Genomic DNA, 225,628 nt, shown 5'->3' with positions numbered 1-225,628 from the left:
TGCCTCCTGCAGGCTCTCACCTGCTTCGACCCTGCCACCTATCGCGTCCCAGTGATCGGCCCATGCCCGCTTCCAGGACGCTCGTAAACCGAGCAGGACCTTGCTCTCCGGGTTGACGAACAGGGCGCTGACCGTCTCGAGCATCCGCCCTTCCATTTCGCCTATTCCGCTCGTAGCCAGCGAAACAATCCGGCGTCGTCTCCGCTCTCCAGAGCAGTCGCGACACGCCGACCGACCGCGGCGCCAAACTTGTAGCCGTGCCCCGAACAGGCGGAGACCACGAGCGCCTTGCCGATCCGGCGGGCGAGGAACGTGCCATCCCCAGTGAAAGTATAGGCGCAGGTCGCGGTCCGCTTGACGCGATACTCGTTGAGCCGGGCCAGCGGCGGGGCGAAATAGTCCCGGATCTGCTCGCCTTCCCCGGGACGAGGCTCGCGCTCCTCGTCGGGCTCTTTCGGGCGGCGATGGATTCCCGCGCCCAACTTCAGCTCGGTTCCGTCCACCGGCGGCAGAATATAGCCGTGGTTGTCACCGCCGACACTGACCATGGCGGGTGCGCGCTGCCAGGCGTCGCGAAGATCCACGGGCGGGTCGAGATAGACAACGGCTGTGCGGTAGGTCTTCAGGGCATCGCCGAGCTCCGGGAACAGGCGCAGCACCCATGCTCCAGCCGTCACCACGATCTGGTCGGACGCAATCCGGGTCCCATCTTCAAGGATGACGAGGCCAGCATTCGCCTCGACGGAAGAAACGCGTGTGCCCGCCCGAATCGCAACGCCGCGTTCCGCCAGCAGCCTCAGCAGGTCCGCCGTAATCCGCGCCGGGAAAAGCGCGCCGCCATCGGCGCTGAAATAGGCGTAGCGCAGGGTTGCCGCATCGAGAAAGGGCCAGCGAATCGCCGCCTCGGCTGGCTTATGCAGCGTATAGGGCGCCGCTGTCCGGTCGAGCCCTTCGCGATACTGTTCGCCCTCGTCGCCCTCCAGCAGGGACACGCCGAGAACGCCGCAATTGGCGAGGTGGGACCGGCCAAGATCAACCCACATCTCATCCCATGCCGCGAAGGCTTCCGGGATGGTGCGGGCATAACCGTCGGCACTGCCATAGGCGCGACGGATGATGCGATGCTGGTCGCCCGAGGCGGCGTAGGGATTGGGAATCACCGGCGCCTGCTCGAGCAGCGTTACCTCATGGCCACGCCCGCTGAGGGACCAGGCCGTGGCGAGGCCGCCAATGCCCGCGCCGACGACCGTGACTTTCACTTGCGCTTGTTTCGATCGTAGGGGTTGTCGCCGCCGCGCGTATGCAACCGGATCGGCGTACCCGGCAGCTCGAATGCCTCGCGCAGATTGTTGACGAGATAGCGCGTATAGGACACCGGCAAATGGTCGAGCTGGTTGCCGAACAGCGCGAACGTTGGCGGACGCGCCTTGGCCTGTGTCATGTAGCGAATCTTGATGCGGCGCCCGGCGACGGCCGGAGGCGGATGAGCCGAAAGCACGCCTTCGAGCCAGCGGTTGATCCGCGCCGTAGAGACGCGGCGGTTCCAGACGTCATAGCTGGCGAAAACCGCCTGCATCAGGCGGTCGATGCCCTCGCCGGCCAGGCCTGACAGCGGAACGATCTGCACGCCGCGCACCTGTGCCAGCAAATGGTTCGCCTTCTCCTTGAGCTCGGCCAGCAGGCCCTGCTTGTCGGCAACGAGATCCCATTTGTTCAGGCCGATGACGACCGATCGGCCTTCGCGCTCGGTCAAGTCGACCAGCGTAAGGTCCTGCTTCTCGAACGGAATGGTCGAATCGAGCAGGACGACGACGACTTCGGCGAACCGAATGGCCCGAAGCGCATCGGCGACCGAGAGCTTTTCGAGCTTCTCCTCGATGCGGGCGCGCTTGCGCATGCCGGCCGTGTCGAACAGCTTGACTGGGCGGCTGCGCCACTCCCAGTCGACCGAGATGGTGTCCCGGGTGATACCGGCTTCCGGACCTGTCAGAAGACGATCCTCGCCAATCATCCGGTTGACCAGGGTCGACTTGCCGGCATTGGGGCGGCCGATGATGGTGACGCGCAGCGGCTTGTTGGGGTCGCTCTCTTCGTCGAAATCGGCGGCCGGGGCTTCGGCCCAGGCCTGATCGTCCTCGTCTTCCTCGGGCTCGTCAGCAATGAAGGGCACGAGCGCTTCGAGCAGATCCGCGGTGCCTTCGCCATGTTCGGCCGAGAACGGAACGGGGTCGCCGAGGCCGAGCGCATAAGCCTCGAAAGTGCCGTCCTTGCCCTTGTTCCCTTCCGCCTTGTTGGCGAGCAGGATCACGGGCTTTCCTGAACGACGGACCAGATCCGCGAAGGGCTGGTCCATAGGCGTCAGACCAAGTCGCGCGTCGATCATGAAAAGGATCACGTCGGCCTGGGCGATCGCGGTCTCTGTCTGAGCGCGCATGCGGCCCGCGAGCGAGTCCTTGTCGGCCTCCTCGAGGCCAGCGGTATCGATGATGCGGAAGCGCAGATGGCCAAGCGAGGCATCACCTTCGCGCCGGTCGCGGGTCACACCCGGCCGGTCATCGACCAGAGCGAGCTTCTTGCCCACGAGCCGGTTGAAGAGCGTCGATTTGCCGACATTCGGCCGGCCGATGATGGCGACGGTCGCGGTCATGGTGTTCAAATTCGTCCTGTTACGCGCCGGGTTCGGCGCGTCGGGTCAATTCTTGGTTTCGACGGCGCCGCCGCGCACCAGCGCAAGATAAAGATCGGTACGCTGACGCAGCACTTGCGGCGATTGCGGGTCGGTCACGATGGCATCGAACCAGCGGCCGGCATCCTCGAACAGATTGGCCTTGAGAGCGGCAATGCCGAGAAACTCACGGGCCGAATGGCGCCAGACGCCCTGCGGAGACGCGAGCGGCTCAAGCGCGGCGCGGGTCTCGGTATAGGGCGCAAGATCGACGCGCAGCATACCGGCACGAAGTCGGGCAAGATCGCGATAGAGCTGATCGAGAGAGCTGTCATTCGCCAGCGCGTCGAAGGCCGTCGCGCCCGCGGCAGCGTCGCGCTTGCCGGTTTCGGCAGCCAGGCGGAACCGCGCGATCTGGCGGTATCCCGCCGGCGCGCTGGCCGCAAGGTCAACGAGGATCGACTCCGCCTCGGCGCCGCGATTGTCGCGCGAAGCCCTCAGCGCCTCTTCCAGCCGCGCGCCCACAGCCTGCGAAGCCTGCTGCTCGCGATACAGCCAGACCTGCCAGGCCGCGACGGCCACGACAGCAGCCACGGCCAAGCCGATGAGCAGGTTGCCATATTTCTTCCAGAGCGCCGCCGCCTTGTCGCGCCGGACCTCCTCGTCGATCTCACGAAAAATATCGGCCATAGGGTGTCACAATCCTCTTCACCCTGCCGGGTAGCATTTTCGCTGGCCGATTGCGAGCCGGATCAAGCGTGGCGTGGCGTGGCGGGTTCAGCCCTGAACAGCAAACTGCCGTCACCATAGGAATAGAACCGGTATTTCTCCGCGATCGCATGGGCATAGGCCCGTTTCATGAGGTCGAGCCCGCAGAAGGCCGAGACCAGCATGAACAGTGTCGAGCGCGGCAGGTGAAAGTTCGTCATCAGGATATCGACGGCCCGGAAGCGATAGCCCGGCGTGATGAAGATGGCCGTATCACCGGAGAATGGCGCGACGACCCCGTTTTCGCCGGTCGCGCTCTCAAGTAGCCGCAGGGCGGTGGTCCCAATGGCAACGATGCGGCCTCCCCTTGCCTTGACCTGATTCAGCGCTGCTGCGGTCTCAGTGCTCACGCTACCCCATTCGGCATGCATGCGGTGTTCGCGCGTATCCTCGGCCTTGACCGGGAGGAACGTGCCCGCGCCGACATGAAGCGTCACGAAATGGCGGGAAACGCCGCGCACGTCGAGGGCTGCAAACAGCTCCGGCGTGAAGTGGAGACCGGCAGTCGGGGCGGCCACGGCTCCATCCGTACGGGCGTGAATCGTCTGATAGTCGTGGGCATCGGCCTGATCGGTCGGCCGCTTGCCCGCGATATAGGGCGGGAGCGGCAACTCACCCAGCCGCGCGATCGCTTCATCGAGCACCGGACCGGACCAGGCAAAGCGCAACTCGACCTCGCCGCCCTCGCCCTTTCCGACGACTTCCGCATGCAGCGCGCCGAGCTCGCACGCATTCGATGCCGCGTCCGAACCGAACACCACCGTCTCGCCGAGGGCCAGCTTCTTGGCCGGCCTGGCAAACGCGAGCCATCGGTCGGACGCTTCGCGCTTGTGCAGCATGATCTCGACGCGCGCCGAGGCCTCTCCCCTGACGCGCCGGCCGTAGAGGCGGGACGGGATCACGCGCGTATCGTTGAGGACGAGCGCGTCGCCGGGTTGAAGTAGGCTGGCCAGGTCGCGAACGCCGCGATCCTCGAATGGTTCGGCTGCATCCGGCCGCACCACGAGCATCCGCGCAGCATCCCGCGGGCTGACGGGCCTCAGCGCGATGCGTTCTTCCGGCAGGTCGAAGTCGAAAAGCTCGACATCCACGATCGAATCCGCCTCACAAAACCGCGAACCAAAACAAGTTGAGCCCCCATCCATTGGGACGCGCCTACGGCGCTACCGGGATGAGGGCTCATCTGAACTCAGACCCCGTTTGAACGGGGCCCGTGGCGATATCAGGCCGCGTCAGCCATGACCTTCATCGAGACGATGGAGTCCGGGTCACGCACCGGCTCGCCGCGCTTGATGTTGTCGACATTCTCCATGCCTTCAACAACCTGGCCCCAGACCGTGTACTGCTTGTCGAGGAAACGGGCGTCATCGAAGACGATGAAGAACTGGCTGTTGGCCGAGTTCGGGTTCTGCGAACGGGCCATCGAGCAGATCCCCCGAACATGCGGCTCGGCGTTGAACTCGGCCTTCAGGTCCGGCAGGTCGGAGCCACCGGTGCCGGTGCCATGCGGGCAGCCGACCTGCGCCATGAAGCCGTCGATGACGCGGTGGAAGACGATGCCGTCATAGAAGCCCTGGCGCGCCAACGTCTTCAGGCGCTCGACATGGGCAGGGGCGAGGTCCGGGCGCAGCTTGATGACAACGCGGCCCTTGGTGGTTTCCATGACGAGGGTGTTCTCGGGATCGAGCGACATCAGATCGGCCTTTCATTGGACGGCGCACGGCCGTGGAAGCGAATGGTGAAGGGTCGCCCCGCGATACTCGCTCCGAAGCGCGGCGACAACCTCACAGGCGCGCAGTTTCGGATGGCGTCGATCACGGAGGCGGTGAACCGTTCCCGCAGGTCGGGGTCGGTGCGGCGTGTTTCCCAGGTGACGCGCGGCTGGCCAAAGATGGTGCCGTCGCGCCGCAGGCTGAAGCGGACAGTCGCCATCGCGCTGTCGCTGGAGCCGGTCATCGCAGGCGGATTCCAGCAGCGTCGAAACGCTGGGCCGAGCTCCGAGACGCGATCGACGGCGTCGCCTTCAAAGCTCCGCGTCACTGGCGAGATCGATCCGCTCAGCCCCGAATCGACAGGAGGCGGCAGGTTTGGAATAGCGCGGCGTGGCGCGTGTTCCCCAAACGGCCCGCCGATCCCCGGCAGGTAGCGCTGCCCCGTGGGTGGGGGCAGCACGGGATTCTGCGAGCCGGACGGCGGAGGCAGAACCGGGTTCTGCGAGCCGGAGGGCGGTGGCAATCCCAGGTCGCGTGTGTCCTGTGCCGCGCCAGCGCCGACCATGACGATCGACAAGCCGGCGACGAACAGGGGCAGGACACGCGACATGCAGGTAGCCACTCCGTGCTATTTCGCGTCGGACTGAAGACGCATGCGCACGATCTTGTCGGGGCCGCTGACCTGGCCGTTATTGGTCGAGCTGCCCTTCTTGATCTTGCGCGCCACATCCATGCCCGACACCACCTCGCCGAACAGCGTGTACTGCCCGGTCAGCGAACCGCAGCCTTCATAGCAGATGAAGAACTGGGAATTGGCGGAATCGGGCGAGGCGGAACGCGCCATGCCGACCGAACCGACTTTGTAGGGCGTGGGGGTGAATTCAGCCGGGAGATTCGGCAGGTCGGACTTGCCCGTGCCGGTGCCGGTGGGGTCGCCGGTCTGAGCCATGAAGCCGTCGATGACGCGATGGAAGACGATACCATCATAGAAGCCGCGCTTGGTCAGCGCCTTGATCTGCTCGACATGCTTGGGCGCCAGATCGGGACGAAGGCGAATCGTGATGTTGCCGTCCTTGGTCTCGAGCACGACCGTATTGTTGGGATCGGAGGCCGGCGCTTGCGCCTGAGCACAGCCGAGCGACGCAGCAAGGGCGAGAATGGCGAGAGAACTGCGCAGCATGTGAAGCATCTCCGTCGTTGCCGGAGGATCCGGCCGATGATCACCGGCGTCGTAACGGCATCCTTTGACCGGAACAAGGCGTTGAGCCGCCAGATCTGGAGCATGTTGCACTGCACAAGAGCAAACTTCATTTAACTTGCAAAAAGATCAGGCTAGCGCTGCCTAAATGGGTGACAGCCATGTCACAATCGGATACTCATCTGGCGCTGGGCTCGCTCGGGGAAACCTTGAGCGCCGCGGACCAGGTCTCGGGAGGAACAAACGCCCGCCTAGTATATGAGTCGCACGCAACCAGATGTGCGCCGTTACTGCGGAAAAAACAGACTCCAGGGCAAGGCTTCGGCCTTGCCCTTTGTTTTTTGGCGTTACCGTCCACTGCCGATCAAAGATCGTAGGCCGACCAGATATACCACACGAACACGAAGATGATTCCGGCCAGGATCGTTGTGATCAGCGCCTTCTTGGCGAGGCCCGGAAGCACGGGGGCGCCCGGCTCGGTCCCCTGAACGACCTCCCCGTCCTCCGCCTGACTGCGGACCCCGAACGGCAGGGTCACGAACAGAACTGTCCACCAGATCACGAAATAAACGGCGAGACCGCCAGCAATGGTCATGGCCTGATCCTTTCTCGGGCGGAGGCGGTCATCTCATGGCAAGCCAGCGGGATTGCGGCAAGGTTCCTCGCTGCCGCAGCCCCTCGCAATCAACGCGAAAGCCTATCAGGCCAAGGCGACGCAGGAGAACGCGACGCGCGCTTCCGTGGGCACGCCGAAGCGCGCGGTATGGCGCGCCGGCAGGCCGCCGGGGAAATGCTTCACATATTCAGCATTGCAGGCAACGTAGTCGGATGGGTCGGTGATCAGCATCGTCATCTGCACGACGCGGTCGAGGCTACTGCCGGCCTCCGTCAGAATCTCGCTGATCCGCCCCAGCGCATTGCGGACCTCATCGGCCGGCGTCTCACCGCGGTGGACACCGTTCGCAGGATCATGCGGAGCCGAATGTCCGGAGACAAAGATCAGCCCCGCTGCCCGCGTCGCCGCGCTGAACGGGCGTGGCGAGCCCGCTTCGGGCTCCCCGAAGAACTCGATCATCAATCGTCTCCCGCTTGTATCGCGCCGCCGAATCTCAGGCCTGTTCCAGTTCGACGAGCGTGCCGCAGAAATCCTTCGGGTGCAGGAACAGGACAGGCTTGCCATGGGCACCGATGCGCGGTTCGCCGGAGCCGAGCACGCGCGCGCCCGTTGCCTTCAGCCGGTCCCGTGCAGCCAGGATGTCGTCGACCTCGTAGCAGATGTGATGAATGCCACCATCGGCATTCCGCTCGAGAAATTTCGCGATAGGTGAATCGGTCCCGAGAGGCTCGAGCAACTCGATCTTGGTGTTGGGCAGCTCGACGAAGACGACAGTGACGCCGTGATCAGGCTGCGGCAGCGGCTGAGAGACGCGCGCGCCGAGCGTATCGCGGTAGAGCGCGCTCGAGGCCGCAAGGTCCTTTACGGCGATGGCGACATGGTTGAGGCGACCAATCATTCAGAGCTCCCTTGCATCCGGCGAGAACACCGCCGTCCATACTGCCGATGATCTAGCCTTCCGCGTTGGCATCGGCCCGAAAACCGCAATCCAGTTTTCGGGCCGCTGTCTCAGACTTCGATCACCAGCGCATGCACCAGCGGCTTCTTGCCCCATTCCTCGTTGACGGTGCTGCGCAGGCCACGCTCAAGCGCGTTGCGCAGCGCTTCAGGATCGCGGCGACGCGCCTTGGGGATGTTGTCGAGCAGGTCGGAGACCGCATCGGCGACCAGTTCGTCGAAGGGTGTGCCGTCGCGCGCGGTCGGCGGCAGGCCGAGCACGGCAATCTCCGGCTCGCCGGCGATGCCGCCCTTGTCGTCGACCGCAACGGCAACTGAAATCATGCCGGCAAAGGAGAGCCTGCGGCGCTCCTGGATCGTCTTCTCCATGGCATTCACCAGGAGAGCGCCGTCCTGATAGAGCCGGCCGTGGGGGGCCTCATCGATCTTGCCCGCGCCATCGGCCGTGATGGCGATGATATCGCCATTGCCGGCACGAACGACGTTCTTGACGCCGAGCCCGCGCGCGAAGGCCGCGTGCTCGCTCAGATGCAGATCCTCGCCATGGGCGGGAATGGCGATCTTCGGCCGGAGCCAGCCATAGAGCCGGGCCATTTCCTCGCGGCGCGGATGGCCCGAGACATGGACCAGATGCGTGCGGTCCGTGATGATCTCGATATTGTCCCGTGCCAGCGCATTCAGGATGTTGCCGACGGCCTTTTCGTTGCCCGGGATGGTGCGGGACGAGAAGATCACGCGGTCGCCTGGCGACAGGGCGATCTCGGGATGATCGTCGGACGCAATGCGCGAGAGAGCGGCGCGCGGCTCACCCTGACTGCCGGTGAGCAGCGCCACAACCTTGTCGCGCGGCAGGTAGCCATAGTGCTCGACGGAGCGGAATGCCGGAATGCCGTCCAGATAGCCGCATTCGCGCGCGACATCGATGACACGGTCCATCGCGCGGCCGACCACGACGACATCGCGACGGCCGGCCATGGCAGCCTCGGCAACCGCCCGCAGCCGGGCCACATTCGAGGCGAATGTCGTGACGGCGACGCGGCCGGGCGCGGAAGCGACCAGTTCCTTCAGCTTGGCCGCGACGTCCGCCTCGCTCGGGCTGATGCCGTCACGCATGACGTTGGTCGAGTCACAGATCAGGGCGAGCACGCCCTCGTCACCAAGTTCGCGCAGTCGCTTCTCGTCGGTCGGCAGGCCGACCTGCGGCGTCGGGTCGATCTTCCAATCGCCGGTATGGACGACCAGGCCGACAGGGGTCCGGATCGCCAGCGCGCAGGATTCGGGGATGGAATGTGCGACCGGCACGAACTCGATCTCGAACGGGCCAAGCGTGACATGCCCGCCCTGGGCGACGACATTGATCGGCACCTTCGGAGCACCGGGCTCGCCCAGCCGCCGCGTGGCAAGCAGCCCGGCCGCGAACTGCGTGCAATAGACGGGCGCGCGCAGGGAGGGCCACAGCGCCGCGAGTGCGCCAATATGATCCTCATGCGCGTGGGTGATCACGATGCCAAGCAGATTGGCCCGCTCCTCGATGATGTAGCGCAGATCGGGGAGGACGATGTCGACGCCTGGAACCTCGGGACCGGCAAATGACAAGCCGCAATCAACCAGGATCCATTTGCGCCGCCCTTCAGGCCCGAAGCCATAGAGTGCCGCATTCATACCGATCTCGCCTAGGCCGCCGAGGGGAACGAAGACGAGTTGGTCGCTGGAACGGGTCACGGGAAATCCTAAGGCAAAAGGCAGGGCGCAGAGCGCGCCGGAATGAGTGGCAAGGCCTAGCATGAAGGCCGTGGAAGAGCGACAGGAGCCGATCTGGGACAGGCGTGGCCGTTCAGCTGGGAGGGCCGAAATAGAGATCGCCTGCGTCAACCAGATGTCGCGCGCCTGCGACATCGAGCTCAAGCCGGCCCGAGGCGTCGAGGCCAAGGAAGCGACCGCTCAGCGGCCCCTCCGCCAGGCGCAGGGTGATGGTCTCGCCGAGGAATGCTGCACGTTCGAGCCAGGCTGCCCGGGTCGGGCCAAAACCGCCGGGCAATGACCAGGCGTTGAAGCGGGCAACCCAGGCGTCGCTGAGCGCGGCTAGCAGAGCCTCGATACTCGCAGCCGGGTCTTCGGCTTTCAGGAAGCTCGCGGGATAGGGGGTATCGTCCGGTCGGCTGGCGACATTGACGCCCATGCCGATGGTGACCGCAAAGCGCTCTGCCCGGCTCTCGCCTTCGAGCAGCAGACCCGCCGTCTTGGCGCGGTCGATCAGTAGGTCATTGGGCCATTTCAAAGCAAGGCGCGGAGCAGAGAGGCCGGTGACCCTGGCTGCGGCGTCATGCAAGGCGAGGCCAGCAACAAACCCGAGCTGCGGCGCCAGCGCAGGTTCGCAGGGCTGCACCAGCAAGAGGCTGGCGTAGAGGTTTCCGGGCGGTGAGCCCCAGTTGCGGCCATGACGGCCACGCCCGGCGCTTTGGCTGCGAGCCACGATCCAGAGTGAGCCAGGGTCGCCCTGGTCGAAGGCGCGGCGCGCCTCTTCCATGGTCGAGCCGACCGCGTCCCGCACGATCAGCCGGTAGCCGGCGGCGCGTGCCGCCTCGCCGAGCACGCCGCCCGCCCCCTCAGAACAGCGACTTGGCGGCGGCAGCAGCCGAGTCGAACAGCGGGGCCGGTACGAAGGAGAGCATCAGCACGAACAGGGTCGAGACCAGCAGCACGCCGCGCACGCCGATGTCCCCCTTCTCAAAGGCCGGCTTCGCCTCGTCGAAATACATCACCTTGATGACGCGCAGGTAGTAGTAGGCGCCGACCACGCTGGTCACCACGCCGATCACAGCAAGTGCATAGAGCTTGGCATCGATCGCGGCAGCGAAAACGTAGAACTTCGCCCAGAATCCGGCCAGCGGCGGGATGCCGGCGAGCGAGAACATCATCATCGCCAGCGCGAAAGCCATCCAGGGATTGGTGCGCGAAAGCCCGGCGAGCTCGGAGATGTCTTCCACCGGCTTGCCGTCGCGACGCATCAGCAGAACGCAGGCAAAGGCGGCAAGCGTGGTGGCGAGATAGATCGCCATATAGGTCATCACGCCCTGGACGCCCGCTGCCGTTCCCGTCGCGAGGCCAACCAGTGCGTAGCCCATATTGGCGATCGAGGAATAGGCAAGCAGGCGCTTGATGTTGCGCTGGCCGATGGCAGCGAAGGCGCCGAGCGCCATCGAGGCGATCGACATGAAGATGATGATCTGCTGCCAGTCATGCAGCGCGCCCGGGAACGCGCCGACGAAGATGCGAACCATCATCGCCATTGCAGCCATTTTGGGAGCGGTAGCGAAGAAGGCGGCGACCGGTGTCGGCGCCCCCTCGTAGACGTCCGGCGTCCACATATGGAAGGGCACGGCCGAGATCTTGAAGGCAAGGCCGGCGGCAACGAAGACGATGCCGAAGATCAGCCCGAGGCTGATATGCTCGCCATGGACCGTCTGGGCGATGCCGGAATAGGTCACGGTGCCGGTGAAGCCATAGACGAGCGAACTGCCATAGAGCAGCATGCCCGATGACAGTGCGCCGAGGACGAAATATTTCAGGCCGGCTTCGGTCGACCTGGTGTTGTCGCGGTCGAAGGCGGCGACGACGTAGAGCGCAAGGCTCTGCAGCTCGAGACCGACATAAAGACCGATCAGGTCGTTGGCCGAGATCATCATCATCATGCCGATCGTGGCGAGCACGACCAGCACGGGGAACTCGAAACGCATCGAGCCGTCGCGGCGCATGAAATCGCCTGCGAGCACGATCGCCGCACCGGCGCCGATCAGGGTCAGCGCCTTCATGAAGCGCCCGAAACCGTCAGCGACGAAGCCGCCGTTGAAGGTCACCGCCTTGCCGGTGCCCGACAGCACCAGCACGAGCGCGAGCGCGAGCAAGGCAAGTCCAATGGCTTCGAGCGTACGGGTCGCGCCCTCGCCACGGATGGCGCCGTAGAGCACCATGGCGATTGCGCCGATGGCGAGGGTGATTTCCGGCAGAGCTGGGCCGAGGGCGGGCAAGGTCATTGCTGCCAAACCTTACTGTACGACCAGCATCGCCGTTTTCGCGGCGGTGAGTGCGGCCTGATAATTCTTGATGAGGGCTTCGGTCGGCGCGGCAAAGGCGTCGAGGATGGTACCGGGCGCAATGCCGTACCAGATCGTCAGCAGCATCAGCGGAGCGAGGATGACGACCTCGCGGGTGTTGAGATCGGTGATGCTCTTGAGCTCCGGCTTCACCAGTTCGCCGAACACGACGCGGCGATAGAGCCAGAGCGCATAGCCGGCCGAGAGGATGACGCCGAAAGCTGCAAAGAACGCGACCCAGGGATTGGCCTTGAAGGCCCCAATGATGGTCAGGAACTCGCCGACGAAGCCGGCCGTGCCGGGCAACCCGACATTGGCCATGGTGAAGACCATGAAGGCGACGGCGTAACGCGGCATCCGGTTGACCAGCCCGCCATAGGCGGCGATCTCGCGGGTATGCATGCGGTCATAGATCACGCCGACGCAGAGGAAGAGTGCGCCGGAGACCAGCCCGTGGCTGACCATCTGGAACATCGCACCCTGAATGCCCTGCGGCGTCAGAGTGAAGAGGCCCATGGTGACGAACCCCATATGGGCGACGGACGAGTAGGCGATCAGCTTCTTGATGTCCTCCTGCATCAGCGCCACCAGCGAGGTGTAGATGATGGCGATGACGGAGAGCGCGAAGACCAGCGGCGCAAACATCGCCGAGGCTTCCGGGAACATCGGGATCGAGAAACGGATGAAGCCGTAGCCGCCCATCTTGAGCAGGATCGCCGCCAGGATGACGGAGCCCGCGGTCGGTGCTTCCACGTGGGCGTCAGGCAGCCAGGTATGGACCGGCCACATCGGCATCTTCACGGCGAAGGATGCGAAGAAGGCGAGCCAGAGCCAGGGCTGCATCGAGACCGGGAACTTATGGGCCAGCAGCGTCGGGATGTCGGTGGTCCCGGCATTCCAGTACATCGCCATCAGCGCGAGCAGCATCAGCACCGAGCCGAGCAGCGTGTAGAGGAAGAACTTGTAGGACGCGTAGACACGACGCTTGCCGCCCCAGATGCCGATGATCAGGAACATCGGGATCAAGCCGGCTTCGAAGAAGACGTAGAACAGCACGAGATCGAGCGCGACGAAGACACCGATCATCAGCGTCTCGAGGATCAGGAACGCGACCATGTATTCGCGAACCCGCTTCTCGACCGACGTCCAGGACGCGAGGATGCAGAACGGCATCAGGAAGGCGGTCAGCACCACGAACGGGAATGAGAAACCGTCGACGCCGAGCTTGAACTTGATCGCATCCGAGACCCAGCCATGGGTCTCGACCAGCTGGAAGGCCGGATTGGCCGAGTCGAACCGGCCCCAGGCGACGCAAGCCAGGAAGAAGGTCGCAATCGTCGTCGCCAGCGCGACATAGCGAGCGTTGGAGCTGACCGAAGCCTCGTCGCCGCGCTGCGCCAGAATGAAGGCGGCGCCAACCAGCGGCAGGACGAGTAGACCGGTGAGGATACCGAAACCGAACATCATCTCACCCGCGAGTCAGCAAATACCAGGTCACCAGGCCCGCGACGCCGATCAGCATGGCGAAGGCATAGTGATAGACAAAACCGGTCTGGAGCCGGACGACGCGGTTGGTGACATCGACCACCCGAGCCGAGACGCCATCGGGGCCAAAACCGTCGATGATGAAGCCGTCGCCCTTCTTCCAGAGGAAGCGGCCGAGCCATTTCGCCGGACGAACGAACAGGAAGTCGTAGATCTCGTCGAAATACCACTTGTTGAGCAGGAAACGGTACAGGACCGGGTTCGCCTTCGCGAGCTTGCCGGGGACGTCCGGGCGCAGCATGTAGCAGTAGTACGCACCGACGAAGCCGAGCAGCATGGCGACGAAGGGCGAAGCCACGACCCAGCCGGGAACCTCGTGCATCGCGTGCAGGATATGGTTGTCCTTGCCGGTGAACAGTGCGGCCTTCCAGAAATGCTCGTAATCGTGGCCGATGAAGGCTTCCTTGAACACGAAGCCGGCAGCAATGGCACCGAGCGCAAGCACTGCAAGCGGCACGAGCATCGAGAGCGGGCTCTCGTGCGGCTGGTGCGCGTGACCGCCGTGACCGTCATGGCCATGTCCGGCATGCGCGTGGTCATCGTGACCATGAGCGTGCGCAGCATGAGCGTGGTCGTCATGACCATGCGCGTCATGGCCGTGGCCAGCCCAGCGCGGACTGCCCTCGAAGGTCATGAAGTAGAGCCGCCAGGAATAGAACGAGGTGAAGCAGGCCGCCACGACCAGCAGCACGAAGGCGTAGTCGGTGGCGAAGCCATGCTTGGCGGCAAAGGCGCTCTCGATGATCGCGTCCTTCGAGAAGAAGCCCGCGAAGCCGAGCATCGTGCCGGGAATGCCGACACCGGTCAGCGCCAGCGTGCCGATCGTCATCGCGGCCGCGGTGAAGGGAATATGCTTCCGCAGGCCGCCCATGTAGCGCATGTCCTGCTCATGGTGCATCGCGTGGATGACCGAGCCTGCACCGAGGAAAAGCAGCGCCTTGAAGAAGGCGTGGGTGAAGAGGTGGAAGATACCGGCCGAATAGGCACCGGTGCCGAGCGCGACGAACATGTAGCCGAGCTGCGAGCAGGTCGAATAGGCGATGACGCGCTTGATGTCGTTCTGCACCAGGCCGACGGTCGCCGCGAAGAAGGCGGTGGTTGCGCCGATGACGACGACGACGGTCATTGCGACCGGCGCATATTCGAAGATCGGCGACAGGCGCGCCACCATGAAGACGCCGGCGGTGACCATGGTCGCGGCGTGAATCAGCGCCGAGACGGGGGTCGGGCCCTCCATTGCGTCAGGCAGCCAGGTGTGCAGCAGGAACTGCGCCGACTTGCCCATCGCGCCCATGAACAGCAGCAGGCAGGTCAGGGTCAGCGCATTCCACTCATAGCCGAGGAACCGGAAGGTCTGGCCGGTCAGTTCGCCCGCCTTCGGGAAGATGCTGTCGAAGGTGACCGAGCCGAACAGCACGAAGACCAGGGCGAGGCCGAGGAGAAAACCGAAATCGCCGACTCTGTTGACGACGAAAGCCTTGATCGCGGCCGCGTTCGCCGAGGGCTTCTGGTACCAGAAGCCGATCAGCAAATAAGAGGCAAGACCGACGCCTTCCCAGCCGAAGAACATCTGGACGAGATTGTCCGCCGTCACCAGCATCAGCATCGCGAAGGTGAAGAGCGAGAGATAGGCGAAGAAGCGCGGCCGGTGCGGATCCTCGTGCATGTAGCCGATGGAATAGAGGTGCACGAGCGATGAGACGGTGTTGACGACGACCAGCATGACCGCGGTCAGCGTGTCGATGCGGAAGGCCCAGTCGACGCGCAGATCGGCGGATGCGAGCCAGGTCGCGATCTGAACGCGCGTGGTACCGGCGCCGAAGCCGACATTGAAGAAGGCGATCCAGGACAGGACGGCCGAGACCATCAGCAGCGAGGTGGTGACGATCTCCGAGGCGCGTGATCCGATCAGCCGGCCGAAGAGGCCGGCGATCAGGAAGCCGAGGAGCGGGAGGAAGACGATCGCGTGATACATGGCAGCTAGCAGGGCGCGCAGGCGCGCTCAGCCTTTCATCATGTTGATGTCTTCCACCGCGATCGTGCCGCGATTTCGGAAGTAGACGACAAGAATGGCGAGGCCGATCGCGGCTTCCGCCGCCGCGACAGTCAACACCAGGAGCGCAAAGACCTGGCCGACGATATCGTTCATGAACGACGAGAAGGCCACGAAGTTGATGTTGACCGCGAGCAGGATGAGCTCGATCGACATCAGGATGACGATGACGTTCTTGCGGTTGATGAAGATGCCGAGCACGCCGAGCGTGAACAGGATCGCGCCGACCGCGAGATAATGTCCCAGGCCGATCATCAGACGGTCTCCTCAGGCAGGCCGGCGCGCGAGGGCACCTTGCGCACTTCCATCGCGGTTTCCTTGGTGCGGGCATTCTGGGCGACGACATTCTGGCGCTTGACGCCGGGACGGTCGCGCAGGGTCAGGACGATCGCGCCGATCATGGCGACGAGCAGCACCAGACCGGCCGCCTGGAAGTAATAGACATACTGGGTGTAGAGCACCTGCCCGAGCGCCTCGGTGTTGCTGATATTGGCCGGGATCGCGGCGACGGGCGCGCTGACGATCTTCGGATCGATCACCCAGGCGCCAACCACGAGCAGCAGTTCGACCAGGAAGACCAGCCCGACCAGCGCGCCAACCGGCAGGTAGTTCAGGAAGCCCTGGCGGAACTCGGCGAAGTCCACGTCGAGCATCATCACCACGAAGAGGAAGAGCACCGCGACCGCGCCGACATAGACGACGACCAGCAGCATCGCGAGGAACTCGGCCCCGAGCAGCAGGAACAGGCCCGCCGCATTGACGAAGGCCAGGATCAGGAACAGCACCGAATGAACGGGGTTGCGCGACGACACCACCATGAACGCCGAAGCGACGGTGATGCCAGAGAACAGATAGAAGAATGCCGCTGCGGCGTTCATCTCGGTCAGCCCTTCCGCCCTTGCGGGCGGCCCTCGTTTCAAGCGTGCCCGAGCGAGTCAGGCACAGTTTTGAGCGTCTATAGAGAGGCCCGCCGGACGCGACAACCGCGCGACGCTCCCCATCCCTCGTCATCCCTGCCCGCTGCCCCGGATGCCCGGAGCCGCGAGGTCTTCACCGCCTCAACGATACGGCGCATCCATCGCGATGTTGCGCGCGATCTCGCGCTCCCAGCGATCGCCGTTCGCCAGCAGTTTTGCCTTGTCGTAGAACAGTTCCTCGCGGGTTTCGGTCGCGAATTCGAAGTTCGGCCCCTCGACGATGGCGTCCACCGGGCAGGCTTCCTGACAGAAGCCGCAATAGATGCACTTCGTCATGTCGATGTCGTAGCGCGTGGTGCGGCGCGTGCCGTCATTGCGGCGCGGACCGGCCTCGATGGTGATGGCCTGGGCCGGGCAGATCGCCTCGCAGAGCTTGCAGGCAATGCAGCGCTCCTCGCCATTGGGATAGCGGCGCAACGCATGCTCGCCACGAAAGCGCGGCGAAAGCACGCCCTTCTCGAAGGGATAGTTGAGCGTCGCCTTCGGCTTGAAGAAATAGCGCATCGACAGGAAGAACGCCGAAACGAACTCCTTGAGAAGCAGCCCTTTGGCGGCTTGCGCGAGTGACATCGCTCTCATCCTCTTCACAAACTCAACCGAACAGCAGGCGGCCGAGCAGGTAACCCAGAATGGGGAAGAACCCCATGGTGCCGACGAGAAAGACGATCCTGAACAGCCTGATGCGCCGTTCGTAATCATCCTTCTCCTCGCGTGTCGTCGAGGTATCCGTCCGGCGCAATGCGCGCTCGACGAGGTCTCCGACGACCTTGTAGTCCACCCACCCCAGGACCAGACCGACGGCAGCGCCGATCAGCCCCGCAGTGGATAATTCCATCAGCGCACCGGCCCCCAGCCGGTGATCTGCAGCACTGCCGCGACGACCACCACCGAGACCAGCGAGATCGGCAGGAACACCTTCCAGCCCAGCCGCATCAGTTGGTCATAGCGGTAGCGCGGCACGAAGGCCTTAACCATGGCGAACATGAAGAACACCAGGCAGATCTTGAGTGCGAACCAGAACACGCCGGGCAGCCAGGTGAAGGGCGCGATCGGGAACGGCGGCAGCCAGCCCCCGAGGAACAGGATCGTGGTCAGCGAGCACATGGTCATGATCGCCACGTATTCGCCGAGCATGAACAGCAGATACGGTGTCGAGGAGTACTCGACCATGAAGCCGGCGACGAGTTCGGATTCGGCTTCCGGCAGATCGAAGGGCGGCCGGTTCGTCTCGGCCAGAGCCGAAATGAAGAAAACGACGAACATCGGGAACAGCGGCAGGAAGAACCAGCGCAGCATGCCCCAGCTTGTATTCTGCGCCTCCACGATGGCCGACAGGTTCAGCGAACCGACGCAGAGCAGCACGGTGATGATGACGAAGCCGATCGAGACTTCGTAGGAAACCATCTGGGCCGCCGAGCGCAGGGCGCCGAGGAACGGGTATTTCGAGTTCGAGGCCCAGCCGCCCATGATCACGCCATAGACGCCGAGCGACGAGATCGCGAAGATATAGAGGATGCCGACATTGATGTCGGCGATCGCCCAGCCCTCTGCAACCGGGATGACCGCCCAGGCCGCGAGCGAGAGCACGCAGGAGACCAGCGGGGCGAGCAGGAAGACGCCCTTGTTGGAGCTCGACGGGACGATCGGCTCCTTGAAGACGAATTTCAGCAGGTCGGCAAAACTCTGGAACAGGCCGAAAGGCCCGACCACGTTGGGACCGCGCCGAAGCTGCACCGCCGCCCAGATCTTGCGGTCCGCCAGCAGGATGAAGGCGATGAAGACGAGCAGGCAAACCAGCAGCAGCAGGCTCTTGCCGAGAATGATCGCGAGATCGAGGACGATATCCCAGTTCATCTGGCCTTACTCCGCCGCCTGCCGCATCCGGCCAGAGGCCAGCGCCGAGCATTCCGCCATCACGGCCGAGGCACGCGCGATCGGGTTGGTCTGGTAGAAATCAGCGACCGGCGAGGCGAAGCCAGCCTTGTCGGTCTTGCCGCCAAGTCCCGCAAGGGCGCCCAGCGAAGAGGCGTCAGCCGCCGGAAGCGTATCGAGCCCGGCGAAATGCGGATGGGCAGCGTAGAGTGCCTGGCGCAGCGCCGCGAGCGAGTCGAAGGGCAAGGTCTTGCCGAGCACACCGGAGAGCGCCCGCAGGATCGCCCAATCCTCGCGGGCATCGCCCGGCGGGAAAGTGGCACGATCGGTCATCTGCACCCTGCCCTCGGTGTTGGCATAGGTGCCCGACTTCTCGGTATAGGCGGCGCCCGGGAGGATGACATCGGCGCGATGCGCGCCACGGTCGCCATGGGTACCCTGATAGATCACGAAAGCCCCGGCCGGGACTTCGACCTCGTCGGCGCCGAGCAGGAACAGCACATCGAGTGCGCCGGGCGAGACCATGCCGGCGACATCGAGTGCACCCGCGCCCGGCACGAAGCCGAGATCGAGCGCACCGACGCGGGCGGCTGCGGTGTGCAGCACGCCGAAGCCGTTCCAGCCGTCCTTGACCGCGCCCAGCACCTGTGCGGCCTTGGCAGCGAGCGAAAGGATCGCCTCGCCGTCCGCGCGGGCGAGGGCGCCCTGCCCGACCAGAACCATCGGCTTGTCGCCAGCGGCCGGAGCGCGCTTGACAAGATCGGCCAGGGTCTCGGGGCCAGCGCCGAGATAGTCATGGGCATAGGTCAGATCGGCCTGTTCGCCAATCAGCGAGACCTTGAAGTCACCGCGCAGCCAGCGCTTGCGGATGCGGGCGTTGAGGATCGGCGCTTCCCTGCGCGGATTGGCGCCGATGATCAGCAGCGAAGTCGCATCCTCGATCCCGGCGATGCCGGCATTGAGGAGGTAGCTGGCGCGACCATGCTTGGGATGCAGTTTCGCACCATCCTGGCGGCTGTCGATATTGCCGACGCCAAGCGCGGCCATCAGGCTCTTCAGCGCGAAAACCTCCTCGACCGCGGCAAGGTCGCCGACGATCGCGCCGACGCGCTCAGGCCTGGTCGCGTTCAGCCGGTCGGCGATCAGCGCAAAGGCTTCGTTCCAGCTTGCAGGCTTCAGGGCGCCGTTCTGCCGGATATAGGGCCGGTCGAGACGCTGCGTGCGCAGGCCGTCGACGACATGGCGGGTCTTGTCGGAGATCCACTCCTCGTTCACCGCCTCGTTGATGCGCGGCAGGATGCGCATCACTTCGCGGCCACGAGAATCGACCCGGATGGCGGAGCCGACCGCATCCATCACGTCGACGGATTCGGTCTTGGTCAGCTCCCAGGGCCGGGCCTTGTTCTGATAAGGCCGCGAGGTCAGTGCGCCGACCGGGCAAAGATCGACGATATTGCCCTGGAGCTCCGAACCCATCGCCTGTTCGAGATAGGTCGTGATCTCCATGTCCTCGCCGCGGCCAATGGCGCCGAGATCGGTACCGCCAGCGACTTCGGTGGTGAAGCGAACGCAGCGCGTGCAGTGGATGCAGCGCGTCATCGTCGTCTTCACCAACGGGCCGATATACTTGTCCTCGACGGCACGCTTGTTCTCGGCATAGCGGGAATTGTCCACGCCATAGGCCATCGCCTGGTCCTGCAGGTCGCATTCGCCGCCCTGGTCGCAGATCGGGCAGTCGAGCGGGTGGTTGATGAGCAGGAACTCCATCACCCCTTCGCGCGCCTTCTTGACCATCGGCGACTTGGTCGAGACGACCGGCGGCTCGCCATTCGGCCCGGGGCGCAGGTCGCGCACGCCGATGGCGCAGGAGGCCTGGGGCTTCGGCGGCCCGCCCTTCACCTCGACGAGGCACATGCGGCAGTTGCCGGCGATCGAGAGGCGCTCATGGAAGCAGAAGCGTGGCACCTCGGCGCCAGCGGCCTCGCAGGCCTGGAGCACGGTGTAATCGGCCGGGACGTCGACCTCGATGCCGTCGATGACGAGTTTGGTCATGGTCTTACTCCGCCGCCATCAGCCGCGCCGGCTCGGAATGCGGATTGGCGGCATAATCGTCGATGCGCTTTTCGATCTCGTGACGGAAATGCGCGATCAGGCCCTGGATCGGCCAGGCCGCGGCATCGCCGAGCGCACAGATCGTATGGCCTTCGACCTGCTTGGTGACGTCCAGCAGCATGTCGATCTCGCGCTTCTGAGCCCGGCCCTCTGCCATGCGGTTGAGGACGCGCCACATCCAGCCCGTGCCCTCGCGGCACGGCGTGCACTGGCCGCAGCTCTCATGCTTGTAGAAATAGCTGATGCGGGCAATGGCGCGGACGATGTCGGTCGACTTGTCCATGACGATCACCGCGGCGGTGCCGAGGCCCGAGCGCAGCTTCGAGAGTGAGTCGAAATCCATCGGCGTGTCGATGATCTGCTCGGCAGGCACCATGCGCACGGAGGAGCCGCCCGGGATGACCGCGAGCAGATTGTCCCAGCCGCCGCGGATGCCGCCGCAATGGCGGTCGATCAGCTCGCGGAACGGGATGCCCATCACCTCTTCGACGTTGCAGGGCTTGTTCACATGGCCCGAGACGCAGAACAGCTTGGTGCCGACATTGTTCGGGTTACCGAGCGAGGAGAACCAGCTCGAACCGCGGCGCAGGATGGTCGGCGCCACTGCAATCGACTCGACGTTGTTAACCGTGGTCGGGCAGCCATAGAGGCCGACATTGGCCGGGAATGGCGGCTTCAGCCGCGGCATGCCCTTCTTGCCTTCAAGGCTCTCCAGCAGCGCCGTCTCTTCGCCGCAGATATAAGCGCCGGCCCCGTGATGCACATAGAGATCAAACGGATAGCCGTGCTTGTTGTTCTTGCCGATGAGGTTTGCCGCATAGGCCTCGTCGACGGCGCGCTGCAGCGCCTCGCGCTCCCGGACATACTCGCCGCGAATATAGATGTAGGCCGCATGCGCGCCCATGGCGAAGGAGGCGATCAGGCAGCCCTCGACCAGCGTATGCGGGTCGTTTCGCATGATCTCGCGGTCCTTGCAGGTGCCCGGCTCCGATTCGTCGGCATTGACGACGAGATAATGCGGACGCCCGTCATTCTGCTTCGGCATGAACGACCATTTGAGTCCGGTCGGGAAGCCGGCGCCACCGCGCCCGCGCAGGCCCGAGCGCTTCATCTCGTCGATGATCCAGTCGCGCCCCTGCTCAAGCAGGAACTTGGTGCCGTCCCAGGCGCCACGCGCCATGGCGCCCTTCAGCGACAGGTCGTGCCGGCCGTAGAGGTTCGTAAAGATGCGGTCGCGATCTGCGAGCATGTCTCGCCTCACTCTTTCGGCTTGTCGCTGGGCTTGGCAGCCCGCGTACGGCGCGCCGGCGCATCAGCCGGCTTCGCAGATTCAGCAACGGCGTCCTTGTCGACCTTGCCGCCGGCTGCCGGTGTGTCCTGCGCGGAGCCGGCAGGCTGTGCCGGGGACGAAGGCTTGGGACGGGCGGGAGCCGCGGTTTCGGTCGCAGGCTTGGTCTCAATCGCAGCCGGCGTCGCCTCGGCAGCCTTGGCCGCTGCTTCCGCCGCAGCCTTTGCGACCGCAGCCTCGGCCGCTGCCTTGCGCTGTTCGGTGACGCGAGCCTGCCAGTTTCCGGCTCCGATCGCGGAGCCGTCATAGAGGCCCGGATCCTTCAGCGTTTCGCCACCACCGACCGGTTCCGAACAGGAACGGTCGATCTGCGGGCCGGGCTTCGTCGGCCGATCATGTCGCAGATCGTCGAGGAGCGCGCGGAAATTCTCGGGTGTCAGGTCTTCGTAATAGTCGAAATTGACCTGCGCCATCGGGGCATTGCAGCAGGCGCCGAGGCATTCGACCTCGAGCCAGGACAGCTTGCCATCGGCAGAAACGGTCGATTGCGGGCCGATGACGTCCTCGCAGACCTTCTTCAGCGCCTCGGCTCCGCGCAGCGCGCAAGGAGTCGTGCCGCAGAGCTGGATGAAATGAGCTCCGACCGGCTGCAGATTGAACATGGTGTAGAAGGTCGCGATCTCCAGCACGCGCATCGGTGCCATCGAGAGCTTCTTCGCCACCGCCTCGATCGCGGCGCGCGGAACCCAGCCGTGATGCTGTTCCTGCGCCTTCCACAACAGCGGAATCACGGCGGAGGCCTGCCGGCCTTCCGGATATTTGGCGATCTGCTGATCAGCCCAGTTCTCGTTCGCCGCAGTAAAGGCGAAGGACGCGGGTTGAACGTGATCGGGCGCGAGACGACGGACGGACATTAGCGGTCCACCTCACCAAAAACGATGTCGAGAGAGCCGAGGATTGCGGAGACGTCCGCCAGCATGTGCTTGCGGCACATGAAATCCATGGCCTGGAGATGGGCGAAGCCCGGAGCCTTGATCTTGCAGCGATAGGGCTTGTTGGTGCCGTCGGAGACGAGATAGACGCCGAACTCGCCCTTCGGCGCCTCGACGGCGGCATAGACCTCGCCTTCGGGGACCTTGTAGCCCTCGGTGTAGAGCTTGAAATGGTGGATGAGCGCTTCCATCGAGCGCTTCATCTCTCCGCGCTTCGGCGGCACCATCTTGCCGTCGAGCGATGAGACCGGGCCGCCGCCATCGGCAGCCAGCAGCTTCTCGCAGCACTGCTTCATGATGCGCACGGATTGGCGCATCTCTTCCATGCGGATGCAGTAGCGGTCGTAGCAGTCGCCGTTCTTGCCGATGGGGATGTCGAATTCCATCTCCTCATAGCATTCGTAAGGCTGGCTCTTGCGCAGGTCCCAGGCGGCACCGGAGCCGCGCACCATCACGCCCGAGAATCCCCATTTCCAGCAAGTGTCGAGATCGACGACGCCGATATCGACATTGCGCTGCTTGAAGATGCGGTTGTCGGTGAGCAGTCCTTCGAGGTCGTCGCAGACCTTGAGGAAGGGGTCGCACCATTCGGCGATATCGTGGATCAGCGAAGGCGGCAGGTCCTGGTGAACGCCTCCCGGCCGGACATAGGCCGCATGCATGCGCGCGCCGCAGGCCCGCTCATAGAAGATCATCAGCTTCTCGCGTTCCTCGAAGCCCCAGAGCGGCGGCGTCAGCGCGCCGACGTCCATCGCCTGCGTGGTGACGTTGAGGATATGCGAGAGGATGCGGCCGATCTCGGAATAGAGCACGCGGATGAGCTGGCCGCGCCGCGGCACGGTCACCCCCATCAGCTTCTCGACCGCGAGCGAATAGGCATGCTCCTGGTTCATCGGCGCGACATAGTCGAGCCGGTCGAAATAGGGCAGCGCCTGCAGATAGGTCTTGGCTTCGATCAGCTTCTCGGTGCCGCGATGCAGCAAGCCGATATGCGGATCGACGCGCTCGACGATCTCACCGTCGAGCTCCAGCACGAGGCGCAGCACCCCGTGTGCCGCCGGGTGCTGCGGCCCGAAATTGATCGAGAAATTGCGGATGTTGTGCTCGGTCATTCTCAGCCCGCCTGTTTCGCGGCGAATTCGGCGACGACCTGCGCGCCGGTCTTGCGCGGCCGCTCTCCTGCAAAGGCATAGAGCGCTGGCTTCTCGTCGATGAAGATTTCTTCGGTAAAGGCGAAGGGCGAAAGGTCGTCGAAGCTCTGCATCGAGACGGCGACATGCCCCTCTCCGCCGCGCAACCGCCAGAACAGGCTGGAGCCGCAGGTCCTGCAGAACACGCGCTCGCCCCAGTCGGAGGACGGATAGATGCCGAGCGCAGCGTCATCGTCGACCGTGACCCCGGTGCAGGGCACGGCCATGAAGGTGCCGCCGCTCCATTTCCGGCACATGCCGCAATGGCAGACATCCATTTCCAGCTTCTCCGGCACGGCCGCAAAACGGACCGCACCGCAGAGACAGCCTCCGGACAGCGATTTGTCGGCAGCAGCCATCGGGTTCAGGCTCCCTTCGCCTTCTCGTCACCGGGCAGCACGTAGTCCGTGCCTTCCCAGGGGCTCAAAAAGTCGAAATTCCTGAATTCCTGGTTGAGCTTCACGGGTTCGTAGACGACCCGCTTCTGCTCGTCGTCATAGCGAACCTCGACGAAGCCGGTCAGCGGGAAGTCCTTGCGCAGCGGATAGCCCTCGAACCCGTAATCGGTGAGGATTCGACGCAGGTCCGGGTGCCCAGAGAACAGGATTCCATAGAAATCATAGGCCTCGCGCTCGTACCAGTTCGCGGCCGGAAAGACATCGATGATCGACGGAACCGGAGTCGCCTCGTCGGTCTGCACCTTGACGCGGATACGCCGGTTATGGCGCGGCGACAGCAGATGATAGACGACGTCGAAACGCTTCTCGCGTGCGGGATAATCGGCGCCGGCGATATCGGTGAAGTTCACGAAGCGGAAGCGCGGATCGTCGCGAAGCGTCGCCATGACCTGGACGATGGACGCAGCCTCGGCCTCGACCGTCAGCTCATCGAAGGCGACGACAGCATTCACGACTGCGCCGGGCAGCGCAGCCCTGATCTCTTCACCGAGTGTCACGAGCTCTTCGCTCATATCAACCTCAACCTTTTCGCCGCTCGCATCGTCACGACCGGAGCAATCCCCGCCAGGGTGCGGGGGCGTTAGCGTTCGATCGTGCCGGTGCGCCGAATCTTCTTCTGCAGCAGCAGCACGCCATAGAGCAGCGCTTCCGCAGTCGGGGGGCAGCCGGGAACGTAGATATCGATCGGCACGATGCGGTCGCAGCCGCGCACCACCGAGTAGCTATAGTGGTAATAGCCGCCGCCATTGGCGCAGGAGCCCATCGAGATGACGTAGCGCGGCTCTGGCATCTGGTCATAGACCTTGCGCAGCGCCGGAGCCATCTTGTTGGTCAGCGTGCCGGCAACGATCATCACGTCCGACTGGCGCGGAGACGCGCGCGGTGCAAAGCCGAAGCGCTCGACATCATAACGCGGCATCGACAGCTGCATCATCTCGACCGCGCAACAGGCGAGGCCGAAGGTCATCCACATCAGCGAGCCGGTCCGCGACCAGTTGATCAGGTCGTCGGTCGCCGTGACGAGGAAACCCTTATCGGCGAGTTCATTGTTGATCTCGACGAAGAAGGGATCGCGCGCACCCACCGGCTTCCCGTCGGGGCCGAGCAGCCCCCGGGGCGCGGGCGCGACGAGCGGATCGCCGCGGTCGATCGCTGTGATTGCCATGAAACTACCCTTGTGAACCCGTTACCGTCAGATCAACACCGAGGCGGAGCCTCGCGAGCCGACGGTTAGTCCCACTCCAACGCGCCCTTGCGCCACTCGTAGACGAAGCCGACGGTCAGGACGCCCAGAAAGATCATCATTGACCAAAAACCATACCAGCCGAGATCGCCGAACGCGACCGCCCAGGGGAACAGGAAGGCGACCTCGAGATCGAAGATGATGAACAGGATGGAGACCAGATAGAAGCGGACATCGAACTTCATGCGCGCGTCATCGAACGCATTGAAACCGCACTCATAGGCGGAGAGCTTTTCAGCATCCGGCTTGGAGTACGCGACTGCGAACGGCGCGATCAGCAGCGCAAGGCCAATCACCATCGAAACGCCGATGAAGATGGCCAGCGGCAGGTAGTCGCTCAGCAAGGACGGTACAGGTAATGCTTGCATGGACAACCTCGCTTCGCGGGCCCAGACCCGCGGCACACGCATCGGCAGTCGATTAGCCCCTACTCTAGAATCACGCAAGGGTTCGCCGCGCCGCACAACCGCGCCACGGCAATGAACCAGACGCATTGCACGCAATTTTTACCGCGAAATCGATAGCGCACACCAACGGGCAGGCGCGCGGCGCGACAAGATGGTTACGAATCGGCTTTATTGCGGGAATCAGCCGCCCAAGGAGCGAGACGCATGGTCCGACCACTCCACCGTATCGCGGCGATCGCGACCTTGGCCGGAAGCTTGCTCGCCCCCGCCGGCGCAACGCATGCCGAGAGTATCGATCTCACCCGCGCGACCTGCGCCGATTTCAGCGCCATGACCAGCAACGACCAGAGTCAGCTCGTGCTGTGGCTCGCCGGCTATTTTGCCGGTGGCGCGCAGCGTCCGCTGCTCGACGTCGAGAAGGTCAGCACGGCGCCTGCCGAAATTCTCGCGCTCTGCGGAAAGACGCCGCAGCTTCCACTCGTCGGCGCCGAGACACGCGCCGTCTTCCTGCCAGCGCCCACCCCCTGAGATGCCTTTGCCTAAGCCCTTGCCTACAGGAAACACCAGATCGCCCCTGCTGCTCAGGCTCCCGTTGCCACTGCTCGCGATCGTCTTCGCCTTGTCGGCGTCTCACGCCGGCGCAGAGGACGGCCAGATGATGCTGGCGCCGCTCCCGCCCGGGCGTCCCTTCGATCTGGATCTTCCTGCAAAGGCGGCGATGCCTGCCATCGTGGTCCCTCCCCCGGCGGCCCCGGTTCTTGCTCCCGTGCCAGTCGCCGAGCAGGCCGACACCCCACCGGCACCGAATTCGCCCGCGGTCACGGAACCCGACGAGGATGAAGGCCCGGAATGGCCGAAGCTGACGCCCGGCCAGAAGGCCGGAGCGGAGCCGGCCTTCGATCCGGATGAAAAACCGGACCGGCCGGGCATCTCGACCGACCCCGGCACCTCGACCGCCTGCCTGCCGCAATCGCTGAAATCGATTCTCGGCAAGATTGCCGACAAGTACGGAGCCGTGAAGGTGACCTCGACCTGGCGGCCACCCTGGCGCGCCCGGCGCGGCTCTTATCATAAGCGCTGCGAAGCCATGGATTTCCGCGTGCCCGGCGTGCGGCCGCGCGTCGTGCTCGACTATGCCCGCTCGCTCCCGGAGGTCGGCGGCCACAAGGTCTATTGGAACGGACTTATCCACATCGACACGGGACCACGCCGGCCCTGGTGAGGCTGGTGGGGCCTTATCCTGGCTTCACTCGCTCTCAAGGCTTGAAGGCGCGGCGATGAAGCCTTAAACCGCAACTCGCAGGGGCGGTTAGCTCAGTTGGTAGAGCATCTCGTTTACACCGAGAGGGTCGGCGGTTCGAGCCCGTCACCGCCCACCAGTGCCCAGCGCCACGAATTCAGGCCAATTCCCGCCCTGCTCCCGGTAGAGCACGCGGCCGATGCGCTCATCCAGCCCCACCCCGTCCGCGGTTGCTGCCCCAAGGGCTTCGTTCAGGCTGTCGCGGCAACGGGTGCCGACCTGTCCAGAGCCCTGTTCTGCACTCTCCATCGGCAGCGCGGCTGGTTGCACCGTGCATGCGATGGCCCTTTGCCCCTCTTGCACGGCACCGGCCGTGAAGTGTCGTCATCCTGTTCGCGCAGACAAAGCCCCACAGGTCGCTGAGCCGTTCACAGGGACGCTGTTCTCGTGACGTGCACGATGATCCAGGGAGCGACCCACAGCAGCAGCAGCAAGACAAGGATCAACAGCCACGCTCGGTGCCATCCGCACAATCCGACCAGCTCAGGGCCGAGGAGATGAGAGCTGCTGGCGCCCCCCCTGGAGCGTGCCCCGACGTTTCGCTCATCTGCTCGAGCAGCTTTCTGATCGTGTCGCCCCGCATCGATCATCGCCGGGAGATCTGACGGATCGCGCCATCGAGACAGCCCAGGATGCGAGCGTCGCGAGCCTCTGAACGACGCAGCGCCGGATGGTCGCCAGCCGGCTCCACAGGCTCGCCCAGCGGGTCGCCCGGCGGCCAGCTGACTATCATCCCAATCGGGGCGATCATCAGCGCCGCCCGCGGATCTGCGACGCCATACGCCTCAAGCCGGAGGCGTAGTTCCGTTCGCAATTGTCGAATGCGCGTCGCGTCCGTCATCGTTCCGCCCCGCTCGGGACTGTTGGTTAACCACAGGTAAGCATGGGCAGATTTCGGCCGGCAAGCGGATTCATGTGCGAACAAAAAGCCGGCACGCGATCCGGATCACCGGCTCCTCGATGCCATGAAGCCGGTCTCTCCATTGGGGCCGGTCGTTGCGACCGCGCCCGAAAGTTCTCAGCCGAACCGGCCTGTTGATAACTCGGCTGAGATGCTTCGCTTCAGGAGCCTGCCGAATCCGCTCTTTGGGCCGGTGCCCGGCCCTTTCCAGCGGTCCGTGGGTCTGCCCAGCCCGATCTTTCAGGGCGCGTGGCGGCCAATGCGAGCAGCCGAAAGCGCCGATGAAATCGGGTTCGACGTGGCTTGTGTCTCGTTTTGCACTGCGAAAGGCGACGGCTTGCGCCCGCCGACGGCCCCGGCGGTTTGGATTTTGGGGAACATGAATTTTGCCGGCACCTCGCGCTTGACACCGCCGGCCCGGCACCCTAATCCCAACCTCGCTGAGGCCAAGACGCCTTAGCCGCCCAGCGCGGGCGTAGCTCAGTTGGTTAGAGTGCCGGCCTGTCACGCCGGAGGTCGCGGGTTCGAGCCCCGTCGCCCGCGCCATTTATCTCAAGCAGATAGATGAAAATTCACATCCCCCGTCACGAGCGGCTTCGGATGATGTTGGGCCCGGGATGGCTTCGCCTCCCACCTCCGTCTCTCATCTTTCGGCGTGGTCCGAGCACAGTTTCGAGCGCTCCGTCACGACGCGTTTGATGCGTCGAAGCGACCGCTGCGGGCGCTGCAGATTCGCCGTCTGCACGCGCCGTCGATTCATGATTCGAATCGGAAGACGCTCTTGCGCCCTATGGCACTGGTCGCAGCCACAGGGTGTGAATCACGCCGTCGTCAGTCCAGCCGATTCCGCATTCCAGCGCGCCGGGCGCGGCGAAGCGCGCCTCATAGACATCGACCCCACTCTGTCCGACCCCGTTGAAGCGCAGCGCCTCCAGAGCCCCCTTGGCCAGTAACGCAGCGCTCACCAGGGAGAACTGCTCCTGGACGGCCACAGCCAGCTCCGGGCTCATGTTTTCGACATAGCGATGTCCTGCCTGATGCTCCGCGATGACGCGGCGCAGGGTCGCCTCGCTGTCGGGATGTGGGAGGTTGGACTGGACCCTGCGGCCCAGCGCCTCTGCGATCCTCCGAGCCTCGTCCGCGCTGATGCGCTCGGCCATCGATTCGTGACCATCCTGATGGAGGATCAGGGCATCTGCCCGCCCACCTGGGCCGGGAACAAAGCTGACCTGCGCTGCTGGAAATTTCAGAAAGAACTTCGCGACGCTTTCAGCCAAGAGCTCCACGGGCGTCTGCCCCGGCGTTTCCAGAAGCAGCGTCTCGCCTCTGCGGCTGATCGACAGGATCAGCCCGGAGGTCAACCGGTAGTCCCCGACATAGCCGTCGAGCAGGTCCGGATCGATTGCGATCGCGGAGCGCGGCCGCGCTTGCTCATAGCGCCGCCAGGCGACTTCGTCAGTCTGCGTTTCACTCATCGTGGCCTCCTTCGCCAGCTTGATCAGTTCGTCGGTCGACAATGAGCCGCCGGTCGACAGCTTCGCCCGCGCCGCGCCGACCAGGGACAGCCCACGCTCAGTGCGGCTGTGCTGCTCCCGCAGGGCGGCTTGCTGCAGCGTGAGGATGCGATCGAGATCGACCGCCTTGCCCTGCAACAGCGCGGTGATACGTGCCAGGCTGAGCCCGAGCTGCTTCAGCGCAAGGACTTCATGCAGGCGGGCAATCTCGTCGGCGCCATAGAGCCGCCAGCCCTTCTCCGTGCGGCGCGGTTTGATCAGGCCGCGCTTCTCGTAGAGGCGCAGCGCACGCGCCGTCAGGCCAATGCGCTCGGCGCATTCCTGGGCAGCCAGCAGGGTGTCTTTGTCGGATCGGTTGCTCATCTCTGCTCCTCGACCTCGGCGTAAGCTATGACCCAGGGACCGGCTCAAGCGCCTTCTTCGGCGAACGACGCGCGAGCCGAGCACAGCGCAATCACGGCAGCCATCCCGAAACGAAGAAGGCCGGCAGCGATGCTGCCGGCCTTCTCGTCACTTGTGTGTCGTGCGGGATGACCGCGTCAGTGGGCGACGAGCCCGCCCGAAGCGTCATCCTCTGCCGCCTTGGGGCGAACCGCCGAGAGGTCCTCCTCCCAGACGATCGGCACGGGCTGGCGGATCAGCGCATGCTGGAGCACCTGCTCCATGCGTGCGACCGGGACGATCTCCAGGCCGCTCTTCACCGACTTCGGCAGGTCGATCAGATCCTTGGCATTGTCCTCGGGGATCAGCACCTTCTTGATGCCGCCTCTCAGTGCAGCCAGGAGCTTCTCCTTGAGGCCGCCGATCGGCAGTACCCTGCCCCGCAGCGTAACCTCGCCGGTCATGGCAAGGTCGCGACGGGTCGGAATGCCCGTCAGCACCGAGACGATCGCAGTCGCCATGGCGATACCGGCCGACGGACCGTCCTTTGGGGTCGCCCCCTCGGGAACGTGGACGTGGATATCGCGCCGCTCGAAGAGTGGCGGCTCGATGCCGAAATCGATGGCGCGCGAGCGGACATAGGATGCCGCTGCCGAGATCGATTCCTTCATCACGTCCCGCAGATTGCCGGTGACGGTCATCTTGCCCCGACCGGGCATCATGACGCCTTCGATCGTCAGCAGCTCGCCGCCGACCTCCGTCCAGGCAAGCCCCGTGACAACACCAACCTGATCCTCGGTCTCGGCTTCGCCATAGCGGTAACGCGGCGGGCCGAGATAGTCCTCGAGCACGGTCGGGGTGATCGCGACCTTCTTCTTCTTGGTCAGGATGATGTCCTTCACCGCCTTGCGCACGGTGTTGGAAAGCTCGCGCTCGAGGTTGCGGACGCCGGCCTCGCGCGTATAGCGCCGGATCAGCGTCATCAGGGCCTCGTCATCGATCGACCATTCCTTGGATTCAAGGCCGTGCTTCTTGATCGTCTCCGGGATCAGGTGACGACGAGAGATCTCGACCTTTTCTTCCTCGGTGTAGCCAGCAATGCGGATCACCTCCATGCGGTCCAGAAGGGCCGGCGGAATGTTCAGCGTGTTGGCCGTGGTCACGAACATGACGTTCGAGAGGTCGTAGTCGACCTCCAGATAGTGGTCGTTGAAAGCGGCGTTCTGCTCGGGATCAAGCACCTCGAGCAGGGCCGCCGAGGGATCGCCACGGAAGTCCTGACCCATCTTGTCGATCTCGTCGAGCAGGATAAGCGGATTGGCGGTCTTCGCCTTCTTCATCGACTGGATGATCTTGCCGGGCATCGAACCGATATAGGTGCGCCGGTGACCACGGATCTCGGCCTCGTCACGCACGCCGCCGAGCGACATGCGCACGAACTCGCGGCCCGTCGCCTTGGCGATCGATTTGCCGAGCGAGGTCTTGCCGACACCCGGAGGGCCGACGAGGCACAGGATCGGGCCTGCGAGCCGGTTGGCGCGCTGCTGCACGGCGAGATATTCGACGATGCGGTCCTTGACCTTGTCGAGACCGTAGTGATCGTCGTCGAGCACCTGCTGGGCGACAGCGAGGTCCTTCTTGATCTTCGACTTCTTGCCCCACGGAATGCCGAGCATCCAGTCGAGATAGTTGCGGACCACCGTCGCCTCGGCCGACATCGGCGACATCTGGCGAAGCTTCTTCATCTCCGCCATCGCCTTGTCGCGGGCTTCCTTGGAGAGCTTGGTGTTGACGATGCGCTCTTCCAGTTCGGCCAGCTCGTCGCGGCCTTCCTCGCCGTCGCCAAGCTCCTTCTGGATCGCCTTCATCTGCTCGTTGAGATAGTACTCGCGCTGGGTCTTCTCCATCTGGCGCTTGACGCGCGAGCGGATGCGCTTCTCGACCTGCAGAACCGACATCTCGCTTTCCATCAGCGAGAGCACCTTCTCCAGCCGGTGCGCGACATTGACGATCTCGAGCACGGCCTGACGGTCGGCGATCTTGACGGCCAGGTGCGAGGCAACCGTGTCGGCAAGCTTGGAGGGCTCGTCGATCTGCGAGACAGCGGCGACGATCTCGGGCGAGATCTTCTTGTTGAGCTTCACATAGCTCTCGAACTCGCTGACGACGGAGCGGCCGAGCGCCTCGACTTCGACCTTCTTGCCCTCTTCCTCGGAGAGCCCGATCGCATCAGCCTGATAGAAGGCTTCCTCGGCGACATAGGACGTCGCCTTGGCGCGGCCGACGCCCTCGACCAGCACCTTGACGGTGGAGTCGGGCAGCTTGAGCAGCTGAAGCACGCGGGCAAGCGTGCCGATCTCATAAATGTCCTTGGTCGCCGGATCGTCATCGCCGGCGTTCTTCTGCGTCGCAAGCAGGATCAGGCCGTCGGTCTTGACCACTTCCTCAAGGGCGCGAATGGACTTCTCGCGTCCGACGAAGAGCGGGACGATCATATGGGGGAAAACGACGATGTCGCGCAGGGGGAGAACCGGATAGGTGCCGGTCTCGCCGGGAACGAAAGGAGCGCGGGGCGCCGAACCAGTCATGACTTATCCTTTGCAGTTGCGCCCGGCGAACCCCCTTATGGGCGGAACGATCGGACGTAAGCGGCAAGACGACCATTCGCCTGACCGCCCCCGCGGGCCCCGCCCTTAGAAGGCGCGCGACTCTCGCAGGTGCACCTAAAGTGGAGGCTTCTGTGCCGGCTTTCAAGCAAGCCGAAGACGTCTTCCAACGTTGCTTTGTCGCAAGGAACGATTCCGACAAGGCAACGGCCTTCCGAACGCAAAACGCGCGCCAACCGGCGCGCGTTCCCGAAATTGCCAAATTCAGCGAAGCTCAGGCCGAGGCCGACTTCGCGTCCTCCTCGCGTTCCGCATAGATGAAGAGCGGACGCGACTTGTTTTCGACGGCCTCCGGCCCGATCACGACCTGCTCGACACCTTCCAGCCCCGGCAGCTCGTACATGGTCTCGAGCAGGATACTCTCCATGATCGAACGCAGGCCGCGTGCGCCGGTCTTGCGCTCAATCGCCTTGCGCGCGATCAGGCTGACAGCCTCGTCGGTGAAGGTGAGCTCGGTATCCTCCATCTCGAAGAGGCGCTGATACTGCTTCACCAGCGCATTCTTCGGCTCGGTCAGGATCGTCTTCAGCGCCGCCTCGTCGAGATCCTCGAGCGTCGCCAGAACCGGCAGACGGCCGACGAATTCCGGGATCAAGCCGAATTTCAGCAGATCCTCAGGCTCGACTTCACGGAAGATCGCGCCAGTGCGGCGGTCGTCCGGGGCCTTCACGATCGCGCCGAAGCCGATCGAGGTTCCCTTGCCGCGGCTGGAGATGATCTTGTCCAGCCCGGCGAAGGCGCCGCCGCAGATGAACAGGATGTTGGTGGTGTCGACCTGCAGGAATTCCTGCTGCGGATGCTTGCGCCCGCCCTGCGGCGGCACCGAGGCGACCGTGCCTTCCATGATCTTGAGCAGCGCCTGCTGGACGCCCTCGCCCGAGACGTCGCGGGTGATCGAGGGATTGTCGGACTTCCGGCTGATCTTGTCGATCTCGTCGATATAGACGATGCCGCGCTGCGCCCGCTCGACATTGTAGTCGGAGGCCTGGAGCAGCTTCAGGATGATGTTCTCGACATCCTCGCCGACATAGCCGGCCTCGGTCAGCGTCGTCGCATCCGCCATCGTGAAAGGCACGTCGAGAATGCGGGCGAGCGTCTGCGCGAGCAGCGTCTTGCCCGAACCGGTCGGTCCGATCAGCAGGATGTTCGACTTCGCAAGCTCGACATCGTTGTGCTTTGTCGCGTGCGAGAGCCGCTTGTAGTGGTTGTGCACCGCGACCGAGAGCACCTTCTTGGCGTGGTCCTGGCCGATGACATAGTCATCCAGCACCTTGCGGATCTCGCGCGGGGTCGGGACGCCGTCCTTCGACTTCACCAGCGCGGATTTCGATTCCTCGCGGATGATGTCCATGCAGAGCTCGACGCATTCGTCGCAGATGAACACGGTCGGGCCCGCAATCAGCTTGCGAACCTCGTGCTGGCTCTTGCCGCAGAAGGAGCAGTAGAGCGTGCTCTTCGAATCGCCGCTGCTGACCTTACTCATCGTTCATCTCCATTTCCGGAGTCGGGCCACACCAGCCGAAGCGGATGCAGGCGTCGTCCCTCCGTCATAATAGGCCGCTCAGTTCGCGATTATTAGGTTAACGCGTCAGGCCGAGACATCCGACCTGAAAACCTGACCCAAAACCGGACACCAGCTGCGCCTGTCCGCTCACCCGAGTCCCCATGCAAGCATGGGGCCGCTTTCCAAATCAATATGGGACGCCCGGCTGACCAAGCCAACCCACAGATAGCGGGGCGGCTCGTCGCAGCCGACACCAGACGGGAGCCGAAACGCCCAAGGCGTGTTTCGGCCCCTGCCCGGTTCTCCATTCCGGCCCGATCAGGCCGCGGCGTCTTCCGGACGCCGATCAATGACCTTGTCGATCAGGCCGAAATCACGGGCCGCCTCGGCAGTCATAAAGTTGTCGCGCTCGAGCGCAGCCTCGACCTCGTCATAGCTGCGGCCGGTATGCGTGACATAAATCTCGTTCAGCCGGCGCTTGAGATTCTCGACCTCGCGGGCGTGGATCAGGATGTCAGTGACCTGGCCCTGATAGCCGCCTGAGGGCTGGTGCACCATGATACGGGCATTCGGCAACGCGAAACGCATGTCCTTGGCACCCGCCGTCAGCAGCAGCGACCCCATCGAGGCCGCCTGCCCGACACACAATGTCGTGACCGGGCAGCGGATGAACTGCATCGTATCATAGATCGACAGGCCCGACGTGACCACGCCACCCGGCGAGTTGATGTAGAAGGAAATTTCCTTCTTCGGATTCTCGGCCTCGAGAAACAGCAGCTGCGCCACGATCAGCGAGGCGGAGTAATCCTCGACCGGGCCGGTCAGGAAGATGATGCGTTCCCGCAGCAGGCGCGAGTAGATGTCGAAGGCGCGTTCACCGCGGCTCGACTGCTCGACCACCATCGGGACGAGATTGTTGTAGGTCTCGATCGGATCGCGCAGCATGGGTCTATCCTTGGGGTCGCGGTCGCCGGGAATCAGCGGATTTCGTGAATGCCATTCACATAAGCACGCGGATCGTGGCTGAAAAGGGAAGCGCCGCCCTGGCCATTGCCGGGCGGCGCCATTCTTGAATCAAGGTTTCCGAAAGTCTCAGGCCGAAGCGTCGTCAGCCTTGGCAGCGTCGTCGGCCTTGGCTTCGGACTTCTTGGCCTTCTTGGCGGCTGCCTTCTTCGGCTTGGCCTCACCGGCCTCCTCAGTGGCGTCCTCGTCGGCGTAGAGCGCCTCGCGGCTGACCGTCTGGTCCTCGACCTTCACCTGGCTGAGCAGATGGTCGACGACCTTCTCCTCGAAGATCGGGGCGCGGATCTCGGCGAGAGCCTGCGGGTTCTTCTGATAGAACTCCCAGACCTGCTTCTCCTGCCCGGGGAACTGACGAACGCGCTCGACCAGGGCCTGGGTGACCTCGTCATCCGAGATCTGAACCTTGGCCTGCTCGCCGATTTCGGCCAGCACGAGGCCCAGGCGCACCCGGCGCTCGGCGATCCGGCGGTACTCGGCGCGAGCCTCGTCCTCGGTGGTGTTCTCGTCCGCGAAGGTCTTCTTCGCGTCCTTCATGTCGGCCTCGACCTGGCTCCAGACGGCAGCGAACTCCTGCTCGACCAGGGTCGGCGGCAGCTCGAACGTGTACTTGCCATCAAGCGCGTCGAGCAGGCTCTTCTTGATCTTGCGGCGCGACTGGGCGCCGAAATCACGGCCGATCTGCTCGCGAACGGCGCTCTTGAGCGCATCGAGCGACTCCATGCCGAAGCCCTTGGCGAGTTCGTCGTCGATCTTGAGGGCATCGGGGCCCTGCACGTCGTCGACGGTGACCTCGAACTCGGCCGGTTTACCGGCAAGGTGGGTCGCGGTGTAGTTTTCCGGGAACGTCACCTTGACGGTGCGCTTCTCGCCGGCCTTGGCGCCCTCGAGCTGATCCTCGAAGCCCGGGATGAACTGCCCCGCGCCGAGATCGAGCGGGATGCCCTCGCCGGTGCCGCCGTCGAAGGGCTCGCCCTCGAGCGTGCCGACGAAGGAGATCATCAGGCGATCGCCCTTCTCAGCCTTGGCCTTCGCACCCTTCGAGGTGAAGCTGCGGTTCTGCGACGCCATGCGCTCGAGCGCGGCATCGACTTCGCTCTCAGGCACTTCCGCGACCGGCTTGACCAGGGAAACGTCGGAGATGTCGGCGAGTTCGATCTTCGGCAGAACCTCAAGCGCGACCGTGAAGGCGAGGTCGCCCTTGGCCTCCATCGCGGCCTCGATCTCGTCCTTGTTCTCCGGGAAACGGATCTGCGGCTCGAAAGCGAGCTTCAGGCCGTTATCGGCGACGATCTTCTGGTTGGCCTCGTTGACTGCGTTCTGCAGCACATCGGCCATGACCGAACGGCCATAGAGCCGGCGCAGATGCGCGACCGGCACCTTGCCGGGGCGGAAACCGTTGATACGCGCCTTGCCCTGCAGGCCCTGCAGGCCATCATCGAGCCTGGTCTTGAGGTCGGCAGCGTTCAGCACCACCTGGAATTCGCGCTTGAGGCCCTGGGACAGGGTTTCGGTCACGTTCATTGTTTCGTTCCGCCAACTGCTCGTTAATTCAAAAATCCAAACGCGCGCCGTCGGGTTGCCCGCCGCCGCGCTTGAGAAATCCGGCCAAGTCTGGTGCGGGCGGAGGGACTCGAACCCCCACGACTTTCGCCGCTGGAACCTAAATCCAGTGCGTCTACCAATTCCGCCACGCCCGCCGACCCGATGCGCTGCGCGCGAGCAAACGCAGCGCCGCCATCGTTGGGCCGCGGTGCTATACGCATTTCAGGCGCAGCATGCAGCAAAAAAATGCGACGGTTCTGCGAAGCCGCTGAATCAGGGGCGTCATACCGGCCTCTCGCCAGATCGCGCGCCACGGATTATGCCGCTTGCCATGACCGACAGAAGCGTTCGCCGTCCTCCCTCTCACAGTTTCCAGGCGACCATGCCGACACGGCGCATGGTGCTGGCGGGACTAGGCGCCTGTGCAGTGCCGGCCGAGGCCGCCGCACAATCCTTGCCGGCCACCACCCCAGTGAAGCCCTTGACGGAGAACGCCGATTCGGCCGCTCTGCCGAACCGGAACCTCGTTGCCGGCCCGGCGAAGACACGCCTGCGGCCGCCTCCGGCCCCGGAGAGCGAAGTCTGGGCCATCGACGGAGAAACGCCGGCGCCCGTATTGCGGATCAAACTGGGACAGACGCTGCGGCTCCGGCTGGAGAACCGAACGACGAAACCGCTGAGCCTGCATTGGCATGGCTTGCGCGGAGCGTCCGAGATGGATGGCGTCGGAGGCTTCAGCCAGCAGCCGATCGCGCCGGGAGCCAGCTTCGAATACCGGCTGACGCCGCCCGATTCGGGCTTCTTCCTGTATCGCCCTCTCCTCGTCGACGCCTCGTCGGAACCGGCAGGACGCGGTCTGGCTGGCCTGCTCATCGTCGAGGAGACTAACCCGCCGCGCGTCGATCTCGACCTGCCGGTGGTGGTTACCGACTGGCTGCTGGGCGACGACCAATCGATCCAACCCTTTGACGCGAAGGGGCCCGAAGGAGCCGCCGCCGGCCGGCTCGGAAACTGGATCACCGTCAATGGCAAGGCGCCGCCCCAGCGCATCGCGCTGCTCCCCGGGGCGCGCGTTCGGCTGCGCCTCGCCAATGCCTGCAATGCCCGGATCACGCGGCTGCGCTTCGACGGCATCAAGCCTTTCGTCATGGCCGTCGACAGCCAGCCGACCGATAATTTCGAACCCGTGCGCGCGCAGCTGCCCTTCGCCCCCGGCACGCGCTACGATCTCGTCTTCGACATGCCCGACGAAGCCGGGGCCACAGCAATTGTCACTGCGCTGACCGGCTCGGGCCTGCCTCTGCTGCGCTTCGTCGCGGAGGGAGCAAAGCAGGCGGCAGCAGGCGAGATCGCTGCGCTCAAGCCAAATCCGGCCTTGCCGCTCGCCGTGCGACTGCAGGACGCCAGGCGTAGCGAAGTCGTCGTGACCGGCGGAGCCAAGGTCACCGGCGACAGCAAACTGGACCTCTCCGGTCTCGATCTCGCCCGGCCCTGGGCGATCAACGGTGCAATCGGCACGCCTGAAGCCAAGCCCCTGTTCAGCGTCAGGCGCGGCGCGCCGGTGGTGATCGCGATCGATAATCGCACTGCCTTCCTGCAGCCGTTCCATGTCCACGGCCATAGTTTTCGCCTGCTGCATCCGCTCGACGACGGCTGGGAGCCCTATTTCCTCGATACCGTCCAGATCCCTGAAGGGCGGCGGCTGCACATCGCCTTCATCGCCGACAATCCCGGCCGCTGGCTGATTTCGTCGACCGTGCTGGAGCGTTTCGATCTCGGTCTCTGGACCTGGTTCGAGGTGACGTGAGCCGCAGCCCCGGCTTGACCTCAGCCGGACGAGCGACCTAAGCCCGTTGCCGATAACCGCATTGGAGCCGCCATGTCCGCCAACGCCATCGTCACGATCGGCGCCGACCTCGCGAGGCCGGTCCGCTTCGGCAACGCCCTGCCGCTCGCCTTGATCGCTGGCCCGTGCCAGATGGAAAGCCGCGAGCACGCGCTCGAAATCGCGCTTGCGCTCAAGGAGATAGCGGAAAGACTTGAGATCGGACTGGTCTTCAAGACCTCCTTCGACAAGGCGAACCGGACCAGCGTCAAGGGGCAGCGCGGCATGGGCCTCGAGGCTGCCCTGCCCGTCTTCGCCGAGATCCGCGAACGCACCGGCCTGCCCGTCCTGACCGATGTGCACGAAGCCGCGCAATGCGCGGCCGTGGCCGAGGTCGTCGACGTTCTGCAGATTCCCGCCTTCCTGTGCCGTCAGACCGATCTGCTGGTTGCCGCCGCGCAGACCGGGCGCGTCGTCAACGTCAAGAAGGGCCAGTTCCTCGCCCCCTGGGACATGGTCAATGTCGCAGCCAAGGTCACCGAGAGCGGCAATCCGAATGTCATGGTCACCGAGCGCGGCGCGTCCTTCGGTTACAACACGCTTGTCACCGACATGCGGGCGCTGCCGATCATGGCCGAAGGCATTGGGGCACCGGTGATCTTCGACGCGACGCATTCCGTCCAGCAGCCGGGCGGCAAGGGCGCCTCCACAGGCGGCCAGCGTGAATTCGTGCCCGTGCTGTCGCGGGCGGCAGTCGCGGTCGGCGTGGCCGGCCTCTTCATCGAGACCCATCCCGACCCCGACAATGCGCCGTCGGATGGCCCCAACATGGTGCCGCTCGCGGACTTCCCTGCGCTGATCGCAGAGCTGCAAGGCTTTGATCGGCTTGCCAAGGCGAGGCGCGCGCCGGTTTAAGGCGCGTATGGACAAGCCCGTTACCGCAACCAAGCCCGCCTCGCTGCGCCCGCTGATCCTGGTCCTCGGGGCCTGCGGTTTCGCATCGACCTTCACCATGCGGATCCTCGATCCGCTGGTGCCGACACTGGCAGCCGAGTTCGGCCGGACGATCGCGCAGATCGCCGCCATGGCAACTGCGTTCTCCTTTGCCTACGCGGTCGGTCAGCCCTTCCTGGGCCCGATCGCGGATTCGGTCGGCAAGCTGCGGACGATCAGTGTCTGCCTCGGCCTGCTTGCCCTGCTCTCGATGGCCGCCGCCTTCTCCCTGTCCTTCGACGTGCTGACGGTGATCCGGGCGAGTACGGGCATCGTTGCCGGCGGTGTCATCCCCATCGCCATGGCCGCCATCGGCGACCGCGCGCCAATGGCCGAGCGGCAGGTCCTGCTTGGGCGCTTCCTTGTCCTGATGATCGTCGGGCAAATGGCGGGGGCCGCCTGCTCGGGCGTCATCGCGGAGCATTTTGGCTGGCGCAGTGTCTTCGTGATGGCCGCGGCCATGGCGGCGGCTGCAGCGCTTCTGGTCATCGTCGTGCTGAAGCCGCGGCCGGACGCGGCACGGCTGCCGCTCAGCTTTGCGGGCGCGCTGGCAAACTACAAATCCGTCTTCGCCAACCCGCGCAGCAAGCTGCTTTATGCGATCGTCATCACCGAGGGCAGCCTGATCTTCGGCATGCCGCCCTATGTCGCGGCGATCCTGCAGGAGCGCTCAGGGATTGGCCCCTCGCTGGCCGGGCTGGTGATCGCCGGAACCGGGCTTGGCGGCATCATCTACGGAATCCTGACCCGCATCCTGGTCGAGCGCCTCGGACCGGCCCGCATGACGGTCACCGGCGGGCTCCTGATGGCGACGGGCTATGTGCTGTTCTCGCTGCCCTTCTTGCCGTGGTGGAGCGCGGTTGGCCTGTTCACCCTGAACGGGTTCGGCTTCTTCCTGATGCACGGCACCTTCCAGGCTCAGGCGACCGAGCTCGCTCCGACAGCGCGCGGCTCGGCTGTCTCGCTCTTCGCCTGCGCGCTGTTCCTGGGCCATGCGATCGGCCCCGTCGCCATGGGCATCGCGCTGCATCTGCTCGGCACGACAGGCGCGATCCTGCTCTTTGCAGCAGGGATCGGCCTGCTCGGCATAGTGACGCCGCGCATCCTGCCGCTGGCAGGCTCGCGGACCTGAACTCAGCGGCCGCGGTAGGGAGCGACGCCCTGATCGGGCAGCCAGAGGCCCTTCGGCGGCTCGCCTGTCTGCCAGAACACATCGATCGGGATGCCGCCGCGCGGGTACCAGTAGCCGCCGATGCGGAACCATTCCGGCTCGAGCAGATCGACCAGGGTCTTGCCGATATTGATCGTGCAATCCTCGTGGAAGGCTCCGTGGTTGCGGAACGACCCGAGATAGAGCTTCAGCGATTTCGATTCGACCAGCCATTGGCCCGGCAGATAATCGATGACCAGGATGCCGAAATCGGGTTGGCCGGTCACCGGGCAGATCGAGGTGAATTCCGGGCAAGTGAAGCGAGCGAGATAATTCGTGCCGGCATGCGGATTGGGCACGCGGTCGAGGCGGGCCTCCTCGGGAGATTGCGGCAATGCGCTGGCATGGCCCAGCTGCAGGGTCGAGGCGTCGATCGTCATGGGTCGTGGCTCCTTGAAGGCGGCCTTCTAGAGCCTCGGGCGCGCCCGCGCCACCGGCCAATCGCCGCGACGCCTCTTTCCGTTACGCCCGTGCTTGGCTAGAAGCGCGGCATCCTTCCGTTTCGCCTCGCACCGGAGCCTCCCATGACCGCGATCATCGACATCATCGGCCGCCAGATCCTTGACAGCCGTGGTAATCCGACCGTCGAGGTCGACGTCGTGCTCGAGGACGGCTCAATGGGCCGCGCCGCGGTCCCCTCCGGCGCCTCGACGGGTGCGCATGAAGCCGTCGAGCTGCGTGACGGCGACAAGAGCCGCTATCTCGGCAAAGGCGTTCTGAAGGCCGTCGAGATCGTCAACACCACCATCGCCGAAGCCCTCGTCGCCATGGATGCCGAGGACCAGGCCGCGATCGACCAGACCATGATCGATCTCGATGGTACGCCGAACAAGAAGAAGCTCGGCGCCAACGCCATTCTCGGCGTCTCGCTCGCCGTCGCCAAGGCCGCAGCCGAATGCTCGGGCCTGCCGCTCTATCGCTATGTCGGCGGCACCTCCGCCCGCGTCCTGCCCGTGCCGATGATGAACATCGTCAATGGCGGCGCCCATGCCGACAACCCGATCGACTTCCAGGAATTCATGATCATGCCGGTCGGCGCGCCTTCCTTCGCGGAAGCCCTGCGCATGGGCGCCGAGGTCTTCCACACGCTGAAGAAGGCTCTGCACGACGCCGGCCACAACACCAATGTCGGCGACGAGGGCGGGTTCGCGCCGAACCTGAAATCGGCCGAGGCTGCGCTCGATTTCGTCATGCAGGCGGTCGAGAAGGCCGGCTACCGGCCGGGCGAAGACATCGCGCTGGCGCTCGACTGCGCCGCGACGGAGTTCTTCAAGGACGGCTCCTATGTCTATGAAGGTGAACGCAAAACCCGCGATCCGAAGGCGCAGGCCAAATACCTCGCCAAGCTCGTCGGCAACTATCCGATCGTCTCGATCGAGGACGGCATGGCGGAGGATGACTGGGAGGGCTGGAAGGCTCTGACCGATCTCGTCGGCAGCAAGTGCCAGCTCGTTGGCGACGATCTCTTCGTCACCAACGTCACCCGCTTGTCGCAGGGCATCAAGAGCAAGACCGCGAACTCGATCCTGGTGAAGGTCAACCAGATCGGCTCGCTGACCGAGACGCTTGCCGCCGTCGAGATGGCGCAGCGCGCCGGCTACACCGCGGTGATGTCGCACCGCTCGGGCGAGACCGAAGACGCGACCATCGCTGATCTCGCGGTCGCGACCAATTGCGGGCAGATCAAGACCGGCTCCCTCGCCCGCTCCGACCGTACCGCGAAGTACAACCAGCTGCTGCGCATCGAGGAAGAACTCGGCGCCCAGGCGATCTATGCCGGCCGCTCGGCGCTGAAGGCGCTGGCCTGAGGCTGAAGGCGCCTGCTCTCACCAGCTCGGCAGGAGCTGGCTTGCCGTCGAGACCGTCCAGGTCCCGGCGGCGCCGACCCGGTCGGCAAGGCCGCCCAGCGCGCGGCCGGCGCGCGTAACGCCGTCGGGCAGTTCCAATCCCAGCAGGCTTGGCCCGCGCGTTGAAGCGACGGCTGCCTTGGCGTCTCCCGCGGAGGCCGCCAGTTGCAGCGGAGGCGAAATCGGCAAGGGCTGAGCTGCCGCGACGCTTGGCTTGCTCCGCTCGCGCGGGACGGTGTGCGCCGCCGCAGTGACGGGCGCGCTGCTCCGTTGCGGTTCGGAGCGAGCCAAAACGGGTGTGGTGCCGGCTGGCAGCGCCCAGGCTGTCGCCATCGGCATCAGCAACGTCGCCGGCACAGCCAAGGCTCTGGTGGGCGAGACTGTCTCCGCATTGCCGGCGCTCATCTGATCGCGATGCCGCTCCAGGAACTTGCTAACGGGCGCTTCCGAGCCACTCGCAGGCGCGGCATCCGGCTGCGCTGCCCGGACGATCTGCTCAGCCATGGTCGCGCGATGGGTGGCTCCGGACTGGATCTGAAGAAAGGCAAGAACTCCGGCGGCAGCCACGGAGGCCGTGACAGAAACCGCCACCTGGCCGCCGAAGCTGCGCAGAACCCGGCCGATCGCCATCTTCGTCGTATCGTCGTTCATGAGTTCATCCCTTGGTCGCCCGAAGAGAAGCGGCCGGACACGGCGACAAAATGGCGCAGCCGGGGAGCAATTGCGGCCCTCGACAGATTTCCCATCCCGCGACCGGTGCGGGCGCGCCATGCAGCATCGGGCATATCGCGATTGTGCGATGCGGGATTAATCGAAGCATGGATAAGATCGCCGACGCTTCGCTGATCGATCACAAGGCAGTACGGCTGCGTTGGCGTCTCGCCGTCATCGGCATGCTGTGCAGCGTGCTGATCTTCGGCTCGAACTTCGTGATCAGCCGCCACGCCGTGCTCAACGGACTGAGCCAGCACGATCTGCTGGCCCTGCGCTTCACGACCGCCGGTCTTCTGCTGTTGCCGATCTTCCTCAGGGATGGGGGCTTGGCGACATGCGGCGGCGTGACCTGGCGGCGCGGAATCTGGCTCGCGATCACCAGCGGCTTTCCGATGACCTATCTGATGCTGACCGGGCTGACGCTTGCCCCGGCGGCTCATGGCGCCACCATCGGGCCTGGAACGGTGACGCTGATCGGCATCGCAGGAAGTGTCGTTCTGTTTGGCGCCATGCTGACGCGGAACCTGATCATCGGCGTCATCGGGGTTCTCGCAGGCCTGGCCTGCCTCGGCATTGCCGGCAGCACCGCTTCGACGGCCGGCACCTTGCGCGGTGATCTCTGCTTTCTCGGCGTCGGGCTGCTCTGGGGCTTCTACCCGCTGCTGATCCAGCTCTGGAAGGTGAACGGACTGAAGGCGGCGGCGATCGTCTCGGTCCTGTCGATGGCCTATCTGCCGTTCTACTTCCTGTTCTACTTCCGCGGCTTCGATGTCGCGCCATGGTGGGTGCTCGTCGCACATGCGCTCAATCAGGGCGTGCTCAACGTCATCATCGGCCTGTGGATCTGGGGCTGGGCGGCACATGTGCTCGGCGCTTCCGTCGTCGGGCGGTTCCCCCCCTTGATCCCGGTGACCGGCACCCTGCTCGCCATCCCGATCCTGGGCGAGATCCCGGGGCCGCTTCAGGTGGTGGGCTTCATCCTGATCATTGGCGGCCTGTTCATCGCGTCATGGCGCCGCCCGACGCGTGCGACGGGCAATAGCCATCAGGCCCAGATTCCAGCCGACGCAAAGCAGAAGCCCGAGGCCGAGCGCCGGCCATGAGCCGAGCGGCACCGCCGTCAGGTGAACAAGCCCAAGCGCAAGGCCGAATCCGAGAAGGCCGAGTGCGCAGTTGGCGATGACGGCCGCCGTCGCGGGGCCGCCGATGCGTGGCTGCAGCATCACGATGAGGCTCGACAGCACGATTGGAAACGCCGCCAGCACGCCGGACCAACCCGGGCCGACGCGCGCGCTGATGGTCGTCACCGTGCCCGCCAGCCCAGCGACGCAAGCGGCGCGCAACGGGATCGCGTACCAGGGCCGCCCGGGAGGTGCGGCCGGCCTCGCCGCCAGATATGGCCTGAAGAGCATGTGAAGGCCGGCAAAGACCGCCACGGTCAGTGCGGCCATGACCATGACCGGCGGCGCGAGCTGCCGCAGCACGATGGCAATCGTGAACCACGTCGCCAGCCCCGGCACGAGGCTCGCGACCATGCCGAGGCGCTGGGCGAGCAGGACATAGACCAGCGCCAGACCGGCATTCGAGAGATTGGCGGCCATGCTGCCGAGCGCACCGGCGGCGATGAAGGCCGGATCGTGCTCGAGCGCCAGGAAGACATAGACCGGCCCGGCCGAAATCGGGAGTGTCGCGATCAGGGCCGCGACGAGCGGGCCGGTTCGCTCGGCCAGCAGCGAGCAACCGACGACGATCGCTGCCGCGGTCGCCATCTTGAGCAGCAGCATGCCGAGCCAGGGGTCGATCATCGCCCCAGCCGGGACTTGGCCGCCGCAATCGCGATCATGCCGGCTCGCCCTTCGCCCAGCCTTCCTTGGTCTCCGCGATGAAATCGGCCAGCGTTCCGGCCGCGATCGCGGCACGCAGCCCGGCCATCAGGTCCTGATAGTAGGCGAGATTGACCCAGGTCAGCAGCATCTTGCCGAGCATCTCGTCGGCCTTGACGAGGTGGTGCAGATAGGCGCGCGCATAGCCGTTGGCAGCCTGGCAGCTCGATTGCGGGTCGATCGGCCGGGGATCGTCGGCATGCTTGGCATTGCGCAGGTTCATCCGGCCGAAGCGGGTGAAGATCTGGCCATGGCGCCCCGCACGGGTCGGCATCACGCAGTCGAACATGTCGACGCCGCGGTTCACCGACTCGACGATATCGTCGGGCGTGCCGACACCCATCAGGTAGCGCGGGCGCTCCTGCGGCAGGTGCGGCTCGACCGTCTCGATCATCGCGAGCATCACGTCCTGCGGTTCGCCGACAGCAAGGCCGCCGATCGCATAGCCCTTGAGGTCCATGTCGACGAGCGACCTGGCGCTCTCGACACGCAAGGACGGTACGGAACCGCCCTGGACGATGCCGAAGAGAGCCCTGCCCGCGGGATTGCCGAAGGCCGTCTTACAGCGCTCGGCCCAGCGTAGCGAGAGGCGCATCGCCTTCTCGGCGACCTTGTCCTCGCATGGCAACGAGACGCATTCGTCGAGCTGCATGACGATGTCAGAGCCAAGCAGGTTCTGGATCTCGACCGAGCGCTCGGGCGAGAGCATGTGGCGCGAGCCGTCGATATGCGACTGGAAGGTAACCCCCTCCTCGGTCAGCTTCCGGAGCTGGGAGAGCGACATCACCTGGAATCCGCCGGAATCGGTCAGGATCGGGTGCGGCCAGTTCATGAATTTGTGCAGACCGCCAAGACCCGCGATGCGCTCCGCACCGGGTCGCAGCATCAGGTGATAGGTATTGCCGAGCACGACATCGGCGCCGAGCGCCTTGACCTGCTCGGGATACATTCCCTTCACGGTCGCGGCTGTGCCGACCGGCATGAAGGCCGGGGTGCGAATTACGCCGCGTGGCATGCGGATCTCGCCGGTACGGGCAGCGCCGTCCCGACCGAGCAGATGGAAGCTGAAATCGGTTGTCATGCGCAGCGAGGTAGCGCAGCAGCAGCGACAACGGAAGTGCAGCGCACGCCGGCCCACCGTGACGACACGGCCGGGCGCGGCATGGTCATGGTCCTATCAGCGCGGAAAGGCCGCCTCGTAGAGTTCCGGCTTGAAGCCGACCAGTGTCCGCGAGCCAAGATCGAGTACCGGTCGCTTGACCAGAGAGGGCTGCGTCAGCATCAAGGAAATTGCCTTGCCAGTGTCGAGCCCCTGCTTGTCGGCATCGGCCAGCGCCCGAAACGTGGTTCCAGCACGGTTCAGGATCGTTTCCCAGCCATGTTCCGCGCACCATGCCTCGAGGCTGGCGCGTGCCACGCCCTCGGCCTTGTAGTCATGGAAGCGATAGCCGACCCCGTGCTCGTCCAGCCAGGTACGGGCCTTCTTCATCGTGTCGCAGTTCTTGATGCCGTAAATCGTGATCGCCATGTCGCCCCCTTGCCTGAGCGACTTGGTCTAGGCAGGGAATCGACAGGGCTCAACCGACGCGCGCCTTCTCCCCCAGAAAATCGAGCAACGCCCGGACACGTGCCGGCAGAGGTCCACCCTGCCCGAGATAGACGGCGTGCACCTCCTCGAGATCGCCCGGATTGCTCTCCTCCAGAACCGGTCGCAGCCGCCCCGCCCGGATATCCTCGCGCACGGTGAAGGTCGCCAGCCGCGCGAGCCCCACCCCGGCGACAGCCAGATGCCGCAATGCCTCGCCATCGCTGGTCTGTGTGCTACCGACGATCGGGACGGTGACGGCCTGACCGCCATCGAGCAGCGGCCAGCCTTCTATGGTGCGGGCGTAGCAGAGGCCGATGCGGTTATGACCGTGGAGTTCCGCGACACTCTTCGGCTCGCCGAACCGCTCCAGATAGCTCGGCGCCGCGACGATCGTCATGCGGGTCGCACCGAGCTTGCGGGCGATGAGATTGGAACTCTTCAGCGGCCCGGCCCTGACCGCGACATCGGTACGCTCTTCCATGAGGTCGATGATGGCATCGGTCTGCACGAGGTTGAGCATCACGCCGGGATAGCGCGCCAGGAATTCCGGCACGACCGGCGCGAGAATATGCGTGCCGTAGGACGCGTTGGTATTGAGGCGAATGCGGCCTGCCGGGCTCTCGCTGGAGGAGGCGCTGCGCTCCGCCTCATCCAGATCGGCCAGGACACGGATGCTGCGCTCATAGAAGATGCCGCCTTCCGGCGTAAGCTGGAGCTTGCGCGTCGAGCGGTTCACCAGTCTCGTGCCAAGGCGGCTCTCCAGCCGAGCGACGAGCTTGCTGACGGCCGAAGGCGTCATCCGGAAGGCACGGGCCGCCGCCGAGAAGCCGCCGAGCTCCACGACCCGAGCAAAGACCTCCATCTCGCCGGAGCGGTTGATCTCCAAACGCGCCATGATGAATTCATCTCACAAATGATGTTCCTTGCGGCAGTCTAACGCACGATGCTGCAGCGCGCCATCTTGCCGCGAGACATTCCCCGTCTCGCGGACACACACCATGCCCATTGCACTCTATGCCCTCACCGCCGGAGCCTTCGGCATCGGCGTCACCGAATTCGTCATCATGGGCCTGCTGATCGAGATTAGCGCAGATCTCGGCGTCTCCATCGCTTCGGCCGGGCTGCTGATTTCCGGCTATGCGCTCGGCGTGGTCGTTGGTGCGCCGCTGATGACAGCCTTCACCGCACGCTGGCCGCGCAAGACCGTGCTGCTCGCCCTCATGGTCATCTTCACCCTCGGCAACGCCGCTTGTGCCTTGGCTCCGGACTACGGGTTGCTGATGGCTGCGCGCATCCTCACCGCCTTCGCGCATGGTACGTTCTTCGGCGTCGGCTCGGTCGTCGCGACGGGCCTCGTCCCCCAGGAGCGCAAGGCCTCGGCCATTGCGATCATGTTCACTGGCCTGACGATCGCCAATATCCTCGGCGTACCGTTCGGCACCTGGCTCGGGCAGCAGCTCGGCTGGCGCGCCACCTTCTGGGCTGTGACCCTTGTCGGCATCGTCGCACTCGCCATCATCGCGGCCTTCGTGCCGAAGGATAAGGCGGCACCGGAGGCGAGTGACTGGCGCACCGATCTGAAGGCGATGGCGCAGCGCCCCGTGCTGCTCGGCCTGCTGACGACGGTTCTCGGCTTTGCCGGTGTCTTTGCTGTCTTCACCTATATCGCGCCGATTCTGACCAAGGTGACCGGGCTCGGCGATAGCCTGGTCTCACCCGTCATGCTCGTCTTCGGCGCCGGCTTGATCGTCGGCAACCTGATCGGCGGACGACTGGCCGACCGTTACCTCGTCCCGACGGTGATCGGCAGCATGCTGGTCCTGGCGCTCGTGCTCGGCCTGATGACCTTCGCCATTCACGACGGCATAGCAGCCACCATCTTCGTCGGGCTGCTCGGCGCCGCCGGCTTCGCGACCGTCCCTCCCCTTCAGATCTGGGTGCTGGAGAAGGCCTCCGGGGCTGGTCAGAGCCTCGCCTCCAGCCTCAACATCGCCGCCTTCAATCTCGGCAATGCACTCGGCGCCTGGGCCGGCGGCGCAGTGATCGACCATGGCCCCGGCCTGACGGCCGTTCCCCTTGTCGCAGCGCTGATGCCGATCGGCGGCCTGCTGGTCGCACTGTGGAGCCTGCGCCTCGATCGGAAATCCACAGCCCCCGCACCGGCTCTGAGTGGCTGCTGACCGATTTCGTCCATCCAGACTTATCTGCTCGCTCGAACGTCAAGGAGAACCATCATGGATTATCGCAATCTCGGGGCATCGGGTCTCAAGGTCCCTGCCCTCAGCTTCGGCGCCGGAACTTTCGGCGGCCAGGGTCCGCTCTTCGGCGCCTGGGGCACCACCGACGCCAGGGAAGCCCGGCGCCTGGTCGATATCTGCCTCGAAGCCGGTCTCACTCTGTTCGACACCGCCGACGTCTATTCCAACGGAGCGTCCGAGGAGGTGCTGGGCGAAGCGATCAAGGGGCGCCGCAACGAGGTGCTGATCTCGACCAAGACCAGCCTCCCCATGGGCGATGGCCCCAACGATGCCGGCTCGTCGCGCCCGCGCCTGATCAAGGCAGTCGAGGATGCGCTCCGTCGGCTCGGCACCGACCATATCGACCTGTTGCAGCTCCACGCCTTCGATGCCCATACGCCGATCGAGGAGGTCCTGTCGACGCTCGGAGACCTCGTGCGCGCCGGCAAGCTCCGCTATGTCGGCGTCTCCAACTTTGCCGGCTGGGAGCTGATGAAGTCGCTTGCGCTCGCTGAGAGGCATGGCTACCCGCGCTATGTCGCTCATCAGGTCTATTACTCGCTGGTCGGGCGTGACTACGAATGGGAACTGATGCCGCTCGGGCGCCACCAGGGCGTGGGCGCATTGGTCTGGAGCCCGCTCGGCTGGGGCCGCCTCACCGGCAAGCTGCGCCGCGGCCAGCCGTTGCCGGAGGGAAGCCGCCTGCACCAGACCGCCGAGTTCGGTCCGCCGGTCGACGATGAGCGGCTCTATGCGGTGGTCGATGCGCTCGACGAGGTCGCCAAGGAGACCGGCCGATCGGTGCCGCAAATCGCGATCAACTGGCTGCTTCAGCGCCCGACCGTGTCGAGCGTCATCATCGGCGCCCGCAACGAGGAGCAGCTCCGGCAGAATCTCGGAGCGGTCGGTTGGTCGCTGACCGCCGAGCAGATCGCGCGACTGGATGCAGCAAGCAGCGTGACCGCGCCCTATCCCTATTTTCCCTATCGCCGTCAGGAAGGATTTGCGCGGCTCAACCCGCCCATCGTCTGAGACTGCAGGACAAGCCAGCCTGACGCCCGAGCGGCGTCAGGCATTGACCGCCAGCGTAGCCACAACGGTCATGATGAGCAGAGCGATCTGCGTGAGCTGGAGTTCGCCCTGGCGGATCCAGTAGCCAAACCAGAGGCCGCCGCTCATCCTCGACAGCCAGACCAGCGCCATCACGCCGAGCCCCGCAGTCGAGAACCAGATGCCCCGCTCCGGAGACACGGCAGTCAGGCAGGCGCGGATCAATTCATATCCACCAAGGCCAAGCAGCGCGGTCGCAAGAGCCTGCATCGCGAGGATTGCGGCAAGCGCGAGAATAGACCAGCCATCGGAGAGCAATTCCCGCCGCAGCAGCGGTGTCGGAATGGCCGGCTCCTCCTTGAGCGGCATCATTGCCAATGTGCGCGCAATGGCAGCCGCCGCCCCGCGGAAGTCGCGAATATTATTCAGCACCGTGATTGCCGACCAGAGCGCAAGGCCGCAGACCAGCATCGCCTTGAACAGCAGGATCGCTGGGGGCAGATCAGGCACGATCCACGCCCTCGAAGCGCGTTTGAGGAAGACCTGCATCTGCCGAGCGGACTGAATGTCGCCCCGCCGCTCGGCAGCCGCAATTCCGCTCTGCCACGCTGCGCACGCCCCTTGCGTCAGACCCGCCAGCAACCGGGCACGCCCGAGCTGCGCCCATGCCGCCGAATAATCGGGATCAAGCACGACCGCGCGCTCGAGATGCACGATCGCGGCCGCGCCATCGCCGCACTTCAGGCAGGCAGCGCCGAGGGCGAAGCGGAGGATGTGGCTGTCCGCGCCTGCCGCGAGCCGCGCCGACAGCCGCTCGGCAAGACCCGTCACCGGCTCAGGCCGGCAAGCGCGACGCGACCACGTCCCAGTCGACGAGATGATCGACGAAAGCCTGGAGATAATCGGCACGCCGGTTGCGATAGTCGACATAGTAGGAGTGCTCCCAGACATCGCAGCCGAGCAGCGGCGTCTGGTCATGGACCAGCGGGTTGATCGCGTTGGCTGACTTGGTGACGGCAAGGCGCCCGTCCCGCGTCTGCACCAGCCAGACCCAGCCGGACCCGAACTGGGCAAGGCCCTGCTTCACGAACTCGGCCTTGAAGGCATCGATCGTTTCGAAATCGCCCTTCAGCCGGGCATCCAGCCTGCCAGGCATGCCGCGGGCATCGCGCCGCATCGATGGCCAGAAGAAAGTGTGATTCCAGTGCTGACCCGCATTGTTGAAGATCGCCTCTGCCCCCGGCTTTTCGAAGGAGCCGCGAACGATCTCCTCAAGGCTCAAGCCTTCGAAAGCGGAGCCCGGGACAAGCTCGTTGAGTTTGGTGACATAGGCCTGATGGTGCTTGCCGTGATGCAGCTCCAGCGTCTCCGCGGACATGACGGGCGCCAGCGCATCGGAGGAATAAGGCAGGCTCGGAAGGGTGAAGGGCATGATCGTTTCCAGCGCTGGCTTGCAGTGAGCCGCAGCAAGCTCTATTAAACAAGTATTATCTTGGAATATTGGCGCCGCTCAAATATGTCAAGCATTCACTTGGAAAATGAATCCTCGCTGCCTCGCCCGCCAGCGGACCGGCTCCTCACCCTGTTGAAGACACGCGGGGCGCAGACCGCTTCCGACCTGGGAAAGGCACTTGGCACGACGGGCGAGAACGCGCGGCAGCAACTCGCGAAGCTCGCGACCGACGCGCTTGTCGAAGCCGAGACCGTATCCCGGGGTGTCGGCCGCCCGACCCAGTTCTGGCGTTTGACCGACAAGGGCCAGGCGCGTTTCCCGGACAGCCATGCGGAGCTCACGGTCAGCCTGTTGCGGTCGGTGCGCGAACTCCTGGGCGCAGATGCACTCGACCGATTGATCGGCGCCCGCGAAACCGAGATGCGAACCGCCTATCAGGCGGCCATGGTGGACGCTCAAGGGCTGGAGACCCGCATTGCGGCGCTCACCGAGATCCGGAGCCGCGAAGGCTATATGGCTGAGTGGCAGCGATCGGAGGATGGCTGGCTTCTGATCGAGAACCACTGCCCGATCTGCGCCGCCGCATCGATCTGCCAGGGCTTTTGCCGCGCCGAACTCGCGATCTTCAGAGACACGCTAGGACCGGACTGCTCGGTCGAACGGGAGGAGCACATCCTCCACGGCGCGCGGCGCTGCGCTTACCGCATTCGACCTTCAACATAGCGGGTGCAGCGGCCAGCGCCCCAGAATCTCGTATCGGCCTTGTCCCTGGAAACTCTCGATCAGGACAAAGTCGCGCGCGATCCAGCCAATAGGCCGTTCGAGCCCCATGGAGGGGACGAGTTCACGGTCGTACAAAATGGTGACATGGGGCGTTGAGCCTGCCTGCCCGCCCGGCTTCAGCCCAACCCTCTTGAGCGCCCGATCGATGGTGCGGCGCAGTGTCGAGAGGGCGGCGAGATCCTCCCCGCAGCACAGGACGAAGGCGTGGGGCTCGCCGCCGCTGAAACTGAGGAACCGGTCAAGGCTCACTGCAAATTGATGCGCCTCGACCATTCGGCCCGCTTCCTGTGCCGCGGCGACGATCTCCTCGGGAAATTCGATGAAATTGCCGACCTTGTTCAACGAGACGTGAAGCAGCCTCGTCGGGCGCAGCCGGCCATGCAGATTGAACTCGGTGCGAAGGTCGCCGGCGAGATGGGAAATGTAGCTCGCAGTATCCGGCTCCGGCAGGAGGGCGAAGAAGAGCGCGACGCTTTCGCGGCTGCCCGGTCTTGGGGGGCCGCGAAGGTTTTGCGGAAGACCGAGATCCGGCATCGATAAATCAGACGCGTCGACAGGTGTCATCTCGCACCTCACTCTCGACCTGTCCGGCAAGCTGTCCGACCGCTACGGCAGCGCGGAATCCGATACCTGTTGTCCTGCCGCCGCTAGCAAGGCCCTCCAATCGCAGCGCGACCGACCTCAGCGCCATGATGCTCGCCGGAGGGGGACCAGGGCGCGCACTCGATCAAGAGATTTTGGAGCTTTCAAGGCAGTCGTGATCAGGGCTTCGCCTCGGCCAGCGCCTCGCTGTGGTCTGCGAGCTCGCGCGCCAGTCCAGACGGCAGGATCTGCGCGAGGCTGGCCTGTGCCCTGCGCCAGATCGGCAGGGCCTCCTGCAGCCGCCGCACGCCGCCTTCGGTCAGCCACACCGCTCGGCGCCGCAGATCCGCCTCCACCACTGCGATCTCAATGAGCCCCTGGCGCTCCAGCGTCCGCAGGTTGCGCGACAGGGTCGATTGCTCGAGCCCGGTCCGTTGAGCGAGCGCACCGAGCGTATCGTCGCCGATGGTCGCGATCTGGGCCATCAGCCCGGCTTGCGCCGCAGTGAGGCCAAGGCCCGCCATTTCCCGATCGATGAACATCGAGATGCGTCGCGCCGCCAGCCGGGCATTCCAGGCCGGGCAGGCGTCGACCAGGGCGCGAGCCTCACGTCGCAGGCTGCCTTGCGATTGCGTCCCAACTCTCATGGTTATATGCATCTACAATAAATGTAGATGCATGGAAATGGGCCGCCCGCGCAATCCGGGCGCCTCGTTCCACCACCTGGCGGGCGTCCAATGGCCTCATTCGTCCTGAAGCGCGTCTACGAGCAGCCGGCTGCCACTGACGGCAAGCGCATCCTGGTCGACCGGCTTTGGCCGCGCGGCATCTCGAAGGAGAAGGCGCATATCGACCTCTGGCTCAAGGAGATCGCGCCGAGCGATGCCCTGCGGAAGCAGTTCCACGGCAAGCCCGATGATTGGGACGCGTTCTGTGGAGCCTATGCGGACGAACTGACAAGCGAAACGGCGCAGGTCGCCGCCAGGGAGCTCGCCCAGCACCTGCGCGAAGGCCCGGTGACCCTGCTCTACGCGGCGCGCGACGAAGAGCGGAACAATGCGGTTGCGCTGAAGATCTGGTTGGAAAAACAAGGCTCCTTGAGATGAAACACCCGGACCGAACCATCCTGGACCTCATCGGCAGCACGTCCCTCCTCGCCCTGCAGCGGATCGCACCGGCAAGCGGCGCCCGGATCCTGCTGAAGCTCGAAAGCGAAAACCCGACTGGGAGCATGAAGGACCGCATGGCGCTGGCGATGGTCGAGGCCGCCGAAGCGGACGGCCGCCTGAAGCCGGGTGGTTCTGTCGTTGAATATACCGGCGGCAGCACGGGCGTCTCCCTGTCGCTGGTCTGTGCCGTGAAAGGGTATCCGCTGCACATCGTGACCTCGGACGCCTTCGCGCGTGAAAAGCTCGAACACATGAAGATGCTGGGCGCGGAACTTCAGATCATTCCCAGCGAGAGCGGCCGCATGACCGCGAAACTCACCCGCGACATGATCGAGGCCGCGCGGGTCGTTGCCGCCGAAACCGGCAGTTTCTGGACCGACCAGATGAAGAACCGCGACCAGATGGCGGCCTATCAGGGGATGGCCGACGAGATCTGGGCGCAGACGTCGGGCCGGATCGACGGCTTCGTCCAGAGCGTCGGCACAGCCGCCTCGCTCCGCGGAACCGGCCAGGCGCTGCGCCGGCACAACCCCGCGATCACGATCGCGGCTGTGGAGCCCGCCGAGTCGCCGGTATTGTCGGGGGGCGAGACCGGAGCCCACAGGATCGACGGGATCGGGGCCGGCTATGTCGTGCCGCTCTGGGACAAGAACGTTGCCGACCGGATCGAGCTGGTCTCGACGGAGGAGGCTGCCGCCATGGCCAGCCGCCTTGCCCGGGAGGAAGGCCTTTTCGGCGGAACCTCGACAGGCGCCAATGTCGTCGCGGCGCTACGCCTCGCCGAGCAGTTCGGCTCCGGAGCGACCATCGTCTCCGTGATGTGCGATACCGGCATGAAGTATCTCAGCAAACACTGAAATCGCTGGGCAACCAATGCTGCTTGAACCTGCGCGCGTCGCGCTGACAGCCGGTGTTTGTCATCAACCCTGCAAGAAGGCATGAGATGCTTTCTGGAAGCGCGAAGGCATCGGAGATCATGGGTCGGATGACGATCACTGCGCCGGAAGGCGACGAGGCCCGTGAACTCCCTCATCGTCGCTGGAAGAACTACCCGGTCGCCGGCATTGATTACCCGGACGCCTCCCCGATGTCCGCCAATGGCCGATTGGCGCAACACGCTGTCGATGCGTTGGCAGGATGTCTGCCGAGCCATGTCGAGGTGCTGGCCGGCATCGATGTTGGCGGGCTGGGATTTGCGGGTGCACTCGCCTATCGAAGCGCACTCGGTTTCTTCGATGTCCGGAAGATCGAGTCGATCAAAGCCGATGTCATTCGCGGCATCATGGCCAATTATGACCTCGGCAATGGCATCGCGATCTCGAAGAGCATGCCGATCGCCGGCCGCTCCGTCGCCGTTCTCGATGATTGCCTGATGACCGGTGGCACCGCGCTGGCCGCCGCACAGCTCATCCGTCGATTGGGCGGGAACTGCCAGACCGCCCTCTTCGTATTCGAACTCGAAGGAATGGGTGGTCGCGAACGGCTGGAGAGCGCGGGACTGGCAGTGCACAGCCTCCAGATCGTCCCGCGGACCGAAGCGACCGGTGAATCGCTTGTCCGCTGAGCCCGTTTTAGGGAGATCGAAAAGGCTGCAGCGCCTCCTGAAATGGCGTGCCCCCCGGAGCACTGGCGAGCAAACGCTGACGCAGCCCTCGCGACACGTGATCTGAGATCATCGGCCGCGAGGGTGGCGCCGTGATGACCGCGAGCCAGGCCCACGGAGTGGGGTCATCCCCCCGTCGGCGCCATCGCACGAACTTCGCAAATGCCCTCCCAGCCCGGTGCGAAATCCTTGTGCAAGGTCATGAACTCGATGGCGCTGGCTTCGGCCTCCTCGCGGCCAGCGAGTTCGAATATCGCGTAGCCACCGATGACCTCCTTGGCCTCAGCGAAGGGGCCGTCGACAACCTTGACCTTCCCGCCATGCAACCGGACCTCGAAGCCCATCGGCTTTGGCAACAGCCCGCCGGTGTCGATCAACCGGCCGGCCCTGGTTTCCCGCTCGATAAGCTTGCCCATCGCCTCCATCAATGCGGGTGGCGGCGCCCCCTGCTCGTCAGCCTTGACCATCATCATGAAACGCATTGGTTCATCTCCCTGTCGAGGGAACCGTCGCGACGATGTCGCGCCTCCTGCCCTCTGCATCTCGACGAATGAGCACCTGCCAAATCGACAGACGTGCGAGATTTTTCTCCACTCGCTCAAACCATGCAAATTGTGATCGGATCCAATAAGAAAGCCCGCGTAATCGCGGGTATGAGGCTTAATGAGTTGCGCGGTGTCCGCCGCCGGATCGGCCCGTCACTCCCACCTGGTCGTACCGGGCGGCTGACGTCGCCGAAGCGCATGTGCCGCAGATGGCGACCCGTTATCAGGCGCGTTTCTTGTGATGCCTGCCGGGCGCCCAGCCCCGGCGTGACGCCGCGCTCTATGCGTTCAGTCAAAGAGCGGGCTCCGGCTCGATGGGTGGCATTGACGGTACATGCGCTATTGCCGGCGCGGCGAGATCAATAATCGCACCGCGGGACATGCGCACTAATCATTCGCCTTATATCCGTATCTGCCACTTAATTTGTTCTCAAACTATATTTATCTTAATTTATATTTATTATATGAAAACTACGTCATGCAATTTTCTTCATTTTCATCAGATAGAGTATTATTTATAGATAGCCTCATATGACTGGCCAGCTCCAGGAATTTACCCTAGTGGATGCCTCCCGACGCGCTCGTTTGAAAGTTTTTGTTCGGATGTCGAAATCCCAGATTGGGCAGCGTTCTTGGGGCATCGAAACCAAGCTGAATGGCCCGACCTGATGATTTTTCCGATTACCTCGCTCTACGCGATCCCCCTGGCCGTGATTTTTCTGGTCCTGTGGATCGGCGTCACCAAAACCCGTTCGGCCCTGAGCGTCTCCATCGGAGATGCCGGCAATACCGATCTGCATGAACGCATCCGCCGGCATGGCAATTTCGTCGAATGGGTGCCGATGATCCTCATCCTGATGGTGCTGGCCGAGGGCCAGGGCGCCGGCCCGCTCTGGCTGCACGCGGCGGGGGCGCTGGTGGTCATCGGTCGGATCTTGCATCCCATCGGCCTGCGCGCCAATGCCCCCACCCATCCCCTGCGGATCGCGGGCAACTCGGCCTGCATCCTCGCAACCCTGACGCTGACCTTGGCCCTCGCCCTCGTCGCGCTTGGTTCTCGCCCCTGATACCTCCCCGAACCTGCTCACCACCGGAGACCTGACATGCAGTACATGGCGCTGATCTATAGTGATCCGTCCCTCGAGCCAGCCTATGGCACGCCTGAATTCGAGGTGATGATGAAGGGCTATTTTGCCTTCAACGAGACCCTGAAGGCGGCGGGCGCCTATGTGGCGGGCGAAGGCCTCAGGGATGTCGACACGGCCACGAGTCTGAGGGTTCGCGGCGGCAAGGTGGAGACGATGGATGGCCCCTTTGCCGAGACCAAGGAACGCCTTGGCGGCTACTACATCTTCGAGGTTCCGGACCTCGATGCCGCCCTGCGCTTCGCGGCGATGATCCCGTCGGCGGCCTATGGGACGATCGAAGTGCGGCCTGTGATGGACTACGACGCCTGATGTCGGACGCCGCCCCCGATCCCCGCTCCGTTTCCTGTACCATCGAGAATGTGGTGCGGACGGATCGGGGGCGGCTTCTGTCTGCGCTGATCGTTCAGCTGAAGAATTTTCAGCTTGCCGAGGATGCGCTGCAGGACGCCTTGGCCTCGGCGGTCGTGCATTGGGGAAGGACGGGACTGCCTGCCTCGCCTCAGGGCTGGCTCTTGAAGGTCGCGCTGCGCAAGGCGATCGATCGCTTGCGCAAGTCTGCCCGTGAGGACCGCGAGGCTGGCGAGATCGCCCGGCTTTCCCTCGCGGAAGCAGCCGAGACGACGACCGAGGATATTGCCGACGAACGCCTGCGACTGATCTTCACCTGCTGCCATCCGGCGCTGGAGCCCAAGACCCGGGTCGCACTGACCCTGCGCACGCTGGGCGGGTTGAGCACGGCCGAAGTTGCCGCTGCTTTCCTCGACAACGAAACCACCATGGGCCAGCGCCTTTCGCGGGCACGGACAAAGATACTCGCTGCCGGCATACCCTATGCCGTACCCGGGCCGGAAGCCTGGTCAGAACGGCTCCAATCCGTCCTGACCGTCGTCTATCTGATTTTCAACCAGGCCTATTCAGGTGCGGACGAATCTCACGCCAGTCCTTTGGGTGAAGAGGCCATCTATCTGGCGCGCATGTTGAATGGCCTGCGCCCGGACCAGGCCGAAATCGAGGGGCTGCTGGCGCTGATGCTGATCACCGAAGCCCGCCGCGCGGCGCGGCTCGATGCCGGCGGAACCAGCATCCCCCTTGCATTGCAGGACCGCAGGCTTTGGGATGGCGCCCGGATTGCCGAAGGGCTGGCGTTGCTCGATCGTGTTGTGGCGCGACGCGCGCCGGGGCCCTTTCAGATCAAGGCGGCGATTGCCGCCCTGCATGTCCAGGTGGAGCCGCCCGACTGGCCGCAGATCGTCCTGCTCTATGATAGCCTGTTGCGGATGGAACCAACGCCGGTAGTCCAGCTGAACCGTGCCGCGGCATTGGCCGAGGCTGGCGCACTCCGAGCTGGCCTGCACGCTCTTGGGTCGCTTGCCTCAGCGCTCTCGGCCTATCAGCCGTTTCATGCGGCACATGCCGAACTGCTGTCCCGCTCGGGCTCGACCGACGCTGCACTTGCCGCCTTTGATCGTGCCATCGGCCTCGCGTCCAATCCATCAGACGCGCTCTTTCTCAGGTGCCGCCGGGATCAGGTCGCCCGGCAAGCGCCAGAGACGTCTTAGGGACCGCAATCGCGGCCAACCTGATCCCGCGCCGTTTGGATCGGGCGACGGGGCACGGCGGCGCATCCGGTGCGCTGTCGCCCCCTCCTTGTCGCTACACGGCTTTCCTCACTCCCACTCGATCGTACCAGGCGGCTTCGACGTCACGTCGTAGACGACCCGGTTGATGCCCTTGACCTCGTTGATGATGCGGGTCGCGGTACGGCCGAGGAAGGCCATGTCGTAGGGGTAGAAATCGGCGGTCATGCCGTCGACCGAAGTGACAGCGCGCAAGGCGCAGACATGGTCGTAAGTGCGGTAGTCACCCATCACGCCGACGGTGCGCACCGGCAGCAGCACGGCAAAAGCCTGCCAGATCACGTCGTAGAGACCGGCCTTGCGGATCTCCTCGAGATAGATCGCATCAGCCTTGCGCAGGATGTCGAGCTTTTCCTTGGTGATTTCGCCGGGGCAGCGAATGGCGAGGCCCGGTCCCGGGAAGGGATGGCGGCCGACGAAGGCCTCGGGCAGGCCAAGCTCCCGGCCCAGGACGCGGACCTCGTCCTTGAACAGCTCGCGCAGCGGCTCGACGAGCTTCATCTTCATGCGCTCGGGCAACCCGCCGACATTGTGGTGCGACTTGATCGTCACCGAGGGCCCGCCGGAGAAGGAGACGCTCTCGATCACGTCGGGATAGAGCGTCCCCTGCGCCAGGAAATCGGCGCCACCGAGCTTGCGCGCTTCCTCGTCGAAGACCTCGATGAAGAGGCGGCCGATGGTCTTGCGCTTGGCCTCCGGATCGGAGCCGCATTTGGCGAGCTCGGCGAGGAAGAGTTCCTCAGCCTCCACATGCACGAGCGGGATGTTGTAGCTGTCGCGGAACAGGCGCACGACCTCTTCCGCCTCGTTCATCCGCATCAGGCCATGATCAACGAAGACGCAGGTGAGCTGGTCGCCGATGGCCTCGTGGATCAGCACGGCGGCAACGGCGGAATCGACGCCGCCGGAAAGCCCGCAGATCACCCTGCCCCTGCCGACCTGCGCACGAATCTTGGCGATGGTCTCGGAGCGATAGGCGGACATGCTCCAATCCGGGACGCAGCCGCAGATATCGACGACGAAGTTGCGCAGCAACTTGGCGCCGTCCGGCGTGTGCACCACCTCCGGGTGGAACATGGTTGAATAGAAACGCCGTTCCTCGTCGCTCGCCACAGCAAAGGGCGCGTTCTCCGAGGTCGCCTTGACCGAAAAGCCAGCCGGCAACTGCGTGACGCGGTCGCCGTGGCTCATCCACACCGGAAAGCGACCGCCCTGGTTCCAGACATCCCTGAACAGTGCCGAAGGCGCGACGATCTCGACATCGGCGCGGCCGAACTCGGCGGCATGCCCGCCCTCGACCTTGCCGCCGAGCTGATGAGCCATGGTCTGCTGGCCATAGCAGATGCCGAGAAGTGGCAGGCCCGCCGAGAAGACCTCCTGCGGGGCGCGCGGCGAATTTTCATCCGGCACCGAGGCCGGCCCGCCGGAGAAGATGACGCCCTTCGGCTTCATCCGCTGAAAGGCCTCGGAGGCCGACTGGAACGGCGCGATCTCACAATAGACGCCGATCTCGCGTACGCGACGCGCGATCAGCTGCGTGACCTGGCTACCGAAATCGATGATGAGGATGGAGTCGTGGGGCTTGCTCGTCATCGCGCCCGGTTACGCCATCACGCGCGCAGGCGCAACGGCGCAAGCGCGCCTCAGGCCTCGCGCCTGACGCAAGCCAGATAGAATCCGTCCGTCCCGGTGCGCTGCGGCGACAATTGCAGGCCAAGCGCGGTCGAGAACCGCGCGAGCAGAGCAAAGTCGCCTTCCGTCGACGACAGGATCTCCTGGCTCGGCACGAGGGTGAAGCTGGGATGGCGCTGCAGGAACCCTGAAACGGCCCCGTCATTCTCATCGGGAAGCACCGAGCAGGTGACATAGGCAATACGACCGCCGGGCTTCACCAGGCGGGCCGCGCGCGCCAGCACCTCGGCCTGTTCCTTGATCCGCTCGGCGAGCGCGCCCGGTCTGACGCGCCATTTTGCATCGGGATTGCGCCGCCAGGTGCCGGAGCCGGTGCAGGGCGCATCGACCAGGACGAGGTCGGCCTCGCCGACAACTTCGGTGAGCGATTCATGGCCGCGGCTGCGCGGGACGCGGATCTGGACGATACTGGCGCCCGAGCGCGCCAGCCGCTCATGCAGAGGCGCAAGACGACGGCTATCGAGATCGGTCGCGAACAGGCGACCCTGATTCTGCATCTGGGCGGCCAGAGCCAGCGTCTTGCCTCCGGCGCCGGCGCAAAGATCGACCACGGTCTCGCCGGGTCTGGCGCCGGCCAGCAGCGAGACGAGCTGCGAGCCCTCATCCTGGATCTCGAAGGCGCCCTCGAAGAAGCTCGGCTCGCTCTGCAGCGAGGGGCCGCGCCCATCCGCCCCCGGCAGAAAGCGGATCGCATCAGGGGACCATGCCCCCGCCTCCGCTCCGAGATGAGCAAGATCCGCCAACACCTTGGCTTGATTCGCCTTAAGGCGGTTGACGCGGATATCGATCGGCGCACGATCGGCCAGTGCAGCGCCCTCCGACACGGCCTGCTCGCCAAAGCTCGCTGAGAAAGCGGGCCAAAGCCATTCCGGCACATCGGCGCGGACCCAGCCCGGTGCATCGTCGAGATCGAAGGTGATCAGCCGGGTCGCCTCCTCGCGCGTCAGCGGTGCGGGCGCGTGGTTCTCGCCCGAGCACAGTTCGGCGATCTCTTCCATCCGGAGTTCGCGCAGGCCGGCCAGCATGCCGAGAACCATCGCCCGCGAGGTCTCCTCGCCCATGGCAAAGGCCGAGGACGAGCGACGGCGGAGCGCGTCATACACCAGCGTCGCAATTGCGGCGCGATCCTTTGACCCGGCAAAGCGCCGCGACAGGCCCCAATCCTTCAGGGCGTCGGATGCCGGTCGGCGACGCTGGATGATATCGTCCAGCACCTCGATGGCGGCGCTGATGCGGGCGGCAGGGGTCATTGCGTCGTTCCGTCTGGTGCCGGCGTCTGCGGCACAATCTCGGCGCTGTGGTGTCATATAGACGAGGCAGGGGCAACAACGTCTCGACCGGATACTTGAGGCGCAGGCATGTCTCGGACCGTCCGTCCCGGTTGAGCAGCCGTCCTGCTGCGCCACTCACGGGAGCTCCGGACCGGGCCATCCCCTGGCAGATTTTGCGGCACTCTCGCCGAATGCCACAATCCGCATCGGGGGTCCGGCCTTTCCGGGCTTACGGTCTTCGTCGCAGGATGATCCGGCAACCGAGGCTGACTGCCGTGCTGCGCCCAGCTTGAAAGTCGACGTATTATCATGTGAAGCCGTCTGCTTGACGAAGCGTCGTCGTCAGCTGCACACGGGGGCGATCGCTCCGATCAAGTGGAAACCACGCCATGCAGCGCCTTTGCCGAATCACGCTTGCCGGTCTTCTTGCCCTGGCCCTCACCGCCTGCGCCACGACGCCGCCGCCAGACCTGACCCCGCCCCCCCAGAAGCGCCTCGACGCCAAGACGACGCTCGAAAACAGGCGCTGAACCCGCCGCAGACACAAGGCGTCGCCCTGGCTTGGCCGGGCGACGCTTCTGCCGCGAATCGCGATCCTCGTCCGGCAGGACGCGGCAAGACTCCGACCGGACGGGCAGCGCCCCGCGCCTCGCTTAAAAGTTGTCGTAGCGTAATAAGACCACTTCACGGAGCTGTCATATCGTCTGATCATGGTCGCGCGCTCTTGCCGCGATCAGGGAACAGATCCGATGAAACAGACGCTACTTTCGGCCACGATGCTGGCCGCCCTCGCCTGCGGCGGCCTTGCTGCCACATCGCCCGCCTTTGCCCAACCCGTGCCGACGCTTGATGGGAAGAAGCCCCTCATCGTCGGTCATCGCGGCGCCAGCGGCCACAGGCCCGAGCACACGCTCGAATCCTACAAGTTGGCGATCGAACAGGGCGCCGATTTCATCGAGCCCGATCTTGTCGCGACCAAGGACGGTGTACTCGTCGCACGGCACGAGCCGATGCTGAGCGGCACCACCGACGTTTCCGAGCGACCGGAATTCGCTGCTCGCAAGACTGTCAGGAAGGTCGACGGTGTCGACACCAATGACTGGTTCGCCGGGGATTTCACCCTCGCCGAGATCAAGACGTTGCGCGCCAAGCAGGCGATGCCCGATCGCGACCAGTCGCATAATGGCAAATTTCCGATCCCGACGCTGCAGGAGATCATCGATCTCGCCAAGGCCGAAAGCACCCGGACTGGCCGGACCATCGGCATCTACCCCGAAACCAAGCACCCGATCTTTCATGCTGCGATCGGGCTGCCGCTCGAGGACCGCCTGCTCGACCAGTTGAAGGCGGCCGGCTGGACCGAAAAGTCCTCGCCCGTGATCATCCAGAGCTTCGAGACGGCCAATCTCAAATATCTGCGCGGCAAGACGCAACTGCGCCTCGTCCAGCTCGTCGATGCCGATGACGTCGACAAGGATGGCGGCATCGTCCTCGCCGCGCCCTTCGACAAGCCCTACGACTTCGTCGTCACCGGCGACAAGCGCACCTTCAAGGACCTGGTCACGGCCGACGGGCTGAAGGAGATCAAGACCTATGCCGACGGCGTCGGGCCGTGGAAGCCCTATATCCTCGCCGGCAAACAGACGATCGGCGACGACGGCAAGCCGAAGGATCTGAATGGCGACGGCAAGATCGACGAACAGGATCGGGTGCTGATCGCACCGACCAATGTCGTCAAGGACGCGCATGCGGCCGGCCTCTTCGTCCATACCTGGACGTTCCGCAGCGAGCCGAAGCGGTTGGCCTCGAATTTCAAGGGCGATCCCGCGGCCGAGTACAAGGCCTTCTTCGACCTCGGCATCGACGGGCTGTTCTCGGACTTCCCCGATGCCGCCGTGAAGGCCCGCAACGCCAAATAAGCCAGCCCCAACGACCAGAAGCCCGCCCCGGATCACCGGGGCGGGCTTTCTCTGCACATTTCAGCGGGAGATCAATCGCAGATCCGCCTCGTCCGCCTGATCTCGCCGCGCGGCGTTTCCTCGATAGTCCTCACGGTGCGGCAATCGTCGCGCCAGCTGCTGCGCTCCCAGCGCGCGCGTTCGCGCATGCGCTCGTCGCGGCGGATTTCGCGGTCGATGGCGCGGTCGCGCGGCGAGCGTGGATCGACCGAGACGCCGCCCGGTCCAATGTTGATCGACTGGGCATAGGCGCCGCTCGTCGCAAGCAGGACAGCAGTCATCATCGGAATAATGAATCTCATGATGCGTTCCTCCGTTCTGCAGGCAAGAACGGGGTACATCTCGAATTGTTCCGGAATTTGATCGCGCCGAAACGGGCCGATACCGGCCCCATCTCTATCTATGGTCGTCGGATCAATCGCTGTGGCGGCGTCCACTATGGCAGACGACCTTCGTTCCTCGCTCTAAACTTGACGCAGTTGCGGCGCGCCGAGGGTTCGGCGCGCCGCATGGTTCAGGGCCTGCCCGGCCTCAGTGCAGGATCTGGCTGAGGAAGAGCTTGGTGCGTTCGTGCTGCGGGTTCTTGAAGAACTCGTTGGGCTCGTTCATCTCGACGACCTGGCCGGCATCCATGAAGATGACACGGTCGGCGACCTGGCGCGCAAAGCCCATCTCGTGGGTGACGCAGAGCATGGTCATGCCCTCGTCGGCCAGGCTCACCATGGTGTCGAGCACCTCCTTGACCATTTCGGGGTCGAGCGCCGATGTCGGCTCGTCGAACAGCATGATCTTCGGGCTCATGCAGAGCGAACGTGCGATCGCGACGCGCTGCTGCTGGCCGCCCGAGAGCTGGCCCGGATATTTCAGCGCCTGCTCCGGGATCTTCACGCGCTTGAGATAGTGCATGCCGATCTCCTCGGCATCCTTCTTCGGCATCTTGCGCACCCAGATCGGCGCCAGCGTCAGGTTCTCCAGGATCGTCAGATGCGGGAACAGGTTGAAGTGCTGGAAGACCATGCCGACATCGCGGCGGATCTCGTCGATCTTCTTCAGATCATTCGTCAACTCGGTGCCGTCGACGATGATCTGGCCCTTCTGATGCTCCTCGAGCCGGTTGATGCAGCGGATCATCGTCGACTTGCCCGAGCCCGAGGGTCCGCAGATCACCAGCTTCTCGCCCCGCGCCACCTTCAGGTTGATGTCGCGCAGCACATGGAACTCGCCATACCACTTGTTGACCCCGACCATCTCCACGGCTGTATCCGTGTTCAAGGAGGTCTGCTTCAGCGCCGCCGGACGCGTCGAGATGTTGCTCTCTGCCATTGCCATGTTCTTGGTCTCCCTCAACGTCTTTGGCCGGCAGCAAGACGGCGCTCGACCGAGATCGAATAGCGCGACATGCCCCAGCAGCACAGGAAATAGAAAATCGCGGCGAAAGCATAGCCCGTCGCGCGCGTCGTCGGCGTCGCCCAGGTCGGATCGACCAGGGTCGCCTCGATGGTCCGCAGGAAATCGAAGATGCCGACGATGGTGACCAGCGTCGTATCCTTGAACAACCCGATGAAGGTGTTGACGATGCCCGGGATCACGATGCGCAACGCCTGAGGCAGGATGATCAGGCGCATCATGTTCCAATAGCCGAGGCCGAGCGACATCGCCCCCTCATACTGGCCCTTCGGGATGGCCTGCAGGCCGCCGCGAATGACCTCGGCCATATAGGCGGCCGCAAAGAGGGCAACACCGACCAGCGGGCGCAGAAGACGGTCGGGCGACCATTCCTGCGGCACGAAGAGCGGCAGCATGGTGTTGGCCATGAACAACACCGTGATCAACGGCACGCCGCGCACGAACTCGATGAAGATCACCGAGAGCAGCTGGATGATCGGCAGGCGGGAGCGCCGTCCGAGCGCCAGCACGACACCGAGGGGCAGCGAGAAGACGATCCCGACCGCCGCGATCAGGAAGGTCACCGTCATGCCGCCCCAGAGGCCGGTATCGACTCGCGGCAGGCCGACAGCCTTGTCAAGAATGGCGATGAGGCCGAAGGCGACAAGTGCCATCAGGATCAGGCGCTTGGGCCGATAGAAACGCTTCCAGGGCGGCAGCTCATGCTCGACTGCGAGCTGTCCGGCTCCCATGAAGAGGCGCGCCAGCGAAGGCACGAAGGACAGCACCATGTACATCGCGGCCAGTGCGACCGTCGCGAGGATCAGATAGCGCAGGAAATTCTCTGTTCCGGGACCGCCGAGCAGCAGGATATAGGCGCTGATCGGCAGCAGCACGAAGAAGAAGAAAGCACCGAGCTTCTTCAGTGGGGCGTTGTTCCAGAGCAGCCAGACGATACCGAGCGCAAACATCACGAAGACGATGTTGACGCGCCAGCGCTGGCTGACCGGATAGGAGCCGTAGACGAAATACTGGAAGCGGTCGGCCACATAGGCCCAGCAGGCGCCGACCGGCCGGCCGACCTTTTCGGTAAGGCAGGCATCGCGGTTTGAGCCCGTCCAGACCGCATCGAGGAAGTAGAACCGGATGATCTCCGGCAGGCTCGTGACAACGATATAGGCACAGAGCAGCGTCAAAATCGTGTTGACGGGTCCGGAGAAGAGGTTGGCCCGGACCCAGGCAAGCGGCCCTGCCACGGATAGCGGAGCTGCTTCCTGCGGCAGGGTTTCGCGACGGATGAAGAAGGCGGAGTTCTCGGTGGTTGCATCGGTCATCGGGGCGCCCTCACCGTTCCACCAGCGCCATGCGCTTGTTGTAGATATTCATGAACAGCGAGGTGACGAGAGAGATCGTCAAATAAACCGCCATGGTGATGGCGACGACCTCGACCGCCTGCCCCGTCTGGTTCAGCACCGTGCCGGTGAAGACCTGGACGAGATCGGGATAGCCGATGGCGACCGCCAGAGAAGAATTCTTCGTCAGATTCAGATAGTTGGAGGTCAGCGGCGGAATGATCACGCGCATCGCCTGCGGGATCACGACGAGCTTCAGCGTCGGCCCCGGCCGCAGGCCGAGCGCATGGGCTGCTTCCGACTGCCCCTTGGAGACGGCGAGAATACCCGCGCGCACGACTTCGGCGATGAAGCCCGCGGTATAGGTGGTGAGGCCGATCAGCAAGGCCACGAATTCCGGGAAGATCTGGATGCCGCCGCGCAGGTTGAAACCGGCGAGCTCAGGATAGATGAAGGTGATCGGCCGGCCCATCAGCAGATAGACGAAGAAGGGCAGCACGACGACGAGGCCGAGAGCGACCCAGCCGACCGGATACTGCTTGCCGGTTGCCGTCTGCTGCTTGCGGGCCCAGTAGCGGAAGGTGATCGCCGCCACGATCCCGAGCAGGAAGGTCAGGACGATCAGGCTGCCGCCGGGCTCGAGTTGCGGATCGGGCAGATAGAGGCCGCGGTTATTCAGCAGGATGCCAGCCGGAAGCGCGATCGACTGGCGTGGGTTCGGCAGCGGCTTCAGCACCGCGTTGTACCAGAAGAACAGCTGCAGCAGCAGCGGCAGGTTCCGGATGACTTCGACATAGACCATGGCGATCTTGGCGAGGATCCAGTTGCTGGACAGGCGCGCCACACCGACGAAGAAGCCGAGGAAGGTCGCCAGCACGATACCAATCGAGGCGACGAGCAGGGTGTTCAGCAGGCCGACCCAGAAAGCCTGGCCATAGGTCGAGCCCGAGGCGCTGAACGGGATCAGCTTCTGGTTGACGTCGAAGCCGGCGGCGTTGTGCCAGAAGCCGAACCCCGAGGCGATCTTCTGCGCCCGGAGGTTTTCGATGGCATTGGATGCGGCGGAATAAACGAGGAACCCGACGACGGCCAAGAGGGCAAGCTGATAGACATAGCCTCGGATCTTCGGATCGTAGAGCAGTGAGGCCTTGCCCGGTTGGACCGGCTCCGTCGGTATGGTCGTCACGTGTCACGCCCCTTCTTGTTCTTCGGTGGCGGCCGGTGGTCCGGCGATGCCCGGGTCGAGCATCGCCAGCCGTCTTCTTGTCCGTGCCGTTTGGCGGTAGCGAGCGCTGCGCGGCGGTCGCCGCGCAGCGTGGATATCAGCGGATAGGCGGTGCGTATTGCAGGCCGCCCTTGGTCCAGAGCGCATTCTGGCCGCGAGCGATCTTCAGCAGTGAGTTGGCGCCGACGTTCCGTTCGAAGGATTCACCGTAGTTTCCGACATGCTTGATGATGCGGACGACCCAGTCATTGCTCAGGCCGACAGCCTCGCCGAATTTGCCCTCGGTGCCGAGCAGGCGCTTGATCTCCGGGTTCTCGGATTTCAGCATCTCGTCGAGATTAGCCTTGGTCACGCCGAGTTCCTCGGCGTTCAGCATGGCGAAATGGGTCCACTTGACGATATCGAGCCAGGTGTCGTCGCCGTGGCGCACGACGGGACCGAGGGGCTCCTTGGAGATGATATCCGGCAGGACGATATGGTCGGTCGGGACGCCGAGCTTCAGGCGTTCGGCATAGAGCCCGGACGCATCGGTCGTGAAGGCGTCGCAGCGGCCCGATTCATAGGCCTTGATCGTCTCGTCGGCGCTCGCAAAGGCGACGACCTCGTATTTCAGTTTGTTGGCGCGGAAGAAGTCCGCGAGATTGAGTTCCGTCGTCGTGCCTTGCTGGGTGCAGACGGAGGCGCCCGCCAGCTTCAGGGCTGAATCGATCCCGAGCTTCTTGCGGACCATGAAGCCCTGCCCGTCATAGTAATTCACGCCCGCGAAGTTCAGGCCGAGCGACGTGTCGCGCGACATGGTCCAGGTCGTATTGCGCGAGAGCAGGTCGACTTCGCCGGACTGCAGAGCAGTGAAGCGGTCCTTCGACGAAAGCGGGATGAATTTGACCTTGGCCGGATCATTGAAGACCGCAGCCGAAATGGCGCGGCAGAGATCGACGTCAAGGCCGCTCCAATTGCCCTGAGCATCGGGGATACCGAAGCCAGCAAGGCCTGGGCCGACACCGCAGATCAATTGCCCCCGGCTCTTCACCTGAGCCAGCAGCCCCGTTTGGGCCTCCGCTCCACCCGCGAAAGCAGCGGTTGCCGCAACGGCGAGCGCTGCACTGACAAACCTGTTCATTATTATTCCCCTGTTGCCGGAACGGGTTTTTCCCGTTCTCGAACCTTGCAAGTCTCGGACCAGATTTTTGGGCCCGACAATACGTCCTTTCAGCGCGCCTCCGTCTTCGGCATCGGCCAATGAAGCGGAGGCAAGAATGCCCCCGCCTCGTGTTTTGTTCAACGCACCGGGGGAGCGTATTGCAGTCCGCCCTTGGTCCACAACGCATTCTTTCCGCGGGCGATTTTCAGGATCGATCCTGATCCGACATTCGCCTCAAAGGACTCGCCGTAGTTGCCGACCTGCTTGACGATCCGATAGGCCCAATCCGCGCTGAGGCCGATCGCTTCTCCAAACTTGCCCTCGACACCGAGCAGCCGCCGAACCTCCGGATTGGTCGATTTCACCTGCTCATCGGTATTGGCTTTGGTGATACCGAGTTCCTCGGCATTGAGCATGGCGAAATGACTCCATTTCACCAGGTTGAACCATTGCATGTCGCTGCTCCGAACGACCGGCCCCAATGGCTCCTTCGAGATGATCTCCGGAAGCACGATATGATCGTCCGGCGCCTCGAATTTCAGCCGTTGCGCATAGAGAGCCGAGGAATCGTCGCTGAAAGCGTCGCAGCGACCTGCCTCGTAGGCCTTGATCGTCTCATCCCCCGTGTTGAAGGCCACCACCTCGTACTTCATGTTGTTGATGCGAAAGAAATCCGCCAAATTCAGTTCGGTCGTGGTGCCCTGCTGGGTGCAGATCGAGGCGCCGCCCAGCTTCAGCGCCGAATCGACGCCGAGCTTCTTGCGGACCATGAACGCCTGCCCGTCATAGTAGTTCACCGTCGAGAAGCTCAGGCCGAGGGCGGTGTCGCGAGACATCGTCCAGGTGCTGGTCCGTGAAAGCAGGTCGACCTCACCTGCCTGCAGGGCCGTGAACCGGTCCTTCGACGAGAGCGGCACGTATTTGACTTTGCTCGGATCGTTGAAGATCGCCGCGGCGATCGCCCGGCACAGATCGACGTCCAGGCCTGTCCATTTCCCCTGAGCGTCCGGGACGCCGAAACCGGCCAAGCCCGGGCTGACGCCGCAGTTCAGCTGCCCGCGATTCTTGACCTGCGTCAGGGTGGTGCTTTGCGCCTGGGCGGCGCCCGCCGCGCAGAGCATGAGGCCTGTGGTTACAACGGCAGTGACGGTCCGTTTCATCTGTGTACTCCCAAGTTCCGAAGCAGGTTCGTCCCGCTCTCGATCATCTTGTCGGCTGGGAGCCAGATATTATGCCGTTTGTGACAGGCTTCATGGCATGGACGGCGCTTTAGAGCGGGCCCCGGCTGATGCCGAGGCCCGCATGTCTAGCTGCGCTCAGCGAACCGGCGGAGCGTATTGCAGGCCGCCCTTGGTCCAGAGGCCGTTCTGGCCACGGGCGATCTTGAGGAGCGACCCCTGGCCGACGTTCTTCTCGAAGGATTCGCCGTAATTGCCGACCTGCTTGATGATCCGGTAGGCCCAGTCGGGGGTCAGGCCGATGCCTTCACCGAACTTGCCCTCGGTTCCGAGCAGACGCTTGATCTCCGGGTTGGAGGACTTCAGCATCTCGTCGACATTCGCCTTGGTCACGCCGAGTTCTTCCGCGTTCAGCATGGCGAAATGCACCCACTTCACCAGATTGAACCATTGGGCGTCGGTGTTGCGGGTTGCCGGTCCAAGCGGCTCCTTGGAAATGATCTCAGGCAAAACCATGTGATCATCGGGCGCAGTCAGCTTCAGGCGCTCGGCATAGAGGCCCGACGCATCCGTGGTGAACGCATCGCAGCGGCCAGCGTCATAGGCCTTGACCGTCTCGTCCGAGGAGGCGAAGGCGACGACTTCATACTTCAGGTTGTTGGCGCGGAAGAAGTCCGCAAGGTTGAGCTCGGTCGTGGTGCCCTGCTGGGTGCAGACCGACGCGCCGGAGAGCTGAAGAGCCGAGGTGACGCCGAGCTTCTTGCGGACCATGAAGCCCTGGCCGTCGTAATAGTTCACGCCGGTGAAGAGCAGCCCGAGCGCGGTGTCGCGCGACATCGTCCAGGTCGAGTTGCGCACGAGCACATCGACTTCGCCGGACTGCAGGGCCGTGAAACGGTCCTTGGCAGACAGCGGAATGAACTTGACCTTGGTCGGGTCGTTGAAGATCGCCGACGAGATCGCGCGGCAGTATTCGACATCGAGGCCTTGCCAGTTGCCCTGAGCGTCCGGCACGCCAAAGCCAGCGAGACCGGTATTCGAGCCGCAGTTGAGGATGCCGCGGGACTTGACCTGCGCCAGCGTCGCGGGCGCCTGGGCCGTTGCCACCGTAGCGGTCATCGCGAGGCCCAGCCCCGCGATCGCAACTGCCATGAACTTTTTCATCGAACTCTCTCCCGTTGAGGTCTCCCGGCTGGCCGAAGCCAGCGGGCAGTCTTCAGTTGCGTCGCCAGTGGGAGTGCGCGCCCCACTTGTTGCCCATATATTGAGCGACGTTCCCCTGCGTCGATTGCCAGAGCAGCGCATGTGCGTCAAGCAAGGGCCCCTTTCCTGGAACGCATCTATCCACCCCTTGCATCACATGCGACTTTCAAAATGTGGTCAAGCCTGACTGCCTCGATCGGGACCTCCCTCCAGCGCCGGCTCCATGAAAAAACTGTCTCCATCCGCGTTCGCGCAGCTTCGCGAAAAGACCCGCCTCGCCCTTGCCGGCCGGGATCCCGCCGACAGCTACGGCTTCGTCAATCCGCCGATCGTGCGCGGCTCGACGGTGATCTACCCGAACATGGAGGATTTCCTGGCGCGCAAGGCCCGCTACACCTATGGCACGCAAGGGAATCCGACGATCGATGCGCTGATCGCAGCGCTCAACACCATGGAAGGCGGTGCGGGAACCGTCGTTTGCCCGTCAGGCCTGCTCGCCTGCACCCTGCCCATGCTCGCGACCCTGTCGTCCGGAGATCACTTCCTGGTCACTGACAGCGTCTATCGGCCGACGCGTCATTTCTGCGACAAGGTCCTGCCGCGCATGGGCGTCGAGGTGACCTATTACGACCCGGCGGCCGGAGCCGACATCGCAAAGCTGTTCAAGCCGAATACCAGGGCGGTCTGGACCGAGGCTCCGGGCTCGCAGACCTTCGAGATGCAGGACATTCCGGCCATCGTCGCGGCCGCCCATGCCAGCGACATCCTGGTGCTGATGGACAACACCTGGGCGACGCCGCTGTTCTTCGATTCGCATAAATACGGGGTCGATCTTTCGATTCAGGCCGGCACGAAATATTACGCCGGCCATTCCGATGTGCTGATCGGCACGATCTCGGCGCGCACACCCGAACTCTACAGGCAGTTGCGCGAGACCTGGGAACTGCTCGGTGTCATCATCGCGCCCGAGGATGCTTTTCTCACGCTGCGCGGCATCCGTACGATGCATATCCGCCTGAAGGAGCAGATGCCCGCCGGCATCGAGATGGCCAATTGGTTCGCCGCCAGGCCCGAGGTGGCGCGCGTGATGCACCCTGCCCTGCCGAACGATCCGGGCCATGAGCTGTGGAAGCGCGATTTCACCGGCGCCTCCTCCCTGTTCGCGATCGAGTTGAAGCCGGTGGCGCAGAAGGCCGTCGGCGCAATGCTCGATGGACTCACCCTATTCGGGATGGGCGCCTCCTGGGGTGGCTATGAAAGCCTTGCCCTCCCCTTCGACTGCAGGGGCTATCGCACGGCAACGGAGCCTGATTTCAAGGGACCGACCATTCGCTTCCATATCGGACTCGAGGATCTCGAAGACCTCAAGGACGATCTTGATGCCGGCTTTGCCCGTCTCCGGGCAGCCGCGTGATCGCAAAGACCAGGGCGGCGGCGCGAGAGCCGATCATCTTCGCCTATCTCGACGAGCCGCCCTTCTGCTGGCCTGGCCCCGATGGCCGCGCGCTCGGCAGCGACGTCGAGCTGCTGACGGAGACATTGCGGGCGATCGGCATCGTCTCGGTCGAGATGCGCCTGACCAGCTTCGCCGAGTTGCTGCCGGGCCTTGTCGATGGGCGCTGGACCATCACCACGCCGCTCTTCGTCACGCCGGAGCGGCAGAGAAGCGTCGATTTCAGCCGGCCGGTCTGGGCGCTGAGCGACGGACTGCTCGTCAGGTGTGGTGATGAAGATCGGTTCTGCAGCTACCAGGCACTGGCGCAGGATGCGAGTGCCCGCCTCGTCGTGGTGGCCGACCAGGTCCAGGAGCAGTCGGGCCTCGCCGCCGGCATTCCGCGAAACCGCGTCTTGCGCGTCGCGACGCAGGAAGAAGCCGTGCAAGCGGTCAGGAATCGAGGTGCCGAGGCCTATGCCAGCGTCGCGATGGCGCATCGTGGTTTCCTCAGTCACACTCCCGATCCTGCCCTTGCCATCGTGCCCGTGGCCGCCGAAGCGAAGGACAGGAAACCCGCGAAGGGTGCTTTTGCCTTCGCCAGATCGCAGGCGGATCTGCGGGCCCGATTCAATCAGGCTCTGGACGGGCTGATCGGCAGTGATTGGCACTGCGCCATGATGGCGCGATCCGGCTTCGCAGCCAGCGATTTCGCCGTCGGTTAGATCACCGGCCTTCCCGAAAACCGCAATGCACGTTTCGGGCCGATGCGTCAGCCTGGACCGGCGTTCGTATCCTCGCCCCTCGCCTTGGCGCGCAGGACGAATTGCAGGTTACGGCAATAGACGAACAGGCCAAAGCCCTGCCCGACGATGAAGACCGGGTCACGGCGGTAGAGCGCATAGACCAGCAGCAGCGCTCCGCCGCCGATCGAGAACCACCAGAAGGTCATCGGCACGACCGACCGTTTCGCCTTCTCGCTCGCCAGCCACTGCACCACAAAGCGCATGGTGAAGAGCGCCTGCGCCACGACGCCGAGCAGGACCCACCAGTCGATATTGTTCACGAAGACGTCGTGAAAATAATCTCCGATCATTTGCTGGAGGTCGATCAGCATCAGAGCGTCTCCGGCACGATCTGCGGCACGCGCTTGCGACGGCGGATCAGCCACCAGACGCCGGCGAGATCAAGAATACCGACCCAGAGCCGGTCGAAGAAGCCATAATTGGAGACACCGGTCAGGCGCGGACGATCCCGCACATCGACATGCGTGACCTGGTAGCCTTCCCGCACCATCAAGGCCGGCATGAACCGGTGCAGCGCGTCGAAATAGGGCAAGGCGAGATAGGCTTCGCGGCGGAAGCATTTCAGCCCGCAGCCCGTGTCGCGGGTGCCGTCCTTGAGAATGCGACACCGGACACCATTGGCGATGCGCGACTGCCATTTCTTGAAGCCGGTATCCTTGCGTCCGACACGCTGGCCCTGAACGAGCCCGACCTGCGATCCGGCCTTGTGCAGAGCCTGCACCATGGCGGGAATAAACGCCGGATCGTTCTGGCCGTCACCGTCGAGCGTCACCACGACCGGCGCCCGGGCGTGGCGGACACCGGTACGCACTGCCGCACTTTGCCCGCAGGATTGTTCGTGGCGGATCACTCGCAGCCAGGGGCGCGTCGCGCCAAGCTCGTGCAGCGCGGCCGCCGTGCCATCGGTCGAGCCGTCATTGACATAGATGACCTCGAAGGCGCCGAGCGTTTGGCAGGCCGCCTCGATATCGGCCAGCAGCGGCCCGACATTGCCGACTTCGTTGCGAACGGGCACGACAACGCTGAGTTGCGGCAAGCTGATGGGTTGGGTCTCGGTCACGAAAGCTTCATCCGGGAAAACGGCGCGCAAACTGCGTCAAGCGCGCCAACAGGGCAAGCAGGTTTCACTGTCGCGCGAACACGGCCATCTCGAGCCGCTTGCCGCCATTGAGATTGAAACCGGGAATCGAGGTGACGAGACGTGGCGTGATCCCGGCGGCGGCGACGCCGGCGTGGAACTCCGCTTCGAAACGCTTCTCGACGAGCGCGATCCGGCAGCCGGGCTCCTTCAGGAAGGCAGCAGCCGCCGCACCATTCGCCCCCATGGCAAGATCGGTCCCGGTCAGGAAGACGAGGCTAGGCTCACGATATCCGACGGTCATCACCGCGGGATCGGCACAGCCGACCGCCCGGACGGCTTCCGCCAGACGCGGCGAAAGCTTGAGCGAGCGCAGGCTCTCGATCGCAAAACCGTAGACGCCGATCGAGAGCAAGAGGCTCGCCAGGACGCAGCGCCAGAGTGCCCCCTCCAGGTCGCCCCGCCGGAACGCCATGACGACGCGCCAGGCCACGAACAGCGCCAGGGCGAAAACCGGGAATGCGAGATAGGGTACGGTGCGATCAAGCGTCCAGTTGGCATAGATGATGACGCCCACAAGCGCCGCCGGGACCAGCAGGACCAGCGCGGCGGTCGCTGTGGCGCCACGCCGAAGGCGGTCGATGCCGCCGTTGACCATCGCCAGAAGCAGCAACGCCGTAACCGCCGGATAGAGCGGCAGCACGTAATGGGGCAGCTTGGTCGGCACCGCCTCGAAGACGATCCAGGATGGCACGATCCAGGCCAGCAGGAAGATGATCTGCGGCTCGCGGCGACGCACCCAGGCAAAGGGGATCGCCATCGCGGCGAAAGCAGCAGCGGGCCAATAGGTGCCGAAGAAGATCAGCAGATAGAGCCCGGGCGGCCCCCAGTGCTTCTCCTGGCCCTCCGCGACTTTGCCTAGCATGTCGTTGCCGACGCTGGCCGTGAAGAAGCCGCCGCCGGTCTTCCAGGCGATCGCCAGGAACCAGGGCAGCACGACCAGCAGGCAAAGCAGCAGCCCCCAGGACGGGCGCAACGATGAGAACCAGCGCCAGGAGCGCTCGCGGATGCACAGGACAATGGTGGCGAGCCCCCAGACCATCGGCACGATTGGCCCCTTGATCAGCAGGGCAATCGCTGTCGCGCCCCAAAACACCAGCCAGTTGCGGCGGTCGGGCACGAAGGCGAGCGAGCGGGTCCAATCCAGCCAGGCGCGCGCCAATGCCCCCATCGTCGCCACCGCGCAGGCCGCGAGCACCGCATCGGTCTTGGCGATCCGGGCTTCGACCCCGAGCAACACGGCAGCGGCCATCAGGGCCCCGCCGAGCAGCGCCACGCCCGGGCTGAAGAAAGCAAGCAGCGCCCAGTAGGTCAGCAACACCGTGGCGACCGCGCCGATCAGAGACGGCAAGCGATAGAGCCAGATCTGATGACGAGGGTCCTGGACGCCCAGCGCCTCGCCGGCAGTAACAGCCGCGCTCTGCAGCCAATAGATTCCGACGGGCTTCTTGTGCCGCGCCTCGTGCTGGAAGCGGATATCGACGAAATCGCCGGTCTCGAGCATCTGTTTGCTCGCCTGCGCGAAGCGCGGCTCGTCGCGATCGAGCGGCTGGAGGCTCGTGAACCCCGGCAGGAAGGCAGCAAGGGAGAGCAGAAGCAGGAAGACGCAGGCGCGCCAATGGCTGGCCGATGCGAAAACGGAGATACGGTCAAACACGGGCCGGAGCGAAAGCATTGTCCATCCTCGCGACCGGCCAGGTCGCGTTCATCGCAGGCATGAATGTCGCAAGGCCAGGTATCGACCCAGGGCGCCGCCGGCATGGCGGGGCTTTCGGGCGCGATCAAGGCAAAACGGCCCGCGTCCCGGCGACGCACGCCGTTTACGACGCCACCTCCCCTCCTGCAAGCCAAACGCAGGATATCCCTTGCGGGAGCCGCAGCCGCGACGACGATGCAGGAGGATTATCCGAGGCCAGGCTTCTCCGGCGCAGTCCTCGCGGCCTTCGTCTTTTTCGGTCGAATGATCCTCGACCTACACTGCGCAGGCACCGTCGATGCCGGCGGCTCCGAAACTCGGGGGAGAAGGTTGAACCCTTCGGGCCAGCGTCAGGCCTTCTTCAGGAATTCCGTTCTGAGCACGAGTCCCTTCACCTTTTCGGCGTTGCACTCGATCTCATCCTCGCTGCCAGTCAGGCGGATGTTCTTGACCAGGGTACCGCGTTTCAAGGTGACGGAGGTCCCCTTAACCTTGAGATCCCTGATCAGCGTCACGGAATCGCCGTCCTTCAGGACATTGCCGTTGCTGTCCTTCACGTCGCTCATCGCGAGAATCCAGTCCGTGCGGTTTTTGATGGATCTCAGCGCGTCCCGCGACTGCGATCGATAGAAGTGGCGAGCCCGGCAGGATTCGAACCTGCGACCAGCAGCTTAGAAGGCAATTAAAACTGAGTCATCAGCAATAATTTGCTGCCACCCAAAATCACGATAAACAACTGATAATATTTCGTTATTTTTGACGCTGCCGTTTAACGAACTGCGAACAAAAGGCTATTGCGCTTTTGCCGAACCATACCCTGAACCATACCCTAATTTGGGAGAGACGTGCCTTGCTTACCGCGCGCCAAACAGTCGACGATCCCCGCCACGCATGCTTGACAAGACGCGCCACCACCCTGCTGCTCAACTCGAACTCATGCGTCTTTGCTGGTCGGTCGCGACAAGCGGACGCAATCGAAGGACATCGAGCGCGACGGCAATCGCGGCGGATTGGAAGGATTGAGGAAATGGGAAAAGTTTCAGACCTGCCCGAGTTCGACGCAGCCGAGGCGCTGAACACCCTTGAAGCCCAGGCGGAATACCTGACCGCCTACCTTGAGGACGGCACCCCTGCAGAAATCTGCGAGGCGCTTAGAACGATTGCCCGCGCTCGCGGGATGACAGACACGGCGAAGTCAGCAGGCATCACCCGCGAGGGGCAGTATAAGGCGCTGGGGGATACCGGGAACCCGGAATTCGGCACGGTGCTTGCGATCCTGCGCGGCCTTGGGTTTCAGTTGTCGGCAAGCACCGAGCGCATGAACCCAGCGCGCAAGAAGAAGGCTGTATAGCCCAAAAAGAACCAGCCGAAGCGGGTTTCCGTACCAGAAAGGAATATCTCGATCATAGCTCGTAAACCCGCCAGCGGCCCGCTGCGGTGACGGCTGTTGATGGCGGGCGGAAACGCCGAAGGTCGACAGCGCGAAGTGATGGCGACCCCTGCAGGGTTCGAACCTGCGACCGCCGGATTAGAAATCCGATGCTCTATCCAGCTGAGCTAAGGGGCCGAATTGACCAGCCGCCAACAGCAGCTGGTCAATTTTTACGCTAAGTCATTGATTCTTTATGGCAAAACCCAACCGTAGCCTGAACCATACCCTTACGCAGCGTCATCAAAAACTAAGTCTATGTTGACGCTGCATCATTCTAGTTCACGGGACCGCTTAGAAGGCTGCTGCTCTATCCAACTGAGCTGCGGGCCCGTAGTCGACAGCGCCCGGTCAGGCGCCAAATGGTTGGTCAGTGGGTCCACTGCCCGACACGATTGAACTTGAAGTTATCCGAATAGGCCATGCCGCGCCGCTTCGGCATATTGGGCTGCTCCACCCGGTAGGCGATACCGTTGCGCGTGGCATAGGCCACTGCCTCATCCTCCGTGTCGAACCAGAGTTTCACCTGGCTCTTCATATCGGCAGAGGATGTCCACCCCATCAGCGGTTCGATCTGGCGCGGCTGTTCCGGCTCGAATTCCAGCAGCCAGCGCTCGGTCTTTGCCGTGCCGGACTGCATGGCATTGCGGGCTGGGCGATAAATGCGTGCGGTCATGCTCTGGCTCGGCCGTCAGCTCGTCATTCCATTGGCCCGCTATAGCGGGCCAGGCGATCTCGAGAATGGTCGGGGCACCAGGATTCGAACCTGGGACCCTCTGCTCCCAAAGCAGATGCGCTACCGGGCTGCGCTATACCCCGACTGTCTGCAAGTGCATCAAATCACTCGCGAAACGATCGCACACGCTCCTCGACGGCCACGTGCGACGCGCAACGAGATAGCACCGAACTGCCGCCATGGGAACCGTAAGTTCCGATGAAATTCCCAGGCAAATTCGTGAGGCATTACCTACCCTGCCTTCCCGCAGGCCGGGGCGCGGATGATGAAATCGAGCCGAACGGCCATCAAAGCACACTCAGTTCGTTCGCCTTCGCGTGCGCTGACACGCTGCGTGCAGATGCAACCCACCACTTTCGCGCCCTGCCGTTCCTGCGATGGGCTCGTGCGTGAAGCTGGCCATTCGAGCCCGGAACTCGGAAGGCCTCCCCCTTCGGATGATGAGAGAGGCTCGGGCTGGGCGTGGGCCTATCCTCCCTAAGGAGAAACGACCTAGCGTAAAAGCCAAATTGAGCAAAACTGGAAAACCTCAATATGCTCAAGAATGATAAGGCGGCGAAATCTTGAAATTGATCTCCGTATTTCAAAGAAAATCTATTTAGCGACCTGGCGGCTTTATGTCTCCCAGGGCGGGAGGCATTGCTATGATACACTTCAAATCCAGCATACTGATTGCCGGTTTGCTTGCGACAACACCGACACTTTCCTACGCGCAGAACCCTGCCGCTCGTGGCCTTCCCGAATATTATGAAGGCTTCGCGTTAGACGGCACTCCGACGCAACCGCCCTATCGTTCCTGCGAAAGCAAACTCGTCGGAGGCCAGAGACTCTGGCAGTGCGATCCGTCCGGCCGCAACAGGGTGAGTGGACCTGTAGGCCTGGATTGGTCCGCGAGCAGTCCGGCTGCGACATCCGGATCGGCTTCGAGCCTCCCCGCTCCCGGCGGGGTGCGGTATTACAACGCGGTCACTGCCAACGGGCGCAAAACGCGGGCGCCTAGTCGGGACTGTGTCATTCAGGAATATGACAGCGGGCCCTTGTGGGCCTGTCCACCGCGCGCCACGGCGGCGATCGGCACCGGGGCGCCCGCCTTCCAGGAGGCTGCACCTGGCGGCGTTCAGTATTACAGCGCTGTCACCCCTAACGGTCGCCGGACGCGTGCGCCCAATCAGGCATGTGCCCTCTACCAGCAGGACGGCGGCGAGTACTGGGCGTGCCCGCCGCTGACAACGGGAGCGCTGTCTTCCGGAGCCTCCGGCAGCGCCGGAAATCCGGCAGGCAACGGTAACGGCAACGGCGGCGAGGGCGGAAATCCTGCTGGCGGCGGCGCCAGCACAGCGAGCAACAGCAGCGGTTCGGGTTCGGGCAGCGGGCCCGGCGGAGGCGGTGGATCAGGTGGGGGCGCTGGGTCCAGTGGGGGCGGCAGTTCGGGCGGCGGTGGTGGATCTGGCGGTAGCGGTGGCTCCGGCGGCAGTGGCGGTTCCGGCGGTAGCGGTAGCTCCGGCGGCAGTGGCGGTTCCGGCGGTAGCGGTAGCTCCGGCGGCAGTGGCGGTTCCGGCGGTAGCGGTAGCTCCGGTGGCAGTGGCGGTTCCGGCGGTAGCGGTAGCTCCGGTGGCAGTGGCGGTTCCGGCGGTAGCGGCGGCTCCGGTGGCAGTGGCGGTTCCGGCGGTAGCGGCGGCTCCGGTGGCAACGGTGGCTCCGGCGGAGGCCATGGCGGCGGCCACGGTGGTGGCCACGGCGGTGGTAACGGCGGTGGCCATGGTGGTGGCCACGGCGGCGGTAACGGCGGTGGCCACGGCGGTGGCAACGGCGGCGGCCACGGCGGCGGTAACGGTGGTGGCAACGGCGGGGGCCACGGCGGTGGCCAGGGCGGCGGTAACGGTGGTGGCCATGGTGGTGGCAACGGCGGCGGCCAGGGCGGCGGTAACGGCGGTGGCAACGGCGGCGGCCACGGTGGCGGCCAGGGCGGCGGTAACGGCGGTGGCAGCGGTGGCGGCAATGGCGGCGGCCACGGTGGTGGCAATGGCGGCGGTAACGGCGGTGGCAATGGCGGCGGCCACGGTGGTGGCAATGGCGGCGGTAACGGCGGTGGCCAGGGCGGCGGTAACGGTGGTGGCAACGGCGGTGGCCAGGGCGGCGGCAACGGCGGCGGCCACGGTGGTGGCCAGGGCGGCGGTAACGGCGGCGGTCAGGGCAGCGGCAACGGCGGAGGCCAGGGCGGCGGTAACGGCGGTGGCCATGGTGGCGGCAACAGCGGCGGCAATGGGGGTGGCCACGGTGGCGGCAACGCCGGAGGCACTGGCAGTGGCCGGTAAGCGCAGGTGTCTTCTGTAGATGCGAAACTCGACACGCCCCGGGTCACTCCGGGGCGTTTGCTGTCTGGCGGCTAATGGCCGGCTTGGGGATGGAACCCGTGTCGCGTCGCTGCGGTGAATCTCGCATTCCCGCCGTCGATCGTTTCCCACTGGCGCGGATTGGCCTGCGCCACCCGGCTGAAGAAGAGATAGCCCGTTTGCGACCAGAGCAGGATGCGCGATCCCTTATTGTCCAGAACGAAATCCCCCGAATCGGTCACGACCGTCAGTACGGCATGGCCCTCGCCCTCGGGCGTTCCGACAACCGTCATCAGCAATGTCGATGATGGCCAGCCGCGCTGAATCAGTAATTTGCGCTTCAGGAGCGCAAAATCTTCGCAATCGCCCCGACCATCCCTCGGTATGCTCCACACATCTTCCTGACCGTGATGCTCCAGGTCGGAGACCTCCTGAATGCTCGCATTCACATGCGCATTCACTTCCTGCAGCTCGCGGTGGCGCTGGGGGGAAAGCGGGACGCTCCGCACCACAGGCCCCGATCGTGCGCATTCGGCCGGGTTCTTCGCGCAGAAGGTAAGAAACGCAGCTGGTGGCGACGTGCGCCCCCGAGTCGCGGCCGCGATCTGCTCGGCATGGGCCTGGTCCGGGTGGAATCCGGTGATCAGCGCAACGCACATCACTAGCGTTGCGACCACGGCACGTGTCGTCATGATCCGTCCTTCGCAAGCGTGCTGGGTATCGGGGGATGAAATCCGGGATGACCGCCTTTGATTAAGGAAGTGGGCGATTCTGTGATTCGCGGCCAGATTTCTTCCGCAATCCACAGAGCTCCGACGGCGTGACCCACCTCAGGTGGTGGCTGTCACGGACCGCGCGTTCACCGGGAATGCAGGCTTGGCCGACCGGATTCGAGGGACGATCGCAGCGCTCCCCTGCGCACGAAAACAGCCTCACTGCTTGAAGAGCGGATGCTCCACCTTGTCGCCCGGCTTGATGCCGAGCTTGGCGGCGATGCCGCCATTGATCTCGAGGACCGAGAGCACCGGCTCGCCCGAGGGAATCGTACGCGTCGAGAGCGGCTCGGTCTGCGCTGCGATACGCACGACGGTTCCGTCAGCGCGGATAAACAGCATGTCGAGCGGAATGAAGGTATTCTGCATCCACATCGCGACCGGCTCGACCCGGCCGAAATCGAACAGCATGCCGCGGTCCGGCGGCATGTAATTGCGGTGCATCAGGCCGCGCGCTCGCTGATCGGGCGTGCGCATGACCTCGACCTGGAAGACATGGCGCTGCCCGCTGCCGACGATCGCAAGTGTTTCCAGCCCGGTCGCGGGAGCCGCCTGCTGGGCGAATGCCATGACGGGGGTAAGAGCCAGAAGCAGCAAGGCAAGGCAGGCTGCGGGGAATCGTCGGGCGAACCGCATCGTCTCTAAGCTCCATTGCATTCGTCGCCCGCACCGCTCCTGCACGGGCCGGATGGCGGATCTGAGACAGATACGAAAGATCGCAGCGAGGCGGTCAAGTTTTTCCTGCGTCCGCGAGAGCAAGTCGTCTTTCCTTCGTCGCTGCATTGCGGCAGGTTCGCTGCCGTCATCTGGAGACCGTCATGATCACGTCGACCCTACGCAGCCCCATGCGCCGCCTGCGCATGACCGCGGCTGCGGCCTTTATCCTCGTTCTGGCACAGCCGTCCTGGGCAGCCGATTTCCAGATCGACAATATCCGCCTGGACCTCGGCGCGGTCGTCGTCGCCATACCGAAGGTCGATGTGAAGGGCTCAAGCCTTGAGCGCGAAGCCTTTGCCTCGCTGTTCAACGGCAGCACCGGCGAGAGCGTGGTCTCCCGGACAGGCCGCCTCACCGCATCGGAAATCAGCGCTCCCGAATTGACGGTCGAGCAGGTTTTCGGGCCGCAAAGGCAGGTCACGACCTATCGCGACATCCGCTTCAGCGAGATTCGCGACGGCAGGATCAGCCGTGGCTCGGCAGCAGGTGGCGCGATATCCGCAACCGGTGGGCCGGCAGGCGCGATAAAGGGCGAGATCAAGCGCATCAGCTTTGAAGCGTTCGACATGCGCCATCTCGCACGCGTGCTGAGCGAGCGCGCCAAGCCCGGCGTGGAAGAAGCCATGCAGCCGATCTTCGGCCGCTTCGAACAGGAAGGTTACCTGATCGATCTGGGCCAGCTCGGCAAGATCTCACTCGGCATGACGACAGGTCGCGACTTCAAGATGCGGGTCGGAGACGAGCCGGCAGGCGAGCTTCTGGCGCGGATCCTCGCGCAGGCGGAGGCTGACCAGAAGGCAGGGGTCGGCCCGAAGGACCACAGCGACCCGGCTCGGCTCGAGGCCGACAAGCGCATGGCGCTCGCCATGTTCTCCCTGTTCGATACCATCGACTATGGCAGCGGCGAGGCCCGCGATATGGTGGTGGCCTTCTCGGTTCCGCCAAATCTGGGCGAAGCGCCCGTCGCCATGAACCTGAAAATCGCCAGGGTGGCCTATGGCGAAGATACGCCGGCAAAGTCCGGCTATGTCATGGAAGGCTTCTCCTTTGCCGGTGCTGGCGCCAAGGGAGCGTTCCAGTCCCTGGGTTATTCCGGCTTTTCGCTGGCGCCGATGGTCAAGGGCTTGAAGGAGCTCCTGGCCAAGCCCGAATCCGAGATCGAATCGCTCGATTTTCGCAAGCTGATCCCGACCCTCGGCACGATCCGGCTTGCCGGGCTCTCGGTCGAGGTGCCGCAGCCCGCGCAGGCCCCGATCCAGGTCGGACTCGGCACCTTCGAGATTGCTGCAGCCGACCAGATCAACGGCATCCCGACCAAGCTTACCTTGACGATCGACAAGCTCACCGCCCCGGTCAGCGAGGCAACCGGCAATCCCGCAGCCGCGGATCTGATCGCCATGGGCTACCGTACGCTCGACCTCTCGGCGAAGCTCGACCTCGCCTGGGACGCCGCACGCAACGAGTTGGCTATCCGCACACTCTCTCTCGGTGGTGCCGGCATGGCACAGTTCGAGGCGTCCGGCACGCTCGGCAACGTCACCAAGGACCTGTTCTCCAGCGATCTTGCGCTCGCACAGGTTGCCGCGCTCGGCGCGACGGCCCGCAGCCTCGATGCCAAGCTGAAGAATCTCGGTCTGCTCGAGAAGTTCATTGAGAACGAGGCCCGCAAGAACAAGCGCAAGCCCGACGATCTGCGGCGCGAATATGCGATGATGGCCAGCCTCGGCCTTGCCGCGGTCCTCGGCCCTTCCGATGCGGCGAAGGCCTTGACTGCGGCGGTCTCGCGCTTTGCGGCGAAGCCAGGCACTCTGACCGTCCAGGCCAGTGCGAAGGCGAGAGGGGGTCTCGGCCTCGCCGACGTCCTCACGATCACCGATCCGACCGAGATCTTCGACAAGATCGACCTCAAGGCCAATGCCGAATAACGCGTCTGTCGATCTTCTTCCCGAAGACGAGTCCTGGCGGCCCTCCGCGATCGCAGCGTGGTGGGCCGGCTTGCCGCAGGGCCCGCGCAGCTTCCTGCGCCGGCGCTTCAACCCGGACAACCAGGCCCGGTTATATCTGGCCAACCTGATCGCTCGGCACCCGGGGCAGATCGTTGTCGGACGCTACACATATGGTCGGCCGAAGGTGCGCTTCGCCGGAAGCGGGGCGCGCCTGATCATCGGACGCTACGGCTCCGTCGGAGACGGGGTCGAGATTCTGCTCGGCGGCAACCACCGCACGGAATGGGCGACGACCTACCCATTCCACGACTACCCACGCCTATGGCCCGAAGCGAAGGACCATCCAGGCAATCAGGTCTCGCGCGGCGATGTCGTCATCGGACATGATGTCTGGCTCGGGTCGCAGGCGCTGATCCTGTCCGGGGTCCGGATCGGCCATGGCGCCGTCATCGGCGCCCGCGCCGTCGTCACGAAGGATGTTCCGCCCTATGGCGTCGTCGCCGGCAATCCGGCACGGCTTCTGCGGCACCGCCTGACGGAGGAGAAGATCGCGACCCTGCTGGCGAGCCAATGGTGGGCCTGGCCCGAGGCCGACATCAGACGGCTGATCCCGGTCTTGATGTCCGACAGGATCGAGGATTTGCCTCCGAGAGCCGTTTCCTGATAGTTCGCCGTTCAGGATCGAAGGCTCCCCCTCCGATACGGCCTCCCTCCATTGCCGGACCGCCCCCATGCATGATTCTGCCAACGACAAGGCGCGGGTCTTCCGCAAGGCCTATCTCTCCGCCGTCGAGACCTCGCCGCTAACCGTGCTCGACGTCGGCTCGGCCATCGTCGACGGACAGAGCCTGTCCAACCGCGACGTCATGTCGAACCCGGCCTGGAAACTTGTCGGCATGGACATCGAGCCGGGGCTGAACGTCGATGTGGCGGTGGCCGATCCCTATGACTGGAAAGAGATCGCCACCGGCTCGGTCGATGTCGTGACCTGCTCGGAGGTCTTCGAGCATGCAGAGTATTTCTGGATCACCATCCTTGAGATTTCGCGCGTGCTGAAGGGCAATGGACTCGCGTTCATCACCTCGCCAGGCGGCGGTCCACGGCACCGCTTCCCCGTCGATTGCTGGCGCTTCTATGACGATGCCTTCCCAGCGCTCGCCCGCTATGCCGGGCTGAACCTGCTCGAAGCCCAGGTGCAATGGGTTCCGGCCTATCGAAGGGGCATCCAGTGGCGCGATTCCAGCGCCGTGATGCAGAAGCCGGTCCGGGATGCCGCCGCAACCCGCCTCGACGCGGCGCGCAGCGTGATCGGCAAGAGCCTTCGCGGAGCCGAGCCGGCTCTGGCGGAGCTCGACCTCTCGACCCTGCCGAACACGCCGCTGCCGCTGAGCCCAATCCCTGCCCTGCAGGGCAAAGCCGCCTTTGCCGCACGCGAGGCCGAGTTGCTCGCGGCCGACAGCAACGTGCTGCGCAAGGCACGGCTGGTCTTCAGGCAGTTGCGCGAGATCCGCAGGATCATCACCACCCCCATGAAGGACCTGCACCTCTAAGGCGCGCGAGCTATTCGTCCAGGCCCTGCCGCGAGAGCGCCGTCCGCCCTCGCCGCCAGTCCAGCGCGCCAACGGCCGATCCGGCATGCGCCATCATCTTGAGGCGGTTAAAGATCAGGGCGTAACCAACTGTCTTTGCGATGTTTTCGAAAATCGCAAGGGACGACGGCCCGGCTTGCCCGTACTTGGCCGCGATATAGGCGTGCGACCAGGCGAGATGCCAGCGTGCGTTGAAGCGGCGGCCGGGGCTGGGCTTGCTGGAACGGCCGCGCGCGTGATGAGCCTGCGCCTCGTGCACATGCACGAGCGCATGGCCGGCGTCCCTCATCCGGCGACAAAGATCGTCATCCTCGTAGAACAGGAAGATTCGCGGATCGAAACCACCTAGCGCTTCGAAGACCTCGCAGCGGAGCAGGAGGCAGGCGCCCGAGAGAAACGGCAGGCAGGCATCCCCCTCCGGTACGATTGCCGCGCCGGAATGATTCAGATGAGCCGGGGACAGCAGCGACCGCGGCTGGATGAAGATGCGCCCTGACGGCTCGACAATGCGCGGAGCCAGCATCCCGGCATCGGGGTAGCGCCCAGCGGCAGCCAGCAACCCTGCCATGGCGCCAGGCTGCAGCACGAGGTCGGGATTGACGACCAGGGCATAGGGAGTGCGGCAGGCAGCGATGCCGAGATTGTTGGCTCGGCCATAGCCTTCATTCCTGGGGCTCGCGATCACCGTTGCGCCATGCGCCCGCGCGATCGCGGCCGAATCGTCACCGCTGGCATTGTCGACGACGATGGCAGGCACACCTTCGCGCCGCAGCGCATCCAGGCAGGCCGGCAGGACATCGGCGCTGTCATAGGCGACGACGACCGCGGTGACGGTTTCGTGGAGCGGGAGCAACTCGTTCGCGGGCGGCATTCCTGCCTTCTGGCCGGGATCGCCCCCGGCAGGCAAGCAGAATTCAGCGCCGCGTGAGTGTGGCAAGCTCGTGTTGAACCGCGCTGCGCTCGGCGGCGTCGCAGTGGCGCGGCGCCTTGTAGGACTTCACCGCGAGGCTGGCATTGACGGCGACGAAGCGTCCGCGCTCGGCCGGGGCAAGCCCCGCCATCACACGGCGGCGATCGACGGCGACACCGCAATCATAGCCGCGCGAGACTTTGACGGCCGCAAACTCCGCCGTGCCAGGCACTGGACCGGCAGTCGTCGTGCAGGCCGCAAGCGCAGGCAGAAGCAGGCTGCAGAGGAAGGCTCTGGCGAAGGGCATGGCTGATCGCGCTCAGAGCCCGCTGAAGTCGCCTGCCCGGACCCGCGCCATGCGTGGCTTCAAGGAGCTGCGTTCTTCCGCAGAGCAGGCTTCGGGCCGGACATCCTGATTGATGGTCGCCGCCTCCGAGACGGTGACATAGGTCGAGCGCGCTCCTGCGATCTGCTCCGGTGTCGCGCCGCGGGCACGCTCGGCGTCGAGGAAGCGGTCGAGCGTGCTGCTGCGTGGTGCCCCGGCACGGCAGGCGATCGAGCGCGAGACCAGATTGGCAAGCTCAGCCGCCCGCCCCGAGCTTGTATGGGGCGCGGCGGTGACACAGGCGGTTAGCGGCAGCGCGAGCAGGCAGGCGAGCGCGGGCAAGCGCGCTCCGGTCGGGGCAGGCATGGCGGGGATCAGCCGTTCTTTTCAGGCAGGTTCAGGCGGATATGGAGCTCGCGCAGTTGCTTCGGGCCAACCTCGGAAGGCGCCCCCATCAGCAGATCGACGGCTTGCTGGTTCATCGGGAACAGCGCGACCTCACGCAGGTTGCTGGCGCCGGCAAGCAGCATGATGATGCGGTCGATACCGGCTGCCATGCCGCCATGCGGCGGCGCGCCATACTGGAAGGCGCGGTACATGCCGCCAAAGCGCTCGATCACCGTCTCCTCGCCATAGCCGGCAATCTCGAAGGCCTTGACCATCGCCTCAGGGCGGTGATTGCGAATGCCGCCCGAGGCAAGTTCGTAGCCGTTGCAGGCGATGTCGTACTGGAAGGCCTTGATCGCCAGCGGATCGTCCTTCTGCAGTGACTCCAACCCGCCTTGCGGCATCGAGAACGGGTTGTGCGAGAAATCGACCCGCTTCTCGTCCTCGTTGTACTCGTACATCGGGAAGTCGACGATCCAGGCGAAAGCGAAGGCGTTCTCGTCGATCAGGCCGAGCTCCGAGCCAACCTTGTTACGGGCGGCGCCGGCGAACTTGTAGAACTTGTCGGGGTTGCCCGCTGCGAAGAAGGCAGCGTCGCCATCCTTCAGACCAAGCGCGACGCGGATCGCCTCGACCCGCTCCGGACCGATATTGTTGGCGATCGGGCCAGCGCCCGCGCCCTCGCGCCACATGATGTAGCCGAGGCCGGGCTGACCTTCGCCTTGAGCCCAGGAGTTCATGCGGTCGCAGAAGGCACGCGAGCCGCCACCCGGCGCAGGAATCGCCCAAACCTGGTTCTTCTCGTCTTCCAGGATGCGGGCGAAGACCTTGAAGCCCGAACCGCGGAAATGCTCCGACACATCCTGCATCTCGAGCGGGTTGCGAAGATCGGGCTTGTCCGAGCCGTATTTGCGGATCGACTCGGCATAGGGGATGCGCGGCCAGTTCTTGGTGACCGATTTGCCGCCGCCGAATTCCTCGAAGACGCCGGCGATCACCGGCTCCATGGTGCGGAAAACGTCTTCCTGCGTGACGAAGCTCATCTCGACGTCGAGCTGGTAGAATTCGCCCGGCAGACGATCGGCGCGCGGATCCTCGTCGCGGAAGCAGGGCGCGATCTGGAAATAGCGGTCGAAGCCCGCCATCATCAGCAGCTGCTTGTATTGCTGTGGCGCCTGCGGCAGGGCGTAGAAATGGCCGGGATGCAGCCGGCTCGGCACCAGGAAGTCGCGCGCGCCTTCCGGCGAGGATGCGGTCAGGATCGGCGTCTGGAATTCCGAGAAGCCCGAGGTCTTCATGCGGTTGCGCAGCGAGTCGATGACCTTGCCACGCAGCATGATGTTGTTGTGCAGCTTCTCGCGACGCAGGTCGAGGAAGCGATATTTCAGGCGCGTGTCCTCGGGGTATTCGAGATCGCCGAACACCGGCAGCGGCAGCTCGCCGGAAGGACCCAGCACTTCGAGCGCCGTAGCGAAGACTTCGATCGCACCGGTTGCAAGATTGGCGTTCCCGGTCCCCTCGAGGCGAGCCTTGACCTTGCCGTCGATGCGGATGACCCACTCGGCCCGAATCTTCTCGGCCTCGGCGAAAGCCGGCGAGTCCGGATCGATCACGACCTGGGTCATGCCGTAATGGTCGCGCAGATCGATGAAGAGCACGCCGCCATGGTCGCGGATGCGGTGGCACCAGCCCGAAATGCGAACCTGATTGCCGATATCGCTCTCGCGAAGGGCGCCGCAGGTGTGGGAGCGATAGCGATGCAAGGTCACGGGACTCGTCTCTCGGAAATGCGAAGGAGCCGGCGCAAGGCCAGCTGAAACCTTCGGCGTAAGCACACGCAGGCGCGCGGATTGTCAAGAATGGCAGCGACAATCGTGATGCGCGAAGCTGGCATTCCAGCTGTTCGCCGCAGGAGGCGGCAGAGGCCGGCGCGCCATGGTGTGAAGGTTTCGATACGTAGACCAGGCAGATGACCTTGCCCGGACCCCGGGGGACAGGCCAGTTCTTCTGCAGGTCATGCGGCGCCAACGAGCAGAAGCATGAAACGCGGACTCGACGGACAACCCGTTCCTCCGCTAAGCCGCTAATCATGAGCCTCATCACCACCACACAGGATCTGGCCGAGGCGTGCGCGCGGCTGGCCCAGCATCCCTTCGTCACGGTCGACACCGAATTCCTGCGGGAGACGACCTATTATCCGAAGCTCTGCCTGATCCAGCTCGCCTCGCCCGACGAGGCGGTGCTTGTCGATCCGCTCGCACCCGAAATCGACCTCGCGCCCTTCCTGGCGCTGATGGCCGACCAGAACGTCGTCAAGGTGTTCCACGCCGCACGGCAGGACCTCGAGATCATCTGGATCATCGGCAAGATGCTCCCGACCCCGCTCTTCGACACCCAGGTCGCCGCGATGGTGTGCGGCTACGGCGACTCCGTCGGCTACGAGCAGCTCGCCAACGACCTCGCCAAGGCGCGGATCGACAAATCCTCGCGCTTCACCGACTGGTCGCGCCGTCCGCTGACCGAGGCGCAGCTGACCTATGCCGAGTCCGATGTCACCTATCTGCGTGACATCTATCTCGCTCTCGCCGCCGATCTCGCCGCCAGCGGCCGCGAGGCCTGGGTTGCCGAGGAAATGGCGATCCTGAATTCGCCGGCCACCTATGAGGTCAGGCCCGAGAACGCCTGGCAGCGCCTGAAGGGCCGGATTCGCAAGCCCAAGGAAGTTGCGCTGCTGATGGAGATCGCCGCCTGGCGGGAGCGGGAGGCGCAAAGCCGCGACGTGCCGCGCCAGCGGGTGCTGAAGGACGATGCGCTGATGGATATCGTCCAGCGCGGTCCGCGCTCGGTCGAGGCGCTGGCGGAGCTTCGCTCCGTGCCGAACGGCTTCGAGCGCTCGCGCGCCGGCGGCGAGGTGCTCGCGGCGATCGAGCGCGGCCTGGCGCTCGATCCGCGGACCCTGCCCCGTCTTGAACGCGAGCGCGGACGCCCGACCAATGGCGCCGTGCTCGACCTGCTCAAGGTGTTGCTGAAGGCGACCGCCGATGCCGAACGCGTCGCGCCCAAGATCCTGGCCTCGACCGATGATCTCGAGGCCATCGCCTCGGACGACCTGGCCGATGTACCGGCACTGCAAGGCTGGCGCCGCGAGGTCTTCGGCAACAAGGCACTGGCGCTGAAGAACGGGCAGCTGAGCCTGAAGATTTCCCGCGGGCGCGTGACCGTCGCCTGAGCGGCCGATGATCTAACCTTCCGTGCTTGCAGCGACCTTCCCGCAATCCGCGTTTCGGGCCGATGCCTTAAGTCAGAGACGCCCCGTCTCGTCGTCTCGAGCGAAGCAATCCCCTCTAGCAAACGCCGGGATTGCTTCGCCGCCGCGCTCCTCCCATCACGGACGAGGCCAGGGCCAGCGTCTCGTGCTGATGCTCACGCCGCCTTCTTTCGCTCGGCGATGCGCGCCAGATCGGTCAGCAACCGGCGCGTGCCCTTGAGCCGCTGCTCCGCCGTCTCGAAGTCGTCGATGAAGACGACCCGCATGTCGGGACGGACCTTGGCCAGCGTTCCCTGCTTCGCGACATAGCCGACCAGCCCCTCGGGATTGGCGAACTCGTTGTCACGGAAGGCAACGATGATGCCCTTCGGTCCGGCTTCGACCTTCTCGACATTGGCCCGGCGGCAGAGCGCCTTGATCGCCACGATCTCCAGCAGTTGCTGCACCTCTTCCGGCAGCGGTCCGAAACGGTCGACCAGCTCGGCGCCGAAGGACTGGATCTCGCCATCCTCGTCGAGCGTCGAGAGACGCTTGTAAAGGGTCAGGCGCAGCGTCAGATCGGTGACATAGTGCTCGGGGATCATCACCGGCGCACCGATCTGGATGCTTGGCGACCATTGGCTTTCGGCAACGATGTCGATGCCCGCCTTGAGTTGCGCCACCGCCTCCTCGAGCATCTGCTGGTAGAGCTCGTACCCGACCTCCTTGATGTGCCCGGATTGCTCGTCGCCGAGCAGGTTTCCGGCGCCACGGATGTCGAGATCGTGGCTGGCGAGCTGGAACCCTGCCCCCAGCGTGTCGAGCGATTGCAGAACCTTCAGCCTGCGCTCGGCCTGCTCGGTCAGCTTGCGATTGGCCGGGATGGTGAAGAGCGCATAGGCGCGGATCTTCGAGCGGCCGACGCGGCCGCGCAGCTGATAGAGCTGGGCGAGGCCGAACATATCGGCGCGATGCACGATCAGGGTGTTTGCCGTCGGGATATCGAGCCCGGACTCGACGATCGTGGTCGAGAGCAGGACATCGTACTGGCCCTCGTAGAAGGCCGTCATCACGTCTTCGAGCTGGCCCGCCGCCATCTGGCCGTGGGCGATGCCGACCTTGGCCTCGGGTACCTGCTTGTCGAGGAAGTCCTTGACCTCGGCGATGTCCTCGATGCGCGGCACGACATAGAAGCTGCGGCCACCACGATAGCGCTCGCGCAGCAGCGCCTCGCGCACGATCAGCGGATCGAACGGCGTGACGAAGGTCCGCACGGCCAGCCGATCGACCGGCGGCGTCGCGATGATCGAGAGCTCGCGCACACCCGTCATGGCGAGTTGGAGCGTACGCGGAATCGGCGTGGCCGACAGCGTCAGCATATGCACCTCGGCGCGGAACTCTTTCAGCCGCTCCTTGTGGTTGACGCCGAAATGCTGCTCCTCGTCGACGATGACGAGGCCGAGATCCTTGAACTCGACGCCCTTGCCGAGCAGGGCATGGGTGCCGACGACGATGTCCATGGTGCCGTCGGCAATGCCCTGCTTGACCGCCTTGAGATCCGGCGCCGAGACGAAGCGCGAGGCCTGGCCGACTTTCACCGGCAACCCCGCAAAGCGCTCGGCGAAATTCCGGTAATGCTGGCGGGCGAGCAATGTCGTCGGCACCACGACGGCGACCTGCTTGCCGGCCAGCGCCGTCGTGAAGGCGGCACGCAGCGCCACCTCGGTCTTGCCAAAGCCGACATCGCCGCAAACCAGGCGGTCCATCGGCCGACCGGCCGCGAGATCGTCCAATACCGCGTCGATGGTGTTCTGCTGGTCTTCCGTCTCCTCGAACGGGAAGCGAGCCCGGAATTCATCATAGAGCCCATCCGGCGGAACGAGGCGCGGCGCCTCCTTCAGTGCGCGGGCGGCGGCGATCTGGATCAGCTTGCCCGCCATCTCGCGGATCCGCTGCTTCAGCTTGGCCTTGCGCGCCTGCCAGCCACCGCCGCCAAGCCGATCTAGCGGAACCTCGGTATCCTCCGAGCCATAGCGCGAGAGCAGCTCGATGTTCTCGACCGGCAGGAACAGCTTGGCATCGCCCGCATAGTGGATTTCGAGACAATCATGCGGCGCTCCGGCCGCCGTGATGCTCTGCAATCCAATGAAGCGGCCAATGCCATGATCGACATGGACGACAAGGTCGCCCGGCGCGAGCGAGGACAATTCGGCGATGAAATCCTGCGGCCGGCGTGTCTTGCGGCGCGGGCGCACGAGGCGGTCGCCCAGAATGTCCTGCTCGCCGATGACCGCAAGCTTGCCGGCCTCGAAGCCAGCCTCGAAGCCCCAGACAGCGAGTGCCGAGATGCCAGGCTTCAGATCGAAGGCTGCGCGCAGGGACCCCGTGGTCTGTACGGTCTTGAGGCCATGATCGGCCAGCACATGGGCCAGGCGCTCGCGGGAGCCCTCCGACCATGCCGCAAGGATGACGCGCCGGCCATCGGCCTGCAGCGCCTTCACATGGGCGACCGCCGCGTCGAAGACGCTGCCGGCATTGTCGGCGCGTTCGGCTGCAAAGCTCCGACCCTGGCGGGCGCCGAGATCGACGATCAGCTTGCCGTCGCTATCGGGCAGTTGGAACGGCGTCAGCGACGCGACGCCGGCATTGTCGATCACACCGCGCCATTCGGCCGGGGACAGGTAGAGCGCATCGGGTGGCAACGGCTTGTAGGGCGTCCCTCCCGTGCCGCCCCGGTCGAGGGCGGCCTTGCGCGCATCGTAGTAGTCCTTGATCAGGCTGATGCGCTCGCCGACCGCATCCTCGGCCTGCGCGTCGAGAACCAGCGGCACATCCGGCAGATAGGTGAAGAGCGTGTCGAGCCGGTCGGCCAGCAAGGGCAGCCAATGCTCGAGCCCCGCGGGCCGGCGGCCTTCGCTGACAGCCTCGTAGAGCATGTCGTCGCGGCCAGGCGTGCCGAAGCTCGTGATATAGGACTGGCGAAAGCGCTTGATGCTCTCGCTCGTCATCTGCGCCTCGGACATCGGCACGAGATCGAGTCCGCGCAACTGGCCCGTGGTGCGCTGCGTCTCGGGGTCGAAGGTCCGGATCGATTCCAACGCATCGCCGAAGAAGTCGAGGCGGATCGGCGCGGGCATGCCGGGCGGAAAGAGATCGACGATGCCACCGCGCACCGCGAACTCGCCGGTCTCGCGAACCGTCGAGGTCCGCAGATAGCCGTTCATGTCGAGCCAGCGTGCGAGCTGCTCCGTGTCGACCATGTTGCCTGGCGCAGCCGAAAAGCTCTCCGAGGCCACCTTGCTGAAGGCCGGCACGCGCTGGAGCGCCGCGTTGACCGTCGTCAGCAGCAGACGCGGCTTGTCGCCGGACTTGGTCTTGGCCAACCGCGACAACGTCGTCATGCGATGGGCAACGATCGCAGGAGCCGGCGAGACCCGGTCATAGGGCTGGCAGTCCCAGGCCGGGAAGCTCATCACCTCCAGATCGGGCGCCACGAACTGGAGCGCATTTTCCAGAACCTGCAGCCGCTGCCCGTCACGCGCGACGAAGACGAGCATTGCCGCACCTTCGGCCTTCTTCGCCCGGGTCCGGACGAGATCGGCAAGGACGACGGCGTCGAACCCGTCCGGCACGCTGGCGAGCGTCGGCTTGTCGCCCCGCTTCAGCGCGTCGAGGATGCGGTCGATCTGCAGCTTGGCGAGCTGGGCGGGGGGCGGAATGCTCATAACGGATTGTCGCTGCGTGCTCAGACGTGAATCGGCTTGCTGTGGTTGTGGAACGCCTTCAGCCGTCGGAACACGGCCGTATCGTAGTTCTCCGGCACCTCGGCCTCTCCCGTGATCCAGGACAGCAGGTCCCGGTCGAGAACCTCGATCAGCTGCTCGAACTCGTCGAGTTCCGCATCGCTCAACGTTCCGATCTCGGCATCGGCGAAGCGGCCCATGATCAGGTCCGTCTCCCGCATGCCGCGATGCCAGGCACGGAACAGGATCTTGCGGCGGCGCGGATCGAGATCGGCACTGGTGCGGGAAGAGCCACTCATCATAAGCCTCGCATGAAATGCAAATGGCGGACCGGGCCGGCCCCGTCGCGGAACCTGCCGATGCAGGCTATATAGCGATGGCGTCGGGGCGAGTCAGTGGCCGAACCGCCGCGTTTCCCGCAATTCCGGTTCCCACCCGAGGCAGATGCGTCCTTCCCTGCTTGATCCGCTCTTTGCTCCCGCGACGACATTGCCCGGCGTCGGCCCCAAGCTCGGCAAGCTTCTGGACAAGCTGCTCGGCGACGAGACGCAGCCGGCGCGGGTCGTCGACCTGCTCTTACACCTTCCCACGGGCGCGATCGATCGTCGCCCCAGCGCCAGCATCGCCGACGCTCCGGTCGGCGATGTCGCGACCTTTTCGGCCCGTGTCACGGAGCATCGCCCGGCCCCACCCGGCAAGGCCAAAGCTCCCTATCGCGTCATCGTCGAGGACGAGACCGGGGACGTGACCCTGGTCTTCTTCCATGCCGATGTCCGCCATCTCCTGCAGACGCTGCCGGTCGGCGAGTTCCGCATCATCTCGGGCAAGCTCGAGCTCTGGGACGGCATGCGCCAAATGGTCCACCCCGACCGCATCATGGATGCCCGGGCCTTCGCCAGCCTGCCGTCGATCGAGCCCGTCTACGGCCTGACCGAAGGCATCGGTCCCCGGGTCATGACACGCATCGTGGCAGCAGCGGCGGAAAAATGCCCGGACCTCGCCGAATGGCAGGACCGCAGCTTTCTGCAGAAAGCCGGCTTCGCCTCCTTCGCCGAGGCCATCCGTGCCCTGCACCACCCGCCGGACCTGCGCGCCGTCGAGGGCGACACGATCGCACGCAGGCGCGTTGCCTATGACGAATTGCTGGCGAGCCAGCTCGCGCTTGCCCTGGTGCGCCGGCAGCAGAAGAAGGCAGCCGGGCGCGTCACCGCCGGTGACGGCCGCATGCTCAAGGCGATCGAAGCCGCCCTGCCCTTTTCGCTCACGAATGGCCAGCGCCAGGCCGTGGCCGATATCCATTCGGACATGGAGAAGCCTGAGCGCATGCTGCGTCTGCTGCAGGGCGATGTCGGCTCGGGAAAGACCGTTGTCGCCCTGATGGCGATGGTTGCAGCCGCCGAGGCCGGCCGGCAATCGGTCTTGATGGCACCCACCGAAATCCTGGCGCGCCAGCATGCCGAACGGCTGGCGCCGCTGGCAGAAACGGCCGGGCTCAAGCTCGCCCTGCTGACCGGCCGCGAGAAGGGCGCCGGCCGACGCCAGGTGCTCGAGCGGTTGGCGAGCGGCGAGATCGCCATCGTGGTCGGCACCCATGCCCTGTTCCAGGAAGGCGTCGTCTTCCATGATCTCGCGCTGGCGGTGGTCGACGAACAGCACCGTTTCGGCGTCCACCAGCGCCTGATGCTGGGCTCGAAGGGCGAGGCCGTCGACGTGCTGGTCATGACCGCAACGCCGATCCCGCGCACCTTGGCGCTGACCTGGTTCGGAGACATGGATGTCTCGGTGCTCGCCGAGAAGCCGGCCGGCCGCAAACCGATCTCGACACGCGCGATCTCTCTCGAACGCTATGACGAGGTCGTCGGCGCAGTCGGCCGCGCGGTGGAGGCCGGCGCGCAGGTCTATTGGGTCTGCCCGCTCGTCCAGGAATCGGACACGCTCGATGTCGCCGCGGCGCAGGAGCGCTTCGAGGAACTGGGAGGGCACTTCGGCACCTGCGTCGGGCTCCTGCATGGCCAGATGCCCGGGCGCGACAAGGACGCTGCAATGGCGGCCTTCGTCGCTGGCGAGACGCGCATCCTGGTTTCGACCACCGTCATCGAGGTCGGGGTCGACGTGCCCAATGCCAGCGTCATGGTGATCGAGCATGCCGAGCGCTTTGGCTTGGCCCAGCTCCACCAGTTGCGCGGGCGGATCGGGCGCGGCTCAGCCGCATCGACCTGCCTCCTGCTCTACAAGGGGCCGTTGGGCTCGGTCGCGGAAGCGCGATTGACCATCATGCGCGAGACCGAGGACGGCTTTCGCATTGCCGAGGAGGATCTGCGCCTGCGTGGCGAAGGCGAGGTGCTCGGCACGCGCCAGTCCGGCTCCCCCGACTGGCACGTTGCCCGCCCTGAAATCGACGGCGATCTGCTGGCCGCCGCGCGCGATGATGCGCGGCTCCTGATCGAGCGCGACCCGCACCTCGCCGGCGAACGCGGCGAGGCCGTCAGGACGCTGCTTTATCTGTTCGAGAGGGACGTCGCGATCAGGCTCTTGCGCGCTGGGTAGCGCTGGAGATCCTGCAGGAGATCAATTTCGATCAAGCGGCGGCAGCGCTGGATCGCCATCGTCCGGGTGTGCCTTCGTGAGAACCACAATGGACCCAATCAGCAAAGCCGTGTGGTGCGTCGAGAGCCGCTTCGCCTCCGGGATCTCGCTCGACGAGATCGCCTCGGTCAGCGGCGTCTCGCGCTTCCATCTCTGCCGCGCCTTCGGCAACGCGACCGGCCGCTCGGTGATGCGCTATGTGCGCGAGCGCCGGCTGACCGAAGCCGCCCGGAGACTGGCGAATGGCGCGCCGGACATCCTCTCCGTCGCGCTTGACTGGGGATACGGCTCTCACGAGGCCTTCACCCGCGCCTTTCGCGAGCAATTCGGCCTCACGCCCGAAGAACTGCGCGAGCGGCGCGATCTCTCGGCGCTCAAGCTCGTGGAGCCCATCGTCATGGACGCAAGCCCAACCGTTACCCTGGAAGAACCCCGCTCAGTGACCGGCAAGAGCATGCTCGTTGCCGGGTTCGGCAGCCGCTACACCTATGAGACCACTGCTGGCATTCCGTCGCTCTGGCAAAAGCTCGCTCCGCATTTCGGCCATGTCCCGGGCCAGATCGGCGGCATCGGCTACGGGGTCTGCTACAACGCCGACGACGAGGGCTGCTTCGACTATCTTGCTGGCGTCGAGGTGAAGTCCTTTTCCGACCTGCCACCCGAATTCGACCGCATCCGCATTCCCGAGCAGAGCTATGTCGTGTTCCTGCATCACGGCCATGTTTCGGGCATCAAGGGCACATTCGACGCAATCTGGCGCGACTGGTTGCCGAAGAAGGGCTGGAAAGCCTCGGAAGGGCCGAGCTTCGAGCGCTATGACGAGCGCTTCGATCCGCAAAGCGGTACCGGAACCGTCGAAATCTGGGTTCCGTTGAAGGCCTGACGACCTCCCGGACGAGACAGGACGGCAAGCCCGCAGATCAGTTCTGGGACTTGCCGTTGCCTGGCGGCGCCTTCGAGCCGTTCTCCCCCGGCTGGATCAGCCCGGCGGACATGATGAGCTTGGCGCCGTCCTCTACGGAGATCGAAAGCTCCACCACCTCGCGGCGCGGCAGGTAGAAGAAGAAACCCGTGGTCGGGTTCGGCGTACAGGGCAGGAAGACACCGATCTGCTCGCTGCCATCCGGCAGCCGTGAGTTGATCTCGGGCGCCGCCTCCTGCGAGATGAAAACGATGGACCACATGCCCGGCTGCGGGAACTGCACCATGCCGACCTTGCGGAACGAGGTACCCGATTGCGAGAAGATCGTCTCGAAAACCTGCTTCACGCCCTTGTAGAGGCCGCGGATCACCGGCATCCGGTGCAGGATCGCCTCTCCCGCATCGAGCAGGGTACGTCCGACCAGGTTGGCCGTCAGGAAGCCGAGCAGGGTCAAGCCGATCAATCCGATCACCAGCCCGAAGCCCGGGATCGGATAGGGAAGATACGTCTCGGGCAAATAATTGTTCGGGATCAGCGGCTTCACCACCCCGTCGATCAGGTTGATGAACCACCACGTCACTGAAGCGGTGATCGCCAGCGGCCCCGCGATCACGAGCCCGGTCAGGAAATAGCGGCGCAGCCGCGTGCCCGCAGTCGGCCGCAGCAAGTCCGGCTGAAGCATGAGGCTGGGATCAGGAGGGCCGTCTGATGTCATGGCGGTCCGGAATCCGATCTCCAAATGGCGTGCTTGCCTCGGCGGCGCTGCATCGCGATATGAGCAGGATAGCCGAGCCGGTGCTGCTGACCAGCCCCGTCTCACGCACCGACGCGAATACGGATGGATTTCGTGACCGAAACACCCCGGCCGCTCCGCCGCTGGTACAGGCCGTTGATGTTCGCCGCCGGTTGGGTGTTCACGGGGATCGGGGTTGTCGGCCTCGTGCTGCCGCTGATGCCCGGAACAGTCTTCCTGATTCTCGCGGCCGGGTGCTTTTCGCGGTCTTCGCCTCGCTTCGAGACCTGGTTGCTTGGCCATCCCAGGCTGGGTCCGCATGTCCGTCGCTGGCGCGCAACTGGCGCGATCGACCGTCGGGCGAAATGGATCGCCTGCGGCTCCATGCTGTTCAGCTTCGGACTGGTGGCGCTGAGCGACGCTCCGCCTGTCGCGCTCTGGGCCAGCGGCGCCAGCCTGCTCGCCGCCGGAAGCTATGTCGCGAGCCGGCCGGAGCCGACCCGCGAGGATTGATCACTCGACGGTGACGGATTTTGCCAGGTTGCGCGGCTGGTCGACGTCCTTTCCCATGAAGACGGCCGTTTGATAGGCGATCATCTGGATCGGGACTGCATAGACAATCGGTGCGAATAGCGGATCCATATCCGGCATCACGATCGTCACCTCGGGCTCGATGCCGCATTCGGCAGCCCCCTTGGCGTCGGTGATCAGGATGATCCGGCCGCCACGTGCCGCGACCTCCTGCATGTTGGAGGCGGTCTTCTCGAACAGCGCATCATGCGGTGCGATGACGATGACCGGCATGTCCTCGTCGATCAGTGCGATAGGACCGTGCTTCAGCTCACCTGCCGGATAACCTTCGGCGTGAATGTAGCTGATTTCCTTGAGCTTCAGAGCGCCCTCGAGCGCCATCGGGAAGCTCGTGCCACGGCCGAGATAGAGCACGTCGCGCGCTTTCGACAGCTTGCGGGCGAGCTTTTCGATCTCGGGTTCCAGCGTCAATGCCTGCGCCATCAATCCCGGCAGGGCGATCAGCTCGCGGACATATCGGGCCTCCTCCGCCTCCGAGAGCGTGCCGCGGGCGCGGGCCGCCGCAAGGGCCAGGCTCGCGAGCGCGGTCAACTGGCAGGTGAAGGCCTTGGTCGAGGCCACGCCGATCTCCGGCCCGGCCAGGGTCGGCGCCACGGCATCGCTCTCTCGCGCGATTGTCGAGGTCAGCACGTTCACGACGGAAAGGACGTGCTGCCCTTCCTGACGGGCGTAGCGCAGGCAGGCGAGCGTATCGGCGGTTTCACCCGATTGCGAAACGAAGAGCGCGAGACCGTCCTTGGGCAGCGGCGCCTCGCGATAGCGGAATTCGGAGGCGACATCGATCTCGACGGGCAAACGCGCCAGCTTCTCGAACCAGTACTTCGCCGTCAGTCCTGCATAATAGGCGGTTCCGCAGGCCGAGATGGACAGCCGCGACAGCGCCTTCCAGTCAAAGGGGGCATCGAAGGGCAGGCGCACGGTTCCCGCAGCCATGTCCAGATACTTCGTCAGCGTATGGCCGACGACCTCCGGCTGCTCGTGGATCTCCTTGGCCATGAAATGATGGTAGTTGCCCTTCTCGACCAGGAAGGTGCCGGCGGCGACGCGCTGCGCGCGACGCTCCACCTGAGCGCCTGTGACGTCGTAGAAGGTTGCGCTCTTGCGATGGAGCACGACCCAATCGCCTTCTTCGAGATAGGCGATGAGATTGGTGAAAGGGGCCAACGCCAGCGCGTCGGAGCCGAGATACATCTCGCCGTCACCGACGCCGACCGCGAGCGGCGAGCCCTTGCGAGCGCCGATCAACAGGTCTTCCTCGCCTTGGAAAAGGAAGGCGAGGGCAAAGGCACCGCGCAGGCGTGGCAGGCTGGCTGCAACCGCCGCAACCGGATCCTTGCCCCGCTCCATCTCGCTGGTGACGAGATGGGCGACGATCTCGGTATCGGTCTCGGTCTCGAAGACGCGGCCCGCAGCTTCGAGCTCGGCGCGCAGCTCGCGGAAGTTCTCGATGATGCCGTTGTGCACGACCGCGAGCTTCTCGGTCGCATGCGGGTGAGCATTGGTCTCGTTCGGCTTGCCATGCGTCGCCCAGCGCGTATGGCCGATGCCGATCATCCCATCGAGCGGCTCGTTCGACAGGCGGATCTCGAGATTCCTGAGCTTGCCCTCGGCACGGCGGCGCGTGAGCAGCCCCTTCTCCAGCGTCGCGACGCCGGCGGAATCATAACCCCGATACTCGAGCCGCCGCAGCGCCTCGACCACCTGAATGGCTACGGCTTCCTTGCCCAGGATCCCCACAATGCCACACATGCCCGACCTCTTTGAGTGTTGCCGTTGCCGGCCCGTGTAGCTGCGAACGCCAAAAACACCCAATCACGTTGAATGTCAGACTGTGAAAAGGCGGTTTCGGCGTCGATTCAATCCGTGTTCTTGGCCGCGCTCAGCTTCCTGACCTTTGCCTTCTCCCGGAACACCTTCGCCCAACCGTCCCGCCCGACTTGCCTGCCGCGGGCGATCGCCAGCCCGTCAGGCGGAACATCGGAGGTGATGACCGAACCGGAGCCGACATAAGCCCCATCGCCGATCGTCACCGGGGCAACCAGCGACGAGTTCGAACCGACAAAGGCGCCGGCACCGATCGTCGTTTTGTATTTGAAGAATCCGTCATAATTACAGGTGATCGTACCGGCGCCGATATTGGCCTCTGCGCCGACGCTCGCGTCCCCGATATAGGTGAGATGGCTGACCTTGGCTCCTTCCCCGATATCCGCCGCCTTGATCTCCACGAAGTTCCCGACCTTAGCCTTGCGCGCCAGCTTCGCGCCGGGGCGCAGCCGGCCATAAGGCCCGACGCTCGCCTGCGGGCCAACCTCGGCGCCCTCCAGATGCGAGAAGGCATGAATCACCGCGCCATCGGCAACGCTGACGCCGGGGCCAAAGACGACATTGGGTTCGATCAGGACATCGCTGCCGATTGTCGTGTCGTAGCTGAAGAACACCGTCTCGGGCGCAATCAGCGTCGCCCCCTCCTTCATGACCGCCAGGCGCTTGCGGCGCTGGAACTCTGCTTCCGCAGCGGCGAGTTGGGCGCGGTCATTGACACCCTGCACTTCGCTTTCGGGGGCGCTCAGCGCGACCACCTTCAAGCCTTTGGCGCGCGCCAGCGCCGGGGCGTCGGTCAAATAGAATTCGTTCTGGGCGTTCGAGTTGCCGATTGAATCGAGAATGGCAAGTGCGTGCCGGCCATCCAAGGCCATCAGCCCGGCATTGCAGAACTGGATTGTCCGCTCGGCAGCGCTCGCATCCTTGTGCTCGACGATCGCTTCCAGCACGCCGTCACGCATCACAAACCGCCCGTAGCCAGTCGGGTCGGCAGCCTCGAATCCCAACGCGACAACCGGCGCACCATCGGCGAGCCCAGCCCGCAGCGACAGGAAGGTCTCAGGCCGAACCAGCGGTGTATCCGCGAAGGCGACGAGGACATCGTCATAGCCCTCGGCCAGCGCCGCACGCGCCGCAAGAACCGCATGCGCCGTGCCGCGGCGCTCGGCCTGGACGAAGACGCGTGCCGACGGCAAGAGCGCCTCGACCTCGGCTGCGACGTCCGGTCGATCCGGCCCGATCACCACCGCGACCGCATCTGCTCCCGCCGCAGCAACTGCTGCGAGTGCATGGCCGAGCAGCGAGCGGCCGGCCATCTCATGCAGCACCTTCGGGCGCTGCGATTTCATCCGGGTGCCCTCGCCCGCGGCGAGAATAACTGCAAGGCAGGTGCGTCCGGGCTGCATTTCGGTCATGATTGTCGGCTTCCCTGCGGAGCTAGCCTTTCGCTCCCGTGACCCTGACGGTGTCGCGTGGGCGATTTGGTGCATGGTGGCATTGCGGTCGCCGTGGATAGCCGATCCTGATGGCATTTGCCAAAACCTCCGGAGAGATCTTCGGCCGGCGTATTCGAGGGGCGAGACGCAATGGCAATACCTTTCCGCCGGCAACGCGAACGCGTTGCCCAAGTCGCTGACCGCACGCAATTTTTAAGCGCCAACCGCTTTTCAGTCAGCCGGGAAATGATCTAGAAGCGCTGGGGTGCGACTGCGCCGCCCGCGTATGTTGGAAATAATGTCGAAATCCTTGAATCGCCGATGGTTTCTGGAGGGTGCGGCGTACAGCCTCGCCGCCGCTCCGTTTATGGGCACCAGCCCTGCATTCTCCCAGGCCAGTTGGGCCGCAACTGTACAGTCGGTGATCGCGGAAGGTCAGCGTTTCGACGCCGCACTGGTTGTCGAGGCCGCCCGCATGTTGTCGCGGCGCCCGATGGTTCCGGTAACGACCAATGATCTGCCCGAGGGTTACGCCACCCTGCCCTTCGACCAGTTCTCCGGGATTCGTGCGCAACCCGGCGGTCTGATCTGGGCTGGAGAGAATCGCGGCTTCACGGTCGAGCCCCTGCATCGCGGCTACGTCTTTTCTGCGCCCGTCAGCCTGTTCACTGTCGAGGACGAAGTGGTGCGCCGCGTTGCGTTCGATCGCGGCAAGTTCGACTACGGCAAGGTCGCTCCGCCGCCGGCGGGCGTCGATCTGCAGTTCTCGGGATTCAGGGTTTCCGCTGGGCTCGAGCGGCCCTACGAGGTTGCGATCTTCCAGGGAGCGACCTTTTTCCGCGCAGTTGCGCGCGGACAGAACTTCGGTGCGCTGGCGCGCGCGCTGATCCTGCGCCCCGGCGAGACGCGCGGCGAGGAGATTCCCTTCTTTCGCGCCTTCTGGATCGAGCGCCCCAATCCGGCATCGGGCATGCTCGTGATTCACGCCCTGCTCGATTCCGAGAGTCTGTCAGGGGCGGTCAGGATGACCCTCCGCCCGGGCGACGTCACCTTCATCGATGTCGAGATGACCCTGTTTGCGCGACAGGCTCTGGACCATGTCGGATTCGGCTGCACCATGGGCACCTTCATGTCGGGGGCCCAGAGCCGCCGGACGTTCGACGATGTCCGCCCGGCCGTGCATGAAGTCTCGGGTGTGCAGATGCTCACCGGCGGCGGCGAATGGATCTACCGTCCGGTCAGCAACCCGACCAATCTGCAGGTCTCCTCCTTCGTCGACACCAATCCGCGTGGTTTCGGCCTCGTCCAGCGAGAGCGTGATCCGGCAGCGTTCCAGGATGATGACCAGCGCTTCGAGCTTCGCCCCAGTGTCTGGATGGAACCGCTCGGAGAATGGGGGGCCGGATCGGTCCAGCTGATCGAGATTCCAAGCGAATCCGACGTCAATGACAACATCATTTCCTACTGGCGGCCGCGCCAGCCGATCGCTGCAGGCAGCGAGACCACCGTCGCCTATCGCCAGGCGTGGTGCTGGCAGCCGCCCGAGCGGCCACCGCTCGTCCTGGCCACGCGCATGCGTCAGGGCCGCGGCACGCAGGGCCGGCGGCGGCGGTTCTTCGTCGAGTTTACCGGCGACAAGCTGGCGGACCCCGCTGTGGTTGCCGCGACGCGCGCCAATATCACGGCGACGCCCGGGGCGATCCACGGCTTGCGTCTTTGGCCCTATCCGGAACGTAAGCTGATGCGCGTCGGCTTTGAGGTCGACCCTGGCAACGAGAATCTCTCCGAACTGCGCCTTGTGCTCGAGGCCGGTGGCCAGCCCGTATCGGAAACCTGGTTGAATCGATGGACGTGGTGACCGAGATGCCGCCGCGCGCGGCCGAAACCGCCCCCCGTCCGGGCCTGCCCCGCCCGGAGGCAGCGACCCCGCCTGAGAACCGGCTGGTGATGCCGGTCCAGTCCTTCCGCAGCTGGAAGGCCGCGGAACGCCGCAAGCCCGCCGCACCTCTGGCCTGGACGACGCCATGGCTGAAGCGCCTCTTCGTCTTCGGCGGTGGCCTCGTGCTCACCGCTTATGGCGCCTGGGAAATGTACAATGTCGTGTCGGTCAGCCGCACGACCTTCCTGCAGTATGTCTTGCTGCTGCTGTTCACGGTCAACTTCTCGTGGATCGCACTCGCCTTCACCAGCGCGCTGATGGGTTTCTTCGGCCTGCTGTTCCGGACCGGCCGGACCGAACGGGCGGAATCCCTGCAGCATCGCACCGTCGTGGTGATGCCGATCTACAATGAATCGACAGCGCGGACCTTCGCGGCGCTGGCCGCGATCCGGGAATCGGTAGAGGCCACGGGCCTCGGGGCGCATTTCGACTATTTCATCGTCTCGGACACGACCAATCCTGACGTCTGGATCGCCGAAGAGCGCGCCTTTCTCGCTCTGCGCGAACGACTCGGCCCCGGCGCGCGCGTCTATTATCGGCACCGCCCGAAGAACCATCATCGCAAGGCCGGCAATATCGCCGATTTCGTCACCCGTTGGGGCGGGGACTACGAGCACATGGTCGTGCTCGACGCCGACAGCCTGATGACCGGTACCTGCATCGTGCGCCTCGCTGCCGCGATGGAGGCCGATCCCGACGCAGGAATCATCCAGTCGCTGCCGCTGATCATCAATCGCAACACCTTCTTCGCGCGGTTGCAGCAATTCGCGGCGCGGGTCTACGGACCGGTGATCGCGACCGGCCTCGCCATGTGGTCGGGCCGCGACGGCAACTACTGGGGACATAACGCGATCATTCGCACCAAGGCGTTCGCCGATCATTGCGGGCTGCCCGATCTGAAGGGCAAGCCCCCCTTCGGCGGACATGTCCTGAGCCATGACTTCGTCGAGGCCGCGCTGATGCGCCGCGCCGGCTGGTCGGTCTACATGCTTCCCGACCTGACCGGCTCGTATGAGGAGAGCCCGCCCTCGCTGATCGACATCTCGGTACGCGACCGCCGCTGGGCGCAGGGCAACCTCCAGCACTCGCGCATCATCGGCGCCAAGGGTTTCGTCTGGTCGACGCGCCAGCATTTCGCCACCGGCATCATGGGCTATCTCGCCTCGCCGTTCTGGTTGATGCAGCTGGTGGTCGGCATTCTGATCGTGCTGCAGGTCAATTACGCGCGACCTGAGTACTTCACGCAGGAGTTCACGCTCTTCCCGGTCTGGCCGCGCTTCGACCCCGAACGCGCCTTGAACCTGTTCGCCCTGACCATGGCGATCCTGCTCGCGCCAAAGCTCTTTGGTCTGCTGCTGACCCTGTTCGACGGCAAACTGCGACGCGCCTGCGGCGGCACCATCCGGCTGATTCTCTCGTCGCTGCTCGAGATCCTGTTCTCGGCCTTCTTCGCTCCGATCATGATGCTGATCCAGTCAGGTTCGGTCTTCCAGATCCTGCTCGGACGCGACACGGGCTGGAACCCGCAGCGTCGCGACGACGGCTCGATTCCGCTGAAGGACATCATCCGCCGCCACCGAATGCACACGGCGCTCGGCGCCATCGCCGGTATCTCGGCCTTCATGATCGCGACCTCGCTCTTCGCCTGGATGTCGCCGACGATCGTGGGTCTCGTACTGGCGATTCCGCTGTCCTGGGCTTCGGGCCAGCTCGCGCTCGGGCTCTGGCTGAAGCGGCACAAGCTCCTGGTGACGCCGGAGGAAGGCGACCCGCCGGCGATCGCGCTGCGTGCCAATGCGCTGCAGGAGGAATTCGCCAAGGCGGGCTTCGACGAAGCCGACGGCCTCAAGGCCCTGCATGCCGATCCGCGCCTGCGCGCCGAGCACGACATGATGCTCCCCGAGGCGCATCCGCGCCGCCGCGGTGAAGTCGAGCCCGAGCGCGCCGTCGCACAGGCAAAGCTGGTCGAGGCGGAGACGATCGACGAAGCGGCTATCTGGCTGAAGCCGAGGGAACGCATGGTCGTACTTCACGACCGCGCTCTGGTTGGATTGCTGTCCTCGTTGCAGCCGTCGAAGGACTAGACGGGGCAAGCTCGTCCGTATCGAAGCCACGGCGGGGGACGGGAAACAGCTCGCCGGGCATCGTCATGCCCTGCGAGACCTGCGGCGTTGCGCTGAGCGTCAGCCATTGGCTTTCCGGTCGCCAGATGATTCGCGGTTCGGCATCCGAACTTAAGTCGCCAGCCTCGTGCCAGCGCGTACACGCCGTCTGGCCCATGGCCCTCAGGGCTGCTCACGGCGTGGCAAGGGCACCCTGGATTGCCCGGCCGGCGACGGCGTGGCCATTCTCGTTCCAGTGGGCATCCGCCGCGAACTCGAACCGCCGCTGGTTGCGGGCCCAGTCCTCGGCGAAGACGGGGTGCAGGTCGAGGAAGGCGATCCCCGCCCGTGACGCTGCCTCGGCGGCGATACGGTTGAGCTTCAACGCCGGGCTGTCGGGGCGGCCGGCATAGATCGCGCTGCGATCCCCATCCATGGCCACCAGCAATTTGGCTCCGATGCTGCGGGCCTGCGCCGCCAGGCGGACCATCATGTAATCCGTCGCGGCGCGGATATCGGCCTCGTGACTGAGCACCGAAGCAACATCGATATTCGCCGCAAAGCGCGTGTCCTCGGCCTGGGCCGGCCCGAGGAACGCATCCAGCAGAGCTTGCGGACGCACCTGCCAGCGATAGAGGAAATAGCGGGCCGTGGCGGTCCGCCTGAGCCATTCTACGGCCCGGGGACGCCAGGGCTCGGGCGCGATCTCGCCCTGAACCTTGCCGCCCTCGACGCGCAGCTTCAGGAAGCTCGACGTATAGCGGCCCGGTGTGAAGACGAAGCTCTCGTCGAAGTCGTTATGGATCAGCAGCACGACGATCTGGTCCGGCCTCGCCGCCAGCACCTCACGGTCGATCATCTGGAGGTACTGGCTGAAGGGCGCGCCGGCGATGCCGTAGCGGTAGACCTCGACGGGGCCTGCACTCGCGAGCCCCCCCTGAATCACGTCGGCAAAGCTGCGCCCGACCGGGACCTGCAGAGCCTCGACGAAGCTGTCTCCGACCAGCGCAATTCGACGACGCCCGGGAACACGCTCTGTCGGATAATCCGGCAGAAGCGAATTCCAGCCCTTGGCGTTGATCGAAAACGGCGCCGCAATCTCATCGCGCACGCGCCAGACGCCACTCTGGTTCGGAGCATAACGCACGAGCTCGTTGACGAAGTCGTTGCGCGGCACGTCGCTACCCGGCAGCACGAAGCGAAACAGAACAAGCTCGCAGAACGCGAGAAACAACAGCAGGCTGGCCAGCGACACGCCAAGGTTGATCAGGCCGTTGCGCAGCCGGGAGCGAGGCTTCTCCACCGTCATGCTCCCGCTCATTGCTCTAGTCGATATCCTCGACTTCGACCTCGGTGCCATAGACACGCTGCGCGAGCGACGCTTCCATGAACGGGTCAAGATCACCGTCGAGCACGTCCGACGGCGCCGTCGAGCTCACTCCGGTGCGCAGGTCCTTCACCAGCTGATAGGGCTGCAGCACATAGGAGCGAATCTGGTGACCCCAGCCGATATCGGTCTTGGAGGCCGCCTCGGCATTCGCCTTTTCCTCGCGCTTCTTCAGCTCGACCTCGTAGAGGCGGGCGCGCAGCATGTCCCACGCCTTGGCGCGGTTCTTGTGCTGTGAACGCTCCTGCTGGCAGGTGACCGCGATCCCCGTCGGGATATGCGTGATGCGCACCGCCGAATCGGTCGTGTTGATGTGCTGCCCGCCAGCGCCTTGGGCGCGGTAGGTGTCGATCCGGCAATCCGATTCCTTGACGTCGATGACGATCCGGTCGTCGACGACGGGGTAGACCCAGACGGATGCGAAGCTGGTCTGCCGGCGGGCGTTCGAATCGAATGGCGAGATGCGCACGAGCCGGTGCACGCCCGATTCGGTCTTCAGCCAGCCATAGGCATTGTGGCCCTTGAACTGCAGCGTCGCCGACTTGATGCCGGCCTGATCGCCATCCTGATAGTCGAGCATCTCGACCTTGAACTTCCGCCGCTCGCCCCAGCGCCGGTACATGCGCAGCAGCATCTCGGCCCAGTCCTGGCTTTCGGTGCCGCCGGCGCCAGGATGGATTTCGACATAGGTGTCGAGCATGTCGGCCTCGCCGGAGAGCAGGGTCTCGACCTGCCGGCGCGCCGCTTCCTGCTCGACAGCCTTGATCGCGACTTCGCCTTCCGTGATGGAGGCGGCATCACTCTCCATCTCGCCCAGCTCGATCAGCGTCAGAGCATCGTCGAGATCACGCTCGAGCTTCAGGATGCCGTTGATCTGATCCTCGAGCGAGGTCCGCTCGCGCATCAGCTTTTGTGCCTGCTCGGCATCGTCCCAGAAGGTGGGGCCTTCGGAAAGCGCGTTCAGCTCCGCGAGACGTCGTTGTGCGACATCCCAGTCAAAGATGCCTCCTCAGCAGTCCGATCGACTGCTTGGCGTTTTCAAGTTGGGTCTGAACTTCAGGACGCATGATGCGGGCGGAGCTTTCCTTGATGGGAGTCGAACCGGCATGCCGGACGGAGCTGTTCAGATAGGGGCGAAAGGCGCGGGTGTAAACGGCGCAGAGTGCTTTCCCGCGTCCGCGAAGCGTTCAGAGAGATGCCGACATCTGCACCAGTTTCGCCACCGTGTTCATGTTGCGCGCCGTGCCAGCGTGGCAAGCCGGGATGCGCAAGCGCGAATCCGCCATCCCGTCGCCATAGAAGACATAAACCTCACGCTGGGCGAGATGCATCAGCTCGCCGTTGATACTGCGGGCATTATCCAGAGCGTCAGCAGGAAGCGGCTCGTCGACGAAGATCGCCACCGTGCGGTTGCCCGGCTTGTCCGCAAAGGGATTGCGCGCCAGCACCCCGGACATCTCAGCGGCAGATCTGACCAGCACATCGACCGGCTTTCCCGCATGGGTCCGGAGTTTCTCTTCGAGCACACGCTTGATCTGCGCTTCGTCCGCATCGCTCGTGAACACCACATTGCCGCTGGCGATATAGGTACGCACCTGCCGCAAGCCGGCCTCCTCGCACATCGCCTTCAAAGTGCTCATCGGGAGTTTTCCCGTTCCCCCGACATTAACCGCGCGCAGCAAGGCAATATAGGCAGTCATGAGGTCTCGTCGCATACAGAGTTCGGCCGGCCGGCATGCATAACGCCAGCGCGAGAGACCGGGCCGGTGGCCCTTCCTCCCGCACCGACGAAACGGATCTAGTACAGACCGCCGGTGCCCGACCCCACGCTGCGCCCGCCGCCTGGAGAGACGTTGAGCGGTGCGCCGCCACCTTCGCCCGCAGCACCGATGACCGAGTAGCTGTCAGGCGGAGCGGTACCCGGCTTGAAGGCTTCGAGAATGCCGCCTTCGCCACCGGCGCGCATGCCGCTGCGCGGATCGACGCGGATCAGCTTGATGCCGGCCGGCACGCGGAACGGCGTCGCCGGCTTGTCCTTCAGCGCAGCCATCATGAAGTCGCGGAAGATCGGAGCGGCATACTGGCCAGCCGTCGCCGAGTTGCCCAGCGACTTCGGCTTGTCGAAGCCCATATAGACGCCAACCGCGAGATCCGGCGAGAAGCCGACGAACCAGACGTCCTTGGCCTCGTTGGTGGTGCCGGTCTTGCCCGCGAGCGGCTTGCCGACCGACTTGACCACCTGCGCGGTGCCGTTCTGCACCACGCCTTCGAGGAGAGAAACCATCTGGTAGGCCGTCAGCGGATCGAGCACCTGGTCGCGATTGTCGATGAGGCGCGGTTCCTTCTGGCTCGCCCATTTGTCGGCGTTGCAGCCTTCGCAGACGCGCTGGTCGTGCCGATAGATCGTGCCGCCGAAGCGATCCTGGATGCGGTCGATCAAGGTCGGACGAATGCGCTTGCCGCCATTGACCAGCATCGAATAGGCCGCCGTCATGCGCATCACTGTGGTTTCACCGGCGCCGAGCGACATCGAGAGCACCGGCAGCATGTCGTCGTAGATGCCGAAGCGACGGGCATATTCCGCGATCAGCGGCATGCCGACATCCTTGGCGAGGCGCACGGTCATCAGGTTCTTGGAGAACTGGATGCCGTAGCGCAGGGTGCGCGGCCCGGTCGACTTGCCATCATAGTTCTCAGGCCGCCAGACACCGAGACCGCCGCCCTGATCGACCTCGATCGGCGCGTCGAGCACGATGCTCGACGGCGTATAGCCGTTGTCGAGCGCAGTGGCGTAGACGAAGGGCTTGAAGGACGAGCCCGGCTGGCGCAGCGCCTGCGTCGCACGGTTGAACTCCGACTGGTCATGCGAGAAGCCGCCGACCATCGCCAGCACGCGGCCTGAATACGGGTCCATCACGGTGATGGCGCCGTTGACTTCAGGCATCTGGCGCAGACGGACCTGGCCCGGCCTGCTGTCCATCGGCTCGACATAGACGACGTCGCCGGCCGAGACGGCCTGGGCGACGCGGGCGCGCCGGGTCCAGCGGATGCCCTCACCCGTCAGCGTCACGGTATCGCGCTCGGTCCGGAGATGACCGGAATTCTCGCGTCCCGGATGCAGGCCGAGTCGCGCGCTGTCGCCATTGACGTCGAGCACGACGGCAAGGCGCCAGGGCGCCACGTCGCCGAGCACCGGCAAGTCGCCGAGCGCAATGCCCCAGTCGCGCGCGCTGATGTCGAGCTTTTGGATCGCGCCGCGCCAGCCGCGCGCCTCGTCGAAGCGCACGAGTCCGTCGACCAGCGACTTACGGGCAAGCAGCTGCATCTTGGGATCGACGGTGGCGCGCACGGAAAGGCCGCCCTCGAGCAGCTTCTTCTCGCCATAGCGATCCTGCAGCTCGCGGCGAATCTCTTCGGCAAAATAGCCGGCCGCGATGTTGTTGGGCGAAACCGTACGCGGGTTGACGCCGAGTGGCTGCTTCTTGGCCGCCTCAGCCTCCTCGCGCTTCACCACGCCGTTCTCGGCCATGCGATCGAGCACGTAGTTGCGACGCTCGATCGCCCGTTCGCGGTTGCGGAAGGGGTGCAGGTCGGTCGGAGCCTTGGGCAGAGCCGCGAGATAGGCGACCTCCTGCAGGTTCAGCTCATGCACCGACTTGCCGAAATAATTCAGCGCGGCAGCCGCAACGCCATAGCTGCCCTGCCCTGGCGCCGGAGCTCCGAGATAGATCTCGTTCAGGTAGAGCTCGAGGATCTTGTCCTTGGAATAGGTCCCCTCGATGCGCAGCGCGATCAGCGCCTCGCGAATCTTGCGCTCCAGCGACTGTTCCGAGCCGACGAGGAAGTTCTTCGCAACCTGTTGGGTGATGGTCGAGGCGCCCTGCGGCCGGCGACCGGACGCGCGGTTGCGGAAATTCGTGATCGCAGCGCGGACAAGCCCTTCGGGGTCGACGCCCATATGCTTGTAGAAATTCTTGTCCTCGGCCGAAAGATAGGCGTCGACGACCAGCTTGGGAATCGCCTGGATCGGCAGGTAGAGGCGGCGCTCGCGGGCGAATTCGGCGATCAGGCTGCCGTCACCGGCATGCACGCGACTCATCACTGGCGGCTCATAGTTCCGCAGCTGCGCCGAGTCGGGCAGATCCTTCGAATAATGCCAGATGAACCCGCCGGCCACGACCGCACCGATGACGAATACGATCGTGCCCGCAGCGAATAGCCACCCGAAGAGTCGCAGAATAAACCGCATCTAAGGCCCATGCCCCTGATTGCTGTGCAGTGACCGGTCTCGCCGGGTTCCCCGCAACAGAGCCGATCTCGTGCAAGAAACGGCTGCTGCCGCCTCGCTCCCAGCTCTCGTCCTCGTCGCTTCCAAATCAGGTCTATAACACGGCTGAGATGGCGGAACCGTGGCCTAACGACCACAATCTTCGCCAACCGCATCAACAGGTCTCAACGTTGGTTCGCAGCAGCTTTTCCAGCCGAAAGCGTACTGGTGAAATAGCCATCGATCGCGTTGTGGACCGCCCCGACTGCCTGCGCTCGCCAGGATGGCGAATTCAGCAACTCCGCATCCTTGGGGCTCGACATATAGCCGAGCTCGATCAGCACGGAGGGAACATCCGGCGCGGTCAGGACACGAAATCCTGCGGAACGCAAGGGTACCTTGTGCAGCTTGACCGACCCGCCGAGCTTCTCGACCAGATTTCGCGCGAAGACCGAAGAGAATGTCCGCGTTTCCCGCTTGGCGAGATCCATCAGGATGCCCGCGACGTCCTGCACATCCTCGGCCGCATCAAGGCCTGCGACGGCATCCGCCTGGTTTTCCTTGGCCGCGAGCCGGGCCGATTCGGCGTCGGTGGCGCGCTCCGAGCCGGTATAGATCGTTGCGCCGCGCACATCCTGCGCCTGGGACAGCGAATCGGCATGGATCGAGATGAAGAGATCAGCTCCGGCCGCGCGCGCGATCTTCACGCGCTGCCCCAATGGCACAAAGGTATCGTCATCGCGCGTCATCATCACCCGATAGCGGCCACCGGCTTCGAGCTGCTCCTTCAGCGCCAGCCCGAAGGCGAGCACGACCGATTTCTCGGCGATCGAGGCCACCACGGCACCGGGATCGATCCCACCATGTCCTGGGTCGATCACTACGAGCTGGCGCGTCTCGCCGTGCGGCCTGGGCGCTTGAGACGCCGGCCCCTCCTGCGACTGCTGAGCCGGGCGAACCGAAGCCGCCTGGAACTCGGCCCGACTTGCGCGCTTCAACTCCACGACCAGCTCGCCGAATCCGCCTCGCACCTTGCGGACCTCGGCCTTCGCGACGACGGCTGGCTGAGCGAGATCCAGAATGATGCGGGAGCGATCGGCCGTGAACATCCCGAAACGGAAGGCGCTGACGAAGCCGGCGCTCTTGCGCGCCGTATTCGGCTGAACCTGGAAATTGACCGAAGGCAGGTCGATCACAGCCCGATCGGGCGCGGCCATCACCGAGGCGCTGATCTCGACGGGGCGCGAGAGCGCCATGGTGAGCCTGACAACCTCACCGACCTGCTCGATCCTGGCATCGGTCGCGACCGGAAACTCGCTTGCAGGCCTGACCACAGGATTGGCGTTTGCCGGCGCGCATGGCGCTAGAACCAGCCAGGACCCGAGCATCAGACGGACCACGCCTGAAACCGTCAGCCGGTTCAGGCCAGCGCTGTGGGAATGGAACGTCAGGCGAATGGATCCCATTGGCGTCACCAAGGCTTAACCATAGCGACGCAGAAGCTTAACAGCCGGTTACCACGCAAATGTGATGGCGAGAACCGCCCCGGCGCCACCGCCATGATGTTGCCCAAGCGATGTGACTTGCAAATCACTGTCACCTGTCTGTAATGGGGGTGGTTGCATTGCAAAGCCACCCGTAGCGCGCATCCGGATTCGATTATCCGTTGGCGTCCGGGACACGGCGAAGCGACAGGCCCTTACAGGACTTGTCGCGGCAGGGCAGTCGCCAACGGATCGTCCGCGGACGGCCGGCGTCAGGCATGAGGTTCGACGCATGGCAGTCTTTCGCGAGCGTGCAAACGCGGTGCAATCGTCTTCGACGCACGCACTGCAGGTTAGGTCAGATGTCGGGGCATACGACGCCGCTTAGCTCATCGGTGCATCGTCCATACCTTCGGGACTGCGGCGGGCTTTTTGCCCGGGCAGGCTTCCCGATCCGCCATCGCGTCCTGATCCCTCACTCCCTCCTGCAACATGCCGGTTCATGCCGGCTCATGCGCGGCGCCCCTGCCCGCGGCAGCGGATATCCTTCCGCAGCCCGGCGGGTCCTGTCGGCGGCTGCGCCAATGGAAATCTCTTATGGCCAACAAGATGCTTATCGACGCAACACACCCGGAAGAGACCCGGGTCGTGGTGGTGCGCGGCTCGCGCGTCGAGGAATTTGATTTCGAATCTGCCAGCCGCAAACCGCTGCGGGGCAATATCTATCTGGCGAAGGTGACGCGGGTCGAACCTTCGCTCCAGGCCGCATTCGTCGAATATGGCGGCAACCGTCACGGGTTCCTCGCCTTCTCCGAAATCCATCCGGATTACTACCAGATCCCGGTTGCCGACCGGCAGGCCCTGCTCGCCGAGGAGGCACGCGCCGACCGCGAGGAAGAGCGCGACGAGGAACGCCGCGAGAAGCGCGGCCGCCGCGACCGCGGCCGGCGTGACCGCGACGGACGCGCCAAGAAGGCGAGCAACGACGAGACCGTCAGCGCCGATGTCGTCGAGACTGACGGCAAGGAAGCTGCCATGGTCAACGAAGGCGCGCCCGCCTTCGGCGAGTATTTTGCACCTGCGGTCGCAGAATCGAGTGACGAGACCGTCGTCGAGAATGCTGCGCCACTGACCTTCGAGACCGTGATCGAAGCCTCTGCAGAGGCCGGCGAGGCTTCCGCTGACAATGAGGAAGCGCGCCGTCCGTCCGAGAATGACGAGGACGAGAACGGCGAAGACAGCGACGACCACGGCAACGACGAGCCGCAGGAAGAGCCGGAGCAACTCGGCGGCGGCGACGCCCTGGACGATATGCCGGAGCGCCCGCGCCACTCGCGCCGCCAGTACAAGATCCAGGAGGTGATCAAGCGTCGCCAGATCATCCTGGTCCAGGTCGTCAAGGAAGAGCGCGGCAACAAGGGCGCCGCGCTCACCACCTATCTCTCGCTCGCCGGGCGCTATTCGGTGCTGATGCCGAACACCGGCAAGGGCGGCGGCATCTCGCGCAAGATCACCAATGCCGAGGATCGCAAGCGCCTCAAGGAAATCGCCCAGGAACTGGAGGTGCCGGAAGGGATGGGCATCATCCTGCGCACGGCCGGCGCCTCGCGCACCAAGGTCGAGATCAAGCGCGACTACGAGTATCTGATGCGGATGTGGGAGAGCGTGCGCGAACTCACGCTCGGCTCCGTCGCGCCGGCGCTCGTCTATGAGGAAGGAAACCTCGTCAAGCGCTCGATCCGCGACCTCTACAACAAGGACATCGACGAGGTTCATGTCGCCGGCGAGGAGGCCTATCGGGAGGCCAAGGACTTCATGCGCATGCTCATGCCGAGCCATGCCAAGAGTGTGAAAGCCTATCGCGACCAGACCCCGCTCTTCGCCTCGTTCGGTGTCGAGAGCCAGCTCGACGCGATGTTCTCGAACACCGTCACGCTGAAGTCCGGTGGCTATATCGTCATCAACCAGACCGAAGCCCTGGTCGCGATCGACATCAACTCGGGCCGCTCGACCCGCGAACACAATATCGAGGACACGGCTCTCAAGACCAATCTGGAAGCGGCGGAGGAAATCTCCCGCCAGCTCCGGCTGCGCGATCTTGCCGGTCTCATCGTGATCGATTTCATCGACATGGAGGAGAACCGCAACAACCGTGCCGTCGAGAAGAAGCTCAAGGACTGCCTCAAGAACGACCGTGCGCGCATTCAGGTCGGCCGGATTTCGGCCTTCGGCCTGCTGGAGATGTCGCGTCAGCGCATCCGCACCGGCGTGCTCGAGAGCTCCTCGGTCCCCTGCCCGCACTGCGCAGGTGCCGGCATGATCCGCTCGACCTCCTCGGTGGCGCTGCAGATCCTGCGCGCGCTGGAGGAAACCCTGATCAAGAGCGCCTCGCACAATCTTTCGGTCCGGACGCGGCCGGAAGTGGCGCTCTATGTCCTCAACCAGAAGCGCGCGCATCTCACCGATCTCGAGACACGCTTCGCTATCGCGATCACGGTCTCGGCCGACGCGACCTTGCTCGGCACCCGCTATTTCGAGGTCGAGCGCGGCGAGTTCGTCGGCAATGAAGGCCGCGTCGTTCCGAGCCCGTTCAAGGCCGAGGCGATCGAGCATGTCGATGACGATGCGCTCGATGCAGCAGCCGAGGCCGAGGCCGCCGGAGGAAGCGAAGACGTGCAGGAAGACGCGGCCCAGGCAGACGCCGTTGCGGAACGCGGCGATGGCGAAGCCCGTGGGGACGGCGGACGCAAGCGCCGCCGCCGTCGGCGGCGTCGGCGTGGCGGCGAGCGCGATGCGAACGGCCAGCAGATCGAGGGCGGCAGCGACGCCGAAGGCGATGAAGGCGACGAGGATGGCGACGAGCACGCCGATAGCCCCGCTGTCGCGGAAGCCGCCCCGGCTCCTGTAGCCGAGCCGGCTGAAGCGCCTGTCGCCGAGGTTGCAGCCGAAGCCGTCGAGGAAGCCAAGCCGCGCCGCGCCCGCCGCAGCACGCGCAAGCCCAAGGCCGAAACCGAGCAAGAGGCGGCCCCCGAAGCAGCGAAGGCAGCCGAGGGCGTTGCGGAGACCGTCGCCACGGAGGCCGCACCGGCCGAGAAGCCGAAGCGTAGTCGGGCGCGCAAGAAGGTCGTGCCGATCACCGAGGACGGCGTCGCCGCCGAGACTCCCGCCCCCGCAGTCGAAACTCCGGCTGCTCCGGTCGAGACGCCGATCGCCTCCGAAGCTGAGCCCGCTCCCGAACCCGCCCCGCGTGTCGTCGAGGAACCCGTCGCGGTCGTCCTGACTCCGCCGGATCCGGACCGTCCGAAGCGCGGCGGCTGGTGGAACAAGCTCGCCGGACGCAAGTAAGACTTCAGGCCGCTGCGATCACTCGCAGCGGCCTTCTTCATTAAAGGGGGTGACCGTCAATGCCGCCGCCGAGAAGTTTTGAGCGACTCGCGCTCGTCATCGTCTGCGTCGCGGCGCTGCTTGGTCTTGCCTGGCTGGCTTTGCAGGCGATCGGCTGGTTCGGCGTCGGCTTGCTCGGCCTCTTCATCGCCTTCGTGGCGATTCGCTTCGAGCTCGAGGAAAACCGGCCCGTCGGCCACCAGATGACGCCGGATCTCTATGCCAGCCAATTCCACAAGCATGGCCGTGAGCACGATGCCGAGCGAGCGGGCTTTCGCACCGAACTCATCGCCCAGATTTCTGCCGCCCGCCTCGGACTTGGGCTTGGCCTCCTGCTGACCGCCATTGGCTTCGGCTTCTTCTTCATCCTCGAGATCGGCCGCTGAGCGGTCAGCCCGCCGCCGGCGCCAATGGAGTGGGCGGCGGCACTGCCGTGATCGCCGCAGCCCCGGATTGCGCGTGGCCCTCGCCGCCACGGACCGTGACCGCATTGGACGCGAACGGCACGCCAGCTTCGTTCAGCCCCCGATAGACACGCTTCAGGCATTCCCGCTGCAAGGTCGAGGCATGGGCCGGTTTGGCGGTAAATTTCAGCCTGATCACCACAGCGCTGTCGGTGATGTCCGCGACGCCCTGCATCTTGAGTTGCGCAATGAAGTGCGGCGCATATTCCGGGTCTTCAAGCAGGGCGAGGCCGACCTTCTTGATCGTCTTGCGGGCCTTCTCGATATCGGCGGAGTGGTCGAGCCGAACATTGAACTTCACCGTCGCCCAGTCGCGGCTGGCATTGGTCAGCGAGGGGATCTGGCCGAACGGGACCGTATGCACCTGCCCGCTCTGATGGCGAAGCTGGACCGAGCGCAGGGATATTTTCTCGACAGTCCCCTTCAATCGCCCGGTATCGACATACTCGCCGACACGGAACGCATCCTCGATCATGAAGAAGAACCCGGAGACGATGTCGCGCACCAGGGCCTGCGAACCGAAGGAGATCGCAAGGCCGAGAATGCCGAAACCGGCCAGAAGCGGGCCGATATCGACGCCCAGCCGTGAAAGGACGACGAGCGCGAGGAGGCCCGCGACAGCGCCGAGCACGACCCCGCGCAGCACCGGCAGCACCGTGGCGAGGCGGGACGGAACATGGCCCTCGTGCGGGACAGCATCCTCGTCGGCCGGGCCGCTGACGACCGGGCGTGGCGTATACGCGTCGAAGAACGCCCTGAGGAAAACCAGCACCACCCAGCCAGCGAAGACAAGGGCTGCGATTCCGGCGCCCTGACGCGAGAAGGTGCGGAACTCTGGCGAGTTCATGTCGAAAGCGAACTCAGCCCACAGCCTGACCAGGAGGTAGAAGGCGATGGCCCAGACGATGCCTGTCGCGGCTGCTTCGCCCGCGCGCGCCAGCGCCTCGCCATGCGGGGTCGTCTCCCTGGTTGCCGCGCGGCGCAAGCGCCTGCAGCGCAGCAGGCCGCCGACGCCAATCGCGATGATCGGGGCGAGGACGACGATGATCTGAGTCAGCCCGGCCGTCTCAGCCCAGCGTGCTCCGTCGACCATCATCGCCGATGCGCGCCCGACCATCCAGATAGCCAACGTCACCGCCATGTAGAACCAGGGCGCCAGCAAGGCCAGAAGGCGCAGCCCCGGCCCTGGCGTTTCGGAGTTGCTCAGCACCAGTCGCCCCAGATCGTGACGTGCGTCGTAGAACCACCAAAGCTTGAACAGCGTGATCGCGATCGCCGTGACCGCGAACAGACCGGCCACAGCGACCCTGTTGGCGTCGGCGCGTTCGGCAAGAATCACGCCCGTGACCACAAAGACCGCCGAAAGCGCATAGATGATAAGCAGGCGGAAATGATGCTCTGCACGCGGCAGTGGCATCAGTCGGCGCTCGGGATCACCCGGCGCGAGCAGGAATCGACCGACCAGCACGTAGCCCGCGCCGATCGCAAGACCGTTGCCGACCGTCCGCAGGGTTTGCGATGCCAGGTCCAGTTCGGGCAGGGCCAGGCGACCGTAGAGTCGCAGCGTGCCGAGCGCGATGGCAACCATCGCGACGTCCTGCAGCAGACCGTAGCCCGATGCCTTCAGGCGCTCCGTCAATTCGGGCCCAGGCGATCGCATGCGCCTGGCGAACCATCCTGCGCTCGCAAAGCGGAACAGGAGCGCCAGCCCAATCGCCAGCGTGATGCCGAGGAAAAGCCTCACGGAAGCCGGCAGACCCGCGATCCCATTCCGATTGGTCGACCAGGCTCGATTCCACTCCTCGGGAAGAGTGGTGGCAGCCGGTATGGCATCATTGCCGTAGTCGAAGCCCGCGACGAAATCGTCCCAGAACGTCTCCAGCCGGGAGGCTGCCTGGTTGGGGGTCAGTTTGCCCGCCGCGGGCGCCGGCGGGCTTGGCTTCGCGACGGGATCGGGAGCCGGTGGCGCGGCCGCGGGTGCGGCAGCCCCCTCGCCGGCAATCCTCAATATGACCTTCCGCCCGCTGGCTTCCAGCGCATCGATCGTGTGCTTGAGGGCTGCTGGCGTTTCATCGCCACGCAATGTCAGGACAACCGTCGATTGATCATTCGCTGCTTGAGCCTGGGCAGGATGGCTGCCGGCAAGCAGGGTCAGCGCTAGCGCCGCCAGGATCGGCAGAAAACGGGATCGCACTGCCTGGCCGAAAACTCCGACACGAACGCCCATGCTGTCGTCTCCCCCCACGCTGAACGCGTGCAAACGAGACTGAGAGTTGTTCCGCTGCCGGCCGTTTTGCAAGCGCCGCCTGCAGGACCGGTTTCAGCGTCGCTTCAGCCAGTCACCCATACGCGAGACCGCGTCCTCGCATTCGGCCAGTGAACCCGCAAAGGAAAGCCGCACCGTGCGTGCGCCACGCCCCTCGTCGAAATCGAGGCCAGGCGTGATCGCGACATGAGCCTGTTCGAGTACATCGCGGCAGAAAGCCATGGAGTCGTTCGAATATCGCCCGATGTCGAGATAGATGTAGAAGGCCCCGTCGACAGGCAGGAAATCGCCGAGGCCGATTTCAGGCAAGGCCTTCAGCAAATAGGCACGGTTGGCGGCATAGCCTGCCTTGATCGCCTCGCACTCGGCAGTCGCATCGAAGGCCGCCTCGCCCGCCACCTGGCTGAGATACGGCACCGAGATCGAGAAATTCTGCTGCAACCGCTCGATCGTGCGTACCATGCGCTGCGGCACCACGAGCCAACCGACGCGCCAGCCCGTCATGCAGTAATATTTCGAGAATGAGTTGACGATGATCGCGTCCTGATCGGCGCTTAGCGCCGTCGTCGCGGGCGTCTCATAGGTCAACCCGTGATAGATTTCGTCGGAAATGTACCACAGCCCAAGCCGACGGCATTCAGCGGCGACTGCGGCGATCGCGTCCGGTGCCATCACCACGCCGCTCGGATTGGCCGGGCTCATGGTCAGGACACCGGCGAGCGGGCGTTCGGCATGAGCTTTCGCAATCAGGTCCGGGGTCAGCGCGTAGCGGGTCTCAGGGCCGACCTCGATCGCGACCGGCTCCAGCCCCAACGCCGTCAGGATGTTGCGATAGGCCGGGTAGCCCGGCGCCGTGATCGCGACGCGTGCACCTGGCTGGAAACAGGCGAGGAATGCGAGAATGAAGCCACCCGACGAACCGGTGGTCACGATGACACGCTCGGCCGGTATGCTGACGCCATAGGCGTCCTGATAGTGGCGCGCGATACGCTCCCTGAGAGAATCGGTGCCGAGCGCCTGCGTGTAGCCGATGCGGCCATGCTCGAGTGCGCGCGCAGCTGCCGCGCGGATGCTGGCTGGCGTCGGCGCCGAGGGCTGCCCGACCTCCATATGCACGACCGAACCGCCTGCGCGCTCGATCGCCGCAGCCTGGTTCATTACGTCCATGACGATGAAGGGCGCGACCTCAGCCGCACGAGCGGAAAGCGCGGGCGGCGTCGCAAGGCGGTGAGCATCGGTCGTCATGCAGATCTCGCAGCGGGAACCGGCGGAGCCCAGCCCGCCACATGAAGGAGTGCCCTAAAGCATCAGGAGGGAGCGTGGGAAGCCGTTTGTGGGCGTGGTCTACGGCCGGCGCCTCCTTCGAGAGGTCGGTCAGCGCCTGAACCTGTATTCCACCCGGCGACAGGAGTGGCCGAATATCGCATTCGCAATGGTGCCGAGCGACGCCGCGCGCAGGTCAGGTCATGCTCCCGCCGCAACCGCTGGCAAAGCTGTGAATTGACGCTGCCCACGCGAGAGCGGAGAAGGGGCGCAAGATGACCGGTTCAACGCTTGCCGTGGCCAAGGGCCGGCGAGCCCGAAAGGATGACGACATGGCTCTGTTCACCCTGCTCCGCCCGGCCTTCGCCGGACTCAGGCGCGCGGGTCTGGTCCTGGGCGGGCTCGGCCTCGCTGTAGCGCTGGCTGCCGGCCCGGTTCAGGCGCAGGGACAGCCCCTGTCTCCCGAACAGCGCAAGGCCGTCACCGATCTCATTCGCGAGACGCTGCTGAAGAACCCCGAACTGATCCAGGAAGCGCTCGTCGAGCTCGAGCGGCGCAACCAGGTCGCCCAGGCCGAGGCGCAGCGCAGCGCCGTCGCCAGCGAAAAGGCGAACCTCGTAGATCCCGCAACATCGATCATCGCCGCCAACCCGCAGGGTGACGTCACCCTGATCGAGTTCATGGATTACAATTGCGGCTTCTGCAAAAGGGCGCTCGACGATGTCCGCGCCCTCGCCAAGGACGACCCGAAGCTGCGCGTCGTGATCAAGGATTTCCCGATCCTCGGCCCCGATTCGGTCGAGGCGAGCCGTGTCGCCATCGCCGTGAAGAACCAGCTCCAGGGCCAGAAGTACTGGGATTTCCACAACAAGCTGATGGCGACCAAGGGCCGGATCAACGGCGCCAAGGCGCTGGAGATCGCCAAGGAAGCCGGCGCCGATGTCGAGCGCGCCCGCAAGGACATGGACGCGCCTGCAACCCGCGCCGCGATCGAGTCCACCGTCGCACTCGGCGATCGGCTCGGCCTGACCGGCACCCCGGCCTTCATCATCGGTGACGAGGTTGTCTTCGGCGCCGTTGGCGCTGCGGCGCTGAAGGAGAAGATCGAAGCCGTCCGCAAATGCGGCAAGGCCACCTGCAGCGGCTGATGAAACCGGCCGGCCTGTGGTGGCTCACATCGCAGGCCGGTGTCACAGGCTTCCCCTGTCCCGCCGTTCCGGTTAAGACGACGCCGACGCCGCAGCTTCGCGGCTTGAGGAATCAACGCGAGCCATGGTCGCCGTCCACGTCCTGAACGGACCCAATCTGAACCTCCTCGGCACCCGCGAGCCCGGAACCTATGGCTCGGTGACGCTTGCCGGCGTCGAGGAACGTCTCAAGGCGAGGGCCGCCGCTGCCGGAGTCGAGCTGACCTTCAGCCAGACCAATTTCGAAGGCGAGCTGGTCACCCGCGTGCAGCAGGCGGGGTTGGCGGGAGCCGGCATCATCATCAATGCCGGTGCCTACACCCACACCTCCGTCGCGCTGCGCGATGCGATCAAGGGCACCGAGGCGCTCGCCATCGAGGTCCATGTCTCCAACGTGCACGCCCGCGAGGAATTCCGGCACCACTCCTATATGGCGCCGGTCTGCGTCGGCGTGATCTGCGGCTTCGGCGTCGCGAGCTATGATCTTGCTTTCGACGCGATCGTGCCGCTTCTCCAGAAACGTGCAGCAAAGACGGCGGCCTGAACAGGCCGGTTCAATCCAGCAGGGTGGCGCCTCGCGGCTGACCATCCTCTCAACCAAGACGACGAAGACGGTGAAACCCGCCATGGCGACCAAGAGCCCGATCGATCCCGAACTGGTGCGCGAACTCGCGCAGCTCCTCAACGAGACCGACCTGTCCGAGATCGAGGTCGAGAAGGGTGATCTGCGCGTCCGTGTGGCCCGCACCATCTCCGCAACCGTGCAGGTGCCCGTCGCCGCGCATGCCCCGGCCATGGCCCATGCACCGGTCGTGACCGCGCCGGTCGAGGTCAAGTCGGCCGTCGCGCACCCCGGCACTGTTCCCTCCCCGATGGTCGGCACCGCCTATCGCCGCCCCTCGCCTGAAGCGAAGCCCTTCGTCGAGATCGGCCAGGAAGTGAAGGCGGGTGAGCGCGTCCTTCTCGTCGAGGCGATGAAGACCTTCAACGACATCGTCGCGCCGCGCGCCGGCAAGGTCACGGCGATCATGGTCGAGGACGGGCAGCCGGTCGAGTACGGCGAGCCGCTTCTGGTGATCGAGTGAGCGGGGCAGCGGGCGCGGACGAGCCGAAGATGTTCGACAAGATCCTGATCGCCAACCGCGGAGAGATCGCGCTGCGCGTCCTGCGCGCGGCCAAGGAGCTCGGCATTGCGACCGTCGCGGTCCATTCGACCGCAGATGCCAATGCCATGCATGTGCGCCTCGCCGACGAGAGCGTCTGCATCGGCCCCCCGAGCGCCCGCGAAAGCTATCTCAACATCCCGGCACTGATCGCGGCCTGTGAGATCACAGGCGCCGATGCGGTCCATCCCGGCTACGGCTTCCTGTCGGAGAACGCTCGTTTCGCCGAGATTCTCGAGCGGCACAACATCGCCTTCATCGGCCCCAAGGCGGAACATATCCGGGTGATGGGCGACAAGATCGAAGCCAAGCGCACCGCCAAGCGCCTCGGCATTCCCTGCGTCCCCGGCTCAGAAGGCGGCGTCAGCGAGGATGCGGAAGCCCTGCGCATCGCGCGCGATATCGGCTTTCCCGTGATCATCAAGGCAGCGGCCGGCGGCGGTGGGCGCGGCATGAAGGTGGCGCGCAGCGAGGATGATCTCGTCGTGGCGCTCCAGACGGCGCGAACCGAGGCCAAGGCCGCCTTTGGCGATGACGCTGTCTATATCGAGAAATATCTCGAGAAGCCGCGCCATATCGAGATCCAGATCCTTGGCGACGGCCGCGGCCATGCCATCCATCTCGGCGAGCGCGACTGCTCGCTGCAGCGCCGCCACCAGAAGGTCTGGGAAGAAGGCCCCTCGCCCGCGCTCAATGCCGGCGAACGTGACCGGATCGGCACGATCTGCGCCAAGGCGATGGCCGATCTCGGCTATCTCGGCGCCGGCACGATCGAGTTCCTCTACGAGGATGGCGAGTTCTATTTCATTGAAATGAACACCCGCATCCAGGTCGAGCATCCGGTCACCGAGATGATCACCGGGATCGATCTGGTGAACGAGCAGATTCGCATCGCTGCCGGTGCGCCGCTCTCGCTCAAGCAGAGTGACATCATCATCGAGGGGCACGCCATCGAGTGCCGCGTCAATGCCGAGCATCCGGCGAATTTCCGCCCCTCGCCGGGCAAGATCGCCTCGTTCCATACGCCGGGCGGGCTTGGCGTCCGCGTCGATTCCGCGGCCTACCAGGGCTACTCGATCCCCCCGCATTACGACTCTCTGGTCGGCAAGCTGATTGTCCATGGTCGCAACCGGGCGGAATGCCTGATGCGCCTGCGCCGCTCGCTCGACGAGTTCGTCGTCGACGGTGTCGACACGACCCTGCCGCTGTTCCGCACGCTCGTGCGCAATCCCGACATCCTGAACGGCGACTACAATATCCACTGGCTCGAAAAGTTCCTGGCCGCGGGCGGCATGGGGCCCGAGGGGCAATAACGCCGGTCACGGCCTGTCATGCCCGCCCAATGGCGGGCATGACATCCTGCGATGTCTCGGTCGCAAGCCCCGCAACAGTGACTGGGACGGTCGCGACGGGACCGGCCATGACGAAAGAGCGCAGCTTTCGCGTTTGACTTGGCGCCGCGCTCACGCTCCCATCTGCACATGAAGGCTCGTTCAGCGCCAGTGCGCTCGCCCGTGATCACGCCGGAGATCCTGCTGCGCGCTTATGCAGCCGGCATCTTCCCGATGGCGGAGAGCGCCGACGATCCAAACCTGTTCTGGGTCGAGCCCGAGGTCAGGGGCGTGATCCCGCTCGCGAATTTTCACCTGCCTTCACGCCTTGCCCGTACGCTCCGCGCTGACCCGTTCGAGATCCGCGTTGATACCGCCTTCGAACAGGTCATCGCGGCCTGCGCCGAAGCGCGCCCGGACCGGCCCGATACGTGGATCAATACGCGGATCAGGGCGCTGTTTGGCGCACTTCACCAGCTCGGGCACGCCCACAGCGTCGAATGCTGGCGCGATGGAAAGCTGGTTGGCGGGCTCTATGGCCTTTCCCTTGGCGCAGCCTTCTTCGGCGAGAGCATGTTTCATCGGGCAACTGACGCCTCGAAGGTCGCGCTCGTCCATCTGGTGGCCCGGCTGAAGCGCGGCGGTTACCGCCTGCTGGATGCCCAGTTCCAGACCGCCCACCTTGCCCAGTTCGGCACACAGGAAGTGCCACGCGAGGCCTATCGCATGCTGCTCGAAGCCGCGATCGCCCATGACGCGGAATGGTGGAGCTGGCCAAAGGGCCAGCACATCAGCGGTCGCGAGGCCCTGGCTGAGCTCATCTGAGTCCAGCCCCTGCCTCAGTTATTGCCGGCGGGATCACGTCCAGGAACAGGATTGGTCGGGAAGAAGCGCTGGCTCGGCGCCTGACGCGGCTCAACCGGCACACCACGCGGCGGAGCCACATCCATGCGCTGTCCGGGGGGAAGCTGGGTGCCAGGAGGCAGTTGGGTGCCCGGCGGCAGTTGGTTGACGTCGCGTGGCGGCGTGCGCGGTCTGCGCTCTTCCGGTGGCGGCGGCGCTTCCGGATCCTTGGGATCGACCACGAGCTCGGTGCCGCCCTTGCAGTCGGTCAGCCAGACATCATAGATCGCGTGCTCGACGCCATGCAGACCAGGGCTCGCGGCATACATCCAGCCCGTGAAGATGCGCCGGTACTCGTTCGAGAAGGTCACCTCGTCCACCTCAACGAAGGAGGTGGTCTGCGGGTTCTCAGTCGGCGGGCGGGTCCAGCAAACGCGGGGCGTCAGTTGCAGCGCACCGAACTGAACGGTCTCGTCGATCGCCACCTCGAAGGAGATGATCCGGCCGGTGATCTTGTCGAGGCCCGCAAAAACCGCCGTCGGATTGCGGATGCGGTCGGCCTTCGCAGGCTGGACGGCCATCAGGGCCGCGAGAGCTGGAGCGGCCAGGGCCGCGACCTTCGACAATCTGCTGACGGACCGCATCTTCTGCTACGAATCTCCCCTCCCGCCAGAAGACGGGGGCAGCGGCTTAACACGGCAATCGCAGCGGAAAAAGGGCAGCCGGGCCACAGTAGGGCCAACGGCGGCAGCACGTCATTGGCTCTTGCGCGCCCGGAAGCGGGCAACTTTGTCACGGTTGCCGCAGGTGCTCATCGTGCACCAGCGCCGCGTGTTGTTCCGCCCCCGATCGTAGAACACCATTACGCAGTCATGGTTGGCGCAGTGTTTGAGCCGAGCCGGCTCGTGGTCGCAGACGAAGCGGGCGAAATCCAGTGCGATCCTCGACGCTGCTCCGACGCCCCGATCTGAAACCGCCATCAGCGCGTAGCCTTGGTCACCCCTCTGCAACTTATAGCGTTCCGTCGCCGGAACGAGCAGGCGATTGATCGCAGAGATCGACGCCTCCGGCAGCGGCTTGCCCTGCCGCAACAGATCAAAGGCCGAGCGAAGGGTTTGGCGCAAACCATTGATCTCAAAAAATGATTCTGGCGCATCCGCCTCACCTAGCCCAGCCGCGACGAGCCACGCTGCCATGGACTGCGGCTCCCCGAGCAGATCCCGCGGTCCAGTCTCGGTCATCGGCGTGGTGTTGAGCAGATCGAGCCAAGGCCGGCCGCCCATGAAGGGAAAGCCGTCCCGGAAATCATCATGGGTCGGGATAGCGGACATCGGCCACTCCGGTTGGTGCAAGCGAACATCGTTTGTAACCTGTAATTTAGTCATTGACAGGTTACTCGTCAAATGACACCGTTAAGAAAGACAATGACAGGTTACAGACTTCAAATGCGATCCCTCATCAGCTCTGCCGCGCTCGCCACGTTTCTCATTCTCGGAGCCCCACTCATGTCCACCGCACAGCCCGTTGCCCCCGTCCTCTCCCAGTCATTCGCGGTCCGCTACGGCACTGCCAAGGTACAGGGCCTCGACATTTTCTATCGGGAGGCCGGACCGCGGGATGCTCCCGCCATCCTGCTGTTGCACGGCTTTCCGTCCTCATCGCACATGTTCCGCGACCTGCTACCGCTGCTGGCCAAGCGCTACCGCGTCGTTGCGCCTGACTATCCCGGTTTCGGTCACAGCTCCGCGCCCTCACCGAGCGAATTTGCCTATTCCTTCGACAGGCTCGCCGAGGTCGCCGATGGCTTCACGGAGCAGGTCGGCCTCACCCGCTATGCGCTCTATATCCAGGACTATGGCGGCCCGATCGGCTTTCGCCTCGCACTCAAGCATCCGGAGCGCATCCGCGCGCTGATCATTCAGAATGCCGTCGCCAATGAGGGCGCCTGGAGCGCGGAGGCGCGCCGGGACATGGAGCCGTTCTGGCGGAATTGGACACCCGAGACCGAAAAGCCCTTCCGCGATCTGCTCACGGTCGACGGTACGAAGTTCCAGTACACGCATGGTGTGAACCGGCTGGAGCGTCTCTCGCCGGATGCCTGGCGCCATGATCAGGCCGGGTTGGACCGCCCAGGCAATCAGGACATCCAGCTGCGGCTCCTGCACGACTATCAGAGCAATTTTGCAGCCTACCCGGCCTGGCAAGCCTATCTCGCCCGGCACCAGCCCCCCGCACTGATCGTCTGGGGCGAGAACGACCCGTTCTTCATGCTGGCGGGCGTCGACTATCTGAAGGAGCAGTTGCCGGCTGCCGAGGTGCATCTGTTCGATGCCGGCCATTTCGCGCTCGAGACCCATTCCGGCGAGATCGCCGGACGCGTCGATGCTTTCATGAAGCGATTGCCGAAAGCCGACTGACGCGAAACGAGTACGTCGTTGAATCGAAAGGGCCGCCGGCGATCATTCGCCGGCGGCCCTTTTCTAACAGATCGTGCAGGCTTCAGCGCCCGGGCGTCCAGGCCTCGTAATCGCCCGTTGCGGGCGGGCGCTCGCCTTCAGCCAGGGTCGAGCCCTGAGGACGATAGGCCAGTGCCGTTCCCGTCCAGTTCTGCTGATGCGGCTTCTGCCACTCGCGCGGCTGATAGCTCTCCTCTGAGGGAGCGATATCGACGGTGTGATGCAGCCAGCCATTCCAGCCGGCCGGAATGGTCGAAGCTTCAGCCAGACCGTTATAGACCACCCAGCGCCGCTGCAGGCCCAACGCCTTGTCCTTCACCCCACCCTTGGTGCGGTAATAGGTATTGCCGAATTCGTCCTGGCCAACCTTCTCGCCGAAGCGCCAGGTGTGAAAGCGCGTGCCTATGGTCTGGCCGTTCCACCAGGTAAATATCTGCAGCAGCGTTTGCTTCATGGCTCTCGTCCGCCGTGGTCCGCGTCGCGCGACTTATGGCGAGAGCATCCCGCCCTGTCCAGCCCGCAGGAGGATTCACGGCAGATTCGTCGAAACCGCGCGTTCTCGGAATGCTCGCCGCCATGATTCGGCCACCTTGCAAACACGCCCCGGGCACGGTTCGAAACGCGAAGATCACCTGTCTACAGGCACTTGGGGCAGGCTGTGTAGATGGCGCTTGCGATGGTCAGGCGCGGCTGGCCCATTCACCTATGGTCAACCATGACTGCCGCGAATTTTATGCTTTCCGCCACCCGCGAGATCGTCCACCCTTCGCTCAGGCGTACCGATTCCGCCCGTGATTCCGGGTGCTTAGCTGGCAGCTTGAAACTTATCCCCAGAACACACAGATACATACAAGATGTCGTGTCCACAGGGTTTGCGGCGCACTAATCCTTGACGAACCACCCCAGTCGGGACTAGTTTTTGTCAGTCGCGTGACGGCTGGCGGAGACGCCTTCGACACCCGCAAGAGAGTTCCCGGACGGGTCGAGGTGATCACCGCGTGGCATGCCATCCCTGGCAGCGGCGAACGGTGGCGTGCGGTCTGTCTGGTAGCGTCCGGAGTACCGACGGCGGGAAACACCGCCGCGGAATCCAGGGGCATCAAACCGAGTTGGGCTGACATCAGGAGCCGGTGATCAACCGGCCGCGCGGGGCATTTTCGCCCGCGGCATGCATTGGGGACCAAGATCATGCGCATCGAGCGCCGCTACACCACCACCGGACAGTCGCCCTACGCCGCGATTCCCTTCCGTTCGGCTGTCAGCGAGATCCGCAACCCTGACGGCTCGATCGTCTTCCGTCTCGAAGGCATCGAGGTTCCCGAGGCCTGGTCCCAGGTGGCGAGCGATGTGCTCGCGCAGAAATACTTCCGCAAGGCAGGCGTGCCGGCGGCGCTGAAGCGTGTCGAGGAGAACGACGTTCCCTCCTTCCTCTGGCGCTCGGTTCCCGACGAGGCCAAGCTTGCCGAGTTCCCCGAGAGCGAGCGCTTCGTCTCCGAGATTTCCTCCAAGCAGGTCTTTGACCGCCTCGCCGGCTGCTGGACCTATTGGGGCTGGAAGGGCGGCTATTTCTCCTCGGAAGAGGATGCCGCGGCCTTTCATGACGAGCTGCGCTTCATGCTCGCCACCCAGCGTGTCGCGCCGAACTCGCCGCAATGGTTCAATACCGGCCTGCACTGGGCCTATGGCATCGATGGACCCGGCCAGGGCCATTTCTACGTCGACTTCAAGACCGGCAAGCTGGTGAAGTCGAAGTCGAGCTACGAGCATCCGCAGCCGCATGCCTGCTTCATCCAGGGCGTCGCCGACGATCTCGTCAACGAAGGCGGCATCATGGACCTCTGGGTGCGCGAGGCGCGCCTGTTCAAATACGGCTCCGGCACCGGCTCGAACTTCTCGATGCTGCGCGGCGAAGGCGAGAAGCTCGCCGGCGGTGGCCGCTCATCCGGGCTGATGTCCTTCCTCAAGATCGGTGATCGCGCCGCCGGCGCCATCAAGTCGGGTGGAACGACGCGCCGCGCCGCCAAGATGGTCGTGGTCGATGTCGACCACCCCGATATCGAGACATATATCGACTGGAAGGTCCGCGAGGAGCAGAAGGTCGCTGCGCTCGTTACCGGCTCGAAGATCGTCCAGAAGCACATGAAGGCCGTGATGAAGGCCTGCGTGAATTGCGAAGGCGACGGCGATTCCTGCTTCGACCCCGAGAAGAACCCGGCCCTGAAGCGCGAGGTCAAGCTCGCCCGCAAGGCGATGGTGCCGGACAACTATATCAAGCGCGTCATCCAGTTCGCCCGCCAGGGCTACACCGACATCCAGTTCGACATCTACGACACCGACTGGGATTCGGAAGCCTATCTCACTGTCTCCGGCCAGAACTCGAACAACTCGGTCTCGCTGACCGACGACTTTCTGCGCGCGGTGGAATCCGATGCGGACTGGAACCTCACGGCCCGCACCACGGGCAAGGTCCTGAAGACGCTGAAGGCTCGCGATCTCTGGGAGAAGATCGGCTATGCCGCGTGGGCGAGCGCCGATCCTGGCCTGCACTTCAACACCACGATGAACGACTGGCACACCTGTCCGGCCTCGGGACGCATCCGCGCCTCGAACCCGTGCTCGGAGTACATGTTCCTCGACGATACCGCCTGCAATCTGGCCTCCGCCAACCTGCTGCAGTTCTACGACCGCGAGACCAAGAGCTTCGACGTCGCCGCCTATGAGCATCTCTGCCGGCTCTGGACCGTCGTGCTCGAGATCTCGGTGACGATGGCGCAGTTCCCGAGCCGCGAGATCGCCGAGCTGTCCTATGAGTTCCGCACGCTCGGCCTCGGCTATGCCAATATCGGCGGCCTGCTGATGACCATGGGCCTCGGCTATGATTCCGAGGAAGGCCGCGCGCTTGCCGGCGCCCTCACCGCGATCATGACCGGCGTCTCCTATGCGACCTCGGCCGAAATGGCGGGCGAGCTTGGCCCCTTCCCCGGATACAAGAAGAACGCCAGCCACATGCTGCGCGTCATTCGCAACCACCGCACCGCCGCTCATGGGCAGGCCTCGGGCTATGAAGGCCTGCAAGTCACGCCCGTGCCGCTCGACCATGGCACGCTCGCCCGTCTCGGCGGCTCCAGTGCCACCATGTCGGAACGCGCCCGCGCCGTCTGGGATGAGGCCCTCTCGCTCGGCAAGATGTATGGCTACCGCAACGCCCAGACGACGGTGATCGCGCCGACCGGCACGATCGGCCTCGTCATGGACTGCGACACCACCGGCATCGAGCCCGATTTCGCGCTGGTGAAGTTCAAGAAGCTCGCTGGCGGCGGCTACTTCAAGATCATCAACCGCGCCGTTCCCGACGCGCTGCGCTCGCTCGGCTATCGCGAGGCCGAGATCGCCGAGATCGAGGCCTATGCCGTCGGCCATGGCTCGCTTGCCCAGGCCCCTGGCATCAACCATGGCTCGCTCCGGGCCAAGGGCTTCCCGCAGGCCAAGATCGACGCCGTCGAGAAGGACCTGAAGGCCGCTTTCGACATCAAGTTCGTCTTCAACAAGTGGACACTGGGCGAGGACTTCCTCGTCAATGAGCTCAAGGTCCCGGCCGAGAAGTTGAACGACATGTCGTTCGAGCTCCTGCCCTTCCTTGGCTTCTCGAAGGCCGAGATCGAGGCCGCCAATGTCCATGTCTGCGGAGCGATGACGCTGGAAGGCGCGCCGCACCTCAAGCTCGAGCATTACAACGTCTTCGACTGCGCCAATCCCTGCGGACGCATCGGCAAGCGCTATCTCTCGGTTGAGAGCCACATCCGCATGATGGCGGCGGCGCAGCCCTTCATCTCGGGCGCGATCTCGAAGACCATCAACATGCCGAACGACGCCACCGTCGAGGATTGCAAGAGCGCCTATCTGCTCTCGTGGAAGCTGGCCCTGAAGGCGAACGCCCTCTACCGCGACGGCTCGAAGCTGTCGCAGCCGCTGAACTCGGCGTTGATCTCGGACGAGGATGACGACGTCGACGACGCGGTCGAGTCACTGCACCAGCAGCCGATGGCGGCACGCGCCACCCATGTCGCCGAGAAGATCGTCGAGCGCATCGTCGAACGGATCGAACGCAAGCGCGAACGCGAGAAGATGCCGGACCGTCGCACCGGCTATATCCAGAAGGCCGTCGTCGGCGGGCACAAGGTCTACCTGCACACCGGCGAATACTCGGACGGACGCCTCGGCGAGATCTTCATCGACATGCACAAGGAGGGCGCTGCCTTCCGGGCGATGATGAACAACTTTGCGATCGCGGTCTCGCTCGGCCTGCAATACGGCGTGCCGCTGGAAGAATATGTCGAGGCCTTCACCTTCACGCGCTTCGAGCCCTCGGGCTTCGTGCAGGGCAACCAGTCGATCAAGAACGCCACCTCGATCCTCGACTACGTCTTCCGCGAGCTGGCGATCAGCTATCTCTCGCGCAACGACCTCGCCCACGTCGACCCGAGCGAGATCGGCCATGACGTGATCGGTGGTGGCGTCGGCCAGGACAAGGCGCCGGACGCGGTGGGTCCCATCACCTCGACCCCGCTGGCCTCGACCGGCTTCCGCCGTGGCAAGCCGATCAACCTGCTCGCCATCCAGGGCGGAATCGTCCACGAGGCCGTCGCCCGCGGCAGCAACGTCACCTCCTTCGCCACGGCAGGCGCGACCGCGCTGAAGCCGGACGCCGAAGACGAGGCCGTGGGCGAAGCAGAACTGGCCAAGCTCGGCTTCGCCGCTCCCGCCGGCCAGCCGACAGCCTCGGAGCGTCGCGCCGAAGCGATCATGAAGGGCTATGTCGGCGATTCCTGCGGCGAGTGCGGCAACTTCACGCTGGTCCGCAACGGCACCTGCCTGAAGTGCAACACCTGCGGCTCGACGACTGGCTGCTCATAGCGTGCTGAGTGCGGCTCCCTGAAAAACGAGGCATAGTATTGCCGCGATTGTAGGAAAAGTTCCGCAATTGGCGCCCGGCCCTGCCGGGCGTCATTTCGTTTCCAAATAGGCCGAGAAGCTCGGTTTTCCTATCAGCTGACAATCCAGTCCGCCCTCAGCACGGGCCCCACTTCGGCAAACCTCGCTTCGAAAAGCGAGTAGCCTCCTGTCGGACTATTGTTGATTGCCTGGTGTCCCCCGCGCCGCGTCTATCGGATTCGCGACCGGTACTCCGACAGTTGCGATGACCTATCTACCGCTCTTGATGGCCGAGCGAGATATCGATGAGCACGTTCATTTCTGGGAACCAGAGCTTCCGGAGCTGACCCCTTTCCGGACACTGGCAATGTCCGTTATCGGGCACCCTAACGGCATCAGCGACAAAGCCAGCGAACCCGCTGATTACTGACGGTGGAATGCCAGAGTGGCAGGATCGGCTCGCCTGCAACATAAGGAGACAGGCCCGCTGCTTCGGGATTCAGCCTAGAGAGACGTCGTGATGGCAGTCGTCGGGCCCCGTCTCATTCCCGCCCGCGCAGGATAAGGTCGATCCGCGACAGCCCTTGTTCGAGACGTTCGAGGCTGGGCTCGGCACCTAGGCTCAAGCGAAGAGCCTGAATGCTGCTCGTCGAGTTCGCAGCAAGATCCTGCGATGGCATCACCGTCAGACCGCGCGCTCTGGCATAGGTCGCGAACTCGTCGCCGCGCCAAGGCTGCGGCAGGCTGAGCCAGACATGTAGGCCGTCATCGCGCGAGGCCAGTGCGTGCCGGCGCAACACCCGCCGCGCCAGATCGATCCGCTCCCGGCCGGCTGCGCGGCGCTTAGCGATCAGCCGTGTCGCCGTGTCGTCCCTGACCCAGCGTGAGGCCAAGCGCGCCAGCATCGGCGACGGCATCCAGGTACTGACCCGGATGGCGTTGCGTAGCCGTTCCGCGATCAGTGGCGGCGCCGAGATGTATCCGATGCGCAGGCCAGGCAACACCGCCTTGGAGAAGCTTGTAACATAGCAAACAGCGTCGGGCGCCAGCGCCGCCAGGGGCTTGGGCGGCGTGCCGAGCAGTGGGGCGTAGACTTCGTCTTCGACGATCATGATGCCCGAGCGCAGGGCGAAGGCCGCGAGCCGCTCACGGCGGTCAGGCGAGAGATCGGTAAGCGTCGGGTTGTTCAGTGTCGGGTTGAGCACTGCGACGCGCGCGCCAGTCTCCGTAGCGATCCGCTCGAATGCATCAATCTTCATGCCATCGCGGTCCATCGGCACGCCGACGAGCTTCAGGCCCATCATCCGCGCGCAGCTAACGAGGCCAGGCGAGGTTAGCTCCTCACAGAGCACGGTCTCGCCCGCCTTGGCCAACGCCAGCAGGCAAGCGAAGACGCCGTTGATCGCGCCCGAGGTCAGCAGGATGCCGTCGAGCCGCGTGGGCACGCCGAGCCCCTCGAGCCAGAGCGCCGCCGGCGAGATGTCGTCATTGGCAGCGCCGCGCGCCACGTATTCGAACAGCCGCTCGCCGACATCGTAGCGCGCCATGTCCTGGCAGAGCTGGACGACGTCCTCGGATGGATCGAGTGGCATCGGAAAGTTCGAGGCAAAGTCGATGCTGATCTGGTTTTCGCCCGAAGGCCAGGGGATGCGCGATGCGTCGCCGGCCCGCACGTAGGTGCCGCGCCCGATCTCGCCATTGACCAACCCAAGCTCGAAGGCGAGCTTATAGGCCTTGGTCACGCTCGACAGGTTGAGCCCCAGTGCCCGGGCAAGATCGCGCTGCGGCGGCAGCTTGTCACCGGTGGCGAGTCGGCCGCGCACCATATCCTGCGCGATGGCTTCCGCGATGGCGCGATAGACCGGGCGGCTCGGGTCGAGTTCGGGAATCCACATGTTCGCTTCGGCCTGGCGCATTCGTTCCAAGTGGGATTGTCTGCCATACAATCAACTTGCCGGGCTAACCAGCGTCATTGCATCGTCTCCTAGCGATAAGGCAGGGGACATGCAGACGATCGGACTGCTCGGAGGCATGAGCTGGGAAAGCTCGGCCGTCTACTACAAGCTTATCAACGAGGGCGTGCGCGCCCGGCTCGGCGGGCTGCATTCGGCCAAGGTCGTGCTCTGGTCTGCCGAGTTCCAGGACGTCGCTGCCAAGCAGGCGGCCGGCGACTGGCAGGCGCTCCTGGGGATCATGATCGAAGGCGCCAGCGCCCTTGAGCGTTCTGGCGCCGACATGCTGCTGATCTGTACCAACACCATGCACAAGCTCGCCGACCAGGTCGCCGCCGCGATCTCGATCCCGATCGTGCACATCGCCGACATCGCGGCCGCCGCGATCAAGCTCACGCCGAGCCGCCGCCCGTTGCTCCTGGCGACGCGCTTCACCATGGAAGAGCCGTTCTATCGCGGCCGCATGCTGGAACGGCACGGGCTCGACCTTGTCAGGCCCGAGCCGGAGGAAGAGCGCGCCGTCCACGACATCATCTATCGCGAGCTGTGCCAGGGCGTGGTCGAGCCCGGCTCGAAGGCGCGCTGCCTTGACATCATCGCCGCGGCGCGCCGGCGCGGCGCAGACGGCGTCATCCTCGGCTGCACCGAGCTCGACCTGCTGCTTTCGCAGGCCGATAGCGATCTGCCTGTGTTCGACACGACAGCACTCCATGCTGCGGCCGCCGTAGAGCTTGCTGTTGCAGGCCATCCGGCCGCCGCTCTGACGCGAACCGCCTGACATGCACAGCACCTCCCCCATCGCGCTCGGCCGGGCCATTCGTCACGAATGGCCGCTCGACTGGTCAAAGTTGACCGTCAATCACGGCGCCTTCGGCGCGACCCCCAAGGTCGTGCTTGCGGCGCAGACCGCCTGGCGCGACAAGATGGAGGAGCAGCCGAGCTTCTTCATGCGTGCCATCCTGCCCAAGGCGCTGCGGGCGAGCGCCAACGCCTTGGCTGCCTTCCTCAATGCCAAAGGCGAGGACATCAGCTTCGTCGACAACGCCACAACCGGCTGCAACGCCGTCTTGCGCTCGCTCGATCTCAAGCCCGGCGACGAGATCCTGCTACACGGCCAGGCCTATGGCGCCGTCGCCAACACCGCCCGCTACATCGCCGAGCGCAGCGGCGCTCGCGTCGTCGTGGCGGAACTGCCGTTTCCCGAAGCCAACCCAATGGGCTTCGCCGCCCGCTTCATCGCAGGCCTGACGACGCGGACGCGCATCGCGATCATCGACCACGTCACCTCGCCGAGCGCGCTCGTCCTGCCCGTCGCCGAGCTCGCCCACGCGTGCCGCGAGACCGGCGTGCCCCTCCTGGTCGACGGCGCCCATGGACCCGGCCAGGTGGAGGTCGACCTCAGCTCAATCGATGCCGACTACTATGTCGGCAACTGCCATAAATGGCTCGCCGCCCCGAAGGGCTGCGCGTTCCTCTGGACTCGCGGCGACCGACAGGCCGGCCTGCACCCGACCACGATCTCGCACGGCTTTCAGGGCGGCTATCTCTCCGAGTTCGACTGGACCGGCACGCGTGACGCCAGCGCCCAGCTCGCCATCGAGGAGGCGCTCGCCTTCCACGCGCGGCTCGGCGGTAAGGCGCTGCGTCAGCGCAACATCGGCCTCGCCCGCCAAGCCGGCGAACTGCTCGCCGAGCATCTCGGCAGCACCTATGGCAATGCCGGGCATGACGCGGCCATGGCCATGGTTCGGCTGCCGATCGAAACTGGCCCCTACACCAAGGACCGCGCTACCGCGCTGCGCGGCCGCCTCCTTGATGAATTTGCCACCGATGCGCCGCTCCACGCGCATCCGAGCGGCATCTGGGTGCGCGTCTCCGCCCATGCCTACAACGAGATCGGCGACTACGAGATGCTCGCCGAGATCTGCCGCAAGCTCGTCAAAACGATTTGAACGAATAGGGGAGTGAAATGCTAAAGAAGACCGCCGTTGGCAGCGCCATAATTGGCGCAGTTTTTGCCCTCATCACCGGAAGCGCCTCCGCCCAGGCGCTCTACGGCACGCTGAAGAAGATCAAGGACAGCGGCACGATTATCATCGGCCATAACGAGGATTCGCCGCCCTTCGCCTATTTCGGCGCCGACGGCAAACCGCAGGGCTACTCCATCGACATCTGCAACAAGATCGCCGACGCGGTAAAGGCAGAGCTGAAGATGGACAGCCTCACGGTCAAGTACCAGGCCGTGAACGGGCAGACCCGCACGCCGTTGCTCGTCAACGGCACGGTCGACCTCGTATGTGCCACGACGACCAACACCTTCTCGCGCCAGCAGCAGATCGACTTCCTCAACACCATGTTCGTTACCGGCAACCGCCTGCTGGTGAAGAAGAACAGCGGCATCAAGGAGATCGAGGACCTCAAGGGCAAGGTCGTCTCGGCTAACCAAGGCACGACTAACGAGAAGGTGCTGAATGAGCTCAACCAAAAGCTCAACCTCGGCATCAAGGTGCTCTCGACCAAGGACCAGCCGCAAGGCTGGATCGCTCTGGAGACCGACCGCACCGACGCGCACATGACCGATGAAGTCGTCGAATACGGCCTCATCGCCAAGTCGAAGAACCCGGCCGACTACGCCGTCGTCGGCCGCCTGCTCTCCTTCGACCCCTATGCGATCGTCATCCGCCGCGACGATTCCGCCTTCCGCTCGCTCGGCAACAAGGTGCTCGCGAACCTCTACCGCACCGGTGAATGGGAGCAGATCTACACCAAATGGATGTCGACCATCGGCCAGCCGCTCAGTCCCGATCTGAAGCTGCTGATGTCGATGCAGAACTATCCGGATTGATCTGCTCTGAAGCGCTTTCCGGGCCCATACCGGAAAGCGCTTAGCCGCCTCACCCGCTGAAAGCCCTCTCCTCCCGCCATTGGGGCGCATTGACCTCCGAAGGCGCGCCAACGGCCCGAAACGACGCGCATGCGCTATAACTGGAACTGGTCGGTGCTGTTCGCCGATCCCTATGTCGGCTGGATCCTGACCGGGCTTGGCTGGACCGTGTTTGTCTCGCTCGCCGCCTGGATCATTGGGCTCGCGCTCGGCTCGGTGATCGGCACCATGCGCACCCTGCCCTCGCCGGTCGCCCGCGCCATCGGCGCCACTTATGTCGAGGTCTTCCGCAACGTCCCGCTGCTGATCCAGATATTCCTGTTCTATTTCGTACTGCCGGAACTGCTGCCGCGCGATTGGGGCCGCTGGCTGAAGCGCGATCTGCCCCACCCCGAACTCACCATGGCAGTGATCAGCCTCGGTCTCTACACCGCCTGCCGTGTCGCCGAGCAGGTCCGCGCCGGCATCGGCGCCGCCGGCCGCGGCCAGGCCAGCGCCGGCCTCGCCACCGGGCTGACGCTGACCCAAGTCTACCGCCTGATCCTGCTGCCCCTCGCGTTCCGGCTGACGATCCCGGCGCTGACCAACGAATTCCTCAACGTCTTCAAGAACTCTTCGCTGGCGCTCACCATCGGCGTACTCGAACTCACCGCCCGCACCCGCGCCGTCGCCGACTACACCTATCAGTCGATCGAGGCCTTCGCGGCCGCCAGCCTGATTTACGCCTCGATCAGCTTCCTCATCGCATTCATCATGCGGCGCGTCGAGGAGCGGGCCCGCCTGCCCGGCACGCTCGGGACGGGAGCGCGTTGATGGGCTCCTTCGATTTCAAGGTCATTTACAACGCGTTGCCGCTGCTTTGGGAAGGGATGCAGGTCACGCTGCTGCTGACCGCGCTCGGCATCATCGGCGGCCTCGCGCTCGGCGTGGTCCTCGCGGTGATGCGCCTATCACGCTCGCGCCTACTCCGCTTCATCGCCGGCGCCTATGTCGACCTGCTGCGCTCGCTACCGCTCGTGCTGCTGATCTTCTGGTTCTACTTCCTGGTGCCGCTCGCGGTCGGCCACCCCGTCGGCGGCTTCTACTCGGCGGTGATCGGCTTCATTCTGTTCGAGGGCGCCTATTTCTGCGAGATTATCCGCTCCGGCATCGAGGGCGTCCGCCGCGGTCAGGTCATGGCCGGGCTCGCCAGCGGTCTGACCCAGGCGCAGTGCATGCGGCTCGTCGTGCTGCCCCAGGCCGTCCGGGCGATGACTCCGGTGCTGCTGATGCAATCGATCAATGTCTTCAAGAGCACCTCGCTGGTCTACGTCATCGGCCTGCGCGACTTCCTCACCGCGGCCGACCTTATAGGCGGCCGCGATAACCGGCTGACCGAGATGTACATCCTCGTCGCCGTCGTCTTTTTCATCATTTGCTGGACCGCCTCGCAGGCTGTCGGCCTGCTGGAACGAAGGATTGCCCGGTGATCACCCTGGAACATGTCAGCAAGTGGTACGGGGCGACCCAGGTTCTCGACGATTGCTCAACCAAGATCGAGAAGGGGGAGGTCGTCGTGGTCTGCGGCCCTTCGGGCTCCGGCAAGAGCACGCTTGTCAAATGCGTCAACGGGCTGGAGCCCTTCCAGAAGGGTGTGATCGCAGTCGACGGTACCTCGGTCGGCGATCCCAAGACTAACCTGCCGAGGCTGCGCTCCCGCATCGGCATGGTCTTCCAGTCCTTCGAGCTCTACCCTCATATGAGCGTGACCGAGAACATCTGCCTCGCCCAACGCCATGTCTTGAAGCGCAGCGAGGACACTGCCCGCACCCGCGCGCTCGAGTTGCTCGACCGCGTCGGCCTCAAGACCCAAGCCGACCGCTTCCCGGCCACGCTCTCCGGCGGCCAACAGCAGCGCGTCGCCATCGCCCGCGCACTGGCGCTTGATCCGATCGCAATGCTCTTCGACGAGCCGACGTCGGCCCTTGACCCCGAGATGATCAACGAGGTGCTCGACGTCATGACCGAGCTCGCCAAGGAGGGCATGACGATGATCGTCGTCACGCACGAGATGGGCTTCGCCCGCCGCGTCGCTGACCGCGTGCTGTTCATGGATGCGGGGGCAATTGTCGAAGACGCCAACACAGCCGCCTTCTTCGACAACCCCGCTAGCGAGCGGGCGGCGCGTTTTCTATCGAAAATCCTGCATCATTGAGGGCTCCGAACCTAATGTGCGGCTTTGGGCTCGGACTGTCTTCGCTGCGACCGGAGGGACCGGTTCAAGCATGGCTCGCGATCCGGACCCAAGAGCGGGCGACTAGCCACGATCCTGCGCTTCTCGCAGGGCACGGACGCGGGCCCCGATATGCCGCGTTCTGTCTGCTCGGCGCGCTGAGGGGCTCGTCGCCACCGGTCTGTGGGTGCAGGTCATCCCGCTGATCTCATGGCCCCTTCTAACGCGACCTTGAGATCTCGCGGCGTCTTCAATCGCTGAGGAACTTGCGCAGCGCGGCGTCGATGAATGCCGCGTCCTTCGGATTCTGCCCGGGCACGTTCACCCTGTGCCCCCATTTCGTGGGGATCGGCAGTAGCGTCGCGCTGCGCATCGCTTCAACTTCGGCGCGGCTGTCTTCGACGGGAAAATATAGATCCGAGGCACTCGGCATGACGAGTGCGCGAGCCGAGATCGCCTTTAGAGCTTCGTTCAGATTACCCCTGAAAGTCGGGCCCGTGCTGATGTCGGCCTGTTGCCAGGTGCGGATCATTGCGACGAGATCGTTGCCGTCGCGTCGGCTGAAACGCTCATCCCAATCGCGGACCAGAAAATCCTCCAAGGAGGCGTATCCGAGTGTCCGGTAGGTCTCCTCGCGATAGAAGGCTTGCGAGAACGCCCAGCCGGCATAGACTCGGCCCATCGAGCGGAAGCCAACTGTCGGGCACTCGGTGAATATGTCGCCTCGCCAGGCGGGATCGCCGGTTAGCGCCGCCTTGACGCCCTCGAGGAAGACGAAATTGTGCGGGGACGTCCGCGCCGATCCGCAGATCGGCGCGATGCGCTCGACCATGTCTGGAAACAGCGCTCCCCAGTGATAGGCAGCCTGCGCACCCATCGAGAAGCCGACGGCGAGCGCTATCCGGCGGATGCCGAGGATCTCGGTCAGCAGCCGATGCTGGGCGTTGACATTGTCCTGCATGGTCGCATGCGGAAAGGAGGCGGGCCCTTGCGCGTGATTGCTCGGCGAGGAAGACAGGCCGCTGCCGAACAGGTTGATCATAACGATCGTATAGCGCTGCGGGTCGAGCGCCTGCTCGGGGCCAACCAGCCATTCGAGATCGCTGTGATGCGTTCCGAACGAGGTCGGATAGACGATCGCCGGTCGGCCAGAATCCAGCTCGCCGAAGACCTTGTATGCGAGTTGCGCGTTTTCAAGGACGCCGCCGCCAAGAAGCGGCAGCTCTCCGAGCGCGGCGAGCCTGTAATCCGCTCCCGCAGGAGCCTGCACATGTCGCATCGGCCGTTAGGCCCGGCCGAGATAATAGCGCGCCATCTGTTCGTCGGCGAGCAGCGCCTTGGCGGCGCCGGTGAGCACGATCCGGCCGCTATCGAGGATATAGCCTCGGTCACTGATCTCGAGGCTCTGGCGCGCTCGCTGCTCGACGACGAGCGCCGCGATCCCGAGCCCGGGTAGCCCACGGATCAGGCCCAGCACCTGCTCTACCAGCGCGTGAGAGAGCGCCGCGGTCGGCTCGTCCAGCAGGATCATCTTCGGGCGCGGCATCAGCGCACGGGCGAAGGCGAGCTGCTGGCGCTCGCCGCCAGAGAGCGAACCGGCCTGGGCGCGCCGACGCTCAGCGAGCGCAGGGAACAGATCGAACATCTCGCGGATTCGTGCGCCACGGTCCTTTACATGCTCGACGACCTGCAGGTTCTCGGTGACCGTCAGCGGCCCAAAGACGTTGGCCACCTGCGGAACGTAGCTGATGCCGCATTTGATCCTGTCCTCGGCCTTCATGGCGAGGAGATCATGCTCGCCGAAGCGGATCACGCCGTTGCAGCGCGGCGCCAGCCCCATGATCGCCTTGACCAGCGTCGACTTGCCGGCGCCGTTGGTTCCCGCGATCGTCACGATTTCCCCGGCATCCACCGTCAGGTTCATCTGCTTGACGATGTCGACCTCGCCATAGCCGGCCGATACGTCCTCGACGGTCAAAAGCCTCATGGCACGACTCCGCCCATATAGGCTTCCTGGACCATCCTGTCCTCGAGGACTTCGTCCGGCTTGCCGTCGGCTAGCAGCCGGCCGCGGTCCATGACCAGCATGCGTTGCACGAGCCGCGCCAGCGATGACAGGTTGTGCTCGACGATGAGGAAGCCGACGCCGCGGGCATTTGCCTCGGCGATGCGCTCGGAGATCTCGTCGATCAGCACCGGGTTTACGCCCGCGAAAGGCTCGTCGAGCAGGATGAACTTCGGCTCCATCATCAGCGCGCGCCCGAGTTCGAGCAGCTTGCGCTGGCCCCCTGAAAGCCGGCCGGCAGGCTGCGACGCCACGGCGCCGAGCTTCAGGAATTCGATTACGCCATCGACGCGTTCGAAGATCGCGCGTTCCTGCTCGCGCACCGCGGCGCCGCGGAAGAAGGGCGCGAAGACACCTTCGCCGACTTGGTCCTGGGCGCCGACGGCGAGGTTTTCCCTGACGGTGAGGTGCGAGAACGGTCGGGGGACCTGGAAGGTTCGCGCCAGACCGAACTGGGCGCGCTTTTCGGCGCTGAGCCCGCCGAGCGCGGTTCCGGCGAAGGTGATCTCCCCGGCATTAGCCTCCTGGAAGCCGCTGATCACGGCGAAAAGCGTGCTCTTGCCCGCGCCATTAGGGCCGATGATGCCGTTGAGGCTGTCTAACCGCACGGAAAACGACATCGCGTTGACGACGTCGAGCCCGCCCAGCCGCTTGCTGACGTTTTTGAGGGTGAGCGTCATGTGCGGCTGCGATCGGCAATGAGCCCCTGGGGGCGGTAGAGCATGAACAGGATCAGCGCGAGGCCGATCACGGCGAGGCGCAGGCTCGCCATCTGCACCTCAGTGACAATCGGCACGATGTCGCGCAGGAAGCGCGAACCCTCGAGGAAGACCAGCAGGATGGCCGAGCCGGCGATCGCGCCCGAAAGCGTGCCGGCACCGCCCATGATCATCGCGATCCAGACATAGAAGGTGATGATCGGCAGGAACTGGTCCGGCGAGATATAGGTGACGTAATGGGCGTAGAAGGCGCCGGCGAGGCCGGCGAGGCCGCCGCCCAGCATCAGCACCTTGACCTTCATGCTGGCCGGGTCCTTGCCGACTGAGCGCACCGCATCCTCGTCGTCGCGGACGGCGCGGATAAGCCGGCCGAAGGGGCTGCCGGTGAGCTTGCGGATCGCCAGCACAGCAACGAGGAGACCTGTTACGACCAGCGCGAGATAGGCGAGGTCGGCCTTGCCGTAACCGAGGCCGGCGAAGGGCCGCGGAATCCCTGCCAGCCCGCGTGTGCCGTTGGTCAGCCATTCCTCGCTGATGATGACGAGGCGGACAATCTCCGAGAAGCTCAGCGTGACGATGGCGAGATAGTCCGCTCTCAACCTGAGGCAGAGGATGCCAAGCGGATAGGCCATGACGGCCGCGGCGACGGTGCCGGCGACGACACCGAGCGTGATCGGATAGCCTGCGACAGCGAATAGCGCCGAGGTATAGGCGCCGACCGCGAAGAAGGCGACATGACCGAAATTGATCATACCCGTGTAGCCGTAATGCAGGTTCAGCCCGAGCGTCAGAAGACCGTAGATGCTGGTCATGATGCCGATGGCGATCAGATAGGACATCATCTCAGCGCACCCGCTCCGCCTGGCCGAACAGGCCCTGCGGCCTGATGATGAGGACTGCGATCAGCGCCACAAAGGAGAGTGCGATCTTGTAGGTGAAGCCGACGAGTGGCGTCGACAGCTCTTGCACAATGCCGAGGCCGATCGCGGCGAGGACGGCGCCGACCGGGCTGCCAATGCCGCCGAGGATCGCCGCAGCGAAGGCCGGCAGCAGCAGGTCCCAGCCCAATTCCGGCGTCACCACCGTTTTGATGCCGACCATGATCCCGGCGATGGCGCTGAGCAGCCCGACGATCGCCCAGAGCGTTATCATCACCTGGCCGGAGCGGATGCCGCTTGCGCGCGCGAGGTTGCTGTCGGCGGCGACGGCGCGCATGCGCCGGCCCAGCGGCGTCAGGAAGAGCAGCGCAAAGACCCCGGCCAGGACGGTCGCGGAAATGCTTGCCAGCCAAAGATCGATCGGCAGGATGCGCACGCCGGAGAAGTTGATGCCGCGCATGATCGGCACCCTGAAGACGTACTGATCGAAGCCGAGGAACAGGGTCAGCGTGCTGCGCAGGAAGAAGGCAATGCCGATGGAGGCGATGAGCGAGGTGACCAGAGGCCGGTCCGCGAGCTTCCGGAACACCAGCAAGTAGGAAGCCACGCTCAGAGCGACCGTCACGAGCATCGCGGCGATGCTGCCGGCGAGCAACGAGCCGGTCGCCGCAGCCTGCACGATCACCGCCGTATAGGCGCCGAGCGTCATGATGTCGCCGGTCGCGGCGTTCGGAAAGCGCGCCACAGCGAAGGACAGGGAGATAGCCAGCGCGGCAAGCGCGATGATCATGCCCTGCACGGCGCCGGACACGACGAGGTTGAGATAATCGGCGAGGTTGGACATCGAGCTTTCCAAAATCCGGGCCGGGCGTACTGGACGCCCCGACCCGGCTTGTCTCACTTCAGCGTTATGTCACTTCAGGACGTAGCGCTTGGCGTACTTACCCTTGTCGATCGTGAACACCGCGAAATCGGCGACCGCGTTACCTTCCTCGTCGAAGTCGAGGCGGCCCGACGCGCCTTCGTAGTTGATCTTTTGGCCGGCCTTCAGCGCCTTCTGGCCCTCGGCGAAGCTGCCCACCTTCTGGCCGTTCGGATTAGCGACCTCGCGGACCGCCTTGGCGATGGCGAGGTTGTCGGCGGCGGCGCCGGCTTTCTCGATCGCCAGAGCGAGTGTGATCACCATGTCGTACGACTGCGCCGCGAAGACATTGTCCTCGCCGGTGGAACCCAGCGCCTTCTTGTACTCCTCGCTGTAACGCTTGAAGGCGGCGCCCTCGATGTCGGGAACAGACTCGTAGACGAGCACGCCCTCCGACACCTCCGGACCGAGCGCCGAGATCAGCTGTGGGCCGGCGGCCCAGCCCGGGATCAGGAACTTCGCGGTCGCGCCGAGCTCATAGGCCTCGCGAAGGATGATGCTGGTGTCCGGCAGATAGCCCGAGAGCACCACGACGTCGGGATTGGAGGCGAGTGCCTTCTGCAGTTCCGAACGATAGCTCGTGCGGCGCGGCTCATAGACCACCGAGGCGAGCACTTTGCCGCCGGAAGCCTCCCAGAACGTCCGGAAGAAGCCGACATTGCCGGTGGCGGCATCGTTGTTGAACGCCATGATGACCGGCTTCTTGAAGCCTTCCTTGGCGACGGCAGCGGCCATGGCCTGGCCGTTGTACTTGCTGCCCGACTGATAGCCCCAGCCCAGCAGGCGCTCGTTCTGCGAGAACAGCTGCGGCGCCGACGAGGTGTGCATGAAGATCGTGTTCGACGACTTCGTGAGCGGCTGGATTGCGAGCGAGACGCTCGACGACCAGGTGCCGAGGATCGCATTGACCTTGTTGACCTCGATCAGCTTCTTGGCCGCAAGCACCGCGGGCTCGGGCGAGGTCTGGTCATCCTCGGCGAAGACCTCGAGCTTGCGCCCGGCCGCTCCGCCCGCCGCGTTGACCTCGGCCGCCGCGGCGATGATGCTCTTCTGCATCCCGGAGCCATATGTGTTGCCGGCGCCCGTGATCGGGTTGAGCGCGCCGAGACGGTATGCCTCCTGGCTGAAGGCCGAGGTAGTTCCGGCCAGCAGCAGCGTGCCGAAGCCGATCGCCGCGAGGCCCATTCGCCGTCTGTTGATCGAAGTCATATCCGTGATCTCCCCTGTTTATCGCGATGCGAGACGTGTCGGCTAAAGCTCGTTCTTGACGAAGCGGCCGCCCTGGACGATGGCGCGCAGATGCTCTCCCTGGCCCTGCAGCAGGCCGAGATCGTCCAGCGGGTTGCCATCGACGACGAGTAGGTCGGCGTAGGCTCCGGGCGCGACGACGCCGAGCTGGCCGGCCATTCCGATGAGTTCGGCGGCCGTCTCGGTGGCACTTCGGATCACCTCTGCGGCGCTCAGTACGGCGCCGCGGATCCGGAATTCATCCGACTGGTAGCGATGCAGATCGCCGAGCAGGTCGGTGCCGTAGGCCATCTTCACGCCGGCCGCCTTCGCGATCTCCAGCGACCGTGTGCCGACATCGAGCACCTTCGCGAGTTTCTCCAACCCGACCTCGGAGAAGCCGAGCGCGCGACCTTCCCGCGCTAGCGCCTCATAGGTCACTAACGTCGGCACCATGAAGGCGCCGCGCTCGGCCATCAGCGCGGCCGTCTCCTCGTCGATCAGATTGGCGTGCTCGATGCTGCGCACGCCGGCCCGGACGCAGCGCGCTATCGCATCGGCCGTGTAGGTGTGCGCCATCACATAGGTGCGGGCACGACGGGCCTCGTCGACAAAGGCCTCCAACTCCTCTTCCGAATATTGCAGGAAGTCGATCGGGTCGGCCATCGAGGCGACGCCGCCCGAGGCCATAATCTTGATGTGGTCCGCGCCGAGCCTGATCTCGTCGCGCGCGGCGCGTCGGACCTCCGGCACGCCATCGGCGATGCGGCCGATGCCGTTGAAGAGATGGTCGAACGAGCCGGGGTCCGGCTGGTCGATCTGGGGACGGAAGTCACCATGACCACCCGTCTGGCTGATCGCCCGGCCGCAGATGAACAGGCGGGGGCCGACGAACAAGCCCTGCTCGACGGCGAGCTTGAGCCCACGATCGGCCCCGCCCGCATCACGCACCGTCGTGAAGCCACGCATGAGCATGTCGCGCATGATGCGCGAGGCTCCGGCCGTGACCAGCGAGACCGGGAGCTGACGCGTCGGGGCGAGATTTAGCTGCACGGCGGTGACGTGGGCGTGGCAGTCGATCATGCCCGGCATCAGCACGCGACCGCCCAGGTCGATGGTTTCGCCATCGCCGTCGCTGGGCGCGCGGTCACTGATCTCGACGATGCGCTCCCCCTGGATCGACACGCAGATATCGGATCTCAGCTGCCCCATACGGACATCGAGCACGCGGAGATTGGTCAGGTGCTGGCGGCTCAACCGATCCTCACAGATTTAACGCGGGCCCGGCTCCGCAGCGCATTCTCGTGAACCGGAAAAGGTTCTTGTGCGATGAGGGTGACCTAGGCAAATAGGTATGGTGACTGATTAAGGTTGGCGATGACGGGGCTGTCCAGTCACCGTGCTTACCTAGGCAACCGGCATTCCCCAGGAATGCGGTTGGTCTCTGCCGGGGAGGAAAGATGAACTACGAGGAACTGTTCGTTCGACTGCCGGTGTCCTGCGCAGTCCTCTACAAGCGTGTCATCGTCGAATGTAACGCGCTGTTTTGCGAGATGTGGCGCGGCACGCCGGACGAGATCAAGGGGCAGTCATTCGCCGCATTCTACTCGTCGGTCGAGGAGTTCGAGCTGCGAGGCCGGCGGATCGCTCCCATCCTCGCCGAGCAGGGCTTCTATTCAGACGACTGGCTGATGAAGCGCTGCGACGGCGAGAATTTCTGGTGCCGTGTCAACGGGGCGACGCTCGACCGGAGCCAGCCCTACGATCGCGTAATCTGGACGTTCGTGGATCTGAGCGTCGCGGCGGCGCCCGGGGTTTCGTCCAGCCATCGCCTCACTTCGCGCGAACGAGAAGTCGCGAAGCTGCTCTACGAAGGCTGCAGCAGCAAGGACATCGCGCGGACGCTACAGATCAGCCACCGGACCGTCCACATCCACCGAGCGAATCTTTTGAAGAAATTTCGCGTATCAAGTACCGTCGATCTGCTCAAGGTGCTTGCCATATAAGTGGCTTGCACCGGTGGATCGCGATTACATCCACTTCGACAGTGCGCCAGTTGCGGACATTGGAGTATTGCCCGCAAGCGGACATTCGGTACAGGGGCTTTCAGTCGGCTCTGGTCCCTCCGGATCACCAGCGTCTTGGCAGCTTTGCGAAAGCTGAAGTCGCTAAACGTGGAAACGTGGCCGGTCCGGAAAAGAGTATCCTCCTGCTTTGAGGTCCAATATCATGAGAATTCTGCGCGATTGCGTGCCACCGATCGATCGCAACTTCAGACTCGGGGAGATTCATGGCGCGCGATAATATTCCGCGGGTTCGCATCGACCGGCTCTGGAAGGTTCTGCTGGTGCCGGCCCTTATCATCCAATGGCTCATTTACATGAACCCAGCCCGCGGCATACAGGGCGTCGCCCAGACGACACGGATCGCGCGATCCCCCTTCATCACCTATGCAATCTCGGTCTGTCTTTGGCTCTACGTGCTGCTCGTGGTCGTCAGCCGGTTCGTGGCAGAGTGACTATGAACGACGTCGTTGCCAAGCGGATCTAACGACAACGGTAGTATGTCGCCGAGCCTCGCTCACTAGTCCATACGACCGTATTTGCCTGAACGGCCAGCCGGACGGTTGCCCGCCAAGTTTTCCCATCAGCTGTACATTGGCCACGTGCCCGCCAAACGGACGAGTTGGCGCCATCTCGCTGTACGTCATCGAAATTGCATACTCCGCCGAACGCCTCAGCGCGGCGGCTGCCGATATTTATAGGTGGTTGCCCCGCCGTGCCCGTTGAGCATTCCGATGCAGAAGCCGCAAAACCTCCGACAAACGTCTGCGCGGCGCGTACCGCGGCTATACCACCCAGCGCTTGTTCGGTCGTTGCATCCCAGACGTCATCGGCGGGCAACCCGTTCATCGCCTTGAAGTCGCGCAGAGCATCCCTGGAGGCGGGCCCCCAAACGCCCTCACCATCGATCGCGTAAAAGCCCAGGTCTCTCATCCGTGCTTGGGCCCAGAGCGCGTCCACCCGGTTCAGCGGATTTCGCATCGCTCCTTCTGGCGGGGTATATGATGCCTCGACAGCCGCGCTGAGGTTGATCGGAACAGCTGCTGATCCTGCGCGCAGCGCCCCCTCGGACAACAAGGCCAATTGCGTAGCGATATCCCATCGGTCATCGAGACCGAGACCGCTTGTGCGTCGGAACTCCTTAAGCGCTGTGCGCGAACGCGGCCCCCAGATCCCGTCCGCCGTTCCATTCAGATAACCCAATGCTGCCAAACGTTGCTGAATGCGCGCGCTATCGGTGCGGTCTAATAGATTGAGCGGTCGGACGCCCGCAGGTACCTGAGTGAATTGCGATAGCGAAGCGTCCTCTCCCCCAGCAGGAACGGACTTTACCTCGATTGGTGGCGGCAGCGTTGGCACGTTCAAGCTGGGGGCGCGAGCTGATACCTCGATAGGCGCGGGAGCAACAATCACACTGGCGTTTGTCGGGGCTGCGGACGCCGTACTTGCGGGGGGCGATATTGGGGCACTCGCTGCTGTTCTCGTTGGCGCACTGGGCACGGCGATCGAGGGGGCTGGAGCCGAGACACTCACCGTCGATGGCTTGCGTGCGAATTGCGAGCCCATGACCAGCAAAACTAGGGCAACCAGGCCAGCCCCGCCAAAACGCGCAAAATCCGTCGCAGTAGCATTCAGGGCCTTGGAGTCAGCCTCCGATTGCTTCAAAGCCGCCCAGGCCTGCGCAGCTTCTGGACCTGGGTTCGTACGCAGCGATCTCGCGTCCGTTTCAGCTTTTTGCAGCAAAGGTATCGTTTGACGCAGTCGCCCTTCAGCGTCAGAGCGACGCTTTGCTATATCGACTCTGACGGCAGCAATGTCCTTTGGATCGATAGGTTGACGCGGATCGAAGACAAACTTCGCTTCAACGGACCGCCTCCAGCCCAACAGAGCTTGAGCGATGGAGGGGCCGAACCCGTGAATGCCCTCGATGCGATGCAGGGAGACGTCAGCGGCCGATTCTATGCCATACGATTTGAGTGTGAGCTTTCGGGCGTTGCCGATTCCCTTGATCTTGACGCGATCAATTGCAAATCGCTCAAGATGGCGCCGCATCTGACAATCGCGCCGTTTGGCGTCTAGTTCGGCAAGGCGCCGAGCTTCTTCGCCCGGTAACGCTTGGAGCAGTTGGACAAGCGCCTCGCCATCCCGGCGAACACGCCCGAAATTTTCGTTGCCCGCAGCTCGGCGGAAGCGCTCTTCCAAGTCTTTCCAAGCCGTACGGGCACGCTGCTCGGAGATCTGGAGATTGGCCACCGCTGAAGGCGCGTTCAAAGCCAGAGCAGCGCCTCCTACGAGCGCGACCCACCCAAAGAATGTTGCTCCCCCGCCCACGCCCAGCAAGAGCGTGATTCCGAGAGCGGCGCCAGCGCCTCCCACGCCCCAACGCGTCATGCGGGCTTGACGAGCATCTAAGACACTCTGGCTCGCCGCAGGCGCCAAGTTCTGCGGCATCAAGGAGGACAAGTCCGGTGGTGCTCCGGGATCAGGAATTCCCCTCATTGCCGCGATGAGTTGGCCGAGATTGACGGTACTGCCCGGTGTGCCAAGTGCCGGCGGCAGGATTGGCACAAAGGCTGAAAAGCCGGGATAGGCCTGTTCCATCCGGCACCAAGGGCAGCCAGGCCCCGAGCGGAAGTAATGGTGAGCGCTATTCTGGCTGCAGCGCGAGAGCTCCGCTTCGGCGCGATCGAGTAATAGAACCCATTCTTCGGCAGAAGGCCTGCCAGCGGGCATCGCGCCGGGCGGCCCAAACGCCCGTTCAAGAGCCTCGGCAATCGGAAGCGGCATGTCCTTCAAAGTCGGCACATGCGGCGGCGGATCCATTTGGGTCGCTGCGCTCCGGGACGAATAGGCAAAGCGAAATTCGCGGATGGCGCGGTCCATGGGCATATCGCCAGAACCTTTGAACCGGCCCGCAAAGGGGTGACGCCCCATAATCAACGTGTAAAAAACGAGCACGGCGAGCCCAAAAGCGTCGTGGTTCGCAGTCCGGACGACTTGATCTAGACGTTGGCCCTGAAGCTCGGGCGGCGTGAACTCTGGGACACCGACCTGACAAGCATATTGGCGGCCGGCGTGGTTCACTTGGAACGAGTCGGAGTCGATGAAGGTGACAGTCGCATCCGAGGCGACGAGGACACTTGAGTGATTAATGTCGCCGACAACGCAGCCTGTCGCATGGACGCTCGCCATTGCGCGCGCGACGTTCGAAACAGCTCGGATCAACAGCGGATATGTCGCTGTCGGGAAAGCGGTCTTGCGTCCGGTCGGGGAGTAAAGCTGGTGAACTGCCTTGTGGCCGCCAACCTTGCGCATCGTGAACCCGGCAAAGGTACCTGAGCGGGTCTCAAAAAGCGCTTCAATGGGATAGGCGACAAAGCCTGCCGACTTGTGCCAACCTGCGTCGACCATCGCGAGTACCTTGTCGCGGCGTTCGGCGGCAATGTTCGCGTGATAGATCTTCGCTGCAAGGTTTTGGTCACCCTGCACTGCTTTGACGATGCCTTCGCCTCCGCGCCCGAGGACAGCGCCAAGTTGGACGATCCGGCCCGTCGAGGTGCGATAGATGTCGCCCATGAAACAGCCGAGCCCCGGCCTGCTAAGACGCTAACGACTGCGGAGAAATCATTGGGCTGAGCCGGGCTTCTGCTGACCGGAGGCGGGCCATGATCAGAGTCTTGTCATCATCCGTGCGTTCAGTGACGAGAGATCCATCGAGAAAAGACCTGAGCTCGCGCGAAAGGACACGTTGTCGTCCAAACGACTCCGCTCTGCGAAGTGCCGGGAACATAGTCTCGAAGAAGCGCGGAAATGCCCCTCCCATCGTGAAATCCAGCGCTAAACGTTCCAGCCCATCCGTGAATAGCGCGATCTCTTCAACGGCTCCCGGCACCGTCGAAACTGCCACCCGTGGATAAGGGTCATCCGTAACGAAATATGTTGTCGAAGCGTATTCTCCTTGAGCCGGCCAGCTCGGCACCTGCCATTGAGTGTCACCTCGGAGACGAAGTGCACAGGCACCATCTCCAACATGGATGATACTGGCGGTGTGGCGCTGCACGACGACGCCGACAAGCGTGGCAGCAAAAGCCTTGGGACTTTCTTGAAGAAGATGGGCTCGCTGATCGACGCGGTCCCGGATGTCATCAAGCCACTCTGCGGCAACGTCATCGTCAATCAGCGCGGCTTGGCCGCCATTAAGGAGAAAAGCCTTGGCAGATCGGCAAAACGCCGTCGTCACGATGTGCGAGCCAAGCCGCGAGAGCTTGGCGCTACCAGCGCCGTCGGACACAACAGCGATTAGGGCCGGATCCGCATCTCCGACCTCGATTTCGAGGCAGGCGGCGGCATCGTCACACCCTGCGCCTGTGCGCAGATGAGAGGTTCCAATCGAGCAGGCGCCGACCCAACCCCAGGATCGAGACCCTCTCATCCCGCAATAGCCCAGCCGCCTGGCGCTGTCGGATTAGCGAGCGGCACTTGGTCACCAGGCTGTGACTTCGATACCGAGGAGAGGGAGGCGGAAAGCCACTGAAACAAGTCGCGAAACCGCATTCCTTGGAGTTTTAGAGGTTCGCGAACACTGATCTGCTTAAGTGCGTCGAAGTTTGCGCCTTCGACGCCGACGGCATAAAACATAAATGCCTTCGATGCCTCGCCCTCGCGAACGAGCTGAGAAGCGCGAGAAACTGAATCTGTCGGGCCACCGTCGGTGATCAGAAAAACCCAAGGACGATAATACGAGATCCCGTTTGCCTTGTACGCGTCTTTCCGCCGACGCAGCAGATCAAGTCCTTGTTCGATGGCCGAACCCATGGGCGTATCGCCCTCAACGGCGAGTGTTGGCGCGTAGAAGTGTTGGATTCCGACGAAATCGGTTTCGACCTTGACGGGGCCGAACGTAACGATGCCGACGTCGACGCGCTTAGCAGCGAGACTGTCCGCAAAAAGCTCATCGCGAAAAACCTGTAATCCGGCATTCAGTTCATCGATCGCTTTTCCACGCATCGACTGTGAATTGTCCAAAAGCAGCAAAACAGCGCAGCGATTCTCAGGGTTCTCAGCAAATTCAGCATTGCCGAACGGCTTTTGTTCGAACGCACCTTCGTTCATTGGCTTAGCCTCGCTCACTGCTTAGATAAGCCACACAAATGCCCAAATTTGCCACCGACGCAATGCCTCAAAACGAGGGAGATGACAGCCGAAGTCCGCGAATTTATCGCGTGAGCATTCTTGGGTGCCTACCTCGCCGGGCTCGCTGCCCCCCTTCCTGGCCGGTACGCTAGGCGGATTGTCTTCATCGACCCAGTCGTCCAGGCACTCGGGCAGGAAACTCAGCTGCGAGCGGTCGGCTCCTTCAACGAAACGACCCATCCGATCCCTCCGCATCGCGGCGGGAAAGCACTACCTGACTCGCACGTTTTTACACGGCCAGGGTCGATTGCTGACGTTTCTCCAGGCGACCGAATGGGCTGGGTCGCGCCACTCGCGGACATCCCGTAGTTGCTCAAAAGCAGGCTTTAGAGGAATCATCGTAGGTACGGCTTTGGTTGCTGCCGTTCGTAGATTCGAGCCCTGGCGCTGCAGTCACGAGCTGCCTTTTTTCCAGAACAATTCATCGACCAGCGGAACATATATCTCGTCGATTTTGCTCATCATCGGCGGATCGAGATCGTCGAAAGGGAAGCCGACCTGCTTGGCCCAAGCCCTCGCCAGGCCCAGAAAGACATCTTGTATGCTGTTGGCCTGTCGAGTGAGCGTGTTCATCCAAACAATCGTTGATCTCAGTTTCTCAATTGTATTGAATCCAATGCCATCAACGGACAGAATATCATGCGCTAGGCGGTTCCGCCTTTCAAGGAAAGAAAGTAATAACTCATCGAACTTAGGGTTTAAGTCTACTCTCAAGCGAAGTTTAGCAAGGAAATACCCCATAGTTTTCTTTGTTTCATTCTTCTCTTGAGTTACGATTTTCTCGTAATCTAAGGGCTCTCCTTCTCGTTGGATCACCCACTGCATGCAGAGTTTGATGACCTTTTCCGCTGATTGCACTGCCAACAAAGCCGCGCCGGTTGCCACCAAGGCCTCGTTCTGCAGGTTGTGAAGCCTGCTTGCATCACGGGACATCGAGATCTCCCGTTCTATTCGGGCAACGCATTCGGCCCATCATCGAACTCGATGAGGTGCAACACTCCGTCGAGATAATCGTCGAGTTGGATCGAGAGGTCCCACGCCTTGCCGAAAACACTTCCTTCAAGCTCAAGTGCACCGGTCATCCCCCAGCTGGCGTGCGGAGCGTCGCGGTCGTCCTCAGTGTCGTAGGTCGGTCGCACGTCCTCAGCGTGAATGATCTTGTTGCTACACTCGCGCAGACTGACGGCGAGGTTGTCGTTCCCCTTGTAGACGGCGCTATATGGGCCATTCTCATCGTCCACTGACTTGCGATGAGCCGTGTATGCCCCGGCCGCATCGTCGCGCACCATCGTGTCGTCAAATGTCCTGATCAGCAGTGCTAGGCGCAGCAGCTTGCGCGAGAGTTCACCTTCCGCGATTTCGAAGCAGAGCTTTTCGGTGCGGCCAGGAACGGGCTCCTCTCCTGCCGGATATTCCTCGCCGGATCCCTGTTTCGATCGGCTGGCCGTGATAATGTTGGAAATATCGAAACACAGACGTCGAATCTCACCCCTATCCGTCAGGTGCGGCTTATAGAATGCGTGCCAGTAGGGATTTGTCATTTGGTCTCTCAGCGGCGCAGGAAACGATCTCGCGTGAACCACGATAGATCCGGAGCCTCCCTCGGCTTAGGCGGAACGATCTCCTGCGGCATAAGCTGGAACTCATCGGAGTCCCTCGCCTTGCTGATACGCCGAAGTTGCCTCCTGAACAGATGGACGTCGCCGAAGTAGTTCGGATATGCCTCTTTCAGATTCTTGACCTTGTCTACCTCGACAAGGACCGTATCAAAGCTCGGCCTTTCTGGGTCAATGATCGTTTCGATCTCCTCCCGTTCATACGACTCGATGCCCTTCATCGGCTCTCGATACGCCGTGACCGATACCTCGTTGGTCGCAGTGTCATACCGGATCAGGAAATACTTGGTATCCCGATCAAAGACATGACGCTCGGCGGCCCGGAATGCTTGGCTCAGGTTGTCTAGCGTCGCTGCGGCTCCGAGCCGACGATCCAGATCGCGAATCTCTTGGCGTCGCTCTCGGCCGACTGGCGCGCCAGGGACGGGCGCGCATTTCTCGTGCTCCGCGAACTCCGATGACACGAGCTCAAACAGGCGCAACCAATCTCCGTTACCCGCGCCGCCCTTGAGATCCTCGCCCCGGATCAAGCCGACGGCTTCGACCGCAGTCGCCCAGGTGTGTTGAAGCTGCGTCCTAACTTGCACTTCGATCCGGCGCCCGGAGAAATGCTCGGCTTCTCCGGTGCCGGCGAACTTGAGCTTGAGATGATGGCTGCGGTATCCGCCCGGCTTCGGCTCTGCGATGTAGTTGTCCTGGTCGAAGATCGTGTGCCGGCAACTGTCGCCATAGGCGTCCACGAGCCGTTGCAAGTCCTCCATCCGCGGTAGGATCGCTCGGCAACCACCCAGATCTTGAATCGATTCCAGTCCGACTCTGATTTTCCGCAGCTTCTTCCGGATGGATGTCATGCGCTTTAGTCGCGCTGCGCTGATTCCAGACGTCTGCTTGAGTCCGAGCTTTCTGACCTTCGCGATCAACTCCGCGTGAATGCGACGCATCGGCGCCGCATGTGAGTCGCGCCAGCTATTCGCGACAGCGAAGGCATATCGAATTTCGTCCTGCGTCTGAGCATTCCAGACAAGATCACCGGCGAGCCTTCTACCCGCTCTGCCGACATCCTTCTTGCTGTAGAGAAAATGCGGATAGGCGACCATGCGAGGCCCAGTGATAAAGCGCACCCGAGCCAGATAGCGGTGGGGCGCTTTATCTAGGCTGACCTTGCGTCGTCGGGCAACGCCCTGTCGTAGGTGTCCACAGGCGTCATTTTATGATGTGGAGTACGGCCCGCCGCCGGTCACAATCATTCCGGCGTCGCGGTCAGGGCCGCGAGGCATCACCACGCACTGGCCGGTCACGGCCGATACCTGCGAGCGAGATCCGGCCAAGTATAAGGCGGGCACCACTGATGTGCGGGCGCGTGTCTCCCCTTTGTCTGTTGCGACGGGCAATCCCGCCGCCGCCAAGCAGGCCGAAACCGGACATTGCCAGAGTCAGCAATGGGCCACAAACGCCCGTCGGTTGTCCGGGGAAAATGCGCCACCAGCAGACATCGAGCATCTGCCGGAATGCTGACATTCGTTCTTCCGCTGGATGGTGCGCGCTGGCGAGCCAGACCACTAATCCACTGGCATTCAGCTTCCGGCCGCGCCGCGGTCATGCCGCCGCAGACATAGAGGGTCTGTCCGGTGACGAAGCCGCTGCGCGCGTCGAGCAGGAAAGCGACGTCGTCCGGCTCTCCCATGCGTCCGACGGGGACGGCGTCGAGGATCGCCTGCGTCGCTGGACTTCCGGGGGGATTGGCGCGCTCGAATAGCTCGGTGCGGATCGGTCCCGGCCCAATGCTGTTGGACGTGATACCGTGGCGCCCGAGTTCAAGCGCCCAGGGCCGCTTGATTTGGTTCGCGGCAGGGTCAGGCGCTGGACACCGAACGTGGGCGGCGTTAGTCCGCTCGTGCGCAGCCCCTGCGGTGTGCAGGGCCGAATTCCTTACCGTCACCTCACCCCCTACTGCGACCGTTGGGATCTGCTGGAGAGCTAGAATAACGCGGCCTGCATCGGCTCTGCCCTCAGTTCCGGCGGGTCTTTCTTCTGGCCACGCGAGACGATCTGCAGCGAGCCATCCGGCAGCGGTCGTTGCAGCCCCTTTGCGATCTCCCAAGGCGAAGACATCCAGAGTTCTAAGTCGACGGGATTGGTCAGGATAACCGGCATCGCCTTCGGATGGATAGGTTCGACCTCGGCATTCGGCTCGGTGGTGAGGAAGGCGAAGACGTCGATCGTCTCCTCGCCGGCCCTCACCTTCCGGACGCTGGTCCATTGCGGCGCCCAGATGCCCGCGAAGAAGGCCAGCGGCCGATCCTCATCCAGCGCGAACCAGACGTTGCCGCCGGCCTCGCGGTTGAATTCGCTGAAGGCGGTGAAGGGCACCAGGCAACGGTTCTCGACACCGAGCCGGCGCTTCCAGTGGGCACTCGCGGTGTTGCGGACGTTGGTTGTGCCGCTATCGGGTTCCATGCGCAGGAGATGGTCGCGCGCCTCGCCGATCACCGCGCAATTGCCCGCCGAACGCGACAACCTGGGTCGGGTCGTCGTTGAGCCTGATCTGCGCGTGCCGAAAGCTCCCAATATCTTCGCGACGGGCGACACGGCGAAGGCACAGACCGACACGATGGGTAACTATGCCGTCATGTCCTGCCAACACGCCCGGCGTCTCGGCGCTTTCGCCGGGCACAACGCCGCAGCGGATCTGCTTGGGGAGCCAACGCTTCCATATGATCAGCCTGCGTATGTGACCTGCCTTGATCTTGGCCCCGACACGGCCATCTTCACGCGCGGGTGGGATTCCAAGGTTGAGATCACCGGCTCGGCAGCCAAGAAGGTTAAGAAGGAGATCAACGAGGTCTGGATCTACCCGCCGGCGGCGGAACGCATGGCCGCTTATGAGAACGTGCTGGCCGCCCGAAACATTGATTTCTAACGGGAGATGCGGTGCAGCAGCGCTCAAATCCTACGCCGACAAGGACCGCTCTGCGATCGAGCGCTTGATCGCAGAGGACTACTGCTTCGTCGCCCCTCTCAAACCGGCGAGGTCGATGTTGCTGTGACCTCGCCGGCAGAGTTGTCGTCAAAACTCGCCGGAGAGGCTCAGCGTCCGCGCTGCCTGTGGCCGAAGACAGCATCGTTGCGGCCACCGCCGCGATGCTCGGCCGCATTCTCGAGAGGCTCGTTCTCGATTTCGACCTCAACTTGGACCTCGCGGACCTGCGCCCTCGCCTGCGCACGTGCGAGATTGGCCGCGGCGCGCGCCTGGTCGCGGGCGAGGTCGGCAGCAGCGCGCGCTTGGTCGCGAGCGAGATCGGCCGCGGCGCGTGCTGCATCGCGAGCCGCCCTCGCCTGGGCCACAGGCACGCCCTGGGCAATAGCCTCGGCGAAGGCGAGATCAGCCGCGGCGCGCGCCGCTTCACGTGCCGCGTTCGCCTGGGCGCGAGCCTGTTCACGCACCGCGTTCGCCTGAGCACGAGCCTGATCGCGGGCTTGCTCGACCTCCGCGAGCTGTTCGTTCATCTCGTGGACACCTCGGACATCGTGTCCACGGCCACGTCCGCGCTGCGCGTTACCGACCACATCGTCGAGGCCGTGCCCGCCGCGCACGGCGCCGCCACGCCCACTGCGGTCAGGTCCGGAGCGGTCATCGCCCCCGCGTCCGAGGCTCGCCGCGGCATGGCCGCCATGGCCGCCGCCGGACGGACCAGCATGGCCGCCACTGCCACCGCTACCGCCGCCTCCAGAGCCCCCTCCGCCATTGCTGCCGCCGCCTCCGGAGCCCCCGCCCCCTCCGCCACCGGAGCCGCCACCGCCGCTGCTACCGCCGCCTCCGGAGCCGCCGCCGCTATTGCTGCCACCGCCTCCGGAGCCCCCGCCCCCTCCGCCACCGGAGCCGCTGCCTCCGGAGCCGCCGCCTCCGGAGCCGCCCCCTCCGCCTCCGCCTTTATCGGCGAGCATCAGGCGGGCACCGCCCTCCTCGCGGGCAAACCACGCGTCGCGGTTCGCATCCCGCAGGCCTTCGAATCCGGTTGTTACCGGCTCCGCAAATCCCTGCCGCGCCGAATCGCGCAGCCGCTGATCAGAGCCGGTCGTCGCGCCGGCATCCTGGGCGACTGCGGTCGCCATCAGCATGGTCGTCGCCAACATCAATGATCGTAATGTCATGACCAAATCTCCTTCCGGGTCACCGTCGGTGAATCGGTCCTTGGTGACCATCGTGGACCTTGCGCCACGGCCCTCGACAGCAGCCTGACAGGTGCTGTCAGTTTCATGTCAGCTTTCATGTGTCGTAAGATGATGCATCCGCGCATATGGCAGGGAGCTCGACGCTGCCCGCGAACCCGCGACACTGATCGGCTTCGGCGCTCGCCGCCGCTACTTCGACTGACGGGCCTCGTCGGCAAGCCCTGTGGGTAATGCGGTCATCTTTAGATGATTTACAAAGAGCGTTGCCTGCGCGACCATCGAACTCAGCCTGGGGAGGTTGAGTATAGAGGTTCAGGGGCCATGCCAGACCGTTCGCTGGCAATCGTCGACGATCACCCGATGCTGATGGAGGGGATCGCTGCGCTGTTGGAAAGACGGGGCGGTTTCACGATCGCCGCGACCGGGAATGTCGCGGATCACATCGTGTCGATCGCCAGGTCGCATCACCCCGATGAGATGATCGTCGACCTCAGCATGGCTGGGGATGTCTTCCAGGCGATTGCAGACGCATTGAAGATCGCGCCCGAGATGACGATCGTGGTGTTCACGGCCTCGGCGCACGAATGATGCAATCAGGGCCCTGGATGCGGGGGCCAAGGGCTATGCCCTGAAAGGCAGCCCCGGAGAGGACCTCTTCCAGGCCCTTCAGACCGCACGGCAAGGCGATGTCTATGTCACGCCCTCATTCGCGACCAAGCTGATCTGTGCCTTGAAGGACAAGACCCTCGAACGACAGAAGGCGCTCAGCAACAGGCTCCTCTGCCAGCAAATTGTCGCCTTCTAATCCTTCCTCGCGATCCATCTCTGGCGAGGACAAAAGTTCGGCAGCAGCAGCCAGAATTTCCGACGGCGGCTCGGTCTCTTCGTGAAGATGCCATTCTATGGTCTGCCGGCTCAAACCGGTGCGGGCGACAAGGGGGGCGATCCAGTCTTCGCGTGGGAACCGGGCGGCCATTCTGAGGGCAAGTTCGCGGCCCGTTCCGATAGGTTCCATAGGTCTCATCACGGCTGCTCCGTTCAGAGGGGGTAAGAAGAACTTCTGCCCGCGATTCATGTTCCGCAGCGGTGGATTTCGGCGGCGATCGCCTCGATGTGGCGGCATCTTGAAAACGCGCCCAATCGCGCGATAAATTCTTTCGGCATCAGTCACGGAAGGAGAAATCCGATGACCGCGGCTCCCGAACTCAAACCGGAAACGCCGACCATCTGCATTACCTGCCATGAGGATTATCGGTACGCGCTTCAGCGCATCGGCCAGCTTGAGGATGCGAAGCCCAATTCGGTGGAGGCTCTCGAACTCGAAGCGCTCCGAGCCGCCATCGTCCGATATGAGGATCGACAGATGATGTCGCGTACCACCTGACGGGCCACGACGATCACGGTCAGCTTCGCACTCACCTGGCCGCCGTCCCGCACATGCTGCCTGGCTCCTGCATCATCAACACGGCCTCGGTGAATGCCGACAGGCCAATCCGGCCTTGCTCGCCTTTGCCACGACGAAAGGAGCAATTCAGTACTTCACCGGCGGACTGGCACAGTTGCTGGCGTAAAAAGACATCCGGGCGAATGCGGTGGCACCGGGGCCGGCACCTGCTCGCGTGCGCGTCCTCGCCTTTTTCTGTCAACCCAAATGAGGAGGTCCTGAGCCGAGCTGGTTGTTGTCATGGGCACCATCCGCGATTTTAAAATTGATGGTGACCTTGGCCCCACCGTTTGCGGCTTCCTCGATATGAACCGCGGCCCCATGCGCGTCTGCAATCCGCTTGACGATTGACAGCCCCAGCCCGGTGCCGCCGAGTTCTGAGGGCGAGCCTCGCCAGAAGCGCTTGAACGCAATCTTGCGAGCCTTCGCGGGAAAGCCCGGCCCGAAATCATGCACGGCAAGTGTGCCGTCGCCCGTGACGCGCACGAGGACCTCGGTCCCGGGCGGCGTGAACCGCAATCCGTTCTCGATGAGATTACGCAACGCATGCGCGACTGCATCGGCGTCGCCGTTGACCAAAAGCGTAGTCGGGCCTTCGTAAGCGAGCTGCCGCTGCAGTCCGATGGCGATCGGCGCCATGTCGCCAACCACCGACCGCGCGACGCTCGCAAGATCGCATCGCTGGTCGGGGCTGAGCACGAGCGTGTCCGCCTGCGCCGCCGAAAGCATCTGCTCCACCAGCCTTTTCAGGGAGCTCACGTCGTCTCGAACGGCCTGCGCGACCGGTGAAGGCGGGTGCTCATCGACCCGTGCGGCCAGGATGGACAGTGGCGTGCGCAACGCGTGAGCGGCCTCGGCAGTGAATGCCCGTTCCGCTTCCAGCGCTGTTTCCAGCCGGCCCAGCGCGTCATTGATGGCGTCGACCAGATCAAGAACCTCGCGCGGCAGATCGGCCGTGGGCAGCCGCGTGATTGTCGCCGCATGTCCCGTACGCCTTGCCGCCTCCGCCGCCTGAACCAGTGGGCGCATCGATTGACGGACCGTGACGATATTCACGATCACCAGGCACAGGGCGAAGGGCAGCAGCGCCACAACCACATGGACGAAAAGTTCGTCAAAGAAAACGAACCGCACAAGGCTCGATGGGTCGCCGGCTGACGCGAAGGCGATCCGCGCCGGTTGCCCACCAACATCGAGACGACGCGATCCCAGGAGAACCGTGCGCCCCCGATGCTCGATCGTCGACGACCAGGCGTCCGGCCCTTCGGCCGTGGCCCAGGAAGCAGAGGGCACCAGATCGGCATTGGATTCGCTGACCACGGCGCCATCATGATCGACGATGCGGTAGGCATAGGCCTCGGGATAGGTGCGAAAATCGTCGATCAGTCTGTCGGACGGGCCGAAGCGCAACGCACCGACGCTGTCGCGCGAGAGGGCGCCGGCGAGCCGGTCGATCTGACGGAAGACCTTCTGGAGGTGCAGATCAGCCATATCCCGGCTGTAATAGGCCGTCACGAAGGCGACGTTGAGCAGCGTCAACAAGGCTCCGACGACAACCAGGCGGCGGGTCAGGGCCGTGACGAGCGAGGTCTGTTTCATGGCGGTTTCGCCGCAACCATGTAGCCCACGCCCCGCACGACGTGAATGACGACTGCGGCATCACTCTCGGCGAGCAGCTTCCTCAGGCGCGAAATGGAAGCCTCAAGTGCATTGGGCCCTGGCGTTTCGTCCATCGTGTAGATGGCGGCTTCGATCACCTGCCGCGGAACGACCGTTCCCGCGCGCCGCAGTAAAGCCTCAAGGACGTCGACCTCGCGGCGCGCGACGGGCAGATAGCGATCGGCGACAGCGACCGTCCGACCTGCTGTGTCAAGTTCGACATTGGCGAGCGATAGCCGCCTTCCGAGAAGGCCACCCGGTCGCCGCAGCAATGCGCGACAGCGCGCGGCGATCTCAGTTGGCGCCGCCGGTTTGCCGAGATAATCATCGGCCCCACGATCGAGGCCATCGATGCGCTGATTGAGGCCGGCGCGTGCCGTCACGACGAGGATGGGTGTCGTACGGCCGAGTTTGCGCAATCTCGACAGCAGCACGAGCCCGTCCTCATCGGGCAAGCCGAGGTCGAGCACGATGACGTCGGGCTGTTCGACCGCCAACGCGTCTTCCGCCTCTCGCGCCGATGCTGCGATATCCACTCGGAAACCCTCGTCCTCGAGGGCCTGCCGGGTCAGGCTTGCCAATGCGGGAACGTCTTCGATCAGCAGCAGTTTCATTCATCAGGTTCTCGTCAGGGAGCCTTCCTAGACTTCAGTCCAGCCAGTCCTTGGACGAGATCTAAATATCATGCTCGCTGCTGCTCTCAATCACCTGCCGTTCACACGTTGGCTGGCCGACATCGTTCATAGAGGAGGCAAAGCCGTGCGCCACACAGCTCGGAAGGACATCGCGGAGTTCCCATGGACCTCCGGCACTCGGCGCCACGAAATGTCGCTGGCGGTCCTATTCATTCTGGCTGCTTGCGCGAAAATAATCCTCTTCGGCTCGCTCTCCTGGCTGTTTCTCTCGTGATCGGCGCGGCGCGGTAGGCTCGTTGGCACAGAGCCCCTCATGCCGCGACCTCGACCAGAACGAGGGAAGGGCGAACAGGGCGAGAGGGAGTTTTCACCGTTCCTCTGGGTTCCGCGTTCGTACGCGGCTGTTCCGGTTGGCGCAGCAAACGGGTGGCAAGCAATATCAATTGCTTGGCTGGATCGGTGCTGATGCGGCGTTAGCGCAGGCCGCTTGCCGCGAAGAGCCTAGAGACAGTCGCAAAGACACCTTGCGATAAGAGCGCTGTCGCGCGGCAGAACGGGAAGGACGAGATGCTCCGAACCGAAGGGGCGCACGTGGCCGCGCCCGCCTTCGCCAGTTCGACCAACGCCCTCACAGCTGGATCGCCCGGATATCCGGCCTGCGCACCGAGCGGGCGCGCAGGCCGTCATCGTGGCATCAGACTGCGGGCTGCAGCCGGGGCTCCAGGCTACCGCGACGCCGGATCGTATCAACCATGCCCTGGGTCGCCGCGATGGCGATGAGCAGGATGATCGCATAGGCCACGAGCAGCCGCGGGGCCGGCACGATGAAGTTGAAAGCCGGCATGGCGCCCAGAATCAGCGGTACATACCAGGAGGTCGCCGAGACCGTGCCGAACACCATCATCATCGCTATCTGCTTGCGCGACAGACCGGCGAAGAGTGACCGCCCGACCTGCTTTTCCATCAGCGGCAGCACCGTATGGTGGATGAAATAGCCATTGATCGTAAGGACGCCGACGATCGCGATCTTGGCCCAGACCTTCTCATTCCAGAGCTTGACCGGATCAAACACCGCGTAATGCGTCAGGTACAGAATTCCGGAAATCCAGAGCACCGCGAGGCCCGCCGATACGATACCGGTCATGAATTTGACCATTGCAATCTGGTCAGACTTGATCTTTCCGGAAATAAGGAACTTGACGATCACCAGATCGAGGACCGTCGCGGCGCCCAGCCCCAGAATGATGCCGAGCAGATGCATCACCTTGATGGCTGACTTCAGCAACTCCCCAGGCTTGGCGATCAGCAGGCTGAAGGTGATCGGCCGCAGCGCCGAGCTCACGAACTTGGCGGCCGGCGCTGTCACACTGTCCACAGAAATGCTCGAAGCAGCATCGGCTGCTGCCGCAGAAGCACGATCGACCGCGAGACGGAGACCGCCATCGCGCCAGGGAGTGGCATCTCCCGGAACATCATAGGGCGCCCAGTCGCGCGCCGCCTGGGATATGGCCGCCGGAGGCGACGAGACGGCTCCGGAGCGAGACCGGGTTTCGGCCGGGGTCTGGGTGAAGCTGAAGGTGACAACCAGGCAGGCGGCCAGGAGAAGCAGCGCACCAGCGCCGATGCTGCGAGCCTTAAGATGAAGGAATGAAATCATTCCGCCCCTTTCTTTTTTCTTATGGTGATCGGCAATATAATTCGCCGCGAACCATCCTTCGCGACGCGAGCCAATCGACCATAGAGAGAAGGATCTCGGACCTATGACCAAGAAGAAGATATGGATAGAGATGGTAGGCTTAAGCGCAGGCACAGAATTGGCAATCTTAACTTGCCGAACCCTGCCGGGTAACCGCTCACTAGCCTCGATTTGCGGCGAAAATGTGCGACGCAACAAATGTTATATCACTTTTTGGCTAGCGGAACGCCGTGAGAACGATGATCGCGCACCCCGGAATCGGCAAAGCCACAAGGCTTTAAGTGCCTCTTCTCGCCCACCTCGCCGGGACGGCCGCATGGCGCCGGCGCTGGGTGTGCCAAGACCAAGCACCATGCCCAGCGTGATGCCGAGCGGTTGGCGGGCCGGGCGGAGGGCGTTGCTGTCATCCATGTCGTGGTGGATGACGAGACCAGCGAGGTCAGCTCGATCGAGGTTCTCGCCCGTCACGGTGCCATCCGCGAGAAGTTCGAGGAAGGCATCAGAGCCACCCGATATGAGCCGACGCAATGGCAGTGAATAGCACTGGAAGATGGGGGCCACCGATCGCCTCGGCGATCCAGTAATCGTGAGTGAGCAGTCGACCGAACAGAGGATGTGGGCTTTCCCCCAAAGGTAGAAAAAGGCTGTCAGCCAAATGTCAGCTTCACCGGCGTAGGGTCCGCCCGCTGTGGCATCTGGAACGCCACAACATCGTTGTAGTGGAGCGGTCTCCATACCGCTGGGCGGTCACCCAGGCCGAATTTGATCTTGGATGGCAATGGCACCCTGTTTCGGGTGGAGCTCTCGATCGGCCAAAATTCCAGGGAGGATTACCATGTCTCCTCAACGTTATTTGCCGTGCCTGTCTGTTTCCCGCGCGATGAATACAGAGTCTGTTTGCTCTGAAGAATCCCGCCGCACCGGAAGCCACCTCAGGACCGCCATCTTGGTCGCCCTGCCGTTGCTGCTGGCAGCAGGCGGAGCCAATGCCGCATCGTCGGCCGGGTGCGAGGGGGGCGGGTTCTCGGTGCTCGGACGCACCCAGAATGCCACGATCCCCGCCAGCGCTCTTGGCACGAGTTTTCGCGTGCAGGGCAAATACAACCAGTTCGATGTCGACGCGGCGACCCTGGGTATCCGCAACTTCATGATGACCGGTGCACCAAACCCGCTCGACATCACGGGAGGAGTGCCGACGCCGGTCTTCGCCAGCAAACTCCCCGACCATCGCGGGCTGACCCTGAACAGTGGCCTCACCGTCGAGATCACGGGGGAATCGATCGAGATCGGGCGCACGGGTCTGGGGCTCAGCATGAAGATCCAGGCCAAGGACTGCGCCAATGGCGGCATCTTCCAAATGGAGGTGGAGCGCCAGGATGGAACGCCGACGCTGTTCACCCACGTCCTGGCGGAAGGCCCCAACCCTCAACTGAAGGCGTTCTATTTCGACAACCGCAACTTCCGGAACCGCGAAGGCGACGAGGTTCCCTATAAGGACATCACGGTCATCGTCCCGGCACGGGTCAATTTCGGCAATGACTTCTCCCGCAAGTTCGTCGGCAGGGACAGCCCGCAGGTTGCCACGCGCCGGGCAGAGCCGGACTGCGAGAACCGGATCGCCACCCGCTTCCCCGCCACCCCCTTTGTGACGGTGCGTCATTGCGGCGGCGTCTCCCGCTGGGACGTGGCGAGCGGTGGCCGCATGGGCCAGGTGATGGGTGAGGATGCCGTCGAGGTCGCCCCGCCGGCCACGGAATGCGTCCAGAATTGCCAGGCGCAGAACCGGGTTCGCGGCCGCTCCACGGTGCTTGGTTTCCCATTCCCGGTGAATGGGGCAGACCGGCTCCAGCCGCGCTTCCCGCCACAGTCGACGGCCTCGTTGGGATCTGTTGCGAGCAATCCCCGATGAGCAGCGCTTCCCATCGGCCGGGGCCGCTCGGTAACCGGCTCAGCGTCCGGGAGGAGCAGATCGTCAGACTGCTACTGCGCGGGAAGCGGAACAGCGAGATCGCCGACGAACTGTCGCTCAGCGCCAAGACCGTCAAGGGCTACATGACCACTCTGATGACCAAGCTGAACGTGCGCAGTCGTCTGGAGGTGGTCCTTGCGTCGCAAGCTGACTTCAGTGGCCAGCCCAGTGCCTCAAGCAGATGAGCGCTCCCTGCAACCGTAGGGTTGCGCTCCTCTCACCGGTTGCGCTGTCGGCTCAGGAAAGGTTGAGCCGCGTGGCGTAATCCGCCGGTCGGCCTCCCAGTCGGCCGGTGCCTTTGCGGTGGTACACTCGCTTCTGGCGTTTCGGTCAGGTGGGGCCTCAAGCGTCGGCGGAGAACCTTTCGCGTAGCGCAGCACCAGATGCCGTTGCGCTATCAAGGTCGAGGCCAACCCGGCCGGCGCCTGATTTTCCGAAGTCTCGTGTCCTGCGCGCACACAGAAGGCACAAGCTGTATCTTCGCTAGGGTTCAAGCATATCGAGCACCGGGCAATGCGCCGTTGGCTCGCTCGTGCAACGTGAGATCGTCGCGTCGAGAATAGTCTCAAGCCTGGCGAGGTCGGCGATCTTGCTACGCACCTGCATCAAGTGCTTGAGCGCGATTTCCTTCACCTGCGCGCAAGCGGTGTGTTCCGGGTTGGTCAAGGCCAACAGGGCCCGAACATCCTCGATGGTGAAGCCCAGTTCGCGCGCCCGCCGAATGAAGGCAAGCCGTCTGGTATGGGCTTCATCATAGGAACGATGACCGCCTCGTGTACGGGGCGGCTCAGGCATGAGCCCAATGTTTTCGTAGTAGCGGATCGTCTCGAGATTCACGCTCGCGGCTTTGGCTAGCTGGCCGGCGGTGATGCCTCGCATCCTCGTGGGCATTTTTCGCTTGATCCCGTAGTAGCTACGGGTGGCAGCGTGCCATGGATCGCGATAGAGCACCACCTCGGTCAGTATCGAACCCGACACAGCCACATCGGAGCTCGCTCCGACGCCGTCTGCGCGACTTCTGGCAGGCACTGGCGCCGGAAGTGGTCCTTTTCACGTGCTCGTACCGCGACTTGCCAAAGACCGACTCTCGCTGGGCCAGGCTCCGACCCGGCAAAAGGGGAAATGATGCCGTTCCGATCGATCGTCACGACGCCAGAAGAACTTGTCCGGATCGCCGCGGCCTTCGAGGAGGCATGGAAAGAGATCGCGCCCGAGATCGCCCCGAAGGACGCACCGGCCGAACGCCAGCGCCTTGCGCGCATTACCATCGCGTTGTGGTCGGCGGATCCGAAGGTCGATCTGGCGTCGCTGGCCGTTCGGCGGTTCTATGAGATCGTTTCGGGCCCGCGTCCCAAGGTCGCCGCTGATCGCACGCAAAAAAGATCTTAATGGAGCCAATACCAGGCACGCCGTGGAACCACTCCTTGAGCGATGTGTTCATTAGGCGCGGTTCCAGCCGCGCTTGCGTGGCCGCAGGCATGAACCGACTGTTTTCGTAGTAGCGGATCGTTTCGAGATTCACGCTCGCTTCGGCTAGCGGGGAAGCAATGATGCCTCGTCTTTCCGCGGGCATTTTTCGCTTGATCCCGTAGTAGCTACGGAGGGCAGGGTACCAAGGATCGCGATGGAGCCCCCCTTGACCAGCACGAAACTCGAAGCCTCAGCCACGCCGGAGCCGCTTTCGGCTCCGTCCGCAAGGCTCTTCGCAAGTGTTGGTGCCGTGTTTGGCTTTGGCGCACTTGCCGCGTCCTCGTGTTGTGTCTTGCCAATGGCCCTCGCTGGGCTCGGCGTCACTGGGGCGGTCTTCAGCGGTTTGGCATTTCTTGCTGACATGCGCCTCCCGCTGCTCGGTGGAGCAACAATCATGTTGGCCTTGGCCTGGGGGGACTTCTTCTGGCGGAGGCGCAGACCCGTTTGCGACCGTGGTGGCGCTTGCCTCGCGGCCGCCGGATCAGCACGGACCACGATCCTGCTCGGCCTCGGCTCGGTTGTCGTCGGGCTGGCTTTCGTGTGGGGCGCCTATGTCGAACCGATCCTCCTCAAACTGACGCGATAGTGTAGATGCAGCTTCAATCGACAATCACGTGCCCGCACTGTGCTCATGCTGCGGCGGAAACGATGCCCACCGACGCTTGCCAGCACTTTTACGAGTGCAAAGGATGCGGCGCGCTCCTCAGGCCGCTGGAAGGTGATTGCTGCGTATTCTGTTCTTACGGGTCCGTACCCTGTCCATCAATTCAGGCCGCTACGGGTGGTTCTCACGCGACGACGCGTTGCGCCCCTGGCCCGAAAGAACAGTGGAGCCTCTTCGGGACCATTACCGCGTTGGAGGCAACGGTGATGGTGCTCCTTGGTTACGTCTCGGCGTCCGGCGCCAATACGGCCGAAGAGGCACATGCCAACATCGCCCAACTTCGCGCTCACTGCCAACAGGTCAGGGAGACCTTGCTATCGATGGTCGAGCTTCGTGAGGGTCTCAACGCTGGCGATTTTGATGACGCGTTTACCAGCGAGCTTGATCGCATTTTCGCGGCTGTTCAGTTCAATGTGAACAGGCCCCATTAATCTATGAGACGGGCACAGGCCTCCTCTTCCCGATACCTGCAAATCATTGTCAGATGCATCTAAGCAATTGGATATGTTTGACTTTTTTCTCCCGCCGCCCTAAGTCGCGCATTATCGGGGAGTAGCTACCGCCTTGGGGCGGGATTCGCATCAACAGGCTCGCGGAGATTTCGCGTGGTCCGGTCAGTCGGTCTACCGGCGCAGCGAGACCGTGGTGAATGCACCTGACGGGCAAGGTGCGTCGATCACCCGCTCAGCGTCCGGCCGAGTACCATCATGTCACCGTTATCCATCAAGGTGCTTGCCTTCGGCATCTCTGTCGACGCGCTCCTTGCATCGATCGGGCGTGATGCCGGTCAGCGGCGCCCACGCCTGATGGAGGCGGTCCAGACCGGAGCCGTCTTCGGCATCATCGAAACCATCACGCCGCTCGTCGGGTGGACCGCAGGCATCGCCGCCAGCCAATTTGTTGCGGCCGTCGACCACTGGATCGCCTTCGCGTTACTCGGCGTGGTCGGTGGCCGAATGGTCTACCATGCGCTTCAGCGGCCGAGCGAGGCGGCGCACCATTCTGTAGGGCGTGGATCGCTGACGGTTTTGCTGGCTACTGCGATCGGCACGAGCATCGATGCGATGGCGGTGGGCGTCTCGCTTGCTTTCCTTGACGTCAACATATTGGTCATCGCGCTCGCAATCGGCGCAGCGACGTTCCTGATGCCAACTAGCGGCATGCTTGCCGGCCGCTTCATTGGGGCGCAATTCGGGCGGTAGGCCGAAGTGGTCGGCGGTCTCGCGCTGATCGGCCTGGGCGCGTCGATCCTGATCAGCCACCTTTCCGCCTGACCGCCCGACCGCCGATCGTGAAGCCAAGTCCGTTTCAGCCGGTGTCGGTGGCGAAACAGCCTCTCGGAGCGCCGCACCTTTGCTGGGATGCGATCAACGAGATCAACAGCCCGCCGCAACGCGGACTTTGGTCGGTGGCCCCTCCGAGCCTACTTCCCCGAGACCAACAGCGCGAAAATGCGTCGACCTTGGTGAGTGGTGGAGCCTGCACGGCGTCCGTACGGTCTGATCGCAATGCTTGGCGATGGAGGGGGCGAGGTCCGAAGGTTCTGTCGCCAAGTTTCGGTCATCTTCTCCCATTGAAACTGATGACGATCGCGCACTGTTTCATGCAGCGCCCGGGCGGCAGCTTCGACCGCTGCCGCAACTCGCCTTTCGTCCATGTAACGCCCCCTATACAACCCGCCCGCGTCAGTATGGGCAGATCCTGCCAGGTGGAAGGCCGGATTTTTGGCGCACCTCATCACATGCATCCGCTCAGCGAAACCATTCGGTTGCTGCGCTGATCAGCGCCTGGCCCCGCCGCCGGGCTCGCCGGTTGATGACAGTCCCTGGTGACGGTGTCGTCACCGCTCTGACATTCCGCCACACCATTGATGCCCCCTCGCGCTTCCGCTCCGCCAATGATGTCGACGCCTATCTCGGCCTGACACCGCGACGAAAGCAATCCGGTGAGACCGACGTCAACGGTCGTGTGTCGCGCTGGGGAGATAGCCTACTGCGGGCTTACCTCTACGAAGCGGCCAGTGTGCTTATGCACCGAACACAGAAATGGTCGGCGCTGAAGGCTTGGGGCACGCGTCTCTCAAAACGGATCGGCCTGAAAAAGGCAAAGGTCGTAGTCGCCCGCAAGATCGCCGTGCTGCTTCACTGCATCTGGGTCGACGGCACCACCTTCGAATGGGGGAATGAGAAGATGGCCTGATCTACCTACACTTGAGTGACGTCCTATTGCGGTCTGCCGAAAGCGGATCGTGATGTTCCTGCCGAGACGGTGGTTGCGGCGACCTAGGTCAAACGGCTGACGTCATTTGAACGTCGTTGCGTACGTTGAGGCGCCCGACCCGAACAGCATCATGAGGCATCTGACCTCGGAAAGGACCATGACCCCGGCGGCGGCATTGCCAAACCGCATTGACAATCATCCGCAATTAAAGGGCCGTTTGACACCGTTGAGGTCCTGCCGCCCTGTGACGCACTGGACACCGTGTGTTTCCAGTGAAGGAGGATGCCGTCGAACTGGCATGGCAGCACCTGAGGACCAAATATATGTCAGTCACTTAGCAGGCGGCCTCCTAGCGGCAGCGGGTTAACGCAATGACGAAACCGCAAGACCGATATCTCGATCTCATCAAGCGCGTCATCGTCAACACGATCTACGGCGGTCCCAATCCATATCCTGTGACGCCACGCATGTCGCCTGCAGAGGTCGCTCTTCTGACTTCCGTGCTTCGCATGACGCGGCATTACTTCGAATTCGGGATGGGTGGCAGCACTGTCCTGGCTAGCCGGCTCGCGTCGGGGAAAGTTTACGCCGTAGAGTCAGAACCGACATGGATTCAGAAGGTTCGCGCCACAATACCGCTGGAAGAAGACCGCGTGCATCTGATCCAGGCGGATATTGGCCCAACGAAGGAATGGGGTTATCCCGCCGAGCTTGGCACGCCCGAAATTTACGCACGCTACCATACCGAACCATTAGCGACCTCTGGTGAATCTATAGATACTTTCTTCGTTGATGGGCGCTTTCGTGTTGCATGTTGCTGCTCAATTGCACTTATTATTAGAACAGATTCTGTGCTTTTGGTCCACGATTACAGAAGCCGCCCTCAATACCACATCATAGAATCGTTCTTTAAGCCTATTTCGGAAGCAGAAGATCTAACCTGTTTTGTAAGGCGATCTGAAATAGATATAGAATTCATCACTCGCTTGCGTAAGATTTACGCAACAAAAGCGGAATAGTGACTTGGCCCCGTTCAAACGAAACCGCATTGCGCGCGCAACGGCCCATGACGGTCGGAAGTCAGAAGGCCGAGCAGCGACGACGCTGCGTCGCGCTTCTCAGACGACGCGACGATCCCGGCGGTGTAGAGCGTCGTCAGGTCGAAGCCGGGCGGCAGCGACGCCGCAATCACGACGCCCGGCGTCGCCTTGATCTCGGTGACCTGCGTGCAGCCAATTGGCTTCGCCTCACTGGCGGCGGCCAGGGCGTCTGGGCGGCGTCTTCGGAGTATCTGGCGAACTCGGCCGGGAAGGTGATCGCGGCGAGAGTGTCGCGCTCGGCGATCAGGCGGGCCTTGCGGCCGAGGTTCTCGCCGAGCTGCGAGCGAATGATCGAGAGCTCGGCCTTGGTCTGGACATCGTCGAGCCAGAACAGGGTCTGGCCGGCCTCGACCCGGTCGCCCTGGCGCACCGCGATCGCCTGGACGACGCCGCCGTCGCGGTGCTGCACCTCCTTGAGGTTCTGGTCGACCTTGATCGAGCCCTGCGCGATCACGGCGCCGTTGAGATTGGCGCTGGCGGCCCAGCCGCCGCAGCCGACGACCAAGAGCAGGGCGAGCGCCGTGCCGGCCAGCATATGCCGGCCGAGGCCGAAATTCGGTTTGCGCTCCCCTCTGGCATCCCCGCCCGCCTGCGATTCGACATTGCGCCTGGTCATGGTCGTCTCTCCCGTCGGCCGGCCCGGGATGCGAGGCCAAGCTGCCCCGCACCGAGGTCAGTAATAGTAAAGCCTGTGGCTGCCCTGGATCTCGATCGAGTAGTCCTTCTCGTCAGTCTGCTCGAGATAGACGTCGACAAAGGTGTAGTCGTTGTCACCGATCTTCTCGATGCGGAAGCGGAAGGGCTGGCTGGCGGTGCCGGCCTCGTCGCCATAGGCGCTGGCGAACGGATCGGCCTCGTCCCCGGCATTGGCGGGAGCGTCATCCGTGCGGATCTGGTACTGGCTGACGACGATGCGGTCGCCGGCCTCGAGATCGAGGATCTGGTGGATCAGGTCGCGGTCAGCCGCATCATAGGGCACGTCGAAGCTGAAAGTGTCGTCGCCGGCACCGCCGCTCAGCGTCACCGCATCAGCGCCGATGGTGAAGTGGTCGTCGCCGCTGCCGCCGATCACCGCCTCGATGCTGGAGAGGCTGTCCTCGCCGATCTCGACGCTGACCGCCTTGCCCTCGACGAGGTTGATGTCGATGCTCTGCGTCGCCTGGGAGTAATCCAGCGTGTCAGAGCCGATGCCGCCATCATAGCAATCGGCCGCGGCATCGACCGTGCCGATGATCACGTCGTCGCCGACGCCGGCTACAACGTTGTCCGCATTCGCGCCGCCATCCAGCGTATCCGCGCCGCTGCCGCCCTCAATCCGGTCTGCTCCGACACCACCCTGGATCGCGTCGTTACCGTCATCGCCGAACAGGCTGTCATTGCCAGCGCCGCCGTCGATGATATCGTTACCCTCGTCGCCCTCGAGGCGGTCGTCGCCGGCCTCGCCGAAGAGCCGGTCATTGCCGGCGTCGCCCTCGGCCCGATCGTCGCCGGCGCCGGCGAAGACGATGTCGTCATTCGCATCGCCCGCGATCCGGTCGCGCCCGTCGCCGCCAAAGACGATGTCGTCGCCAGTCCCGCCCTGGATCTGGTCGTCACCGCTGCCACCAGTGAGATGATCGTCGCCGGAGCCGCCATCGAGCACATCGTCGCCGGCATCGCCGGAGAGCGTGTCGTTGCCATCCTCGCCGAAGAGCCGGTCGTCGTCGCCGCCGCCGGCCGCAACATCGTCGCCGGCGCCGAGCTGGGCCGTGTTATGGCCAGCGCCGAACTGGACGAGGTCCGTGCCGGCACCGCAGAGGACCAGGTTGTTGCCATTGCCGGCGCGGGCGCTGTTGTTGCCGTCGCCAGTCGTGATGGTGTTGTCGCCCTCGCCGGCATCGATCCAGTCGTCGCCGTCGCCGCCATCGAGGATGTCGTCGCCGTCCTCGCCGTAGACCCGGTCATTGCCGGCGCCGCCCATGACGTGATCGTCACCGGCATCGCCATGAAGCTCATCATTGCCGATGCCGCCATCCACGGTGTCGTCGCCCTCGTCGCCATGAACGACGTCGTCGCCGGCATCCCCGGCGATCTGATCGGCGCCCTCGCCCCCCTGGATCCCATCATTGCCGTCGCCGCCGGAGAGCTGGTCGTTGCCCTTGCCGCCATTGATCGTGTCGTTGCCGGCCTCGCCATGGATGATGTCGTCGCCATCCTCGCCGAAGAGCTGGTCGTCGCCATCGCCGCCATAGATCGTGTCGTTGCCGTCGCCGCCATAGACGATGTCATTGCCGCGGCCGGCATAGATCAGGTCATGGCCGGTGCCGCCGCGGATGAAGTCGTTACCGGCGCCGCCATGCAGGATGTCCGAGCCGCCGCGGCCGTCGATCACGTCATTGCCGTCGCGTCCATCGATCCGGTCGGCGCATTCGGTCCCGGTCAGGCTGTCATCGCCGGCGGTGCCGTTGATCTCGGTGAACTCGACGACGCTGAAGAGCGCGGTCTGGGCGACCGCGACGCTGTCGTCGCTGACCTCGTAGCTCAGCGTCACCGCGCCAAAATAGCCGGGCGTCGGGGTGAACTCCCAGCCGCCCTCGACCGCGGTCAGGGTGCCGCTCGAGGCGGTGAGGTTGCGGATCGACAGCGCATCGCCATCGGGGTCGGTCGCGCCCGAGAGCAGGCCGATCGTGGTGATCAGCAGCGTCTCGCAAAGCCCGATGCTGCGCAGGCTGACGGCGCCGGCGAGCTGCGGTGCCCGGTTGCGCGGGCTCCCGGGACCGCCGGGCGTTCCGGGGCCGCCGGGGTTCTCACCGCCGGGACCGCCGGGGCCGGGATTGCTGCCTGGACCGGGATGGTGGCCGCCCGAGGAGCCGCCAACAGAGGCGATCCCCTCGAAGGCATGGCCGCCGCCACCGCCGGCACTGCCGGAGAGGCCGCTGCCATGGGCGAGCGTCAGGTTGTCGTTGCTGGGCGGGTCGCCGCCGAAGACGTCTTCGAGCTTGGCCGGCGAGAAGCGGCGCAGCGGCAGCTGCTCATAGTCGATCGACGGCGAATCGATGCCGAGGAAGGCGGCCAGCCCGGCCGTTTCCGTGGCCGGGCCACCGGAGCCGAGCGCCTGTTCGGCCTCCGGCTCCTGCTTGATCGTGCCGGTCTCGTCCTCGGCCTCCTTGTCCTCGCCCTCGGCCTCGGCCTGCTTCTGCGGGCCTCCCCCAGCCGCATCCTCGGCCGGGGGTTCGGTGGGCGGACCGAGATCGGGCTTGGCGTGGCTGGGGAAGAGGCTCTTGACGTAGATCGAGACCGCGGTCAGCGCGAGCACGACCAGCGCCGGCCAGCGCGACGGGGCCGCGTCCTCGTCCGTGATCTTGCGGTAGCTCTGCTCCGCGGTGGGCGCGCCCGGCGCCTGCGACTTGAGGGTCTTGATCTCGATCATGCCGACACCCGTTCATGCGGAGGCTTGAAGGGAGCTGTGGATGGGACTGGCCTGCGGCATCCGCAGCGGGGCGGCCGGCGCCACCTGCGTCGTCGCCGGGGTGAGGATCTCGTTGCGCGGCCCGAAGGCGGCGAGCTTGCCGTTCTGGATGACGCCGACGAAGTCGACGGCGGCGAGCGCGCTCGGCCGGTGCGCCACGATGATCGCGATGCCGCCGCGCTCCTTGACCGTCTCGATCGCCGCCTTGAGCGCGCTCTCGCCCTCGCCGTCGAGATTCGAGTTCGGCTCGTCCATGACGACCAGGAAGGGGTTGCCGTAGAGCGCCCGCGCCAGGCCGATGCGCTGGCGCTGGCCGGCCGAGAGCGCCGCCCCCTGCGGCCCGAGCTGGGTCTGGTAGCCATCGGCCAGTCGCACGACCATCTCATGGATGCCGGCCGCCTTCGCCGCCGCCACCACCCCGGCCGCGTCGCTCTCAGCCGAGAGCCGCGAGATGTTCTCCTCGACGCTGGCATCGAGCAGGCTGACCTCCTGCGGGAGATAGCCGATGAAGCGGCCGAGCGCCACCTCCGGCCATTGCGCCAGCTCGGCCCCATCGAGCCGGACCGAGCCGCGCAGGCACGGCCAGATCCCGGTCAGGGCCCGCACCAGCGTCGTCTTGCCGCCGCCGCTCGGCCCGATCAGGCCGAGCGCCGTGCCCGCCTTCAGGTCGAAGCCGACCTCGCTGAGCAGGACCTGGCCCGAGACCGGGGCGGCGACCGTGATCTTGTCGACCTTGAGCGCGCCCACCGGCGCCGGCAGCTGCATCGGCACCACCGCCTGGCTCAGCGCCACCACCGTCTCGCGCAGGCGCTGGAAGGCGGCCCGGGCCGCGACGAAGGACTTCCAGTTGGCGATGGCGAGATCGACCGGCGCCAGCGCCCGCGACGAGGCGACCGAGGAGGCGATGATCGCGCCGGCCGAGAGCTCGCCCTTGATCGTCAGATAGGCGCCCATCCCGAGGATCGCCGATTGCAGGATCATGCGCAGCACGCGCGAGACCGCGCCCAGGCTGCCGCCGAGGTCATTGGCCCGGGTCTGCAGCGCCAGATGCTCGCGGTTGGCCAGGTTGAAGCGCTCGACCGCCCGGTCGGCAAAGCCCATCGCCTTCAGCACCTCGGCATTGCGGGCATTGGAATCGGCGATCGCGCCGCGGGTGATCGCCGCCTGGCGCGTCGTGCCGTTGAGCCGGCGGGTCAGGATCTCGCTGGCCACCGTCAGCAGGGTCAGCACCACCGCGCCCGCCAGCGTCAGCGCGCCGAGCCAGGGGTGCAGGAAATAGGCGAAGGCGAGATAGAGCGGGATCCAGGGCAGGTCGAACAGCGCGCCCGGCCCCTGGCTGCCGAGGAAGCCGCGCACCGTGTCGACATCGCGCCCGCGCTCCAGCGCCTCCGTGCTGGAGAAGCCGAAGCGCGGCATGTCGATCGCCACCCGGTGCGCCAGCGGCGCGATATCCTTGTCGAGCCTGGCCCCGACCCGGACCAGCACCTGCGAGCGGATCACGTCGAAGGCGCCCTGGAACAGGTAGAGCCCGATCGCCAGCGCCGAGAGCGCCGCCAGCGTCTGGACGCTGCCCGAGGTCAGCGCCCGGTCATAGACCTGCAGCATGTAGAATGAGCCGGTCAGCGCCAGCACATTGATCAGCCCCGAGATCACGAACAGGAAGAGGAAGGCCGAGCGGAAGCCGAGCGTCAGCCTGGCGGCATCGCGGCGGCGGGCGGAGGTCTGTGCCTTGGAGGGCGCCATGATCGCAAACCGTCAAAGGGAGGAGCAGTCGGCAGGAAGGCGGTGCAGGAAAGTGGCCGGCGCGGCCGCTACAGCGTGAAGTTGCTGCCGGTCAGTGTGTTACAATCCCGATCCGCTCGAGAATGAACTCAAGGTCAGAGCGAATGTGCTGTGCCATGACGCCCTCCTGGGGTTTCAAGAAACCCGTATCGGCTTCGTCTCGGACAATGCTCCGCCGCTCGCGCCAAAGGGCACGACGCCGGTTGCACCGGCCGCAAGAACTTCGTTTGAGCTAGCGTTCAGCCGCTGGAGACCCAGCGCACGCTGCATCATGCACGTCGGCACCCTGGCCGTAAGAGGAGAACGTCGGATAATTTCTACTAGCGCTTGGTCTAGGTATTTCCGAGACAATCGTCGTATAGAATACAGACCTAAGTCTCATCCATTCTCAGGGTGAAGGCCGTAATGGCATCGGTGTCCAGCCGCTGGTCGGGCCCCCAGAGCCAAGACACAGGAGTCGACCAGGAGCCCGGGCTTTCGAAGGGAAGAGCTCCGCACAATCAGTATGGTTGCCGCATTTTATTCGCTCAGATGCGTGATCAGGATCGAGAGGCCAAGGCCGATAAGCGCGCGAGACCGCCGGCGGTCGCGCCGAGCATCAGCCGGTTCTCGCTGCCGCTGTTTTCGCAGCGGTGCAGGCGAAGATCGCGGCAGCCGCGATCACGCGCGTATTCGAAAAGGCTCCTTCGTTAGAGGGTTTACAAGGAAAGTTGACTACGCAACCATCTGGTTCGGCCAGGGGACTAATTTTGGGGGGCAGGGCCATGCCGGATCGATCGGTTGCGATCGTGGATGATCATCCTTTGCTGATGGAGGGGGTCGCCGCGCAGCTGAAACAATGGGGCGGTTTCACGCTCGCCGCGATGGGTAATGCAGCGGCTCACGTTGTGTCGATTACAAGGACGCATCACCCCGACGAGATGATCGTCGATCTCGGCATGGCGGGGGATGTCTATCAGGCGATAGCAGACGCATCGAAGATTGCTCCCGAGACGAAGATCATCGTGTTCACGGCCTCGACCAGCACAGATGATGCGATCAAGGCGCTGAATGCCGGGGCCAGGGGCTATGTCCTGAAGGGCAGCCCGGGAGAGGAACTCCTCCAGGCTCTGAACGCCGTGCAGCGGGGCGAGGTCTACGTCACCCCGTCCTTCGCGACCAAGGTGATCTGTGCCTTGAAGGACCAGACCCTCCAACGGCAGAAGGCGATCAGCAACAAGCTCAGCGTTCGGGAGGAGCAGATCGTCGGGCTGCTGCTGCAGGGTAAGAAAAACAACGAGATCGCTGACGAGCTTTCGCTCAGCGACAAGACGGTCAGGGCCTACATGACCAGCCTGATGGCCAAGCTGAACGCCCGGAATCGCCTAGAGGCGGTCATTGCAGCGCAGAAGCTAAATGCCGCTGCGAGCGTGCCCCCGCCGCGCTGATGCACCGTCTCGGCCACCTAGTCGTCTGCCGTCGATCCGCGCTTCAGCTACCGGGCCGAGGATGTCGTCGCCACGCTGGAAAGGGTCCGCGCGAAACTTGGCTATCCGAAGACGATCCGGGTCGATCAGGGCTCCGAGTTCGTCAGCCGCGACCTCGACCTGTGGGCCTATGCCACGAGAATCGAAGGGCTGAGCAGATCAAAGCTGGCGGGCCCGAACCAGCGTTCCGGCCGTGAGACCAAGAGAGAGCCCACCATCGCGGCCACGATCGCTGCAATCAGGAAGCGCCGCCGCTGGGGCCATGCCGGGGGGATTACATTTCCCGAGACAAGAGCGATCTCCGAGGCTTTGGCGGACACGGACAAAGGCGGCTGCCGGCGGAAATGCGGGACATAGGCGCCCTTCGGAATGTCGATGATGACGGGATCGCTGTCGCCCGCAGCAAGATAGTAGCGTTCGAGGGCCATTCGGAGGCGACCGGCCTCAAGGCGAACAACTGAATCGCGCTGTGGATCGAAGTCGGAGCTCCGACCGAAGACGTCGTTCGCGACCGTGAAGGACTTGAGGCGATCGGCCCTGCCCAAAAGCGTTTGATCGACGACATATGAGAGGAAATGCCGCCCGCGCTCCGGGATAATGAACTCGGTACTGGCGAGAATTCGCGCGAGCTGAGCCCGGATCTCGCCGGCGTCTGGGGAACCAGGTCGGTCGCTCTCCCTTGCAAAGGCGACGTTTGTACCCGCTGCCACATGAGATTTGGCTCCGAAGGAGAAATCGTCGACCAAGGTTGGTATGCGGTGTGATTGAAATCACCAGAGGGCACGCAGACGCACGCGTACTGCGCTCACGGGATCGATAGCATGCCGGGTGCCGAGGGCTACCCGATAAGGCGACCACACTCCCGCGCCGCCTTCTCGAACGCTTCTCGTGCATCGCCGACAGTCCCGGCATCGTTGAGCACTGCTTTGCAGGCGCGCACAGCGTCTTGCCACTTCGGCCCCGCTCCGATCGCTTTCCAGGCAAGCAAGAACTCTGCGGCTTGCTCCACGTCGGTGATGGAATATCCGACTCCGGGCCGGTCGGACTGAACGACAACGCCTGGACTGAACCGATGCATCGGCATGGCACATTTCCCTCGGAACTCGATCTCAGCCAGCTTTCTTTGAGGGCTGCGCCACCTTCGAAGGCGCGGCCTGCTTCCGGCTGGGCTTCTTCATCCCGGCGCTGGCGCGAAGGGCTTCCATAAGGTCGACCACGTTCGTGGCCCTCCCCGGCTTGGGAGTGGAAATCGTCCGCCCCTCAATTTTTGCCTTCACAAGCTCGGAAACCGCCGCTTCATAGCGATCGGTAAAGCCTGCCGCATCGAATTTCCCAGCCTTGGTCGTGATGATGTGTTTGGCGAGATCGAGCATCTCGCCCTTGATCTCGATGTCCTCAACCTCTGCGAACGCGCTCGCGGCCGACCGAACCTCATAATCGAAGTTGAGGGTGTGGGCGATCATTCCAGGTCCGTTGGCTCGGATCAGGACAGCTCGATATCGGCGAAATAGCACAGCGTGAGCGAGCGCGCCGACGTCACCCCGCTCGAGGGCATTCCGCAGGATCGCGAAGGGGGCATCAGCACCCGGCCCGGCGGGTGCCAGGTAATAGGGCTTGTCGAAATACAGAGTATCGACCTCGCTGGACGGGACGAAGGCCTGTATCGCGAGTTTCTTGTCCGATTGCGGAATCGCAGCCTCGAGCTCTTCGGGTTCGATCATCACGTAATTGTCGGGGTCGATCTCATAGCCCTTCACCTGGTCTTCCCTTTCGACGGGCTTGCCCGTGGTGGGGTCGATGAATTCGCGGCGAAGCCGGTTTCCTGTCTTGCGGTTGACCATGTTGAAGGTGGTGCGTTCTGCGGTCGAAGCAGCGGTGTAGAGCGCCACGGGCACGGTCAGAGTTCCGACTTGCAGCGTACCTTTCCATTGGGCTCGGGCTGTGGCCATGGAACGCAACTCCGGCACGACGAACCTGACTCAACGCACAGGGAACAGAAGACGTTCCAATGGATTGATCTGGTGTGTGGAGGGCCGCAGCATGGCTCCGAAATTCTGGACCGGATATCTGCGCCTTTCGCTGGTCACCTGTCCGGTCGCGCTTCAGCCAGCGACCTCTGAGAGCGAAAAGGTTCGATTTCACACACTCAATCGGGCGACGGGGCAGAGGGTCGTCAGCCGCTACCTCGATTCCGTAACAGGCAAGCCCGTCAAAGACGAGGACGAGGCGAAAGGCTACGCGGTCGGGGAGGATCAGTTCGTCGTGTTTACCGACGATGAGCTCGCCTCGGTCGGGCTCGAAAGCACGAGGACGATCGAAATTGATCTTTTTACAGAGCGCGCTTCGGTTCCGTGGATCTATCTCGACAGCCCGTATTTCATGACGCCCAGCGACCCTGTCGGTGAGGAGGCCTTCGCGGTCATCCGGGAGGCCATGGCCGCAACGGATACCGTCGGCATATCGCGCGTGGTCCTCAACCGCAGGGAGCGGGCGGTGATGCTACAGCCTCAGGGAAAGGGCATCATCGCATGGACGCTTCGCTTCGGCGATGAAGTGCGCAAGCCCGGCCAATTTTTTGGCGATATTCGATCCGCGGACGAGGACCCCGCGTTGGCGAAGTTGGCTGATAAGCTTGTCGTTCAAAAGACCGCGCACTGGTCGGCAGACTTCATGAAGGATCCGGTTCAGGAGCACCTCAAAAAGCTCATCGCTTCGAAGCAGAGCCGGAGTGTCAGGCGTGTCGCGGCAGAGCGGAAATCCAAGGGCAACGTCGTCAACATCATGGACGCATTGCGGGCGTCTCTGAAAGAGACGCTGGACGCCGAAAAGGGCGGGCGCACCAAAAGGCATTGAGGGGGGCTCAAAACCGCTTCCAAAGCGAGGGCCGTCCCAAGGCCCATGGAAGCTTGAGGCGGCCCTAACTCCGGGTCATTCAGGATCAACGGTCGCGTTCATGCATGCGCAGAACCGGCCCGTTCCGCTCGTCGGCCGACAAATCCGACATCGGTATCACCGGTCAGCGAGAGCGCGACATTCAACAGCGCCCCGTCATCACACTGTAGCTGCATCTCATCGGCAAAGAGGCCCGGATCAAGTGTAGCCCCGGCGTACGCAAGTTGACCCGCGATACCTCCCCCGACCGTCCGCACGTATTCATAGGTCACAGGACGATGCTCGCCGTCTTTTGTGACCAGAACACCTTTTCCAGAAATCATTGACGTCTCCCATATCGTCAAAACCCCTTCCCGCCCGAAGCCATAACGAGACTTAACGGGAAAGATTGATCAATCAGTAGGCACCCCCTACTTGTCGAGACCATGGCCAGCTTAGGACGATACCGTGCCGACGCCCTCCCCTGTCGACCGCCGCCGTTGCGATCCACGCGTCCATTCCGCTTCCCGCAATCAGAATTCGAAACGCCCACGCGAACCGAAAGAGGCGCAGTTCGCGCCCTGAGGAACAGATTCGGGGTGCTTGGAATTCCCTTCTCATGCTGCCGCAGCGGTCCCGGGCTGCGGGCCAAAGAGAAGGACCTCCGAACATGCGCACAACCGCTCTTACTCTCGCCGCCGCGCTGCTATCCTGTACCGCCTTCGCCCAGACAACGCCCGTCCCCGCTCCGGCGGAGCCAAAGGTGTTTGTTTCCGTCGAAGAAGCATCGGCGCTCGTCAGCAGTCTCAAGGGTCTCGACGTCAGGAACGCCGGTGACGAGAATGTCGGCGAGATCGAGGATTTCGTCATCGCCGGTAACTCGTTCGCATCCTACATTCTGTCGGTCGGCGGCTTTCTCGGCATGGGCACGCATTATGTTGCAGTGAGCCCCAGCGCCCTTGCCGTGACCTGGAATGCAGCGGACAAGAAATGGAATGCCCGGATCAACGCCACCAAGGAGCAGCTAAAGGCCGCGCCGCAGTTCAAGTATGAAGGCCGCTTCGCGAAATGAGCCGAACTGCCTAGTGACTTTCCAAGGTGACGATTTCCTCTGCAAACTCGAGGCGATGGACGACTGGCTGCACTTGCTGCTTTGGGATGTGGTGGTCTCCGCCATTGACGCGCTTACCCGTAGGGATGGCGAGGAATACCGCCCTTGTGTGCCGCGTGGCCAAGCACCCGCAGGCGCGCTTGGTGAAGCAGGCCGATCTTCTCGATATCCTGGCAGCGGCACGGCTCGCGAGCGTTAGTGACCGTTTGAGCGAAAAGTATGCGGCCGGCCTTCGCGCAATTCCACGAAATGCCGCTGCCGCCTTAAGGCGCGTCAGCCGAATGGTCCCAATCGTTCTGATCGACGATGCCCGACGTGGCGGCGCCGAATTTGTTCGCACGGCGGCCAGCCCCCATCTGCCCAGCGCTTGCAGGTGGCGAGCAGGGAACTCGGATTCGTCGCCAGCGTTTAATTCCGATCTACGCCGCTACCCAAAAGAGGAGGACGACATGCCTGCAAAATCAGCCGCTCAACAGAAGGCTGCGGGCGCCGCGCTCGCTGCCAAGCGCGGAGACATGAAGAAGAGCGAACTCAAGGGCGCTTCGAAATCGATGGAGAAGTCGATGAGCGAGACTGAACTCGACGAGATGGCTTCGACCAAACGCAAGGGGAAGCCCGAGCACAGCAGCAAGCGCTGAGACATCGACTCCAGGAGGAGGCACGTATGACCACGCGGTTTGAACCGCCTTTCCCGGAGCAGCACCAGCCCATGCCCGGACGGACCAATGCCATGTCGCCGCGACCGGATCACGGCGAAGATAGCTACGTCGGCTGCAACCGCCTCAAGGGCAAGCGTGCGATCATCACGGGCGGGGACAGCGGCATCGGAAGGGCTGTCGCCATCGCCTTCGCCCGGGAGGGCGCGGACGTCCTGATCTCCTATTTGAACGAGGACGAGGATGCCGATGAAACCCGCCGCTGGATCGAGAAGGCTGGACGGAAAGCCGTGCTGGTGCCCGGCGACATCCAGGAATCAGCCCATTGCCGCAAGATCGTCGAGCGGGCCGTGGCCGAGCTCGGCGGCATCGACATTCTCGTCAACAATGCCGCCCATCAGGCGAGCTTTAAGGAGATCGGCGAGATCTCGGACGAGGAGTGGCAACTCACCTTCGCCGTCAACATCCATGCGATGTTTTACCTGACCAAGGCCGCTGTCCCGCACATGCTGCCTGGCTCCTGCATCATCAACACAGCCTCGGTGAATGCCGACAAGCCGAATCCGACCTTGCTCGCCTATGCCACGACGAAGGGCGCAATCCAGAATTTCACCGGCGGACTGGCGCAGTTGCTGGCGGAAAAGGGTATCCGAGCCAATGCCGTGGCACCGGGGCCGATATGGACGCCGCTGATTCCCTCGACGCTTCCAAGGGACAGAGTCGCCAATTTCGGCAAGCAGGTTCCGATGAAGCGGCCCGGCCAGCCCGGAGAGTTGGCAACAGCCTATGTGATGCTGGCCGATCCCCTCTCGAGCTACGTCTCGGGGGCCACCATCGCCGTGACCGGTGGTCATCCGATTCTTTGATTGGAAACGACCGGCGGGCAGGCGGAAGAAGCGATCCAGGTTAGCGGCCCTATTGGCCCGGTGCGAATTTACAGTGCTGATCGCTGCTAATGTCCCGCCCAAATATCCGAGCCTTTCTCAGCGGCGCATAGCATTAGTTTCCGCAAAGACGAGAAGCCCTCCGAGTACCGCCAACACCATGACTGCCGATACGTGCGGACTGCCGAAAAAAACACCACAAAGCGCGATTGCCACGAGGAAACTCCCGGATAGCCAGGAAGGTGCTTTCATGCAGAAGGCGCCCAACACGAGGATGGCATACGAGCAGAGCAATCCGCCGCACTCGTGCATGAAGACCCCGTGAGCAGACGGGGCCTCGATGCTTGCGCCAAAGCCTCTCAGCCCGAGCATCACGAAGCTTGTGACTAGGCCACATGCCCCCGCAAAGAGCGCTATAACGCCACCGGCTCTTCGCATGCTTTATCCGGTGCATTGTCTGCCGCTGATCTTATATGGGGGATATTGCTTAGCCGGACATTAATCTCGGACCCGCCTAGTCCGGGTTGCAGGCGCCCAGAATTGTCTCCGGCTTGTTCTTCGCCACCATCGCCGAGCAAGTAATTTCTGGGCCTCGAATGGATACGCCGGCTCCGGCAAGGGTTTTGGCCATCCTGGTGATTTCGGCGCCAGCGATCCTGCCCAGCGGCGGGATTGATAGACTGAACTGAATCAGATCAAGGATCGACGCGCTATCCGACCATGTGCTTGCAGGAAGCGGAAGCTCGAACAGAACCTGAGTGACCACGTTCTTGCGGTCTCGCCTGATGTAGAGCCTTCGCTTTTCCGACCCATCAGACACGAAGCAATATTCAGGCTCGCAACCACGGTCCTGAAGGCCAAACTCGGGGCGCGCGGCAACGATGGCAACAAACTTTCTGACCGTCACCCCAAAATCATCAGCTGCCGCCTGACTCGCGACCAGGAGCATCCCGGCGACCATAAGCGCGCGCATGCTTCCCCCCAATATTTTAGGGGAGTGTGAGGCCAATATAAGATTCGGAAAAGGGGGGCGTGGCGGAATATCCGGCCATCGTGTTCACTCACCGAGGGTCGGAAATCCGGAGCTAGAACAGCGTTTCCTTGAACGGCTCGGCCGTAGCCGGGTCGTCATCCCCTACCCCGGTCCTGTTCATCCGCTGCGACACGATCCACTCGCGCAGTTCCTGCGGCGGCTGCATCAGCAACTCCTTGCCGCCCGAGCCATTAAGCCACGCGTCGAAATCGCGCGGCAGCAGCGTCGCCGGCATACGATTGTGGATCTCGGACATCCATTTGTTCGCGTCGCGCGTGATGATCGTGCAGGAAACGATCTCCTCGCCGGACTCTGGATTGGTCCAGGCCTCCCACAAGCCCGCGAAGCCGAGCAGGCCGCCATCGGCGGCGTTGATGAAATGCGGGGTCTTGTCGCCCTTCTCGCCAGTCCATTCGTAGAAGCCGCTCGCCGGAACGATGCAGCGCCGTTTCACATAGGCTGAGCGAAACATGGCACTGGAATCGACGGTCTCGATCCGGGCGTTGAATGTGGCTCCGGACTCGTTCGCCTTCTTCTTCCACCAGCCAGGAATGAGCCCCCACCGCGCTTTCTTCAGGATGCGGTTGCCGTCCTGGTCGCGCACAATGATGTCGACCTCGCATCGCGCACCCAATGCGATTTATGGCGCGGTTCCTCGCGGCCGGCCAAGAGCAGTATGCGATCATCGCCGCGCTCCATGACGTGGTTGAAGATTCCGACTGGACCTTGGACGATCTGCGGCGCGAGGGCTTCTCGGACGCCGTGGTGTCTGCCGTCGACGCGCTAACCCGCAGGGATGGCGAGGAGTACCTCCCGTTCGTGCGCCGCGCGGCCAGCCATCCGCAGGCGCGCTTCGTGAAGCAGGCCGATCTTCTCGATAACCTGGCAGCGGCACGGCTGGCGAACGCCAGCGACCGTGACCGTTTGAGCCAAAAATACGCGGCTGGCCTTCGCGCGCTCCACGAAAGACGCATCAGATTTGGGGGGCACGGATGGAGGCCAAAGTCTCCCCCTTGAAAACGCCGAACCTCGCGATAAATTTTTTCGGTATCAGCCACGGAAGGAGAAATCCGATGACCGCGGTTCCCGAACTCAAACCGGAAATGCCGACCATCTGCATCATCTGCCATGAGGATTATCGGTATGCGCTCCAGCGCATCGGCCAGCTTGAGGATGCCAAGCCCAATTCAGTGGATGCCCTCGAACTGGAAGCGCTCCGCGCCGCCGTCGTCCGCTATGAGGAGCGAGAGGTGTCGCCCAGCAAAGGCGAGACAGGGCAGTTCCTGCGGGGGTAGGCGACGGCGGTCTGATTCTTGAGGTTGAAGATTGCGCGTGTGCGCCTACTCCCTGTTCTGTTGTGAGCAGGTTTGGCCTTTCAGCTCGGGGGCCGCGAAAACGGAGCATCGCGACACGCGCCGCGACCTTGGTGGAGGCGGAATGGGAGATCGCTACTTGGTACTCCTCGCTACCTATTCGGACGTTTTACGCGCTGTCGACCGAGTCCAGGACCTGACTGGTTGTCTCGAGGACACGCCAGAAGAGGTCGAGCTGATCCAGCTCGTTGCGGCCCTTGAAATGTGGGTTTCGCTCAGGTCGGAAGCAGAAGGAAGACCGCTGGCTCGCGACGGATCGTCCGACTGAAACACCTGCCGCCGATAAGCCTCCTCGGGCACTCGCAGATTGGTTGGCGCGGCACCCTACACGCACTGATGCGTTGCGTTACCTTTGAACAACGCCCCTACTCCGTGCGCTGCTCTATTCTTGTGCCTGGCTGAAATGATGCTCGTTTGGTGTCGCCCGCACTGGAGTAACACATGCTCACTGGTCATGGTGTATTGGTCTCGCAACGCGGGCCGCGCTTTGCATTGACCTATGAACTGGTCGACACCGCGGGCACGGGGCGGATCGGCCATCTCATGTTCGACAATGCGGAGTGCGACCCGGCGCTCTTCGCGGAGCTGATGATGCTTGATTGCGAGAACGGCGAGAAATTAGACGTCACGGTGACGGTGGTTTCGGATCGTTGCCTGGGCGTCGTCGGCAGGGTCAAACTGCAACACAACTAGACCTCGTCGAGGCGAAGCACGCCGTCGGCATCGGCAACGTCGCGCAGCCCCTTGTACGATCCGTGCCGCAGCTTCTGGTCCGTCGTCAAGCCGCGGAATTCGATCTCAGCCACCAGTGACGGCGTCACCCAGCGTGTGCCTTTTCTCGTCAGGTTCAGCGCGGGCTGATCGATCAGGAGCGCGTCGAGCTGCTCCCGGAGCGCCGTCGCGGAGCGATCCGTGAACCCGGTTCCTACGCTACCGACATAGGTTAGCCGGTTGTTCTTCCAGGCCGCGAGCAGCAGCCGCCCGATACCGCCCAACGCGGACGACGACGGCTCATAGCCGATGATGAAGAACCCTTCCGACTGGATGCACTTGATCTTGAGCCATTCGCCGCCCCGGCCGGAGCGATAGGGCGTATTTCGGCGCTTCGCGATGATGCCCTCGAGGCCCAACTCGCAGGCCAGCGTCAGGAAGGCGGGGCCATCTGCGTCCACCTCTTCGCTGAGCATGATGCCAGGAGCGGCGCCCTGGATGACCGGGGCCAGCAGGTCGCGGCGCTCGGCCAGCGGCATGCGCCGGAGGTCTTGGCCATTGAGATACAGGATATCGAACGCGAACATCACCGCGAGATGAGCGTTGCGTGTTCCGCCACGGCCGCCAAGCGCGTTCTGAAGCGCCGAGAAATCCGAGCGGCCTTGCTCATCCAGAACGACAGCCTCGCCGTCCAGGATGGCGCTATAAACTCGCAGAACCTTTGTCGCTTCGGCTACGGTCGGGAATCGATTGGTGCAGTCATGCCCGCCGCGGGTCAGGATGCGAACCTTGCCCGGCTGGATATGGATGGCGATGCGGTAGCCGTCCCATTTGACCTCATAGGCCCAATTCTCGCCCTCGGGTGGCTTGGTCGCGAGCTTGGCCAGGCAGGGCTCAACCCTATCGGGCATCGGGTCTTCAAGCAGGCTCGGCTGGCTCGGATCTGGCGGCCTGCTGACGACCCCGCTCTTCAAAGCGGCGAAACCTGGCCCGGAACGCAGGATACGACGCGCGCACACAACAGCTACTCCACCACGCGCACCAAACGCCGGCCCAGGGAGATTCGTTCAGGGGATCTCCATTGAAAAGGATGCCACGGCGTGGTCGTCTGGCGGCAAGCTGCAGGAGATAAGCCGTGTCTGCTTCCGCGCCTCGCTACTCATGGTCCCATCTCGCCGGCCGCGAGGTCTCGACGAGCTCCGAAGCATGGCGGCACGAATGCGAGATCGAGTATCTGCTCGCCATGCCGGAGCAGCAACGAGCGGAGTTTCTCGACGGCATTCCCGGCGCCATCGATCGCGAAAGCAGGGGCGTGAAGGGTGTGCGCGGAGAGGCTGCCGTGGCCGCGCTCAAGGAGGCCATTGAGCGCCTCCGGCAAATCAAGACGCGAGGCTGAGAAGCGAGAGGGCCGCCCGTCTGGGACCATGCGGTTGCCCCCCGTCCTGGGGATTGCCGGCGGGGCTCCCAAGCCGTGATGGCACCGGACGTGGGATCGACATCGATGGCAAATGCGGGGACCAAGCGCCGGTGATCAGCCGCGCCTCATCCCATTGGCGTCTCGAGGCAGGATGTCCGGAACACTCGCCTCGCACCTTGCCGAAGCAGGCTGCTTTCCTAAATTTTTCTTGGCAGATTCACTTCAGAGGGAGGGAGCCATGCCATTCGCAACGCTGAATGACCCCGTTGACCTCGCTCGGGCGCGCGCGGCGCTGGATGCCGCCTGGAACGAAGTCAGATCGACCGTTCCCGTCGGCTATGAGGAGCGAGAGCACATCCGGCTCGCTTACATCGTGGCTGCGCTGGTCCATGTGGCCGAAGACGAAGATGACCTGGCGTGGCGGGCCAAGGAACGCTTCCGACAGACATTCAACGTGTAGCTGCCATCCGCAGATAATGGCGGTCCGAGTCCGCCCTGGAGTTGTGGCACACGGGATGCGGTTACGTCGGTGATTTCATGAAATCGATCCGTCTGGGGTTAACCCTGGAGGCTCACCATGCATTGGACAGTTCAAAAGACTGCTCCTCGCGTCGTCTGGTCCCGTCTCTTCGGTCGCGAGGTTCTTTCCGATTCCGGGGAGTGGCGGCACGAATGTGAGGTCGAGTATCTTCTCGCCCTCCCGAAGGCGGAACGAGCCCGAATCCTTGATGGCGTCCCCCACGCGCTCGACCGCGAGAACCAAGGCATCAAGGCCGTTCGCGGCGAGGCAGCAGTCGCTGCGCTGAAGGTTCAGATCGAGCGGCTGCGGCTTAAAAAAATGAAGGCTGAATGTGGGCCCCGCCGCTCCAGGCGAGGCTCTCTCAGGCCGTGGAGAGCGCGGTAGGAGATCGCAACGCCACCACGTGCAACAGACCCACAGTGAAATCAGTGGTTCCGCGATTTGTCAGCGATTGAGCCTCGCCGAACTCGGGCACACGCCACGGCCCCCCCCCGGCCGATGGGTGGGGGTCAGCGGGGCTCCTAAGGCCGTGCCTACGTGAAGGGTATCATGGCGTCGACACGCGCGATAACCACCCATGGCGATGCATTTGGTTCCGCAGGGACTTCAACCTCCCGGTTTTTAAGGCGATTGACGTCCGGAGGACGGGAGCAAGAAACAAAAATGGCCCGCGTGAACCCTGTGCGTTGGCATAGCACATTCCCGTGCTCCTGATTGCCGAACGCAAGGCGCAGCCGGCAGCTTCCCGGGATGACCGGCGCTACTCGTCATCCAGTCGAAGAACGTCCGGACGAAGAGCAGCCCCACCGGCTGGGGGGGCATATTTGGCGGGGCCGCTCCCCAGGCCGCGGCGGCGCCGGATGTGAACAACGCCACCACGCAGTAGCCAACCGATGGCGAAATCAGCGGTTCCACGGCTCGCTAATTATTTAACTCAGTCAGGAGCCTCGTCGCATTTTCGGTGCGGTTTCATTGAACCGCCGGACAGCCATCAACGGCAAATCGACGGTCGGATCCTCCGCCCAGAGGTCGGTGATCACAGCGGCAAGACGCTCGCGCTGGCCCGCGGCGCTCAATGGGTCGATCCTAGCCCGCGAACGAAAGAAGCCCCGCCGTAGCTGCGGCGGGGCCCGAGTCTGTGCGACCCTGTGGAGCGTGGCGAGGTCAGCACGGGGTCGAAACGGGCAACTCCGAAATCAGTTCCATTTAGAAAGCCGGCTCTATTCTGGCTTGAGGTTCTCGGCACAGGTTTTTCCCGAGCGTTGGTCGGGAACGAGTTCGTAAGCGATTTTTTGTCCGTCGTGCAGCTTTCGCAAGCCCGCGCGCTCTAAGGCGCTGATGTGAACAAACACATCGTGCCCGCCGTCGTCAGTTGAATAAACCCAAATCCCTTGGTGGGATTGAACCACTTCACCGTTCCCGTCGCCATGGCTGTCCTCCGCAACCCTGAGCCCGAAAAAGGGCCCACGGCGTCTTCCCACAGCGGGCCAAGTCTGGCTCATCAATGACCGGCTGAACGCGAACAAGAACGCAGGGTTCCGCCAAACGCAAAAAGGCCCGCCACCCCCTTTCGGAGCGGCGGGCCAGTTTGTTCCGGGCGAAGGATCAGGACGCCCGGCAGCAATTCAGGACGCCACACTCGCTCCACTCTCGACGAGCCCGCTGCGGAGCCGGTTATCTCTCCCGTCAGGTGGCCGTCTACGACCAACCGCAATCCTTTGCGATCATGAGCGCATCCGACTCCAAGGAGGCTGCCAACTCCCGGTATTCCTCAATCCGGTCTGTGGCTTCGGGCCTTCCCGAGGTGATCAAGAAATCGAGCACACTCCACACCAGTTCGTACGCCTCGCAAATATCGACAAAGACCGGATCATCGGAGTTTTGTTCAAAGGCGGCTCGCCAGGACGGCAGCCGCAGCATGAGACGTTTCAGTCCGTATCGTTGGATCGGCGTCATGGTCGTAAATACAAAAAGCGCGATCGAAGCGCGCATGCTGCCAGCAACGCAGCATTGCCTCAATTGTACCTGAGGGCGATTCAGGGGGCCCCGCCGCAGGGGATATTTCAGCGGGGCCTTTAGGCCGTGTGGCCTTCGAGGGCTGCTGAAGAAGGCCAGCACGCCAAAACAACGAATGCACCCGAAAACAGTTCCAGCCTAGGGACTCGGCAATGCGCTCTACTTTCGAAAGCGCCTACGCTTTTTTTGTCGCGGTTGTTCGTGCCGAGCAACGGAGCAACGATCATGAAACCCTCACGCTATTTGTCCATGGCCTGTTTCGCATCTGCTCTTCAGGCCAGCATTGCATTCGCCGGTCCTTGTACCGGCGAAGTCGAGGCCCTCACGAAGACATTGGCTGCGACGGACGCGGGTTCTGGGCCGACGTCGGGCGTTACGGGGACAAGCCAGTCTGGCGCCGGGGCAGCGCAACATCCGCCGGCGGAATTTTTGAGCCGCGAAGCTCAAGGCAAGGCAACATCGCCTGACGATGTCCGTCGCCAGACCCAGGGCCAATCAACGGCTGCCGATCAATCGAGGGCTCCGGCGACCGGTGCGTCTACCAAGGCAGAAGCGTCTGCTGCGGTCGATCGGGCGAAGGGGTTAGATCGCGCCGGTCGAGAGGCCGAATGCATGGAGGCCGTGCAGCAGGCAAAGCGGCTGATTGGGCCATAAGCAAACGCCCGCAGTTCCCACCGCCCTCGTTTCGTGAGCCGCGGGACCAACTGGGCGCGGCGGAAAGGCTTACTCTCCAGGGGGCCGAGTGAACTTGGGCTACTACGAGAGGACGCTGACAGCGACAACGATCAGGCCGACAACCATAGAAATCACTGGCTCAACCGAAGCGGATTTCGCTAGTTCGAAAGCGTCGCCACCATCACTGAACAAAATTCAGCGTGATCACCATGGCGTTGACCAAAGCAAGTCCGCCTCCCCCAAACAGTAAAACGTCCCGCCACCATTTGTGCATTCGAATCTCCTACCCCAAACTTGCGGTAGTGCGTGTCCGATTTGTGGTGGTCACTTCGACAATTGATCGGCATTTGAAACGAAAAAGGCCCGCCACCCCATTTGGAGCAGCGGGTCGAAACACTCCGAGATCCGACACGAGAAAACCAGCACACCAGGAGTGGACCAACTCGTCCATTCCTCCGTCGCCCTCGCAGTGGCCGCCTTGCGGCGGCGACCAACGTGAGAGCAGCTAGATGAGTTCCGGCGCTGCGGCATTCGCGTAAGGCCAAACCTTATGCTGCCACGCTGCGGGACCGTTCTTGGCAAGAGGGAGCCTCAAAAGCGGACAGACGTTCTTGGAACAAGTGGCCAACGTTGCCGTTGGATCGGGCACCCATGCCAACTGTTTCAGGGAGACACCGATGAAACGGACATTGATCGCGACGCTCTTCTCCGTCGCCACAGTTCTGGGCGCGCAGGCTCAGACCTCGACCACTGCCCCGACACCGTCCCCGAACGCCCCGGCCGATGCAAACGCCCCCCTGCCCGGTGCCAACAGCTTCACCGAGGGCCAGGCGAAGAGCCGGCTCGAGGCCAACGGCTACACCGCCGTCTCCGAACTCAAGAAAGACGACAACGGCGTCTGGAAGGGCAAGGCCACTCACGGCGGCCAGGCGGTCAACGTGAGCGTCGATTATCGCGGCAACATCACACACAACTGAGGAACCGCACGATGACCCAGACCATCACCCGATCCTACGACACTTACAGCCAGGCCGATTCCGTCATTCGCAAGCTGAAGGACGCCGGCGTCGCCGATTCCGATATCAGCCTCGTCGGCCGAGGAGACGAGGTCGACGGCGACAGCAACGCAGGTGAAGGCGCCGGCGTCGGCGGCCTGATCGGCGGAGCGGCCGGTTTATTGGCAGGCCTCGGCATGATTGCCATCCCAGGGATTGGTCCCGTCGTCGCTGCGGGCTGGCTGGCGGCAACCGCAGCGGGTGCTGCCACGGGCGCCGTCGCCGGTGGTCTCGTCGGTGCACTGACGAGTTCAGGTGTCGATGAGGAAGAGGCCCATTACTATGCCGAGACGGTCAGGCGCGGCGGCAGCGTCGTCGCGGTTCGGGCGACGGACGAACAAGCACCGACAGTCGTGGCCATCATGGATGGTGCGACCCCCATCGACATGGTCGATCGCCGCACTGCCTATGAGCGGGAAGGCTGGACGCAATTCGATCCGGAGGCCCCTCCCTACGTGCGACCGGCTTTGTAGCCGGCGCGGAAGCTCCGCCCGCATGCTGGCGGAGCTTCCGACCTTGCAACCATGATTGTGAGCCCCCGATCCGCTTTTAACCAGCGAGCCTTGACCGCGCAGTATTGCTCCAAAAATCTGATCGATGCCCGGCGATGATGATGGCCGCACCAGTTACGAGTCTGCGCCGATTCTAAACAAATGATATTGTGACCAGCCGAATTCGATGCTCGAATGATCGGGTGGCCAGACGGTCTTCTTGTTGTGAGCGGACTTGGATTGGCCGAGCGCGAGGCCGCCTATGGAGCGAAGCAGTGACCCTCAAGGGAGGGTCATCAGCAAAGGCACTGGCACTGCGAATGATCTGACGCGCCACGTTCTCGAACAGACGACACTCTTCCACTTCACCGATCGGCTGTTTCGAGCCCGCACGCTCGTCGAGATTTACCAGAGTGCGCTTGATGCCATCTGTGAAGCCCTCACGTGCTCGCGGGCAGCGATCCTTCGATTCGACGAGGGCGGGACGATGCGTTTCGTCGCCTGGCGCGGCCTTTCGGACGGATACCGCGCCGCTGTCGACGGCCATTCTCCCTGGAAGCGACATGACCGCGAGGCCCACCCGATCTTCATTTCGGACATGGCCCGCTCCGGCGAACCGCGGCCACTCATCGAGACCGTTATTGGCGAGGGCATTCATGCCCTGGCCTTCATACCGCTTGCCGGAGGCGATGAACTGACCGGCAAGTTCATGGTCTATTATGATACGCCGCGGGTTTTCACCGAGCACGAGCGCGATCTCGCGCTGCTCATCGCACGCCAGCTCGGCTTTGCCATCGAATGCCATGACGGGGACGCCTCGGCCCGCCGGCTGGCGGCGCTCGTCGAATCCTCGGATGACGCAATCATCGGCAAGGATCTGGACGGCGTTATCACGGACTGGAACCCGGGCGCAGAGCGCCTTTTCGGTTATCGGCGCGAGGAGGTTCTCGGCGAGAACATCATGTTGCTCATTCCAGAAGACCGGCGGGATGAGGAGCCGGAAATTCTGGCGCGCATTCGCGCCGGAGAGCGCATCAATCACTTTGAGACCATCCGCCGGCGCAAGGACGGAGCGCCTGTTGCGATCTCGCTGACCGTCTCGCCGATCAAGGACTCCAGGGGCGAGATCGTGGGGGCGGCGAAGATCGCCCGCGACATCTCGGATCGGCAGCGTGCGCAGGAGCAGCAAGACATGCTGCTGCGCGAGATGCACCATCGCATCAAGAACGTGTTTGCGCTCACGAGCGGCATCGTCAATCTCAGTGCGCGGTCGGCCTCCAGTCCGGCTGAGCTCGCGGCGACGGTTGCCGAGCGTCTGGCCACCCTGTCACGTGCTCACGCGCTGACGATGTCAGCCCTGACCGCGGGGGGCGAACCGGCAGCAACCACGCTGCATGCGTTGATCGGGGCAATACTGGCCCCGTATCAGGCCGGCGAACGGCCACGCAGCGCGGTTCGCGGTGCTGATATTCCGGTGCCCTCCACCCTCATCACTTCGCTCTCGCTGCTGCTCCATGAGTTCGCGACCAACGCCGCCAAATATGGCAGCCTCTCCGTCGAGGACGGCGTCGTCGAGATCACATGTTCGGATCGACTGTCCGAGTTCGTAATCGTCTGGCGCGAACGCGGAGGTCCCCCACCGACGACCACAGGAAGCGAAGGCTTCGGCAGCCGGTTGGTCAAGGCGACGGCAGGCCAGATTGGTCGGGTCCGCAGAGAGTGGGACCCTACGGGCGCGATCATTGAACTCATCATCGAGCGTGACAGGCTCGAAGACTGAGGCGATGATTGGATTGCCCCGGCGGGACAGGACCGGGATTACAGTTTGTGCCGCAGCCTTACGTGCTCGTGAAGGCGATCCTGTCTAACCATGTGCGCTTCTGCGCCAAGCTCGGCCCGGCTCCATATTTTGGCCGGCTGAACTTGTGCCCCATCAGCGCCGGTCCGGAGCAAATTTTAGCGGCGTGGAGCCTCGCCAACATCGCGTCGAAGCCATACGGGCGCCTTCCAAGGTCGCGCGCCGGCATGGCCTGACGCCGCGACAGTTATTCACCTGGCGTCGCAAGGCGCGCAGGCCGCGCAGACGCCCTCACACCTTCACACTCATCTTCGGAATCAATTCCCCCTCACAGTCCAACTGTGAGGCCTGTGAGGGGATGCATCGCAATTCGACAAGAGCCGGTGACTGACCACGACTAGCCCTCATAGTAGTAGTGCCGGCGGTAGCCATAGGCCGGGGCCCACGGGGGCGGCCCCCCATAACGACGGCCATAGCCATATCCGCGGTCGTAACCGTAGCCGCGGCCGTAGCCATATCCGCGGCCGTAGTATCTCTGCTGATTCAGGTTTTGTTGAATGATCCACAGCCGTTGCCGCTTCGCCTCAGTCATGGCGAACTCAATCGGTTGCTTGTCGAGTTGATGGGCAATACGGGGCGGAAGCGTTTCGCTTGCGTGAGCCGCAGGCGCGAAGGTGGCGATAGTTGCGGCCGCCCCAATGGCGATAGTTGCTGCGATAAAGAATCGGCGCATGGGAGTTCTCCCTGTTTGCTCTCGGCAATTAAAGCCTTCACACAGAGAACGCGGACTGAACAGAATTGTTCGGATTCGTTCAGAAAGCACCCTCCCGACAGCTTGGGTATGGCTCAAAATTTCCCGTCGATTTATTCCGATCACATGCGAGATTTTCGCGACCGCCCGGCCGGTTTCCGCAGACCGGTCAGCCCAATCCGCATAACGCGGCCAGATGCCGGTTGAGATCCGGTGCGCCGTCGTTCCCACCAAACCGGGCCGCGTTCGCCTAGGGACATCGGCCGCGTCCGGCGGCCCTTGCTGCCGACATGTCACCGCCACCACGCTTGGCGTCTTTCACAGCACGACGCGATTGAAACACCGTGCCACGCCCAAATCGGAGGCGCGACATCTCACACCAAATTGCATCATAGCAATCATAGCCGCTCATTTCTGTGCTTTATCGATGGAGATGACGCAGCATGGATCGAAACCTCGGTTCTCGCGATCCCGATGAAGATTTGGGTACCCCGCTTGGTTTGCAAAGACGCGCGTCCTGCCGACGCGATAGTCATGCGATCCATGATCATGACCGTGGATCCACAGCTCCGGTTGGAGGTCCTCGATCAGAGCGCTGAGATCAGAGACGAAAGCCGGCGAAAGAGCGCTTCCTTGATGCCGGGGCTGAACTGATTGCGGATGCGGCGCGTGGTGCGTGACTACCACCGTCGGGCCCTTGTGAGGCCTCGCAAGCTCACTCCGGACAAATGTAAGGTCGAGTCGATGCTCAGCCGCAGCGTGCCAGGGCATGAACCGACTGACATGGCCTCCCCTCTCTCGATATCGAATGAGGCGATGATCGTTGAGTTCCTGCCCGGCAATAATCATCGAGGGTTTGGGCGTCCCGAAAAGCCTATAATCAGTCCACAAAATGCAGCCGATGAAGCGGACGTCACCAATGACAACGGTTCGGCGATTCAGCAGGTGTATCTCGGCCAGTTCGGCAGCCTCGCAACCCTCCGCGAGATTTGCCTTCATCTCACTCCGATAGAACTCGTGGTTGCCCGGCACATAGACGATCGGCCGGCCCTTCAACGGCCCATTCTCCCTTTCACCGCTCATCCACTGGATCGCGGCGCTGATTGGCTGCCCCATGTCCCCGGCGAAAACGGCGACATCGAATTCCGGCATCGGCTCAGGAAACTCGAAAGGGCCGAATTCAAGATGCAGGTCGGAAATTACGAGCAAACGCATTCTGCCTCCAGTCGATTTGGATGGACGGAAACTCGTGCCTGCAGCCCGCGCTGTCAGGGCGCCTTCGACGCGGAAATCCGGTCAAAGAGATCGGTGACCTCACTCGGCGCAAAGAAGGATGGGCCGCTCGAGAGTGAGCTCTCGAATTCCTCGATTGGCATCGCCAGCGCGTCGATGGCGCCTGGGCCAAAAACGTCGGCCTCTAGATCGTCGCCAGTGAACAGGACTTCACAGGGCTGCAGCCGTAGCTCGCTGCATACCAACCGATAGATCTGTTGCTGCGGCTTCCTCAGACCCGCGCGAAACGACAGCACAAGGGCATCTGGCTGATCGGGAAGCCAATCGAGCAAAGCCTGCTCGTAAGGGCTAGCGAGATTTGAGCAGATAGCGATTTTGAGTCCCGCTCTACGCAAATCGGACCACACCTGATCCATGCCTGGCCGCAGCCGCATTGAAGCACACTCCGCCACGACGTCTGCTTCGAGCCTTGCCAGCAATTCTTCAGTCGGAGGTGGGGCCATCTCTTGCGACAGGCCACGCAACCCCATGGGATGCGTGATCACTCTTTCGGCCAGTGCATCGGTAGGTTCGTCGCGGAGAAGCGCATGGAACGGGCGACGCTTGTCGACGATCTCAACGACAGTCCCGAAAGCATCGAAGCAAACGGCCTTGATGCCGCTCGAAGGGGCATCCCAAATAGCCCCATAGCCTGGGTCCGCGGGATCGCTCAACTCGAGCTGACGGCGAACGGATGCGTCCTCGGCGACGGCAGCAAGATGCCGTCTGACCCTCATCTGATCTTCGAAGGAACCGAAAAGCACCTCCAGCGGAGGTCGACCATTGAACGGCGGAAACTGGCGGGGCCGAAACAACCACAATCGTTCTTCCCCTGCGCCTGAGGTCAGCAGTAGAAATTGCCGAAGGTCACCAAAAACGCCCAGAACAACCGAAATGCGCATGAGCGTGCTGGTTTCGAGAACGAGCGGCCGATGCTCGCGAGCAAGCTTCGTCCATTCGCGCAACCGCGCGGTTTCGCACTCTAGGAGCTGCGACTGCTGTCTCTCCAACAGCTTCCAGCGGCGAGCGATATTCAGGAAGGTACGCATACAGGGCGCGCTCACACGAGCCCGCTCCTCGAAGCTCCGCTCTTCGATCATTGCAATCCTCGTTTTGGATGAACCTGATCGCCATTGACGCGGCGAGATAGAGTTAGGGGGCGGGCTGTTCGGCCCGACCACTTGCTCGGCTTCCATTGATGGATTGGCGCGATCGCGCCTTACCTATTGTGCAGGGGAAATCATCCAGCCGCCCTCGACCGGCAGCGGGGTATTTGTCATGTTTCGCGTACGGCGGAACCAGACATCAACCGACGCCCATCCCGCTTTGTCACTCGCTGTGATCAGCGCGGCGAAATTCGATGCCAGAGGTCGTGTGGGAATTTAGGTGAAGAGCGCAGCACGGATGAACCCTCCGTCGAAGACACACTTGCAAACAGATGCGTTGTCGAGCTCCGCCAAGCCGTTCAGCGACGCCGCTTATTATACAAGTTCCATAAAATTATTCCACACAAATGATTGCGGCACCGCCCTCCTGACAGGGAGTAGGTTCGTTCCGATGCCTGCAGACGCGCCAATTCCGGGTTTCGTCTGCAGAGCTGCCAGGCTCCTGCTGGGGCAAACGCAAGATTGGCTGTCAGCGACAGCCGACGTGTCTCGCAAGACCGTTTTCGACTTTGAAGCCGGCGATATCGAGCCGAAAATCGCTCTCAACAACCGAATCCGCAGAGCGCTGGAGCGAGATGGAGCTAGCTTTGTAAGCGGCGAATCCGTTGTCGGCGTACTTGTTTTCACGAAGCCCACGGCAGCCAATCCCTGAGCGCTGGCAGCCTCGCCGCATTAACCATATTGCGATGAATTGGATGCAATAATTTAACATTCTGTATAATTTATAGACTGCTCGATAGGGGTTTCCGCCTGCTCCAATCTGAGCAACAGCCGCTGCCTTCTCGCTACCTAGCTTACTCCAACGCGAGGCTTCCAATGATCCATAGAATGCGGCCGCCCCTCTCGACGACAGCAAGAGCAGCGATTCGTTCCGCTCCAATCTCCAACCCGCATGGTCAGCGCCCCTATTCAGCGGGCCGCTGGACTGGGGGCGACCTTCTGAGCGATCCGTCACTGCTAGACGAAGAGTTCGACGAATTGGAGTGCGATGCGCCGATCCTCCTGCGAATTGTCAATCAGCCATAGCAGGCAACGCGCTCCTGTTCCGGTTGCCGCCAGAGAAACGGGCCAGGAGCGTGCCCGCCCCAATACCCACCTCCGATGCGTATCCCGGCCTCGCGGGGAAGAGCGGCTCTTTAGACGGGGGGCGCGAGCGAAATCTCGGCGCATCACCTCATGCAACTGTCGATCCGCGCAACATCGGCCAGTTATTGACCGAATCAATTCAACAGAAAAGCGGACAGAGATTTAGCTAGCGCCTGACAATGCATAGCGATGGGTAGGTCACAGCCGACGAAGATGCGCCAATATACGGCTGATCCCGGGCGCGCGCCGCGGCTAGATGCCGCGCCGCATGCGCACGAAAGTAATTAGATAATCAATTTTGCGATTTTTCAAAAATAGCCGTTAAAATCTTATTGCCAATTTATAAATGCCGCCTCAGCTAATTAAATTCGCGTTAGCCGAAGTCGGACACACGAATCAATCGCGCGTAACAGTACAAAAAATAAAAAATATTTAATTCCGCTTATCGCTATTTTTCAGATTATTTTTTGAACTATGACCAAAATTCTTTCCGCTTGCCTAGGAAATAGGTCATCCGGCAAAAACGAGCACGCCGGAGCGAATCAGTTCGGCGCGGAGCTACCACTGACCAATCTCGCCCGGAACAGAAAGCTATGAGGACTTCGATCGGAAAACCGATTCGTTATGAGACGAAGATGAGTAAAAGCAAAAAGGACATCACGCCGCCAAGCATGATGTCCCTTTAACTATCCACTCGATCGGCATGTCCAGCGCGGCCTAGGAACCCACGGACATTCGATCGGCCTTGCAACGGCCGAAACCGTAACTCGACTAGGCGACTCTTGTAAGCGCGCATCAGCGTTCGCGCAAGAGAGTCTCTTGGTTGTGGCCGTCGGTTCGGGCCCAGATCGGCGACGTTGACCAATGAGCCAAAACATAACTCGGAGCTATTGCGCGGCGCATATGGGCCCGGCTCCCTCCCTCTATGATCGAGCCATCTCAATCACGAACAGGAACGGCGTACCCAAAACTTCCACACTGGGCTCCCACGTCTGCTGTGGGGCAGCCACATTATGTTCTTCGAGAGCAGCCTCGAGAAGAAGGCTCAACTCTGCTCATTAGCCCGGCCTGAAACGGTTAACGTATGGGAACAGCAGCACGTCGACTACATCGATATTGCTGGGCGCTCCACACAACACTGGTTCGACCTCGTGTTGCCACTGAGGAGCAGGACAAACCGAAGGAGAATTCGCGACAGAGTAAATGATCGAAATCACGTCGTCCGGTCGATCCCTGGCTGTCTCGTGCCCAATCGACCTAGGCCAAGCCCCTTTTTATCTTGGGAGTACGGAATGGAGAAGTTGGCTGCACTCGTAGTCCGACTCGGCCAGATCCGAGTGGAGTTTGGCGAAGAAGTCGTGCTGCGTGCCATTCACGCAGCATCCGTGGCCGCCGCACAGATCGTTCTGGCCGAAGCCGAGGCAGAAGCCGAAGCGCGGTTCAGGCCTGTGCTGTCAGGCCAGATAATCGCCTTCCCACTGATCGAGCGAGACCGAGCCGAACCTGATCAGGAACCCAAAATGTAGAGACGAAGATCGTAACGACCAAAACAACAGGGACACCCTGACGCCAATCAGGATGTCCCATTGAAGCGACCCACTCCTACGGGCGTCAGAAACCTCGGAGCGGATCTAAACCAACCCCGGCTGCTGCCGAACTCAGTCTCTTGTGTATACCTGCGCGCGCATAAAGATGCAAGCAGTTTTCACGAGAGATTGGGATCGCGGTAGTGTGCCTACTGCAGAGATCCCCAACGTGCATACTTTTGAAAATCTACCCTGCTCTCCAGCGCCGATGATCTATCTGCCTGAAGATCACCGATCTACTCGAAATGTTCATACCAAAAGCCGCGGCGCCTGCCGACCCAGCGTCGTCATCCATGATCGCGAGGTCATGTGTGAATCTGGCAAAGAGCGAGATGCAGCGCTCATCATGGCCTCCGACCGCGAGGTCATCGATCTTCGCGAACAGCCTCCAGCAGTGACCTGGCTCGACGCCGAGGGGACGCCGCGACGGCATACGTTCGATTTTCTCGCAACGCTGCGATCCGGGAAGAAAATCGCTATCGCAGTCAAGCCGATGGCCGTTGTGAAACGTACCCGGTTTCTCGAAACGCTCGGTCTCATCGCTCGACACGTGCCGCGGAGCTTTGCCGACGGCGTCAAACTCGTTACCGACGAGAATTTGCCGCTCGACGACGTCCATAACGCGGTGCTGCTCAAACACATGCGTCGGACCTCAAACACGGAGCACGATCAACTCATCAAAAGCCTGCTGGCTGAACATCGGCGGGCCTCAATCGCGCAGATCGTGGAGGCAAGCGGGCTGGAGGGCCACGCATTCCAGGCGATTATCCGCCTTGTTGGCTCTGGCGCCGTTAGCGTCGTCGACAATACCCGCATCAGCTACGACGCCATGATCGAACTGGCTGCCACCTCCCACACCAACGAGGAGGTCGCGTGATGAGCACCGATTTCACCCCGCGCTTCAGCCTGTCGCATCAAGACCGCCTGGTCATCAACAATATTGCTTACAAGCGCCGCAACCGCCTGGCGAATGGGTACGTGCTTGAGCGTGTCGAGGATCCCGACGTGGCGGAGACGTTCACTGACAGGGATCTACTGCTGGCCTCGACCAAGTCCGACTTCCGTTTCGAGCGCAATGCATTTGCTGGAAGCAAAGCGTCCGCGACCTCGGGTTCGGTGGACGGGCTGATCAACTGGCTACCCGAGGGGCAGCAGGAAGAGGTGCTTTGGCGAACCAGGTTCTGTGGTGGGATGGAGAAGCAGATCCAGGCAGGGAACGCCACTCTTTCGGACGCTTCATACAAGAGATGGGGCCCGATCGTTGCGCAGCAAGACTATGCTGACGAGCTGCGCCGCACTGCAAAACGCAATGCAGACGGTGAAATAGTTAGGCCAAAAGCTGGCGATCGCGAGCCGGGGTGCCGCAAACCCCCAAGCGCGCGCACCTACCGCAAATGGCGCAAGTGGTTCCTGGAGGGCGGAGAACGAGCCATCGCCCTCCGGAAGCGCCATTTCAGATCTGGCAACCGCGTAACCGAGCGGCTTGGTCTTGCTGAACGGCAGATCATGCACCGCTTCGCGCTGGCGTTCATGTCCGAGTCTCGGCCGACCAAGCGAGACGTCTACCGCTTGATGAAGGCTCATATCGTCGATGAGGAAAACCCGAGGCGTCTCGCTGCGGGTGAAAAGCCCCTTCGGGTTCCGAGCTATGAGCGACTGGTGGCCGAGATCAACTCATTTCCTGAGTTCGATACGCATGCCTGCCGCTTCGGCCTTGACGCCGCGAAACGACGCTTTGCGATGGTGCGAAACGGCGTGGATGTCGAGCGGCCGCTGCAGCGTGTTGAGATCGACGAGTGGCGGATCAATCTCCAGGCGCTCTGCGCGGATCTCGGCATCCTGGATAAGCTGTCAGATAAGCTGAAGTCCGAAATTGCAACGGCTCGGCCTTGGTTGTGTGCGGCCTTGGATAGCGCGACCTCGGTCTGTGTTGGATTCAAGATCGCCCTCACCCCCACTAGCGATCTCGCGATGGACGCGCTCGAGATGGTGGTTACGCCCAAGGCTCCCTACGCCTTGGCTGCGGGAGCCCTTAGCCGTGACGACTATTATGGCTCTCCAGAACGGATCGTGACCGATCAAGGTGCGGCATTTCTGTCGTTGCGGTTTCGCCGAGCCATCATCGATCTCGAGGCCGACGCAGAGGCTCCTCCTGCTGGGCTTCCGTCCCTTCGAGGTCGTATCGAGCGGTTCTTCAGAACCGCGGGCATGCAAGCGCTTTGCCCGTTCACTGGTCGGACCTTTGAATCGATCGCTGCAAAGGGCGATTACGACCCCGTTGCTCGGGTCAGCCTGACCCTCCCGGAGCTTTGCGACGTCATCACCCGATGGGTGCTCGACATCTACCACAATACGCCACACGGCGGTCTGAAGGGCGAAACCCCCGCTAACTGCTGGAAGCGGCTGGTCAAAGCCTACGGGATTATCCCCTCACCCGACCGCCACCGCCGACGCGCAGTATTCGGTGTGAAGGCTGACCGGTCCCTAACGCCCAAGGGCGTTCGGATGCTCAGCCTTCACTACAACAACCGGGAGCTGCAGGAGTTTCGCCGCCGCAACGGCGACGTCACCCTCGAAGTCCGTCTCAATCACATGGATCTCGGCCATGTCTCCGTGAGGTTGGACGACGGCGGTTGGCTCTCGGTGCCGAATATCCGGCCGGGCTTTGACGACGTGCCGATGACGGTCTGGCTCGCCGCCGAGGCGGATCTGAAGCGTCGTTTCAAGGCCCAAGCTGTCCTTGCCGATGAAATCGTTGCCAAGGCTGTCAAGGACGCTTGGGAGCTCGGCAAAGCCAGCGCTGCCCGCGTGAGCATCTTCTCCACTCGACCCAGCACCGAGGAGCTGGACTACACGGAGAACGAGCTCGGCTTCGGCTTCGACCGACCGGCGCAGCTGCCTCAAGGTGCGACGTCGCTCACCGGCAATTTGCTCGAGGGGTTAATCCCAACCGGCACCGGCGATAGCACTTCACCCTCAACGACTGCCCCCAAGTCAAAGCGCCGCTCATTTAAGATTACGGATTGATATTTCCATGACCCATAACTTTGATCTTATCGAAAAGTACCGCGCATCCCTCTCTGAGCTGGAACAAACCGTTCTGGCGGGCCGAGAGAAGCTGAAGAACAAGCACATTGAAACGGACTGGGGCCCTGAGCTCAGCCGCAAGTTCGACTCAGTCGTGCGATCCGTCCTGACCATGCGCCAGTATAGCGGCGCCCCGGACACCGAAGGGCGCCACGAGGGCCGTTGCCTCTTCGTCAGTGGCGAAGCGGGCACCGGCAAAACCGCGTCTCTTGAGCGGCTTTTCCAAACCCACCCCATACTTCAGCCCCGGGGAGAGCAACGCTCTCCCCTCCTACGGGTAATTGTGCCGGCGCCATGCACGCTCAAAACGCTGGGACGGGAGGTGCTCCGGGCGCTGGGATACCCCCTCGCCCGCGAGTTGGCCGATCACATCATCTGGGGGCGCATTCAAGAACTCCTGCCCGTCGCCGGCGTGCTCATCATCTTCTTCGATGAGACCCACAATCTGACGGACAACGCCAACGTGGTTCAAATGGACAACATCCGGAAGACCTTCAAAACGCTGATGGTCTCGTCCTGGCCGGTTGGCCTGATCATTTCTGGCCTGCCCAGCCTGATTCCGGAGATGCGCAAAATCGACGAGATTCGTCGTCGAGGGCAGTTTGTCTCTGTTCCGCTTCTAGCGATGCCCGACGACAACGAAATGGTCGGCGGCATTGTCAGCGGCCTCGCCTCGGTTGTTGGCCTCTCCATCGGCGAAGAAGCCGCATTAGAGATCGCCCCTCGCCTGGTACATGCCGCCCTGCGTCGCTTCGGGATCGCGATCGAGTTGATCCACGAAGCCATCGAGCTGGCGATGCTGGAGGAAAAGCCGCTGTCGATCGAGCACTTCGCCACAGCGTTTACCGATCGAACGGGCTGCGGTGCTCTGATGAACCCATTTGTTGCGCCCAATTGGGCCGAACTGGATTGCTCTCTGGTCTTGACGAATGAACCGCCAATCGAGCCCATCCTGCCGATTGACCCGCCCCGTCGCGGAAGCCGCACTCGCAAGAAGGGAGGCCGCCCATGAGCGGTCTCTACCCTTCTCTCCCGCTACGGGTCGGAGAGTCTCCCGCGAGCTTCCTGTCGCGACTGGCGCTCCTTCATCGCGCCCAGAGCCAAAACGTGTTCGCACTAGACATGGGGTTCGAGCTTCAGGCCGTCATAGACGGCGATGCGACTGCGCTGACGCGGCTCGCAAAGCTCTCCGGCGCATCCCTCAATCGGCTCTTCGACAATGCTATTGTCCGCAAAGAGGACCACTACCTCTATCGCGGTCAGACGTTCGCGCGGTCGTCTCTACGCCGGGCACGGGTTATGGCCTGCCCTCAATGCCTGGCAGAGGACATGGCCGGGGGCACCGATCCATGGCTGGCGAGCGGCCGCAGCGACTGGCTTTTCCAACACTATCGCGTCTGCCTGAAGCACTGTGTCGAACTCGTGGAGCTAGGCGATGGGAGCGATCCGTTGCCTACTCACGACTTTGCACGCAGGACCGCACCACAGATCGCCGGCATTCCGGCACTCGCTCTTCAGACAAGTCAGTCCGATCCGACACAGTTGGAGCGATATCTCGCGGCCCGCCTAAGCGGTGACGCAGGCCCCGAGTGGCTCGATATGTTGCCCTGCTATGTTGCCTGGAGGACGTGCGAGGTCATCGGCGCAGTCGACCTCAATGGTCGCGATGCGCCCATACGTGACCTGAGCGAACGTGATTGGCGACGCGCAGGCGATCGCGGATATGCCATCGCCAGTCACGGCAAAGGCGACGTTCGAAAGTTCCTTCAAGCGCTCGGGACGACGGGCGATTACGCGAAGAATGGTTCGGCCGGCCCGCAGGCTTGGTTCGGGCAATTCTTCAAATGGCTCTATTCCATGAAGTCCGATCCGAACTACGACCCGGTTCGCGACCTAGTTATCGACTTCGTCGCGGACAGGGCCCCCGTCAGTCCGGACGATAGGATTTTCGAAAGGCAGATCGTGCCTGAGCGTCGTCGGCATTCGGTTTACACCGCCTCTCGAGCGAGCGGGATCCACCATAAGCGCCTCAGGCGCGTGCTGCGCGCCGCAGGCGTCCTGCCGCCTGACAGTGCTTATCTCAGCGCTGACGTGGTGACGTTCCCCGTTGCTGCGTCCGCGCCGATCCTCGATCTGCTTCAGAACGTGATCACGCTGAAGCAAGCCGAGACCTATCTGAACGCAGGGCGCGTACACACCAAGCTGCTGGCGGAGCACCAGTTTATCAAGCGGGTGAAAGACCATAATCTGCTCGAGCTCGGCGATCAGGCTTACGACCGTCGCGAGCTTGATGAGCTCATGAGACGGCTTTTCACTAATGCCGTGCGGGTCACAGAGCCCGAGGGGCCTCAGATGTCCATCGCAGCTGCCGCAAAGCGTGCCTGCTGTTCGGCAATGGAGATTGTAAAACTAATTCTGGATCACCAGCTCCGATGGGTCGGGCAGTCGACTTGCGAGACGGGTTATCAAGCCATTTTGGTCGACGTGGATGAAATTAAGAGACTCACGCGCGGTGATCACGAGGACGATCTTACAATTCTGAAGGCCGCTCATCTGCTCGGCGCTGCCGACAGGGTTGTCCGTGCCCTGGTAAAAAATCAGCTTCTTCCAACCAAGCGCGCAATCAGTCCGATTAATCGATGCCCTTATGAAGCCATTTCCCGCAAATCACTTGATATGTTTATGGCGAAATACGCTTCGCTCCATGAGCTCGCTCGCAGCCGCGGAAAACACATGCCCATATTGAAACGGGAATTGGCATTGCGAGGCGTCGAACCGGCTTTGAGACAGGAGCAGGTGCTAGCTTCGCTCTATCTGCGATCCGCTATCCCACCGGATCTTTAGATCCGCTTCCCCAGTCGCCAAAACCGACCCCGGCCCCCTAGGCCGGGCTTTTTTTTGCTTTGGAGCAGTCGTTGCGCGTGATTCTGCGGAAGTACTATCCCTCAAACTGCGGAACTTAGCCCACGGAATCCGCACGCCACGATTGAACGATTTCAAAGGCTTATGCTCTCAATTGCGGAAGCACTATGCCTCTCTCCACACTCCCGAAGTGTAGACGCTCCGGAAGTTTGGTCAGATTCAACCGAAAGTGCGCTTCAAAGTACCCGGAAGTCCACGGCACCCCAGTGGTTGGGCTCTCCGGCACAGGCGATCAAGTGTGAGAAAGCCCGGCTTCGGCCGGGCTTTCGATTTCCGGAGATAGCGGATGGTCGCCCGGAAATGCCTAGGCTTCGGCGCCTCCTGCGCCTTGCGCTCGAGCCCCCCGCGATAACCTGCCAGATCGCCGTTGCTCCGAACGACGCGGTGACAGGGAATGGCCAGCGCGATCGGATTGGCGGCGCAGGCGTTAGCGACCGCCCGCGAGATTGGCGAGCGGGCTGATCACCTGGGACAACTCGCGATGGGTCACCGTCCGGCCGACCGAGATCGCGTTCAGCGTCTCCCAGACGCGACGCTGGAACGGCGTCCCACGCATATCGAGCGTGCCGCACTCCGTGTCGACCCTGGCATGAAGAAGAATATCGACGGGTTCGGCTTCGGCTCTGGAGCGCGACGGAGAACCGGCCGTGGCAGGTCGTCAACCCGGTCGGGTTGCTGTCGAGCGTTCACCTGCATGCGCCCCAATCAGAGGAGCATTACCGCGTCAGGGCGCGGGACCTGTTCGGCCGGACCAGCCAGGAGACGACGACGCTCAAGGCTTGAGCCGATCCCTCACCTGAGAAGCAAGAGCTTCGATCCCTGCGGCGTGCCAAATCGGCCGCTGCGCCAGAACGCCCACTGACACCGACCACGGCACAATACGCACGGTCGGCGTCACCATCGCCAGGCCGCACTCAAGCAGCTGCGGCCCGCGTGAAGTGGCTGGGTGAGCTGCCGACCTCGCGGCGAAAGGCGGTGCTGAAGGCACTCGCCGATTGATAGCCCACCGCTGCCGCAACTGCCTCCAGCGGCGGCGGCGCGTCGCGCTGGAGCATCGCCTTGGCCAAAGCGATGCGCCACTCGATCAGATATTGCATCGGCGGCACCCCAACCTTCCGATTGAAGCGCTCGCTGAAAGCCGAGCGGGACAGGCCCGCCTGCCGGGCCAGCGCATCCACCGACCATCCGCGCGCCACATCGCCATGAAGCTGTCGCAGGGCGCGGGCGAGAAGCGGATCGGCGAGCCCCGACAGAAGCCCTGGCCGCGCCGCTGCGCCTGCGCGCTCTGCGTGGAAGCGGAGCGCCTCCACGAGCAGGACCTCGATCAGCCTGTCGACCACGAGGTCGCGTCCCGGCCGGTTGGCGAGCGCTTCCTCGGTGATCAGGTCGATCATCCTGGCGAGGCGCTCCGCCGCCGGATCGGTCGCCTGGATATGGACGAGGCCCGGCAACAGGCCGGCGAACAGGCCGCGATTGCCGGGTTCCAGCTGAAAGTAGCCGCCAAGCTGCTTGAACTCAGCCTCGCGCTCCGCGTCGCCGTGCCGGACGTCGCCGGCTCCCCGGGCAACCGCTTCGTCAGCATCAAACGGAAGGGGCTCGACCTCCATGTCGCTGGCGATCGTGAACCCTGGGACCGCCGGCATCAGGACGAAGTCGCCTCGGGCCAGCCGACGGGGTTCATCACCGTCGACGGCGAGCCAACAGCCCCCGGCTACCACTAGGCCGAAACCGGCATAGTCCATGCGCGAATATCGCACGCCCCAGCGTCCAGCCCCCTGAATCATCTTCGTCCCCGCCGCGCGAGGGCGAAGCAAGGCGATCACATCGGCGAGCGGTTCCATAGCTTTGGACGACCCGTAATGAATCTTGGATGATGCATTATAGATCATCCTGCATCTCTGACCTAGGTCTTCGCCATCGCAACAGACCTGCAAGGAGACCTCCCATGCGCAAGATCGCCATCATCACCGGCGCCAGCTCGGGTATCGGCGCTGCAACGGCCGTCGCGCTCGCTGACCGCGGCGTCGATTCCATCGTCACCTACAACAGCCACGAGGATCGCGTGCGCGATGTGGTCGAGGCCGCGAGGCAAAGGGGCGCCCGGGCGGTACCCCTGCACCTGGACATTGGGCGCAGCGACAGCTTCGCGGCATTCCGGGATGAGGCAAAGGCAGTGCTGCAGCGCGAATGGAACGCAGGCTGCTTCGACTACCTCGTCAACAATGCCGGATTCGGACAGATGGCCCTGTTCGAGGACACCAGCGAGGAGCTCTTCGACTCCTTCATGCGGGTGCTGTTCAAGGGACCCTATTTTCTGACGCAGGCTCTGCTTTCTGTGCTTGCTGACGGCGGTGCCATCGTCAATGTGACGAGCAATTCCACCCTTCAGAGCGGCATGGAGCCGGGCTATTCCGCCTATGCATCGATGAAGGGCGGCCTGACCGTCCTCACCCGCTACATGGCCAAGGAGTTCGGCCGCCGCGGCATCCGCGTGAACGCCGTTGCGCCGGGCGCCACCAGGACCCGGATCGGCGACGATGCGTTCGACCGACATCCGGAGTTCATTCAGTCGATCGTCGAGAAGACCGGGTTGGGGCGTCTCGGAGAAGCAAGCGATGTGGGCGCCGTGATCGCAGCCGTGCTCTCGGATGAATTCCGACGGGTAACCGGACAGTCCATCGAAGCGTCCGGTGGCGCCAGGTTGTCCTTCGCCTGCTGAGGCGAAACCCCAGCGCCTCCTGAGGCGAGCCGCGATCCCCTCTTGGTGTGGCTCGCGCTGCGAGCCAAACGATCCTCGTTCCCCGGGAAGCCGGGCAGCCGCCCCCGCTCCCTGGGAGCGCCTCGGTCCGGCTGGCCGTCCCCGGGGTGCCCTGTTGATATTGGGGAAGGCGTGGTCGGATAGTACTCTGCGCAACAACACGCAGGCTGTCGCCATCCTGTCATGTCCAGCTGCAACTAGCTCACCCCATCCAAGGGATCGCGGATTATCGGAGGTTGGGGATGCAACTGAGAACGCTTTGGCATGCGGTAGCAATTGGCAGCGCCTTCGCTGCGACCCCGGTCGCCGCGCAGACGATCTATCCCATCAACCGTGCCGAAATCCTCGAGGGCTCGCGCTTCGACTTCAAGGTCGAGTTCCCGAACGCGCCGACCTCGGCCGACGTCGCGGTCACGATCAACGGCAAGCCGGCCGCCGAAATCTTCGGCAAGGGCACGACCTTCACGCAGAACGAAGAGGGCCAGAAGCATTCCGCGCTGTGGCTGCGTGGCGCGACGCTTCCGGCGGGCAATTATACCGTCGAGGCGACGCAGGGAACCAACAAGGCGACGGTCAAATGGGAGGTCTTCGCCACCACCCAGCCGCGCCGCGCCAAGAACGTCATCCTCTTCATCGGTGACGGCATGTCGGTCGCCAACCGCACCGCGGCCCGCATTCTCTCCAAGGGCTGGGACGAAGGTCGCTACAATGGCGAGCTCGCCATGGACGACATGTCCAACATGGCGCTGATCTCGACCTCGGGCACCGACTCGATCGTGACTGACAGCGCCAATGCGGCCCATGCCTACACCACCGGCCATAAATCCTGCGTCAACGCGCTCGGTGTCTACTGCGCCAAGAACGCCCTGACGCTCGACCATCCCAAGGTCGAGACCATCGCCGAAGTGATCAAGCGTCGCGGCAAGATGGCGATCGGCGTCGTCACCAACTCGGAAATCGAGGACGCGACCCCGGCTTCGATGGTGGCCCACACCCGACGCCGCTCGGATTTCAACGACATCGTCAAGATGTTCCACGATGTGCAGCCCGACGTGATCATGGGCGGCGGCTCCCCGAACTTCCTGCCCAAGACGACCCCGGGTTCGAAGCGGACCGATGAGCTCGACTTCATCGCCAGGTTCAAGGAGGCCGGCTACACGCTCGCGACCACCAAGACGGAAATGAACGCTGCCGTCGCGGCCGGCTCGAAGAAGCTGCTCGGCCTCTACAACACCGGTAACATCGACGGCGCGTTCGATCTGCGGTTGACCAGGAAGGGCACGGTTTCGAAGTTCCCCGACCAGCCGGACGTGGTCGAGCAGACCAAGGCTGCGCTCGACCTGCTCAAGGGCAATGAGGACGGGTTCTTCCTGATGGTCGAGTCGGCCCGCATCGACAAGTACAGCCATTCGCTCGACTGGGAGCGTTCGGTGTTCGATACCATCATGCTCGACAACGCGGTGAAGGTGGCGAAGGACTTCGCCGGCGACCGCAACGACACCCTGATCATCGTGGTGCCCGATCACGCCCACCCGATCTCGATCATCGGCACCTATGACGACGACCGTCCGGGCCAGCTCCTGCGCGACAAGCTCGGCGTCTATGCCGACTCCGTGCCGCCGAATTACGGCCCGCTCGACGCTGACGGCTACCCCACTAAGGTCGACACCTCGCGCCGCCTCGCGGTGGTCTATGGCAGCTATCCCGATACCTGCGACACCGGCCGCCCGGACATGACCGGCGAACGCGTGCCCGCGGTCAAGGGCCCGGACGGCAAGACCAATATCGCGAACGAAAAGGATTGCACCGGCCCGCTGGCCGCGCGCCGGACAGGCAACCTGCCCTTCGACGCCAATAGCGGCGTCCACGCCGCCGACGACGTGATCCTGACCGCGATGGGCCCGGGCGCCGAGAAGTTTCGCGGCCATAAGCCCAACACCTATGTCTTCCGCGTCATGGCGGAAGCGCTGGCGCTGGGCGGCGAGTAAGTCAGGCGGCAAGTAAGCCGGCGACCCGCCGACAGGGACGAGCGATGCAACGGCAACGCCACGAGATGCTGACCACCCGCCGCGTGACCCTCATGGGTCTCGCGGTGGCCCTGCTTTGCAGGGAGGCCCGTGCGGCGGAGCCCGCCACGATCGCCTTCGACGGCCTCTACAAATCCTTCGGCGTGCTCGGCTTCCAGTTTTCCGACCGCGTCACGTCCCTGCGCGGACAGGAGGTGCGCCTGACCGGCTACATGGCGCCGCCACTGAAGCCGGAAAGCCATTTCTTCGTGCTCACGCGCGAGCCGCTGGCGATCTGCCCGTTCTGTCAATCGGATGCCGACTGGCCGGTCGACATCGTCGTCGTCTTCATGAAGGAGATCACGCCGATGGTCAGCGCCGGCCGCAAGGTCGTCGTGTCCGGTCGGTTGGAGATTGGCTCGGCCACGGACCCGGAAACCGGCTTCGTCAGCCAGATCAGACTCGTCGATGCCCGCTTCACACTCGCCTGAACGACCCGCCGCTCGGATATTGCGGCTTTCAGACGTGACGCTCGACCATCGCGGTGGCGACGGGCGCCCTTTCCGCGTGCTGGACATTCCCGAACTCACAGTGCCTTCCGGCGCTCATATCGGTTTGCGCGGTCCCTCGGGCTCAGGCAAGACCTCGCTTCTGCACCTGATTGCCGGACTGATCGTGCCGAGCACGGGCAAGGTCTCATGGGGTGAGACGGAGATCTCCTCCCTGTCACCTGGCAATCGCGACCGCTGGCGCCTCTCGGCGCTCGGCTTCATCTTCCAGGATTTCCACCTGATCCCGGAACTCGACATCCTTGCCAATATCACGCTGCCCTCGACCTTCTCATCCTGGAGGATTGGCCCGGCCGAACGGGAGCATGCCGAGACCGTCGCCGCGCGCATGGGGCTCACTGACCTGCGCCGCCGGACGGGCATTCTGTCACGTGGCGAGCAGCAGCGGGTCGCGATTGCCCGCGCGGTTTGCCGGCGGCCTGCCATGATCCTCGCCGACGAACCCACGGCCAGTCTGGATGCGGCCCATGCCGATGAGGTGGGCGCCTTGCTGGTCGATGCGGCCGTTGAGGCCGGCGCCACCTTGATCTGCGCCACGCATGATGCCGCGCTCCTGGCGCGGATGAAGCACCGGCTCGACATCAAGGCTGCGTCTCCGGTCGCGGAGCTGGCCGCATGAACCCCTTCGCAATGGTCCTTGCCGATCTTCGCGCCTTGCGTTGGACGGCGGCCGCGATTGTCGCCTTGATAGCGCTGGCGGTCGCAGTCGGCGTGGCGATCGGCGCGCAGGAGCGGGCGCTGCGGCAGAGTTCGGCCGCTGCGGCGGATGATTTCGCCCTGCTCATCGGCGCGCCCGGCAGCCAGACCCAGTTGCTGATGTCGACGGTCTATCTGCAGCTCGACGCGATCCCGCTGATGGACGGAAGCGTCCTGCAGTCGCTGGCCCGGGACGAGCGTGTTGCCGCCTTCGCGCCGATCGCCTTCGGCGACGTCACCCGTGGCTATCCCATTATCGGCACGACCGCGGCCTTTGCCACACGCTGGGGCCGCGTCGCACCGAGCGAGGGGCGCCTCTTCGCAGGGGAAGGTGAAGCCTTGATCGGCGCCGATGTCGACTATCGGCTCGGCGAGAGCATCACGCCGTCGCATGGTGTTGCGGGCCAGACTCACAAACCGGGTGAGGCGGATGAAGACGAGGCCGGACATCGCCATGCCGGCCACGACTACACCATCGTCGGACGCCTACCCCCGCTCGGATCGCCCTGGGACCGCGCGATCCTGGTACCGATCGAGAGCGTCTGGGAGGTTCACGGGCTCGGCAATGGACACGCCGCGGGAACCGAGACGATCGGGCCGCCCTTCGATGGCGCCCCCGTGCCCGGCGTGCCCGCGATCGTCGTCAAGCCGCGCAGCGTCGCCGGGGCCTATGCCCTGCGCAGCCAGTATCGCCAGGGCGGGACGATGGCGTTCTTTCCCGCCGAAGTCCTGGTCGGGATCTATCGCTCGCTCGGCGACGCGCGCGGTGTGCTTGTCTTCGCTTCCACGCTGAACGCGACGCTGGTGCTGGCCTCGATCCTTCTGCTGCTGATTGCGGTGACCGGGTTGCGGCGGCGGCGCTACGCCGTATTGCGTGCCATGGGCGCACCCCGGCTCTACGTCCTGCTCGTGATCTGGCTCGGAATAGCCCTGCTGATGGCGCTCGGCTGTATCGCCGGGCTGTTGCTGGGTGGTGCTGCTGCCGGCGTCCTGTCAGGCCTGATCGAGGCGCAGACCGGCCTTCGCCTCACGATCTCGCTGGACAAGCCTGAATTCCTGCAGATCGGCCTGCTGTTCGTCGTCGGCACCGTTCTCAGCCTGCTGCCGGCGATCGCCTCGTTCGCCAACCCGATCGCGTCGGGACTGCGCGACTGAAGCGCAGTCGTTCCCGTTTCACTGGCGAAGGCCAAGGGCGACCATCGGCATCATGATGCAGTGCCGCGCGGCTAGTGCTCGATCAACGAAGCCGCCCAACGACCGCAACGCAGGGCTGTCAACGGCCACAATGAGCCTAACCCCTCGCCGCCCGGTGACGGCATTCGTGGATAGTGATCGATGGCGGTCAGTAGCGCGACGATGATCTGGCATGTGTGACGAGCGACCTGAGCGCAGGAGAAACCGCGCTCCCGAGTTTCCTGGCCGCCGCCCGATCGTGTTGAGTTCGGAGGCTGATTACCTTCGTGCCTGTGCGCGGGCTGGTGAAATCCACGCCGCCGCGGCTCGAGATCCCATGACGGAGCTTGAACTCGAACGGCTCGCACTGGCGATTCTCACCTGGGAATTGAAACGAGGTGAGAGTGAGATTTAGAGCCGACGCCGCGCGCTGACCTGCCGTCGCCATGCCACTGAACTCCCTTCAAACGAGTCTTGGCCACCCAGCTTGCCGGGCACTGGTGCCGTGCCCTTGTACTGACACGCAACATGTCGAGCAGGAGACCAATTCTCCTGCTCGACATGTGCCACGTGCAGATCGTTCGCTTCAGGCAGCCTAGCCCTGCCGACCGGGCTCGCCGAGGCACTACAGACGTCGCAGCCGATCCCTATGTCGGCAGCGGTTTGCCGGCCTGCTCCTGCACGATGTATTCGGCATACCAGTCCGGCCAGTTCTCATCATGCTGCCCGCCGTTCCGCTTCTCGTGCTCTCCATGCGCGGCCGCCGCACGCCGGAGCGTGGCTGCGAGCTCCCTGGATGAGGCGAAGCTTGTATCACCCGCCTCGACCCGTCCGGGCAGACGATGGGTGACCTCCTGCAGCAGCCATTCATTGCCGTCCGGGTCCTTGAACGAGAGCCACGACGCGTAGCTGCGCCGTGTCGGCTCGGGCCCGCTGCGGCGGTCTCCCTGCTCGCCGTAATGGTAGACCTCGCTCACCTCGGCTCCGCGAGCGGCGAGCGCAGCGCGCGCCGCCACGATATCGGAGACGATGAGATAGGGGGCCACCGTGTTGCCCTTGCCGAAAATGACAGAAGCGGGCGAGCCTGGAGGCGTGACCTGGATGACCCGGAAATTGTCGCCTGCAATGTCGGCATCAAGGCGCCAGCCCAAGCCACCGTAGAAGCGCTTGGCGCGATCGACATCCGCAACGGGGATGCTGACGACCTCAAGCTTCAGGTCGGCCGCCAGGGCTCCGAGGCTCTTGTCTGCAGTTTCGCTGCGCAGTTGAGTATCGCTCATGTCGAACTCCTTCCATTCAGATGAGTGAGAGTTGCGACACACCTCCAGGCGCCTGAAATGACAGAGATCCAGGCGTGACATGTGTCGCGCTTCGACCGGCCGCCCGACGGGGAGCTTACGCCGCTTCGGGCCGGACGCCATAGCGAGCAGCCGGTTCGGCGCGGGAAAGATTGGGCAGCAGCGCCTGCCGTCCTGCCTCAAAGGCATTCCAGTCAGCCACATCCGGCAGGGACGGCACGGTGACGAACTCACCCAGATCCAGGCCGGCCAAGGCCGCGTCGACCATCGCCGCGGCCGTCATCACGATCTCATTCGGCAGGTGCTCGACCGGCTTTCCGGCGATCTCCCAGAAGTCGGTGGCCGTCGCTCCCGGCAGCACGACGTGAACCCGCACGCCCTTGTCCGACAGCTCGTGCTTCAAGGACTGGCTGAAGGCCAGGACGAAGGCCTTGGAGCCACCATAGACGCCGTTCAGGCGCTCCGGCGCGACGGCGACGATCGAAGCGATATTGATGATCGTGCCGCCGCCGCGCTCGACGAATCCGGGCACTGCGGCGTAAGTCAGGCGCATCAAGGCGTCGACGTTCAGAGCAATCATGTCGCTCATCTTGTCGATGTCCGACTGCAGGAGCGGAGCCGTCGCACCGACACCGGCGTTGTTGACCAACGTAGTGATTCGCCGATTGCTCCTCAGTTCCGTCTCTACCCTGGCGAGATCGTCGCGCTTGCCGAGATCCGCAGCGATGACCTCGACCTTGCGGCCCGTTTCAGCTGCAATCCTGTCGGCCAGCTTGTGCAGCCGTTCGGCATTGCGCGCCACGAGAATGAGATCGTGGCCACGGCGTGCGAGACGCTCGGCGTAGATCGCGCCAATACCGGACGAGGCGCCGGTCACCAGTGCGAAACCCTTGAATCCCTGGCTCATTGCTTCATCTCCATTGCCCCCAGCGGGGCTCCATGGCGAGGAAGCTAGACCTGCTTGCTCATGTCTCAAATGTCATTTATACCACCTTTCAGGACATCAATGACCTGATCGGAGCGTGCCATGCATCGGATGGGTTTCGTCGTTTCGCCCGGCTTCCAGCTGATGAGTTTCGCTGCGCTCTCGGCCTTCGAGTTCGCCAATCTCTCGGTACCCAGCGCCTTCTATGACGTCCGGGTGATGTCGCAGAGCGGAGGAGCGGTGAAGAGCTCGCTCGGCCTGATGCTGGAGACCGGAACCTTCGACGATGCGCCCTATGACACCATGATCTTCGGTGGCGATCTCGCGGGATCGGAAGTGTCGGCTGCGATGGTCGACTTCGTGCGCCGGTCGGCGACCAAGGCACGCCGCGTCGCTTCGATCTGCACTGGCGCTTTCGTGCTGGCCCAGGCTGGCTTGCTGGACGGACGCCAGGCCACAACCCATTGGGCAAGCTCCAGGGACCTCGCCGCGCGCTATCCCCGGATCAAGGTCGATCCCGACCGCATCTTCATCGTCGATGGTCCGATCTGGACATCAGCCGGCGCAAGCGCCGGCATCGATCTCGCCCTCGGCATGATCGAGAAAGATCTCGGCCCCGAAGTCGCACGCCTGACGGCGCGAAAGCTCGTTGTCTATCACCGGCGCGCCGGGGGCCAGTCGCAGCATTCCGCCTTGCTCGACATGGACGCCAAGTCGGACCGCGTTCAGTCGGCACTCAACTATGCCAGGAGCAATCTCCAGTCGCGCCTGAGCGTCGAGGATCTCGCCGACGCCGCCAGGCTGAGCCCCCGCCAGTTCAGCCGTGCCTTTCGCGCGGAGACCGGCCAGTCGCCGGCCAAGGCGGTCGAGAACCTGCGGGTCGAAGCCGCGCGCCTGTTGATGGAGCAGACCGGCCACCCTGTCGAGGCCATCGCCGAGCAAACCGGTTTCGCCGACCGGGAGCGGATGCGGCGTGCCTTCCTGAGAAACTATGGCCAGCCGCCACAGGCCATCCGGCGCAATGCACGCGTAGCAGGTTAGCGCGGCGCCGAAGCCATCTCGGCCATTCGTGCTATGATCGGGCGACGTCGGGTTGCGAGTAAAGCTCTCCCGCCCGGCCATGATCCTCATCGCGTATCGGCTGGTGGGCGAGAGCCCGCAGGCGTCCCGGTTTCATTTTCAGGCCCCGCGCCCCGGAGGTCATCCGTCTGAGCCCGTTCAGTCGCGTGTTGTTCAACCGAGGGAGTTGCGAAGATGAAGATCCTGATGGTGCTGACGTCACATGATCAGCTTGGCGATACCGGCAAGCTGACCGGCTTCTGGCTCGAGGAATTCGCAGCGCCCTACTACGTCTTCAAGGACGCTGGCGCCGAGATCACCCTTGCCTCGCCAAAGGGTGGCCAGCCACCGATTGACCCCAAGAGCGATGAGCCCGGCAACCAGACCGATGCCATGACGCGGTTCAAGAAGGATCCCGTTGCGCAGCAGGTTCTGGCAAACACCGCCAAGCTCGGTGATGTTACGACGACAGGATACGACGCCGTCTTCTATCCCGGTGGTCATGGTCCGTTATGGGACCTTGCCGAGGATCCGGTTTCGATTGCGCTGATCGAGGCGTTCTACAATGCCGGCAAGCCCGTCGCCGCCGTCTGTCACGCGCCGGGCGTACTGCACCGGGTAACCTATCAGGGGCAGCCGATCGTCAAGGGCAAGCGCGTCACGGGCTTCACCAACTCCGAGGAGGAGGCCGTCCAGCTCACCAACGTCGTGCCGTTCCTCGTCGAGGACGAACTGAAGCGCCTCGGGGGACGCTATGAAAAAGCAGCTGACTGGCAGAGCTTCGCGATCGTCGATGGCCGCCTGATCACCGGCCAGAACCCCGCCTCGTCGACCGCCGCTGCGCAGGAACTCGTCAAGCTTCTCGGCTAACCTCCCCCTCAGCGGCACATTGCGAGCCGCCGAGTGCGGCCGGGCCAGCTATGAAAACTATGCACGCGACTTTGCAAACTCAGCGGGCTGCTCGCGCACCGCGATGAGGCTTCGGAGAGCCCTACGCAGGAAGAACCTGCGACCTTCGCCGCGGCCATCGCCCCCGTCGGCCGGGCTTGAACTCGGCCGGGGAATACCTGACTCTGGACATTCCGCAGGACTGTTGATGGTGCATGGATCGCATCGAGGCGATGAGAGTGTTTATCGCCGCCCTGGACGAGGGAAGCCTCGCTGGAGCGGGGCGTCAGCTCGGCCGGTCTCCGGCAGCGGTCAGTCGGGCCATCGCTTTTCTTGAGCAGCAGGTCGGAGCCGCACTGCTCCACCGAACCACACGGACGATCAAGCTCAGCGAGATCGGCGAGCGCTACGCCGTCGCCTGCCGCCGCGTGCTTGTCGATCTGCAGGAAGCAGAGGCCGTTGCGGGGGGCGAACACGCAGCTCCGCGGGGAACCCTGACGATCACTGCGCCTCCGATCAGCGGCGAGGAGATTCTGCGTCCGATCATCGATGCCTATCTCGACACCTTCCCGGCTGTAACGGTCAATCTCGTCCTGCTCGATCGCAACGCCAATCTGGTCGAGGAGGGAATTGATGTCGCGCTGCGCGTCGCCGAGTTGCCGGACTCTTCCCAGATGGCCGTGCGCGTCGGCGGCAACGTGAAACGTGTGGTCGTCGCGTCCCCACGCTATCTCGCCCAGCATCCTCGCATCGACGAGCCGGCCGATCTCGCCCAGCATCGCATCGTGACCACGACGCATTTCGGGCGCGATGCCTGGGTCTTTCCGCCAGCAGCGGGAAGTTCCATCGCCAGATCAGTCCAGTTCAAGCCATGCCTGATCGTCAACAGCGTTCGCGCTGCGCTCGGTGCGGCGGTCGGCGGGCTCGGCGTGACCCGGCTCTACACCTACCACGTCGCCGAACGTGTCCACGACGGCTCGTTGCAACGTCTGCTGCAGCATGCCGAGCCCCCGGCCATGCCTGTCCACCTTCTCACGCCGCAAGGGCGCCCGTCGGTTCCCAAGGTTCGGGCCTTCCTTGATTTTGCGGTCCCGCGCCTGCGTGCGGAGTTTGCACGGCTCTCGTCCGAAGCCGGCCCGCTCGAACCTTAAAATGTGTCGGCATTCTTCCGCCCGGCGGAAGAATGCCTGCCCGACAGCAACCATTCAGCTCTCGCTCCGGATCCCTCAAATATTGCGCAACAGCCCCGGACGGGCTGCCAGCCGCAGTAACGCAGGCTGGTGAACATCAGCGAGGATCATCATGAGCAACGAACAGAGAGTCGCGATCGTTACCGGCGCATCGCAAGGCATCGGCGCCGGTCTGGTCAAGGCGTTCCGCGATCGAAACTACCGGGTTGTCGCAACCTCGCGCTCGATCAAGCAGACCGGCGATCAGGACATAGTTGCGGTTCCCGGCGATATCGCCGACCCGTCAACCGCCGAAGCGGTGATCCGGGAAGCGATGTCCCGCTTCGGCCGGGTCGACACGCTGGTGAACAATGCCGGCATCTTTGTCGCCAAGGCGTTCACGGACTATTCGTCCGAGGACTTCAACAACAAGATCGCGATCAACCTCGCCGGCTTCTTCCACATCACGCAGCGTGCTGCGGCGGAAATGCTCAAGCAGGGTTCCGGCCATATCGTCAGCATCACCACGAGCCTCGCCGATCAGGCGAACAGCAGCGTGCCGAGCGTTCTCGCCAATCTCACCAAGGGCGGCATCAACTCGGCCACCAAGTCACTGGCGATCGAATATGCCACGAAGGGTATCCGGGTGAATGCGGTTGCCCCGGGCGTGATCAAGACCCCCATGCATGCGCCGCAGACGCATGAATTTCTCGCTGCGCTCCATCCCGTGAAGCACATGGGTGAGATCAGGGATATCGTGGATGCCGTGATGTTCCTGGAATCTGCCGGCTTCGTGACCGGCGAGATCCTGCATGTCGACGGCGGCCAGAGCGCCGGCCACTAACGACGGTCAACGAAGGAGATCATCATGCCTATCGTCACCATCCAGGTCACACGGGAAGGCTCCGGGCCCGGCCGCTCTTCGGTGACAGCCGAAGAGAAGGCATCGCTCATCGCAGGCGTCAGCAAGCTCCTGCTCGACGTGCTGCACAAGCCACTCGACTCCACCTTTGTCGTGATCGAGGAGGTCGAACTGGAGAACTGGGGTTGGGGCGGCTTGCCAGTCCCCGCGTTCCGGAAGCAACGAGCGAGCGGCTAAAGCATCCGCCCGAAAACTGGATTGCAGTTTTCGGGAGAACCGATGCAAACACAGAAAGTTCGATCATCGAACCGGCTAGGTGATCCGGTCCGATGATCTGAAAGCCCATCCCAAGGCTCGCGACGGCGAACACCGAGCCCTGCGAAAGGCGAGCGTCATGCGACGACGGCCGGGATGAGGGCGCTGCCCAACGTCAGCCGAGCGTGACCCCCGCCGCCAGACCTCCACCCGACCGGTTCCTCAGTCGCAGGCTCCCTCCAGTCGTCAGGGCCAGTTGATGGGCGATCGCGAGACCCAATCCGGTCCCCCCCGTGTCGCGGCTGCGCGACTGCTCCAGCCGGTGAAACGGCTGCAGCACCGCCTCAAGCTGATCCTCGGGAATGCCGGGGCCGCGATCGAGCACAGCAATCCTGATCTTGCCGTCAGGCAGGCTCTCGATCTCGATCTCAGCCGCTCCGGCAAATTTGAGCGCATTGTCGATGAGATTGGTGAGGATGCGGCGGATCGCGTGCGGGCGCGTCACCACCACCGCATCGATGATCCGGGTACAATTCACCGCCTTGCCGATGTCCTGATAGTCGAAGGCGATGCTCTCGACGAAGGAGGCTATGTCGATGCGCGTGGGCCGCTCCGCATCGCCCTGCGCGCTTTTCGCATAGGCCACCCCCTCGCGCACCAGCCGCTCGATCTCGGACAGGTCATTCAGGAGCTTGTCCTTTTCCGGTCCGTCCTCCGCCATTTCGGCGCGCAGCTTCATGCGGGTGATCGGTGTCTGGAGATCATGGGAGATTGCAGCGAGGATCTGCACGCGCTCCCGCAGATAGTGCGCGATACGGTCCCGCATTTCATTGAATGCTGTCGCTGCATAAGCGACTTCCGCCGGGCCCGTCTCATCGAGCCGCTCGGCCTTTCGGTTCGGATCCAGAGTTGCGGCGGCCTCAGCCAAGTGCAGCAGGGGCCGGATCGCGAGGCGGACGGCAAGCCACGTGCAGAATATGAGCAGGAAGAGTTGGGCCACGAGCACATAGGCCAGCCAACTCGGCAAGGGCATCAGCGACGGCATCACGTCGATGGTCACCAGCGAGTCATCGCTCAGCGTGATATGGGCCTGAAGCCGCGAACCCTGCCCCGGGATACTCTCGACCTTGACGGGAAATCGCTGTCCGGTCGCGGCGTTGATCGTCTCCGCGATCTCCGCCGCGCGCCTGCCCAACTCTGGTACGCCAGCCTGCCCCTGCCCGAGTTCGTACCGATAGGTCGGCCGATCCAGCATCGGCAGCCATTGCGCACGCTCCTGTGGCGGAAGCCGGTCGAGGAGTGCGATCGAGGTCCCGACATCCCGTTCAAGCGTCGTCAGCATCGTCGCCTTGGCGCTCATGGTGCGCTCGAGGAACAGGATGCCGAAGGAAAGCGCGTGTGCCACGGCCAATCCCGCGAGGAGAATGAGGAAGAGCCGCCAGCGCAATGTGCGCGGCATATGCATGGTGCGGCGCAAATCGGAGAGCACGGTCATTGGCGAGCCGTCGTGATCTCAACCGGCTTGGCCAGGACATAGCCCTCGCTGCGCACGGTCTTGATATAGGCAGGTTCGCGCGCGTCATCGCCCAGCCGCTGGCGCACGCGGCTGACCAGCAGATCGATCGAACGGTCGAACAGCTCCGACTCGCGCCCCTGCGTCAGGTTGAGAAGCTGGTCGCGCGACAAGACACGCTGCGGATGGTCGAGGAAAACGCGCAGCAACCGGTATTCCGCGCCGCTCAGTGTCACCGCCGTGCCCCCCTTGTCCAGCAGGTGACGCGCAACCGTATCGAGTTGCCAATCACCGAAAGTGAGCAACTGGCCGACCTCGGTCACCTGCAGGTTCGGCGGCAGCATGCGCGTGCGGCGCAGGATGGCCTTGATCCTGGCAAGCAGTTCGCGGGCAGCAAAAGGCTTCGCCAGATAGTCGTCGGCTCCCATTTCGAGGCCGACGATCCGGTCCGTCTCGTCGTTGCGGGCAGTCAGCATCAGCACAGGCGTCGCCTTGTGCTTGCCTGCCCTGAGCTCACGGCAGAGCACGAGCCCGTCATCTCCCGGCATCATGATGTCGAGGACGATCAGGTCGACCCTGTCGGTTTCAAGGAAGGATCGCATCTGGCGACCATCCGCGGCGACGGTTACGCGTAAGCCGTTCTTCTTCAGATAGCTCGAAACGAGATCCCGAAGCTCCCGATCGTCGTCGACAACGAGCACGTGATCAATCTGGTCCATCGATACGACTTTCCGCCATTGCTGCCAGCCCAGTAGCAGTGTCCCGCCTGCAGATCTCAGCATTTGCGTGGAGATTTGTACCACCATGTATCGCGTTCATCCGGCGATACATGGTTGAACAATGTTTTCGGCGGACGCCGCTATCGCGGGGCGCTGCCACCTGGCGCCTTTTATCCGGTGATCGTGTTGCACCACCTTGGGGTGCGAAGGCCTACCCGATGCCGTGCCGAAGGCATGCGCCTACACTCCGTTACAGATCTGCTCATGCCGAACGACACTCCAGATACATCACGCGGTTAGCTCAGCCGAACATTCGGGATCTCCGGCGTGGAGGACTGCGCAGGGAGTGCTTGAGAGGATCGGCCATGACGCTGTTCGTAATTGCCTATCTGGCAGGAGCATTGACGGTCGTCAGCCCCTGCATTCTGCCGATATTGCCCTTCGTCTTTGCGCGGGCCGACCAACCGTTTCTTCGCAGCACATTGCCCATTCTCGTCGGCCTGGCGGCGAGCTTCGCAGGGGTCGTCACCCTGAGCGCGGTCGGCGGAGCCTGGATGGTGCGCGCCAACGAACTCGGCCGCCATGCCGCGGTGGCGCTTCTGGCGGTGTTCGCGGCGACACTGATCTCGCCGCGTGCCGCGGCACTCCTGTCACGCCCGTTCGTCGCGCTCGGTGAGCGACTGGCCAGAGGGGTCGGGTCGGGACACGGTACGATTGGCGGCTCGCTGCTGCTTGGCGTGGCGACGGGCTTTCTCTGGACGCCATGCGCGGGTCCGGTCCTGGGCCTGCTGCTGACCGGCGCGGCGCTCCATGGAGCCAATCTCGAGACGAGCCTGCTTCTCATCGCCTATTCCACGGGCACGGCAACAGCGCTCGGCCTGGCACTCCTTGCAGGTGGCCCGATCTTCGCGGCGATGAGGCGCTCCCTGGGCATCGGAGAGCGCGTCCGACAGGGCCTGGGTATCGCAATCCTCGCCAGTATCGTGGCAATCGCGTCGGGGCTCGACACGGGCCCGCTGGCGCGGCTTTCCTATGCAAGCACCAACGGGATTGAACAGGCGCTGCTCGATCGGCTCGGTCCAGACGCCGCTGCCGCGAACCGGACGCGGCTGGCGGACGACCACAGCGCCGGATCGGCGAGCGATGCGCGGACACCCCACCGAAGCCCCCTGCCTGACCAGGGGGCTGCGCCTGGTCTCGATGGTGCGGTCGCGTGGCTGAACTCGGCCCCTCTCTCCGCCGAACAACGTCGCGGCAAGGTCGTTCTCGTCAATTTCTGGACCTATTCCTGCATCAACTGCATTCGCACCCTGCCCTATGTCCGCGCCTGGGCGGAGAAGTACAAGGAACAGGGTCTATTGGTGGTCGGCGTTCACGCGCCGGAATTCGCCTTCGAGAAAAACATCGATAACGTCAGGCAAGCTGTTGCTCGGTTCGGGATCAGCCATCCGGTCGCAATCGACAATGATTTCAGGATCTGGCGCGCGTTCGGAAACAGCTACTGGCCAGCCCTTTACTTCATCGACGGCCAGGGGCGCATCCGCCACCGGCAGTTCGGCGAAGGCGACACTGCCCGGTCCGAGCAGGTCATTCAGGATTTGCTCGCGGAAGCGGCGGGCAGCCGTGCGGTGAATGGCGGCCTCGTCTCTCCCGCCGCCACGGGCGCAGAGGCAGCTGCCGCCCCCGCGCAGGCACGGTCGGACGAAACTTATCTCGGCTATCTCAAGGCGTCGGGCTTCGCTTCGCCCGAGGGTATCGCCGGCGATCAGGCTCGAAACTACTCGATCCCGACATTGCGGCTCAACCGATGGGGGCTCTCAGGCAACTGGACCGTGGGTGCCGAGCACGCCACGCTCAATCGCTCCAACGGCAGCATCGCCTATCGCTTCAGCGCCCGCGACCTGCATCTCGTGCTCGGCCCCGGCCCTGCTGGCAAGCCGCTTCGCTTCCGGGTCACGATCGACGGCAAAGCGCCAGGCGCAGATCACGGTGCCGACATCGACGCCGAGGGCACAGGAGTGGTTTCGCAGACCGGCCTCTACCAACTCGTCCGGCAGGCAGGAGATGTCCGCGAACGCAGCTTCGAGGTGCAGTTTCTCGATCCAGGAGCGCAAGCCTACGCCTTCACCTTCGGGTGACGGACGCCGAATGAGCACGATGACTCCGCTCGCTTTCAGCTTGGAGGCTGATATGAGAAAATCCGTTCGAACCTGCGTTATCGCGGTCGCCGCCCTCGCACTGATGGCAGCCCCGTGTGCGTGGGACAGCGATCCGCGTGACCCTGCATCATCGGCGCCAGCCCTGACCACCCTCGTTGGAGCGCTCACGTCAGTGCCCACTCGCCCGTCGAGCAAAGACAACTTTTCAGGGCTCCAGGAGTGGTGC

The 225,628-nt window shown here is 63.8% G+C and carries 213 protein-coding genes, 5 tRNA genes and 8 pseudogenes (1 of these 226 running past the window's edge); 99 read left to right on the top strand and 127 right to left on the bottom strand.

The annotated features are described in order from the left end of the window. The 29 genes from BIWAKO_RS23320 to BIWAKO_RS23180 all read right to left on the bottom strand — a co-directional run. On the bottom strand, positions 1-144 hold the 5' portion of the coding sequence (locus BIWAKO_RS23320; protein WP_176733390.1) for an NUDIX hydrolase. It extends 270 nt beyond the left edge of the window; the window shows 144 of its 414 coding nt (coding positions 1-144); its start codon is at positions 142-144; the stop codon falls past the left edge of the window. 17 nt (positions 145-161) lie between these two features. Further along, positions 162-1,259: an NAD(P)/FAD-dependent oxidoreductase gene (locus BIWAKO_RS23315; protein ID WP_069880677.1), complete on the bottom strand. Its 1,098-nt coding sequence runs from the start codon at positions 1,257-1,259 to the stop codon at positions 162-164. Further along, a complete protein-coding gene (der, locus tag BIWAKO_RS23310) occupies positions 1,256-2,647 on the bottom strand; it encodes a ribosome biogenesis GTPase Der (RefSeq protein ID WP_069880676.1) in 1,392 nt (463 codons plus the stop codon). The genes BIWAKO_RS23315 and der overlap by 4 nt, the downstream gene beginning before the upstream one ends. 45 nt (positions 2,648-2,692) lie before the next feature. Continuing rightward, on the bottom strand, positions 2,693-3,355 hold the full coding sequence (locus BIWAKO_RS23305; RefSeq protein WP_069880675.1) for a tetratricopeptide repeat protein: 663 nt from the start codon (positions 3,353-3,355) through the stop codon (positions 2,693-2,695). Positions 3,356-3,417: 62 nt separating this feature from the next. Continuing rightward, positions 3,418-4,524 (bottom strand): tRNA preQ1(34) S-adenosylmethionine ribosyltransferase-isomerase QueA, encoded by a 1,107-nt coding sequence (queA, locus tag BIWAKO_RS23300; protein WP_069880674.1) that lies wholly within the window; start codon positions 4,522-4,524, stop codon positions 3,418-3,420. 131 nt (positions 4,525-4,655) lie between these two features. Then, entirely contained in the window at positions 4,656-5,126 is a 471-nt protein-coding gene (locus tag BIWAKO_RS23295; RefSeq protein WP_069880673.1) for a peptidylprolyl isomerase, read from the bottom strand. Beyond that, positions 5,126-5,755, bottom strand: a complete 630-nt coding sequence (locus BIWAKO_RS23290) for a hypothetical protein (protein ID WP_069880672.1) — start codon at positions 5,753-5,755, stop codon at positions 5,126-5,128. The genes BIWAKO_RS23295 and BIWAKO_RS23290 overlap by 1 nt, the downstream gene beginning before the upstream one ends. Positions 5,756-5,773: 18 nt before the next feature. Continuing rightward, positions 5,774-6,325 carry a peptidylprolyl isomerase gene (locus BIWAKO_RS23285; protein ID WP_069882723.1) on the bottom strand — a complete coding sequence of 184 codons (552 nt, stop codon included), beginning with the start codon at positions 6,323-6,325 and terminating at the stop codon, positions 5,774-5,776. Between the two features lie 382 nt (positions 6,326-6,707). After that, positions 6,708-6,938: a DUF1467 family protein gene (locus BIWAKO_RS23280; protein ID WP_069880671.1), complete on the bottom strand. Its 231-nt coding sequence runs from the start codon at positions 6,936-6,938 to the stop codon at positions 6,708-6,710. Positions 6,939-7,043: 105 nt separating this feature from the next. Next, positions 7,044-7,418: a RidA family protein gene (locus BIWAKO_RS23275; protein ID WP_069880670.1), complete on the bottom strand. Its 375-nt coding sequence runs from the start codon at positions 7,416-7,418 to the stop codon at positions 7,044-7,046. A gap of 34 nt (positions 7,419-7,452) precedes the next feature. Beyond that, the gene (gene mce / locus BIWAKO_RS23270) at positions 7,453-7,857 is read right to left on the bottom strand and encodes a methylmalonyl-CoA epimerase (RefSeq protein ID WP_069880669.1); all 405 of its coding nucleotides are present in this window, start codon (positions 7,855-7,857) and stop codon (positions 7,453-7,455) included. Between the two features lie 110 nt (positions 7,858-7,967). Further along, positions 7,968-9,638 (bottom strand): ribonuclease J, encoded by a 1,671-nt coding sequence (locus tag BIWAKO_RS23265; protein WP_069880668.1) that lies wholly within the window; start codon positions 9,636-9,638, stop codon positions 7,968-7,970. Between the two features lie 112 nt (positions 9,639-9,750). Beyond that, on the bottom strand, positions 9,751-10,509 hold the full coding sequence (locus BIWAKO_RS23260; RefSeq protein ID WP_069880667.1) for a biotin--[acetyl-CoA-carboxylase] ligase: 759 nt from the start codon (positions 10,507-10,509) through the stop codon (positions 9,751-9,753). A 13-nt stretch (positions 10,510-10,522) separates the two neighbouring features. Continuing rightward, positions 10,523-11,950: an NADH-quinone oxidoreductase subunit NuoN gene (gene nuoN, locus BIWAKO_RS23255; RefSeq protein WP_069880666.1), complete on the bottom strand. Its 1,428-nt coding sequence runs from the start codon at positions 11,948-11,950 to the stop codon at positions 10,523-10,525. A 12-nt stretch (positions 11,951-11,962) separates the two neighbouring features. Further along, complete coding sequence (locus BIWAKO_RS23250) at positions 11,963-13,474, bottom strand: NADH-quinone oxidoreductase subunit M (protein WP_069882722.1); 1,512 nt, start codon at positions 13,472-13,474, stop codon at positions 11,963-11,965. A gap of 4 nt (positions 13,475-13,478) precedes the next feature. Continuing rightward, on the bottom strand, positions 13,479-15,530 hold the full coding sequence (gene nuoL, locus BIWAKO_RS23245; protein WP_069880665.1) for an NADH-quinone oxidoreductase subunit L: 2,052 nt from the start codon (positions 15,528-15,530) through the stop codon (positions 13,479-13,481). A 27-nt stretch (positions 15,531-15,557) separates the two neighbouring features. Further along, complete coding sequence (gene nuoK / locus BIWAKO_RS23240) at positions 15,558-15,866, bottom strand: NADH-quinone oxidoreductase subunit NuoK (RefSeq protein WP_069880664.1); 309 nt, start codon at positions 15,864-15,866, stop codon at positions 15,558-15,560. Then, positions 15,863-16,486, bottom strand: coding sequence for an NADH-quinone oxidoreductase subunit J (locus tag BIWAKO_RS23235; RefSeq protein WP_069880663.1), 624 nt, complete (start codon positions 16,484-16,486; stop codon positions 15,863-15,865). The genes nuoK and BIWAKO_RS23235 overlap by 4 nt, the downstream gene beginning before the upstream one ends. A 180-nt stretch (positions 16,487-16,666) precedes the next feature. Then, positions 16,667-17,155 carry an NADH-quinone oxidoreductase subunit NuoI gene (nuoI, locus tag BIWAKO_RS23230; protein WP_043236790.1) on the bottom strand — a complete coding sequence of 163 codons (489 nt, stop codon included), beginning with the start codon at positions 17,153-17,155 and terminating at the stop codon, positions 16,667-16,669. Positions 17,156-17,177: 22 nt separating this feature from the next. Then, positions 17,178-17,420: a hypothetical protein gene (locus tag BIWAKO_RS23225; RefSeq protein ID WP_069880662.1), complete on the bottom strand. Its 243-nt coding sequence runs from the start codon at positions 17,418-17,420 to the stop codon at positions 17,178-17,180. Then, complete coding sequence (gene nuoH, locus BIWAKO_RS23220; protein ID WP_069880661.1) at positions 17,420-18,439, bottom strand: NADH-quinone oxidoreductase subunit NuoH; 1,020 nt, start codon at positions 18,437-18,439, stop codon at positions 17,420-17,422. The genes BIWAKO_RS23225 and nuoH overlap by 1 nt, the downstream gene beginning before the upstream one ends. A gap of 6 nt (positions 18,440-18,445) precedes the next feature. After that, on the bottom strand, positions 18,446-20,509 hold the full coding sequence (gene nuoG, locus BIWAKO_RS23215) for an NADH-quinone oxidoreductase subunit NuoG (protein WP_069880660.1): 2,064 nt from the start codon (positions 20,507-20,509) through the stop codon (positions 18,446-18,448). 4 nt (positions 20,510-20,513) lie between these two features. Then, a complete protein-coding gene (gene nuoF / locus BIWAKO_RS23210) occupies positions 20,514-21,818 on the bottom strand; it encodes an NADH-quinone oxidoreductase subunit NuoF (RefSeq protein WP_069882721.1) in 1,305 nt (434 codons plus the stop codon). 8 nt (positions 21,819-21,826) lie between these two features. After that, entirely contained in the window at positions 21,827-22,771 is a 945-nt protein-coding gene (nuoE, locus tag BIWAKO_RS23205; RefSeq protein WP_069880659.1) for an NADH-quinone oxidoreductase subunit NuoE, read from the bottom strand. Then, positions 22,771-23,961: an NADH-quinone oxidoreductase subunit D gene (locus BIWAKO_RS23200; RefSeq protein ID WP_069880658.1), complete on the bottom strand. Its 1,191-nt coding sequence runs from the start codon at positions 23,959-23,961 to the stop codon at positions 22,771-22,773. Before BIWAKO_RS23200 ends, nuoE begins: the two co-directional genes overlap by 1 nt. A gap of 2 nt (positions 23,962-23,963) precedes the next feature. Beyond that, entirely contained in the window at positions 23,964-24,398 is a 435-nt protein-coding gene (locus BIWAKO_RS23195; protein ID WP_069880657.1) for a GFA family protein, read from the bottom strand. Between the two features lie 5 nt (positions 24,399-24,403). Beyond that, entirely contained in the window at positions 24,404-25,009 is a 606-nt protein-coding gene (locus BIWAKO_RS23190; protein WP_069880656.1) for an NADH-quinone oxidoreductase subunit C, read from the bottom strand. A 68-nt stretch (positions 25,010-25,077) separates the two neighbouring features. After that, complete coding sequence (locus BIWAKO_RS23185) at positions 25,078-25,662, bottom strand: NuoB/complex I 20 kDa subunit family protein (protein ID WP_069880655.1); 585 nt, start codon at positions 25,660-25,662, stop codon at positions 25,078-25,080. 65 nt (positions 25,663-25,727) lie between these two features. Further along, entirely contained in the window at positions 25,728-26,108 is a 381-nt protein-coding gene (locus BIWAKO_RS23180) for an NADH-quinone oxidoreductase subunit A (RefSeq protein ID WP_069882720.1), read from the bottom strand. A gap of 243 nt (positions 26,109-26,351) precedes the next feature. Between BIWAKO_RS23180 and BIWAKO_RS23175 the strand changes: the two genes are divergently transcribed. From BIWAKO_RS23175 to BIWAKO_RS23150, 4 genes are all read left to right on the top strand, one after another. After that, a complete protein-coding gene (locus BIWAKO_RS23175) occupies positions 26,352-26,675 on the top strand; it encodes an HdeA/HdeB family chaperone (protein ID WP_069880654.1) in 324 nt (107 codons plus the stop codon). Between the two features lie 64 nt (positions 26,676-26,739). Next, complete coding sequence (locus tag BIWAKO_RS23170; protein ID WP_069880653.1) at positions 26,740-27,369, top strand: YcbK family protein; 630 nt, start codon at positions 26,740-26,742, stop codon at positions 27,367-27,369. Positions 27,370-27,450: 81 nt separating this feature from the next. After that, a tRNA-Val gene (locus tag BIWAKO_RS23165) sits at positions 27,451-27,526 on the top strand. A gap of 1,291 nt (positions 27,527-28,817) precedes the next feature. Continuing rightward, positions 28,818-28,894 (top strand) — tRNA-Asp (locus BIWAKO_RS23150). 242 nt (positions 28,895-29,136) lie between these two features. Here BIWAKO_RS23150 and BIWAKO_RS23145 read toward each other — a convergent pair. From BIWAKO_RS23145 to BIWAKO_RS23120, 6 genes are all read right to left on the bottom strand, one after another. Further along, positions 29,137-30,225: a MerR family transcriptional regulator gene (locus BIWAKO_RS23145; protein WP_069880650.1), complete on the bottom strand. Its 1,089-nt coding sequence runs from the start codon at positions 30,223-30,225 to the stop codon at positions 29,137-29,139. A 176-nt stretch (positions 30,226-30,401) separates the two neighbouring features. Beyond that, a complete protein-coding gene (gene lon, locus BIWAKO_RS23140) occupies positions 30,402-32,831 on the bottom strand; it encodes an endopeptidase La (protein WP_069880649.1) in 2,430 nt (809 codons plus the stop codon). A 292-nt stretch (positions 32,832-33,123) separates the two neighbouring features. After that, positions 33,124-34,392: an ATP-dependent Clp protease ATP-binding subunit ClpX gene (gene clpX, locus BIWAKO_RS23135; protein WP_069880648.1), complete on the bottom strand. Its 1,269-nt coding sequence runs from the start codon at positions 34,390-34,392 to the stop codon at positions 33,124-33,126. Between the two features lie 339 nt (positions 34,393-34,731). Beyond that, the gene (locus BIWAKO_RS23130) at positions 34,732-35,358 is read right to left on the bottom strand and encodes an ATP-dependent Clp protease proteolytic subunit (protein ID WP_371332038.1); all 627 of its coding nucleotides are present in this window, start codon (positions 35,356-35,358) and stop codon (positions 34,732-34,734) included. 147 nt (positions 35,359-35,505) lie between these two features. Then, a complete protein-coding gene (tig, locus tag BIWAKO_RS23125) occupies positions 35,506-36,957 on the bottom strand; it encodes a trigger factor (protein WP_069880647.1) in 1,452 nt (483 codons plus the stop codon). A gap of 91 nt (positions 36,958-37,048) precedes the next feature. Next, positions 37,049-37,133 (bottom strand) — tRNA-Leu (locus BIWAKO_RS23120). Between the two features lie 176 nt (positions 37,134-37,309). Between BIWAKO_RS23120 and BIWAKO_RS23115 the strand changes: the two genes are divergently transcribed. The 3 genes from BIWAKO_RS23115 to BIWAKO_RS23105 all read left to right on the top strand — a co-directional run bounded on the left by BIWAKO_RS23115 (position 37,310) and on the right by BIWAKO_RS23105 (position 40,928). Beyond that, positions 37,310-38,785: a multicopper oxidase family protein gene (locus tag BIWAKO_RS23115; protein WP_069882719.1), complete on the top strand. Its 1,476-nt coding sequence runs from the start codon at positions 37,310-37,312 to the stop codon at positions 38,783-38,785. Between the two features lie 72 nt (positions 38,786-38,857). Continuing rightward, complete coding sequence (kdsA, locus tag BIWAKO_RS23110; RefSeq protein WP_069880646.1) at positions 38,858-39,718, top strand: 3-deoxy-8-phosphooctulonate synthase; 861 nt, start codon at positions 38,858-38,860, stop codon at positions 39,716-39,718. Positions 39,719-39,725: 7 nt separating this feature from the next. After that, positions 39,726-40,928: an MFS transporter gene (locus tag BIWAKO_RS23105; protein WP_069880645.1), complete on the top strand. Its 1,203-nt coding sequence runs from the start codon at positions 39,726-39,728 to the stop codon at positions 40,926-40,928. A 2-nt stretch (positions 40,929-40,930) separates the two neighbouring features. On the opposite strand, the gene queF is transcribed toward BIWAKO_RS23105, so the two are convergent. Beyond that, a complete protein-coding gene (gene queF / locus BIWAKO_RS23100; RefSeq protein ID WP_069880644.1) occupies positions 40,931-41,386 on the bottom strand; it encodes a preQ(1) synthase in 456 nt (151 codons plus the stop codon). Positions 41,387-41,530: 144 nt separating this feature from the next. Here queF and eno point away from each other — a divergent pair, with 144 nt between their 5' ends. Continuing rightward, entirely contained in the window at positions 41,531-42,814 is a 1,284-nt protein-coding gene (gene eno / locus BIWAKO_RS23095) for a phosphopyruvate hydratase (RefSeq protein WP_069880643.1), read from the top strand. A gap of 18 nt (positions 42,815-42,832) precedes the next feature. Here eno and BIWAKO_RS23090 read toward each other — a convergent pair whose 3' ends face one another. Continuing rightward, positions 42,833-43,504: a hypothetical protein gene (locus BIWAKO_RS23090; protein WP_069880642.1), complete on the bottom strand. Its 672-nt coding sequence runs from the start codon at positions 43,502-43,504 to the stop codon at positions 42,833-42,835. Positions 43,505-43,671: 167 nt separating this feature from the next. Here BIWAKO_RS23090 and BIWAKO_RS23085 point away from each other — a divergent pair, with 167 nt between their 5' ends. Further along, positions 43,672-44,670, top strand: coding sequence for a DMT family transporter (locus tag BIWAKO_RS23085; RefSeq protein WP_069880641.1), 999 nt, complete (start codon positions 43,672-43,674; stop codon positions 44,668-44,670). On the opposite strand, the gene BIWAKO_RS23080 is transcribed toward BIWAKO_RS23085, so the two are convergent. From BIWAKO_RS23080 to BIWAKO_RS23065, 4 genes are all read right to left on the bottom strand, one after another. Continuing rightward, positions 44,575-45,372 (bottom strand): hypothetical protein, encoded by a 798-nt coding sequence (locus BIWAKO_RS23080; protein WP_069880640.1) that lies wholly within the window; start codon positions 45,370-45,372, stop codon positions 44,575-44,577. The two genes, BIWAKO_RS23085 and BIWAKO_RS23080, sit on opposite strands and share 96 nt — an antisense overlap. A gap of 34 nt (positions 45,373-45,406) precedes the next feature. Further along, on the bottom strand, positions 45,407-46,531 hold the full coding sequence (tgt, locus tag BIWAKO_RS23075; protein WP_069880639.1) for a tRNA guanosine(34) transglycosylase Tgt: 1,125 nt from the start codon (positions 46,529-46,531) through the stop codon (positions 45,407-45,409). A 96-nt stretch (positions 46,532-46,627) separates the two neighbouring features. After that, a complete protein-coding gene (locus tag BIWAKO_RS23070; protein ID WP_069880638.1) occupies positions 46,628-46,978 on the bottom strand; it encodes an ArsC family reductase in 351 nt (116 codons plus the stop codon). Between the two features lie 49 nt (positions 46,979-47,027). Beyond that, positions 47,028-47,933 (bottom strand): LysR family transcriptional regulator, encoded by a 906-nt coding sequence (locus tag BIWAKO_RS23065; RefSeq protein WP_069880637.1) that lies wholly within the window; start codon positions 47,931-47,933, stop codon positions 47,028-47,030. A gap of 103 nt (positions 47,934-48,036) precedes the next feature. Between BIWAKO_RS23065 and BIWAKO_RS23060 the strand changes: the two genes are divergently transcribed. Beyond that, positions 48,037-49,218: an MFS transporter gene (locus tag BIWAKO_RS23060; RefSeq protein ID WP_069880636.1), complete on the top strand. Its 1,182-nt coding sequence runs from the start codon at positions 48,037-48,039 to the stop codon at positions 49,216-49,218. 54 nt (positions 49,219-49,272) lie between these two features. After that, on the top strand, positions 49,273-50,307 hold the full coding sequence (locus tag BIWAKO_RS23055; protein WP_069880635.1) for an aldo/keto reductase: 1,035 nt from the start codon (positions 49,273-49,275) through the stop codon (positions 50,305-50,307). Between the two features lie 36 nt (positions 50,308-50,343). On the opposite strand, the gene BIWAKO_RS36095 is transcribed toward BIWAKO_RS23055, so the two are convergent. Both BIWAKO_RS36095 and BIWAKO_RS23045 read right to left on the bottom strand, forming a co-directional pair. Next, entirely contained in the window at positions 50,344-51,156 is an 813-nt protein-coding gene (locus tag BIWAKO_RS36095) for a DUF2165 family protein (RefSeq protein ID WP_201788642.1), read from the bottom strand. 4 nt (positions 51,157-51,160) lie between these two features. Next, positions 51,161-51,757: a superoxide dismutase gene (locus BIWAKO_RS23045; RefSeq protein WP_069880634.1), complete on the bottom strand. Its 597-nt coding sequence runs from the start codon at positions 51,755-51,757 to the stop codon at positions 51,161-51,163. An 84-nt stretch (positions 51,758-51,841) separates the two neighbouring features. Here BIWAKO_RS23045 and BIWAKO_RS23040 point away from each other — a divergent pair, with 84 nt between their 5' ends. Further along, positions 51,842-52,501, top strand: coding sequence for a helix-turn-helix transcriptional regulator (locus BIWAKO_RS23040; protein ID WP_069880633.1), 660 nt, complete (start codon positions 51,842-51,844; stop codon positions 52,499-52,501). On the opposite strand, the gene BIWAKO_RS23035 is transcribed toward BIWAKO_RS23040, so the two are convergent. Then, complete coding sequence (locus BIWAKO_RS23035) at positions 52,493-53,125, bottom strand: 2'-5' RNA ligase family protein (protein WP_084651722.1); 633 nt, start codon at positions 53,123-53,125, stop codon at positions 52,493-52,495. The genes BIWAKO_RS23040 and BIWAKO_RS23035 overlap by 9 nt on opposite strands. Before the next feature lie 197 nt (positions 53,126-53,322). Continuing rightward, positions 53,323-53,790 carry a MarR family winged helix-turn-helix transcriptional regulator gene (locus tag BIWAKO_RS23030; RefSeq protein WP_069880632.1) on the bottom strand — a complete coding sequence of 156 codons (468 nt, stop codon included), beginning with the start codon at positions 53,788-53,790 and terminating at the stop codon, positions 53,323-53,325. A 90-nt stretch (positions 53,791-53,880) separates the two neighbouring features. Here BIWAKO_RS23030 and BIWAKO_RS23025 point away from each other — a divergent pair, with 90 nt between their 5' ends. From BIWAKO_RS23025 to BIWAKO_RS23015, 3 genes are all read left to right on the top strand, one after another. Further along, positions 53,881-54,249, top strand: a complete 369-nt coding sequence (locus BIWAKO_RS23025) for a DUF488 domain-containing protein (RefSeq protein WP_069880631.1) — start codon at positions 53,881-53,883, stop codon at positions 54,247-54,249. Then, a complete protein-coding gene (locus BIWAKO_RS23020; protein ID WP_069880630.1) occupies positions 54,246-55,169 on the top strand; it encodes a PLP-dependent cysteine synthase family protein in 924 nt (307 codons plus the stop codon). Before BIWAKO_RS23025 ends, BIWAKO_RS23020 begins: the two co-directional genes overlap by 4 nt. 128 nt (positions 55,170-55,297) lie before the next feature. Further along, complete coding sequence (locus tag BIWAKO_RS23015; protein ID WP_176733388.1) at positions 55,298-55,876, top strand: phosphoribosyltransferase family protein; 579 nt, start codon at positions 55,298-55,300, stop codon at positions 55,874-55,876. A gap of 164 nt (positions 55,877-56,040) precedes the next feature. Here the strand turns inward: BIWAKO_RS23015 and BIWAKO_RS23010 are convergent, their stop codons facing one another. Beyond that, complete coding sequence (locus BIWAKO_RS23010) at positions 56,041-56,397, bottom strand: YciI family protein (protein WP_069880628.1); 357 nt, start codon at positions 56,395-56,397, stop codon at positions 56,041-56,043. A gap of 731 nt (positions 56,398-57,128) precedes the next feature. On the opposite strand from BIWAKO_RS23010, the gene BIWAKO_RS23005 reads away from it, so the two are divergent. Genes BIWAKO_RS23005 through BIWAKO_RS22995 form a run of 3 tightly spaced genes read left to right on the top strand, consistent with a single transcriptional unit; the run spans position 57,129 to position 59,167 of the window. Further along, positions 57,129-57,527, top strand: a complete 399-nt coding sequence (locus tag BIWAKO_RS23005) for an MAPEG family protein (RefSeq protein WP_069880627.1) — start codon at positions 57,129-57,131, stop codon at positions 57,525-57,527. A gap of 36 nt (positions 57,528-57,563) precedes the next feature. Next, positions 57,564-57,917, top strand: a complete 354-nt coding sequence (locus tag BIWAKO_RS23000; protein ID WP_069880626.1) for a YciI family protein — start codon at positions 57,564-57,566, stop codon at positions 57,915-57,917. Continuing rightward, positions 57,917-59,167: an RNA polymerase sigma factor gene (locus BIWAKO_RS22995; protein WP_069880625.1), complete on the top strand. Its 1,251-nt coding sequence runs from the start codon at positions 57,917-57,919 to the stop codon at positions 59,165-59,167. The genes BIWAKO_RS23000 and BIWAKO_RS22995 overlap by 1 nt, the downstream gene beginning before the upstream one ends. Before the next feature lie 108 nt (positions 59,168-59,275). On the opposite strand, the gene guaA is transcribed toward BIWAKO_RS22995, so the two are convergent. Both guaA and BIWAKO_RS22985 read right to left on the bottom strand, forming a co-directional pair. Next, positions 59,276-60,838, bottom strand: a complete 1,563-nt coding sequence (gene guaA, locus BIWAKO_RS22990) for a glutamine-hydrolyzing GMP synthase (protein ID WP_069880624.1) — start codon at positions 60,836-60,838, stop codon at positions 59,276-59,278. Between the two features lie 50 nt (positions 60,839-60,888). Beyond that, positions 60,889-62,187, bottom strand: coding sequence for an RsmB/NOP family class I SAM-dependent RNA methyltransferase (locus tag BIWAKO_RS22985; protein WP_069880623.1), 1,299 nt, complete (start codon positions 62,185-62,187; stop codon positions 60,889-60,891). A 410-nt stretch (positions 62,188-62,597) separates the two neighbouring features. Between BIWAKO_RS22985 and BIWAKO_RS36090 the strand changes: the two genes are divergently transcribed. After that, on the top strand, positions 62,598-62,738 hold the full coding sequence (locus BIWAKO_RS36090; RefSeq protein WP_176733387.1) for a hypothetical protein: 141 nt from the start codon (positions 62,598-62,600) through the stop codon (positions 62,736-62,738). 219 nt (positions 62,739-62,957) lie between these two features. Beyond that, positions 62,958-64,127 carry a glycerophosphodiester phosphodiesterase gene (locus tag BIWAKO_RS22980; protein ID WP_069880622.1) on the top strand — a complete coding sequence of 390 codons (1,170 nt, stop codon included), beginning with the start codon at positions 62,958-62,960 and terminating at the stop codon, positions 64,125-64,127. Positions 64,128-64,198: 71 nt separating this feature from the next. On the opposite strand, the gene BIWAKO_RS22975 is transcribed toward BIWAKO_RS22980, so the two are convergent. The 7 genes from BIWAKO_RS22975 to BIWAKO_RS22945 form a co-directional block, all read right to left on the bottom strand. Continuing rightward, complete coding sequence (locus BIWAKO_RS22975; protein WP_141740202.1) at positions 64,199-64,468, bottom strand: hypothetical protein; 270 nt, start codon at positions 64,466-64,468, stop codon at positions 64,199-64,201. 229 nt (positions 64,469-64,697) lie between these two features. Beyond that, positions 64,698-65,489 (bottom strand): amino acid ABC transporter ATP-binding protein, encoded by a 792-nt coding sequence (locus tag BIWAKO_RS22970; protein ID WP_043236851.1) that lies wholly within the window; start codon positions 65,487-65,489, stop codon positions 64,698-64,700. 20 nt (positions 65,490-65,509) lie between these two features. Then, on the bottom strand, positions 65,510-66,886 hold the full coding sequence (locus tag BIWAKO_RS22965) for an amino acid ABC transporter permease (protein WP_084651718.1): 1,377 nt from the start codon (positions 66,884-66,886) through the stop codon (positions 65,510-65,512). 10 nt (positions 66,887-66,896) lie between these two features. Next, complete coding sequence (locus BIWAKO_RS22960) at positions 66,897-68,090, bottom strand: amino acid ABC transporter permease (RefSeq protein ID WP_371332036.1); 1,194 nt, start codon at positions 68,088-68,090, stop codon at positions 66,897-66,899. 136 nt (positions 68,091-68,226) lie between these two features. After that, positions 68,227-69,249, bottom strand: a complete 1,023-nt coding sequence (locus BIWAKO_RS22955) for an amino acid ABC transporter substrate-binding protein (RefSeq protein ID WP_069880620.1) — start codon at positions 69,247-69,249, stop codon at positions 68,227-68,229. 158 nt (positions 69,250-69,407) lie between these two features. Continuing rightward, the gene (locus BIWAKO_RS22950; protein WP_069880619.1) at positions 69,408-70,430 is read right to left on the bottom strand and encodes an amino acid ABC transporter substrate-binding protein; all 1,023 of its coding nucleotides are present in this window, start codon (positions 70,428-70,430) and stop codon (positions 69,408-69,410) included. Positions 70,431-70,586: 156 nt separating this feature from the next. Next, the gene (locus BIWAKO_RS22945) at positions 70,587-71,567 is read right to left on the bottom strand and encodes an amino acid ABC transporter substrate-binding protein (RefSeq protein ID WP_244523672.1); all 981 of its coding nucleotides are present in this window, start codon (positions 71,565-71,567) and stop codon (positions 70,587-70,589) included. A gap of 307 nt (positions 71,568-71,874) precedes the next feature. Here BIWAKO_RS22945 and metC point away from each other — a divergent pair, with 307 nt between their 5' ends. Together metC and BIWAKO_RS22935 are read left to right on the top strand one after the other, a co-directional pair. Continuing rightward, a complete protein-coding gene (metC, locus tag BIWAKO_RS22940; protein WP_069880617.1) occupies positions 71,875-73,065 on the top strand; it encodes a cystathionine beta-lyase in 1,191 nt (396 codons plus the stop codon). Then, positions 73,062-73,808 (top strand): transporter substrate-binding domain-containing protein, encoded by a 747-nt coding sequence (locus BIWAKO_RS22935; RefSeq protein WP_084651716.1) that lies wholly within the window; start codon positions 73,062-73,064, stop codon positions 73,806-73,808. Before metC ends, BIWAKO_RS22935 begins: the two co-directional genes overlap by 4 nt. Before the next feature lie 47 nt (positions 73,809-73,855). Here BIWAKO_RS22935 and BIWAKO_RS22930 read toward each other — a convergent pair whose 3' ends face one another. The 4 genes from BIWAKO_RS22930 to BIWAKO_RS22915 form a co-directional block, all read right to left on the bottom strand. Next, positions 73,856-74,200, bottom strand: a complete 345-nt coding sequence (locus BIWAKO_RS22930; protein ID WP_141740201.1) for a lipid-A-disaccharide synthase N-terminal domain-containing protein — start codon at positions 74,198-74,200, stop codon at positions 73,856-73,858. Then, positions 74,200-74,949, bottom strand: a complete 750-nt coding sequence (locus BIWAKO_RS22925) for a glycosyltransferase family 2 protein (RefSeq protein ID WP_069882713.1) — start codon at positions 74,947-74,949, stop codon at positions 74,200-74,202. Before BIWAKO_RS22925 ends, BIWAKO_RS22930 begins: the two co-directional genes overlap by 1 nt. A gap of 64 nt (positions 74,950-75,013) precedes the next feature. Further along, positions 75,014-76,702 carry an ArnT family glycosyltransferase gene (locus BIWAKO_RS22920; protein ID WP_069880616.1) on the bottom strand — a complete coding sequence of 563 codons (1,689 nt, stop codon included), beginning with the start codon at positions 76,700-76,702 and terminating at the stop codon, positions 75,014-75,016. Positions 76,703-77,073: 371 nt separating this feature from the next. Further along, a complete protein-coding gene (locus tag BIWAKO_RS22915; protein WP_069880615.1) occupies positions 77,074-77,289 on the bottom strand; it encodes an alkylphosphonate utilization protein in 216 nt (71 codons plus the stop codon). Positions 77,290-77,750: 461 nt separating this feature from the next. On the opposite strand from BIWAKO_RS22915, the gene BIWAKO_RS22910 reads away from it, so the two are divergent. After that, positions 77,751-78,074 carry an addiction module antidote protein gene (locus tag BIWAKO_RS22910; protein ID WP_069880614.1) on the top strand — a complete coding sequence of 108 codons (324 nt, stop codon included), beginning with the start codon at positions 77,751-77,753 and terminating at the stop codon, positions 78,072-78,074. A gap of 139 nt (positions 78,075-78,213) precedes the next feature. Here BIWAKO_RS22910 and BIWAKO_RS22905 read toward each other — a convergent pair. The 3 genes from BIWAKO_RS22905 to BIWAKO_RS22895 all read right to left on the bottom strand — a co-directional run bounded on the left by BIWAKO_RS22905 (position 78,214) and on the right by BIWAKO_RS22895 (position 78,971). Beyond that, positions 78,214-78,290: transfer RNA gene (locus BIWAKO_RS22905), tRNA-Arg, on the bottom strand. A gap of 232 nt (positions 78,291-78,522) precedes the next feature. Then, positions 78,523-78,828, bottom strand: a complete 306-nt coding sequence (locus BIWAKO_RS22900) for an ETC complex I subunit (RefSeq protein WP_069880613.1) — start codon at positions 78,826-78,828, stop codon at positions 78,523-78,525. A 66-nt stretch (positions 78,829-78,894) separates the two neighbouring features. Next, a tRNA-Pro gene (locus tag BIWAKO_RS22895) sits at positions 78,895-78,971 on the bottom strand. A gap of 954 nt (positions 78,972-79,925) precedes the next feature. On the opposite strand from BIWAKO_RS22895, the gene BIWAKO_RS36085 reads away from it, so the two are divergent. After that, positions 79,926-81,203 carry a hypothetical protein gene (locus tag BIWAKO_RS36085; RefSeq protein WP_176733386.1) on the top strand — a complete coding sequence of 426 codons (1,278 nt, stop codon included), beginning with the start codon at positions 79,926-79,928 and terminating at the stop codon, positions 81,201-81,203. A 71-nt stretch (positions 81,204-81,274) separates the two neighbouring features. Here BIWAKO_RS36085 and BIWAKO_RS22885 read toward each other — a convergent pair whose 3' ends face one another. Both BIWAKO_RS22885 and BIWAKO_RS22880 read right to left on the bottom strand, forming a co-directional pair. Beyond that, positions 81,275-81,913, bottom strand: coding sequence for a transglutaminase-like cysteine peptidase (locus BIWAKO_RS22885; protein WP_084651714.1), 639 nt, complete (start codon positions 81,911-81,913; stop codon positions 81,275-81,277). A 240-nt stretch (positions 81,914-82,153) separates the two neighbouring features. Beyond that, on the bottom strand, positions 82,154-82,630 hold the full coding sequence (locus tag BIWAKO_RS22880; protein ID WP_371332035.1) for a DUF192 domain-containing protein: 477 nt from the start codon (positions 82,628-82,630) through the stop codon (positions 82,154-82,156). Between the two features lie 182 nt (positions 82,631-82,812). On the opposite strand from BIWAKO_RS22880, the gene BIWAKO_RS22875 reads away from it, so the two are divergent. The 3 genes from BIWAKO_RS22875 to BIWAKO_RS22865 all read left to right on the top strand — a co-directional run bounded on the left by BIWAKO_RS22875 (position 82,813) and on the right by BIWAKO_RS22865 (position 86,207). Next, positions 82,813-84,636, top strand: a complete 1,824-nt coding sequence (locus BIWAKO_RS22875; protein WP_141740200.1) for a hypothetical protein — start codon at positions 82,813-82,815, stop codon at positions 84,634-84,636. Continuing rightward, a complete protein-coding gene (locus BIWAKO_RS22870; protein ID WP_084651712.1) occupies positions 84,626-85,321 on the top strand; it encodes a CatB-related O-acetyltransferase in 696 nt (231 codons plus the stop codon). Before BIWAKO_RS22875 ends, BIWAKO_RS22870 begins: the two co-directional genes overlap by 11 nt. A gap of 67 nt (positions 85,322-85,388) precedes the next feature. After that, positions 85,389-86,207 carry a class I SAM-dependent methyltransferase gene (locus BIWAKO_RS22865; RefSeq protein ID WP_069880608.1) on the top strand — a complete coding sequence of 273 codons (819 nt, stop codon included), beginning with the start codon at positions 85,389-85,391 and terminating at the stop codon, positions 86,205-86,207. Positions 86,208-86,217: 10 nt separating this feature from the next. Here BIWAKO_RS22865 and BIWAKO_RS22860 read toward each other — a convergent pair whose 3' ends face one another. The 4 genes from BIWAKO_RS22860 to aspS are packed head-to-tail and all read right to left on the bottom strand — an operon-like array spanning position 86,218 to position 89,631. After that, a complete protein-coding gene (locus BIWAKO_RS22860) occupies positions 86,218-87,117 on the bottom strand; it encodes a glycosyltransferase family 2 protein (RefSeq protein WP_069880607.1) in 900 nt (299 codons plus the stop codon). Positions 87,118-87,160: 43 nt separating this feature from the next. Beyond that, entirely contained in the window at positions 87,161-87,463 is a 303-nt protein-coding gene (locus tag BIWAKO_RS22855; RefSeq protein ID WP_069880606.1) for a hypothetical protein, read from the bottom strand. Between the two features lie 12 nt (positions 87,464-87,475). After that, complete coding sequence (locus tag BIWAKO_RS22850; protein ID WP_069880605.1) at positions 87,476-87,847, bottom strand: hypothetical protein; 372 nt, start codon at positions 87,845-87,847, stop codon at positions 87,476-87,478. A gap of 8 nt (positions 87,848-87,855) precedes the next feature. Beyond that, complete coding sequence (gene aspS, locus BIWAKO_RS22845) at positions 87,856-89,631, bottom strand: aspartate--tRNA ligase (protein WP_069882711.1); 1,776 nt, start codon at positions 89,629-89,631, stop codon at positions 87,856-87,858. 326 nt (positions 89,632-89,957) lie between these two features. Here aspS and rnd point away from each other — a divergent pair, with 326 nt between their 5' ends. Then, positions 89,958-91,097, top strand: a complete 1,140-nt coding sequence (rnd, locus tag BIWAKO_RS22840) for a ribonuclease D (protein ID WP_069880604.1) — start codon at positions 89,958-89,960, stop codon at positions 91,095-91,097. 194 nt (positions 91,098-91,291) lie between these two features. Here the strand turns inward: rnd and mfd are convergent, their stop codons facing one another. Both mfd and BIWAKO_RS22830 read right to left on the bottom strand, forming a co-directional pair. Then, a complete protein-coding gene (mfd, locus tag BIWAKO_RS22835) occupies positions 91,292-94,840 on the bottom strand; it encodes a transcription-repair coupling factor (RefSeq protein ID WP_069880603.1) in 3,549 nt (1,182 codons plus the stop codon). 20 nt (positions 94,841-94,860) lie between these two features. After that, positions 94,861-95,157 carry an FAD assembly factor SdhE gene (locus tag BIWAKO_RS22830; RefSeq protein ID WP_069882710.1) on the bottom strand — a complete coding sequence of 99 codons (297 nt, stop codon included), beginning with the start codon at positions 95,155-95,157 and terminating at the stop codon, positions 94,861-94,863. A 145-nt stretch (positions 95,158-95,302) separates the two neighbouring features. Here BIWAKO_RS22830 and recG point away from each other — a divergent pair, with 145 nt between their 5' ends. Together recG and BIWAKO_RS22820 are read left to right on the top strand one after the other, a co-directional pair. Beyond that, positions 95,303-97,405, top strand: a complete 2,103-nt coding sequence (recG, locus tag BIWAKO_RS22825; protein WP_069880602.1) for an ATP-dependent DNA helicase RecG — start codon at positions 95,303-95,305, stop codon at positions 97,403-97,405. 88 nt (positions 97,406-97,493) lie between these two features. Continuing rightward, complete coding sequence (locus BIWAKO_RS22820) at positions 97,494-98,327, top strand: AraC family transcriptional regulator (protein WP_069880601.1); 834 nt, start codon at positions 97,494-97,496, stop codon at positions 98,325-98,327. A gap of 37 nt (positions 98,328-98,364) precedes the next feature. Here the strand turns inward: BIWAKO_RS22820 and BIWAKO_RS22815 are convergent, their stop codons facing one another. Then, entirely contained in the window at positions 98,365-99,048 is a 684-nt protein-coding gene (locus BIWAKO_RS22815; protein ID WP_069880600.1) for a DUF502 domain-containing protein, read from the bottom strand. Positions 99,049-99,213: 165 nt separating this feature from the next. Here BIWAKO_RS22815 and BIWAKO_RS22810 point away from each other — a divergent pair, with 165 nt between their 5' ends. Further along, positions 99,214-99,612 carry a YbaN family protein gene (locus BIWAKO_RS22810; protein WP_244523526.1) on the top strand — a complete coding sequence of 133 codons (399 nt, stop codon included), beginning with the start codon at positions 99,214-99,216 and terminating at the stop codon, positions 99,610-99,612. Here the strand turns inward: BIWAKO_RS22810 and glmS are convergent, their stop codons facing one another. Further along, positions 99,613-101,439: a glutamine--fructose-6-phosphate transaminase (isomerizing) gene (glmS, locus tag BIWAKO_RS22805; RefSeq protein ID WP_069880599.1), complete on the bottom strand. Its 1,827-nt coding sequence runs from the start codon at positions 101,437-101,439 to the stop codon at positions 99,613-99,615. Between the two features lie 107 nt (positions 101,440-101,546). Next, complete coding sequence (gene glmU / locus BIWAKO_RS22800) at positions 101,547-102,917, bottom strand: bifunctional UDP-N-acetylglucosamine diphosphorylase/glucosamine-1-phosphate N-acetyltransferase GlmU (RefSeq protein ID WP_069882708.1); 1,371 nt, start codon at positions 102,915-102,917, stop codon at positions 101,547-101,549. A gap of 451 nt (positions 102,918-103,368) precedes the next feature. Between glmU and BIWAKO_RS22790 the strand changes: the two genes are divergently transcribed. Continuing rightward, positions 103,369-104,805 carry an OpgD/OpgG family glucan biosynthesis protein gene (locus BIWAKO_RS22790; RefSeq protein WP_244523525.1) on the top strand — a complete coding sequence of 479 codons (1,437 nt, stop codon included), beginning with the start codon at positions 103,369-103,371 and terminating at the stop codon, positions 104,803-104,805. Beyond that, on the top strand, positions 104,793-106,970 hold the full coding sequence (mdoH, locus tag BIWAKO_RS22785) for a glucans biosynthesis glucosyltransferase MdoH (protein WP_069880597.1): 2,178 nt from the start codon (positions 104,793-104,795) through the stop codon (positions 106,968-106,970). Before BIWAKO_RS22790 ends, mdoH begins: the two co-directional genes overlap by 13 nt. A gap of 211 nt (positions 106,971-107,181) precedes the next feature. Here mdoH and BIWAKO_RS22780 read toward each other — a convergent pair whose 3' ends face one another. The 5 genes from BIWAKO_RS22780 to BIWAKO_RS22760 form a co-directional block, all read right to left on the bottom strand. Then, positions 107,182-108,297, bottom strand: coding sequence for an SGNH/GDSL hydrolase family protein (locus tag BIWAKO_RS22780; protein ID WP_210185092.1), 1,116 nt, complete (start codon positions 108,295-108,297; stop codon positions 107,182-107,184). Between the two features lie 16 nt (positions 108,298-108,313). After that, positions 108,314-109,442 (bottom strand): peptide chain release factor 2 gene (gene prfB / locus BIWAKO_RS22775; protein WP_141740199.1). Its coding sequence is split into 2 segments (ribosomal slippage): positions 108,314-109,372 and positions 109,374-109,442, totalling 1,128 coding nucleotides; the frame shifts between segments, so codons are not numbered across the junction. Positions 109,443-109,562: 120 nt separating this feature from the next. Next, positions 109,563-110,075, bottom strand: a complete 513-nt coding sequence (locus BIWAKO_RS22770; protein WP_069880594.1) for a DUF1697 domain-containing protein — start codon at positions 110,073-110,075, stop codon at positions 109,563-109,565. A 98-nt stretch (positions 110,076-110,173) separates the two neighbouring features. After that, the gene (locus BIWAKO_RS22765; protein ID WP_069880593.1) at positions 110,174-112,624 is read right to left on the bottom strand and encodes a penicillin-binding protein 1A; all 2,451 of its coding nucleotides are present in this window, start codon (positions 112,622-112,624) and stop codon (positions 110,174-110,176) included. 203 nt (positions 112,625-112,827) lie between these two features. After that, positions 112,828-114,108, bottom strand: a complete 1,281-nt coding sequence (locus BIWAKO_RS22760; protein ID WP_069880592.1) for an N-acetylmuramoyl-L-alanine amidase — start codon at positions 114,106-114,108, stop codon at positions 112,828-112,830. A gap of 615 nt (positions 114,109-114,723) precedes the next feature. Here BIWAKO_RS22760 and BIWAKO_RS22755 point away from each other — a divergent pair. Further along, entirely contained in the window at positions 114,724-117,471 is a 2,748-nt protein-coding gene (locus BIWAKO_RS22755; RefSeq protein WP_069880591.1) for an Rne/Rng family ribonuclease, read from the top strand. Between the two features lie 59 nt (positions 117,472-117,530). After that, on the top strand, positions 117,531-117,896 hold the full coding sequence (locus tag BIWAKO_RS22750; RefSeq protein ID WP_069880590.1) for a hypothetical protein: 366 nt from the start codon (positions 117,531-117,533) through the stop codon (positions 117,894-117,896). A gap of 4 nt (positions 117,897-117,900) precedes the next feature. On the opposite strand, the gene BIWAKO_RS22745 is transcribed toward BIWAKO_RS22750, so the two are convergent. Beyond that, the gene (locus BIWAKO_RS22745; RefSeq protein ID WP_069880589.1) at positions 117,901-120,201 is read right to left on the bottom strand and encodes a mechanosensitive ion channel family protein; all 2,301 of its coding nucleotides are present in this window, start codon (positions 120,199-120,201) and stop codon (positions 117,901-117,903) included. Between the two features lie 93 nt (positions 120,202-120,294). Then, the gene (locus BIWAKO_RS22740) at positions 120,295-121,485 is read right to left on the bottom strand and encodes a pyridoxal phosphate-dependent aminotransferase (RefSeq protein ID WP_069880588.1); all 1,191 of its coding nucleotides are present in this window, start codon (positions 121,483-121,485) and stop codon (positions 120,295-120,297) included. A 293-nt stretch (positions 121,486-121,778) separates the two neighbouring features. Here BIWAKO_RS22740 and BIWAKO_RS22735 point away from each other — a divergent pair, with 293 nt between their 5' ends. From BIWAKO_RS22735 to aat, 5 genes are all read left to right on the top strand, one after another. Further along, on the top strand, positions 121,779-122,651 hold the full coding sequence (locus BIWAKO_RS22735; protein WP_244523523.1) for a DsbA family protein: 873 nt from the start codon (positions 121,779-121,781) through the stop codon (positions 122,649-122,651). Positions 122,652-122,775: 124 nt separating this feature from the next. After that, entirely contained in the window at positions 122,776-123,234 is a 459-nt protein-coding gene (aroQ, locus tag BIWAKO_RS22730) for a type II 3-dehydroquinate dehydratase (RefSeq protein WP_069880587.1), read from the top strand. A gap of 82 nt (positions 123,235-123,316) precedes the next feature. Continuing rightward, a complete protein-coding gene (gene accB, locus BIWAKO_RS22725; protein WP_069882705.1) occupies positions 123,317-123,775 on the top strand; it encodes an acetyl-CoA carboxylase biotin carboxyl carrier protein in 459 nt (152 codons plus the stop codon). 29 nt (positions 123,776-123,804) lie between these two features. Further along, positions 123,805-125,166 carry an acetyl-CoA carboxylase biotin carboxylase subunit gene (gene accC, locus BIWAKO_RS22720; RefSeq protein WP_069880586.1) on the top strand — a complete coding sequence of 454 codons (1,362 nt, stop codon included), beginning with the start codon at positions 123,805-123,807 and terminating at the stop codon, positions 125,164-125,166. Positions 125,167-125,334: 168 nt separating this feature from the next. Beyond that, complete coding sequence (gene aat, locus BIWAKO_RS22715) at positions 125,335-126,009, top strand: leucyl/phenylalanyl-tRNA--protein transferase (RefSeq protein ID WP_069880585.1); 675 nt, start codon at positions 125,335-125,337, stop codon at positions 126,007-126,009. Between the two features lie 14 nt (positions 126,010-126,023). On the opposite strand, the gene BIWAKO_RS22710 is transcribed toward aat, so the two are convergent. Both BIWAKO_RS22710 and BIWAKO_RS22705 read right to left on the bottom strand, forming a co-directional pair. After that, positions 126,024-126,608 (bottom strand): DUF2155 domain-containing protein, encoded by a 585-nt coding sequence (locus BIWAKO_RS22710; protein WP_244523669.1) that lies wholly within the window; start codon positions 126,606-126,608, stop codon positions 126,024-126,026. A 174-nt stretch (positions 126,609-126,782) separates the two neighbouring features. Then, positions 126,783-127,358 (bottom strand): CGNR zinc finger domain-containing protein, encoded by a 576-nt coding sequence (locus tag BIWAKO_RS22705; protein ID WP_069880583.1) that lies wholly within the window; start codon positions 127,356-127,358, stop codon positions 126,783-126,785. A gap of 174 nt (positions 127,359-127,532) precedes the next feature. Between BIWAKO_RS22705 and BIWAKO_RS22700 the strand changes: the two genes are divergently transcribed. After that, positions 127,533-128,444 carry an alpha/beta fold hydrolase gene (locus BIWAKO_RS22700; protein WP_141740198.1) on the top strand — a complete coding sequence of 304 codons (912 nt, stop codon included), beginning with the start codon at positions 127,533-127,535 and terminating at the stop codon, positions 128,442-128,444. Positions 128,445-128,526: 82 nt separating this feature from the next. Here the strand turns inward: BIWAKO_RS22700 and BIWAKO_RS22695 are convergent, their stop codons facing one another. Continuing rightward, positions 128,527-128,937 carry an NADH:ubiquinone oxidoreductase subunit NDUFA12 gene (locus BIWAKO_RS22695; protein WP_069880581.1) on the bottom strand — a complete coding sequence of 137 codons (411 nt, stop codon included), beginning with the start codon at positions 128,935-128,937 and terminating at the stop codon, positions 128,527-128,529. Between the two features lie 734 nt (positions 128,938-129,671). Between BIWAKO_RS22695 and BIWAKO_RS22690 the strand changes: the two genes are divergently transcribed. Then, on the top strand, positions 129,672-133,397 hold the full coding sequence (locus BIWAKO_RS22690) for a vitamin B12-dependent ribonucleotide reductase (protein ID WP_069882704.1): 3,726 nt from the start codon (positions 129,672-129,674) through the stop codon (positions 133,395-133,397). Positions 133,398-133,680: 283 nt separating this feature from the next. Next, positions 133,681-133,845, top strand: a complete 165-nt coding sequence (locus BIWAKO_RS36080) for a hypothetical protein (protein ID WP_176733382.1) — start codon at positions 133,681-133,683, stop codon at positions 133,843-133,845. Between the two features lie 112 nt (positions 133,846-133,957). Here BIWAKO_RS36080 and BIWAKO_RS22685 read toward each other — a convergent pair whose 3' ends face one another. Continuing rightward, positions 133,958-135,310 carry an aminotransferase-like domain-containing protein gene (locus BIWAKO_RS22685; protein ID WP_176733381.1) on the bottom strand — a complete coding sequence of 451 codons (1,353 nt, stop codon included), beginning with the start codon at positions 135,308-135,310 and terminating at the stop codon, positions 133,958-133,960. 109 nt (positions 135,311-135,419) lie between these two features. Here BIWAKO_RS22685 and BIWAKO_RS22680 point away from each other — a divergent pair, with 109 nt between their 5' ends. The 6 genes from BIWAKO_RS22680 to BIWAKO_RS22655 all read left to right on the top strand — a co-directional run bounded on the left by BIWAKO_RS22680 (position 135,420) and on the right by BIWAKO_RS22655 (position 140,445). Beyond that, on the top strand, positions 135,420-136,145 hold the full coding sequence (locus tag BIWAKO_RS22680; protein ID WP_069880579.1) for an aspartate/glutamate racemase family protein: 726 nt from the start codon (positions 135,420-135,422) through the stop codon (positions 136,143-136,145). 1 nt (position 136,146) lies between these two features. Then, the gene (locus BIWAKO_RS22675) at positions 136,147-137,319 is read left to right on the top strand and encodes an aminotransferase class V-fold PLP-dependent enzyme (protein ID WP_069880578.1); all 1,173 of its coding nucleotides are present in this window, start codon (positions 136,147-136,149) and stop codon (positions 137,317-137,319) included. A 17-nt stretch (positions 137,320-137,336) separates the two neighbouring features. Then, positions 137,337-138,212, top strand: coding sequence for an amino acid ABC transporter substrate-binding protein (locus BIWAKO_RS22670; protein WP_069880577.1), 876 nt, complete (start codon positions 137,337-137,339; stop codon positions 138,210-138,212). Between the two features lie 129 nt (positions 138,213-138,341). Continuing rightward, positions 138,342-139,064 carry an amino acid ABC transporter permease gene (locus tag BIWAKO_RS22665; RefSeq protein WP_069880576.1) on the top strand — a complete coding sequence of 241 codons (723 nt, stop codon included), beginning with the start codon at positions 138,342-138,344 and terminating at the stop codon, positions 139,062-139,064. Then, positions 139,061-139,720, top strand: a complete 660-nt coding sequence (locus BIWAKO_RS22660; protein ID WP_201788641.1) for an amino acid ABC transporter permease — start codon at positions 139,061-139,063, stop codon at positions 139,718-139,720. The genes BIWAKO_RS22665 and BIWAKO_RS22660 overlap by 4 nt, the downstream gene beginning before the upstream one ends. Continuing rightward, the gene (locus BIWAKO_RS22655; protein WP_069880574.1) at positions 139,717-140,445 is read left to right on the top strand and encodes an amino acid ABC transporter ATP-binding protein; all 729 of its coding nucleotides are present in this window, start codon (positions 139,717-139,719) and stop codon (positions 140,443-140,445) included. The genes BIWAKO_RS22660 and BIWAKO_RS22655 overlap by 4 nt, the downstream gene beginning before the upstream one ends. A 268-nt stretch (positions 140,446-140,713) precedes the next feature. On the opposite strand, the gene BIWAKO_RS22650 is transcribed toward BIWAKO_RS22655, so the two are convergent. From BIWAKO_RS22650 to BIWAKO_RS22620, 7 genes are all read right to left on the bottom strand, one after another. Further along, positions 140,714-141,742 carry an alpha/beta fold hydrolase gene (locus BIWAKO_RS22650; protein WP_069880573.1) on the bottom strand — a complete coding sequence of 343 codons (1,029 nt, stop codon included), beginning with the start codon at positions 141,740-141,742 and terminating at the stop codon, positions 140,714-140,716. 6 nt (positions 141,743-141,748) lie between these two features. Then, the gene (locus tag BIWAKO_RS22645; protein ID WP_069880572.1) at positions 141,749-142,450 is read right to left on the bottom strand and encodes an ABC transporter ATP-binding protein; all 702 of its coding nucleotides are present in this window, start codon (positions 142,448-142,450) and stop codon (positions 141,749-141,751) included. Then, positions 142,447-143,208: an ABC transporter ATP-binding protein gene (locus BIWAKO_RS22640; protein ID WP_069880571.1), complete on the bottom strand. Its 762-nt coding sequence runs from the start codon at positions 143,206-143,208 to the stop codon at positions 142,447-142,449. The genes BIWAKO_RS22645 and BIWAKO_RS22640 overlap by 4 nt, the downstream gene beginning before the upstream one ends. Next, positions 143,205-144,089, bottom strand: coding sequence for a branched-chain amino acid ABC transporter permease (locus BIWAKO_RS22635; protein WP_069880570.1), 885 nt, complete (start codon positions 144,087-144,089; stop codon positions 143,205-143,207). The genes BIWAKO_RS22640 and BIWAKO_RS22635 overlap by 4 nt, the downstream gene beginning before the upstream one ends. Position 144,090: 1 nt before the next feature. Beyond that, positions 144,091-144,969 (bottom strand): branched-chain amino acid ABC transporter permease, encoded by an 879-nt coding sequence (locus tag BIWAKO_RS22630; protein ID WP_069880569.1) that lies wholly within the window; start codon positions 144,967-144,969, stop codon positions 144,091-144,093. A 69-nt stretch (positions 144,970-145,038) separates the two neighbouring features. Beyond that, a complete protein-coding gene (locus BIWAKO_RS22625; protein WP_069880568.1) occupies positions 145,039-146,256 on the bottom strand; it encodes an ABC transporter substrate-binding protein in 1,218 nt (405 codons plus the stop codon). A 42-nt stretch (positions 146,257-146,298) separates the two neighbouring features. Then, on the bottom strand, positions 146,299-147,531 hold the full coding sequence (locus BIWAKO_RS22620) for a metal-dependent hydrolase family protein (RefSeq protein WP_244523522.1): 1,233 nt from the start codon (positions 147,529-147,531) through the stop codon (positions 146,299-146,301). 203 nt (positions 147,532-147,734) lie between these two features. Here BIWAKO_RS22620 and BIWAKO_RS22615 point away from each other — a divergent pair, with 203 nt between their 5' ends. Next, positions 147,735-148,280 carry a PAS and helix-turn-helix domain-containing protein gene (locus tag BIWAKO_RS22615; protein WP_069880567.1) on the top strand — a complete coding sequence of 182 codons (546 nt, stop codon included), beginning with the start codon at positions 147,735-147,737 and terminating at the stop codon, positions 148,278-148,280. Between the two features lie 284 nt (positions 148,281-148,564). Next, positions 148,565-148,792, top strand: a complete 228-nt coding sequence (locus BIWAKO_RS22610) for a hypothetical protein (RefSeq protein WP_069880566.1) — start codon at positions 148,565-148,567, stop codon at positions 148,790-148,792. A 28-nt stretch (positions 148,793-148,820) separates the two neighbouring features. On the opposite strand, the gene BIWAKO_RS34460 is transcribed toward BIWAKO_RS22610, so the two are convergent. The 8 genes and pseudogenes from BIWAKO_RS34460 to BIWAKO_RS36810 form a co-directional block, all read right to left on the bottom strand. Beyond that, entirely contained in the window at positions 148,821-151,913 is a 3,093-nt protein-coding gene (locus tag BIWAKO_RS34460) for a peptidoglycan-binding protein (protein WP_074471602.1), read from the bottom strand. A gap of 22 nt (positions 151,914-151,935) precedes the next feature. Further along, a complete protein-coding gene (locus BIWAKO_RS37405; RefSeq protein WP_074471601.1) occupies positions 151,936-152,769 on the bottom strand; it encodes a PP2C family serine/threonine-protein phosphatase in 834 nt (277 codons plus the stop codon). Then, positions 152,766-153,449, bottom strand: coding sequence for a vWA domain-containing protein (locus tag BIWAKO_RS22595; protein WP_069880563.1), 684 nt, complete (start codon positions 153,447-153,449; stop codon positions 152,766-152,768). Before BIWAKO_RS22595 ends, BIWAKO_RS37405 begins: the two co-directional genes overlap by 4 nt. A gap of 474 nt (positions 153,450-153,923) precedes the next feature. Continuing rightward, positions 153,924-154,463 (bottom strand): hypothetical protein, encoded by a 540-nt coding sequence (locus BIWAKO_RS22590; RefSeq protein ID WP_069880562.1) that lies wholly within the window; start codon positions 154,461-154,463, stop codon positions 153,924-153,926. A 14-nt stretch (positions 154,464-154,477) separates the two neighbouring features. Further along, entirely contained in the window at positions 154,478-155,071 is a 594-nt protein-coding gene (locus tag BIWAKO_RS22585) for a hypothetical protein (protein WP_069880561.1), read from the bottom strand. 8 nt (positions 155,072-155,079) lie between these two features. Then, a complete protein-coding gene (locus BIWAKO_RS22580; RefSeq protein WP_069880560.1) occupies positions 155,080-156,243 on the bottom strand; it encodes a RelA/SpoT domain-containing protein in 1,164 nt (387 codons plus the stop codon). Between the two features lie 197 nt (positions 156,244-156,440). Further along, a complete protein-coding gene (locus tag BIWAKO_RS36525; protein ID WP_244523521.1) occupies positions 156,441-157,085 on the bottom strand; it encodes an SDR family NAD(P)-dependent oxidoreductase in 645 nt (214 codons plus the stop codon). Between the two features lie 38 nt (positions 157,086-157,123). Continuing rightward, positions 157,124-157,612 (bottom strand): annotated as a pseudogene (locus BIWAKO_RS36810) (SOS response-associated peptidase family protein); the annotation flags it as partial. 7 nt (positions 157,613-157,619) lie between these two features. Between BIWAKO_RS36810 and BIWAKO_RS22565 the strand changes: the two are divergent. The 3 genes and pseudogenes from BIWAKO_RS22565 to BIWAKO_RS22555 form a co-directional block, all read left to right on the top strand. Continuing rightward, positions 157,620-158,066, top strand: a pseudogene (locus tag BIWAKO_RS22565) (NAD(P)/FAD-dependent oxidoreductase); the annotation flags it as partial. Positions 158,067-158,251: 185 nt separating this feature from the next. Continuing rightward, the gene (locus BIWAKO_RS36075; RefSeq protein WP_069880558.1) at positions 158,252-159,286 is read left to right on the top strand and encodes a hypothetical protein; all 1,035 of its coding nucleotides are present in this window, start codon (positions 158,252-158,254) and stop codon (positions 159,284-159,286) included. Positions 159,287-159,640: 354 nt separating this feature from the next. Next, a complete protein-coding gene (locus BIWAKO_RS22555; protein WP_069880557.1) occupies positions 159,641-159,907 on the top strand; it encodes a response regulator in 267 nt (88 codons plus the stop codon). Between the two features lie 115 nt (positions 159,908-160,022). Here BIWAKO_RS22555 and BIWAKO_RS22550 read toward each other — a convergent pair whose 3' ends face one another. Further along, positions 160,023-160,490: a hypothetical protein gene (locus BIWAKO_RS22550; protein WP_141740195.1), complete on the bottom strand. Its 468-nt coding sequence runs from the start codon at positions 160,488-160,490 to the stop codon at positions 160,023-160,025. 15 nt (positions 160,491-160,505) lie between these two features. Here BIWAKO_RS22550 and BIWAKO_RS22545 point away from each other — a divergent pair, with 15 nt between their 5' ends. Together BIWAKO_RS22545 and BIWAKO_RS36805 are read left to right on the top strand one after the other, a co-directional pair. Beyond that, positions 160,506-160,703, top strand: a complete 198-nt coding sequence (locus tag BIWAKO_RS22545) for a hypothetical protein (protein WP_141740194.1) — start codon at positions 160,506-160,508, stop codon at positions 160,701-160,703. A gap of 35 nt (positions 160,704-160,738) precedes the next feature. Then, a pseudogene (locus BIWAKO_RS36805) lies at positions 160,739-160,887 on the top strand (NAD(P)-dependent oxidoreductase); the annotation flags it as partial. A 74-nt stretch (positions 160,888-160,961) separates the two neighbouring features. On the opposite strand, the gene BIWAKO_RS22540 reads toward BIWAKO_RS36805, so the two are convergent. Beyond that, on the bottom strand, positions 160,962-162,083 hold the full coding sequence (locus tag BIWAKO_RS22540; RefSeq protein WP_176733380.1) for a sensor histidine kinase: 1,122 nt from the start codon (positions 162,081-162,083) through the stop codon (positions 160,962-160,964). 9 nt (positions 162,084-162,092) lie between these two features. On the opposite strand from BIWAKO_RS22540, the gene BIWAKO_RS36070 reads away from it, so the two are divergent. Further along, the gene (locus BIWAKO_RS36070; protein WP_176733379.1) at positions 162,093-162,386 is read left to right on the top strand and encodes a hypothetical protein; all 294 of its coding nucleotides are present in this window, start codon (positions 162,093-162,095) and stop codon (positions 162,384-162,386) included. Here BIWAKO_RS36070 and BIWAKO_RS22535 read toward each other — a convergent pair. Next, positions 162,359-163,036, bottom strand: a complete 678-nt coding sequence (locus BIWAKO_RS22535) for a response regulator (RefSeq protein WP_069880553.1) — start codon at positions 163,034-163,036, stop codon at positions 162,359-162,361. The genes BIWAKO_RS36070 and BIWAKO_RS22535 overlap by 28 nt on opposite strands. Positions 163,037-163,751: 715 nt before the next feature. Then, complete coding sequence (locus tag BIWAKO_RS22525) at positions 163,752-164,867, bottom strand: hypothetical protein (protein WP_141740193.1); 1,116 nt, start codon at positions 164,865-164,867, stop codon at positions 163,752-163,754. A gap of 261 nt (positions 164,868-165,128) precedes the next feature. Between BIWAKO_RS22525 and BIWAKO_RS36065 the strand changes: the two genes are divergently transcribed. The 3 genes from BIWAKO_RS36065 to BIWAKO_RS36795 all read left to right on the top strand — a co-directional run bounded on the left by BIWAKO_RS36065 (position 165,129) and on the right by BIWAKO_RS36795 (position 166,907). Further along, a complete protein-coding gene (locus tag BIWAKO_RS36065) occupies positions 165,129-165,290 on the top strand; it encodes a hypothetical protein (protein ID WP_176733377.1) in 162 nt (53 codons plus the stop codon). A 409-nt stretch (positions 165,291-165,699) separates the two neighbouring features. Beyond that, on the top strand, positions 165,700-166,662 hold the full coding sequence (locus BIWAKO_RS36800) for a hypothetical protein (RefSeq protein ID WP_244523520.1): 963 nt from the start codon (positions 165,700-165,702) through the stop codon (positions 166,660-166,662). Next, positions 166,659-166,907 carry a response regulator transcription factor gene (locus BIWAKO_RS36795; RefSeq protein WP_069880550.1) on the top strand — a complete coding sequence of 83 codons (249 nt, stop codon included), beginning with the start codon at positions 166,659-166,661 and terminating at the stop codon, positions 166,905-166,907. The genes BIWAKO_RS36800 and BIWAKO_RS36795 overlap by 4 nt, the downstream gene beginning before the upstream one ends. A gap of 298 nt (positions 166,908-167,205) precedes the next feature. Here BIWAKO_RS36795 and BIWAKO_RS22510 read toward each other — a convergent pair whose 3' ends face one another. Beyond that, on the bottom strand, positions 167,206-167,706 hold the full coding sequence (locus BIWAKO_RS22510; protein ID WP_371332032.1) for a MerR family transcriptional regulator: 501 nt from the start codon (positions 167,704-167,706) through the stop codon (positions 167,206-167,208). 141 nt (positions 167,707-167,847) lie between these two features. Here BIWAKO_RS22510 and BIWAKO_RS22505 point away from each other — a divergent pair, with 141 nt between their 5' ends. The 7 genes and pseudogenes from BIWAKO_RS22505 to BIWAKO_RS35505 all read left to right on the top strand — a co-directional run bounded on the left by BIWAKO_RS22505 (position 167,848) and on the right by BIWAKO_RS35505 (position 172,095). Continuing rightward, positions 167,848-168,111: a hypothetical protein gene (locus tag BIWAKO_RS22505; protein WP_141740191.1), complete on the top strand. Its 264-nt coding sequence runs from the start codon at positions 167,848-167,850 to the stop codon at positions 168,109-168,111. Positions 168,112-168,586: 475 nt separating this feature from the next. Then, entirely contained in the window at positions 168,587-168,778 is a 192-nt protein-coding gene (locus tag BIWAKO_RS22500; RefSeq protein WP_141740190.1) for a hypothetical protein, read from the top strand. 5 nt (positions 168,779-168,783) lie between these two features. Further along, positions 168,784-168,972: pseudogene (locus BIWAKO_RS36790) on the top strand (GDCCVxC domain-containing (seleno)protein); the annotation flags it as partial. 87 nt (positions 168,973-169,059) lie between these two features. Continuing rightward, on the top strand, positions 169,060-169,287 hold the full coding sequence (locus BIWAKO_RS36060) for a hypothetical protein (RefSeq protein WP_210185091.1): 228 nt from the start codon (positions 169,060-169,062) through the stop codon (positions 169,285-169,287). A gap of 276 nt (positions 169,288-169,563) precedes the next feature. Beyond that, positions 169,564-170,058, top strand: a complete 495-nt coding sequence (locus tag BIWAKO_RS22490) for a manganese efflux pump MntP (RefSeq protein WP_371332031.1) — start codon at positions 169,564-169,566, stop codon at positions 170,056-170,058. A 604-nt stretch (positions 170,059-170,662) separates the two neighbouring features. Next, positions 170,663-171,055, top strand: a pseudogene (locus BIWAKO_RS22485) (transposase); the annotation flags it as partial. A gap of 392 nt (positions 171,056-171,447) precedes the next feature. Continuing rightward, complete coding sequence (locus BIWAKO_RS35505; RefSeq protein ID WP_141740189.1) at positions 171,448-172,095, top strand: hypothetical protein; 648 nt, start codon at positions 171,448-171,450, stop codon at positions 172,093-172,095. Positions 172,096-172,109: 14 nt separating this feature from the next. On the opposite strand, the gene BIWAKO_RS36055 is transcribed toward BIWAKO_RS35505, so the two are convergent. Genes BIWAKO_RS36055 through BIWAKO_RS22470 form a run of 4 tightly spaced genes read right to left on the bottom strand, consistent with a single transcriptional unit; the run spans position 172,110 to position 177,367 of the window. Continuing rightward, positions 172,110-172,268 carry a hypothetical protein gene (locus BIWAKO_RS36055; RefSeq protein ID WP_176733376.1) on the bottom strand — a complete coding sequence of 53 codons (159 nt, stop codon included), beginning with the start codon at positions 172,266-172,268 and terminating at the stop codon, positions 172,110-172,112. Continuing rightward, the gene (locus tag BIWAKO_RS37400) at positions 172,265-172,792 is read right to left on the bottom strand and encodes a putative HlyD family type I secretion protein (RefSeq protein WP_069880545.1); all 528 of its coding nucleotides are present in this window, start codon (positions 172,790-172,792) and stop codon (positions 172,265-172,267) included. Before BIWAKO_RS37400 ends, BIWAKO_RS36055 begins: the two co-directional genes overlap by 4 nt. A gap of 57 nt (positions 172,793-172,849) precedes the next feature. Continuing rightward, positions 172,850-175,585, bottom strand: a complete 2,736-nt coding sequence (locus tag BIWAKO_RS22475; protein ID WP_069880544.1) for a calcium-binding protein — start codon at positions 175,583-175,585, stop codon at positions 172,850-172,852. A 12-nt stretch (positions 175,586-175,597) separates the two neighbouring features. Then, a complete protein-coding gene (locus tag BIWAKO_RS22470; protein ID WP_069880543.1) occupies positions 175,598-177,367 on the bottom strand; it encodes a type I secretion system permease/ATPase in 1,770 nt (589 codons plus the stop codon). Positions 177,368-178,038: 671 nt separating this feature from the next. Here BIWAKO_RS22470 and BIWAKO_RS22465 point away from each other — a divergent pair. Both BIWAKO_RS22465 and BIWAKO_RS35500 read left to right on the top strand, forming a co-directional pair. Further along, positions 178,039-178,833 carry a LuxR C-terminal-related transcriptional regulator gene (locus BIWAKO_RS22465; protein WP_244523519.1) on the top strand — a complete coding sequence of 265 codons (795 nt, stop codon included), beginning with the start codon at positions 178,039-178,041 and terminating at the stop codon, positions 178,831-178,833. 30 nt (positions 178,834-178,863) lie between these two features. Then, positions 178,864-179,007 (top strand): annotated as a pseudogene (locus tag BIWAKO_RS35500) (IS3 family transposase); the annotation flags it as partial. Positions 179,008-179,213: 206 nt separating this feature from the next. Here BIWAKO_RS35500 and BIWAKO_RS37575 read toward each other — a convergent pair. The 3 genes and pseudogenes from BIWAKO_RS37575 to ku (BIWAKO_RS22450) all read right to left on the bottom strand — a co-directional run. After that, positions 179,214-179,582 (bottom strand): annotated as a pseudogene (locus BIWAKO_RS37575) (hypothetical protein); the annotation flags it as partial. A 128-nt stretch (positions 179,583-179,710) separates the two neighbouring features. Next, positions 179,711-179,950 (bottom strand): DUF982 domain-containing protein, encoded by a 240-nt coding sequence (locus BIWAKO_RS37390; protein ID WP_371332203.1) that lies wholly within the window; start codon positions 179,948-179,950, stop codon positions 179,711-179,713. Between the two features lie 31 nt (positions 179,951-179,981). Continuing rightward, a complete protein-coding gene (gene ku / locus BIWAKO_RS22450; protein ID WP_069880539.1) occupies positions 179,982-180,821 on the bottom strand; it encodes a non-homologous end joining protein Ku in 840 nt (279 codons plus the stop codon). A 91-nt stretch (positions 180,822-180,912) separates the two neighbouring features. Here ku (BIWAKO_RS22450) and ku (BIWAKO_RS22445) point away from each other — a divergent pair, with 91 nt between their 5' ends. Further along, the gene (gene ku, locus BIWAKO_RS22445; protein ID WP_069880538.1) at positions 180,913-181,725 is read left to right on the top strand and encodes a non-homologous end joining protein Ku; all 813 of its coding nucleotides are present in this window, start codon (positions 180,913-180,915) and stop codon (positions 181,723-181,725) included. A 98-nt stretch (positions 181,726-181,823) separates the two neighbouring features. Here the strand turns inward: ku (BIWAKO_RS22445) and BIWAKO_RS35490 are convergent, their stop codons facing one another. Further along, positions 181,824-182,087, bottom strand: coding sequence for a hypothetical protein (locus BIWAKO_RS35490; protein ID WP_141740187.1), 264 nt, complete (start codon positions 182,085-182,087; stop codon positions 181,824-181,826). A 326-nt stretch (positions 182,088-182,413) separates the two neighbouring features. Here BIWAKO_RS35490 and BIWAKO_RS22440 point away from each other — a divergent pair, with 326 nt between their 5' ends. The 3 genes from BIWAKO_RS22440 (at position 182,414) to BIWAKO_RS22430 (ending at position 184,376) form a co-directional block, all read left to right on the top strand. Beyond that, positions 182,414-182,815: a PRC-barrel domain-containing protein gene (locus BIWAKO_RS22440; RefSeq protein WP_069880537.1), complete on the top strand. Its 402-nt coding sequence runs from the start codon at positions 182,414-182,416 to the stop codon at positions 182,813-182,815. 488 nt (positions 182,816-183,303) lie between these two features. Then, positions 183,304-183,492: a DUF3008 family protein gene (locus BIWAKO_RS22435; RefSeq protein ID WP_069880536.1), complete on the top strand. Its 189-nt coding sequence runs from the start codon at positions 183,304-183,306 to the stop codon at positions 183,490-183,492. 26 nt (positions 183,493-183,518) lie between these two features. Continuing rightward, positions 183,519-184,376, top strand: coding sequence for an SDR family oxidoreductase (locus BIWAKO_RS22430; protein WP_069880535.1), 858 nt, complete (start codon positions 183,519-183,521; stop codon positions 184,374-184,376). A 532-nt stretch (positions 184,377-184,908) separates the two neighbouring features. Here the strand turns inward: BIWAKO_RS22430 and BIWAKO_RS22420 are convergent. Together BIWAKO_RS22420 and BIWAKO_RS22415 are read right to left on the bottom strand one after the other, a co-directional pair. Continuing rightward, positions 184,909-185,367: a hypothetical protein gene (locus BIWAKO_RS22420; protein ID WP_069880533.1), complete on the bottom strand. Its 459-nt coding sequence runs from the start codon at positions 185,365-185,367 to the stop codon at positions 184,909-184,911. A gap of 112 nt (positions 185,368-185,479) precedes the next feature. Continuing rightward, positions 185,480-186,031, bottom strand: a complete 552-nt coding sequence (locus BIWAKO_RS22415) for an SOS response-associated peptidase (protein ID WP_244523518.1) — start codon at positions 186,029-186,031, stop codon at positions 185,480-185,482. 38 nt (positions 186,032-186,069) lie between these two features. Here BIWAKO_RS22415 and BIWAKO_RS22410 point away from each other — a divergent pair, with 38 nt between their 5' ends. From BIWAKO_RS22410 to BIWAKO_RS22395, 3 genes are all read left to right on the top strand, one after another. After that, positions 186,070-186,444, top strand: a complete 375-nt coding sequence (locus BIWAKO_RS22410; RefSeq protein WP_141740186.1) for a GTP pyrophosphokinase — start codon at positions 186,070-186,072, stop codon at positions 186,442-186,444. Positions 186,445-186,500: 56 nt separating this feature from the next. Further along, positions 186,501-186,722, top strand: a complete 222-nt coding sequence (locus BIWAKO_RS22405; RefSeq protein WP_069880530.1) for a hypothetical protein — start codon at positions 186,501-186,503, stop codon at positions 186,720-186,722. Positions 186,723-187,241: 519 nt separating this feature from the next. Next, a complete protein-coding gene (locus BIWAKO_RS22395) occupies positions 187,242-187,493 on the top strand; it encodes a hypothetical protein (RefSeq protein ID WP_141740185.1) in 252 nt (83 codons plus the stop codon). On the opposite strand, the gene ligD is transcribed toward BIWAKO_RS22395, so the two are convergent. Continuing rightward, the gene (gene ligD, locus BIWAKO_RS22390; RefSeq protein ID WP_084651694.1) at positions 187,490-188,422 is read right to left on the bottom strand and encodes a non-homologous end-joining DNA ligase; all 933 of its coding nucleotides are present in this window, start codon (positions 188,420-188,422) and stop codon (positions 187,490-187,492) included. The two genes, BIWAKO_RS22395 and ligD, sit on opposite strands and share 4 nt — an antisense overlap. Before the next feature lie 224 nt (positions 188,423-188,646). Here ligD and BIWAKO_RS22385 point away from each other — a divergent pair, with 224 nt between their 5' ends. From BIWAKO_RS22385 to BIWAKO_RS37570, 3 genes are all read left to right on the top strand, one after another. Further along, on the top strand, positions 188,647-188,907 hold the full coding sequence (locus BIWAKO_RS22385; RefSeq protein WP_069880527.1) for a DUF7696 family protein: 261 nt from the start codon (positions 188,647-188,649) through the stop codon (positions 188,905-188,907). Positions 188,908-189,166: 259 nt separating this feature from the next. Further along, on the top strand, positions 189,167-189,388 hold the full coding sequence (locus BIWAKO_RS22380) for a hypothetical protein (protein WP_069880526.1): 222 nt from the start codon (positions 189,167-189,169) through the stop codon (positions 189,386-189,388). A gap of 117 nt (positions 189,389-189,505) precedes the next feature. Continuing rightward, entirely contained in the window at positions 189,506-189,832 is a 327-nt protein-coding gene (locus BIWAKO_RS37570) for a DUF7696 family protein (protein WP_069880525.1), read from the top strand. 836 nt (positions 189,833-190,668) lie between these two features. On the opposite strand, the pseudogene BIWAKO_RS34410 reads toward BIWAKO_RS37570, so the two are convergent. Together BIWAKO_RS34410 and BIWAKO_RS22370 are read right to left on the bottom strand one after the other, a co-directional pair. After that, positions 190,669-190,877 (bottom strand): annotated as a pseudogene (locus BIWAKO_RS34410) (cold-shock protein). Between the two features lie 269 nt (positions 190,878-191,146). Next, complete coding sequence (locus tag BIWAKO_RS22370; protein WP_069880524.1) at positions 191,147-191,440, bottom strand: hypothetical protein; 294 nt, start codon at positions 191,438-191,440, stop codon at positions 191,147-191,149. Between the two features lie 1,376 nt (positions 191,441-192,816). On the opposite strand from BIWAKO_RS22370, the gene BIWAKO_RS22365 reads away from it, so the two are divergent. From BIWAKO_RS22365 to BIWAKO_RS37385, 4 genes are all read left to right on the top strand, one after another. Further along, positions 192,817-193,116 carry a PepSY domain-containing protein gene (locus BIWAKO_RS22365; RefSeq protein WP_069880523.1) on the top strand — a complete coding sequence of 100 codons (300 nt, stop codon included), beginning with the start codon at positions 192,817-192,819 and terminating at the stop codon, positions 193,114-193,116. Between the two features lie 11 nt (positions 193,117-193,127). Then, positions 193,128-193,667 carry a hypothetical protein gene (locus BIWAKO_RS22360; protein ID WP_069880522.1) on the top strand — a complete coding sequence of 180 codons (540 nt, stop codon included), beginning with the start codon at positions 193,128-193,130 and terminating at the stop codon, positions 193,665-193,667. Between the two features lie 280 nt (positions 193,668-193,947). Then, complete coding sequence (locus tag BIWAKO_RS22355; RefSeq protein ID WP_084651691.1) at positions 193,948-195,465, top strand: PAS domain S-box protein; 1,518 nt, start codon at positions 193,948-193,950, stop codon at positions 195,463-195,465. Between the two features lie 145 nt (positions 195,466-195,610). Beyond that, positions 195,611-195,874 carry a transposase gene (locus BIWAKO_RS37385; RefSeq protein WP_371332028.1) on the top strand — a complete coding sequence of 88 codons (264 nt, stop codon included), beginning with the start codon at positions 195,611-195,613 and terminating at the stop codon, positions 195,872-195,874. A 6-nt stretch (positions 195,875-195,880) separates the two neighbouring features. Here the strand turns inward: BIWAKO_RS37385 and BIWAKO_RS22345 are convergent, their stop codons facing one another. The 3 genes from BIWAKO_RS22345 to BIWAKO_RS22335 form a co-directional block, all read right to left on the bottom strand. Next, complete coding sequence (locus BIWAKO_RS22345; RefSeq protein ID WP_069880520.1) at positions 195,881-196,216, bottom strand: hypothetical protein; 336 nt, start codon at positions 196,214-196,216, stop codon at positions 195,881-195,883. A gap of 426 nt (positions 196,217-196,642) precedes the next feature. Further along, complete coding sequence (locus tag BIWAKO_RS22340; RefSeq protein ID WP_069880519.1) at positions 196,643-197,449, bottom strand: metallophosphoesterase; 807 nt, start codon at positions 197,447-197,449, stop codon at positions 196,643-196,645. Between the two features lie 53 nt (positions 197,450-197,502). Further along, positions 197,503-198,606, bottom strand: coding sequence for an HAD family hydrolase (locus tag BIWAKO_RS22335; protein WP_069880518.1), 1,104 nt, complete (start codon positions 198,604-198,606; stop codon positions 197,503-197,505). Between the two features lie 2,444 nt (positions 198,607-201,050). On the opposite strand from BIWAKO_RS22335, the gene BIWAKO_RS22330 reads away from it, so the two are divergent. The 5 genes from BIWAKO_RS22330 (at position 201,051) to BIWAKO_RS22310 (ending at position 207,275) form a co-directional block, all read left to right on the top strand. Beyond that, positions 201,051-201,284: a hypothetical protein gene (locus BIWAKO_RS22330; RefSeq protein WP_069880517.1), complete on the top strand. Its 234-nt coding sequence runs from the start codon at positions 201,051-201,053 to the stop codon at positions 201,282-201,284. 268 nt (positions 201,285-201,552) lie between these two features. Beyond that, positions 201,553-202,221, top strand: coding sequence for a PDDEXK family nuclease (locus BIWAKO_RS22325; RefSeq protein WP_176733375.1), 669 nt, complete (start codon positions 201,553-201,555; stop codon positions 202,219-202,221). Then, positions 202,221-204,371, top strand: a complete 2,151-nt coding sequence (locus BIWAKO_RS22320) for a Mu transposase C-terminal domain-containing protein (RefSeq protein WP_069880515.1) — start codon at positions 202,221-202,223, stop codon at positions 204,369-204,371. The genes BIWAKO_RS22325 and BIWAKO_RS22320 overlap by 1 nt, the downstream gene beginning before the upstream one ends. Before the next feature lie 7 nt (positions 204,372-204,378). Then, positions 204,379-205,443 (top strand): ATP-binding protein, encoded by a 1,065-nt coding sequence (locus BIWAKO_RS22315; RefSeq protein WP_069880514.1) that lies wholly within the window; start codon positions 204,379-204,381, stop codon positions 205,441-205,443. Next, a complete protein-coding gene (locus tag BIWAKO_RS22310; protein WP_074471596.1) occupies positions 205,440-207,275 on the top strand; it encodes a TniQ family protein in 1,836 nt (611 codons plus the stop codon). The genes BIWAKO_RS22315 and BIWAKO_RS22310 overlap by 4 nt, the downstream gene beginning before the upstream one ends. A gap of 237 nt (positions 207,276-207,512) precedes the next feature. Here BIWAKO_RS22310 and BIWAKO_RS37155 read toward each other — a convergent pair whose 3' ends face one another. The 3 genes from BIWAKO_RS37155 to BIWAKO_RS22305 all read right to left on the bottom strand — a co-directional run bounded on the left by BIWAKO_RS37155 (position 207,513) and on the right by BIWAKO_RS22305 (position 209,194). Then, the gene (locus BIWAKO_RS37155; RefSeq protein ID WP_274533618.1) at positions 207,513-207,749 is read right to left on the bottom strand and encodes an MGMT family protein; all 237 of its coding nucleotides are present in this window, start codon (positions 207,747-207,749) and stop codon (positions 207,513-207,515) included. Between the two features lie 31 nt (positions 207,750-207,780). Then, a complete protein-coding gene (locus tag BIWAKO_RS37150; protein WP_274533594.1) occupies positions 207,781-207,909 on the bottom strand; it encodes an MGMT family protein in 129 nt (42 codons plus the stop codon). A gap of 358 nt (positions 207,910-208,267) precedes the next feature. Next, positions 208,268-209,194 (bottom strand): AraC family transcriptional regulator, encoded by a 927-nt coding sequence (locus tag BIWAKO_RS22305; RefSeq protein ID WP_069880512.1) that lies wholly within the window; start codon positions 209,192-209,194, stop codon positions 208,268-208,270. Positions 209,195-209,298: 104 nt separating this feature from the next. Here BIWAKO_RS22305 and BIWAKO_RS22300 point away from each other — a divergent pair, with 104 nt between their 5' ends. The 5 genes from BIWAKO_RS22300 to BIWAKO_RS22280 all read left to right on the top strand — a co-directional run bounded on the left by BIWAKO_RS22300 (position 209,299) and on the right by BIWAKO_RS22280 (position 214,537). Continuing rightward, entirely contained in the window at positions 209,299-210,072 is a 774-nt protein-coding gene (locus BIWAKO_RS22300; RefSeq protein WP_069880511.1) for an SDR family NAD(P)-dependent oxidoreductase, read from the top strand. A 281-nt stretch (positions 210,073-210,353) separates the two neighbouring features. Further along, positions 210,354-212,099, top strand: coding sequence for an alkaline phosphatase (locus BIWAKO_RS22295; RefSeq protein WP_069880510.1), 1,746 nt, complete (start codon positions 210,354-210,356; stop codon positions 212,097-212,099). 44 nt (positions 212,100-212,143) lie between these two features. Continuing rightward, the gene (locus tag BIWAKO_RS22290; RefSeq protein ID WP_244523516.1) at positions 212,144-212,608 is read left to right on the top strand and encodes a hypothetical protein; all 465 of its coding nucleotides are present in this window, start codon (positions 212,144-212,146) and stop codon (positions 212,606-212,608) included. Between the two features lie 34 nt (positions 212,609-212,642). Then, the gene (locus BIWAKO_RS22285; RefSeq protein ID WP_176733374.1) at positions 212,643-213,305 is read left to right on the top strand and encodes an ABC transporter ATP-binding protein; all 663 of its coding nucleotides are present in this window, start codon (positions 212,643-212,645) and stop codon (positions 213,303-213,305) included. Then, positions 213,302-214,537: an FtsX-like permease family protein gene (locus BIWAKO_RS22280; RefSeq protein ID WP_069880507.1), complete on the top strand. Its 1,236-nt coding sequence runs from the start codon at positions 213,302-213,304 to the stop codon at positions 214,535-214,537. The genes BIWAKO_RS22285 and BIWAKO_RS22280 overlap by 4 nt, the downstream gene beginning before the upstream one ends. A gap of 665 nt (positions 214,538-215,202) precedes the next feature. Here BIWAKO_RS22280 and BIWAKO_RS22275 read toward each other — a convergent pair. Together BIWAKO_RS22275 and BIWAKO_RS22270 are read right to left on the bottom strand one after the other, a co-directional pair. Beyond that, positions 215,203-215,835, bottom strand: coding sequence for a VOC family protein (locus tag BIWAKO_RS22275; RefSeq protein WP_069880506.1), 633 nt, complete (start codon positions 215,833-215,835; stop codon positions 215,203-215,205). 115 nt (positions 215,836-215,950) lie between these two features. Beyond that, complete coding sequence (locus BIWAKO_RS22270) at positions 215,951-216,760, bottom strand: SDR family NAD(P)-dependent oxidoreductase (RefSeq protein WP_069880505.1); 810 nt, start codon at positions 216,758-216,760, stop codon at positions 215,951-215,953. A gap of 120 nt (positions 216,761-216,880) precedes the next feature. Here BIWAKO_RS22270 and BIWAKO_RS22265 point away from each other — a divergent pair, with 120 nt between their 5' ends. The 5 genes from BIWAKO_RS22265 (at position 216,881) to BIWAKO_RS22245 (ending at position 220,993) form a co-directional block, all read left to right on the top strand. Then, on the top strand, positions 216,881-217,819 hold the full coding sequence (locus BIWAKO_RS22265) for a GlxA family transcriptional regulator (protein WP_069880504.1): 939 nt from the start codon (positions 216,881-216,883) through the stop codon (positions 217,817-217,819). 213 nt (positions 217,820-218,032) lie between these two features. Beyond that, a complete protein-coding gene (locus tag BIWAKO_RS22260; RefSeq protein ID WP_069880503.1) occupies positions 218,033-218,707 on the top strand; it encodes a type 1 glutamine amidotransferase domain-containing protein in 675 nt (224 codons plus the stop codon). A gap of 233 nt (positions 218,708-218,940) precedes the next feature. Next, complete coding sequence (locus tag BIWAKO_RS22255; RefSeq protein ID WP_069880502.1) at positions 218,941-219,876, top strand: LysR family transcriptional regulator; 936 nt, start codon at positions 218,941-218,943, stop codon at positions 219,874-219,876. Between the two features lie 151 nt (positions 219,877-220,027). Then, entirely contained in the window at positions 220,028-220,738 is a 711-nt protein-coding gene (locus BIWAKO_RS22250; protein ID WP_069880501.1) for an SDR family NAD(P)-dependent oxidoreductase, read from the top strand. A 24-nt stretch (positions 220,739-220,762) separates the two neighbouring features. Next, a complete protein-coding gene (locus BIWAKO_RS22245; protein WP_069880500.1) occupies positions 220,763-220,993 on the top strand; it encodes a tautomerase family protein in 231 nt (76 codons plus the stop codon). Positions 220,994-221,186: 193 nt separating this feature from the next. On the opposite strand, the gene BIWAKO_RS22240 is transcribed toward BIWAKO_RS22245, so the two are convergent. Together BIWAKO_RS22240 and BIWAKO_RS22235 are read right to left on the bottom strand one after the other, a co-directional pair. After that, positions 221,187-222,506: an ATP-binding protein gene (locus BIWAKO_RS22240; RefSeq protein ID WP_069880499.1), complete on the bottom strand. Its 1,320-nt coding sequence runs from the start codon at positions 222,504-222,506 to the stop codon at positions 221,187-221,189. Next, complete coding sequence (locus BIWAKO_RS22235; protein ID WP_069880498.1) at positions 222,503-223,243, bottom strand: response regulator; 741 nt, start codon at positions 223,241-223,243, stop codon at positions 222,503-222,505. The genes BIWAKO_RS22240 and BIWAKO_RS22235 overlap by 4 nt, the downstream gene beginning before the upstream one ends. Positions 223,244-223,608: 365 nt before the next feature. On the opposite strand from BIWAKO_RS22235, the gene BIWAKO_RS22230 reads away from it, so the two are divergent. Next, positions 223,609-225,381, top strand: coding sequence for a cytochrome c biogenesis protein DipZ (locus tag BIWAKO_RS22230; protein WP_069880497.1), 1,773 nt, complete (start codon positions 223,609-223,611; stop codon positions 225,379-225,381). Positions 225,382-225,628 lie beyond the last annotated feature (247 nt).

This window comes from Bosea sp. BIWAKO-01, assembly GCF_001748145.1.
Classification (GTDB): Bacteria; Pseudomonadota; Alphaproteobacteria; order Rhizobiales; family Beijerinckiaceae; genus Allobosea.
Note: the sequence above shows the minus strand (reverse complement) of the source record. Positions and strands in the feature narration are given on the sequence as shown.

Coding starts and splice junctions, on each gene's coding strand:
- der (WP_069880676.1), bottom strand. CDS start 2,647: ATGACCGCGACCGTCGCCATCATCGGCCGGCCGAATGTCGGCAAATCG.
- BIWAKO_RS23305 (WP_069880675.1), bottom strand. CDS start 3,355: ATGGCCGATATTTTTCGTGAGATCGACGAGGAGGTCCGGCGCGACAAG.
- BIWAKO_RS23295 (WP_069880673.1), bottom strand. CDS start 5,126: ATGTCGCTCGATCCCGAGAACACCCTCGTCATGGAAACCACCAAGGGC.
- BIWAKO_RS23290 (WP_069880672.1), bottom strand. CDS start 5,755: ATGTCGCGTGTCCTGCCCCTGTTCGTCGCCGGCTTGTCGATCGTCATG.
- BIWAKO_RS23285 (WP_069882723.1), bottom strand. CDS start 6,325: ATGCTGCGCAGTTCTCTCGCCATTCTCGCCCTTGCTGCGTCGCTCGGC.
- BIWAKO_RS23280 (WP_069880671.1), bottom strand. CDS start 6,938: ATGACCATTGCTGGCGGTCTCGCCGTTTATTTCGTGATCTGGTGGACA.
- BIWAKO_RS23275 (WP_069880670.1), bottom strand. CDS start 7,418: ATGATCGAGTTCTTCGGGGAGCCCGAAGCGGGCTCGCCACGCCCGTTC.
- mce (WP_069880669.1), bottom strand. CDS start 7,857: ATGATTGGTCGCCTCAACCATGTCGCCATCGCCGTAAAGGACCTTGCG.
- nuoN (WP_069880666.1), bottom strand. CDS start 11,950: ATGACCTTGCCCGCCCTCGGCCCAGCTCTGCCGGAAATCACCCTCGCC.
- BIWAKO_RS23250 (WP_069882722.1), bottom strand. CDS start 13,474: ATGTTCGGTTTCGGTATCCTCACCGGTCTACTCGTCCTGCCGCTGGTT.
- nuoL (WP_069880665.1), bottom strand. CDS start 15,530: ATGTATCACGCGATCGTCTTCCTCCCGCTCCTCGGCTTCCTGATCGCC.
- BIWAKO_RS23235 (WP_069880663.1), bottom strand. CDS start 16,486: ATGAACGCCGCAGCGGCATTCTTCTATCTGTTCTCTGGCATCACCGTC.
- nuoI (WP_043236790.1), bottom strand. CDS start 17,155: ATGTCACTCGCGCAAGCCGCCAAAGGGCTGCTTCTCAAGGAGTTCGTT.
- BIWAKO_RS23225 (WP_069880662.1), bottom strand. CDS start 17,420: ATGGAATTATCCACTGCGGGGCTGATCGGCGCTGCCGTCGGTCTGGTC.
- nuoH (WP_069880661.1), bottom strand. CDS start 18,439: ATGAACTGGGATATCGTCCTCGATCTCGCGATCATTCTCGGCAAGAGC.
- nuoG (WP_069880660.1), bottom strand. CDS start 20,509: ATGACCAAACTCGTCATCGACGGCATCGAGGTCGACGTCCCGGCCGAT.
- nuoF (WP_069882721.1), bottom strand. CDS start 21,818: ATGCTCGCAGATCGCGACCGCATCTTTACGAACCTCTACGGCCGGCAC.
- nuoE (WP_069880659.1), bottom strand. CDS start 22,771: ATGTCCGTCCGTCGTCTCGCGCCCGATCACGTTCAACCCGCGTCCTTC.
- BIWAKO_RS23200 (WP_069880658.1), bottom strand. CDS start 23,961: ATGACCGAGCACAACATCCGCAATTTCTCGATCAATTTCGGGCCGCAG.
- BIWAKO_RS23195 (WP_069880657.1), bottom strand. CDS start 24,398: ATGGCTGCTGCCGACAAATCGCTGTCCGGAGGCTGTCTCTGCGGTGCG.
- BIWAKO_RS23190 (WP_069880656.1), bottom strand. CDS start 25,009: ATGAGCGAAGAGCTCGTGACACTCGGTGAAGAGATCAGGGCTGCGCTG.
- BIWAKO_RS23185 (WP_069880655.1), bottom strand. CDS start 25,662: ATGGCAATCACAGCGATCGACCGCGGCGATCCGCTCGTCGCGCCCGCG.
- BIWAKO_RS23180 (WP_069882720.1), bottom strand. CDS start 26,108: ATGCAAGCATTACCTGTACCGTCCTTGCTGAGCGACTACCTGCCGCTG.
- BIWAKO_RS23175 (WP_069880654.1), top strand. CDS start 26,352: ATGGTCCGACCACTCCACCGTATCGCGGCGATCGCGACCTTGGCCGGA.
- BIWAKO_RS23145 (WP_069880650.1), bottom strand. CDS start 30,225: ATGAGCAACCGATCCGACAAAGACACCCTGCTGGCTGCCCAGGAATGC.
- lon (WP_069880649.1), bottom strand. CDS start 32,831: ATGACTGGTTCGGCGCCCCGCGCTCCTTTCGTTCCCGGCGAGACCGGC.
- clpX (WP_069880648.1), bottom strand. CDS start 34,392: ATGAGTAAGGTCAGCAGCGGCGATTCGAAGAGCACGCTCTACTGCTCC.
- BIWAKO_RS23130 (WP_371332038.1), bottom strand. CDS start 35,358: ATGCTGCGCGATCCGATCGAGACCTACAACAATCTCGTCCCGATGGTG.
- tig (WP_069880647.1), bottom strand. CDS start 36,957: ATGAACGTGACCGAAACCCTGTCCCAGGGCCTCAAGCGCGAATTCCAG.
- BIWAKO_RS23115 (WP_069882719.1), top strand. CDS start 37,310: ATGACCGACAGAAGCGTTCGCCGTCCTCCCTCTCACAGTTTCCAGGCG.
- kdsA (WP_069880646.1), top strand. CDS start 38,858: ATGTCCGCCAACGCCATCGTCACGATCGGCGCCGACCTCGCGAGGCCG.
- BIWAKO_RS23105 (WP_069880645.1), top strand. CDS start 39,726: ATGGACAAGCCCGTTACCGCAACCAAGCCCGCCTCGCTGCGCCCGCTG.
- queF (WP_069880644.1), bottom strand. CDS start 41,386: ATGACGATCGACGCCTCGACCCTGCAGCTGGGCCATGCCAGCGCATTG.
- eno (WP_069880643.1), top strand. CDS start 41,531: ATGACCGCGATCATCGACATCATCGGCCGCCAGATCCTTGACAGCCGT.
- BIWAKO_RS23090 (WP_069880642.1), bottom strand. CDS start 43,504: ATGAACGACGATACGACGAAGATGGCGATCGGCCGGGTTCTGCGCAGC.
- BIWAKO_RS23085 (WP_069880641.1), top strand. CDS start 43,672: ATGGATAAGATCGCCGACGCTTCGCTGATCGATCACAAGGCAGTACGG.
- BIWAKO_RS23080 (WP_069880640.1), bottom strand. CDS start 45,372: ATGATCGACCCCTGGCTCGGCATGCTGCTGCTCAAGATGGCGACCGCG.
- tgt (WP_069880639.1), bottom strand. CDS start 46,531: ATGACAACCGATTTCAGCTTCCATCTGCTCGGTCGGGACGGCGCTGCC.
- BIWAKO_RS23070 (WP_069880638.1), bottom strand. CDS start 46,978: ATGGCGATCACGATTTACGGCATCAAGAACTGCGACACGATGAAGAAG.
- BIWAKO_RS23065 (WP_069880637.1), bottom strand. CDS start 47,933: ATGGCGCGTTTGGAGATCAACCGCTCCGGCGAGATGGAGGTCTTTGCT.
- BIWAKO_RS23060 (WP_069880636.1), top strand. CDS start 48,037: ATGCCCATTGCACTCTATGCCCTCACCGCCGGAGCCTTCGGCATCGGC.
- BIWAKO_RS23055 (WP_069880635.1), top strand. CDS start 49,273: ATGGATTATCGCAATCTCGGGGCATCGGGTCTCAAGGTCCCTGCCCTC.
- BIWAKO_RS23045 (WP_069880634.1), bottom strand. CDS start 51,757: ATGCCCTTCACCCTTCCGAGCCTGCCTTATTCCTCCGATGCGCTGGCG.
- BIWAKO_RS23040 (WP_069880633.1), top strand. CDS start 51,842: ATGTCAAGCATTCACTTGGAAAATGAATCCTCGCTGCCTCGCCCGCCA.
- BIWAKO_RS23035 (WP_084651722.1), bottom strand. CDS start 53,125: ATGACACCTGTCGACGCGTCTGATTTATCGATGCCGGATCTCGGTCTT.
- BIWAKO_RS23030 (WP_069880632.1), bottom strand. CDS start 53,790: ATGAGAGTTGGGACGCAATCGCAAGGCAGCCTGCGACGTGAGGCTCGC.
- BIWAKO_RS23025 (WP_069880631.1), top strand. CDS start 53,881: ATGGCCTCATTCGTCCTGAAGCGCGTCTACGAGCAGCCGGCTGCCACT.
- BIWAKO_RS23020 (WP_069880630.1), top strand. CDS start 54,246: ATGAAACACCCGGACCGAACCATCCTGGACCTCATCGGCAGCACGTCC.
- BIWAKO_RS23015 (WP_176733388.1), top strand. CDS start 55,298: ATGACGATCACTGCGCCGGAAGGCGACGAGGCCCGTGAACTCCCTCAT.
- BIWAKO_RS23010 (WP_069880628.1), bottom strand. CDS start 56,397: ATGCGTTTCATGATGATGGTCAAGGCTGACGAGCAGGGGGCGCCGCCA.
- BIWAKO_RS23005 (WP_069880627.1), top strand. CDS start 57,129: ATGATTTTTCCGATTACCTCGCTCTACGCGATCCCCCTGGCCGTGATT.
- BIWAKO_RS23000 (WP_069880626.1), top strand. CDS start 57,564: ATGCAGTACATGGCGCTGATCTATAGTGATCCGTCCCTCGAGCCAGCC.
- BIWAKO_RS22995 (WP_069880625.1), top strand. CDS start 57,917: ATGTCGGACGCCGCCCCCGATCCCCGCTCCGTTTCCTGTACCATCGAG.
- guaA (WP_069880624.1), bottom strand. CDS start 60,838: ATGACGAGCAAGCCCCACGACTCCATCCTCATCATCGATTTCGGTAGC.
- BIWAKO_RS22985 (WP_069880623.1), bottom strand. CDS start 62,187: ATGACCCCTGCCGCCCGCATCAGCGCCGCCATCGAGGTGCTGGACGAT.
- BIWAKO_RS36090 (WP_176733387.1), top strand. CDS start 62,598: ATGCAGCGCCTTTGCCGAATCACGCTTGCCGGTCTTCTTGCCCTGGCC.
- BIWAKO_RS22980 (WP_069880622.1), top strand. CDS start 62,958: ATGAAACAGACGCTACTTTCGGCCACGATGCTGGCCGCCCTCGCCTGC.
- BIWAKO_RS22975 (WP_141740202.1), bottom strand. CDS start 64,468: ATGAGATTCATTATTCCGATGATGACTGCTGTCCTGCTTGCGACGAGC.
- BIWAKO_RS22970 (WP_043236851.1), bottom strand. CDS start 65,489: ATGGCAGAGAGCAACATCTCGACGCGTCCGGCGGCGCTGAAGCAGACC.
- BIWAKO_RS22965 (WP_084651718.1), bottom strand. CDS start 66,886: ATGACCGATGCAACCACCGAGAACTCCGCCTTCTTCATCCGTCGCGAA.
- BIWAKO_RS22955 (WP_069880620.1), bottom strand. CDS start 69,249: ATGAACAGGTTTGTCAGTGCAGCGCTCGCCGTTGCGGCAACCGCTGCT.
- BIWAKO_RS22950 (WP_069880619.1), bottom strand. CDS start 70,430: ATGAAACGGACCGTCACTGCCGTTGTAACCACAGGCCTCATGCTCTGC.
- BIWAKO_RS22945 (WP_244523672.1), bottom strand. CDS start 71,567: ATGACCGCTACGGTGGCAACGGCCCAGGCGCCCGCGACGCTGGCGCAG.
- metC (WP_069880617.1), top strand. CDS start 71,875: ATGAAAAAACTGTCTCCATCCGCGTTCGCGCAGCTTCGCGAAAAGACC.
- BIWAKO_RS22930 (WP_141740201.1), bottom strand. CDS start 74,200: ATGCTGATCGACCTCCAGCAAATGATCGGAGATTATTTTCACGACGTC.
- BIWAKO_RS22920 (WP_069880616.1), bottom strand. CDS start 76,702: ATGCTTTCGCTCCGGCCCGTGTTTGACCGTATCTCCGTTTTCGCATCG.
- BIWAKO_RS22915 (WP_069880615.1), bottom strand. CDS start 77,289: ATGAGCGACGTGAAGGACAGCAACGGCAATGTCCTGAAGGACGGCGAT.
- BIWAKO_RS22910 (WP_069880614.1), top strand. CDS start 77,751: ATGGGAAAAGTTTCAGACCTGCCCGAGTTCGACGCAGCCGAGGCGCTG.
- BIWAKO_RS22900 (WP_069880613.1), bottom strand. CDS start 78,828: ATGACCGCACGCATTTATCGCCCAGCCCGCAATGCCATGCAGTCCGGC.
- BIWAKO_RS22885 (WP_084651714.1), bottom strand. CDS start 81,913: ATGACGACACGTGCCGTGGTCGCAACGCTAGTGATGTGCGTTGCGCTG.
- BIWAKO_RS22880 (WP_371332035.1), bottom strand. CDS start 82,630: ATGCGGTTCGCCCGACGATTCCCCGCAGCCTGCCTTGCCTTGCTGCTT.
- BIWAKO_RS22875 (WP_141740200.1), top strand. CDS start 82,813: ATGATCACGTCGACCCTACGCAGCCCCATGCGCCGCCTGCGCATGACC.
- BIWAKO_RS22870 (WP_084651712.1), top strand. CDS start 84,626: ATGCCGAATAACGCGTCTGTCGATCTTCTTCCCGAAGACGAGTCCTGG.
- BIWAKO_RS22865 (WP_069880608.1), top strand. CDS start 85,389: ATGCATGATTCTGCCAACGACAAGGCGCGGGTCTTCCGCAAGGCCTAT.
- BIWAKO_RS22860 (WP_069880607.1), bottom strand. CDS start 87,117: ATGCCGCCCGCGAACGAGTTGCTCCCGCTCCACGAAACCGTCACCGCG.
- BIWAKO_RS22855 (WP_069880606.1), bottom strand. CDS start 87,463: ATGCCCTTCGCCAGAGCCTTCCTCTGCAGCCTGCTTCTGCCTGCGCTT.
- BIWAKO_RS22850 (WP_069880605.1), bottom strand. CDS start 87,847: ATGCCTGCCCCGACCGGAGCGCGCTTGCCCGCGCTCGCCTGCCTGCTC.
- rnd (WP_069880604.1), top strand. CDS start 89,958: ATGAGCCTCATCACCACCACACAGGATCTGGCCGAGGCGTGCGCGCGG.
- mfd (WP_069880603.1), bottom strand. CDS start 94,840: ATGAGCATTCCGCCCCCCGCCCAGCTCGCCAAGCTGCAGATCGACCGC.
- BIWAKO_RS22830 (WP_069882710.1), bottom strand. CDS start 95,157: ATGAGTGGCTCTTCCCGCACCAGTGCCGATCTCGATCCGCGCCGCCGC.
- recG (WP_069880602.1), top strand. CDS start 95,303: ATGCGTCCTTCCCTGCTTGATCCGCTCTTTGCTCCCGCGACGACATTG.
- BIWAKO_RS22820 (WP_069880601.1), top strand. CDS start 97,494: ATGGACCCAATCAGCAAAGCCGTGTGGTGCGTCGAGAGCCGCTTCGCC.
- BIWAKO_RS22815 (WP_069880600.1), bottom strand. CDS start 99,048: ATGCTTCAGCCGGACTTGCTGCGGCCGACTGCGGGCACGCGGCTGCGC.
- glmS (WP_069880599.1), bottom strand. CDS start 101,439: ATGTGTGGCATTGTGGGGATCCTGGGCAAGGAAGCCGTAGCCATTCAG.
- glmU (WP_069882708.1), bottom strand. CDS start 102,917: ATGCAGCCCGGACGCACCTGCCTTGCAGTTATTCTCGCCGCGGGCGAG.
- mdoH (WP_069880597.1), top strand. CDS start 104,793: ATGGACGTGGTGACCGAGATGCCGCCGCGCGCGGCCGAAACCGCCCCC.
- BIWAKO_RS22780 (WP_210185092.1), bottom strand. CDS start 108,297: ATGACGGTGGAGAAGCCTCGCTCCCGGCTGCGCAACGGCCTGATCAAC.
- BIWAKO_RS22770 (WP_069880594.1), bottom strand. CDS start 110,075: ATGACTGCCTATATTGCCTTGCTGCGCGCGGTTAATGTCGGGGGAACG.
- BIWAKO_RS22765 (WP_069880593.1), bottom strand. CDS start 112,624: ATGCGGTTTATTCTGCGACTCTTCGGGTGGCTATTCGCTGCGGGCACG.
- BIWAKO_RS22760 (WP_069880592.1), bottom strand. CDS start 114,108: ATGGGATCCATTCGCCTGACGTTCCATTCCCACAGCGCTGGCCTGAAC.
- BIWAKO_RS22755 (WP_069880591.1), top strand. CDS start 114,724: ATGGCCAACAAGATGCTTATCGACGCAACACACCCGGAAGAGACCCGG.
- BIWAKO_RS22750 (WP_069880590.1), top strand. CDS start 117,531: ATGCCGCCGCCGAGAAGTTTTGAGCGACTCGCGCTCGTCATCGTCTGC.
- BIWAKO_RS22745 (WP_069880589.1), bottom strand. CDS start 120,201: ATGGGCGTTCGTGTCGGAGTTTTCGGCCAGGCAGTGCGATCCCGTTTT.
- BIWAKO_RS22740 (WP_069880588.1), bottom strand. CDS start 121,485: ATGACGACCGATGCTCACCGCCTTGCGACGCCGCCCGCGCTTTCCGCT.
- BIWAKO_RS22735 (WP_244523523.1), top strand. CDS start 121,779: ATGACCGGTTCAACGCTTGCCGTGGCCAAGGGCCGGCGAGCCCGAAAG.
- aroQ (WP_069880587.1), top strand. CDS start 122,776: ATGGTCGCCGTCCACGTCCTGAACGGACCCAATCTGAACCTCCTCGGC.
- accB (WP_069882705.1), top strand. CDS start 123,317: ATGGCGACCAAGAGCCCGATCGATCCCGAACTGGTGCGCGAACTCGCG.
- accC (WP_069880586.1), top strand. CDS start 123,805: ATGTTCGACAAGATCCTGATCGCCAACCGCGGAGAGATCGCGCTGCGC.
- aat (WP_069880585.1), top strand. CDS start 125,335: ATGAAGGCTCGTTCAGCGCCAGTGCGCTCGCCCGTGATCACGCCGGAG.
- BIWAKO_RS22710 (WP_244523669.1), bottom strand. CDS start 126,608: ATGGCCGTCCAGCCTGCGAAGGCCGACCGCATCCGCAATCCGACGGCG.
- BIWAKO_RS22705 (WP_069880583.1), bottom strand. CDS start 127,358: ATGTCCGCTATCCCGACCCATGATGATTTCCGGGACGGCTTTCCCTTC.
- BIWAKO_RS22700 (WP_141740198.1), top strand. CDS start 127,533: ATGTCCACCGCACAGCCCGTTGCCCCCGTCCTCTCCCAGTCATTCGCG.
- BIWAKO_RS22695 (WP_069880581.1), bottom strand. CDS start 128,937: ATGAAGCAAACGCTGCTGCAGATATTTACCTGGTGGAACGGCCAGACC.
- BIWAKO_RS22690 (WP_069882704.1), top strand. CDS start 129,672: ATGCGCATCGAGCGCCGCTACACCACCACCGGACAGTCGCCCTACGCC.
- BIWAKO_RS36080 (WP_176733382.1), top strand. CDS start 133,681: ATGACCTATCTACCGCTCTTGATGGCCGAGCGAGATATCGATGAGCAC.
- BIWAKO_RS22685 (WP_176733381.1), bottom strand. CDS start 135,310: ATGTGGATTCCCGAACTCGACCCGAGCCGCCCGGTCTATCGCGCCATC.
- BIWAKO_RS22680 (WP_069880579.1), top strand. CDS start 135,420: ATGCAGACGATCGGACTGCTCGGAGGCATGAGCTGGGAAAGCTCGGCC.
- BIWAKO_RS22675 (WP_069880578.1), top strand. CDS start 136,147: ATGCACAGCACCTCCCCCATCGCGCTCGGCCGGGCCATTCGTCACGAA.
- BIWAKO_RS22670 (WP_069880577.1), top strand. CDS start 137,337: ATGCTAAAGAAGACCGCCGTTGGCAGCGCCATAATTGGCGCAGTTTTT.
- BIWAKO_RS22665 (WP_069880576.1), top strand. CDS start 138,342: ATGCGCTATAACTGGAACTGGTCGGTGCTGTTCGCCGATCCCTATGTC.
- BIWAKO_RS22650 (WP_069880573.1), bottom strand. CDS start 141,742: ATGCGACATGTGCAGGCTCCTGCGGGAGCGGATTACAGGCTCGCCGCG.
- BIWAKO_RS22645 (WP_069880572.1), bottom strand. CDS start 142,450: ATGAGGCTTTTGACCGTCGAGGACGTATCGGCCGGCTATGGCGAGGTC.
- BIWAKO_RS22640 (WP_069880571.1), bottom strand. CDS start 143,208: ATGACGCTCACCCTCAAAAACGTCAGCAAGCGGCTGGGCGGGCTCGAC.
- BIWAKO_RS22635 (WP_069880570.1), bottom strand. CDS start 144,089: ATGATGTCCTATCTGATCGCCATCGGCATCATGACCAGCATCTACGGT.
- BIWAKO_RS22630 (WP_069880569.1), bottom strand. CDS start 144,969: ATGTCCAACCTCGCCGATTATCTCAACCTCGTCGTGTCCGGCGCCGTG.
- BIWAKO_RS22625 (WP_069880568.1), bottom strand. CDS start 146,256: ATGACTTCGATCAACAGACGGCGAATGGGCCTCGCGGCGATCGGCTTC.
- BIWAKO_RS22615 (WP_069880567.1), top strand. CDS start 147,735: ATGAACTACGAGGAACTGTTCGTTCGACTGCCGGTGTCCTGCGCAGTC.
- BIWAKO_RS22610 (WP_069880566.1), top strand. CDS start 148,565: ATGGCGCGCGATAATATTCCGCGGGTTCGCATCGACCGGCTCTGGAAG.
- BIWAKO_RS34460 (WP_074471602.1), bottom strand. CDS start 151,913: ATGGGCGACATCTATCGCACCTCGACGGGCCGGATCGTCCAACTTGGC.
- BIWAKO_RS37405 (WP_074471601.1), bottom strand. CDS start 152,769: ATGAGAGGGTCTCGATCCTGGGGTTGGGTCGGCGCCTGCTCGATTGGA.
- BIWAKO_RS22595 (WP_069880563.1), bottom strand. CDS start 153,449: ATGAACGAAGGTGCGTTCGAACAAAAGCCGTTCGGCAATGCTGAATTT.
- BIWAKO_RS22590 (WP_069880562.1), bottom strand. CDS start 154,463: ATGTCCCGTGATGCAAGCAGGCTTCACAACCTGCAGAACGAGGCCTTG.
- BIWAKO_RS22585 (WP_069880561.1), bottom strand. CDS start 155,071: ATGACAAATCCCTACTGGCACGCATTCTATAAGCCGCACCTGACGGAT.
- BIWAKO_RS22580 (WP_069880560.1), bottom strand. CDS start 156,243: ATGGTCGCCTATCCGCATTTTCTCTACAGCAAGAAGGATGTCGGCAGA.
- BIWAKO_RS22555 (WP_069880557.1), top strand. CDS start 159,641: ATGCCAGACCGTTCGCTGGCAATCGTCGACGATCACCCGATGCTGATG.
- BIWAKO_RS22545 (WP_141740194.1), top strand. CDS start 160,506: ATGACCGCGGCTCCCGAACTCAAACCGGAAACGCCGACCATCTGCATT.
- BIWAKO_RS36070 (WP_176733379.1), top strand. CDS start 162,093: ATGATCGACGATGCGGTAGGCATAGGCCTCGGGATAGGTGCGAAAATC.
- BIWAKO_RS22535 (WP_069880553.1), bottom strand. CDS start 163,036: ATGAAACTGCTGCTGATCGAAGACGTTCCCGCATTGGCAAGCCTGACC.
- BIWAKO_RS36795 (WP_069880550.1), top strand. CDS start 166,659: ATGAGCAGCGCTTCCCATCGGCCGGGGCCGCTCGGTAACCGGCTCAGC.
- BIWAKO_RS22505 (WP_141740191.1), top strand. CDS start 167,848: ATGCCGTTCCGATCGATCGTCACGACGCCAGAAGAACTTGTCCGGATC.
- BIWAKO_RS22500 (WP_141740190.1), top strand. CDS start 168,587: ATGTTGGCCTTGGCCTGGGGGGACTTCTTCTGGCGGAGGCGCAGACCC.
- BIWAKO_RS22490 (WP_371332031.1), top strand. CDS start 169,564: ATGTCACCGTTATCCATCAAGGTGCTTGCCTTCGGCATCTCTGTCGAC.
- BIWAKO_RS35505 (WP_141740189.1), top strand. CDS start 171,448: ATGACGAAACCGCAAGACCGATATCTCGATCTCATCAAGCGCGTCATC.
- BIWAKO_RS37400 (WP_069880545.1), bottom strand. CDS start 172,792: ATGACCAGGCGCAATGTCGAATCGCAGGCGGGCGGGGATGCCAGAGGG.
- BIWAKO_RS22475 (WP_069880544.1), bottom strand. CDS start 175,585: ATGATCGAGATCAAGACCCTCAAGTCGCAGGCGCCGGGCGCGCCCACC.
- BIWAKO_RS22470 (WP_069880543.1), bottom strand. CDS start 177,367: ATGGCGCCCTCCAAGGCACAGACCTCCGCCCGCCGCCGCGATGCCGCC.
- BIWAKO_RS37390 (WP_371332203.1), bottom strand. CDS start 179,950: ATGCATCGGTTCAGTCCAGGCGTTGTCGTTCAGTCCGACCGGCCCGGA.
- ku (WP_069880539.1), bottom strand. CDS start 180,821: ATGGCCACAGCCCGAGCCCAATGGAAAGGTACGCTGCAAGTCGGAACT.
- ku (WP_069880538.1), top strand. CDS start 180,913: ATGGCTCCGAAATTCTGGACCGGATATCTGCGCCTTTCGCTGGTCACC.
- BIWAKO_RS35490 (WP_141740187.1), bottom strand. CDS start 182,087: ATGATTTCTGGAAAAGGTGTTCTGGTCACAAAAGACGGCGAGCATCGT.
- BIWAKO_RS22440 (WP_069880537.1), top strand. CDS start 182,414: ATGCGCACAACCGCTCTTACTCTCGCCGCCGCGCTGCTATCCTGTACC.
- BIWAKO_RS22435 (WP_069880536.1), top strand. CDS start 183,304: ATGCCTGCAAAATCAGCCGCTCAACAGAAGGCTGCGGGCGCCGCGCTC.
- BIWAKO_RS22430 (WP_069880535.1), top strand. CDS start 183,519: ATGACCACGCGGTTTGAACCGCCTTTCCCGGAGCAGCACCAGCCCATG.
- BIWAKO_RS22420 (WP_069880533.1), bottom strand. CDS start 185,367: ATGCGCGCGCTTATGGTCGCCGGGATGCTCCTGGTCGCGAGTCAGGCG.
- BIWAKO_RS22410 (WP_141740186.1), top strand. CDS start 186,070: ATGGCGCGGTTCCTCGCGGCCGGCCAAGAGCAGTATGCGATCATCGCC.
- BIWAKO_RS22405 (WP_069880530.1), top strand. CDS start 186,501: ATGACCGCGGTTCCCGAACTCAAACCGGAAATGCCGACCATCTGCATC.
- BIWAKO_RS22395 (WP_141740185.1), top strand. CDS start 187,242: ATGCTCACTGGTCATGGTGTATTGGTCTCGCAACGCGGGCCGCGCTTT.
- ligD (WP_084651694.1), bottom strand. CDS start 188,422: ATGCCCGATAGGGTTGAGCCCTGCCTGGCCAAGCTCGCGACCAAGCCA.
- BIWAKO_RS22380 (WP_069880526.1), top strand. CDS start 189,167: ATGCCATTCGCAACGCTGAATGACCCCGTTGACCTCGCTCGGGCGCGC.
- BIWAKO_RS37570 (WP_069880525.1), top strand. CDS start 189,506: ATGCATTGGACAGTTCAAAAGACTGCTCCTCGCGTCGTCTGGTCCCGT.
- BIWAKO_RS22370 (WP_069880524.1), bottom strand. CDS start 191,440: ATGCGCGCTTCGATCGCGCTTTTTGTATTTACGACCATGACGCCGATC.
- BIWAKO_RS22365 (WP_069880523.1), top strand. CDS start 192,817: ATGAAACGGACATTGATCGCGACGCTCTTCTCCGTCGCCACAGTTCTG.
- BIWAKO_RS22360 (WP_069880522.1), top strand. CDS start 193,128: ATGACCCAGACCATCACCCGATCCTACGACACTTACAGCCAGGCCGAT.
- BIWAKO_RS22355 (WP_084651691.1), top strand. CDS start 193,948: ATGGAGCGAAGCAGTGACCCTCAAGGGAGGGTCATCAGCAAAGGCACT.
- BIWAKO_RS22345 (WP_069880520.1), bottom strand. CDS start 196,216: ATGCGCCGATTCTTTATCGCAGCAACTATCGCCATTGGGGCGGCCGCA.
- BIWAKO_RS22340 (WP_069880519.1), bottom strand. CDS start 197,449: ATGCGTTTGCTCGTAATTTCCGACCTGCATCTTGAATTCGGCCCTTTC.
- BIWAKO_RS22335 (WP_069880518.1), bottom strand. CDS start 198,606: ATGATCGAAGAGCGGAGCTTCGAGGAGCGGGCTCGTGTGAGCGCGCCC.
- BIWAKO_RS22330 (WP_069880517.1), top strand. CDS start 201,051: ATGGAGAAGTTGGCTGCACTCGTAGTCCGACTCGGCCAGATCCGAGTG.
- BIWAKO_RS22325 (WP_176733375.1), top strand. CDS start 201,553: ATGATCTATCTGCCTGAAGATCACCGATCTACTCGAAATGTTCATACC.
- BIWAKO_RS22320 (WP_069880515.1), top strand. CDS start 202,221: ATGAGCACCGATTTCACCCCGCGCTTCAGCCTGTCGCATCAAGACCGC.
- BIWAKO_RS22315 (WP_069880514.1), top strand. CDS start 204,379: ATGACCCATAACTTTGATCTTATCGAAAAGTACCGCGCATCCCTCTCT.
- BIWAKO_RS22310 (WP_074471596.1), top strand. CDS start 205,440: ATGAGCGGTCTCTACCCTTCTCTCCCGCTACGGGTCGGAGAGTCTCCC.
- BIWAKO_RS37150 (WP_274533594.1), bottom strand. CDS start 207,909: ATGCGTGGGACGCCGTTCCAGCGTCGCGTCTGGGAGACGCTGAACGCG.
- BIWAKO_RS22305 (WP_069880512.1), bottom strand. CDS start 209,194: ATGGAACCGCTCGCCGATGTGATCGCCTTGCTTCGCCCTCGCGCGGCG.
- BIWAKO_RS22300 (WP_069880511.1), top strand. CDS start 209,299: ATGCGCAAGATCGCCATCATCACCGGCGCCAGCTCGGGTATCGGCGCT.
- BIWAKO_RS22295 (WP_069880510.1), top strand. CDS start 210,354: ATGCAACTGAGAACGCTTTGGCATGCGGTAGCAATTGGCAGCGCCTTC.
- BIWAKO_RS22290 (WP_244523516.1), top strand. CDS start 212,144: ATGCAACGGCAACGCCACGAGATGCTGACCACCCGCCGCGTGACCCTC.
- BIWAKO_RS22280 (WP_069880507.1), top strand. CDS start 213,302: ATGAACCCCTTCGCAATGGTCCTTGCCGATCTTCGCGCCTTGCGTTGG.
- BIWAKO_RS22275 (WP_069880506.1), bottom strand. CDS start 215,835: ATGAGCGATACTCAACTGCGCAGCGAAACTGCAGACAAGAGCCTCGGA.
- BIWAKO_RS22270 (WP_069880505.1), bottom strand. CDS start 216,760: ATGAGCCAGGGATTCAAGGGTTTCGCACTGGTGACCGGCGCCTCGTCC.
- BIWAKO_RS22265 (WP_069880504.1), top strand. CDS start 216,881: ATGCATCGGATGGGTTTCGTCGTTTCGCCCGGCTTCCAGCTGATGAGT.
- BIWAKO_RS22260 (WP_069880503.1), top strand. CDS start 218,033: ATGAAGATCCTGATGGTGCTGACGTCACATGATCAGCTTGGCGATACC.
- BIWAKO_RS22255 (WP_069880502.1), top strand. CDS start 218,941: ATGGATCGCATCGAGGCGATGAGAGTGTTTATCGCCGCCCTGGACGAG.
- BIWAKO_RS22250 (WP_069880501.1), top strand. CDS start 220,028: ATGAGCAACGAACAGAGAGTCGCGATCGTTACCGGCGCATCGCAAGGC.
- BIWAKO_RS22245 (WP_069880500.1), top strand. CDS start 220,763: ATGCCTATCGTCACCATCCAGGTCACACGGGAAGGCTCCGGGCCCGGC.
- BIWAKO_RS22240 (WP_069880499.1), bottom strand. CDS start 222,506: ATGACCGTGCTCTCCGATTTGCGCCGCACCATGCATATGCCGCGCACA.
- BIWAKO_RS22235 (WP_069880498.1), bottom strand. CDS start 223,243: ATGGACCAGATTGATCACGTGCTCGTTGTCGACGACGATCGGGAGCTT.
- BIWAKO_RS22230 (WP_069880497.1), top strand. CDS start 223,609: ATGACGCTGTTCGTAATTGCCTATCTGGCAGGAGCATTGACGGTCGTC.